This window comes from Salinisphaera aquimarina (assembly GCF_042643355.1).
Classification (GTDB): Bacteria; Pseudomonadota; Gammaproteobacteria; order Nevskiales; family Salinisphaeraceae; genus Salinisphaera; species Salinisphaera aquimarina.
Genome location: NZ_JBHRSS010000003.1, coordinates 630,196 through 860,881, shown reverse-complemented (window position 1 = coordinate 860,881; position 230,686 = coordinate 630,196). Strand labels below are relative to the sequence as shown.

198 protein-coding genes and 3 pseudogenes (2 of these 201 running past the window's edge) are annotated in these 230,686 nt (G+C 64.3%); 121 read left to right on the top strand and 80 right to left on the bottom strand.

The features are described from left to right. On the bottom strand, positions 1 to 80 hold the beginning of the coding sequence (locus ACFOSU_RS07430) for an Lnb N-terminal periplasmic domain-containing protein (RefSeq protein ID WP_380688019.1). 973 nt of this gene lie to the left of the window's left edge; 80 of the gene's 1,053 nt are visible here — the first part of the coding sequence; it begins with the start codon at positions 78 to 80; its stop codon lies beyond the left edge, outside the window. Positions 81 to 196: 116 nt separating this feature from the next. Continuing rightward, positions 197 to 1,828 carry a glucan biosynthesis protein gene (locus tag ACFOSU_RS07425; RefSeq protein WP_380688017.1) on the bottom strand — a complete coding sequence of 544 codons (1,632 nt, stop codon included), beginning with the start codon at positions 1,826 to 1,828 and terminating at the stop codon, positions 197 to 199. Between the two features lie 308 nt (positions 1,829 to 2,136). On the opposite strand from ACFOSU_RS07425, the gene ACFOSU_RS07420 reads away from it, so the two are divergent. Next, positions 2,137 to 2,991 carry a formate/nitrite transporter family protein gene (locus ACFOSU_RS07420; RefSeq protein WP_380688015.1) on the top strand — a complete coding sequence of 285 codons (855 nt, stop codon included), beginning with the start codon at positions 2,137 to 2,139 and terminating at the stop codon, positions 2,989 to 2,991. 61 nt (positions 2,992 to 3,052) lie between these two features. Here ACFOSU_RS07420 and ACFOSU_RS07415 read toward each other — a convergent pair whose 3' ends face one another. Continuing rightward, positions 3,053 to 3,553 (bottom strand): acyl-CoA thioesterase, encoded by a 501-nt coding sequence (locus ACFOSU_RS07415; RefSeq protein ID WP_380688013.1) that lies wholly within the window; start codon positions 3,551 to 3,553, stop codon positions 3,053 to 3,055. A gap of 107 nt (positions 3,554 to 3,660) precedes the next feature. Between ACFOSU_RS07415 and ACFOSU_RS07410 the strand changes: the two genes are divergently transcribed. Then, on the top strand, positions 3,661 to 4,236 hold the full coding sequence (locus ACFOSU_RS07410; protein ID WP_380688011.1) for a glutathione S-transferase family protein: 576 nt from the start codon (positions 3,661 to 3,663) through the stop codon (positions 4,234 to 4,236). An 80-nt stretch (positions 4,237 to 4,316) separates the two neighbouring features. Continuing rightward, the gene (locus tag ACFOSU_RS07405; RefSeq protein ID WP_380688009.1) at positions 4,317 to 4,976 is read left to right on the top strand and encodes a pyridoxamine 5'-phosphate oxidase family protein; all 660 of its coding nucleotides are present in this window, start codon (positions 4,317 to 4,319) and stop codon (positions 4,974 to 4,976) included. Positions 4,977 to 5,042: 66 nt separating this feature from the next. Here the strand turns inward: ACFOSU_RS07405 and ACFOSU_RS07400 are convergent, their stop codons facing one another. From ACFOSU_RS07400 to ACFOSU_RS07385, 4 genes are all read right to left on the bottom strand, one after another. Next, positions 5,043 to 5,426 (bottom strand): hypothetical protein, encoded by a 384-nt coding sequence (locus ACFOSU_RS07400; RefSeq protein WP_380688007.1) that lies wholly within the window; start codon positions 5,424 to 5,426, stop codon positions 5,043 to 5,045. Between the two features lie 67 nt (positions 5,427 to 5,493). After that, the gene (locus ACFOSU_RS07395) at positions 5,494 to 5,799 is read right to left on the bottom strand and encodes a DUF3301 domain-containing protein (RefSeq protein WP_380688005.1); all 306 of its coding nucleotides are present in this window, start codon (positions 5,797 to 5,799) and stop codon (positions 5,494 to 5,496) included. A gap of 27 nt (positions 5,800 to 5,826) precedes the next feature. After that, positions 5,827 to 7,140: an alpha-hydroxy-acid oxidizing protein gene (locus tag ACFOSU_RS07390; protein ID WP_380688003.1), complete on the bottom strand. Its 1,314-nt coding sequence runs from the start codon at positions 7,138 to 7,140 to the stop codon at positions 5,827 to 5,829. Between the two features lie 143 nt (positions 7,141 to 7,283). After that, positions 7,284 to 8,117 carry an MBL fold metallo-hydrolase gene (locus ACFOSU_RS07385; protein WP_380688001.1) on the bottom strand — a complete coding sequence of 278 codons (834 nt, stop codon included), beginning with the start codon at positions 8,115 to 8,117 and terminating at the stop codon, positions 7,284 to 7,286. 94 nt (positions 8,118 to 8,211) lie between these two features. Here ACFOSU_RS07385 and ACFOSU_RS07380 point away from each other — a divergent pair, with 94 nt between their 5' ends. Further along, on the top strand, positions 8,212 to 10,020 hold the full coding sequence (locus ACFOSU_RS07380) for a monovalent cation:proton antiporter-2 (CPA2) family protein (RefSeq protein WP_380687999.1): 1,809 nt from the start codon (positions 8,212 to 8,214) through the stop codon (positions 10,018 to 10,020). 12 nt (positions 10,021 to 10,032) lie between these two features. On the opposite strand, the gene ACFOSU_RS07375 is transcribed toward ACFOSU_RS07380, so the two are convergent. Further along, positions 10,033 to 10,911 (bottom strand): phosphatase PAP2 family protein, encoded by an 879-nt coding sequence (locus tag ACFOSU_RS07375; RefSeq protein WP_380687997.1) that lies wholly within the window; start codon positions 10,909 to 10,911, stop codon positions 10,033 to 10,035. 53 nt (positions 10,912 to 10,964) lie between these two features. On the opposite strand from ACFOSU_RS07375, the gene ACFOSU_RS07370 reads away from it, so the two are divergent. Then, complete coding sequence (locus tag ACFOSU_RS07370) at positions 10,965 to 11,756, top strand: DUF1206 domain-containing protein (protein WP_380687995.1); 792 nt, start codon at positions 10,965 to 10,967, stop codon at positions 11,754 to 11,756. Between the two features lie 11 nt (positions 11,757 to 11,767). On the opposite strand, the gene queA is transcribed toward ACFOSU_RS07370, so the two are convergent. Beyond that, the gene (gene queA / locus ACFOSU_RS07365) at positions 11,768 to 12,796 is read right to left on the bottom strand and encodes a tRNA preQ1(34) S-adenosylmethionine ribosyltransferase-isomerase QueA (RefSeq protein WP_380687993.1); all 1,029 of its coding nucleotides are present in this window, start codon (positions 12,794 to 12,796) and stop codon (positions 11,768 to 11,770) included. Between the two features lie 160 nt (positions 12,797 to 12,956). Between queA and ACFOSU_RS07360 the strand changes: the two genes are divergently transcribed. The 4 genes from ACFOSU_RS07360 (at position 12,957) to ACFOSU_RS07345 (ending at position 15,244) form a co-directional block, all read left to right on the top strand. Continuing rightward, positions 12,957 to 13,712 (top strand): glutathione S-transferase N-terminal domain-containing protein, encoded by a 756-nt coding sequence (locus tag ACFOSU_RS07360; protein WP_380687991.1) that lies wholly within the window; start codon positions 12,957 to 12,959, stop codon positions 13,710 to 13,712. A 20-nt stretch (positions 13,713 to 13,732) separates the two neighbouring features. Further along, the gene (locus tag ACFOSU_RS07355) at positions 13,733 to 14,152 is read left to right on the top strand and encodes a glycine zipper family protein (RefSeq protein WP_380687989.1); all 420 of its coding nucleotides are present in this window, start codon (positions 13,733 to 13,735) and stop codon (positions 14,150 to 14,152) included. 139 nt (positions 14,153 to 14,291) lie between these two features. After that, the gene (gene mscL / locus ACFOSU_RS07350) at positions 14,292 to 14,705 is read left to right on the top strand and encodes a large-conductance mechanosensitive channel protein MscL (protein ID WP_380687987.1); all 414 of its coding nucleotides are present in this window, start codon (positions 14,292 to 14,294) and stop codon (positions 14,703 to 14,705) included. A 50-nt stretch (positions 14,706 to 14,755) separates the two neighbouring features. Continuing rightward, positions 14,756 to 15,244, top strand: a complete 489-nt coding sequence (locus ACFOSU_RS07345) for an acyl-CoA thioesterase (protein WP_380689209.1) — start codon at positions 14,756 to 14,758, stop codon at positions 15,242 to 15,244. Positions 15,245 to 15,318: 74 nt separating this feature from the next. On the opposite strand, the gene ACFOSU_RS07340 is transcribed toward ACFOSU_RS07345, so the two are convergent. From ACFOSU_RS07340 to ACFOSU_RS07330, 3 genes are read right to left on the bottom strand one after another with little or no spacing between them, the layout of a single operon-like run. Further along, positions 15,319 to 15,669, bottom strand: a complete 351-nt coding sequence (locus ACFOSU_RS07340; RefSeq protein ID WP_380687985.1) for a VOC family protein — start codon at positions 15,667 to 15,669, stop codon at positions 15,319 to 15,321. A gap of 40 nt (positions 15,670 to 15,709) precedes the next feature. After that, positions 15,710 to 16,153 carry an SRPBCC family protein gene (locus tag ACFOSU_RS07335; protein ID WP_380687983.1) on the bottom strand — a complete coding sequence of 148 codons (444 nt, stop codon included), beginning with the start codon at positions 16,151 to 16,153 and terminating at the stop codon, positions 15,710 to 15,712. A gap of 53 nt (positions 16,154 to 16,206) precedes the next feature. Beyond that, complete coding sequence (locus tag ACFOSU_RS07330) at positions 16,207 to 16,815, bottom strand: class I SAM-dependent methyltransferase (RefSeq protein WP_380687981.1); 609 nt, start codon at positions 16,813 to 16,815, stop codon at positions 16,207 to 16,209. Positions 16,816 to 16,946: 131 nt separating this feature from the next. Between ACFOSU_RS07330 and ACFOSU_RS07325 the strand changes: the two genes are divergently transcribed. Both ACFOSU_RS07325 and ACFOSU_RS07320 read left to right on the top strand, forming a co-directional pair. Beyond that, positions 16,947 to 17,321: a hypothetical protein gene (locus tag ACFOSU_RS07325; RefSeq protein WP_380687979.1), complete on the top strand. Its 375-nt coding sequence runs from the start codon at positions 16,947 to 16,949 to the stop codon at positions 17,319 to 17,321. A 57-nt stretch (positions 17,322 to 17,378) separates the two neighbouring features. Continuing rightward, positions 17,379 to 18,896, top strand: a complete 1,518-nt coding sequence (locus ACFOSU_RS07320; protein ID WP_380687977.1) for a protein adenylyltransferase SelO — start codon at positions 17,379 to 17,381, stop codon at positions 18,894 to 18,896. 387 nt (positions 18,897 to 19,283) lie between these two features. Here the strand turns inward: ACFOSU_RS07320 and ACFOSU_RS07315 are convergent, their stop codons facing one another. Next, positions 19,284 to 20,405: an enoyl-CoA hydratase/isomerase family protein gene (locus ACFOSU_RS07315; RefSeq protein WP_380687975.1), complete on the bottom strand. Its 1,122-nt coding sequence runs from the start codon at positions 20,403 to 20,405 to the stop codon at positions 19,284 to 19,286. Between the two features lie 187 nt (positions 20,406 to 20,592). Between ACFOSU_RS07315 and ACFOSU_RS07310 the strand changes: the two genes are divergently transcribed. Further along, on the top strand, positions 20,593 to 20,847 hold the full coding sequence (locus ACFOSU_RS07310; protein WP_380687973.1) for an Lpp/OprI family alanine-zipper lipoprotein: 255 nt from the start codon (positions 20,593 to 20,595) through the stop codon (positions 20,845 to 20,847). A 106-nt stretch (positions 20,848 to 20,953) separates the two neighbouring features. On the opposite strand, the gene ACFOSU_RS07305 is transcribed toward ACFOSU_RS07310, so the two are convergent. Genes ACFOSU_RS07305 through ACFOSU_RS07295 form a run of 3 tightly spaced genes read right to left on the bottom strand, consistent with a single transcriptional unit; the run spans position 20,954 to position 22,846 of the window. After that, positions 20,954 to 21,913 carry a L,D-transpeptidase family protein gene (locus tag ACFOSU_RS07305; protein ID WP_380687971.1) on the bottom strand — a complete coding sequence of 320 codons (960 nt, stop codon included), beginning with the start codon at positions 21,911 to 21,913 and terminating at the stop codon, positions 20,954 to 20,956. A gap of 54 nt (positions 21,914 to 21,967) precedes the next feature. After that, entirely contained in the window at positions 21,968 to 22,609 is a 642-nt protein-coding gene (pdxH, locus tag ACFOSU_RS07300) for a pyridoxamine 5'-phosphate oxidase (protein WP_380687969.1), read from the bottom strand. 27 nt (positions 22,610 to 22,636) lie between these two features. Further along, on the bottom strand, positions 22,637 to 22,846 hold the full coding sequence (locus ACFOSU_RS07295; protein WP_380687967.1) for a dodecin: 210 nt from the start codon (positions 22,844 to 22,846) through the stop codon (positions 22,637 to 22,639). Positions 22,847 to 23,154: 308 nt separating this feature from the next. Between ACFOSU_RS07295 and ACFOSU_RS07290 the strand changes: the two genes are divergently transcribed. From ACFOSU_RS07290 to glmS, 25 genes are all read left to right on the top strand, one after another. Further along, positions 23,155 to 24,141, top strand: coding sequence for a YhdH/YhfP family quinone oxidoreductase (locus ACFOSU_RS07290; RefSeq protein WP_380687965.1), 987 nt, complete (start codon positions 23,155 to 23,157; stop codon positions 24,139 to 24,141). A gap of 141 nt (positions 24,142 to 24,282) precedes the next feature. Continuing rightward, positions 24,283 to 24,681 carry an MAPEG family protein gene (locus ACFOSU_RS07285; RefSeq protein ID WP_380687963.1) on the top strand — a complete coding sequence of 133 codons (399 nt, stop codon included), beginning with the start codon at positions 24,283 to 24,285 and terminating at the stop codon, positions 24,679 to 24,681. A gap of 365 nt (positions 24,682 to 25,046) precedes the next feature. Continuing rightward, positions 25,047 to 26,525 (top strand): WS/DGAT/MGAT family O-acyltransferase, encoded by a 1,479-nt coding sequence (locus ACFOSU_RS07280; protein ID WP_380687961.1) that lies wholly within the window; start codon positions 25,047 to 25,049, stop codon positions 26,523 to 26,525. A 27-nt stretch (positions 26,526 to 26,552) separates the two neighbouring features. After that, positions 26,553 to 26,894, top strand: coding sequence for a hypothetical protein (locus tag ACFOSU_RS07275; protein WP_380687959.1), 342 nt, complete (start codon positions 26,553 to 26,555; stop codon positions 26,892 to 26,894). 79 nt (positions 26,895 to 26,973) lie between these two features. Continuing rightward, positions 26,974 to 28,473, top strand: coding sequence for a flavin-containing monooxygenase (locus ACFOSU_RS07270; RefSeq protein ID WP_380687957.1), 1,500 nt, complete (start codon positions 26,974 to 26,976; stop codon positions 28,471 to 28,473). 149 nt (positions 28,474 to 28,622) lie between these two features. Beyond that, positions 28,623 to 29,555, top strand: a complete 933-nt coding sequence (locus tag ACFOSU_RS07265) for a 2-hydroxyacid dehydrogenase (RefSeq protein WP_380687955.1) — start codon at positions 28,623 to 28,625, stop codon at positions 29,553 to 29,555. Between the two features lie 110 nt (positions 29,556 to 29,665). After that, positions 29,666 to 30,424, top strand: coding sequence for an alpha/beta hydrolase (locus ACFOSU_RS07260; protein ID WP_380687953.1), 759 nt, complete (start codon positions 29,666 to 29,668; stop codon positions 30,422 to 30,424). A gap of 183 nt (positions 30,425 to 30,607) precedes the next feature. Continuing rightward, a complete protein-coding gene (locus ACFOSU_RS07255; protein ID WP_380687951.1) occupies positions 30,608 to 32,299 on the top strand; it encodes a glutamine--tRNA ligase/YqeY domain fusion protein in 1,692 nt (563 codons plus the stop codon). A gap of 25 nt (positions 32,300 to 32,324) precedes the next feature. Further along, positions 32,325 to 32,972 carry a 16S rRNA (guanine(527)-N(7))-methyltransferase RsmG gene (gene rsmG, locus ACFOSU_RS07250; RefSeq protein WP_380687949.1) on the top strand — a complete coding sequence of 216 codons (648 nt, stop codon included), beginning with the start codon at positions 32,325 to 32,327 and terminating at the stop codon, positions 32,970 to 32,972. A gap of 54 nt (positions 32,973 to 33,026) precedes the next feature. Beyond that, positions 33,027 to 33,869, top strand: a complete 843-nt coding sequence (locus ACFOSU_RS07245) for a ParA family protein (protein WP_380687947.1) — start codon at positions 33,027 to 33,029, stop codon at positions 33,867 to 33,869. Between the two features lie 53 nt (positions 33,870 to 33,922). Beyond that, positions 33,923 to 34,783 (top strand): ParB/RepB/Spo0J family partition protein, encoded by an 861-nt coding sequence (locus tag ACFOSU_RS07240; protein ID WP_380687945.1) that lies wholly within the window; start codon positions 33,923 to 33,925, stop codon positions 34,781 to 34,783. 186 nt (positions 34,784 to 34,969) lie between these two features. Continuing rightward, positions 34,970 to 35,320: an ATP synthase subunit I gene (locus ACFOSU_RS07235; protein WP_380687943.1), complete on the top strand. Its 351-nt coding sequence runs from the start codon at positions 34,970 to 34,972 to the stop codon at positions 35,318 to 35,320. Positions 35,321 to 35,371: 51 nt separating this feature from the next. After that, the gene (atpB, locus tag ACFOSU_RS07230) at positions 35,372 to 36,217 is read left to right on the top strand and encodes a F0F1 ATP synthase subunit A (RefSeq protein WP_380687941.1); all 846 of its coding nucleotides are present in this window, start codon (positions 35,372 to 35,374) and stop codon (positions 36,215 to 36,217) included. A gap of 91 nt (positions 36,218 to 36,308) precedes the next feature. Continuing rightward, positions 36,309 to 36,578: a F0F1 ATP synthase subunit C gene (gene atpE / locus ACFOSU_RS07225; RefSeq protein WP_380687939.1), complete on the top strand. Its 270-nt coding sequence runs from the start codon at positions 36,309 to 36,311 to the stop codon at positions 36,576 to 36,578. 48 nt (positions 36,579 to 36,626) lie between these two features. Beyond that, positions 36,627 to 37,100, top strand: a complete 474-nt coding sequence (locus ACFOSU_RS07220; RefSeq protein WP_380687936.1) for a F0F1 ATP synthase subunit B — start codon at positions 36,627 to 36,629, stop codon at positions 37,098 to 37,100. Between the two features lie 2 nt (positions 37,101 to 37,102). Further along, positions 37,103 to 37,639: a F0F1 ATP synthase subunit delta gene (locus ACFOSU_RS07215; protein WP_380687933.1), complete on the top strand. Its 537-nt coding sequence runs from the start codon at positions 37,103 to 37,105 to the stop codon at positions 37,637 to 37,639. A 69-nt stretch (positions 37,640 to 37,708) separates the two neighbouring features. Further along, on the top strand, positions 37,709 to 39,250 hold the full coding sequence (atpA, locus tag ACFOSU_RS07210) for a F0F1 ATP synthase subunit alpha (protein WP_380687930.1): 1,542 nt from the start codon (positions 37,709 to 37,711) through the stop codon (positions 39,248 to 39,250). A gap of 55 nt (positions 39,251 to 39,305) precedes the next feature. Next, the gene (gene atpG / locus ACFOSU_RS07205) at positions 39,306 to 40,166 is read left to right on the top strand and encodes a F0F1 ATP synthase subunit gamma (protein WP_380687928.1); all 861 of its coding nucleotides are present in this window, start codon (positions 39,306 to 39,308) and stop codon (positions 40,164 to 40,166) included. Positions 40,167 to 40,240: 74 nt separating this feature from the next. Then, positions 40,241 to 41,647, top strand: a complete 1,407-nt coding sequence (gene atpD, locus ACFOSU_RS07200; protein WP_380687926.1) for a F0F1 ATP synthase subunit beta — start codon at positions 40,241 to 40,243, stop codon at positions 41,645 to 41,647. Positions 41,648 to 41,719: 72 nt separating this feature from the next. Continuing rightward, on the top strand, positions 41,720 to 42,133 hold the full coding sequence (locus tag ACFOSU_RS07195; RefSeq protein WP_380687924.1) for a F0F1 ATP synthase subunit epsilon: 414 nt from the start codon (positions 41,720 to 41,722) through the stop codon (positions 42,131 to 42,133). A 171-nt stretch (positions 42,134 to 42,304) separates the two neighbouring features. After that, a complete protein-coding gene (locus ACFOSU_RS07190) occupies positions 42,305 to 43,504 on the top strand; it encodes a hypothetical protein (RefSeq protein WP_380687922.1) in 1,200 nt (399 codons plus the stop codon). A gap of 131 nt (positions 43,505 to 43,635) precedes the next feature. Beyond that, positions 43,636 to 45,270: a glucan biosynthesis protein gene (locus tag ACFOSU_RS07185; RefSeq protein ID WP_380687919.1), complete on the top strand. Its 1,635-nt coding sequence runs from the start codon at positions 43,636 to 43,638 to the stop codon at positions 45,268 to 45,270. After that, positions 45,267 to 47,750: a glucans biosynthesis glucosyltransferase MdoH gene (gene mdoH, locus ACFOSU_RS07180; RefSeq protein ID WP_380687917.1), complete on the top strand. Its 2,484-nt coding sequence runs from the start codon at positions 45,267 to 45,269 to the stop codon at positions 47,748 to 47,750. Before ACFOSU_RS07185 ends, mdoH begins: the two co-directional genes overlap by 4 nt. Positions 47,751 to 47,780: 30 nt before the next feature. Beyond that, complete coding sequence (gene glmU / locus ACFOSU_RS07175) at positions 47,781 to 49,157, top strand: bifunctional UDP-N-acetylglucosamine diphosphorylase/glucosamine-1-phosphate N-acetyltransferase GlmU (RefSeq protein ID WP_380687915.1); 1,377 nt, start codon at positions 47,781 to 47,783, stop codon at positions 49,155 to 49,157. A gap of 57 nt (positions 49,158 to 49,214) precedes the next feature. Then, positions 49,215 to 51,044, top strand: coding sequence for a glutamine--fructose-6-phosphate transaminase (isomerizing) (gene glmS, locus ACFOSU_RS07170; RefSeq protein WP_380687913.1), 1,830 nt, complete (start codon positions 49,215 to 49,217; stop codon positions 51,042 to 51,044). Positions 51,045 to 51,180: 136 nt separating this feature from the next. Here the strand turns inward: glmS and ACFOSU_RS07165 are convergent, their stop codons facing one another. Genes ACFOSU_RS07165 through ACFOSU_RS07155 form a run of 3 tightly spaced genes read right to left on the bottom strand, consistent with a single transcriptional unit; the run spans position 51,181 to position 54,294 of the window. Further along, positions 51,181 to 52,725 (bottom strand): AMP-binding protein, encoded by a 1,545-nt coding sequence (locus tag ACFOSU_RS07165; protein WP_380687911.1) that lies wholly within the window; start codon positions 52,723 to 52,725, stop codon positions 51,181 to 51,183. Between the two features lie 17 nt (positions 52,726 to 52,742). Further along, positions 52,743 to 53,540, bottom strand: a complete 798-nt coding sequence (locus tag ACFOSU_RS07160; RefSeq protein WP_380687909.1) for an enoyl-CoA hydratase-related protein — start codon at positions 53,538 to 53,540, stop codon at positions 52,743 to 52,745. Next, positions 53,533 to 54,294 carry a GntR family transcriptional regulator gene (locus ACFOSU_RS07155; RefSeq protein ID WP_380687907.1) on the bottom strand — a complete coding sequence of 254 codons (762 nt, stop codon included), beginning with the start codon at positions 54,292 to 54,294 and terminating at the stop codon, positions 53,533 to 53,535. The genes ACFOSU_RS07160 and ACFOSU_RS07155 overlap by 8 nt, the downstream gene beginning before the upstream one ends. A gap of 154 nt (positions 54,295 to 54,448) precedes the next feature. On the opposite strand from ACFOSU_RS07155, the gene ACFOSU_RS07150 reads away from it, so the two are divergent. From ACFOSU_RS07150 to ACFOSU_RS07140, 3 genes are read left to right on the top strand one after another with little or no spacing between them, the layout of a single operon-like run. After that, positions 54,449 to 54,946, top strand: coding sequence for a TRAP transporter small permease subunit (locus ACFOSU_RS07150; protein WP_380687905.1), 498 nt, complete (start codon positions 54,449 to 54,451; stop codon positions 54,944 to 54,946). 4 nt (positions 54,947 to 54,950) lie between these two features. Beyond that, positions 54,951 to 56,213 (top strand): TRAP transporter large permease, encoded by a 1,263-nt coding sequence (locus ACFOSU_RS07145; RefSeq protein WP_380687903.1) that lies wholly within the window; start codon positions 54,951 to 54,953, stop codon positions 56,211 to 56,213. 43 nt (positions 56,214 to 56,256) lie between these two features. Next, complete coding sequence (locus tag ACFOSU_RS07140; RefSeq protein WP_380687901.1) at positions 56,257 to 57,264, top strand: TRAP transporter substrate-binding protein; 1,008 nt, start codon at positions 56,257 to 56,259, stop codon at positions 57,262 to 57,264. 379 nt (positions 57,265 to 57,643) lie between these two features. Here ACFOSU_RS07140 and ACFOSU_RS07135 read toward each other — a convergent pair. Next, positions 57,644 to 58,249: pseudogene (locus ACFOSU_RS07135) on the bottom strand (Crp/Fnr family transcriptional regulator); the annotation flags it as partial. 992 nt (positions 58,250 to 59,241) lie between these two features. On the opposite strand from ACFOSU_RS07135, the gene ACFOSU_RS07130 reads away from it, so the two are divergent. The 7 genes from ACFOSU_RS07130 to ACFOSU_RS07100 all read left to right on the top strand — a co-directional run bounded on the left by ACFOSU_RS07130 (position 59,242) and on the right by ACFOSU_RS07100 (position 87,122). Further along, positions 59,242 to 79,077, top strand: a complete 19,836-nt coding sequence (locus ACFOSU_RS07130) for an Ig-like domain-containing protein (protein WP_380687898.1) — start codon at positions 59,242 to 59,244, stop codon at positions 79,075 to 79,077. 74 nt (positions 79,078 to 79,151) lie between these two features. Then, positions 79,152 to 80,978: a TolC family protein gene (locus tag ACFOSU_RS07125; RefSeq protein ID WP_380687896.1), complete on the top strand. Its 1,827-nt coding sequence runs from the start codon at positions 79,152 to 79,154 to the stop codon at positions 80,976 to 80,978. 113 nt (positions 80,979 to 81,091) lie between these two features. Then, positions 81,092 to 81,805, top strand: coding sequence for a SapC family protein (locus ACFOSU_RS07120; RefSeq protein WP_380687894.1), 714 nt, complete (start codon positions 81,092 to 81,094; stop codon positions 81,803 to 81,805). Positions 81,806 to 81,812: 7 nt separating this feature from the next. Further along, the gene (locus ACFOSU_RS07115; RefSeq protein WP_380687892.1) at positions 81,813 to 82,577 is read left to right on the top strand and encodes an efflux RND transporter periplasmic adaptor subunit; all 765 of its coding nucleotides are present in this window, start codon (positions 81,813 to 81,815) and stop codon (positions 82,575 to 82,577) included. 27 nt (positions 82,578 to 82,604) lie between these two features. Next, positions 82,605 to 83,945 carry an efflux RND transporter periplasmic adaptor subunit gene (locus ACFOSU_RS07110; protein WP_380687890.1) on the top strand — a complete coding sequence of 447 codons (1,341 nt, stop codon included), beginning with the start codon at positions 82,605 to 82,607 and terminating at the stop codon, positions 83,943 to 83,945. Between the two features lie 9 nt (positions 83,946 to 83,954). Next, positions 83,955 to 86,084: an HlyD family efflux transporter periplasmic adaptor subunit gene (locus tag ACFOSU_RS07105; RefSeq protein WP_380687888.1), complete on the top strand. Its 2,130-nt coding sequence runs from the start codon at positions 83,955 to 83,957 to the stop codon at positions 86,082 to 86,084. Positions 86,085 to 86,171: 87 nt separating this feature from the next. Then, positions 86,172 to 87,122, top strand: a complete 951-nt coding sequence (locus ACFOSU_RS07100; RefSeq protein ID WP_380687886.1) for a Gfo/Idh/MocA family protein — start codon at positions 86,172 to 86,174, stop codon at positions 87,120 to 87,122. 64 nt (positions 87,123 to 87,186) lie between these two features. On the opposite strand, the gene xth is transcribed toward ACFOSU_RS07100, so the two are convergent. Continuing rightward, on the bottom strand, positions 87,187 to 87,960 hold the full coding sequence (gene xth, locus ACFOSU_RS07095) for an exodeoxyribonuclease III (RefSeq protein WP_380687884.1): 774 nt from the start codon (positions 87,958 to 87,960) through the stop codon (positions 87,187 to 87,189). A 77-nt stretch (positions 87,961 to 88,037) separates the two neighbouring features. Here xth and ACFOSU_RS07090 point away from each other — a divergent pair, with 77 nt between their 5' ends. Continuing rightward, positions 88,038 to 88,502 (top strand): DUF1499 domain-containing protein, encoded by a 465-nt coding sequence (locus ACFOSU_RS07090; protein ID WP_380687882.1) that lies wholly within the window; start codon positions 88,038 to 88,040, stop codon positions 88,500 to 88,502. Positions 88,503 to 88,564: 62 nt separating this feature from the next. On the opposite strand, the gene ACFOSU_RS07085 is transcribed toward ACFOSU_RS07090, so the two are convergent. Next, entirely contained in the window at positions 88,565 to 90,643 is a 2,079-nt protein-coding gene (locus tag ACFOSU_RS07085) for a M3 family metallopeptidase (RefSeq protein WP_380687880.1), read from the bottom strand. Positions 90,644 to 90,791: 148 nt separating this feature from the next. Between ACFOSU_RS07085 and gorA the strand changes: the two genes are divergently transcribed. The 4 genes from gorA to gpmA all read left to right on the top strand — a co-directional run bounded on the left by gorA (position 90,792) and on the right by gpmA (position 94,455). Next, positions 90,792 to 92,141, top strand: coding sequence for a glutathione-disulfide reductase (gorA, locus tag ACFOSU_RS07080; RefSeq protein WP_380687878.1), 1,350 nt, complete (start codon positions 90,792 to 90,794; stop codon positions 92,139 to 92,141). Then, entirely contained in the window at positions 92,138 to 93,019 is an 882-nt protein-coding gene (locus ACFOSU_RS07075; protein ID WP_380687876.1) for an alpha/beta hydrolase, read from the top strand. Before gorA ends, ACFOSU_RS07075 begins: the two co-directional genes overlap by 4 nt. 100 nt (positions 93,020 to 93,119) lie before the next feature. Beyond that, positions 93,120 to 93,476, top strand: coding sequence for a 3D domain-containing protein (locus tag ACFOSU_RS07070; RefSeq protein ID WP_380689207.1), 357 nt, complete (start codon positions 93,120 to 93,122; stop codon positions 93,474 to 93,476). A 226-nt stretch (positions 93,477 to 93,702) separates the two neighbouring features. Continuing rightward, positions 93,703 to 94,455, top strand: a complete 753-nt coding sequence (gene gpmA / locus ACFOSU_RS07065) for a 2,3-diphosphoglycerate-dependent phosphoglycerate mutase (protein ID WP_380687874.1) — start codon at positions 93,703 to 93,705, stop codon at positions 94,453 to 94,455. A 43-nt stretch (positions 94,456 to 94,498) separates the two neighbouring features. On the opposite strand, the gene ACFOSU_RS07060 is transcribed toward gpmA, so the two are convergent. Next, entirely contained in the window at positions 94,499 to 94,984 is a 486-nt protein-coding gene (locus ACFOSU_RS07060; RefSeq protein ID WP_380689204.1) for a hypothetical protein, read from the bottom strand. Between the two features lie 71 nt (positions 94,985 to 95,055). Here ACFOSU_RS07060 and ACFOSU_RS07055 point away from each other — a divergent pair, with 71 nt between their 5' ends. Further along, the gene (locus ACFOSU_RS07055; protein ID WP_380687872.1) at positions 95,056 to 95,898 is read left to right on the top strand and encodes a hypothetical protein; all 843 of its coding nucleotides are present in this window, start codon (positions 95,056 to 95,058) and stop codon (positions 95,896 to 95,898) included. 3 nt (positions 95,899 to 95,901) lie between these two features. Beyond that, positions 95,902 to 96,315: a CoA-binding protein gene (locus ACFOSU_RS07050; RefSeq protein ID WP_380687870.1), complete on the top strand. Its 414-nt coding sequence runs from the start codon at positions 95,902 to 95,904 to the stop codon at positions 96,313 to 96,315. Between the two features lie 43 nt (positions 96,316 to 96,358). On the opposite strand, the gene ACFOSU_RS07045 is transcribed toward ACFOSU_RS07050, so the two are convergent. Beyond that, positions 96,359 to 97,165, bottom strand: coding sequence for an enoyl-CoA hydratase/isomerase family protein (locus tag ACFOSU_RS07045; protein WP_380687868.1), 807 nt, complete (start codon positions 97,163 to 97,165; stop codon positions 96,359 to 96,361). A gap of 343 nt (positions 97,166 to 97,508) precedes the next feature. Here ACFOSU_RS07045 and ACFOSU_RS07040 point away from each other — a divergent pair, with 343 nt between their 5' ends. Continuing rightward, a complete protein-coding gene (locus ACFOSU_RS07040) occupies positions 97,509 to 99,053 on the top strand; it encodes an AMP-binding protein (protein ID WP_380687866.1) in 1,545 nt (514 codons plus the stop codon). A 206-nt stretch (positions 99,054 to 99,259) separates the two neighbouring features. Here ACFOSU_RS07040 and ACFOSU_RS07035 read toward each other — a convergent pair whose 3' ends face one another. Genes ACFOSU_RS07035 through ACFOSU_RS07020 form a run of 4 tightly spaced genes read right to left on the bottom strand, consistent with a single transcriptional unit; the run spans position 99,260 to position 102,916 of the window. After that, entirely contained in the window at positions 99,260 to 99,898 is a 639-nt protein-coding gene (locus ACFOSU_RS07035) for a TetR/AcrR family transcriptional regulator (protein WP_380687864.1), read from the bottom strand. Between the two features lie 32 nt (positions 99,899 to 99,930). Continuing rightward, complete coding sequence (locus ACFOSU_RS07030; RefSeq protein ID WP_380687862.1) at positions 99,931 to 100,935, bottom strand: NAD(P)H-dependent flavin oxidoreductase; 1,005 nt, start codon at positions 100,933 to 100,935, stop codon at positions 99,931 to 99,933. Beyond that, positions 100,932 to 101,696 (bottom strand): SDR family NAD(P)-dependent oxidoreductase, encoded by a 765-nt coding sequence (locus ACFOSU_RS07025; protein WP_380687860.1) that lies wholly within the window; start codon positions 101,694 to 101,696, stop codon positions 100,932 to 100,934. The genes ACFOSU_RS07030 and ACFOSU_RS07025 overlap by 4 nt, the downstream gene beginning before the upstream one ends. 38 nt (positions 101,697 to 101,734) lie before the next feature. Then, complete coding sequence (locus tag ACFOSU_RS07020; protein ID WP_380689202.1) at positions 101,735 to 102,916, bottom strand: thiolase family protein; 1,182 nt, start codon at positions 102,914 to 102,916, stop codon at positions 101,735 to 101,737. Between the two features lie 448 nt (positions 102,917 to 103,364). On the opposite strand from ACFOSU_RS07020, the gene ACFOSU_RS07015 reads away from it, so the two are divergent. The 5 genes from ACFOSU_RS07015 (at position 103,365) to ACFOSU_RS06995 (ending at position 109,361) form a co-directional block, all read left to right on the top strand. After that, entirely contained in the window at positions 103,365 to 104,474 is a 1,110-nt protein-coding gene (locus ACFOSU_RS07015) for a C4-dicarboxylate TRAP transporter substrate-binding protein (RefSeq protein WP_380687858.1), read from the top strand. Between the two features lie 42 nt (positions 104,475 to 104,516). Continuing rightward, complete coding sequence (locus ACFOSU_RS07010; RefSeq protein WP_380687856.1) at positions 104,517 to 105,032, top strand: TRAP transporter small permease; 516 nt, start codon at positions 104,517 to 104,519, stop codon at positions 105,030 to 105,032. A gap of 102 nt (positions 105,033 to 105,134) precedes the next feature. Further along, positions 105,135 to 106,448, top strand: a complete 1,314-nt coding sequence (locus tag ACFOSU_RS07005; protein ID WP_380687854.1) for a TRAP transporter large permease — start codon at positions 105,135 to 105,137, stop codon at positions 106,446 to 106,448. A 73-nt stretch (positions 106,449 to 106,521) separates the two neighbouring features. After that, positions 106,522 to 107,646, top strand: coding sequence for an acyl-CoA dehydrogenase family protein (locus tag ACFOSU_RS07000; RefSeq protein ID WP_380689200.1), 1,125 nt, complete (start codon positions 106,522 to 106,524; stop codon positions 107,644 to 107,646). Positions 107,647 to 107,672: 26 nt separating this feature from the next. Next, positions 107,673 to 109,361 carry a long-chain-fatty-acid--CoA ligase gene (locus ACFOSU_RS06995; protein WP_380687852.1) on the top strand — a complete coding sequence of 563 codons (1,689 nt, stop codon included), beginning with the start codon at positions 107,673 to 107,675 and terminating at the stop codon, positions 109,359 to 109,361. Positions 109,362 to 109,373: 12 nt separating this feature from the next. Here ACFOSU_RS06995 and ACFOSU_RS06990 read toward each other — a convergent pair whose 3' ends face one another. From ACFOSU_RS06990 to ACFOSU_RS06960, 7 genes are all read right to left on the bottom strand, one after another. After that, entirely contained in the window at positions 109,374 to 110,186 is an 813-nt protein-coding gene (locus tag ACFOSU_RS06990) for an HpcH/HpaI aldolase/citrate lyase family protein (RefSeq protein ID WP_380687850.1), read from the bottom strand. Between the two features lie 117 nt (positions 110,187 to 110,303). Beyond that, complete coding sequence (locus ACFOSU_RS06985) at positions 110,304 to 111,506, bottom strand: CaiB/BaiF CoA transferase family protein (RefSeq protein WP_380687848.1); 1,203 nt, start codon at positions 111,504 to 111,506, stop codon at positions 110,304 to 110,306. A gap of 39 nt (positions 111,507 to 111,545) precedes the next feature. Beyond that, positions 111,546 to 112,907 carry an MmgE/PrpD family protein gene (locus ACFOSU_RS06980; RefSeq protein ID WP_380687846.1) on the bottom strand — a complete coding sequence of 454 codons (1,362 nt, stop codon included), beginning with the start codon at positions 112,905 to 112,907 and terminating at the stop codon, positions 111,546 to 111,548. Beyond that, positions 112,904 to 113,305 (bottom strand): VOC family protein, encoded by a 402-nt coding sequence (locus ACFOSU_RS06975; RefSeq protein WP_380687844.1) that lies wholly within the window; start codon positions 113,303 to 113,305, stop codon positions 112,904 to 112,906. The genes ACFOSU_RS06980 and ACFOSU_RS06975 overlap by 4 nt, the downstream gene beginning before the upstream one ends. Before the next feature lie 9 nt (positions 113,306 to 113,314). Next, the gene (locus ACFOSU_RS06970) at positions 113,315 to 114,472 is read right to left on the bottom strand and encodes an acyl-CoA dehydrogenase family protein (protein WP_380687842.1); all 1,158 of its coding nucleotides are present in this window, start codon (positions 114,470 to 114,472) and stop codon (positions 113,315 to 113,317) included. Continuing rightward, positions 114,469 to 115,308 carry an FAS1-like dehydratase domain-containing protein gene (locus tag ACFOSU_RS06965; protein WP_380687840.1) on the bottom strand — a complete coding sequence of 280 codons (840 nt, stop codon included), beginning with the start codon at positions 115,306 to 115,308 and terminating at the stop codon, positions 114,469 to 114,471. The genes ACFOSU_RS06970 and ACFOSU_RS06965 overlap by 4 nt, the downstream gene beginning before the upstream one ends. A 91-nt stretch (positions 115,309 to 115,399) precedes the next feature. Then, positions 115,400 to 116,914 carry a fumarate hydratase gene (locus ACFOSU_RS06960; protein ID WP_380687837.1) on the bottom strand — a complete coding sequence of 505 codons (1,515 nt, stop codon included), beginning with the start codon at positions 116,912 to 116,914 and terminating at the stop codon, positions 115,400 to 115,402. 317 nt (positions 116,915 to 117,231) lie between these two features. Between ACFOSU_RS06960 and ACFOSU_RS06955 the strand changes: the two genes are divergently transcribed. From ACFOSU_RS06955 to ACFOSU_RS06860, 20 genes are all read left to right on the top strand, one after another. Then, positions 117,232 to 118,956, top strand: coding sequence for an acyl-CoA dehydrogenase family protein (locus tag ACFOSU_RS06955; protein ID WP_380687835.1), 1,725 nt, complete (start codon positions 117,232 to 117,234; stop codon positions 118,954 to 118,956). Positions 118,957 to 119,036: 80 nt separating this feature from the next. Then, positions 119,037 to 120,170: an acyl-CoA dehydrogenase family protein gene (locus ACFOSU_RS06950; RefSeq protein WP_380687833.1), complete on the top strand. Its 1,134-nt coding sequence runs from the start codon at positions 119,037 to 119,039 to the stop codon at positions 120,168 to 120,170. An 11-nt stretch (positions 120,171 to 120,181) separates the two neighbouring features. Further along, a complete protein-coding gene (locus tag ACFOSU_RS06945; protein ID WP_380687831.1) occupies positions 120,182 to 121,333 on the top strand; it encodes an acyl-CoA dehydrogenase family protein in 1,152 nt (383 codons plus the stop codon). A gap of 43 nt (positions 121,334 to 121,376) precedes the next feature. Continuing rightward, entirely contained in the window at positions 121,377 to 122,291 is a 915-nt protein-coding gene (locus ACFOSU_RS06940; RefSeq protein WP_380687829.1) for an SDR family NAD(P)-dependent oxidoreductase, read from the top strand. Positions 122,292 to 122,396: 105 nt separating this feature from the next. Next, on the top strand, positions 122,397 to 124,013 hold the full coding sequence (locus tag ACFOSU_RS06935) for an AMP-binding protein (protein WP_380687827.1): 1,617 nt from the start codon (positions 122,397 to 122,399) through the stop codon (positions 124,011 to 124,013). Next, a complete protein-coding gene (locus ACFOSU_RS06930) occupies positions 124,010 to 125,089 on the top strand; it encodes an alcohol dehydrogenase catalytic domain-containing protein (protein WP_380687824.1) in 1,080 nt (359 codons plus the stop codon). Before ACFOSU_RS06935 ends, ACFOSU_RS06930 begins: the two co-directional genes overlap by 4 nt. A 173-nt stretch (positions 125,090 to 125,262) precedes the next feature. Continuing rightward, positions 125,263 to 126,426: an ABC transporter substrate-binding protein gene (locus tag ACFOSU_RS06925; RefSeq protein WP_380687822.1), complete on the top strand. Its 1,164-nt coding sequence runs from the start codon at positions 125,263 to 125,265 to the stop codon at positions 126,424 to 126,426. A 70-nt stretch (positions 126,427 to 126,496) separates the two neighbouring features. Then, positions 126,497 to 127,372, top strand: coding sequence for a branched-chain amino acid ABC transporter permease (locus ACFOSU_RS06920; RefSeq protein ID WP_380687819.1), 876 nt, complete (start codon positions 126,497 to 126,499; stop codon positions 127,370 to 127,372). Further along, positions 127,369 to 128,301 (top strand): branched-chain amino acid ABC transporter permease, encoded by a 933-nt coding sequence (locus ACFOSU_RS06915; protein ID WP_380687817.1) that lies wholly within the window; start codon positions 127,369 to 127,371, stop codon positions 128,299 to 128,301. Before ACFOSU_RS06920 ends, ACFOSU_RS06915 begins: the two co-directional genes overlap by 4 nt. 3 nt (positions 128,302 to 128,304) lie before the next feature. Continuing rightward, positions 128,305 to 129,057 (top strand): ABC transporter ATP-binding protein, encoded by a 753-nt coding sequence (locus ACFOSU_RS06910; RefSeq protein ID WP_380687815.1) that lies wholly within the window; start codon positions 128,305 to 128,307, stop codon positions 129,055 to 129,057. Continuing rightward, complete coding sequence (locus tag ACFOSU_RS06905; protein ID WP_380687813.1) at positions 129,045 to 129,758, top strand: ABC transporter ATP-binding protein; 714 nt, start codon at positions 129,045 to 129,047, stop codon at positions 129,756 to 129,758. The genes ACFOSU_RS06910 and ACFOSU_RS06905 overlap by 13 nt, the downstream gene beginning before the upstream one ends. Before the next feature lie 130 nt (positions 129,759 to 129,888). Beyond that, a complete protein-coding gene (locus tag ACFOSU_RS06900) occupies positions 129,889 to 130,569 on the top strand; it encodes a GntR family transcriptional regulator (RefSeq protein WP_380687811.1) in 681 nt (226 codons plus the stop codon). A gap of 79 nt (positions 130,570 to 130,648) precedes the next feature. Then, a complete protein-coding gene (locus ACFOSU_RS06895; RefSeq protein ID WP_380687809.1) occupies positions 130,649 to 133,936 on the top strand; it encodes an acetyl-CoA carboxylase family protein in 3,288 nt (1,095 codons plus the stop codon). A gap of 315 nt (positions 133,937 to 134,251) precedes the next feature. Next, complete coding sequence (locus tag ACFOSU_RS06890) at positions 134,252 to 135,373, top strand: TAXI family TRAP transporter solute-binding subunit (RefSeq protein ID WP_380687807.1); 1,122 nt, start codon at positions 134,252 to 134,254, stop codon at positions 135,371 to 135,373. 79 nt (positions 135,374 to 135,452) lie between these two features. Then, the gene (locus ACFOSU_RS06885) at positions 135,453 to 136,589 is read left to right on the top strand and encodes a TAXI family TRAP transporter solute-binding subunit (protein WP_380687805.1); all 1,137 of its coding nucleotides are present in this window, start codon (positions 135,453 to 135,455) and stop codon (positions 136,587 to 136,589) included. A gap of 42 nt (positions 136,590 to 136,631) precedes the next feature. Next, positions 136,632 to 137,306, top strand: a complete 675-nt coding sequence (locus ACFOSU_RS06880) for a 3-oxoacid CoA-transferase subunit A (RefSeq protein ID WP_380687803.1) — start codon at positions 136,632 to 136,634, stop codon at positions 137,304 to 137,306. Beyond that, positions 137,303 to 137,968 (top strand): 3-oxoacid CoA-transferase subunit B, encoded by a 666-nt coding sequence (locus tag ACFOSU_RS06875; protein ID WP_380687801.1) that lies wholly within the window; start codon positions 137,303 to 137,305, stop codon positions 137,966 to 137,968. Before ACFOSU_RS06880 ends, ACFOSU_RS06875 begins: the two co-directional genes overlap by 4 nt. A gap of 148 nt (positions 137,969 to 138,116) precedes the next feature. Beyond that, positions 138,117 to 138,554 carry a PaaI family thioesterase gene (locus ACFOSU_RS06870; RefSeq protein ID WP_380687799.1) on the top strand — a complete coding sequence of 146 codons (438 nt, stop codon included), beginning with the start codon at positions 138,117 to 138,119 and terminating at the stop codon, positions 138,552 to 138,554. A 37-nt stretch (positions 138,555 to 138,591) separates the two neighbouring features. Further along, complete coding sequence (locus ACFOSU_RS06865) at positions 138,592 to 139,374, top strand: citryl-CoA lyase (RefSeq protein ID WP_380687797.1); 783 nt, start codon at positions 138,592 to 138,594, stop codon at positions 139,372 to 139,374. Positions 139,375 to 139,401: 27 nt separating this feature from the next. Then, complete coding sequence (locus tag ACFOSU_RS06860) at positions 139,402 to 140,184, top strand: enoyl-CoA hydratase/isomerase family protein (RefSeq protein ID WP_380687795.1); 783 nt, start codon at positions 139,402 to 139,404, stop codon at positions 140,182 to 140,184. Positions 140,185 to 140,590: 406 nt separating this feature from the next. On the opposite strand, the gene ACFOSU_RS06855 is transcribed toward ACFOSU_RS06860, so the two are convergent. The 3 genes from ACFOSU_RS06855 to ACFOSU_RS06845 form a co-directional block, all read right to left on the bottom strand. Beyond that, a complete protein-coding gene (locus tag ACFOSU_RS06855) occupies positions 140,591 to 141,010 on the bottom strand; it encodes a Zn-ribbon domain-containing OB-fold protein (protein WP_380687793.1) in 420 nt (139 codons plus the stop codon). 10 nt (positions 141,011 to 141,020) lie between these two features. Then, entirely contained in the window at positions 141,021 to 142,187 is a 1,167-nt protein-coding gene (locus ACFOSU_RS06850) for an acetyl-CoA acetyltransferase (RefSeq protein ID WP_380687791.1), read from the bottom strand. A 276-nt stretch (positions 142,188 to 142,463) separates the two neighbouring features. After that, positions 142,464 to 144,584, bottom strand: coding sequence for an acetate--CoA ligase family protein (locus tag ACFOSU_RS06845; protein ID WP_380687789.1), 2,121 nt, complete (start codon positions 144,582 to 144,584; stop codon positions 142,464 to 142,466). Positions 144,585 to 144,795: 211 nt separating this feature from the next. On the opposite strand from ACFOSU_RS06845, the gene ACFOSU_RS06840 reads away from it, so the two are divergent. Then, positions 144,796 to 145,266, top strand: a complete 471-nt coding sequence (locus tag ACFOSU_RS06840) for a YhcB family protein (protein WP_380687787.1) — start codon at positions 144,796 to 144,798, stop codon at positions 145,264 to 145,266. A gap of 104 nt (positions 145,267 to 145,370) precedes the next feature. Further along, complete coding sequence (locus ACFOSU_RS06835; protein WP_380687785.1) at positions 145,371 to 146,555, top strand: alpha-hydroxy-acid oxidizing protein; 1,185 nt, start codon at positions 145,371 to 145,373, stop codon at positions 146,553 to 146,555. 291 nt (positions 146,556 to 146,846) lie between these two features. Here ACFOSU_RS06835 and ACFOSU_RS06830 read toward each other — a convergent pair whose 3' ends face one another. From ACFOSU_RS06830 to ACFOSU_RS06815, 4 genes are all read right to left on the bottom strand, one after another. Beyond that, on the bottom strand, positions 146,847 to 147,617 hold the full coding sequence (locus ACFOSU_RS06830) for an SDR family NAD(P)-dependent oxidoreductase (RefSeq protein ID WP_380687783.1): 771 nt from the start codon (positions 147,615 to 147,617) through the stop codon (positions 146,847 to 146,849). Continuing rightward, complete coding sequence (locus ACFOSU_RS06825) at positions 147,614 to 149,239, bottom strand: class I adenylate-forming enzyme family protein (protein WP_380687781.1); 1,626 nt, start codon at positions 149,237 to 149,239, stop codon at positions 147,614 to 147,616. Before ACFOSU_RS06825 ends, ACFOSU_RS06830 begins: the two co-directional genes overlap by 4 nt. A 58-nt stretch (positions 149,240 to 149,297) precedes the next feature. Beyond that, positions 149,298 to 150,098 (bottom strand): IclR family transcriptional regulator, encoded by an 801-nt coding sequence (locus ACFOSU_RS06820; RefSeq protein WP_380687779.1) that lies wholly within the window; start codon positions 150,096 to 150,098, stop codon positions 149,298 to 149,300. A 176-nt stretch (positions 150,099 to 150,274) separates the two neighbouring features. Next, entirely contained in the window at positions 150,275 to 150,694 is a 420-nt protein-coding gene (locus ACFOSU_RS06815) for a SufE family protein (RefSeq protein WP_380687777.1), read from the bottom strand. Positions 150,695 to 150,802: 108 nt separating this feature from the next. Between ACFOSU_RS06815 and yidD the strand changes: the two genes are divergently transcribed. The 3 genes from yidD to ACFOSU_RS06800 all read left to right on the top strand — a co-directional run bounded on the left by yidD (position 150,803) and on the right by ACFOSU_RS06800 (position 155,430). Then, entirely contained in the window at positions 150,803 to 151,090 is a 288-nt protein-coding gene (yidD, locus tag ACFOSU_RS06810; RefSeq protein ID WP_380687775.1) for a membrane protein insertion efficiency factor YidD, read from the top strand. 576 nt (positions 151,091 to 151,666) lie between these two features. Then, a complete protein-coding gene (gene ileS / locus ACFOSU_RS06805) occupies positions 151,667 to 154,855 on the top strand; it encodes an isoleucine--tRNA ligase (RefSeq protein ID WP_380687773.1) in 3,189 nt (1,062 codons plus the stop codon). 308 nt (positions 154,856 to 155,163) lie between these two features. Further along, positions 155,164 to 155,430, top strand: a complete 267-nt coding sequence (locus tag ACFOSU_RS06800; RefSeq protein WP_380687771.1) for a type B 50S ribosomal protein L31 — start codon at positions 155,164 to 155,166, stop codon at positions 155,428 to 155,430. A 485-nt stretch (positions 155,431 to 155,915) separates the two neighbouring features. Here ACFOSU_RS06800 and ACFOSU_RS06795 read toward each other — a convergent pair whose 3' ends face one another. Further along, entirely contained in the window at positions 155,916 to 156,836 is a 921-nt protein-coding gene (locus tag ACFOSU_RS06795) for a LysR family transcriptional regulator (RefSeq protein WP_380687769.1), read from the bottom strand. A gap of 420 nt (positions 156,837 to 157,256) precedes the next feature. On the opposite strand from ACFOSU_RS06795, the gene metE reads away from it, so the two are divergent. Continuing rightward, positions 157,257 to 159,545 carry a 5-methyltetrahydropteroyltriglutamate--homocysteine S-methyltransferase gene (metE, locus tag ACFOSU_RS06790; RefSeq protein ID WP_380687767.1) on the top strand — a complete coding sequence of 763 codons (2,289 nt, stop codon included), beginning with the start codon at positions 157,257 to 157,259 and terminating at the stop codon, positions 159,543 to 159,545. Between the two features lie 76 nt (positions 159,546 to 159,621). On the opposite strand, the pseudogene ACFOSU_RS06785 reads toward metE, so the two are convergent. The 5 genes and pseudogenes from ACFOSU_RS06785 to ACFOSU_RS06765 all read right to left on the bottom strand — a co-directional run bounded on the left by ACFOSU_RS06785 (position 159,622) and on the right by ACFOSU_RS06765 (position 162,633). Continuing rightward, a pseudogene (locus tag ACFOSU_RS06785) lies at positions 159,622 to 160,154 on the bottom strand (Fic family protein). Further along, positions 160,138 to 160,401, bottom strand: coding sequence for a type II toxin-antitoxin system RelE family toxin (locus ACFOSU_RS06780; RefSeq protein WP_380687765.1), 264 nt, complete (start codon positions 160,399 to 160,401; stop codon positions 160,138 to 160,140). The pseudogene ACFOSU_RS06785 and the gene ACFOSU_RS06780 overlap by 17 nt, the downstream one beginning before the upstream one ends. After that, entirely contained in the window at positions 160,388 to 160,621 is a 234-nt protein-coding gene (locus tag ACFOSU_RS06775; protein WP_380687763.1) for a CopG family transcriptional regulator, read from the bottom strand. The genes ACFOSU_RS06780 and ACFOSU_RS06775 overlap by 14 nt, the downstream gene beginning before the upstream one ends. A 159-nt stretch (positions 160,622 to 160,780) precedes the next feature. Continuing rightward, a complete protein-coding gene (locus ACFOSU_RS06770) occupies positions 160,781 to 161,401 on the bottom strand; it encodes a glutathione S-transferase family protein (RefSeq protein ID WP_380687761.1) in 621 nt (206 codons plus the stop codon). 74 nt (positions 161,402 to 161,475) lie between these two features. Then, positions 161,476 to 162,633: a carboxyl transferase domain-containing protein gene (locus tag ACFOSU_RS06765; RefSeq protein WP_380687759.1), complete on the bottom strand. Its 1,158-nt coding sequence runs from the start codon at positions 162,631 to 162,633 to the stop codon at positions 161,476 to 161,478. A gap of 265 nt (positions 162,634 to 162,898) precedes the next feature. Between ACFOSU_RS06765 and ACFOSU_RS06760 the strand changes: the two genes are divergently transcribed. From ACFOSU_RS06760 to ACFOSU_RS06745, 4 genes are all read left to right on the top strand, one after another. Then, positions 162,899 to 163,900 (top strand): TRAP transporter substrate-binding protein, encoded by a 1,002-nt coding sequence (locus ACFOSU_RS06760; RefSeq protein WP_380687757.1) that lies wholly within the window; start codon positions 162,899 to 162,901, stop codon positions 163,898 to 163,900. A gap of 141 nt (positions 163,901 to 164,041) precedes the next feature. Continuing rightward, positions 164,042 to 164,500, top strand: coding sequence for a TRAP transporter small permease subunit (locus tag ACFOSU_RS06755; protein ID WP_380689198.1), 459 nt, complete (start codon positions 164,042 to 164,044; stop codon positions 164,498 to 164,500). A gap of 2 nt (positions 164,501 to 164,502) precedes the next feature. Then, the gene (locus ACFOSU_RS06750; RefSeq protein WP_380687755.1) at positions 164,503 to 165,825 is read left to right on the top strand and encodes a TRAP transporter large permease; all 1,323 of its coding nucleotides are present in this window, start codon (positions 164,503 to 164,505) and stop codon (positions 165,823 to 165,825) included. A 135-nt stretch (positions 165,826 to 165,960) separates the two neighbouring features. Next, the gene (locus tag ACFOSU_RS06745; RefSeq protein ID WP_380687753.1) at positions 165,961 to 167,484 is read left to right on the top strand and encodes a malonate--CoA ligase; all 1,524 of its coding nucleotides are present in this window, start codon (positions 165,961 to 165,963) and stop codon (positions 167,482 to 167,484) included. Between the two features lie 201 nt (positions 167,485 to 167,685). On the opposite strand, the pseudogene ACFOSU_RS06740 reads toward ACFOSU_RS06745, so the two are convergent. The 3 genes and pseudogenes from ACFOSU_RS06740 to ACFOSU_RS06730 all read right to left on the bottom strand — a co-directional run. Then, positions 167,686 to 167,808: pseudogene (locus ACFOSU_RS06740) on the bottom strand (Txe/YoeB family addiction module toxin); the annotation flags it as partial. 28 nt (positions 167,809 to 167,836) lie between these two features. Further along, positions 167,837 to 168,109, bottom strand: a complete 273-nt coding sequence (locus ACFOSU_RS06735; protein ID WP_380689196.1) for a type II toxin-antitoxin system Phd/YefM family antitoxin — start codon at positions 168,107 to 168,109, stop codon at positions 167,837 to 167,839. Positions 168,110 to 168,162: 53 nt separating this feature from the next. Then, complete coding sequence (locus ACFOSU_RS06730; RefSeq protein ID WP_380687751.1) at positions 168,163 to 168,909, bottom strand: NAD(P)H-dependent oxidoreductase; 747 nt, start codon at positions 168,907 to 168,909, stop codon at positions 168,163 to 168,165. An 89-nt stretch (positions 168,910 to 168,998) separates the two neighbouring features. Between ACFOSU_RS06730 and ACFOSU_RS06725 the strand changes: the two genes are divergently transcribed. Further along, positions 168,999 to 169,880, top strand: coding sequence for a LysR family transcriptional regulator (locus ACFOSU_RS06725; protein WP_380687749.1), 882 nt, complete (start codon positions 168,999 to 169,001; stop codon positions 169,878 to 169,880). Here ACFOSU_RS06725 and ACFOSU_RS06720 read toward each other — a convergent pair whose 3' ends face one another. Then, positions 169,881 to 170,633, bottom strand: coding sequence for a siderophore-interacting protein (locus ACFOSU_RS06720; RefSeq protein WP_380687747.1), 753 nt, complete (start codon positions 170,631 to 170,633; stop codon positions 169,881 to 169,883). It lies immediately after the preceding gene. 2 nt (positions 170,634 to 170,635) lie between these two features. Continuing rightward, positions 170,636 to 171,073: a MarR family winged helix-turn-helix transcriptional regulator gene (locus tag ACFOSU_RS06715; protein ID WP_380687745.1), complete on the bottom strand. Its 438-nt coding sequence runs from the start codon at positions 171,071 to 171,073 to the stop codon at positions 170,636 to 170,638. A 168-nt stretch (positions 171,074 to 171,241) separates the two neighbouring features. Between ACFOSU_RS06715 and gltX the strand changes: the two genes are divergently transcribed. From gltX to ACFOSU_RS06685, 6 genes are all read left to right on the top strand, one after another. Continuing rightward, positions 171,242 to 172,666, top strand: a complete 1,425-nt coding sequence (gene gltX / locus ACFOSU_RS06710; protein ID WP_380687743.1) for a glutamate--tRNA ligase — start codon at positions 171,242 to 171,244, stop codon at positions 172,664 to 172,666. A 109-nt stretch (positions 172,667 to 172,775) separates the two neighbouring features. After that, a complete protein-coding gene (locus tag ACFOSU_RS06705) occupies positions 172,776 to 173,096 on the top strand; it encodes an ArsR/SmtB family transcription factor (protein WP_380687741.1) in 321 nt (106 codons plus the stop codon). After that, the gene (locus ACFOSU_RS06700) at positions 173,093 to 174,064 is read left to right on the top strand and encodes a cation diffusion facilitator family transporter (RefSeq protein ID WP_380687739.1); all 972 of its coding nucleotides are present in this window, start codon (positions 173,093 to 173,095) and stop codon (positions 174,062 to 174,064) included. Before ACFOSU_RS06705 ends, ACFOSU_RS06700 begins: the two co-directional genes overlap by 4 nt. A 49-nt stretch (positions 174,065 to 174,113) precedes the next feature. Next, positions 174,114 to 174,893 carry a hypothetical protein gene (locus tag ACFOSU_RS06695; protein WP_380687737.1) on the top strand — a complete coding sequence of 260 codons (780 nt, stop codon included), beginning with the start codon at positions 174,114 to 174,116 and terminating at the stop codon, positions 174,891 to 174,893. Between the two features lie 91 nt (positions 174,894 to 174,984). Beyond that, positions 174,985 to 175,338 (top strand): DUF488 domain-containing protein, encoded by a 354-nt coding sequence (locus tag ACFOSU_RS06690; protein ID WP_380687735.1) that lies wholly within the window; start codon positions 174,985 to 174,987, stop codon positions 175,336 to 175,338. Then, positions 175,335 to 175,553 (top strand): acetyltransferase, encoded by a 219-nt coding sequence (locus ACFOSU_RS06685; protein WP_380687733.1) that lies wholly within the window; start codon positions 175,335 to 175,337, stop codon positions 175,551 to 175,553. Before ACFOSU_RS06690 ends, ACFOSU_RS06685 begins: the two co-directional genes overlap by 4 nt. A gap of 64 nt (positions 175,554 to 175,617) precedes the next feature. On the opposite strand, the gene sat is transcribed toward ACFOSU_RS06685, so the two are convergent. From sat to ACFOSU_RS06660, 5 genes are all read right to left on the bottom strand, one after another. Further along, the gene (gene sat / locus ACFOSU_RS06680) at positions 175,618 to 176,802 is read right to left on the bottom strand and encodes a sulfate adenylyltransferase (RefSeq protein ID WP_380687731.1); all 1,185 of its coding nucleotides are present in this window, start codon (positions 176,800 to 176,802) and stop codon (positions 175,618 to 175,620) included. A 218-nt stretch (positions 176,803 to 177,020) separates the two neighbouring features. Next, the gene (locus ACFOSU_RS06675) at positions 177,021 to 177,404 is read right to left on the bottom strand and encodes an AtuA-related protein (RefSeq protein ID WP_380687729.1); all 384 of its coding nucleotides are present in this window, start codon (positions 177,402 to 177,404) and stop codon (positions 177,021 to 177,023) included. Beyond that, on the bottom strand, positions 177,391 to 178,785 hold the full coding sequence (locus ACFOSU_RS06670) for an acyclic terpene utilization AtuA family protein (RefSeq protein WP_380687727.1): 1,395 nt from the start codon (positions 178,783 to 178,785) through the stop codon (positions 177,391 to 177,393). Before ACFOSU_RS06670 ends, ACFOSU_RS06675 begins: the two co-directional genes overlap by 14 nt. Beyond that, positions 178,782 to 180,689 carry a TRAP transporter permease gene (locus ACFOSU_RS06665; RefSeq protein WP_380687725.1) on the bottom strand — a complete coding sequence of 636 codons (1,908 nt, stop codon included), beginning with the start codon at positions 180,687 to 180,689 and terminating at the stop codon, positions 178,782 to 178,784. The genes ACFOSU_RS06670 and ACFOSU_RS06665 overlap by 4 nt, the downstream gene beginning before the upstream one ends. A 15-nt stretch (positions 180,690 to 180,704) precedes the next feature. After that, the gene (locus tag ACFOSU_RS06660; protein WP_380687723.1) at positions 180,705 to 181,676 is read right to left on the bottom strand and encodes a TAXI family TRAP transporter solute-binding subunit; all 972 of its coding nucleotides are present in this window, start codon (positions 181,674 to 181,676) and stop codon (positions 180,705 to 180,707) included. Positions 181,677 to 181,817: 141 nt separating this feature from the next. Here ACFOSU_RS06660 and ACFOSU_RS06655 point away from each other — a divergent pair, with 141 nt between their 5' ends. Continuing rightward, positions 181,818 to 182,738 carry a LysR family transcriptional regulator gene (locus ACFOSU_RS06655; protein ID WP_380687721.1) on the top strand — a complete coding sequence of 307 codons (921 nt, stop codon included), beginning with the start codon at positions 181,818 to 181,820 and terminating at the stop codon, positions 182,736 to 182,738. Between the two features lie 97 nt (positions 182,739 to 182,835). On the opposite strand, the gene fur is transcribed toward ACFOSU_RS06655, so the two are convergent. The 6 genes from fur to ACFOSU_RS06625 form a co-directional block, all read right to left on the bottom strand. Beyond that, positions 182,836 to 183,273: a ferric iron uptake transcriptional regulator gene (fur, locus tag ACFOSU_RS06650; protein WP_380687719.1), complete on the bottom strand. Its 438-nt coding sequence runs from the start codon at positions 183,271 to 183,273 to the stop codon at positions 182,836 to 182,838. Positions 183,274 to 183,346: 73 nt separating this feature from the next. Further along, positions 183,347 to 184,681: a dihydroorotase gene (locus ACFOSU_RS06645; protein WP_380687717.1), complete on the bottom strand. Its 1,335-nt coding sequence runs from the start codon at positions 184,679 to 184,681 to the stop codon at positions 183,347 to 183,349. 64 nt (positions 184,682 to 184,745) lie between these two features. Beyond that, positions 184,746 to 185,618 carry a 6-pyruvoyl trahydropterin synthase family protein gene (locus tag ACFOSU_RS06640; RefSeq protein ID WP_380687715.1) on the bottom strand — a complete coding sequence of 291 codons (873 nt, stop codon included), beginning with the start codon at positions 185,616 to 185,618 and terminating at the stop codon, positions 184,746 to 184,748. Next, a complete protein-coding gene (locus tag ACFOSU_RS06635; RefSeq protein WP_380687713.1) occupies positions 185,615 to 185,869 on the bottom strand; it encodes a Trm112 family protein in 255 nt (84 codons plus the stop codon). Before ACFOSU_RS06635 ends, ACFOSU_RS06640 begins: the two co-directional genes overlap by 4 nt. A 61-nt stretch (positions 185,870 to 185,930) precedes the next feature. Then, positions 185,931 to 186,245 (bottom strand): DMT family transporter, encoded by a 315-nt coding sequence (locus ACFOSU_RS06630; protein ID WP_380687711.1) that lies wholly within the window; start codon positions 186,243 to 186,245, stop codon positions 185,931 to 185,933. 1 nt (position 186,246) lies between these two features. Further along, positions 186,247 to 186,579: a DMT family transporter gene (locus ACFOSU_RS06625; RefSeq protein ID WP_380687710.1), complete on the bottom strand. Its 333-nt coding sequence runs from the start codon at positions 186,577 to 186,579 to the stop codon at positions 186,247 to 186,249. A 398-nt stretch (positions 186,580 to 186,977) separates the two neighbouring features. Here ACFOSU_RS06625 and ACFOSU_RS06620 point away from each other — a divergent pair, with 398 nt between their 5' ends. Then, the gene (locus ACFOSU_RS06620; RefSeq protein ID WP_380687708.1) at positions 186,978 to 187,574 is read left to right on the top strand and encodes a TetR/AcrR family transcriptional regulator; all 597 of its coding nucleotides are present in this window, start codon (positions 186,978 to 186,980) and stop codon (positions 187,572 to 187,574) included. Positions 187,575 to 187,695: 121 nt separating this feature from the next. Beyond that, the gene (locus ACFOSU_RS06615; protein ID WP_380687706.1) at positions 187,696 to 191,145 is read left to right on the top strand and encodes a pyruvate carboxylase; all 3,450 of its coding nucleotides are present in this window, start codon (positions 187,696 to 187,698) and stop codon (positions 191,143 to 191,145) included. Here the strand turns inward: ACFOSU_RS06615 and ACFOSU_RS06610 are convergent. Together ACFOSU_RS06610 and ACFOSU_RS06605 are read right to left on the bottom strand one after the other, a co-directional pair. Continuing rightward, positions 191,142 to 192,773: a sulfatase gene (locus ACFOSU_RS06610; RefSeq protein WP_380687704.1), complete on the bottom strand. Its 1,632-nt coding sequence runs from the start codon at positions 192,771 to 192,773 to the stop codon at positions 191,142 to 191,144. The genes ACFOSU_RS06615 and ACFOSU_RS06610 overlap by 4 nt on opposite strands. Position 192,774: 1 nt before the next feature. Continuing rightward, positions 192,775 to 193,554, bottom strand: a complete 780-nt coding sequence (locus ACFOSU_RS06605; RefSeq protein WP_380687702.1) for an enoyl-CoA hydratase — start codon at positions 193,552 to 193,554, stop codon at positions 192,775 to 192,777. A 266-nt stretch (positions 193,555 to 193,820) separates the two neighbouring features. Between ACFOSU_RS06605 and ACFOSU_RS06600 the strand changes: the two genes are divergently transcribed. The 7 genes from ACFOSU_RS06600 to ACFOSU_RS06570 all read left to right on the top strand — a co-directional run bounded on the left by ACFOSU_RS06600 (position 193,821) and on the right by ACFOSU_RS06570 (position 202,529). Continuing rightward, positions 193,821 to 195,047 (top strand): ABC transporter substrate-binding protein, encoded by a 1,227-nt coding sequence (locus ACFOSU_RS06600; protein WP_380687700.1) that lies wholly within the window; start codon positions 193,821 to 193,823, stop codon positions 195,045 to 195,047. Between the two features lie 108 nt (positions 195,048 to 195,155). Next, positions 195,156 to 196,682 (top strand): CoA-acylating methylmalonate-semialdehyde dehydrogenase, encoded by a 1,527-nt coding sequence (locus ACFOSU_RS06595; protein WP_380687698.1) that lies wholly within the window; start codon positions 195,156 to 195,158, stop codon positions 196,680 to 196,682. Positions 196,683 to 196,736: 54 nt separating this feature from the next. Further along, positions 196,737 to 197,897, top strand: a complete 1,161-nt coding sequence (locus ACFOSU_RS06590; RefSeq protein ID WP_380687696.1) for an acyl-CoA dehydrogenase family protein — start codon at positions 196,737 to 196,739, stop codon at positions 197,895 to 197,897. Further along, positions 197,894 to 198,667, top strand: coding sequence for an enoyl-CoA hydratase (locus ACFOSU_RS06585; protein WP_380687694.1), 774 nt, complete (start codon positions 197,894 to 197,896; stop codon positions 198,665 to 198,667). Before ACFOSU_RS06590 ends, ACFOSU_RS06585 begins: the two co-directional genes overlap by 4 nt. Before the next feature lie 3 nt (positions 198,668 to 198,670). Next, complete coding sequence (locus ACFOSU_RS06580; protein ID WP_380687692.1) at positions 198,671 to 199,837, top strand: enoyl-CoA hydratase/isomerase family protein; 1,167 nt, start codon at positions 198,671 to 198,673, stop codon at positions 199,835 to 199,837. Between the two features lies 1 nt (position 199,838). Further along, positions 199,839 to 200,762 (top strand): 3-hydroxyisobutyrate dehydrogenase, encoded by a 924-nt coding sequence (gene mmsB / locus ACFOSU_RS06575; protein WP_380687690.1) that lies wholly within the window; start codon positions 199,839 to 199,841, stop codon positions 200,760 to 200,762. A gap of 84 nt (positions 200,763 to 200,846) precedes the next feature. Then, positions 200,847 to 202,529, top strand: coding sequence for an AMP-binding protein (locus ACFOSU_RS06570; RefSeq protein ID WP_380687688.1), 1,683 nt, complete (start codon positions 200,847 to 200,849; stop codon positions 202,527 to 202,529). Positions 202,530 to 203,289: 760 nt separating this feature from the next. Here the strand turns inward: ACFOSU_RS06570 and ACFOSU_RS06565 are convergent. The 7 genes from ACFOSU_RS06565 to ACFOSU_RS06535 form a co-directional block, all read right to left on the bottom strand. After that, on the bottom strand, positions 203,290 to 204,207 hold the full coding sequence (locus tag ACFOSU_RS06565) for a branched-chain amino acid ABC transporter permease (RefSeq protein ID WP_380689194.1): 918 nt from the start codon (positions 204,205 to 204,207) through the stop codon (positions 203,290 to 203,292). A gap of 19 nt (positions 204,208 to 204,226) precedes the next feature. Beyond that, positions 204,227 to 205,126 carry a branched-chain amino acid ABC transporter permease gene (locus ACFOSU_RS06560; RefSeq protein ID WP_380687686.1) on the bottom strand — a complete coding sequence of 300 codons (900 nt, stop codon included), beginning with the start codon at positions 205,124 to 205,126 and terminating at the stop codon, positions 204,227 to 204,229. 45 nt (positions 205,127 to 205,171) lie between these two features. Then, positions 205,172 to 206,383: an ABC transporter substrate-binding protein gene (locus ACFOSU_RS06555; protein ID WP_380687683.1), complete on the bottom strand. Its 1,212-nt coding sequence runs from the start codon at positions 206,381 to 206,383 to the stop codon at positions 205,172 to 205,174. Between the two features lie 46 nt (positions 206,384 to 206,429). Continuing rightward, entirely contained in the window at positions 206,430 to 207,134 is a 705-nt protein-coding gene (locus ACFOSU_RS06550; RefSeq protein ID WP_380687681.1) for an ABC transporter ATP-binding protein, read from the bottom strand. Continuing rightward, positions 207,127 to 207,879 (bottom strand): ABC transporter ATP-binding protein, encoded by a 753-nt coding sequence (locus ACFOSU_RS06545; protein WP_380687679.1) that lies wholly within the window; start codon positions 207,877 to 207,879, stop codon positions 207,127 to 207,129. The genes ACFOSU_RS06550 and ACFOSU_RS06545 overlap by 8 nt, the downstream gene beginning before the upstream one ends. 252 nt (positions 207,880 to 208,131) lie before the next feature. Next, positions 208,132 to 208,632, bottom strand: coding sequence for a Fur family transcriptional regulator (locus ACFOSU_RS06540; protein WP_380687677.1), 501 nt, complete (start codon positions 208,630 to 208,632; stop codon positions 208,132 to 208,134). 52 nt (positions 208,633 to 208,684) lie between these two features. Further along, positions 208,685 to 209,140, bottom strand: coding sequence for a MerC domain-containing protein (locus tag ACFOSU_RS06535; RefSeq protein ID WP_380687675.1), 456 nt, complete (start codon positions 209,138 to 209,140; stop codon positions 208,685 to 208,687). A gap of 60 nt (positions 209,141 to 209,200) precedes the next feature. Between ACFOSU_RS06535 and ACFOSU_RS06530 the strand changes: the two genes are divergently transcribed. From ACFOSU_RS06530 to ACFOSU_RS06495, 8 genes are all read left to right on the top strand, one after another. After that, positions 209,201 to 209,803, top strand: a complete 603-nt coding sequence (locus ACFOSU_RS06530) for a copper chaperone PCu(A)C (protein ID WP_380687673.1) — start codon at positions 209,201 to 209,203, stop codon at positions 209,801 to 209,803. Positions 209,804 to 209,813: 10 nt separating this feature from the next. Further along, positions 209,814 to 210,656 carry a diaminopimelate epimerase gene (gene dapF / locus ACFOSU_RS06525; RefSeq protein ID WP_380687671.1) on the top strand — a complete coding sequence of 281 codons (843 nt, stop codon included), beginning with the start codon at positions 209,814 to 209,816 and terminating at the stop codon, positions 210,654 to 210,656. Positions 210,657 to 210,751: 95 nt separating this feature from the next. Continuing rightward, positions 210,752 to 211,468, top strand: coding sequence for a DUF484 family protein (locus tag ACFOSU_RS06520; protein ID WP_380687669.1), 717 nt, complete (start codon positions 210,752 to 210,754; stop codon positions 211,466 to 211,468). 19 nt (positions 211,469 to 211,487) lie between these two features. Continuing rightward, positions 211,488 to 212,411, top strand: a complete 924-nt coding sequence (xerC, locus tag ACFOSU_RS06515) for a tyrosine recombinase XerC (protein ID WP_380687667.1) — start codon at positions 211,488 to 211,490, stop codon at positions 212,409 to 212,411. Positions 212,412 to 212,504: 93 nt separating this feature from the next. Further along, positions 212,505 to 213,047 carry an ATP-dependent protease subunit HslV gene (hslV, locus tag ACFOSU_RS06510; RefSeq protein WP_380687665.1) on the top strand — a complete coding sequence of 181 codons (543 nt, stop codon included), beginning with the start codon at positions 212,505 to 212,507 and terminating at the stop codon, positions 213,045 to 213,047. A gap of 61 nt (positions 213,048 to 213,108) precedes the next feature. Beyond that, positions 213,109 to 214,452, top strand: coding sequence for an ATP-dependent protease ATPase subunit HslU (hslU, locus tag ACFOSU_RS06505; protein WP_380689192.1), 1,344 nt, complete (start codon positions 213,109 to 213,111; stop codon positions 214,450 to 214,452). A 78-nt stretch (positions 214,453 to 214,530) separates the two neighbouring features. Beyond that, positions 214,531 to 214,890: a gamma-butyrobetaine hydroxylase-like domain-containing protein gene (locus tag ACFOSU_RS06500; RefSeq protein ID WP_380687663.1), complete on the top strand. Its 360-nt coding sequence runs from the start codon at positions 214,531 to 214,533 to the stop codon at positions 214,888 to 214,890. A 1,115-nt stretch (positions 214,891 to 216,005) separates the two neighbouring features. Next, the gene (locus ACFOSU_RS06495) at positions 216,006 to 216,248 is read left to right on the top strand and encodes a hypothetical protein (RefSeq protein ID WP_380687661.1); all 243 of its coding nucleotides are present in this window, start codon (positions 216,006 to 216,008) and stop codon (positions 216,246 to 216,248) included. A 152-nt stretch (positions 216,249 to 216,400) separates the two neighbouring features. On the opposite strand, the gene ACFOSU_RS06490 is transcribed toward ACFOSU_RS06495, so the two are convergent. Together ACFOSU_RS06490 and ACFOSU_RS06485 are read right to left on the bottom strand one after the other, a co-directional pair. Further along, on the bottom strand, positions 216,401 to 216,616 hold the full coding sequence (locus ACFOSU_RS06490; RefSeq protein WP_380687659.1) for a hypothetical protein: 216 nt from the start codon (positions 216,614 to 216,616) through the stop codon (positions 216,401 to 216,403). Between the two features lie 158 nt (positions 216,617 to 216,774). Next, entirely contained in the window at positions 216,775 to 218,004 is a 1,230-nt protein-coding gene (locus tag ACFOSU_RS06485) for a YbfB/YjiJ family MFS transporter (RefSeq protein WP_380687657.1), read from the bottom strand. 144 nt (positions 218,005 to 218,148) lie between these two features. On the opposite strand from ACFOSU_RS06485, the gene gcvA reads away from it, so the two are divergent. Beyond that, complete coding sequence (gene gcvA / locus ACFOSU_RS06480) at positions 218,149 to 219,051, top strand: transcriptional regulator GcvA (protein WP_380687654.1); 903 nt, start codon at positions 218,149 to 218,151, stop codon at positions 219,049 to 219,051. Positions 219,052 to 219,288: 237 nt separating this feature from the next. Here the strand turns inward: gcvA and ACFOSU_RS06475 are convergent, their stop codons facing one another. Then, positions 219,289 to 219,870 carry a TetR/AcrR family transcriptional regulator gene (locus ACFOSU_RS06475; RefSeq protein WP_380687652.1) on the bottom strand — a complete coding sequence of 194 codons (582 nt, stop codon included), beginning with the start codon at positions 219,868 to 219,870 and terminating at the stop codon, positions 219,289 to 219,291. A 136-nt stretch (positions 219,871 to 220,006) separates the two neighbouring features. On the opposite strand from ACFOSU_RS06475, the gene ACFOSU_RS06470 reads away from it, so the two are divergent. The 3 genes from ACFOSU_RS06470 to ACFOSU_RS06460 are packed head-to-tail and all read left to right on the top strand — an operon-like array spanning position 220,007 to position 223,828. Continuing rightward, a complete protein-coding gene (locus ACFOSU_RS06470) occupies positions 220,007 to 220,504 on the top strand; it encodes a (2Fe-2S)-binding protein (RefSeq protein ID WP_380687650.1) in 498 nt (165 codons plus the stop codon). Beyond that, entirely contained in the window at positions 220,501 to 221,562 is a 1,062-nt protein-coding gene (locus ACFOSU_RS06465; protein WP_380687648.1) for an FAD binding domain-containing protein, read from the top strand. The genes ACFOSU_RS06470 and ACFOSU_RS06465 overlap by 4 nt, the downstream gene beginning before the upstream one ends. Continuing rightward, complete coding sequence (locus ACFOSU_RS06460; protein WP_380687646.1) at positions 221,555 to 223,828, top strand: xanthine dehydrogenase family protein molybdopterin-binding subunit; 2,274 nt, start codon at positions 221,555 to 221,557, stop codon at positions 223,826 to 223,828. The genes ACFOSU_RS06465 and ACFOSU_RS06460 overlap by 8 nt, the downstream gene beginning before the upstream one ends. Before the next feature lie 72 nt (positions 223,829 to 223,900). Here ACFOSU_RS06460 and ACFOSU_RS06455 read toward each other — a convergent pair whose 3' ends face one another. After that, complete coding sequence (locus ACFOSU_RS06455; protein WP_380687644.1) at positions 223,901 to 224,617, bottom strand: esterase/lipase family protein; 717 nt, start codon at positions 224,615 to 224,617, stop codon at positions 223,901 to 223,903. A gap of 434 nt (positions 224,618 to 225,051) precedes the next feature. On the opposite strand from ACFOSU_RS06455, the gene ACFOSU_RS06450 reads away from it, so the two are divergent. Together ACFOSU_RS06450 and ACFOSU_RS06445 are read left to right on the top strand one after the other, a co-directional pair. Further along, complete coding sequence (locus tag ACFOSU_RS06450; RefSeq protein WP_380687642.1) at positions 225,052 to 226,191, top strand: GGDEF domain-containing protein; 1,140 nt, start codon at positions 225,052 to 225,054, stop codon at positions 226,189 to 226,191. An 83-nt stretch (positions 226,192 to 226,274) separates the two neighbouring features. Then, on the top strand, positions 226,275 to 227,168 hold the full coding sequence (locus tag ACFOSU_RS06445) for a dihydrodipicolinate synthase family protein (protein ID WP_380687640.1): 894 nt from the start codon (positions 226,275 to 226,277) through the stop codon (positions 227,166 to 227,168). Between the two features lie 16 nt (positions 227,169 to 227,184). Here the strand turns inward: ACFOSU_RS06445 and ACFOSU_RS06440 are convergent, their stop codons facing one another. The 3 genes from ACFOSU_RS06440 to ACFOSU_RS06430 form a co-directional block, all read right to left on the bottom strand. Continuing rightward, the gene (locus ACFOSU_RS06440; RefSeq protein ID WP_380687638.1) at positions 227,185 to 228,432 is read right to left on the bottom strand and encodes an MFS transporter; all 1,248 of its coding nucleotides are present in this window, start codon (positions 228,430 to 228,432) and stop codon (positions 227,185 to 227,187) included. Positions 228,433 to 228,849: 417 nt separating this feature from the next. Beyond that, entirely contained in the window at positions 228,850 to 230,280 is a 1,431-nt protein-coding gene (locus ACFOSU_RS06435) for an MATE family efflux transporter (RefSeq protein ID WP_380687636.1), read from the bottom strand. A gap of 252 nt (positions 230,281 to 230,532) precedes the next feature. Continuing rightward, a protein-coding gene (locus tag ACFOSU_RS06430) for an amidase (RefSeq protein WP_380687633.1) crosses the window boundary here: on the bottom strand, positions 230,533 to 230,686 show its final stretch. The gene runs 1,259 nt beyond the window's last position; the window shows 154 of its 1,413 coding nt (coding positions 1,260-1,413); the start codon falls outside the window, past its right edge; it ends in the stop codon at positions 230,533 to 230,535.

The window sequence follows — 230,686 nt, the reverse complement described above, 5'->3', positions numbered from 1 at the left end:
AATCCGCCCCAGGCGGCCAGTGCGAGGATAACCAGGGCCAGCGGCAGCCGCCAGAGCAGGCTCAACAACAGTTCAGGCATGGGCGTGCGCACCGGGGCGCAGGCGTGGGTCGGTCATGGCGGTTGATCCCGGGCGGGCGCCCGCTGGGCGCGAATCGAAGCGCCATGCTAGCGAAAACACGCGCGGCGCTGCAGCGCTACGGCTCGGGAGAATCCGCGTAGTGACGCTCGTCGGCCTTGGGCGGTACCCACTGGTAGAGCCAGGTTTCGGTCAGCGGGCGATCGCCGGTGCGCAGAAACAGGCGGATCGACACGGCCGCGTCGGACGGATCGTCCGGCACCCAGTCGAAGATCGCGCGATAGCCCTTGATCGGCTCGAAACGTCGGGCCTGAACCATGCCCAGCTTGCCGCGCGAGACTTCCACCTGCACTTCGACCGGGGTATTGCCGGGCAGTTTATCGAGTGGATCGCCCACGAAATCGACCGCGAAACGCCGGGCGTACTGGTCGGGGGACTTGTCCCCGGGAATCCAGCCTTCGGGTACGTTGCCCATGCCGGTCCAGGTCTTTTCCACCTGCGCCAGCGTCGGGCCGACCGGCGGCAGCGGCCACCAGTAGAGCTTGTAGCCGTATGACAGATGCTGGTCGGCCTTGACCGGCGCCTCGGGGATCCAGAAGGCACCGATATTGTCGATGGTTTCGCCGACCGTGGGCAGCTCGATGAGTGCGATATCGCCCTTGCCCCAGTCGCCGATCGGCTCGACCCAGAGGCTCGGCCGCTTGTTGTACCAGGCGACGTCGTCGCGGTAGTTGTTGAAATCGTGATCGTGCTGCACGAGGCCGAACCCTTTCGGGTTTTCGTCGGTAAATGCGTTGTATTGCAGCGACTTGGGGTTGAACAGCGGGCGGCAGACCCACTCGCCGTTGCCGCGCCACATTTCCAGACGGTCGGAGTCGTGCACCTGCGGATGAATGGTGTCGCGCGCCTGCGGCTGGCTGGTGCCCTTGAGAAACATGCTGGTCATGGGGGCGATGCCCAGCCGCTCGATATCCTTGCGGGTGTAGATGTCCATGGCCACGGTCATGACCACGCCCTTGTCCTGACAGTCGATATCGAAGCGATAGGCGCCGGCCACGCTGGGCGAATCCAGCAGCGCATAGACGGTGACCTGCTGCGAACCGTCCTTGGGATGGACGAACCAGAAATCGGTGAAGTCCGGAAACTCCTCGGCACGATCGAGGGCGGTGTCGACCGCCAGCCCGCGCGCGGACAGGCCATACTGCTTGTTTTCATCGATGGCGCGGAAATAGCTCGCGCCCAGAAACGCAGCCACTTCCTGGATCGGATTGCCTTCCCCATTGACCGCGAGCCGGAAGCCGGCAAAGCCCAGGTCGCGGCCTTCGAGCGTGGCCGGATCGATGCCGCTGCTGGCATAGTCGAATAGTTCCGGGCGGAAATGGATGACCCGTGAACGGCCACTGTCCGGGTCCACCGCATGCATGGTGACGGGCTTGTCGAACTGCATGCCGACATGGAAGAAATGCATGCGCAGGTCGGTACGCGTATCGCCGGTCCAGAGTGCCTTGTTCCGATCGTAGGTGATCTTCTGGTAATCCAGCGGCGCCAGCGTTGCCAGCGATTCGGGCAGATCCTCGACCCGCGAGCGATAGGGCTCGCCGGCCAGCGACTTGGCGTGCGCCTTGAGCCAGTCGAAATCGAAAGTCGGCTCGTCGGTTTCGGCCTCCCGCGGCTGCGCGAATGCAGGGATCGCCGGCAGGCCCATCGATGCCAGCGCCAGCGATGCCTTCAACAATGTACGTCGTTGCATTTAATTGCCTTGAGTAGCGTCTCGCTAAGGACAGGTATTTCGCACAAGGGTTCCATCATCGCGCGTTTGCGCCGGTAAATCCCGTCGGGCGCCCGGAAATAGAAATTCGCGGCGCCCCGGGATGCGCGCCGTTGGTGCGGCAGCGCACGATCCTGAAGCAGGTTGCGATCGGATCAGATCCGGTAACACGCGGTTTTTATTGATAAAGGCGGCTGGCGCGTTAATTGCTTGGAGGTAACAACGATTTTTAGACAACGATGTCTCAGCTTGCAACCGCAGGCTGCGGCGACATTACCGGGAGTTCGCTCATGTCGTATCTCACCCCCAGGGAATTCACCAACGTCATGATCGACGTGGGCGAGGCCAAGATCAACATGTCGCCGCGGGACATGATTCTGCGTGGTGCCATGGCCGGCGCCATCCTCGGTATTGCGGTGGCGCTGGCGGTGACCGCGGCGGTTCAGACCGGGCTGCCCATCGTCGGCGCGGTCATCTTCCCGGTGGGCTTCTGCACGCTCAACCTGCTGGGCCTGGATCTGGTCACGGGCGTGTTCGGGCTGGCGCCCCTGCCCCTGATCGCCGGCCGCAAGGGGATCACGCTCAACGGCATGCTCAAAAGCTGGGGCTATGCCTTTCTTGGCAATCTCATCGGCAGCGTCGCGGTGGCTTTTCTGCTGGCCATCGCCTGGACCCAGGCGTTCACCGACGTACCGCCGGCCGCGGGTCTGGCCATCGCCAAGGCCGCCGATGCGCGCACCCTCGGCTATGAAGCGCACGGCGCCGCCGGCATGTTGACCGTGTTCGTCAAGGGCATTCTGTGCAACTGGATGGTGGTCACGGGCGTGATCGGGGCCATGCTCTCGAAGAGCGTGGGCGGCAAGGTGATCGCCATGTGGATGCCGATCCTGATCTTCTTCGGACTCGGTTTCGAGCACGCCGTGGTCAATATGTACCTGTTTCCGCTGGGCATGATGATGGGCGGTGAACTCACCGTCTGGGACTGGTTGGTCTGGAACGAGATCCCGGTCACGCTCGGCAATATCGTCGGCGGCCTGGTCTTCACCGCCGGTGCGCTCTACGTAACGCACGGCCCGGGCAACAGCCGTGCCGTGGTCGAATCGGTCAAGGCCGAGCACAACGACACGGCGACCACCAGCCCCTAGCGATGGCGCGCGGCGTCGCCGAGCCCGATGCGCATGGCGCATCGGGCTCAGTCGTCTGTGCTCACGGCTGCGTGTCTTCCAGACTCTCCAGGAATGAACCGGCTTCGGCCTGCATGTTGCGCCTGAGTTCGATCATCTTCAGCGCATAGTCGCTCATGCGTTTCTGCTGCGCGGTTTCGGCCACGAAAGCCGGCACCGGTGTCGGCTGGCCGCTGTCGTCGGTGGCCACGAACACCAGAATGCAGTGGGTGGTGAAGCGGCGCTCGGCGTTACGCGGGTTGCGTGCATGCACGCTCACCGAGATATGCATGCTGGTGCGGCCGGTATGCATGAGCTCGGCCTTGAGCTCGACCAGGTCGCCGACGTTAATCGGCTGCAGAAAACGGATACCGCCGACATAGGCGGTCACACAATAGCTGCCGCTCCAGTTGGCCGCGCAGGTGTAGCCTGCATGGTCGATCCACTTCATGACGTTGCCGCCGTGCACCTTGCCGCCGAAGTTGACGTCGGAGGGCTCGGCGAGAAAACGCAGCGTGATATCGGTGGCGGGCGTGGGATTCATGGCGGATGCGGCATAAGGGCGGTAGCCGTCAGTCTACAGCCGCGCGGCGGCCGGGGCCGGCCGTTGTAGACTTGGGGTCCATTTGTATTCTGCACAGGTCTGTCGCCATGAAACTTCTGGGTTCGGGCACTTCGCCCTTTGTTCGTCGCATCCGCCTGCTGCTGGGTGACACGCCCTGCGAGTTCGCGAGTATGGATATCTACGGGGCCGATCGTGATCAGCTGCGTCGGCACAATCCCGCGCTCAAGATTCCCATGCTCATCGACGGCGATAACGGCATCTACGATTCGCGGGTAATCGCCCGCTACCTGGCGGACAAGATGGCATTGGCGCCGTTGAGCTGGGCCCAGGAAAATCAGCTGACCCTCATCGACGCGGTCAACGACTCCGGCGTCACCCTGGCCCTGTCCAAGCGCTCGGGGATCGACATCGCGGCGGATGTACTGTTCTACAACCTGCAGCATGAGCGTATTCGTCTGTCCCTCGATGCGTTGTCCGAGCAGGCCGCCGCCGGCGCGTTCGACGACTGGCACTATCCGGCGATGTGCGTGTATGCGCTTGTCGACTGGATGGAGCTGCGCGACTTGTTCGATTTCAGTGCCCACCAACCGCTGCTGGAGGTGCGCCAACGCCATCGCCAGCAGCCGATGGTGGCCGAAACCGACCCGCGCAACGCCGGCTGAGGCGTTTGACGACGCGCGGGGCGCGGCTCAATCTCGACCGGGTCGGATAACAACCAACAAGCGATACCCGAGGAGATGCCATGAGCCGACTCTACGGCGATGCCCAGCGCGCGTTGCAGGATCGTTTCGAGACGCGGGCGCTGGCCGATCGGATCGAGGACGTGGCCATGAACACGGTCATCGACGACGAGGCGGCCGGCTTCATCGAATCGCGCGACCTGTTCTTTCTGAGCACCGTCGATGATCGCGGCCGCCCGACCGTGTCCTACAAGGGCGGCGCGCCGGGCTTCGTGCGCGTGCTCGACGCCCACACGATCGCGTTTCCCAACTACGACGGCAACGGCATGTATCTGTCGATGGGCAATGCCAGCAGCCACGCCGAGGTGGGCCTGCTGTTCATCGATTTCGAGCACCCGCACCGGCTGCGTGTCCAGGGCCGGGCACAGGTCAGCGCCGACGATCCGCTGCTCGAACAATGGCCCGGGGCCGATCTGCTCGTCCGCGTACAGATCCACGAGCTCTGGCAGAACTGCCCACGTTATATTCACAAATATCAGCGTGTGTCGTCGTCGCGCTACGTGCCGCAGACCGATCGGCCCGCGCCGCTGGCGGGTTGGAAGCGTATCGACGGCATGCAGGATGTGCTGAACACGGCGGACCAGACAAAAGCGCTACGTGAGGGCTATCTGACCGAGGACGAATGGGTGGACAAGATCAAGGCGGGCGATCCGGACGCCTGAGCGTGGAAGCCGCGTGATCCCTTGCCCGGCAGCGGTTTCACGTGGAGCAGAGCCGCTGGCGGCCGCTTATTGCGCCGGCATGGCGGCCGCCGGCTGCGCGGCCGCGGGATCGAACGGCGTGCCGAGCTCGACGGTCTTCTCCTGCTTGTCGTAGACGCAGATCAGCGATCGCGACGCGTCCGCGCCGTGCTCGGTGCCGTTGAGCAGGGCCAGGCCGTAATGCGCCGAGCCGAACGGATCCACGCTGATCTGGATATCGTCGAGCTGATCGGCCGCGGCGCGCTCGCAACGGCTGGCCACCTCGGCGCGGAATGTGTCCCAAGCCTCGTCGGTGGACGCCTGGGCACAGCCCCAGAGCATCAGGCTGGAAAGAGCGATTGCCGCCAAAAAACAAGACTGGCGGCCGAAATGTGGCGAACGGGTGTTCGTTGTCGGCGTGGATAGGGTCATCGCGATCTCGATGCTCGGGTTGTAGCATCAGCTTGGGGGCAGGCGACCGACCGTTCGCTGAACGGCTTCAGATCGGATACGGGTCGAGCTGAACATGGGCGACGCGCTCGGCGTGCATCTCGATGGTACCGGCATAGCGGCGATCGCCGCGCCGGTAGAATTCGAAGCCGTAGCGGCGCTTGATGCACGGCCGGCCGTGCGCGTCGCGACCGATCGACAGACCCTTGAAGGCGAGCTCGTCGATGAAGGTCACCTCGGCCTCCTCGCAGGCGGCCAGTGCGGCGTTGCGCGCATGGGTCTTGGCACCCATGGCCTGCCACCAGACCAGCGCCACCACGCTCAGACCCAGCAGCCACGGAAACGCATCGAACATCAGTTAATCAGCAACGGCGGTGGCGCATCAGCCAGCCACCGCTTCGTCGCGCACCAGCCGCGTGTCGCCACGCCGGATCGCCGCGACATCGGTGCAGCCGGCCAGTGCCATGGTGAGTTCGAAATCGGCGGCCAGATTATCCAGCACTTCGCCCACCCCGTCCTCGCCCGCCAGCGCCAATCCGTAGGCATAGGGCCGGCCCAGCCCCACCGCGGTCGCGCCCAGCGCCAGCGCCTTGAACACGTCGGCGCCGCCGCGAATGCCGGAATCCAGAATCACGGGCAAATTGGGCGCGGCGGCGACGATCTCGGGAAGCGCATCGAGACTGGCGCGGGCGCCGTCGACCTGGCGACCGCCGTGGTTCGACACGATCAGCCCGTCCACCCCGTGTTCCACCGCCAGCTTGGCATCGGCACCGTCGAGCACGCCCTTGAGCACGATCGGCAGGCGGGTGCGCTCGCGCAGCCAGGCCAGATCGGCCCAGGTGATGTTCGGCCGCGAGTAGGTGGCGATGAAATGGCGCACCGCCGCGAGCGCGTCGCCGCTGGTCAGCGCACGCAGGCTGGAGCCGGGGAAATGCCGGGCCGCCGCCATCACGTTGCGCAGGGTCTTTGTGGTGATCGGCGGGCGCGGCCCTTCGTCGCCGATATCGGCGAGCGCGGCGCGAAACACCGGGTCGGAGGTGTACTGGGCGATGCCCTGGCCGAGCAGAAACGGCAGATGCGCCATATCCAGGTCGCGCGAGCGCCAGCCCAGCAGCGTGGTATCGAGCGTGACCACGAGCGCTTGGCAGCCGCAGGCTTCAGCGCGTGTCACCAGCGATTCGACCAGGGCATCGGATTTGGACCAGTAGAGCTGAAACCAGCGCGGCGCGTCGGCGTTCACCGCGGTCATCGCCTGCGCGCATTCCTCCATCGAGCGGCTGGCCTGATTGGAATAGACCATTGGCACGCCGCGCGCGGCGGCCGCCCGGGCCACCGCCACGTCGGCATCGACGTGGGCCATTTCCAGCACCCCAATCGGGCACAACAGAAAGGGCTGCGGATAGTGGTGCCCGAACAGCTCGATGCGGGTGTCGCGCGTGGCTACGTCGCGCAGCATGCGCGGCACGATCCGCCAGCGCTCGAAGGCGGCGCGATTGGCGGCCAGGGTCGATTCACGGCCGGCGCCGCCGGCAATATAGGCAAAGCCTTCGGCCGACATCCGCGCGCCCGCCTCGCTCTCGAGCGCGGCGTAGTCTACCGGTACACGCGGCCGGCGGCCGGCCATGCCGGCCGAATAGATGGCCTGCTGGCGATCGCGGATGGCGGGCGTTTTGTCTCTGTCTGCGGGCGCGCTCATGCCGCCGGCTCGCCGGCGCGGAAACCTGTACGGGCAGGGCCGATCACGCGCAGGCCTTTCATCGGGGTGACGTATGTGTGCATCGGAGTTCCGGACTGGAGCGTGCTCGGTCCGAGCTTAGCAATTCGGCGCCTGCCTGGGTGTCATTGCTGAGCTTGGGCGCGCGCCAGTTCCACTGCGTCGTGACTGCAGAAGACCTGAACGCCGTTGTCGCCCAGCGCCAGTTCCTGTAGCCGGACCACATTGGCGCGGCGCTGGCTGTTGTCCAGTGCCATGGCGGCCTGGAACAGACGCAGCCCGACCGGGCAGCAGGGCCGGGTCGACATCTGATCGCGGTGGAAATAGGCATCGCCGGCGTGCAGCAGCCAGCCGTCACCCTGGGCAACCGCGATCGCGGCATGGCCGCGGGTATGGCCGGCCAGCGGTATCAGCAGGATCTCGGGCGGCAGATCGACCAGCGCCCGTACCGACTCGAAACCCTGCCAGCGCTCGCCCTCCGGCGCGTACAGCGCCCAGTCCGGTGCGTGCGCCCACTGGGCCGGACGGTATCGGTCACGCTCCTTGAAATGCCGGCGTGTCTGCGCGGCCTCGTGTTCGGCGGCGAGCACGTGCACCCTGGCGCGCGGGAAGTCGCCGAGCCCGCCGGCGTGGTCCACGTCCAGATGCGTGAGCACGATATGACGCACATCGTCGGCGTCGAAACCGAGGTGCTCGATCTGCCGCCGCGCGGTTTCATGCTCGGCCAATGCCGGTCGCACCACGTGCCAGAACATGCGGCCCAGGCGCGCGGGCCCGCCGCTGACGTCCGCCAGTCCGAGGCCGGTATCCACCAGCACCAGACCGCCTTCGGTCTCGATGAGCAGGCAGTGGCAGACCAGGCCACGGTAGCTGCTCGATCGACTCGGATGTTCGAGCGTGAAACCGGCCTGCGGATGCATGCTCGCGCAGTTGAGGTGATGGATTCGCGCTGCGGCCATATCGACTCCTTCAGCGACCTCAACGGCGCTCGAAGTTCGCTAGAATCATGTCTCAAAGCCGGCGCGTTCGCGCTTGCGCGACTTGGGAGATGCCGTGGGTCCGCTACTCGAAGAGATTGCCATATTCCTGGCGGCGGCCGTGATCGCCGTGCCGATCGCCCAGCGTCTGGGGCTGGGGTCGGTGCTGGGCTATCTCATCGCCGGTGTCGCCATCGGGCCGTGGGGCCTGGGGCTGATCAGCGAAGTGGAGCAGGTGCTGCATATCGCCGAATTCGGCGTCGTGCTGCTGCTGTTCATCATCGGCCTGGAAATGCAGCCCAAGCGCCTGTGGGCGCTGCGCAAGACCATCATCGGGCTGGGCGGTCTGCAGGTGGGCGCTACCGCGCTGGCGCTGGCCATCGCCGCCGCCAGTGTCATGCACATGCCGTTCGCGCCGGCGCTGGTGGCCGGCCTTGCACTGGCATTGTCGTCGACCGCGTTCGCCCTGCAGCTGTTGGCCGAGCGCGGCGAGCTGACCGCCAAGCACGGTCGGGCGGCGTTCGCCATCCTCCTTTTCCAGGATCTGGCGGTCATCCCTATCCTCGCCCTGCTGCCGCTGCTGACCTACGGCAGCGAGTCGGTCAGTTTCGTCGGCGCGCTGCTGGAAACCGCCAAGATCGCGGCCGTGCTCGGGGTGATGGTGGTGGGCGGCCATTATCTGTTGCGCCCGATCTTCCGGCTCGTCGCGGCCACGCGCATGCCGGAGATATTCACCGCGATGACGCTGCTGATCGTGGTCGGCACGGCGGTGGTCATGGAGGCCACCGGCGTTTCGGTGGCGCTGGGCGCGTTCGTGGCCGGGGTGCTGCTGGCCGATTCCGAATACCGCCACGAACTGGAAGCCAATGTCGACCCGTTCAAGGATTTGCTGCTGGGCCTTTTTTTCATCGCCGTGGGTATGTCCATCAACGTCGGGCTGATCATCGCCCAGCCGCTGTATCTGCTGGAGTTGACCGTTGGGTTGGTGGCGATCAAGGCGGCCATCCTGTTCGTGCTGGCACGCCGCAACGGTCTGAACTGGAACGCATCGCGCAGCCTGGCGGCGTATCTGCCCCAGGGCGGTGAATTCGCGTTCGTGATCCTGTCGACCGCGGTCGCCGGTGGGCTGTTCGTGCAGACCGAGGCCGATCTGCTGGTGGCCACGGTCACGCTGTCGATGGTGCTCACCCCGCTGCTGGTCGCGCTCGTGGCCACCTACAACCGCCTGCGCACGCCCAAAAGCGACCCGGTGTTCGACACCATGGACGGCCCCGAGCATCCGGTGGTCATTGCCGGTTTCGGCCGCGTCGGCCAGATCGTCGCCCGTGTGCTGCGCGCCAAGCATGTCGGCTTCACCGCCCTCGAGATCAACCCGGACCAGGTCGATTTCGTGCGCAAGTACGGCAACAAGGTCTATTACGGCGACGCATCGCGGCTGGACCTGCTGCGTGCCGCTCGCGCCGAGGAGGCCAAGCTGTTCGTGCTGGCGATCGACGACGAGGCGGCGTCGATTCGCACCGCGCAGATGGTGCGCATGCATTTTCCGGACTTGACCATCATCGCCCGGGCGCGCAATCGGCATCATGCCTACGAACTCATGGATCTGGGCATCACCGTGCTGCAGCGGGAGACGTTCCTGTCCAGCCTGGAACTCGCCGGCGATGCGCTCAAGGCACTGGGGATGAAATCGGAGGAGGTCGATCGCGCCAAGCGGCTGTTCCGCAGCCACGACGAAAAACGGCTGTTCGAACACCACGACGCCGCGGACGACGACACCCGCTACGCCAAACTGGTGATGGAGGCCGCGCAGGAGCTCGAGGAACAGTTCGAGCGCGACGCCCGTGATCACGCCGGCGATGCCGAGCCCGAGGCCCGGCGTGCCTGAGCCGCGCGCAGGCTAGCCCCCGGGCGGGATGCGTCCGACGCCGCGTTCGTTGAGATATTCGGTCAGGGCGAAGCCCGACAGCAGCCAGAAGCCGCCGACCAGCAGGCCGGCGGCGATATCGCTGGCGAAATGCACCGACAGCACCGCCCGGCTTGCGGCGATCATCGCGATCAGCGCGCAGCCCCAGTAGGCGAGTTCGAAGCGCTGACGTGCGCCCGGCAGGTCACGGGCGATGGCATAGATGATGAAGCCATACACAGCGATGGCGCCGGTGGCGTGGCCGCTGGGAAAGGACGGCGTGCTGGCTGTGGCGAAGGTCAGGAAATCCGGGCGGTCGCGGTTGATCGCGTACTTGCCGATATAGGTGATCGTCTGCGAGCCGATCACGGTGAGCAGCAGGCCGGGGATATAGCGCGAGCGCCGATCGGCCCATAGAAAGCCGGTTGCCACGATGGTGATCGCGATCAGCGTCTCGAGGTTGGCGAGCGCGGTGATTATGCCCACCAGTTTGAGGAAGGTCGGGTCGCGCAGCACGCTCAGAGCCGCGTTGACCTGCTGGTCGAACGCCGTGAGCTCCTCGCCCTCGAACAGGTCCTCGAGCAGGCCGCCGCCCAGAAACATCAGATACACCGCCAGTGCGGCCATCAGCGTGAGCGGCAGGCCGGAGAAGCGGTCGACGGCGAGTCGCCGTGCGACGAAGTGGCTGGTGGCGGGCAGGCGCCGCTGGAACCAGTGCAGCAGGCGGCGGCGCTTGGCCATGCCGGAAATGCCGCGGCCGAGCACCGGCCCCGAGAAGACCAATGCACGCCAGATCCACCAGGCGAGTATATGGCCCACCACCAGCAGGCCGATCAGGGCGAGCAGCAGTTGCCAGAAGGGCAGTGACGTCATTGATTCCATGAAAGCAGATAGACTTGCAGCGAGTATAACGAGGCAACCGTTCGATGATTTACACACGCATGACCGTGCGCTGGTTCGCGCGCGTCGGCTACGGCGCGCGCGGCCTGGTCTATCTGGTGATGGGCGCGCTGGCCCTGCATGCGGCGCTCGAGTTCGAGCAGGCGCGCGATGTACGCGGCGCGATGCGGGAAGTCAGCACCCATGCCGGTGGCCAGATTGCGCTGGGCGGCATCGCGGCGGGTCTGCTGGCCTACGGTCTGTGGCGGTTGGTACAGACGCTGCTGGACGTCGACGAGCACGGCTGGGGCGCGCGGGCGCTGGCGGTGCGCGGCGGTCTGCTCGTGAGTGCCCTGTTGCATGGCTCGCTGGCCTGGGGCTGTGTCCAGATCGCGATGCGCTGGTCCAGCCACGATGGCAAACCGGTGCAGCAGGCGGTATCGCGCATCCTCGACTGGCCGTTCGGCCGCGCGGCGGTCGCCGTGGGCGGTATCGTCGTGGTGGGTGCCGGTATCGCCCATCTCGTCAAGGCCGCCAAGCGCGGCTATCGACAATGGTTCGATGCCTCGCCGGCGGCGATGAACTGGATCGATCCGGTCAGTCGTTTCGGCCTGTCCGCCCGCGGGCTGCTGTTCATCGGCATGGGCGCGTTCGTGATCTACTCCGCGGTCACCCTCGACCCGTCCGACGCGCGCGGCATCGAGGGCGTGATGCTGTGGGTGCAGGACCGTGCCTACGGGCGGATTCTGCTGGGCGTGCTCGCGCTCGGGGTGATGGCGTTCGGCGCCTACAGCCTGATCGAGGCCTTTGTGCGCCGGGTCGGTCTGGGCCGGGTTTGAGCGTCGGCTGATCAGCCGATGAACATGGCGTCGCCGTAGCTCAGAAAACGATATTCAGCCCGGATCGCATGGTCGTAGGCGGCCAGCACGGATTCACGGCCGGCAAATGCGCTGACGAGCATCAGCAGGCTCGACTGCGGCTCGTGGAAATTGGTGAGCATCGCATCGACCACATGAAAATCGTCGCCGGGTTTGAGAAACAGCGCCGTCTCGCCGGAGAACGGTCGCAGCTCGCCTTCGTGTCCGGGCTGGCGCGCCGCGCTCTCCAGGCTGCGAACCACGGTCGTGCCCACCGCGATCACGCGCCCGCCCTGCGCCCGCACCGTGGCGATACGTTCACACAGCGGCGCGGCGACCTCGAGCCGCTCGGCGTGCAGTGACTGGGTGCGCACGTCGCCCTCGCGCAGACGCTGGTAGGTGCCCGAGCCCACATGCAGGGTCACGTAATCGAAGCTCACGCCGCGTTCGGCCAGTGCATCCAGCAGGGGTCGGTCGAAATGCAGGCCGGCGGTGGGCGCGGCTACGGCGCCGTCGTAACGTGCCCATACGGTCTGATAGCGACTGCGATCGGTGGTGGTGTCGTCGCGCCGGATATACGGCGGCAGCGGTACATGGCCGTGGGCGTCGAGCAGCGCCGAAATGCTCTCGCCGGCGGTGAGTTCCAGGGTATAGAGCTCACCGCTGCGCGCCGCCACGCGCAGCTGGAAATCGCCGATGTCGATGCGTGTATCCGTCCGGGGCGGCTTGTTCGATCGAATCTTGGCCGACAGTCGGCCGCTGTCGAGGATGCGCTCGAGCATGACCTCCACCCGGCCGCCGCTGGCCTTGTGCCCGAACAGACGCGCCGCGATCACGCGGGTATCGTTGAACACCAGCAGATCGCCCGGGCCGAGCAGCGCGGTCAGATCGGCGATCGCGCGGTCGGTGAGCGTGCCGTCGGCGCGTGCGAGTTGCAGTAGCCGCGAGGCACTGCGCGTGTCCAGCGGGCGCTGGGCGATACGCGCCTCGGGCAGATGATAGTCGAAATCGCGCTTGTCCATCGTTCCCGGTGGTGGTCGCCCGTCGGCCGGGCGCGGAGTCCAGGCCGCGGATTCTGGCCAGTGCCGGACTCGCGGGCAAGTGGTATGCCACCGCAGGGGTCGTTCAGGCTCGAGTTCACTTTAGCGAGTAAAGTGTGTGTTTTCCTAGTCAAGGTGCGTCATGCACGCAATAAACGCTCTGACATCCACGCTGGCGAGCACGGCCCGCGGTTGGCGCGGTACCCGTGGTGCAAAGCGTTCCCGGCAACCCGAAGAAATGCTGCAACTCTACGAATACGAAGGCTGTCCGTTCTGCCGGCTGGTGCGCGAAGCGCTGACCGAACTGGATCTGGACGCGGTGATCTATCCCTGCCCCAGAGGAGGCACGCGATTCCGGCCGCAGGCCGAAGCGATTGGGGGGCGCCAGCAGTTTCCCTTGCTGGTCGATGACAACACCGACACCCTGCTCTACGAGTCCAGCGAGATCATCGCCTACCTGCGCGAACATTACGGAGAGGGCCGCAATCGCGGCGTCGCCGCGCCCGGCGCGCTGGCTGCGATCGGTGCCAATGCCGCCACCGCCCTGCGCGGTTTTGCCGGTATCCGCGCCTCGGGCGCGACGCGCGCGCCGGGCGAATTGCTGGAACTCTACAGCTTCGAATCCAGTCCGTTCTCCCGGCTGGTGCGCGAAACACTCTGCGAACTGGAAGTACCCTATATTCTTCGCAATATGGGCAAGGCCGTGAATGCCGATATGGGCCCGCCCTGGGTGCGCGAGAAATTCTTCGCCGATACGCCGGTCGAAGGCCGCAACCGCAAGCGGATGATGGAAGAGACCGGTCGCATGCAGGTGCCTTATCTGATCGACCCGAATACCGATACACGCATGTATGAATCCGCCGATATCGAGCGCTATCTGCGGACCACCTACGGCTGACTACAGCAGGGGCTGGACTCATGAATGACCACTACAGAATCTTTTCCGGTCTTGTGATCGTGCTGTTGATGCTGGCGGGCTGTGCTAGCCAGCGCCCGGTGTTGTACCCCAACAGCACGCTGTCGCAGCGCGGCGAAGCCGCCGGCGATCAGGCGATCAGGGCGTGCATGCAGCGCGCCGAGGCCGCCGGTCTGGATTACTCCAAGGGCGGCACGGTACGGCGTACCGCTGAAGGCGGCGCCGTGGGCGGCGCCGGCGGTGCGGTGGCCGGGGCGATCTACGGCAGCGTCGGTCGTGGTGCCGCGGCCGGTGCCGCCGGCGGTGCGACCGCCGGGCTGATTCGAAGCCTGTTCGCCCGTAATGACCCGGCCCCGGTCTATCGTTCCTACGTGAACCGCTGTCTGGCCGACCAGGGCTACGAGCCGATCGGCTGGGACTGAGCGGTCGCCCCGTCGGGCGCGGCCTTTTTCAGATCGGCGTCCCACGGTTGCCGGCCGGGTCGAACTCGAATAACTACCGCTGCGCGCTTTCACCGGCTATGCTCTGGCCAGTCATCTAGGTCAATAAAAGGGGGCTGAAATGAGCATGATGGGTGAATTCAAGGCATTTGCCGTACGCGGCAACGTAATTGATCTTGCGGTCGGTCTGGTGATCGGATCGGCGTTCGGCAAGATCGTGGCATCGCTGGTGGCGGATATCATCTCGCCGCCGCTGGGTATCCTGATCGGCGGGGTCGACTTTTCCAATCTGAGTCTTACCCTGCGCCAGGCCGCGGGCGAAGCACCGGCGGTCACGGTGAACTACGGGATCTTCATACAGACCATCATCAGCTTCATCATCGTCGCATTCGCGATTTTCATCGTGGTGCGCGGCATCAATGCGCTCAAGCGCAAGGAAGCCGAGGAGCCGAGTGCGCCGCCGGCGCCGTCGACCGAGGAAGTGCTGCTGACCGAAATCCGTGATCTGCTCAGCGAGCGCAAGACGCCCGTCTGACGGTGGCTGATTCGGAGCACGCGCCGAGCGCTCGCGCACCGTCGCTGTCGATGGTGCGCGAGCATATCTACAAGGTCTTTCCCAATGACATGAACGCCAATGCCACCGTCTTCGGCGGCATGATCATGGCGACCATGGACCGTATCTCGCTGGTGGTGGCCGAGCGCCACAGTGGCCGGGTGTGCGTGACCGCGTCGGTCGACGATGTGCATTTCATGGCGCCGGCGCGCACCGGCGATACGCTGATCTTCTCTGCCGTATGCAACCGCGCCTGGGACACCTCCATGGAGATCGGTTGTCGCGTGATCGCCGAGGACAGTTATACGCGCCGGCGTCGGCATGTGGTGTCGGCCTATTCCACGTTCGTGGCCCTCGATGACGATCACAAGCCGGCCCGCATACCGCCGATCGCTCCGGAAACCGGGCAGGAACAGGATCGCTTCGAGGAGGCCGGCCTGCGCCGTGAAACCCGGCTCGAGCACGCCGCGCGGATTCGTGCGCGCCGCAGCGAGCATCACGACGACGCCGAACGCGACTAGGCGCGTATTGCCTGAATCGATGCGCTGCGCGGGCCCGTGCGAGCTAGCGGCCGGCGCGGCCTATCGAAGGTTCGTCACAGATGCTCGAGAATATTGACGAGCTTGCCGAACGGGTCGCGTACATAGAAGCGGCGAACGCCCCAGGGCTCATCGATCGGTCCGTACTCGATGTCGATGGCCGCCTGCTTCACTCTCTCGAGTACGCTGAGCACATCATCAACCTCGATCGACAGATCGGGAACCGGGGTCCCCGAGCCGCCCTCCGAGGCGAAACTGACTTGCACCGTCATGGTCTCGTTCGAGCCGAATGTCTTGATCCAGCCGTGATCCATGCGCAGGTCGAGACCCAGCAAGTTCTGATAGAACGCCGTGGCTTTCGCGGTATCCGATACAGCGATGTTGGCGACGATGCGGCGTACCGTCATGCGACTCTCCGTTGTCGGCGGCGCCTCGGCGCCCCGCGCACTAACGCAGGCGTCGTGCCCAGACCTTCAGCGCCATGCTGTAGCCGAAGGCCAGTTGCCTGGCGATGGCGATTTCGACCGGTGTGCGCGCGATACGCGTGGTCGCGCGCAGGCGCGACGTCCAGTGCACACGACAGCGCGTGCCACTGTCCAGCGTCTGGATGAGCATGCGGGCGCCGATATGCTCGATCGGCAGCGGCGATTCGATGATCCGATAGGCCAGCGACACGCCCGGTTCGTATTCGGTGATGAGCTCGACGATGGACACGCCCGGCAGACGCAGCACCCGTTCGGCGCCGACGCCGTTGCGCTGCGGCGAACCCTCGACCCGCAGGGTGGCGGAGCGCACGCCCGGCAGGCTGGCATAGCCGGCGTGATCGGAGATGACATCGAACACCGTGGCGGCGTCGCAGGCAAATATCTGGTCTATGTGAATGCTCTGCATGGTGTTGGCACTAGCGGGTGGCGAAACAATTCAGGCGCGCATGCTATCGCGTTTCAGCCAGTCGCGGGTGTCAGGTTCATGCCGCAGCGCCGGGTATAGCGCCAGATCGTCGAGGGCGGCAGATTGGACCAGACGAAGCGCGCCACCTCGGCCTGGTAACCCCAGGCGTGCAGCCGGCGCCGACGCACCGGCGAGCCCGGCAGATAGGTGATCTGGGTGAAACTCGCCTGTGGCGCGGCGCGCGCGAAGCAGGCATCGAGTATCGCGCGCTGGGCCGCGGCCGGCATGTTGAGAATCGGCAGCGTCGATATCACCGCATCGATACGGTCCACGCCACGGGCGTCGAACAAGGGCGTGAGATCGGTTGCGTCATGACAGGCCACGCGCTGGCTGCCGAAACGCTGGCACAGACGCGCATGCAGCCGGGTATTGGCTTCCACCGCCAGCAGCCGGGACGCGCTCACTCCCGGTTCGAGCAATGTCGCGGTCACCGGCCCGGTGCCGGCGCCGAGTTCGATGATCCAGCCGTCGACATGGCCCGGGCGCGGCACATCGACGGTGAGTGCGCGGCATACGGCACGGCCACTGGGGGCAGCTGTAGCAATCGCGCGCGGCGCGCGCAGCCACAGGCGCATGAGCAGGCGGGCATCGGAAGCGAACATGGGGGTGCCGTTGCGTTCAAATTGTTGTATCTGCTTGTAACGGGCTGTAATGACAGGCCGATGACGGTCCCGCGGCGCGCACTTTTGTTCTAAACTGGCCGGGCCTTGGGCCTATCTATGGGGGAACTCTCATGTCTCAGCGAAAGACGCGATGGATGCTGCCGTGCATTGCATTGGTGGGTGCCGTGTTCGCCGGCTGTGCGAACGAGCCGAAGCAGGCCGATGTCAGCCCGCTCAACGAGCCCATCGATGCATTCGAGGCGGTCGGAGCACCGCAGCGTGCCGGCGGGGCGCCACAGAGCGAGCGCGAAACGCTGTCCAGCGATATCGAGCGCCTACAGAACGCCCGTGACACCTACGAGCACGAACAACAACGGCTATCCGCCGAGATGAAGCGCGAGCAGGCCGAGTGTCGGCAGCGTTCGGACTCGCGCCAGGTCGCCATCGAGGACGGCAGCGGCGACCCGAATGCGGTGTATTGCCAGCCAGCCGACGCCACCAAATAATAGTCGCGCAGAGCTATCTCGCTTGACCGGCGCGGCGCGCGTCGCCATGTTCAAGCCATGAATGATTCTGCAGCTGTCTCGACCGTCGATGTGTTTGCGCTCAACTGGGTCAATCGCCAGGCCCGGCTTGGCGAGCCCTGGTTCTTTGCGCAGACGCCGACGCCTTTGTCGTCGCCCTATCCGATCGCGTTCAACGACGACGTTGCCGCGCTGCTGGATATCGACGCCGACGCCGCGCGCGCGGCGGGCTACACGCAGACGCTGGCCGGCAATTGCCTGCCGGACGGTGCCGAACCGACGTCGCACCGCTACGGCGGGCATCAGTTCGGGGTCTGGGCCGGGCAGCTGGGCGACGGCCGCGCGATCACCCTCGGCGATATCCGCAATGCGCGTGGCCAGAGCTACGAGATTCAACTCAAGGGCGCGGGCAAGACGCCGTTCTCGCGCTTCGCCGACGGCCGCGCCGTGCTGCGCTCGGCGATCCGCGAATATCTGGGCAGCGAGGCGCTGGCCGCGCTCAACATCCCTACCACCCGGGCCCTGGCCATGGTCGGCAGCGACGCGCCTGTCTATCGCGAAACCGTCGAGACCGCGGCGGTGATGACCCGCGTGGCGCCGAGCCTGGTGCGCTTCGGCAGCTTCGAGGTGCTGTTCGAGGCCCGCCGTTTCGACGATCTGGCGCCGTTGGCCGATCATGTCATCGGCGAGCATTTCCCCGAATTGGCCGGCATCGAGGACGACTATGCCCGCTACAAGGCGTGGGTGGAGATCATCATCGAGCGCACCGCCGGGCTGATCGCCGACTGGCAGGCGGTGGGTTTCTGTCATGGCGTGCTCAATACCGACAACATGTCGGTGCTGGGACTGACGCTCGACTATGGGCCCTATGGCTTCATGGACAGCTTCGATCCGGGCTGGATCTGCAACCACACCGACGAAGGCGGCCGCTATGCCTATGATCAGCAGCCGCACGTCGGCTTATGGAATCTGGGCCGCTTTGTGCAATCGATCCTGCCGCTGCTTTCGGAGGTGCCGGATGACGCCGTCGCCATGGGTCAGCAGCTACTGGAACGCTATCGCGGCATTTACGACAACGCCTATATGGCCCGTATGCGCGCCAAGCTGGGGCTGATCGATGCGCGCGAGGACGACCGCGCGCTGCTGGAATCACTGCTCAAGACCATGGCCCGCGACGGCGCCGATTTCACCCGGACCTTCCGCGCGCTCGGGCATGTATCGAGCGCGCCGGATGCGGGCGACGCGCCGTTCATCGACGAATTCGCCGATCGCGACGCGGCCTCGGCTTGGCTGGCCGACTGGCGCCAGCGCCTGGGCGACGCCGGCGCCGACGATGCCCCGCGCGCCGAGCGCATGCGTCTGACCAATCCCAAGTACATCCTGCGCAACTATCTGGCCCAGAACGCAATCGATCGCGCCCAGGACGGCGATTTCAGCGAGCTCGAACGCCTGCATGCGCTGCTGCGCCGGCCGTTCGACGAACAGCCCGACAATGCCGACTATGCGCGGCTGCCGCCCGACTGGGCGCGCGGCCTGGTGCTGAGCTGTTCTTCGTAGGCGCCGTGTGCAGGGCCGCAGGGGCCAATTCACCTTCTGGTTTGGGGCAAGCAAACCAAGGTAAGTCGCGCAGCTGCGCGAAACCTTGGCCTGATTGACGTCGGAAAGATCAGAGCCCTCGCATGGGCGTGTCTCTTGGCGCCGTAAAGCAAACGATCTGCAAGCCGAGCCGGCTTACTTCTGATCGTTAATCGGCGTTGTCAGGCTGGCAACTCGATGACTTGCGAGCTCATCCCTGCTGAGCTTCGTGCCGGACCAAGACACAGATTGAAGCATTGGATTCGACGCGGTGGTCTGTTCGCAACAAAAGCCCTGTCTCAATCTGTGTTCATCTGCGGATAAATGTCTTCAGTTGGTGCGGAAAGGGGGCTGATGCGCCCTTTAGAATCACGGCTTCACATCCGGCAGATCCTTGAGCGGATGATCGCCGTCCCACGGCGCGCGGAAATGGGCGTCGACATAGTCGGCCGGCACTTCGGCGACCGACTCGAAATGCCAGTGCGGCTCGCGATCCTTGTCGATGAGCAGCGCGCGCACGCCTTCGGCGAAATCCGGATGCCGGCAGCATTGCAGGGCCATCTTGAGTTCGCGCATCACCGCCTGCTTGAGCGACAGATAACGGCCACCGCCGAGCTGGCGATGGATCAGATGCGCGGTGACCGGGCAGCCGCCGGCGAGATTGGCGGCGGATTCGGCCAGCCAGGGGTCGTCGCTGCCGGTCAGGCGGCGGATACCGCTGACGATGCCGGCCAGCGTGGCGGCGTCGGTGGCTTCGCGGATGGTGGTCGAATGCGCCAGCAGCTTTGATGGGGCCAGCGTCGCCGGCTGCTCGCGCGACATATGCCGCAGGACCCGACTGACGGCGGCGTGCGGTTGGCTCCAGTCGTCGACGCGGGTGAGCGCGGCGACCACGTCGTCCTTGGCCTCGTGGGCGATGGCGCGGTCGGCGAGGCCGCAGACCAGCGCATCCTCGGCGTTGAGCCGGGCGCCGGTGAGGGCCACGAACAGGCCCAGCCGGGGGGGCATGCGATTGAAGTGCCAGGTGGCGCCGCAGTCCGGGAACAGGCCGATCTTTATTTCCGGCATGGCCAGCGCCGAGCGCGCGGTCACCACGCGGTGCGAGGCGCCCGAGAACAGGCCCATGCCGGCGCCGATCACCAGGCCGTCGCCCCAGGCGAGACAGGGCGTGGTCAGACGGTGGATAGCGTGGCAGAGCCGGTATTCCAGGGTGAGGAAGCGCTGCGGATAATCCGGATCGCCCTGGCCGGTCATGCCGTTGTAGAGGGCGACGATATTGCTGCCGGCGCAGAAGGCGCGCTCGCCGTTGGCCTGCAGCACGATGCAGGCGATTTCGGTATCCGCGTCCCAGGTCGTGAGTTGCTTGTAGAGCGGCTCGATCATCTCGAGCGTCAAGGCATTGAGGGCGTCCGGGTTGTTGAGCGTCACGCGACCCACGCGCTTGCCGCCGGTGGCTTCGATCTCGTCAAACAGAATCGGTTGTTCGCTCATCGGTCGGTCGCTTATCTCGAAAAAGGGGTGGGACGCCTTGCCATGCCGCGGATGCTCGCCCGAGTGGGTGGCTCACGGCAAGTACGCTAGAAAGACGTAATCTACAAAAATCAGCGTCTGTGGTAGCTTGTCTCACGCTGTCGGGCGGTTCCCGGCCATTGTTCATCTTAAAACAGGAGTTTTGACTATGACCAAAACGCTGCTGAAATCCGCGTTCGCTATCGGTGTTGTCGCTGCTGCGGCCGGCTGTGCGAGCAACGGGGACGCCACTCAGTCCCAGATCGACCAGGCCATGCGCAAGGCGGAGTCGGCCCAGACGACGGCCAACGAAGCGCAGCGGACCGCCAATCGCGCCATGCAGACCGCCCAGGAGGCCAAGTCCTCCAGCCAGGCGAACTCGCAGCGCATCGAGCGCATGTTCGAGACCTCGCAGCGCAAGTAGGCGCTTCGCGGGTGGCTCTGCCCCGCGCAGGCCGCCAGAGGAAAAGCCCCGTCTTGTGCGGGGCTTTTTTATGCTCAACGCCCGGTCGCGCCAAACGCCTACAGGCCTAGTTCGACGTGATCTGCACGCCGATCGGCTCGGGAATGCCGTCGGCGGTTTCCACCACCTTTTGCGCCCGGTCCCAGTCCACGGGGGCCTGGTCGTGAGATTTGGTGACGGCGATCAGCTGCTCGACCCACGGGGTATAGGAGTGCACCGGCGCGTCGCCGTTGGCATCGGGCGGGTGTGATTCGATATAGAGCGTATTGCCTTCCCAGCCGATCTTGTAGGGCTGGCTGACGATATCCACCGGCGTGCCCACCGGTACCATCCCGAACAGCGCGGCGATGTCTTCCGGGTACAGGCGAATACAGCCGTGGGACACTTTCAGGCCGATCCCGGCCGGCTTGTTGGTACCGTGCAGCAGGTAGGAGGGAATGCCGAGATACAGGGCGTGCTGGCCCAGCGGGTTGTCCGGACCGGCGGCGACCACCGCAGGCAGCGAATCGCCGGACTTGGCGTGTTCGGCGCGAATGGAAGCCGGCGGCGTCCAGGTCGGGTTGGCCTTCTTGCGCACCACCGTGGTCTTGCCCAGCGGCGTGGACCAGCCCTCGCGGCCGATGCCCAGCGGATAGGTGACCACCTTGCCGGCATACTTGCTGCCCTTGGCCGGGTAGTAGTACACACGCATTTCCGGAATATTGATGACGATTCCCCGGCGCGGTGCGTCCGGCAGCACGTAACGCGTGGGGATGATCATCGGCGTGCCGTCGCCGGGCAGCCACGGGTCGACCTCGGGATTGGCCAGGCGCAGCTCGCGGTAGCCGACGTTGTATTCGCGCGCGAGCTTGACGAAAGTGTCGGACTCTTTCGTCTTGATGTGCTGGATTTCACCGACCAGATCCGAATGCTCGGGCGGCAGATCGTACATCGCGCCGACGGCCGTGCCACAGCTGCCCAGAGCCACGAGGGCCAGGATCCAGGCGGCCAGTGTCAGGCCGGTGGGTCGTAGCGCGCGAATTTTCATAGCGGTATCCATGCAAGTCATGCGTTCGACGCGGCCAGAGGCCGGTCGGGGCGCTCAGGGGGCCAGGCGTTCCAGCTGCCAGTCGCCCGCCACCATTCGATAACGAAGCCGATCATGCAGCCGGCTGCGCCGAGCCTGCCAGAATTCGATCGTGTCGGGCACCAGTGCGTAGCCGCCCCAGTGCTCGGGACGTTCGACCTCGCGGCCGTCGAAACGTGCCTCGGTATCGGCAACGCGCTGCTCGAGTTCGTCGCGGCCGGCCAGCACCTGGCTCTGGGGCGACGCATGCGCGCCCAGCCGGCTGCCGCGCGAGCGATGCGCGAAATAGGCGTCCGATATCGTCGCCGGCAGCCTGTGCACGCGCCCGTTGACCCGAACCTGACGTTCGCAGGGCTCCCACCAGAACACCAGTGCGGCCTGCGGATTGCTGGCCAGCGCACGTCCCTTACGGCTCTCGTAGTTGCTGTAGAAACGAAAGCCCTGGGCGTCCACACCCTTGAGCAGCACCACCCGGGCCGATGGCCGCCCATCCGCATCGACCGTGGCCAGCGTCATCGCGGTCGGCTCGATCATAGGCGAGCGCTGCGCTTCGGCGTACCAGTCGGCGAACAGCGCCAGCGGATCCGTCGGGGCGTTGGCCTCGATCAGATCGTCACGGTCGAGATCGCCCTGCCAGGCACTGGGCCGGTCGGCCATCGTGATGTCCCTGTGCCTGGTCGACGGCTAGCCGTCGAGGGTGAAGCCGACCTTGATCGATACCTGCCAGTGGGCGATCTCGCCGTTCTCGATATGGCCACGCGTGCCCGTAACCTCGAACCAGCGCATGTGCTTGATCGTCTTGGACGCCTCGGTGATCGCCTTGCGCACGGCGTCTTCCTGGCTGGTTTCCGAGGAACCGGTCAATTCCACCGATTTGTATACGTTGTCGCTCATTGAAGAATCCTTGTGCAAATGTAAGTTGCCGCAAGCCTACGCCGCAGGCGGCCGTGTCTCAAGACGCCACGGGTGCTGTCCCGGCCGTGCCGCCGGCGCGGTTTCGGCATTTGTGCACGACCACCGCAAGGCCCTCCGCGCCCGGAGGCATGGATTCGCCGCCTGGCGGCTACGGGCACCAAACCAGAGGTTCTCACCCGTCGCCCCGGCCCGCGTTCCGGATTCCGGATCGGTGGCCGCGCGCCTGCCGAACAGGCGTTCAGTATGATACAAACACCGACTGTATCCGCCATCCACAAGGCTCCGACATGAAAGCAATCCGTATCGTCGATACCGACAACGGCACCTCCGCCGATATCACCGACATGGAGATCGCCGACCTGTCCGACGGCAACGTCGTCATCAAGTCTCACTACTCCTCGCTCAACTTCAAGGATGCGCTCGCGATCACCGGCAAGGGCAAGATCGCCCGCAAGCGGCCGTTGAACGCGGGCATCGACGTGGCCGGCACGGTCGAGTCCAGCGAGGACGATCGCTTCGCGCCCGGCGACGAGGTGATCGTGACCGGCTGGTTCCTGAGTGAAACCCGCGACGGGGGGTTGGCCGAGTATGTGCGCGTGCCGGGCGATCTGTGTATCGCGCGCCCGGACGGGTTGAGTCTGTGGGAAACCATGGCGCTGGGCACGGCCGGCTTCACCGCCGGCATGGCAATCAAGCGCATGGAGGACAATTTCCAGAAACCCGATGACGGCCCGGTACTGGTCACCGGTGCGACCGGCGGCGTGGGCATGTTTGCCGTCGATCTGCTGGCCCGCCGCGGCTACGAAGTAATCGCGGTCTCGCGCAAGGCCGACAGCGAAGGCGATGCCCTCAAGAAACTGGGTGCGAGTGACGTGATCACGCCGGATGCGCTGGACCTGGAGGGCAAGCCGCTGGGCAAGCCGGTCTACGCCGGCGCGATCGACTCGGTGGGCGGCGATCTGCTGGCCCAGATCGTGGCCCAGATCCAGCCCTACGGCAACGTGGCGGCCATCGGCCTGGCCGGCGGGCCCAAGCTTGCCACCACCGTGATGCCGTTCATTCTGCGTGGCGTATCGCTGGTCGGCATCCATTCGGTGGAATGCCCGCAGCCGTGGCGCGAGCAGATATGGGGTGATCTGTCGGGCCAGTACAAGCCGGCCCATCTGGAGACGATCGCCAACGAAACGGTCGCCATGGCCGGCGTGTTCGAGGTCTGCGAGCGCATCATGGCCGGCGAGAACACCGGCCGCACGGTCGTCGATATCCAGGGCTGAGCGGGCGACTCGATTCCAACGGCTGACTCTGCCGGCCAAAGCACGTGAAAAGGGCCCGTCTCTACCGGGGGCGGGTCTTCTTGCGTGCGCCCGTGCCACGCGTATGATCGAATCAAAACAGCCGACAACGGAATTGGGGAGATGCAGATGATACTGGCGTACTGGTGTGTTCTGATCGCGGCATTCATGCCGGTTGGCTTTGTCGCCTACGCCAAGTTCTTCTGTGGCAAGAAGATGGACCTCGAAAGCAATCGTTATCCGCGGCGCTGGCTCGAGGAAACCGACGGCGAACAGAAACGCGCGTACTGGGCGCAACTGAATGCGTTCGAAGCGTTCCCGCCGTTCGCCGCCGGCGTCATCATCGCCGTGATTTCCGGCGGTTCGATCACCGCGATCAACCTGCTGGCGGTGCTTTTCATTCTCCTGCGCCTGGCCTACGGCTGGTGTTATATCAGCGACAAGGCCAGCGCGCGCAGCCTGGTCTGGTTTGCGGCGACCGCCTGCACGGTGCTGCTGTTTATCGTGGCCGCGATTGGCTGATCGTCCGCCCTGGGTACTGATCGGCGGCCAGTCGGTTGCTCGCTGGCGTCCCCGACGACTCCTTTCGATGATCGCCTTTATTCGCCGAGCCGGTGCTCGAGTCCGGGAAACCGCCCTGCCGGCGGCCGAGGGCAGGGTTACGTTCCGCTGCTTTCCAACAGAGTCGTGCGTTCACGCGCGAGTAGGTGCAAAGTAAGCAAGAACCGATCGGCATGCGGGGTGTCGGATCGATTGGTCAGCCATAATCATCGCCACAGAAAATATATATTTTCGAAAACGCGTGAAAGCGTAGACTGATCCGCCAGGCGGCAGGACAAGCCGCCGCCACGGTGTTGGGCGCGCCGTGCGAACAGGAGACTGCGGGAATGGATACTAAACGGCTCAATCTGGTCGATATGGCCTGGCTCAACGTCGAGACCGAACGTGCCCCCATGCATGTCGGCGGCCTGCTGACCTTTCGTATTCCGGACGATGCGCCCGCCGATCTGCCGCGTCGTATCGTCGAGCACTATCACCAGTTCACCAAGGCCCATTCGCCGTGGAATCATCGGCTCAAGGCCGGGCGGCTGCAGAACGTGGCCCCGGAATGGGAATTGCTGGAGGAGATCGACGTCGAGTATCACTTCCGGCATTCGGCCCTGCCCGCGCCGGGCGGCGAACTGGAACTGGGCATGCTGGCATCTCGCCTGCACAGCCACCCGCTCGATTTTCATCGCCCGCCCTGGGAAGCCCATCTGATCGAGGGGCTGTCGGATAACCGATTTGCCATCTACGTGAAGGTGCACCATTCGCTGGTCGACGGTATTGCCGGCATGAAGCTGCTGGCCCGGGCGCTCGCGGAGACCAAGGACGATCACGACCGGCCGCCGTTCTGGGCGATCGAGCCCAGAAAACGCCGGCGTCGTGCGCCCAGCGAACTCAGTCCGGGGTTGTACCGCGCGGTGGCCGAGCTCATGGGCGACGCGCGTGATCAGGTCGGCTCGCTGCCCGGCTTCGCCCGCATCGTGCGCGACATGCTCAAGTCGGCGCGCACGCAGAGTGGCGCGGCGGGGCTGCCGTTCTCGTCGGCCTCGTCGGTGCTCAACAATCGCATAGAGACGCAGCGCCGTTATGCCACCCAGATGTATTCGCTGTCCGAGTTCAAGGAACTGGCGAAAAACGCGCATGTGACGATCAACGACATCGTGCTCGGCGTCTGCGGCGGGGCATTACGCCGCTACCTGCGCGAGATCGGTGAACTACCGGACAAGCCGCTCACGGCCGGTATTCCGGTGTCGGTACGCCCGGCCGACGACGACGAGGCCGGCAACGCGATCACCTTCATCGTTGCCAGCCTGGCGACCGATATCCAGGATCCGGGCGAGCGCCTGGCCGCGATCGCGGCCTCCACGCTGCGCGCGAAGAAATCGCTGAGCCGACTGTCCGCGGCCGCGATCACGCAGTACACCGTCGCCCTGATGGCGCCGTATGTACTGTCGCTGGTCACGGGCATGGGCGGGCGCACGCGGCCGGTGTTCAATGTCACCGTGTCCAATGTCCCCGGCCCCAAAGGCCCGTTGTTCATTCACGGCGCGGAGATGGAGGCGTTCTATCCGACTTCGCTGGTAACCCACGGCCAGGCGCTCAATATCACCGTCCACGGCTATGCCGACACGCTCGGCTTCGGCTTCATGGGCTGCCGCGAAACCCTGCCCTCGCTGCAGCGTCTGGCGGTGTATGCCGGCGAATCACTGGATGAAATCCGTGCCCTGCACGGCACAAAGCAGGACAAGAAGGCCGCCGGGAAGACGACGGCAGATGCCAACACCGGCAAGACCACGGCCCGCCGCCGCAAGTCGAGCTGAATCGCCTGCCCGCTACAAGGAAACCACATGCCCAACGTCGTCATTGGCTGCCCGGTGGAGGATGCGCTGGCACAGCGCACCCGTGATCTCATCGACCGGCTGCGCACCGAGCCGGACCGCGTACCGCGCAGCGAAGTGGTGGACCTGGTGGGCGATCTCACTGCAGCCTCGTTCGATTATCACTTCATTCGTCCGCTCAAGGATCTGGGCGTGGGCTTCACCACGCGCAAGGGCATCGACGTCGGCCTCAAGGGCGCGGTGCGCATCATCCGCTCAAGCATGCAGAAAGTGATCAAGGCGATGGACGACGCCAGCTACGCCAAGCTCGCCGATTATCTCGAGGCGGCGTATTTCAGCGACGCGAAGTAGAGTGCCGCAGCGCGTGTTTGGCGTGAGCGGGTCGGACGGCCATAATGTTGCCATTGTAAAATGACAACGTGGTGTGGTTGTGACGCATACAAGTGAGCAGGATCGTGTCCTCGATGTATTGATCGTCGGCGCCGGTATTTCCGGCATTGGCATGGCCTGTCATCTGCGCCAGGCCTGCCCGGACCAGACCTTCGCCATTCTCGAGCGACGTAATTCCATCGGCGGCACCTGGGATCTGTTCCGCTATCCCGGCATCCGCTCGGATTCCGACATGTTCAGCTTCGGCTATCAGTTTCGCCCCTGGCAGGAGCCGAAAACACTGTCGGACGGCGCGTCGATCCGTGACTATCTGGTCGATACCGCCCGCGAGTACGACATCGAGGACAGGATCCGCTTCGGCGTCCGGACCACGCGTGCCGAATGGTCGAGCACCGAGGCCTGCTGGACGCTCGCCGCAACGCATGAAGCCAGCGGCGAACGCCAGGTCTGGCGTGCCCGCTATCTGATCCTGTGCACCGGCTATTACCGCTACGACGCCGGCTTCACTCCGGATTTTCCCGGTCTCGATCGGTTCCGGGGCACTTTCGTGCATCCGCAGCAGTGGCCCGAGGACCTGGATTATGCGGGCAAGAAAGTCGTGGTTATCGGCAGTGGCGCCACCGCGATCACGCTGGTGCCGGCGATGGCGCAGGCCACCGCTCATATCACGATGCTGCAGCGCTCGCCGTCGTATATCGTGTCGCTGCCGGCCGTGGACCGGATCTCCGAGCGGCTGCAGCGCTGGCTGCCCGATGACTGGGTATTTGCGATGGCGCGCCGCCGCAATATCGGCATCCAGCGGCTGATGTACGTGGCGTCGAGAAAATATCCGAAGCTGATGCGGCGCCTGTTGCTGGGCAGCGTGCGCCGTCAGGTCGGCGGCGATATCGACATGCGTCATTTCACCCCCTCCTACGACCCCTGGGACGAGCGGCTGTGCGTCGTGCCCAATGGAGACCTGTTCAAGACGCTGCGCTCGGACCGGGCCGACATCGTCACCGACCATATCGAGACCTTCACCGAGAGCGGTCTGCAACTGACATCCGGCGCCTCGCTGGACGCGGATATCGTGATTTCGGCCACCGGCCTGAACATGCAGATGCTCGGCGATATCGAGATCGCCAAGGACGGTGAAGTCCAGACTCCCAGTGAGCACATGACCTACAAGGGCGTGCTGCTCGAAAACATGCCCAATCTCGCGGCCATTTTCGGCTACACCAATGCGTCCTGGACGCTCAAGGCCGACATCGCGGCGGCCTATGTCTGTCGACTGCTCGAGCACATGCGCGCCCACGGCCATGTCAGTGCCACGCCGCGCGCCGCCGATGCCCGGGCCGAGGACGCGTCGATCATGGACGCGCTCAACTCCGGCTATGTCAAACGCGCCAGCGCCAAGCTGCCGCGCCAGGGCGATAGACTCCCCTGGCGCGTGCTCAATCATTACAAGCGCGATCGCGACATGCTGATTGACGAACCCATCGACGACGGCGTGCTCGTATTCGACGCGGATGCCGACCGCACACGGCGCGACGCGGCCTGACCGTGTACGGCGCATCCCACCAAGTGAAGCAGGCGTGATTCTGCCCGGTTTGATGGTTCGTGCCGCGTTGGCACATTGCCCGGCCTGCCCGTCGCGCTCGTTTATACGATAATGGTCGGATATACCTGTATTGCCAAGCGAGCCGTCGAATGCCTCTGATCCTGTTGCTGGTGCCGCTGCCGCCCGCCTACGAGCGGCTGCTCACCGAGCGCTACGAGGTGGTGCGTCTTGCGGTCGATGAACTCGACGGCGCCCACGACGCCTGCCGGCGCGCGCAGGTGGTCTGGACCAACGGTATGGTCGGCCTGAGCGAAGCGGCGATGACCGCGTTGCCGAATCTGCAGATCGTCGTCTGCCAGGGCGTCGGCTACGATGCCGTCGATGTGGCCGCGGCCTCCGAACGCGGTGTCGCCGTCGCCGCCGGGCAGGGCGTCAACAGCACCACGGTGGCCGATCATGCGATGGCGCTGCTGTTGTCGCTGCTGCGGCGCACGCCCCGCTACGATCGCGACGTACGCGCCGGCAAGTGGCTGGAGGTACGCGTACTGGACCCGATCCTCACCCACAAGCGGGTCGGCGTTCTTGGCTTCGGCCGCATCGGCCAGCTCGTGGCCCAGCGCGCCGCCGGCTTCGATTGCGAGATCGTCTATCACTCGCGCCGGCCGGTGGCCGACAGTCCCCACGCCTACGCGGCGTCGCCGCTGGAACTGGCGCGACAATGCGACGCGCTGGTGCTTTGCTGTCCGGGCGGGCCGGCGACCCACCACCTGGTCGACGCCGAGGTGCTCGACGCTCTCGGGCCGTCGGGCTATCTGGTCAACGTGGCGCGCGGTTCGGTGGTGGATACCGACGCCCTGCTCGCAGCGTTGACCGATGACCGGATCGCCGGTGCGGCGCTCGACGTGATCGAAGGCGAACCCGAAGTGGCCGACGCATGGCGGGCGCTGGACAACGTGATTTTCACGCCGCACACGGGCGGGCTTTCGACGCAGGCTTTTGACGAGATGGTGCGCCAGGGGCTGGCGAGCCTGGACGCGCATTTTACCGGCGCCGACACCATTCCGGGACGCGTCGAGCCCTGACCGGTGACCGCGCAGGCGATAACGACAGCGTTGTTGTATCGAGATCGTGATGAATGGGTCGTCCCGATTGAGGCAGGATCGATGACAGATCTACAGAACAGGTGATTGTCATGAACAACGCCCTGCTTTTGGTCAGCGCTCGCCACGCTGTCCTGGCTCTTCTGTCTTTGCTGGTATTCGCCGGGCCCGCGGTTGCGGCGAGCATGCGCTTCAAGGCAGCGGACGGGGCGGCCGTCTACGCGACGCTTTCGAAGGCCCCACAAGACACCCACGCGGTCGCGCTGCTATTCCATCAGGCGGGCGCCAATCGCCACGAGTACGACAGCATCGCGCCCCGTCTGAACACGCTCGGATTCGATACGCTCGCGGTCGATCAGCGCGCGGTCGGTCGCAAGTTCGGCGGCGATAACGAAACCGTGGCCCGGCGTGGCGCGTCGGGTTCCTACGACGAGGCCTATGCCGATCTCGAGGGCGCGCTCGACTGGGCGCAGGCGCAGGGCTACGACACCATCGTTGCGGTCGGCAGTTCGTATTCGGCCTCGTTGAGTCTGCAGCTGGCCGCCGAGCACGGCGATGCGCTCTCGGCTGTGGCCGTGTTCTCGCCGGGCGAATATTTCGACGATACGGACAGGGTCAAGAACGCGGTCGCCGATATCGACATTCCGCTCTATATCACCACCGATCCGGCGGAGGAGAATCGCGTCGACGAGGTGCTCGAACGCGCCGATTCGGCGGCGGTCGTGCGTTACAAACCCGAGGATGGGGTGCACGGTGCGTCCACGCTGGACCCGGATCGCGATCCGGCCGGTCACAAGGCCAACTGGCAGAGTTTCAGCGCGTTCATGACACGTTTCGTGCCGGGCGCGTAACAGTTCGTCGGCCGTTGTGGGCTGCACGACAGGCAGCATGGTCGCGTCGGTGGCGACATCAGGGGCGTGCCACCCATGTCTCCGGCCCAGTACCGATCAAAGACCGGCGCCGAGTCGTTATAATCCGGCGCTGACTTACTTCCCAGTCGCTTGGCTTGCGAGCTCGAGCGCCGGTGGCACGCTATGACTGATCACGCCTCGTCCGAAGCCAAAGGCGGCAACAACTTCATTCGCAACATGATCGCCGAGCAGATCGAGCGCGGCGAGCACTCGGGCGAGGTGGTGACGCGTTTTCCGCCCGAGCCCAACGGTTATCTGCATATCGGGCATGCCAAGTCGATCTGCCTGAACTTCGGGCTCGCCGAGTATTTCGGCGGCCGCTGCCGGCTGCGCTTCGACGACACCAATCCGGAAAAAGAGAATCAGGAGTACATCGACTCGATTCAGGCCGATGTGCGTTGGCTGGGTTTCGAATGGGACGGCGAGGTCCGTTTTACCTCGGAGTATTTCGAGACGCTCCACGGCTATGCCCTGTATCTGATCGAAAACGGCGATGCCTATGTCGATGAACTCAGTTCGGCGCAGGCGCGTGAATACCGCGGCGACTGGAACACGCCGGGCACCGACAGCCCGTTTCGCAATCGCAGCGTCGCGGACAATCTGGCAGCATTCGAGAAGATGCGTGCCGGCGGGTTCGCCGAGGGCGAAGCCGCGCTGCGCGCGAAGATCGACATGGCCGCCGGCAACATGAACCTGCGCGACCCGATCATCTATCGTATCCGCCATGCCGCGCACCACCAGACCGGCAGTACGTGGTGCATTTATCCGTCCTACGATTTCGCCCACGGCCAGTCGGACGCGCTCGAGGGCGTGACCCATTCCATCTGTACGCTGGAATTCGAAGACCACCGGCCGCTCTACAACTGGTTTCTAGAGCATCTGCCGGTCCCGTGCCGGCCGGTACAGACCGAGTTCGGCCGCCTGAATCTGAATTACACCATCACCAGCAAGCGCAAGTTGAAGCGTCTGGTCGACGAGGACATCGTCGACGGCTGGGACGACCCGCGCATGCCCACGCTCGCGGGTATCCGGCGCCGCGGCTATACGCCGGCCTCTATCCGCAACTTCTGCGACACCATCGGCGTATCGCGCGGTGACGGCGTGGTCGATGCCACCGTGCTCGAAAATGCCGTGCGCGAGGACCTCAACGACAATGCCGCGCGCGCCATGTGCGTGATGGATCCGCTCAAGCTGGTGATTACCAACTACCCGGAAGACGCGGTGGAGACGCTGTCCGCCGCCGGGCATCCGAATCGCGATGATCTGCCCGGGCGCAGTCTGCCGTTCACGCGCGAAGTGTTCATCGAGAAAGAGGATTTCCGGGAAGAGGCCAACAAGAAGTACAAGCGGCTGGTGCTGGGCAAGCGGGTTCGGCTACGCAATGCCTACGTCATCGAGGCCACGGATGTGGTCAAGGACGATCGCGGCGAGATCGTCGAAGTTCACTGCACGTACGATCCCGATACCCTGGGCAACAACCCGGCCGACGGCGTCAAGCCCAAGGGCGTGATCCACTGGGTGTCGGCCAGCCAGGGCAAGCGTGCGCTGGTGCGCCAGTACGACCGGCTGTTCGCGGTCGAGAATCCCGGCCGCGGCGACGATGTCCTGGACAACCTCAATCCGGTCTCGCTACAGGTGTTCGCCGGCTGCTGGATCGAACCGGATCTGGCCACGGTCGAGCCCGAAACCCGGGTGCAGTTCGAACGCATCGGCTATTTCGTCGCCGATCGTTACGACCACGCACCGGGCGCGCCCGTATTCAACCGGATCGTGCCGCTGCGCGATACCTGGGCCAAGATCGAAGCGTCCGGCTGATGGCCACGGCAACAAGGAACGCCGGATGGCAATGACCGACTGGAGCGCCTGCGAGAAGCGCCTGGCCGCGGGTGTTGACACGCTCGGCCTGGCGGTGTCCGCCAAAGCGCAGGCGCAGCTGATCGCCTATCTCAAGGAACTGGTGGCATGGAACGCCACCTATAACCTGACCGCTGTGCGCGATCCGCTGGCGATGGTCACGCGCCATTTGCTCGACAGCCTCGCGGTGCTCGATTTCGTCACCGGCAAGAGCGTCGCCGATGTCGGCAGCGGCCCGGGGCTGCCGGGCTTCGTGCTCGCCATCGCGCGCGCCGGGCTCAAGGTGACCCTGGTCGAGACCAATGGCAAGAAGGCCGCTTTTCTGCGCCATGTGCGGCGCCGGCTGGGCCTGGCCAACGTCGAGATCGTGCAGGCGCGCGTCGAGGACTGGCAGCCCGAGGCGCGATTCGACTGCGTGATCTGCCGTGCCTTTGCCGCGGCCGACGAATGCGCGCGCCTGTGCGGCCATCTGATCGCCCCCGGCGGGCGTTTCCTATTGATGAAGGGGCGCGACCCGGCGGCGGAACTGGCCGATCTGCCGCTGGATTTCCGGCATGTGGACACGGTTGCTTTGGCGGTGCCGGGCCTCGAGGCCCAGCGGCATCTGGCGATTCTGGAGCCGGGATTGATCTAGCGGGCTTCGCGTCAGTCGGCGCGAGCGGCCTCCAGTGCTTTAGGATAAGCGCCTATGAGCAATATCATCGCCATCGCCAATCAGAAGGGCGGCGTGGGCAAGACCACCACGAGCATCAATCTGGCTGCGGCCCTCGCCGAGGCCGAACAGCGCGTGTTGCTCGTCGACATGGACGCGCAGGGCAACGCCACCATGGGCGTGGGCGTGGACAAGGGCGCACTGGAAGCCACCGTCTGCGATTTCCTGCTCGGCGACAAGGGCGTGTCCGAGGCGCTGCAGGTGGTGCTCGACGGCGAGATGTACCTGCTTGGCGCCAACGGCGACATGACCGCGGCAGAGGTCGGTCTGCGCGACCGCAAGAACGGCCGGCTCGCGCTCAAGAGCGCGCTGGCCGAGATTTCGCACAGTTTCGATTACGTGATCATCGACTGCCCGCCGGCGCTGTCCATGCTCACCATCAACGCGCTGGCCGCGGCCCGTGGCGTGATCATTCCGATGCAGTGCGAGTACTACGCGCTCGAAGGGCTCTCGGCGCTGCTGGAGACGATCGAAAGCGTGCGCCGGATGATGAACCCCGAGCTGATCATCGAAGGCGTGCTGATGACCATGCACGATCCGCGTAATCGCCTGACCGGCGATGTATCGGCACAGTTGATCGACTATTTCGGCGATGCCGTCTACAAGACCGTGATTCCCCGCAACGTGCGTCTGGCCGAGGCGCCGAGTCATGGCCTGCCGATCATGCAGTACGATAATACGGCCTCGGGGGCGGCGGCCTACCGCGCGCTGGCCGCCGAGCTGCTGGGCCGGGACGACGCCGAGGTGATCGGCGCGCCCAAGGCCGGCGCGCGCCGCGCGGTATCCGCCCTGTTCGGTCGGCGCACACGGCGCAAGTAGATCCACGGGCACCGAGCGCCTCCCGGGCGTCTCTTTACGGAAAGAATCGAGCTATGGCACAAAAAAAACGAGGGCTCGGCCGCGGTCTGGAATCCCTGCTGTCCAAGGATTTCGACGACGCCGCGCCGGCCGCATCCGAACTGATCGAGCTCGAACTCGATGCCCTGCGCCCGGGCCGCTACCAGCCGCGCCGGGACATGGACGCCGACGCCTTGCAGGCGCTGGCACAATCGATCCGCACCCAGGGCATCATCCAGCCGCTGGTCGTGCGCCAGATCAGCGACCAGTCCGGCAGTGGTTACGAGATTGTGGCCGGCGAACGGCGTTGGCGCGCGGCCCGGATCGCCGGGCTGGACACAGTGCCTGCCGTGGTGCGCGAACTGCCCGACGAAACCGCCATGGCGGTCGCCCTGATCGAGAATATCCAGCGCGAGGATCTCAACCCGCTGGAGGAATCATCTGCCCTGCGGCGGCTGATCGAGGAGTGCGGCCTGACCCATGCGGCCTGTGCGGAGGCCGTGGGCCGGTCGCGCGCCAGTGTCTCCAATCTCCTGCGCCTGTCCGAACTGGTGGCCGAGGCGCAGGCGTTGTTGCGTGCCGGCGATATCCAGATGGGCCACGCCCGCGCGCTACTGGGCGCGCCCGCCGCGCTGCAGGCCGATCTCGCGGCTCGGGTCGCGGCACGGCAGCTGACCGTGCGCCAGACCGAAGCGCTGGTGGCCTCGGCCATGGCCGACCACGACGGCGAGACCGCCCCGCGGCAAAGCAATCGAATGGTGCGATTCGAGCGCGAGCTCGGCGACACGCTCGGCGCCAAGGTCACCGTGTTGTCCCAGCGCGGCGGTCGCGCGCGGGTCGTCATCGACTATTCCAACGCCGGCGAACTGGACGCATTGCTCGAACGTTTGAAATAGTCGACGTCATGAAAAAGCACGCCACTACGTGTAGATAACAATCGTTCTCAAGAAGATTGACCTGTGTTTGGGGTTTGTCTATAGTCCGGTTCGGGCCGCGATTGACGCAGCATAATTGAGCGTCGCGCGGCGACTTACGGTCGGGAGATTCCTTAAAAAGTGATCAGCCGGCCACGTCTTCGCCACATGCGCCTCGCCGGCGCGGTGTTGGGCGGACAGCTAGGTATCGGGATCGTCTGTGCAGCACTCTGGGGCTGGGCGGATGAGGGTAGAGCGGCGGGGGCCGCGCTTTTTGGCGCTTTTACGGCAGCCTTGCCCGGTTTCTGGATGGCATGTTGTGTCCTGCCGCGCGGTCGTCGCGCACAGGCCGAAAGCATGGGGCGCGCTCTGTTATGGGGCGAGATCGGAAAACTAGTACTGACCACGGGGCTGTTTATCATGGCAGCCCTTTTGTTTGGGCCGCAGCTTTTGCCGCTGCTGTCCACATACGCGGCCTGCCTGGCTTGTTACTGGCTGGCCATGATACTGACGCGCTAGCGACACAGGGTCGCTGGTGGCATGTTGCAGGATCGGATTGAGGAGTCACGCATGGCCAGTGCGGAACAAGGGGGCAACCCCGCGACCGAATATATCCAGCATCACCTGACGAACCTGACGTTCGATCTGAGCAGCTTTTCGTTCGATCCGCACGCCTCCGGTTTCTGGGTGCTCAACGTGGACAGCCTGTTCTTCGCCATCGTGCTGGGCGCGTTCTTCCTGTTCTTCTTTCACCTGGCGGCACGCAAGGTCACGGCCAGCGAGCCGGGCAAGCTGCAGAACTTCGTCGAGATGGTCGTCGATTTCACCGATACCCAGGTGCGCGACATTTTCCACGGCGATTCGCGCCTGGTCGCGCCGCTTGCGCTGACGATCTTCATCTGGGTGTTCCTGATGAATTTCATGGATCTGATCCCGGTCGATGCATTGCCGCTGCTGGCTCAGAGCGCGGGCATCGGGCATCTGCGCGTGGTGCCGACGACCGATCCGAACATGACCTTCGGCATGTCATTGACCGTGTTCGCGCTGGTGATCTTCTACTCGATCAAGATCAAGGGCGGCTGGGGCTACGTCAAAGAGTTTCTGACCCATCCGTTCGGCTGGTGGCTGGCCCCGTTCAATCTGATGCTCAAGCTGGTCGAGGAGATTGCGAAGCCGATTTCGCTGTCCCTGCGACTGTTCGGGAACTTGTACGCAGGTGAACTGCTGTTCATTCTGATCGCGTTGTTCACCCTGCAGGCCGGCGCAAGCCTGGTCGCGGTGCCGCTGTTCGCGCTGCAGGTTGCCCTGGCATCGGCCTGGGCCATCTTTCATATTCTCGTGATCACGCTGCAGGCGTTCATTTTCGGGATGTTGACGATCGTGTACCTGAGCATGGCGCACGAAAAGGGCCATTAGTTTCTGGTCGTTTGAATTTTGATTGGCGTCGGCGAATTCGTCGTCGGTATTGGCTGGGTCTGTTAAGACTGTTTTCTCGCAGGAGGTAGTTATGGAAATTGTTGTAGGTTTGACCGCGGTGGCCGTAGGCCTGCTCATCGGCTTCGGCGCGCTGGGCACCGCAATTGGTTTCGGCTTGCTGGGTGGCAAGTTTCTCGAGGGCATCGCCCGTCAGCCGGAAATGGCACCGATGCTTACCGGCCGCATGTTCCTGATCGCGGGCCTGCTCGACGCCGTGGCCATGATTGGTGTGGGTATCGCGCTGTTCTTCACCTTCGCCAACCCGTTCATCGCGGCGGCGCAGTCGGCCGCCGGCGGCTAACAGCGGATACGCTTTTGTATCGCGTGAGGCACATAACAGGAGTCGGGCATGAGCATTAACGCCACTCTGCTGGCCCAGATGATCGTCTTCGGGATCTTCATCTGGTTTACGATGAAGTTCATCTGGCCGCCGGTCATGCAGGCCATGCGTGACCGCCAGAAACGCATCAGCGAAGGTCTGGCGGCGGCGGAGCGCGGCGTCCGTGAGCTCAACGAAGCTACCGACAAGGCCGAAGCGATGATCGCCAAGGCGCGTGAGCAGGCGCAGGAGATCCTGTCGAATGCACAGCGCCAGTCCAGCGAGAATCTGGATCGGGCCCGGGAAGAGGCGCGCGTCGAAGGCGAGCGCATCGTTACCGCAGCCCGAGAGGAAGTCGATCAGGCTGTATTGTCGGCCAAGGACGAATTGCGTCGTGAAGTGGGCTCGCTGGCCGTGGTCGGCGCCGAGCGCATTCTCAAGCGTGAAATCGACGCCAAGGCGCATAACGACATCATCGACGATCTCGTCGCGGGGATTCGTTAGTCATGGCCGAGACGCAAACGCTCGCCCGTCCCTACGCGGATGCGGTGTTCGAGCTCGCCGAGGCAAATGGCGAACTCGACGCCTGGTCGGTCGCGCTCGCTGCGCTGTCGGCCATCGTGTCCAATGCGGACGTGGCCGTGCTTCTGGATAATCCGGAAGTATCGGACGCCAAGCTCGCGGATGCGGTCGTGGAAGTCGCTGGCGATGACTTGAACAAGGGGGCAACCAATCTGGTGCGCCTGCTGGTCGAGAACGATCGTCTGCGTCTGGCGCCGGAAATCGCCGGGCTGTTCGAGCAGTTCAAGGCCGAAGCGGAACATCGTGTCGACGTCAATGTGACGTCGGCCACCGAGTTCTCGGACGCGCAGCAGGACGCGCTCGCCAAGGCGTTGGAAAAACGTCTGGCACGCAGCGTTCGACTGACGTTCGAGCAGGACGAAAACGTGATCGGCGGCGCCGTGATCCGGGCCGGAGATCTGGTTATCGACGGATCGCTGCGTGCCCAGCTCGAGCGCATGCGTCAGTCGCTGGCGCACTAGCCCGAACACAGGCGATCAACCGTTCGCGGCACGGCGTCGCGGCGATCTGGATATAGAGGAATAAGGTCAATGCAACTCAATCCGTCGGAAATCTCAGACCTGATCAAGAAACGGATCGAAAACTTCGAGTCCGTTACCGAGTCACGCAACGTCGGCACGCTGGTTAGCCTGGCGGACGGTATTGCCAAGATCCACGGTCTGGCCAATGCCATGCAGGGCGAAATGCTCGAATTCCCGGGCGGCACCTTCGGGATCGCGCTCAACCTCGAGCGGGATTCGGTAGGCGCGGTGCTCATGGGCGAATACACGCATATTTCGGAAGGCTGCGAGGTCAAGACGACCGGCCGTATTCTGGAAGTGCCGGTGGGTGACGAACTGCTCGGCCGCGTGGTCGATCCGCTGGGCCAGCCCATCGACGGCAAGGGCGAACTGGGCACGACCCAGACGTCGCCGATCGAGAAGGTCGCCCCGGGCGTGATCGAGCGCCAGTCGGTGGATCAGCCGGTGCAGACCGGCCTCAAGTCCATCGACGCCATGATCCCGATCGGGCGTGGTCAGCGTGAACTGATCATCGGCGATCGCCAGATCGGCAAGACCGCCATCGCGATCGACGCGATCATCAATCAGAAGGGCACGGGCATCAAGTGCATCTATGTGGCCATCGGGCAGAAGAACAGCTCGATCGCCGGCGTGGTGCGCAAGCTCGAGGAACAGGGCGCGATGGAGCACACCATCGTGGTCGCCGCCGGTGCCGCGATCTCGCCTGCGCTGCAGTACATTGCGCCGTACGCCGGCTGCTCGATGGGCGAATTCTTCCGCGACAAGGGCGAAGACGCCCTGATCGTGTACGACGATCTGTCCAAGCAGGCCGTGGCCTATCGCCAGATCTCGCTGCTGCTGCGTCGCCCGCCGGGCCGCGAAGCCTATCCCGGCGACGTGTTCTACCTGCATTCACGTCTGCTGGAACGCGCTTCGCGCATCAACGCCGAGTACGTGGAACAGCTCACCGACGGCAAGGTCACCGGCAAGACCGGTTCTCTGACGGCGCTGCCGATCATCGAAACCCAGGCCGGTGACGTGTCCGCGTTCGTGCCGACCAACGTGATCTCGATCACCGACGGCCAGATCTATCTGGAAACCGACATGTTCAACGCCGGCACCAGGCCGGCCGTGAATGCCGGTCTGTCGGTGTCGCGTGTCGGTGGTTCGGCCCAGACCAAGATCATCAAGAAGCTCGGCGGCGGTATTCGTCTGGCCCTGGCCCAGTATCGCGAGCTGGCGGCCTTCGCCCAGTTCGCCTCGGATCTGGACGAAGCTACGCGCAAACAGCTCGAACATGGTGAACGTGTCACCAAGCTGATGATCCAGAAGCAGTATTCGCCGCTGTCGGTGGCCCTGATGGCGTCGTCGCTGTTTGCGGCCGAGAAGGGCTATCTCGACGATGTCGATGCCGACAAGGTCGTCGATTTCGAGGCCTCGCTGCATCAGTACATGGAAAGCGAGCAGAAGGCGCTCGTCGACAAGATCAACGACACGGGCGATTTCTCCGACGAAATCCAGTCCGAGTTGCATGCGGCGATGAAGGAATTCAAGGAAACGCATACCTGGTGAGGTCCGCGGACCTCGCCCGGAACGGTTTCCTGAATCTATCTAACGGAGTCCTGTAATGGCCGGCGGAAAGGAAGTCAAAGGCAAGATCAAGAGCGTAGAGAATACGCAGAAGATCACCAAGGCCATGGAAATGGTCGCTGCCTCCAAGATGCGCAAGGCTCAGGAGCGCGTCGAGGCGGCGCGCCCGTACGCGGACAAGATTCGACGTACGATCGGGCATCTGTCGCAGGCGAATCCGGACTTCGAGCATCCGTTCATGGTCGAGCGCGAGGTCAAGCGCGTGGGCATGATCGTGATCTCCACGGATCGCGGCCTGTGTGGCGGCCTGAACATCAACCTGTTCCGCAAGGTGATGGCCGAGCTGCGCCACTGGGAAAAACAGAATGTCCCGGTGGACGTTGTCGTGGTCGGGCGCAAGGCGGCGAGCTTCTTCCGTCGCTTCAAGGATCTCAAGGCCGAAGTCGCGGATCTGGGCGACGTGCCGCATCTGGAAGACCTGATCGGCACCATCAAGGTCATGCTCGACGACTATCGCGAAAGCAATATCGATCGACTGTTCCTGATGGGCAACCAGTTCGTGAACACCATGACTCAGCAGCCGGAAGTGCAGCAGCTGCTGCCGGTGCCGGCCGAGGAAGACAACGATCTTCCCGATTACTGGGATTACATCTACGAGCCCGAGGCCGGCGAGCTGCTGGAATCGATCCTGGTGCGCTATATCGAGGCGCAGGTCTATCAGGGCGTGGTCGAGAACGTGGCCTGTGAGATGGCCGCACGCATGGTGGCGATGAAATCGGCGTCTGACAACGCCGGAGAGATCATCGAAGACCTGCAGCTGGAATACAACAAGGCGCGGCAGGCCGCGATCACGCAGGAACTGTCGGAAATCGTGGCGGGCGCCGCGGCGGTTTCGTAAAAAAGCGCGCAGGCGAAGCTTAACTAAAGACACAGATTGGCGGCCCGCGGGGCTGTCCACGTGAGGAATCGGATATGAGTAGCGGTAAAGTCATACAGATCATCGGTCCCGTGGTAGACGTGGAATTCGATCGCGAATCGTTGCCCCACATTCACGATGCGCTGACCATCAAGGCCAAAGACAAGGAAGCAGCCGATCTGGTGCTGGAAGTCGAGCAGCAGATCGGCGACGGCGTGGTCCGCTGCATCGCCATGGGCGTGACCGAGGGCCTGACCCGCGGTGCCGAGGTCGAGAACACCGGCGCCCCGATTTCGGTGCCGGTCGGCCAGAAGACGCTCGGCCGCATCATGAACGTGCTCGGTCATCCGATCGACAACCAGGGCGATATCGGCGCTGAGGAAAACGCACCGATTCATCGCGCCGCGCCCAGCTTCGAAGACCAGGCCGGCGGCCAGGAACTGCTGGAAACCGGCATCAAGGTCATCGATCTGCTCTGTCCGTTCGCCAAGGGCGGCAAGGTCGGCCTGTTTGGCGGCGCCGGCGTGGGCAAGACCGTCAACATGATGGAGCTGATCCGCAACATCGCCGCCGAGCATTCCGGCTACTCGGTGTTCGCCGGTGTCGGCGAGCGTACCCGCGAGGGCAACGACTTCTACTACGAAATGAAGGAGTCCAACGTTCTCGACAAGGTGGCCCTGGTCTACGGCCAGATGAACGAGCCCCCGGGTAACCGTCTGCGCGTGGCACTCACCGGCCTGACCATGGCCGAGTTCTTCCGCGACGAAGGCCGTGACGTGCTGCTGTTCATCGACAACATCTATCGCTACACGCTGGCCGGCACGGAAGTCTCCGCGCTGCTGGGTCGTATGCCGTCGGCGGTGGGTTACCAGCCGACCCTGGCCGAGGAAATGGGCCTGCTGCAGGAACGCATCACCTCCACCAAGACCGGCTCGATCACCTCCATCCAGGCCGTGTACGTGCCGGCGGACGATCTGACCGATCCGTCACCGGCTACCACCTTCGCGCATCTGGACGCCACCGTCGTGCTGGCGCGTGGTATTGCCGAGCGTGGTATCTACCCGGCCGTGGATCCGCTGGATTCGACCTCGCGTCAGCTGGATCCGAACGTCATCGGCAACGAGCACTACCAGTGTGCCCGCGACGTTCAGCAGACCCTGCAGCGCTACCGCGAGCTCAAGGACATCATCGCGATTCTGGGCATGGACGAGCTGTCCGAAGAGGACAAGCTGTCGGTATCGCGGGCGCGCAAGATCGAGCGCTTCCTGTCGCAGCCGTTCTTCGTGGCCGAAGTGTTCACGGGGTCGCCTGGCAAGTACGTGGCCCTGTCCGAGACCATCCGCGGTTTCCGCGGTATCGTGGACGGTGACTACGACCACCTGCCCGAGCAGGCGTTCTACATGGTCGGCACCATCGACGAAGCGGTCAAGAAGGGCGAGGACATGGGCAAGAAGGCGGCCTGACAGCCCTCGCGCCCGCCACAATCCGGACGGTCGGCCCACGCGGGCCGGCCACGTACCCCATAGAGCAGCGATATGAAACTACACGTCGACGTCGTCAGCGCTGAAGGCCAGATTTATTCCGGCTCGGCTTCCATGGTGTTCGTGGCCGCCGAGCTGGGCGAGGTCGGCATTGCGCCACGCCACGCGCCGCTTCTGACCCGTATTCGCCCCGGCCAGGTCCGTATCCAGCAGGACGGCAAGGACGAGGAGAGCTTTTTCGTCTCCGGCGGTATTCTCGAAGTTCAGCCGCACCTGGTTACGGTGATGGCCGATACCGCTGAGCGCGCGGCCGATATCGACGAGGCCGCTGCGGAAAAAGCCAAGCAGCGCGCCGAGGAGGCGCTGGCCAAGGCCGACGATCGTATCGACATGGCGCGTGCCCAGGCAGAGCTTGCGGAAGCCGCTGCGCGTCTGAGTCTGGTCAAGAAACTGCGCTCGGGCCACTAGCGCCGCCGCAGGCCGCGTTGAAAGCTCAGTAGGGTTCTGAGCTTTCACGCGTAACTTGCGGTTTAAGCGAGCATCGCTTAAATTGTTGCGGTGCCGTATTTCTGCGTCGCAATCGTTTAACCGACCTCGGTGCACGCCATGCAGCGTCGCTGTCCGCGAATCCGACCTGCTTTGTCCGCAATCGCCTTGATTGCGCTGCTGTTTCCGCTCGCCGTACTCGCTGGCCCTACAAAGTCCATCTCGCCGTTCATGTCGTCCTCGTTCGATCGCACGATTCACGGCGATGAGCGCACGCTCGATCTGTCCCGTCTGGGGCGCGGGCTGGGCAGCGCCGAAGCCTTCTTCGGCGTGGATTCGCTGAGTACCGAGGATCGTCAGTATCTGACCAGCGGGCTGCAATGGCGCTCCGGCCAGCGCGATGCCTCCTTGCTGCGCGTGTCGGCGCTGCGGACCGAGGGGGACGGTACGACACTACGAGCCAGCCAGACGCTGGTGCGCGCGGAGAATCAGCTCGATCTGGGGGGGCGCTGGTATCTGCCGGATCTGACCACCGAGCTCGCCCAGGTCAGCAACACCGGTGCCGACACCACGGCGCTCGGTGGTCGTGCCGCGCGCATCGGCCTGAGCGAGCAGTTGGGCGGCGCAAACTACAATCTGGGCTATTTCCAGGCCGATCCGGAGTTCAGCGCGCTGGGCAGCAGTATCGCCGCGGGCGATCGCGGCGTGGAACTGGATAGCGAGTACGGTCTCGGCACGAACTGGCAGTTTGCGCACGAGCTGCGTTTTCACCAGGCCACGCAGCAGCGCAGCCAGGCGGCCCTGGCGCAGAAACTGGTGCTGTCGCGCAGCGCCAGGCTTAGCGATGTGGGCACGCCCTGGCGGCTGAGCGCCCAGCTGGGGGCGCCCGTTGCCAACGACAACGGCCGCGAGATGCCGATCGCACTCGAGCTGGCATCGCAGACGGCGCGCTGGCGATCCTGGCGCGTCGACAGCAGCCTGGGCTGGTACGACGCCCAGCAGCCGGCGCCGCTGGCCCTGCCGGTGCAGGGTACGATGTGGCAGGTATCGGCGAGCAGGGGTCTCAGTATCGCCGGTTTGAATACGCTGGTTTCGCCGAGCTTCTCGCTCGGCGGCAGCCAGTACGACAACGTTGTCATGGGCACGCGCACGGGCCTGAGCCTCGGGTTTTCCCAACTCAGCGACAATATCGATCTGAGCCTCGACTATCTGTCAGCCGGCTGGAGCCCGTCGTCCACGACCCGCGGCGACCTGCAGATGACGTTGAATTTCACCCAGAGTACGGCCGCCATCATGCCCGGTCTGCGCTCGATGGCAAACAGCCTGCGCGTGCCCTGGCAGCGTCGTTATTGATTTCTTGAATTGGTTTTTAAACGGTTTCCCCGCGATTTTGTTAGATTAACAGTCGCCGGCCGGAACCGTGGGCGTTGTCGTGTTGTCTCTGGACGGCACCAAGCGGGCGTCGAGACACTGTGGAGCGAATGATGACAAGGCAATGGCCGATTGGCCTGCTGAAGACCGGGTTTGTCTGTATGGCCTTGGTGGCGACGCCGGTACTCGCACAATCCGGCTCGGATGCGCAGGCCCAGAAACAGGCGTCGAAGACGCCGCCGGCCAAGGCGGCCCCGGCTCAGAACGCCGACGCGCCCGAAGCCGCGCCCGCCCCGACAGGGTTCGGCTACGATCAGGTCGTGGCCCAGGCCCAGACGCGCGCGGGCAAACCCTATACGCCACCGGCCCAGATTCCGAAATTCCTCAAGGATTTCGACTTCTCCCGTCTCGACCAGATCAAGTACAAGCGCGACCAGGCCCTGTGGCGGGACGCGGGGCTGGGTTTCGAGGCCATGTTCTACCACCCGGGCTCGTACTACACCTATCCCGTGCACATGAATCTGGTCAACGCCAACGGCGTCATGCCGTTCGCTTTCGACAAGAACCGCTACAGTTATCCCAGCGATGATCTGAAAAACCGTATTCCCGACGATCTGGGCTATGCGGGCTTCAAGCTGCTGCATGCCCTGAACGATCCGAACAAGCTGGACGAGATACAGTCCTTCCTCGGGGCCTCGTATTTTCGCGGCCTGGGCGCCGACGAACACTACGGCCTGTCCGCACGCGGCCTGGCGATCGACACGGGTAGCGATAAGGGTGAGGAATTTCCCCTGTTCACCGATTTCTGGCTGGTGGAGCCAAAAAAAGACGGCGACAGCATGACCGTCTATGCGCTGCTGGACTCGCCGAGTGTCAGCGGCGCCTACCGGTTCGAGATCAAGCCCGGCACGGCGACTGTCACGCATGTGGAAGTCACGCTGTTCACCCGCAAGCCGATCGCCAAGCTCGGTATCGCACCGCTGACCAGCATGTTCTCCTGGGGCGAGAACAGCCTGCGGCGGCTGGATGATTTCAGGCCCGAGGCGCACGATTCCGACGGCATGCTCATTGCGTCCGCCAACGGCGAGTGGCTGTGGCGGCCATTGGTGAATCCGCAGAAGCTGTGGATGAATCAATTTTCCGCCGGCAACGTGCGCGGCTTCGGGCTGCTCCAGCGGGACCGTAAATTCGATCATTATCAGGATCTCGAATACGAGTACGAGAAACGTCCGAATGCCTGGATCACCCCGCAGGGCGACTGGGGCGAAGGTCATCTCGAGCTGGTGCAGATTCCCTCCGACAGCGAAGTCAACGACAACATCGCGCTGTACTGGGTACCGAAGGCGCCGGTCACGGCCAATCAGCGTCTGCATTTCGCCTACGACATCAAATGGAGCTCGGAGCTGGCCGCGCCGGATTCGTTCGGCCATACCGTGGCCTCGCGTATCGGCCGCGCCGCGGTCGTCCCCGGGCAGCCGCGCAACACGGTTCGCGTGGCGATCGAATTCGCCGGCGGCGACCTGGGCAATCTAACCGATCCCAACGCCGTGCAGCCGCGCGTGAACGCCATGCGCGACGCGACCATCAACAACATCCAGGCCGTGCGCAACCCGCATACCGGCGGCTGGCGCCTGACGTTCCTGGTGCCCACCGATTCGCTGGATTCGCCGCTGGAGCTGCGCGCCTTTCTCGCCGACGTTAACGGAGGGGCGCTGACGGAAACCTGGACCTACGCGCTCTCTCCGTGAGTCAGGCGGACGTTATCGACCCCGCGGTCGCCGAGGGCCTCGATGCCTATCTCGCACGGTTGCCGATCGGCGCGGATCGTCGCAATGCACTGCGAAAGGCGGTCCTGGCCACATCGCCGGCCAATCGCGGCGATGCACTGACCTGCCTGCGCCGGCATCTGCGTCGCGACGAGCACGGCGCGCCCGGCCGCGAGGACAGCGATGACGAGAAATCGCTCGCGGCCTGCGTCGAGGCCGGCTATCCGGGGCTGGGCCCGCGCGAATCGAGCACCGCGAGTGGCGTGCTGCGCGGTGCCTCGATGCCCCGGCTCAACCGCTGGCCCATGTCGCCGTCGGATATCGATCGCCGGCCGTGGCGCGTGCTGTCGCCGCTGCTGCCCTGGCTGCGCCGGGGCGCGGGCGGATTGCCGCGTGCGGTGCCCAGTCGATTGAAATCCATCGTGCGCTGGCGGCAATGCCTGCTCGCGCTGATGGTTGCGGTGCCGGCGGGCAGTGCCGCCGCCTACATGGGTACGGTGCTGCCGCATCGCGGCGCCACCCTGCTGGAAACCTTCATTCTGGGCGCGGCCTTCATGCTGTTCGCCTGGATTCTGGTCGGTTTCTGGACCGCGCTGTCCGGCTTTTTCGTACTCTGGCGCGGCGATCGCTATCTGGTGCGCGGCGAGCAGAATCCCGATGCCGACGACGGCGCCCGTACGGCCATCGTCATGCCGATCTATGAAGAGGATGTCTCGCGCACCTTCGCGGGGCTGCGCGCCATCTTCGAGTCGCTGCAGGCGACCGGGCGCCTCGACGAGTTCGATTTCTTCGTGCTCAGTGATTCGGTCAAGCCCGACACCATTGTCGCCGAGCAGCAGGCCTGGGCCGATGCCTGCCGCGATCTGGATGCCTTCGATCGTCTCCATTACCGGCGCCGGCGCGCGCGGGTCAAGCGCAAGAGCGGCAATCTGGCCGACTTCTGCCGCCGCTGGGGTGGGCACTACCGCTACATGATCGTGCTCGACGCCGATTCCATCATGGTCGGCAAGACGCTCACCGCCATGGTCGATCGGATGCAGGCCAATCCGAGCGCGGGCCTGATCCAGACCCCGCCGACCGCGGTCAACCGTGACAGCCTGCTCGCCCGTGTGCAGCAGTTCGCGACCCGTGTCTACGGGCGCATGTTCGCGGCCGGGCTGCATTTCTGGCATCTCGACAACGCCCACTACTGGGGTCATAACGCGATCATCCGGATTGCGCCGTTCATGGCCCACTGCGCGCTGCCGCGCCTGCCCGGGCGGGGCGCGTTGTCGGGCGAGATTCTGTCGCACGATTTCGTCGAGGCGGCGCTCATGCGCCGCGCCGGCTGGGGCGTGTATATCGCCTACGATCTGGCCGGCAGCTACGAGGAGGTGCCGCCGACGCTGCTCGACGAGCTGGGCCGCGATCGACGCTGGTGCCAGGGCAATATCCAGCATATCCGGCTGCTGTTCTCGGACAATCTGGCGCCGGCGCATCGCGCCCTGTTCGCCAATGGCGTCATGGCCTACACCTCGGCATTGATCTGGTTCTTGTTCCTGCTGCTGTCGAGCACCGAGGCGATCCTCGAAGCGCTGCGTACGCCCGATTATTTCCCGGTTGCCGGCTCGTTGTTTCCGCAATGGCCGGTCTGGCAGCCGATCTGGGCTGTGAGCCTGTTCATCGCCACGCTCGTGGTGTTGTTCCTGCCCAAGATTCTGGGCGTGGTGATGATCGTGGCGCGCGGGCGCCAGCGGGATTTCGGCGGGGTCGGCAGCCTGATCGGCTCCACGCTGATCGAGATCGTGCTCACCTCGTTGCTGGCGCCGATCCGCATGCTCGCGCACACCCGGTTCGTGTTCATGACCGTGGTCGGGTTGCAGGTGAAATGGGATTCGCAGCAGCGCGCCGATGCCCAGGTCGCCTGGCTGCGCGCGCTGCGTTTTCATCTGCCTGGCATGCTGATGGCACTTGTCTGGGGCGGACTTCTGGTCTGGTACACGCCCGGATTCGCGCCGTGGCTGGCGCCGATTCTGGTGCCGTTGATATTGGCGCCTGCGGTTACCGTGATCACATCACGCGCGGATCTGGGGATCTGGCTGCGTAATCAGGATCTACAGTTGATTCCGGAAGAGCGCAATCCGCCGCCGGTTCTGGCGCGGGTCGTTGAACTGGAGGCGAATGCGGCGCCGGAAGGGCGGTTTGTGGATGCGGTGGTCGATCCGGTGCTCAACGCGCTGCATATCGGCCTGCAGGGGCGCGCGCGCCATTACTCTGCCGAACTCGAGGGCTACCGGTGCGAACTCGCCGCGCGCGCGCTCGAGCAGGGCCCGGACTCGGTCGATACCGGTGAACAGCGCACACTGCTGGCCGATCCGGCGCGGATGCAGTGGCTGCACGAGCGCGTCTGGGCCGATGCACCGGCAGCCTGGGGGCAATGGCTCGACGCTGTGCCTACGCAAGCGCCGACCGTGTCTGTATAGTCCCGTTACAGTATTCGAGTGCAGCCAAAAATGGGTCTACATATCGTCGTATTGGCGGCGGGCAAAGGCAAACGCATGCATTCCGCGTTGCCTAAAGTGCTCCAACCGCTGGGTGATCGTCCTCTGTTGAAGCATGTCGTGGAGGCCGCGCAGACGCTGGATCCCGAGTGCATCCATGTCGTCTACGGGCACGGTGCCGAGCAGGTGCAGTCCGCGCTGGGTTATCTGGACGTCAACTGGGTGTTCCAGGAACAGCAGCTGGGCACCGGACACGCCGTGAATCAGGCCATCGACGCGGTGCCCGACGGCGCCCAGGTGCTGGTGCTCTATGGTGACGTGCCGTTGATTCGTGCCGGCACCCTGTCGCACCTGGTGGATGCTGCCGGTGATGCGGCGCTCGCGCTGCTGACGGTCGTGCTCGACGATCCGTCCGGCTATGGCCGGATCAAGCGCGACGACGACAACCGCGTCGTCGGCATCGTCGAGGAGAAGGACACCAGCGCCGACGAACGCTACATTCGCGAAGTGAACACCGGGCTAATCTGTGCGCAGGCCTCGCATCTGCGCGACTGGCTGTCGCGGCTGACCAACGAGAATACCCAGGGCGAGTACTACCTCACCGACTGCATCGCCATGGCTTCGGGCGACGGCGTGAACATCATTGCCGGCCAGGCGGGCAGCGTCGAGGAAACCCAGGGCATCAACGACAAGCGCGATCTGGCGGTGGCAGAGCGCCTGCTGCAGCGCCGCCAGGCCGAAGCACTGATGGCCCAGGGCCTGACCCTGCGCGATCCCGAACGATTCGACCTCAGGGGCGCGCTGCGCGCGGGCCGCGACACCATCATCGATGTCAACGCGGTGATCGAGGGCGAGGTCGTGCTGGGCGAAGGCGTGAGCATCGGCCCCCACTGCGTGCTGCGCAACTGCACCATTGGCGACCATACCCAGGTGCTGTCGCATACCGTGATCGAACATGCCGTGATCGGCTCGCGCTGCCAGATCGGGCCGTTCGCGCGTCTGCGTCCCGATACCGAACTGGGCGATCGTGCCAAGATCGGCAATTTCGTGGAAACCAAGAAGATCAAGCTGGGCAAGGGCAGCAAGATCAATCATCTGAGCTATGTCGGCGATGCCCGCGTGGGCGATAACGTCAACATCGGCGCCGGCGTGATCACCTGCAATTACGACGGCGCCAACAAACACGTCACCACGATCGGCGACGACGCCTTCATCGGCTCGGATTGCCAGCTGGTGGCGCCGGTGTCGGTAGAGCGGGGCGCCACCATCGGCGCGGGTTCTACCATCACCAAGACCGCGCCTGCCGACAGCCTGACCTTGTCGCGGCCGAAACAATTCACGGTCGAGGGCTGGAAACGGCCGCGCAAAGACAACCCTGGGCACGACTGAGCGGGCGTCGCCTGCTGCGGCCGAGCCGGGTTTTCGGAATACGAGAGCAATAACACCATGTGCGGAATTGTCGGAGCCAGCGCTCAGCGCAACGTCGAACCCATTCTGCTGGAGGGGCTGCGGCGTCTCGAATACCGCGGCTACGACTCCGCCGGAATGGCGCTCGTCAACGGCGGCGTGCTTGATCGTACGCGTGCCGTCGGCAAGGTACAGGCGCTCGCCGACAAGCTCGAAGCCGAGCCGCGCCCCGGTACACTGGGTGTGGCCCACACCCGCTGGGCAACCCACGGTGGCGTGTCCGAAATCAATGCCCACCCGCATACGTCGGCCGATCGGGTCGCGGTGGTACACAATGGCATCATCGAGAATTTCGAATCGCTCAAGCAGCGGCTCATTGAAGCCGGCTACGCCTTCACCTCGCAGACCGACACCGAAGTCGTCGCCCATCTGATCGAGAGCTATCTGGATGACAGCGCCGATCTCGCCGAGGCGGTGCGCCGCGCGGTGGCCGAACTGCACGGCGCCTATGCGCTCGCCGTAGTCAGTCGCGACGATCCGCAGACCCTGGTCGCCACCCGCAGCGGCTCGCCGTTGGTGCTCGGCGTCGGTATCGGTGAACACTTCGTGGCCTCCGATGTGGCTGCACTTTTGCCGGTCACGCGCAATTTCGTCTATCTCGAGGAAGGCGATCTGGTGGTGATCACGCCGGATACGTTCGCGATCACGGACCTACACGGCGCGCCGATCGAGCGGCCGGTCAAGGAGTCGGGCCTGTCGATCTCGGCGACCGAGAAAGGCGGCTATCGGCATTTCATGCTCAAGGAAATCTATGAGCAGCCGCAGGCCCTGACCGATACCTGGCAAGGGCGCCTGTCTGTCGACGATATTCTTGCCTCCAGCATCGGCACTGACGCCGAGGCATTGCTGTCGCAGGTGGAAGCGATCCATATTGTCGCCTGCGGTACCAGCTATCACGCCGGGCTGGTGGCGCGTTACTGGCTCGAAGCCATGGCGCGGATTCCCTGCAACGTGGAACTGGCCAGCGAATACCGGTATCGCAACCCGGTGGTGCCCAAGAACTGTCTGTTCGTCACCCTGTCCCAGTCTGGCGAGACCGCGGATACGCTCGCGGCACTGCGCTATGCCAAGGACCTGCCGCAGGGGCAGGGGTACCTGGCCACGCTGGCGGTATGCAACAAGCCGGAGAGTTCGCTCACCCGTGAGTCGGACCTCGTGATGATGACCCGCGCCGGCCCCGAAATCGGCGTTGCCTCCACCAAGGCGTTCACCACGCAGCTGCTTTGCCTGCTGCTGCTGACCGGAATGCTCGACCGCGACGCCCAAAAGCGCGGCCACCTCGCCGCCGATATCCGCAAGATCCATACCGCGGTCAGCCAGGTGCTGGAACTCGACGACGCCATTCGGCATCTCGCCGAAGAATTCGTCGACAAGCAGCACGCCCTGTTCCTCGGGCGCGGGCCGATGTACCCGATCGCCATGGAAGGCGCGCTCAAGCTCAAGGAAATCTCCTACCTGCACGCCGAAGCCTACGCCGCCGGCGAACTCAAGCACGGCCCGCTTGCGCTGGTCGACGAGAATATGCCCGTTATTGCCGTTGCGCCCAAAAATGACTGGCTGGAAAAAGTGAAGTCCAACCTGCAGGAAGTCAGCGCCCGCGGCGGCAAGCTTTATGTCTTCGCCGACGCCGATGCCGGCCTCAATACCGGCCCCGGAATGACCGTGCTGGACATGCCCCACGTCGACGATACCCTGGCGCCCATCGCCTACACGGTGCCCTTGCAACTGCTGGCCTATCACGTCGCCGTCGCCAAGGGCACCGACGTCGATCAGCCGCGCAACCTGGCGAAATCCGTAACTGTGGAATAGCGATCAATCAGTGCATTGGGGTCGATGACAGACATTAATGTCCGTCAAAAATTGAGCCCATGAGTATGCTCGCGTGACTACAACTCTTGGGTTTAAAGCGGTTAAGCAAATAACCTAGGCTGTTGCGTGTTCGATCTCAGGAAGATGCGTCGTTATCGCTGAAAATAGTGGCATAGATTTGGCGAAGTTCGTTCTTCATCACCTTGCCCATCGCGTTGCGCGGAAATTCCTCAAGGAAGACGACTGCCTTGGGGCGCTTGTAACTCGTAAGATCGCGTGCCGTGAGCTTGTCAATTTCCTCGCGGCTGACGGGATGGGCAGGATCGCACTTGATCGCTGCGACGACGCCTTCGCCGAAATCCGGATGTGGCACGCCTAGTACGGCGGCCTCATCGACTCCGGGCACTGTTTCAAGCACATTCTCAACTTCTCTCGGATAAACGTTATAGCCGCCGGAAATGATGAGTTCTTTCTTGCGGCCTACCAACCAGACGAATCCATCCTCGTCGATACGGCCCATGTCGCCGGTGTCGAAGAAGCCATCTTCAGACCATTCGTCGCCGAGTTCGGGGCGATTCCAATAGCCTCGAATGGTCGACGGGGTTCTTGCGTGCAGTTGCCCGACTTCGCCGGGCGGCAGGGCTGCGCCGGTTTCATCCGCAATGCGCAATTCGACGGTCGGCAACGGTTTGCCTACGGAGCCGACCCGGGCCGATCCGTCGATCGGGTTGGTGGTTAATATGGACGTCTCGGTCAGGCCGTAGCGCTCGACTACGTAAATTCCCATCCGATCACGGAGTGTCTGAAAGAGCTCGGGGGAGAGCGGCGCCGATCCCGATGTGGCGAGTCGCAGATGGCGGCATGCTGCTTGATTGAAGTCCTCGCGTTGGACGAGCCGGGTATAAATCGCCGGGACCGCCATGAATACGGTCGCCTCGGGCAGCAGGCGGATAGTCTGAGCTGCGTCAAAGTTCTCAGTAACGATGACGCTCGCGCCGTGAGCGAGCGGAAGCGCAGCCGCGATGAACAGACCATGCGCGTGGAATACGGGCAGGACGTGTAGAACGCGATCGCCAGGACTGATGCCCCAAACGGCCCCCAGAGCGCCGATATTCGACATCAGGTTGCCGTGGGTTAATGGAGCGCCTTTCGGACGGCCGGTCGTGCCGGATGTGAAGAGCATGGCGGCATAGTCATTCGAGCCGGGTTCTTCGGCAACGGCTCCGGTGGCTCGCCCACTATTCATCAAGTCGTCTGATTCGCCGTTGCGAAATCCGAGTACTCTGACTTTTTCCCGCACCGCGTCGTCCAGTTCCGCGGATTTATTGTCGATCAGCAGAGACGGCGTCGCATCCTCAAGCAGGATGCCTGTCTCTCGCGAGGTGAATTTGGGGTTGACGGGTACGTAAATCGCGCCGGCACGCAGTACGCCCAGAAACAGTAATAGTCCGACAGCCGATTTGCCAAGGCGTACCGCCACGCGGTCACCCGAAGCGACCCCATGCTGGCGCAACGCTGCTGCAATCGCGCTTACCTGCGCATTCGCCTCGCCGAAGGTCATCCAATCGCTTCCGGCCTCGTCGTTGGCAGGATGGAAAGACAACGCCGGTGCGTCGGGGCGCGTGGCAGCGTGGTGTGCCAGCGCCTGCGACAGCGTGGGGAATTGCTTCAGATTAGTCACCGTGTATTCCTTCCTCGTTATTCGCCGTAAAAGACCGGCGTCTGCTTGTTGGCAAAAGCGGTTAGTGCTGATTGGTAATCGCTACTCTCAGCACATGCCTGGACGGCGGCGAACGGCGCCTGCCAGTCTCGATCTCGATCGAATGCCGCAATCTCGCGCAGGCTGACCTTGGCTGCCGCCACCGATAAGGGAGCGTTTGCCGCGATTACCGCAAGCTGTTTTTCGACGAACTCGTCGAGGTCTGCTGCCGGTACTACTTCATTCGCAAAGCCACACCGCAGCGCCTTGTCCGCGCTCAGGAACTGGCCGGTCATCAGAATCTCGCCCGCGGTGGCGCGGCCGACGACGTCGACCAGTCTCTTGATCCAAAGTGGGCTGTAGCCAATACCGAGCCGCGCAGCCGGGATCCCGAAACGGGCGTTGTTGTCCAGATAACGCAGATCGCAGGCAAGAGCGATAGCTGTGCCTGCGCCAATGCAAAACCCATGAATAAGGGCAACGACAGGTACCGGTATGGCCTCGATCCCGTCAATGGCTTCCTGGATCGCGGCCGTATGGTCAGCAGCTTGCTCCGAGCTGCGACGATTCTCGCCGAACTCGCTGATATCGGCGCCGGATGCAAATGCGTCCGGGCCCACGCCGCGGATCATGACCACGCGTAGGTCCCGGCGTATCGCGAGATCGCTGGTAATCTGGGTTAGTTCCTCCCACATGCGGCGCGTTATTGCATTGCGGTGTTCAGGATTGCAGAGCGTTAGTCGGGCGATGCCGTGCTCTAGCTGTAGTTCCACATGCGGTGTCTTGGTCTCACTCATCACGAATTCCCGTTTCCATGGCCAGCTGTTCAACGACCGAGTCATGCATCTCTGAAATATGAACGATGCCTGCGGCGTTCGTATGTCTGAGCATGGTGTGGAGACTCTCTCCCTGCAGGATAAGGTGCGTACGCATTGCATTGGCGGCGGCCTCCTCATCCTGTGTGCGAATCGCAGCCAGAACCGCATCGTGCTCCGAGGATGATTCAGCGAGCCGGCCTGGTAGTCGGCCCTGGGTGATACGCAGGAACCACATTCGGTCGCGTAGTCGCAATGTCTCAGTCCAGAGATAGTGGTTGCCCGAAGCGGCATAGATCGCTTCATGAAAACCTACATTCGCTTCGTAATAATGCGTCGGATCGGCGTCAATGCATCGAGTGCGGCACTCCGCCTGATGTTTTTCCATCCGCGCAAGTTCATCGCGACCGCGTCGGCGAGCCGCTAGGCGCGCACATGCCGCTTCCAACTCCGCCATAGCCTCGAATTGATCGAGAATTTCCGCAGCTGTCTGGCCTTTTACCACGGCACGCTGTCTAGGGCGGAGTGTGACGAGCCCATCGGCAGCCAAGCTGCGAATCGCTTCACGAACAGGCGTCCTCGAGACGCCATACTCTTGGCCTATTTGCGACTCCGACAGGAAATCGCCGGGTGTAAGCCGCCCCACCATGATGTCTCGCGCCAAGCCGTGACGAACTATTTCGGCTTGAGAAACATTGGGTTGCTTATCTGGTTTTGCCGCGTATTTATCCGTCATAACTGTCCGGTCTCCGCGGGTTGAGCCATTAAGGCGAGCACAGTAAACTCAAAACAGTATACAGAATGACAAACCTTGTGTAACGTCTGGAAACGACAGAATACCTTTGTGCTGAGTTAACACTTGGCGGAGTAGTCATCCGAAGGGGAGATCGATGGCAGCCGTACGAACTATTCTGGAAGGGTTCAGCCGCCTGCTGTTCGCCCTCTGTGCTCTAGTCATCGCCATCATGGCGCTGTCTGTCACCTACGAAGTGGTCAGTCGCTACCTCCTGGGTCGTCCGACGATCTGGGTAACCGAGATCTCCAGCTATTTGCTGGTAGCAGTGACTTTTCTTGGGGCCGCCTGGACGTTGCGTATTGACGGGCATATCCGGATGGATCTGCTGCGTGAAACAGGGGGCTGGCTTGGTCAGCGTGTTTCGGATCTGGCCATGTTTGCAGTTGCAGCCATTGTCTCCGCTGCGCTGCTATGGAGCGGGTGGCATATGACTTTGGCGAACTACAACTTCGGCTGGCGGGCGTCGAGCGCGTTGGGCACTCCGTTGTGGATGCCGCAATCCCTTATACCTCTGGGCTCTCTTGCGCTTCTCATTCAATCGCTGATTGGCGTGTGGGACACGCTCACCGGTGCGCGGGATAAAAGGGAGTAAGGCTGTGCTCTTAGGGTTTGTATTTCTCGGGCTGCTGCTGTTGCTGATCCTGCTCGGTGTTCCAGTAGCTTTTTCGCTGGCTGGAACCACGTTGCTGGGTCTGTTCGCCATGGGGGGATGGGGGGCAGTTGCTGCCATGTCCAACACGGCATGGAGCACCACGTCCGAATTTGTGCTGACGGCGATCCCGCTCTTTATTTTGATGAGCGAGGTGATCGGAGCCACGGGCATTGGTCGTGACCTATTCATTGCGGTGGAGCGTGTTCTCGGTCGGATCAGCGGCGGACAGGCCGTCGCTACCGTGGTCGCCTGCGCCATCTTTGGAGCGGTTAGCGGTACCGCCGTGGGGGTCGCCGCGGTTATCGGTGGGGTCGCGATTCCCGAGATGCTCTCGCGCGGCTATCCGCGCCATATTGCAACGGGATCAGTGGCCGGAGGCAGTCCGCTGGGAATGATCATCCCGCCCAGCTTGCCCTTGATCATCTACGGTGTGGTCACCGAGACACCCATTGCCAACCTCTTTCTTGCCGGCATAGTACCCGGCCTGATCATCACGGTTCTCTGCTGTATCTGTGTGAGCTTCATGGTGCGTCGTGCGAATGTGCGCAGCGAGCCGGTGCAGGCAGGCAGTGTGGTGGATTCGATCAAGCTCTCGTTACCTGTTGTTCTGCTGATCATATTGGTCATCGGCTCCATATATCTTGGTATCGCGACACCAACCGAAGCCGCAGCTGTCGGTGCTGTCGGAGCTTTCCTCATTGCAGGTATCCAGCGTCGATTGACCTGGAACCGTGTAATCGCACTGCTCTATTCGTCTGCGCGGACCAGCGCCATGCTGCTGTTCGTGCTTGTCGGGGCGATGCTTTTCGGCTACCTGCTCGGTATTACGCGAATGCCCCAGGAGTTGACTGCACTGGTGGTCGACCTCGACGTATCCCGGTGGGTCATCTTTACCTTGATCATGCTCGCCTATTTCGTACTGGGCATGTTTCTTGAGGTGACGTCGATCATCCTGATCACCCTGCCGGTGATCTTCCCTACCGTGCTTGCACTACATTTCGACCCCGTCTGGTTCGCGATCGTACTGATGGTGAATATGAGTCTCGCCGTGGTTACACCGCCGGTCGGACTCTGTCTCTATGTCGTGAAGTCTTGTGCTCCCGAAACATCGCTGCGAGAGGTGATCCGGGGCACGGCTCCATTGATGGCGATGTACATCATCGTTCTGATCGCCCTTTGCTTCATTCCGGGGCTGGCGATCTACTGAAAATAAAACGATCTATTGAAAACAAAATAGGAGGAGATGGGTTATGGCTAAGAAAATGTTTTTATCTGCGGTGCTGTTGGCTATGTCGACATTGACGGCAACCAATGGGTGGGCACAGCAGACGCTCCGGTTGGGGCATTATTTTGCGACCGAGGATTTTCGTGGGCTCACCGCCCAGCATTTTGCGGACCAGGTAAATGAGCGGGCGGACGACTTGAACGTGGAGGTCTATCCGAACGAGTCCCTCGTCAAGGGGCGTGAAGCATTGCAAGCCACCTCCCAGGGGGTGGTCGACATCTATTCGGTTTATGCAGGCTATCTATCGGGCCAGGTACCGTTGATCAATGTGTTTTCCTTGCCTTTCCCGCCGCCAGCGTATGACGACAAGGCCATGTACAAGCTGGCGCTTGATCCGAAAACCGTCGCGCTGATGGACAAGACGTTCGCCAAATTCGGAGTGAAATATCTTGGCGTAATCAACTCCTCCGGACCGGCCCAATTGTTCCTGCGCAATCCGGTCGAATCGGTGACGGATATTTCCGGGCGAAAACTACGCGGTGCCGGTGGTCTTTCAGATGTTGCATTGCGGAAGCTTGGTGCTTCAGTTGTTCTGCTTAGTGCGGCCGAGCAGTTCCTGGCTCTGCAAACAGGGACGGTGGATGGCATTTCGACCACCTGGTCTTCCTATGTGAACTATGGCTTGGCCGATGTGGCGCCGACCTACTTGGCAGCGACGGTGGTGCGCGCTCCTTATCTTCTGCTTATGAACAAGGCTAAATTCGATGCGCTGAATGATGCGCAGCGAAAAGCGATTACCGAAGCAGTCGAAGACACGGTGAACTGGTCACGCAAGAACTTTGCCGCCGAGCAAGACGAACTCCATCAAAAAGTAGTTGATCAAGCGAAGAACGTGGTTGAAGTCTCGGCAGAACAGAATGCGGAGCTGCGCAAGCAGATGCAGCCGATCTATGAGTCGTATGTCGAAGATAATGGCGAAGCAGGGGCGCAGCTCATGCAGCGCTGGCACGAAGTAACCGGAACAGACCAGTAGAGCCGTCGCATAAGACACTCCGACCAGACCAAGAGGCCGGGCGTTATGCTCGGCCTCTTTCATGGAGATCAGCCTGAACCTGTCCGCACGTCGCTATCCAGAAATGAAATGTGGGTGCCACACGAGTTTATTCGCGTGCCTTTCCGCAGCGTACTTACTCCGGCGCGGTTTTCCTCGTAAATCCGGGTTTTCCATAGAGGCCTGGTCACAGGGCCACGGTGTGCCATCGGTACTACGTTGTGGGGGGGTTATCCCCCGTTAGTGCCAACATTCATTCCAGAGCAGCTTCATCGTGGAGTCCAGGGAGTGTTACGTCACAACGCAAGAAATACAGCGCCGAGTTCAAGCAGAAGATCGGCGGTATCAGTTAGCCTCTTTCTAACCGTCCGTAACGACGGGGGACAACCCCCTGGAGCTTGCCGGCGGCTTCGGTCACGCCTTCGCGGCGTACCCCGAGCATGTTGGCGATCAACTCCTGGGTCATGGTCACATTGTTGCCCAGCAGTCGGCCCAGCAAAAGCCAGCGGCACAGTTACTGGTCGATCGAGTGATGCCGATTGCAGACCGCGGTCTGGGCCATCTGCGTGAGCAGAGCCTGGGTGTAGCGCAGTATCAAATGGTGCAGTTCGCCGTGGCGGCTGAATTCGTCCTTTACGCGCTGCCCGTCCAGCCGGTAGGCCCAACCGGCACTCTGCAGAATAGCCCGGTTAGGCGTGCTTTCGCCGCCCATGACGAGGGTAACGCCCAAGAGGCCTTCGTTACCCACGACCGAGATTTCCGCCGAGGCGCCGTCTTCCATGACATGCAGTAGCGAGACGATGCTGTCGGTGGGGAAGTACACATGGGTCAACGCATCCCCCGATTCGTAGAGGACAGCACCCAGGGGCAGTGCAATCAGTTCAAGGTGCGGGAACAGCCTCGCTTTGACGCCGCTCGGCAGCGCCGCGAGAAGCCGATTGGCCTGTGGAGTGGAGGTTGCTGGCATGCCACTGACTTTTGCGTTCAAGCGTGTGTTGAAGATCGCTCGTACGGCCGACGCGCAGTGTCGCGTCGCGCTGAGTGTTAGCAATAAATCATCACAAGTTTTCAGGTCGTGGCTGTCGCGAATTGGGGGCTTCGGAATAGCCGGGCACCCTGCACAGGCGCCCGGTTCTGTGCATGTATCGCGTCGAACGGCGCTGTCGGCCCGACAAATCCATAGCCTGTTTCCAATTGGCCGTAGGAACGGTAAATAACCCGCTCTGCAGGAGGGGCAACACAATAAAAATACGGTGTAAAAATCTCGGAAGTCCGGAGATCCGGTTTCGGGTTGTCGGGGCAAGTCAATCGTGTGCAGCGAGGCAGCCGGCGACGCCCAGGCTTTGATATCGATCGGCCCCGGTTGCGTATTCGGGCGCGCGGTGGCGTCGAGAGCCTACTGCTCGCGATTCGGGAAAAAATCCCGGGCGGTTTCTTCAGCGCCGATGCCGTACCAGCCGTGCGGCTGTCTGCAGGACACGTGGTTGGGCGCTTTCGGCGTGTGTTGGTCGGCCGGTCGGCCACCGATGCCGCACGCGTCGCGCCTGTTTCTGATTTGCCGCTCGGTGTTGCGCGCGCATGATTTTGCTCGTAGGTATGGTCGCGCCGTAAAAATTTCGATTTACACGCTGGCGTTGCCGCTTGTGGTGGGCGCCACGCAGCTAATGCAGCGGTGAGTGTGGTGGATTTTCGTCGAACTGTGATGGGAGTGCTCTTTTAAAGCAACACGCTAATCCAGGTGACCCGCATATCGGCACATCTGCTTGAAAAAATATGCGTGCAGCACTCAATTCAAAACTGGATGACATTCGCGTCGAGGAGTCGTATTTTTAGCCTACTATTAGAAGGTTGGGGATTTTTCCAAGAGGTTCAGTTTCGATTGGTCTCGGCCGATAACGGATAAACCTGTAGCTGCCTGTACGCGTTTTGCCTAGTCGCTCAAAAAAGCCCGGTCAAGCAATGAACAAGAATCACGTTTCCCCTCGTTCGCCTTTTATCCGCGCTTTGGAGCCACGTCTGCTCTTCGACGGCGCGGTCACTGCCGCCGCCGCGGATACTGCGACGGACCAGGCTTTTGCGGCCCATCACGACGGTGCGGCGCAATCCGGAGATGGCCATGCGGCCGATGCCAGCGTGCCGCCGGCCGCGCAATCTCCGGTCGCGCGCGCGCTGGAGGCCAGCCAGTCGGCGCGTGCCGATCAAGGGCGCACGGCAATCTTCATCGACGCTGAAACCGCGGGCAGCGACCGCGCGGCGGTGTCCGCGGCGAATGAACGTGCCGATACCGACGTGTATGTCGTCGATGCTGCCGATGACGGCCTGGCCACGATCAGCAAGACGCTCGATGCACAGTCCGACTATCAGGCCGTCACCATTATCGGCCACGAAGCCGGCGACAAACTGTCGCTCGGCACGACCGAGCTGTCACAGCAGGGTCTCGATGCGTTCGCCGAGCGTTATGCCGCGGCCGGTCGGGACGGCGAACTGCGGGTTTTCGATCAGTCCATACTCGACGACGCCGCCCAGAACACACTGGCCGACGGCTCCTGGATGGACAGCAGCGATGTGCAGCCGCTGTTCGTTCTGCAGGCAGATCAAGATGGCAGCGACGCGGCCGCGGATGACGCCGGTATTGCCGCCTCCGTCAACGATTATTCGGCCGACAGTAGCCAGCCGGGCATCATCTTTGTCGACACGGGCGTCGACAATTACCAAAGCCTGGTCGACCAGTTCGACCCGTCGGCCGAAGTCGTGCTCATCGACCGCGACAGCGATGGTGTCGAGCAGATCCAGCGCACGCTCGACGGCCGCACGAATATCGGTGCGATTCATATCATCTCGCACGGCGGCGAAGGCGAAGTCACGCTGGGCACGGCCACGCTGAACGCGGAATCGATTCGCGGCGAATATGCCGATGAGTTGCAGGACATTGGTGCCTCGTTATCCGAGCGCGCGGACATTCTGATCTACGGCTGTAATTTCACCGTGGGCGAATCGGGTAGGGAGGCTGCTTCCCTGCTGGCCCGCCAGACCGGCGCCGATGTCGCTGCGTCCAGCGACGATACCGGCAGCGTGGATCTCAACGGCGACTGGGATCTGGAAACCCATATCGGCGAGATCGAGGCACGCGCCATTGATGCTTCGGCCTGGTCCGGGCGCCTGGCGGACCCGGTCAATCTCAATTTCAGCAATCCGCCGACGCTGGTCAGCGGCACCGCGAATCAGCCCGGCGCTGTCTATCGTTTTTCCAACGTGTCCCCGGGTATCGATGCGCTGGTCACGATCGACAGCAGGTCGAATGCCCAGGTGTCGGCACTGGACGAGAATGCCAACGGCGTGGCCGAGGGGTTTTCGCCGACTATCCAGGGGCAGGGCGCCAACGGCTACGTCCAGTTTTCCTTCCGCTTTGTGGACAGCGGCACGAACAATGCGCGCGTCGTTACTTTTACCGCGAGTTCGCTCGATGTCGACGCCACGTCGGAAACGATCCAGTTTCGTGGTACGAATAACTATACGGTCGAAAGCAACACGTATGTAACCGCGACCGTCGACGCCACGAACAGCAACGTGAATGTTCGTGGCGGCGGGCCGGGGGCATTCCCGACCTCGCGAACGGATACGCGTTATATCGTGTCCGCCAATTACTCCGACGTGACCGGGTTCACCTACCGCGCCGGCGTCGATGGCAACACCTCGCGACAGACCGCGCTGTTGTTCGAGAACGTCAATACCGGCAATTCGGCCAACATCAATTTCATCGACCCGGTGACCACGCAGCTGCCGGCAGCGACCAATGATCGAGTCGTCACGAGCGAAAACACGGCGGTCACCTTCCGGCCGCAGGCCAACGACGATCTGGGTGTGCCCGCGACCACGATCACCCGGGTCAACGGGACAGCCATAACCGCGGGCGGAGCTGCCGTGGCCGTGCCCAACGGCAGTGTGCAGCTGACTGCCGGCGGCGATCTGATCTATACGCCTGCCAGTGGTTTCGGCGGCACCGATTCGTTCACCTATACCATCCGTGATGCCAATGGTCGCTCCTCCACCGCGACGGTAAGCGCGGTCATCGACAACGACCGCGACGGCGTCGCCAACGTCGACGACATCGACGACGACAATGACGGCATTGTCGATACGGTCGAAAACAGCCACCCGGTGTTTACGCCCGCGGATTTCATCAATAACGGTTCCGCGCAGTCGGTCAACGATGACCCGACACTTGACCAGAATGAATTCCGCCTCACGCCCGATCTGGGGGGGCAGGTCGGTTCGATCAACTCGCAGGAGTTAATCGACTTTTCGCGCGACTTCACTGTCAACCTGGGCGTCTATCTTGGCATCAAGGACGGGGCCGGCGCCGACGGCATCACGATTTTCTTCCATAACGACCCGGCAGGCCAGAATGCGACAGGCCAGACGGGCCAGGGTATAGGCGCCCGCGGCCTGCAGAACGGCATCGCGATCGAGTTCGACACCTTCGACAACGGTACCGGCGGCGGTGACATACCGGACGATCACGTTTCGATCTTCGATACCGATTCGACCAATTTCGATTATCTGAGCGCTGCACAGTCGGTCGGCAATATCGAGGACGGTCAGTTCCACGACGCCGTCGTGACCTGGAATGCCAGCACGCAGACGATGGTTGTCACGTTGAACGGCCAGGAAAAGGCACGCGTCACCACGGACCTTGTCGCCAATTACTTCGGCGGCGCCGAGCGCGTGTTCTTCGGGGCGGCTGCATCCACGGGTGGCTTCTCGAACGAACATATCGTTCGGTTCGACGGCGCCAGTGGCTCGTTCTACAACCAGGACGGGACCAATATTGCGGACCCGGACGACGACGGTCTGATCAACAGTCTGGATATCGACTCGGACAATGATGGCATCACCGATAACGTCGAGGCCCAGACCACGGCCGGCTACAAGGCACCGTCCGGTATGGGCGGCACGGCCGCCTTCCGCGATGCCAACGGCGACGGGCTGGATGACAATTACGATGCCGGCGCGCTCGGCGCGGCCGGGGGTATCGGTCTGACACCGGTAGACACCGACAGCGACGGTGTACCCGACTATATCGATACCGACAGCGACGACGACGGCACCTCCGACATCGAGGAGGCCGGGCACGCCACGACCACCCTGGCCGGCACGGATTCCGACCACGATGGGCTGGACGACGCGTTCGACACCGTCCAGGGTTTCGATGTCAACGACGACAATATCGCCGGCGATAATGGCGGCGCCGACGGCGACTACAGCAACTTCACGCTCCGGGATGCCGACGGCGACACCAATGCCAACGAGGCGGTGCCCAACCGCACCAGCAACGATGCGTCGCCGCCGGTGTCCGATCTCGACTATCGCGACAACATCGCGGCGTTGGTGGCGCAGCCTGATCGCGGCAGCACGGACGAAGACGTCACGCTCAACGTGGACGCGGCATCCGGCCTGCTGGCCAACGACTCCGGTCCGGCCGGTCAGGTGCTGACCATCTCGGAATTCGCGGTCGCCGGCCGCAGCGTGACGGTCGATCCGGTCAACGGCGGCACCACCACGATCAGCGGCATCGGCACCCTGACGATCCGCGCCGATGGCGCCTACGATTTCGTGCCGGCCGCCAACTACAACGGCGTGGTGCCGCAGGTGACGTATACCGTGGTCGCCGGCGTGGCCAGTCGCACGACATCCACCCTGGATCTGACGGTCAACGCGATCGATGACGCACCGCAGAACAACCTGCCCGACAGCCAGGTAGTGGGAGAAGACAGCGTCATTATCTTTTCGCAGGCCAACGGTAACGCGATCACCATTCAGGACGTGGACAACAACAGCGCCACGGTGCGACTGTCTGCATCCAACGGCCTCATCACGCTGGGCGGTTTGAACGGCCTCACATTTTCCGAGGGTGATGGCGCCGCCGATGGTGCGATGACGTTCAGCGGTACCATCTCGGCTGTCAACGCGGCCCTGGAAGGGGCTCGGCTCGTGCCGAACGCCGATTACATCGGCAACGCCAGCCTGACGGTGCAGACCAGCAGCGGTTCTCCGGCGCTGACCGATACCGATACGCTGCAGATCAGCTATACGCCCGTGGCCGACATCGCCGATGACACGGCGACCACCAACGAAGATACCTCGGTCACGATCGACGTGCTGGCCAACGACAGCTTCGAGAACCCGGACGCCGCGATCAGCGCGATCGACGGCAGCGCGATCACCGCCGGCGGCGACGCGGTGGCCGTAGCCAACGGCAGCGTGCGTCTGCTGGCCAACGGTCAGCTGCAGTTCACGCCAGTCGCCGATTACAACGGCGACACCAGCTTCAACTACACGGTGACGAGCGCCAATAACACCGAGACCGCGACGGTGACGGTGTCGGTCAATCCGATCAACGATGCGCCGACCGTAAGCGACCCATTGCCCGATCGGACCGGGCAGGACGGCGACCCGATCACGATCGCGGCGGCCGGCGCCTTCAGTGATGCCGACAACGATACGTTGACCTATACCGCGGACGGCCTGCCGGACGGATTGGTCATCGACGCGGCTACCGGCGAGATCACCGGTAATCTACCGGCCGATGCCTCGGTCAACAGCCCCTACAGCATCACCGTGACCGCCAACGACGGCAACGGTGGCACCGTCAGCGATACGTTCACGATCAGCAGCACCAATGTGGCCCCCACGGCCGGCCAGGATGCGGCATCAACGGGCGAAAACAACACGACCGCGGGTAATGTGTTGGCCAACGATGTCGACGGCGGCAACGATGGCGATACGCTGTCCGTGAGTCAGGTGGCCGGCGCCGCAGCCAGCGTGGGTCAGCCGGTGGCCGGCAGCGATGGCGGTTCGTTCGTGATCAACGCCGACGGCAGTTACACCTTCGATCCGGGCGCGGATTTCGATAATCTCGCGGCGGGCGAATCCCTGACCACGCAAGTGCTCTATCAGGTGAGCGACGGTCAGGGCGGCACCGATACCACGGCGCTCACCGTCACCGTCAACGGCGCCAATGACGCACCGACGGTTGTCGCGCCGCTGGACAATCAGTCCAGCCAGGACGGCGAAACCGTGTCCATCGCCACGGCCGGCGGTTTCAACGACCTCGACGATAGCGACACCCTCGTATATACCGCCACGGCCTTGCCGCCTGGGCTGTCAATCGATGCCGACACCGGCGAGATTACGGGCACGCTGGACGCCGATGCCTCCCAGGCCGGGCCGTACAACGTGACGGTCACCGCGACCGACGGCAGTGGCGAGCAGACGAGTTCCAGTTTCAACTGGGCCGTCGCCAATCCGCCGCCGGTGGCCAACGGCGATACCGGTACGACCAGCGAAAACGTGGATACCGCCGGCAACGTGCTGGCCAACGATGTCGACGGCGGCAACGACAGCGATACGCTCGCAGTCAGCCAGGTCGGCGGCAACGCGGCCGGCGTGGGTGCGGCTGTCGATGGCGACAATGGCGGTACCTTCACGATCGGCGCCAATGGCGACTACAGCTTCGCCCCGGGGGCGGCGTTCGATTATCTGTCGGCAGGCGAAACCGCGTCGACGCGCGTCACCTACACCGTTTCCGACGGCCAGGGCGGTACATCGAGCAGTGTGCTCACCGTCACCGTGACCGGGACCAACGATGCCCCGGTCGCCGGTACGATTCCGGCTCAGAGCGATCGCGATGGCGAGAGCATTTTGCTACCCACGTCGGGCTTCTTCGATGATGCCGACGCCAACGATACGCCCAGCTATGCGGCCACGGGCCTGCCGGCGGGGCTGAGTATCGATCCGGACAGCGGCGTCATCAGCGGCCAGATCGATAGCGACGCCTCGCAGGGTGGCGACAACGGCACCTACAGCGTCACCGTGAGCATCGACGACGGCCAGGGCGGCACCACGAGCACGACCTTCGACTGGGTCGTCGCCAACCCGCCGGTCAGCGGCGTGGACGATACCGACACCACCACCGAAGACGCCGCCATCAGCCGCGCGGCCGGCCAGGGCGTACTCGTCAACGATATCGATCCCGACAACGACACGCTCAGCGTGGCCCAGGTCGAGAACGATGCCGCCAATGTCGGCGCCGGCGTGACCGGCAGCAACGGTGGCCTGTTCACCGTCAACGCGGACGGCTCCTATAGCTTTGATCCGGGCAACGAGTTCCAGTATCTGTCGGAAGGCGAGAGTGCGACGACGTCGGTGATCTATCAGGTCAGCGACGGCCAGGGCGGTCTGGATACCGCGCGACTGACGGTCACCGTCACCGGCGCCAACGATGCCCCGACCGTGGATATACCGCCAGAGGATCTGGCCAATTCCGACGGCGAGACGGTGTCCGTGCCCACGGCCGGCGCCTTCGCCGATGTCGATGCCAACGACAGTCTGACGTTCTCGGCCACCGGTCTGCCGCCGGGCTTGTCGATCAATACCGCGACCGGCGAAATCACCGGCCAGCTTGCCGCTGATGCCTCGCAGGGCGGCAACGGCGGGGTTTATACCATCACGGTTACCGCCGACGACGGGCACGACGGTGGCCAGGCCAGCGCCCAGTTCGACTGGACGATCAGCAACCGGCCGCCGATCGCCAACGACGACAGCGCGGCCACCACCGAGAATGCCGCGGCCATCAGCGGCAATGTCAGCGCCAACGATACCGATGGCGGCGCCGATACCGACGCGCTGACTGTTACGCAAGTGAACATGACAGCCGGCAATGTCGGCCAGGCGATTGCCGGCAGCAATGGCGGCACGTTCACCGTGAACGCCGATGGCAGCTACACATTCGATGGCGCGGGCGATTTCGACGGTCTGGCCGAGGGGCAGACGGCCACCACCGCGGTGACCTATCAGATCAGCGATGGCCAGGGCGGCACCGATACCGCGACGCTCAGCGTTACCGTGACCGGTACCAACGATGCGCCGGTCGTGCGCACGCCCTTGCCTGATCTTGCCGCAAACGATGGCGACCCAGTGTCGGTATCGACTGCCGGCAGCTTCCGCGATCCGGATGCCAACGATACGCTGCGCTACAGCGTGAGCGGCCTGCCGGCCGGGTTGACGATCAATCAGCAGACCGGTGTGATCAGCGGCACCATCGACCGCTCGGCGTCCCAGAACAACGCCGGCAGTTATTCGGTCGCCGTCACCGCCAGCGACGGTCAGGGTGGCACGGTCACCGATACCTTCACCTGGTCGGTCACCAATCGACGCCCGGTTGCCGGCGACGACACCGCGGACACCACCGAAAACGCCGCGGCCACGGGCAACGTGCTCGGCAACGACAGCGATGGCGCTGGCGATACCGATCCGTTGATCGTCAGCCAGGTGGATGGCAACGCCGCCGGGGTCGGCACGGCTGTGCCAGGTGGCAACGGCGGTGCATTCACGATCAACGCCGACGGCAGCTATACGTTTGAACCCGGGGCGGACTTCGACGATCTGGCGGCGGGCGAGACGCGCTTGACGTCGGTGATCTATCAGGTCAGCGATGGTCAGGGCGGGTTCGATAGCGCGCGTCTGAGTGTCACGGTCACCGGTACCAACGACGCTCCGGTCGTCGTCGGCGATGGCCTGCAGGATCTCGAGAGCAATAATTCCGAAAGCGTGTCGGTACCCACCGCGGGTGCATTCTCCGATGCCGATACCGACGACACCCTGACTTACAGCGTCGCGGGCTTGCCGGACGGTCTGACGATCGACCCGAATACAGGCATCATCAGCGGCACCGTATCGGCCACCGCCTCCGGTGGCGGGCCCAACAACGATGGTGTGTACCTCATCGAGGTGACCGCAAGCGATGGGACGGCGCAGACCACCAGCCAGTTCAGCTGGACGATCGACAACTTGGCGGTTTCCGCTCATGACGATGTCGGCCAGACCGACGAGAACCAACGTCTGGATGTCGACGCGGCCAACGGCGTGACCTCCAACGATGACGACGCCGACGGCGGCGGTATCTTCGTCACCGGTGTGGGCGGCGATCCGGCCAACGTGGGCATGACGGTCGACGGCAGCAATGGTGGCCAGTTCGTTGTCAACGAAGACGGCAGCTACAGCTTTCTGCCAAATGCCGATTTCGATTATCTCGCGGAGGGCGAGCAGTCCACCACCTCGGTGACCTATCAGATCGCCGATGGTCAGGGCGCGTCCGATACGGGGCGGCTGACGATCACCGTCACGGGCACCAATGATGCCCCCACGGTCGTACACGCGCCGGCTCCGGTCTCCAGCAACGATGGCGACACCGTCAGCGTGCCCACGGCCGGCAGTTTCACCGATATCGACGACAGCGATAACCTGGCCTACAGCGCCACCAACCTGCCGCCGGGTCTGACCATCGATTCGGCGACCGGCATCATCAGCGGCCGCCTCGACGCCGCTGCCTCGGCCGGGGGCGACAACAACGACGGTGTCTATGCCGTCACCGTGACGGCCGCCGACGGCAACGGCGGCACGGTGGATACCACCTTCACCTGGACTGCGGTCAACCGGCCGCCGATCGCCAACAACGATGTCGATACGGTTACCGTGGGTGACACGGCGACTGGTTCGGTCAGTGCCAATGATCGCGATGGCGGCAACGATACCGATCCGTTGACCGTGGCCAGCGTCGACGGGCTGGCTGCGAACATCGGCGCCGATGTCACCGGCGGCAATGGTGGCACTTTCGTCATCAATACCGACGGCAGCTACACCTTCGACCCGGGCAGCGATTTCGATCGCCTCGGCGCGGGCGACGAGGCCACCACGAGCGTGGTCTACGAGATCAGCGACGGCCAGGGCGGCGTGGACGAAGCCCGGATCACCGTCACGGTGACCGGTGTCAACGATGCGCCAACCACCACCGATCTGATCGACCAGTCGAACAACGACGGCGAAGCGATCTCGGTGCCGACCGCCGGGGCCTTCGATGACGTCGACGATAATGACAGCCTGACCTATAGCGCCGGCACCACGTTGCCGCCCGGTCTGACGATCGATGCCGCTACCGGGCGCATCAGCGGTGCGCTCACGCCGGCGGCCTCGCAGGGTGGCCCCAATGGAGACGGGGTCTATACCGTCACCATTACGGCCACGGACGCCGCGGGCGCCATGGCGAGTACCGATTTCACCTGGACGGTGACCAACAGCGCGCCGGTGGCGGTCAACGACAGCGCGGCCGTGACCGAAAACCAGGCGGCCAGCGGCAATGTCATCACAGGTGTCGACGGCGTGGGCGCCGATCGCGACGGCGGTGCGGACACCGATACGCTGACCGTCGTCGATGTAGACGGCACCGCGGTCGCTGCCGGCCAGCCGGCGAGCGTCACCGGCGACCTGGGCGGCACGTTCACCGTCAACGCCGACGGCAGCTATGATTTTGCGCCCGGCACCGATTTCGACAACCTGTCCGCCGGCGAAACAGCCATCACGGGGATCACCTATCGCATCAGCGATGGCCAGGGTGGCTTCGACAGCGCCCGACTGGCCGTCACCGTGACCGGCACCAACGACGATCCGACCGTCGACAACCCGTTGCCCGACCTCGCCAGCAACGATGGCGACAACACCAACATCGCCACGGCCGGCGCATTTGCCGATCTGGATGCCAACGATACGCTGACGTATCAGGTCTCCGGCCTGCCCGATGGCGTCTCGATCAATGCCGATACCGGGGAGATCGTCGGTCGATTGAGCCCGTCAGCCTCGCAGACAAACGGCGGCGTCTACGACGTGACGGTGACCGCGGTGGATTCGCAGGGCGCGACGGTCAGCGACACGTTCACCTGGACCATCGCCAATCCGAGCCCGACCGCCGCCACCGATATGGCGACCACGGACGAAAACGCGACCGTCACCCGCGATGCGGCCAACGGTGTGCTGGCCAACGATGCCGATGGCAACAGCGACACCGATATGCTCACGGTGGCCCAGGTCGGCGGCACCGCAGCCGGCGTCGGCCAATCGGTGGTCGGCACCGGCGGCGGCACGTTCGTCGTCGGCGCCGACGGCAGCTATACCTTCGATCCGGGCGCGGACTTCGAGGATCTCGGCGTTGGCGAAAGCCGTAATACGTCGGTCAGCTATCAGGTCAGCGATGGCCAGGGCGGCACCGCGACCTCCCGGCTGGTGATAACCGTCACCGGTGACAACGATGCGCCGACTGTCGGTGCCCCGCTCAACGATCTGTCCAGCCGCGACGGCGATACGGTCTCGGCCTCGGTCGCCGGTGCATTCCAGGACGCCGATACCAACGATACGTTGACCTATAGCGCACTCGATACCAACGGCGATAGTACTCTGCCGCCCGGGTTGGTTCTTGATAGCAGTACGGGCCGTATCACCGGTACCGTCAGCCCGGATGCCTCGGTTGGCGGGCCGTACACGGTGACCATCACGGCCACCGATTCCGCCGGCGCCCAGGTCAGCGACGAGTTCGTCTGGCAGATCGACAACCCGGCGCCGGAAGCCGCGCCGGATACCGCGGCGACTGACGAAAACGACGATCTGTCGATCGACGCCGCCAACGGCGTGCTGGCCAATGATGTCGATGGCGGCAACGACAGCGATACGCTGACCGTTTCGCAGATCGATGGCAGCGCCGCCAATATCGGTCAGGCGACCGCCGGCAGCAATGGCGGATTGTTCACCGTCAACGCCGACGGCAGCTACGCTTTCGCGACCGGCACCGACTTCGACGATCTCTCCGTCGGCGAGACACGCGCCACCCAGGTGAGCTATCAGGTGTCGGACGGCCAGGGCGGTTTCGATACCAATACGCTCACCGTGACCGTTACCGGTACCAACGATGCCCCCACGGTCGTCGCGCCCACGCCGGATCGTACCGGCAGTGACGGCGATGCCGTATCGATCTCCACGGCCGGCGCATTCAGCGACCGTGACGCCAGCGATCAACTGACCTACAGCGCCGCGGGTCTGCCGGCCGGGTTCACGATCGATGCGGATACCGGCCTGATCACCGGCACGCTGGGGCCGGATGCCTCGCAGAACGGGCCTTTCACCATTCAGGTCACCGCCAACGATGGTCAGGGCGGCACGGTCAGCGACACGTTTGCTTTGTCTTCGACCAATGTGGCCCCGATAGCGATCGCCGACCAGGGCGAAGCGACTGAAAACGGCTCGGCAACGGGCAATGTGCTGGCCAACGACGCCGATGGCGGCAACGATACGGATACCCTGAGCGTGGCTCAGGTGGCCGGGGCGACCGGCAATGTCGGCCAGGCGACAGCGGGCGACAACGGCGGCGCGTTCACCGTGTCCGCGAACGGCGCCTACAGCTTCGATCCGGGCGCCGACTTCGACGACCTGGCCGTGGGCGAGACGCGCACCACGAGCATCAGCTACCAGGTCAGCGACGGCCAGGGCGGTGTCGATACGTCCAGCATCACAGTGCTGGTCACCGGGACCAACGATGCGCCGACCGTGGCTCAAGGCACGCCGGACCAGACCGCCAGCGACGGTGACACGTTGTCCATCGCCGCCGGTGATGCATTCGCCGATGCCGATAACAGCGACACGCTGTCGTACAGCGCCAGCGGGCTGCCGGCGGGCCTGGATATCGACCCGGATACGGGGCTGATCACCGGCACGCTGGGGCCGAATGCCTCGCAGAACGGGCCTTTCACCATCGCCGTGACTGCCGATGATGGCAACGGCGGGACCGTCACCGATACCTTCGAAATCAGTTCGAGCAACGTCGCACCGGTGGCCCTGGACGATGCCGGCAACACGTCTGAACGCGACCCCCTGAACGGCGACGTGCTGGCCAACGATCGCGACGGCGGCAACGACAGCGATATCGTCAATGTGGCGCAGGTCGCCGGTAACGCGGCCAATGTGGGCGCGGCCACCAACGGCAGCAACGGCGGCACGTTCACCATCGACGCTAACGGCCAGTACACCTTCGATCCGGGTACGGACTTCAGCAACCTGCGCGATGGCGATACCCGCGCTTCGTCCATCACCTACCAGATCAGCGACGGCCAGGGCGGCGTCGCCACGGCGACGCTTACCGTGACCGTGACCGGCGGCAACGATGCGCCGGTGGTTACCGATCCGACGGCCGACCAGAGCGCCCAGGACGGCGATGCGATATCGATTCCGGCCGGCGATGCCTTCACCGACGTGGAAGGCGATAATCTGAGTTACACGGCCACCGGCCTGCCCGACGGTCTGACCATCGACCCGGATAGCGGCCTGATTACCGGCAACCTGCCGGCCGATGCCTCCCAGAACGGCCCGTTCTCGATCCAGGTGACGGCCGACGATGGCAACGGCGGTAGTGCCACCGAAACCTTCGTCATCACGTCGACCAACGTGGCGCCGGTGGCGGCGAGCGATCAGGCGGCGACCGCAGAGAATGATGCTGCCAATGGCAATGTGCTGGCCAACGACCGCGACGGCGGCAACGACAGCGATGCCCTGGTCGTGTCCCAGGTCAACGGCAGCGCGGGGTCGGTTGGCCAGGCCGCCGATGGCAGCAATGGCGGCACGTTCACCGTTGCCGAGGACGGCAGTTATGTGTTCCAGCCCGGCGCCGATTTCGACGACCTGGCCGTCGGCGAGACACGCACCACCTCGATCAGCTACCAGGTCAGCGATGGCCAGGGCGGTGTCGACAGCCAGACGCTGATCGTCACGGTCAGCGGCAGCAACGATGCCCCGGTGGTTGCGCAGGGCACGCCCGACCAGACTGCCAGCGACGGCGATACGGTCTCGATCCCGGCCGGCGCGGCCTTCAGCGATGCCGATGCCAGCGATCAGCTCGTCTACAGTGCCACCGGCCTGCCGGCCGGTCTGTCGATCGATTCCGGCACCGGCGCGATCACCGGCACGCTGGCTGCGGATGCGTCGGCCAACGGCCCGTTCAGCATTGTGGTCACCGCCGACGACGGTAACGGCGGTACCGTCACCGACAGCTTCACGCTCACGTCGAGCAACGTTGCCCCGGTCGCCGCGGCAGACGCGAACACGACCGAGGAAAACACGTCGGCGGTCGGCAACGTACTCGCCAACGATGTCGATGGCGGCAACGATACCGACACGCTGACCGTATCCCAGGTCGATGGGGCGGCCGGCAACATCGGCCAACCCACGGGGGGCAGCGCCGGCGGTGCGTTCACCATCAACGCGGACGGGACCTATCTGTTCAACCCCGGCAGCGACTTCGACGACCTGGGTAACGGCGAGAGCCGTAGCACTCAGATCGGCTACCAGGTCAGCGACGGTCAGGGCGGGGTCGATACCCAGACCGTCACCGTGACGGTCACCGGTACCAATGATGCGCCCACAGTCGCCCAGGGCACGGCCAATCAGAGCGCCAGCGACGGCGATGCAGTAGCGATTGCCGCCGGTGATGCGTTCACCGATGTCGAAGGCGACGACCTGAGCTACAGCGCGACCGGTCTGCCGGCCGGCGTGACCATCGACCCGGATACCGGAGCCATCACCGGCACGCTGGGGGCCGACGCCTCGGCCAACGGCCCGTACACGATCACCGTCACGGCCGACGACGGCAATGGCGGCACGGTCAGCAACCAGTTCACGCTGACCGCGAGCAACGTGGCGCCGGTAGCAGCGGCCGATCAGGCCACGGCCGACGAAAACACGCCGGCGAGTGGCAACGTGCTGGCCAACGACGTCGATGGTGGCAACGACAGCGATGCCCTCACGGTCAGCCAGGTGGGCGGTGACGCCAACGGCGTCGGCCAGCCGGTGGCGGGCAGCAACGGCGGGGCATTCACCATCGATGCCGATGGCAGCTATACCTTTGTCCCCGGCAACGACTTCGACGATCTGAACACCGGCCAGACCCGGACCAGCCAGATCAGCTACCAGGTCAGTGACGGCCAGGGGGGCTTCGACACGCAGACAGTGGCCGTGACGGTGACGGGCACCAACGACGCGCCGGTGGTGGCCCAGCCCACCTCGCCGCAGCGAGCCGCGGATGGCGATACCGTGTCGATTGCGGCCGGCGATGCCTTCGCCGACACCGACAACGGCAACCTGAGCTACTCGGCAACGGGCCTGCCCGCGGGCCTGACGATCGATGCGGATACCGGCCAGATCACGGGCACACTCGGCTCCGACGCGTCGGTCAATGGCCCCTACACGATCACCGTGACCGCCGACGACGGCAATGGCGGCACGATTGCCGACAGCTTCACGCTGACCTCGACCAATACCGCGCCGATCGCCCAGGCCGATACTGCGGCGACCGGGCAGAACGGGGCGGCGAGCGGCGATGTGCTGGCCAATGACCGCGATGGCGGCAATGACAGCGATGCGTTGACGGTCAGCCAGGTGGACGGCAGTGCCAACAACGTCGGCACGCCGACGGCCGGCAGCAACGGCGGGGCATTCACCATCGGTGCCGACGGCAGCTATACCTTCGACCCCGGGACCGATTTCGCCGATCTCGGCGAAGGCGAATCCCGAACGACCACAACCACCTATCAGGTAAGCGACGGCCAGGGCGGTGTGGACACGCAGACGGTGACCGTCACCGTGATCGGCGCCAACGATGCGCCGGCCGTGGCGCGGCCGACGCCGAACCAGACCGCCAATGATGGCGATACGCTGGCTATCCCGGCCGGCGACGCCTTCAACGATGCCGAAGGCGACAACCTCAGCTACAGCGCCACCGGCCTGCCGGCGGGCCTGTCGATCGATCCGGATACCGGCCTGATTACGGGCACCCTGGGCGCTAACGCCGCGGTCAACGGCCCGTACACGATTGCCGTGACGGCCGACGACGGCAACGGGGGCACGGTCACCGATACGTTCCAGCTCACGCCGAGTAACACGCCGCCAGTGGCGGCGCCGGATACGGCCACTGCCGGCGAGAACACGCCGGTGACCGGGAACGTGCTGGCCAACGACGCCGATGGCGGCAACGATAGCGATGCACTCACTGTCAGCCAAGTGGCCGGCAACGCCAACGCCGTCGGCCAGCCGACAGCCGGCAGTACCGGCGGCGCGTTCACCATCGCCGCGGATGGCAGCTATCGCTTCGATCCGGGCACCGATTTCGACGACCTCGGCGCCGGAGAGAGCCGCACCACCAATATCAGTTATCAGGTCAGCGACGGTCAGGGCGGCGTCGATACCCAGACCGTGACCGTGACGGTCACCGGTGCCAACGATGCACCCACCGTGGCACAGCCGATACCCGATCAGACCGGCAGCGATGGCGATACGCTGGCAATTGCCGCCGGTGAAGCCTTTGCGGATGTCGAAGGCGACAACTTGAGCTACAGTGCCACCGGCCTGCCGGCGGGCCTGTCGATCGACCCCGATACCGGGCTGATCACCGGCACGCTGGGTCCGGATGCCTCCGCCAATGGCCCGTACACGATCGTCGTGACCGCCAACGACGGCAACGGCGGCACGGTCAGCAATCGGTTCAGCCTGACCCCGAGCAACACCGCGCCCACGGCGTCGCCGGACACGGCCACGACCGGCGAGAACACGCCGGTGACCGGCAATGTGCTGGCCAACGACGTCGACGGCGGCAACGACGGCGACGACTTGACGGTCCGCCAGGTCGCCGGCGTCGGGGCGAATGTGAGCCAGCCGACCGCCGGCAGTGCCGGTGGGGCGTTCACCATCAATGCCGATGGCAGCTACACCTTCGACCCCGGCACCGATTTCGACGATCTTGCGGCCGGCGACGTGCGTACCACCACGATCACCTACCAGGTCAGCGACGGCCAGGGCGGGGTCGACACCCAGACCCTCACGACCACGGTCACCGGCGTCAACGATGCGCCGGCGGCCGGCGCGGTGCCGCTGGCCGATCGCACCGGGCGTGACAGCCAGAATGTGGTCATCGGTGCCTCGGAGGCTTTCCGCGACATCGATGGCGACACGCTGACCTACAGCGCCACCAACCTGCCGCCGGGCCTCGTCATCGATGCGGATACCGGCGTCATCAGCGGCCGCCTGGCCAACAATGCCTCGGTTGGCGGGCCCTACGCGGTCACGGTCACCGCGCGCGACGGCAACGGCGGCTCGCTGAGCCAGAGCTTCGACTGGACGATCACCAACGACCCGCCGGTCGCCAACGACGATATGGGCTCTACCACGCAGGATCGCGCGATCACCGTGACCGCCGAGAGTGGCGACGGCGTGCTCGGCAACGACAGCGATCCGGACGGCGACGGCATTACGCTAACCGCAATCAACGGCAATGCCGGCAATATCGGTCAGCCGGTGGCCGGCGACAACGGCGGCCTGTTTACCATCGGCCCGGACGGTGGCTATACATTCGACCCGAACGGCGATTTTGCCGGCCTGCAAGCGGGCCAGAGTGCGGCCACCACCGTCACTTATCGCATCAACGACGACGATGGCGGCTCGGTGGAAGGCCAGTTGGTCGTGGTCGTCAACGGTGCCAATGACGCACCGGTGGTCGTCGCGCCGACGCCCGATCAGAGTGCGCGCGATGGCGATCGCGTGGTCATTCCGGCCGGTGAGGCGTTCCGCGATGCCGATCAGGATCCGCTCACCTACAGCGCCAGTGGCCTGCCGGCCGGTCTGGCAATCGATGCAGACAGCGGCCTGATCACCGGCACGCTCGGTTCCGATGCGTCGGCCAACGGGCCGTATACGGTCACCGTGACGGCCGATGACGGCAACGGGGCGACGGTGACCAACACCTTCACCCTGACGCCGGCAAACCGCGCGCCCAACGCGGCGCCGGATATCGCTGCGAGTGGCGAAAACAACCCCGTTGCCGGCAACGTACTCGCCAATGATGTGGACGGCGGCAACGATCGCGACCCGCTCACGGTGTCGCAGGTGGGCGGTGACGCGGCCAACGTGGGCGCGCCGACCGCCGGCAGCAACGGCGGCACGTTCACGGTCAACGCCGATGGCAGCTATCGCTTCAATCCGGGCGCCGATTTCGACGACCTCGGCGCGGGCGAAACACGGACCTCCACCATCAGCTATCAGGTCAGCGACGGCCAGGGCGGCGTGGATACGCAGACCGTCGTGGTGACCGTTACCGGCACCAACGATGCGCCGGCTGTGGTCCGGCCGACGCCTGATCAGAGCGCGGGCGACGGCGATGCGGTCACGATTGCGGCCGGCGATGCCTTCGTCGATGCCGAAGGCGACGACCTGAGCTATACCGCGACGGGTCTGCCCGCGGGGCTGGCCATCGATCCGGATACCGGCCTGATCACTGGCACGCTCGGCTCCGATGCGTCGGCCAACGGGCCCTACACGATCACCGTGACCGCATCGGATGGCAACGGCGGCACGGCGGTCAATACGTTCCGGCTGGCGCCGGTCAACGCTGCACCCGTGTCGTCGGCGGACACCGCAACGACCGGCGAAAACCAGCCTGCGACTGGCAATGTGCTGGCCAACGACCGCGATGGCGGCAATGACAGCGATGCGCTGAGCGTGTCGCAGGTGGGTGGCTCAGGCGGCAATGTCGGCCGGCCGACCACTGGCAGCACCGGCGGCCTGTTCACCGTCAACGCCGACGGCAGTTACCGTTTCGACCCGGGCAACGACTTTGATGATCTGGGTACGGGTGAAACGCGTACGAGTACGGTCAGCTATCAGGCCAGCGATGGTCAAGGCGGGGTCGCCACGCAGACCTTGACCGTCACCGTGACCGGCGCCAATGACGCGCCCGCGGTAACGCGCCCGACTTCCGACCAGAGTGCGCAGGACGGCGACACGGTGTCGATTGCCGCGGGCGATGCGTTTACCGATAGTGAAGGCGATGCCCTGCGCTACAGTGCGGTCGGCCTGCCGGAGGGGTTGAGTGTCGATCCGGCGACCGGTCTGATCACCGGCACGCTCAGTCCCGGTGCCTCTATCAACGGCCCATACACGATCACCGTCACCGCCAGCGACGGCAACGGGGGCACAGCCAGCGACAGCTTCGACCTGACGCCAGGCAACGTGGCGCCGAGAGCCGGTGTGGATACGGTTAGCGTGGATGAAGACACGCCGGTCACCGGCAATGTGCTCGCCAACGACGCCGACGGTGGTAACGACAATGACCCACTGACGGTCGCGCAGGTCGACGGTGATCCGGCGGGCGTGGGCACCCCGGTGAACGCGGCCAATGGCGGCCAGTTCACGATCAACGCGGACGGCTCGTATCGCTTCAACCCGAACGGCGACTTCGACGACCTGGCGGTGGGCGAGAGCCGCACGACCACGGTCAGCTATCAGGTGTCGGACGGCAACGGCGGCACGGACACCGCGACGCTGACGGTCACCGTCAGCGGCACGAATGATGCGCCGGCAGGCAACGATGACGTGGCTACGACCGACGAGAACACGCCGGCGACGGGTAACGTGCTGGTCAACGACACCGACGCGGATGCCAGCGATACGCTGACCGTCGCCCAGGTCGGAGGTGATGCCGATAACGTCGGTGCGCCGACCGGTGGTTCCAACGGTGGCCAGTTCACGGTCAACGCCGACGGAACGTACAGCTTCGACCCGGACGGCGACTTCGACGACCTGGGCGTTGGTGAAAGCCGCACGACCACGGTCAGCTATCAGGTGTCGGATGGCAACGGCGGCACGGACACCGCGACGCTGACGATCACCGTCAACGGTGTCAACAACGCGCCTGGCGCCGGCGATATTCCTGACGACAGAACCCCGTTCGGTGCCGGCTACGAAAACGATGTGTCGGATGCTTTTGCCGACAACGATCTCAACGAAACCCTCACGTACTCGGCGCAGGGCCTGCCGGCCGGTCTGTCGATCGACCCGGATACGGGTGTGATCAGCGGCAATCCGGTGGGCATCGGGTCGTTCTCGATCACTGTGACCGCTACCGACGGTGCCGGTGCCACGGCCAGCCGCCAGTTCGATCTGCGCGTGCTGCCGCCTGCTGTGGTCAGCGACGATTCGGGCCTCGTGTTCGGGGCCGGACCGGGTGCCGAGGGTATCGGCAGCTACTCGCTGGTCTCTGGAGGTTTCCTGGGCACGGCATCGGGATTCGAGTCGGGTGTGTCCGGGGTCGATCTCACGGTGCCGGATCTGTTCACCAACGATCTGCTGGGGCTCGGTCTGCCGACCGGGGCGCTGGATACGACCTTCGAGCCGATCAATCTGCGTTACCAGGCGACCGAGACCGACGGCAGCCCGCTGCCGGGCACGTTGACGGTGAATGCCGATACCGGCGAAATCACCGGCCAGTTGCCGCCCGGCATGGACCGTGCGCGCCTGACCGTGATCGGGATCGATGACAACGGCAACACGCGTACCCGCGAAGTGTGGGTCGATGCCGATGGCCACATACTTCAGAACGGTGGCGGCGAGGCCGATACGGACGGCAAGACCATTGAGTATCGACGTGTACAAGTGGTCGTCGGTATCGATGGCAGCGTGACGGTCGAGTCGATCGATGATGCCGGCAATACCATGCGGGCCCAGTCGATTCGGGTGGATGGCAACTATCTGGATATCCGGATTCTCGACCCGGAAGCCAGGGATGTGTCGGGCTACACCGGCCAGCTCACCAGCGGCGCCCCGTTGCCCGATGGACTGTCGGTGGATACGCAGACCGGACGAGTGAGTGGCGAGATTCCGGCCGGGACAGAACGGCTCTCGATCAGCATCGTGGCGCATCACAACGACGGCGATGCCCGGGTGTTCGATATCGATCTGGACTTGTCCAACAGCGACAACGATTCGGCGACATGGCAGCCACTCGACGCGCAGGTACAGCTCGCACTCGCGAGCTCCGGTGACGTCAGCGAGTCGACGCATGGTGCACGGATAGCTGCCGCATTGGGGTTCAATTGATAAAAGATGGTCCGAAAACATACTGCTCCGGCCCACAGTCGGTGAAAACAGGGATTTCCATGTTGGGGAAACACATGACAGATAAAGCTGCCGGCAAGGCGCGACTGATGGCACCGGCCATCGCCGCCTTTGCAGTGATTACGGTCAGCGGCTGTGCCATCACGCCGGATCCGATCGAGGCGAGCGCCATCGAGGCGCAGGCACAACGCGATATGCAGACACTCGCGGCCGATCAGCCGCCGCTTACGGGCCTGCTGTCGCCCGAGGAAGCGGTTTCCCGGGCATTGCTCTATAACCGCGAGCGTCACGTGCGCACCATGCAGACGGCGTTGCGCAACCATCAGCTCGACGCCGCGAACTTCGACATGCTGCCGTCACTGACGGCGAGCGCGGGTTACACGACCCGCAGCGAATATTCGGCCACCGAGAGCGTGCCGTTCGTGGACGGTTCGCCGCTGAGCAACACCGGACCCTCCTCGTACAGCGTGGCCCAGGAGAAGGAGCGCTATACCTACGGCATCGACTTCACCTGGAGCGTGCTCGATTTCGGCCTGTCATATGTGCGCGCCAAGCAGAAAGCGGATGAGTATCTGATTGCCCGGGAAGAAGAGCGCAAGGCAATTCAGAATCTCGCCGAAGAAGTGCGCGCGGCCTACTGGAAATCGGTTTCGGCCGATCGCCTGTTGACCAAGGTCGGACCGTTGATGACCGAAGTGGACGAATCGCTCGACCGCAGTCGTCAGATCGGTCGCGAACGGCTGTCCGATCCGCTCAACAGTTATTCCTATCAGCGCAGCCTGCTCGACGTGAAGCGCAGCCTGAGCAGCCTGCGGACCGAACTCGTGGGCGCGAAGGAACGGCTGGCGAGCCTCATGGGCCTGCCGCCGACCACCGCGATCAATCTGCCCAGGTATGACAGCGACGCGCTCGAGGAGCCGTCACTCAAGATCGATGTGGATACGATGGAGCGCACCGCGTTGCTGCTGCGTCCGGAAATACTCAGTTCGCATTATCGCGAGCGTATTTCCCGTAACGACGTGCGTGCGGCGCTGCTGCGGATGTTTCCGGACCTGAGTTTCAGTGCCGGCTATCAATACGACGATAACAGCTTCCTGCGCTATAACGACTGGACCAGCGCGGGTGCCGCGGTCAGCTACGACCTGCTCAACATCTTCCAGGCGCGGGCCAATCACAAGGCCGCCAAGACCGCCGTGGAGATTGCCGATGAACAGCGTCTGGCGACCTCGCTCGCGGTGCTCACCCAGGTCCATCTGGCGGCGCTCGACTTCCAGGCCTCCGAGCGCAAGCTCGAAACCGCCAAGGAGTATCTCGACGTTTCCCGCAGCATCTCCGATCTGGTCGTGCGCCAGGCCTCGACCGGCAGCGTCGGCGAGTTGCAGGTGATCAAGGAGCGGCTCAACGCGCTGGTGGCCGAACTGCGTCGTGATCTCGCCTATGCGCAGATCCAGACTTCGTTCGCGCGTGTCTTCAAGACCATGGGTCTGGATCCGTATCCCATCGCGCCGGGCGATACCCCCGAACAACTCGCCAGCTCGCTGGCCAGCCGCCGCGCCGCCTGGGAAGACGGCCAGATTGCCGTGGTCATTCGTCCGATTGCCGACCAAGAACCGGTGCTCACGACGGCGCAGCCGGATGAGCCGGCGACCTTCCAGTTTGCGGACGATACCTTTGCGCTGGCGGGCGATGTGAACTATCAGGCCACGATGGCCGACGGTAGCCCGCTGCCGGCCTGGCTGAGTTTCGACCCGGCCACGCGCACTTTCAGTGCCGACGCCGATGCGCCCGCGCAATCCGTCCAGTTGTTCGTCAAGGCCAGGAACCAGCGTGGTGTCTATGCCCTGGATCGTTTCGTACTCACCACCGCACCGGATCGCACTTGATTTCATTCATGCCGCGACCCGCGATGCAGCGTTCATGCAATTGAGCGCGAGCAAACTGCGTATCAGCGGCTCTGTCCGCGGGCTGTCTCGATCAATCTTGGCAGCATCATTCTGTGTTTAAGCAACTCGAAATACTCAGCGCGGAACAACACGGCCACCTGAAACTCACGGCGGTGGAGGATTTTCGCTTCACCGCCGAACTCAGTCAGGCGCCGATCGTATTCGATGAGATAGTGGAAGCGGCCAAGCACTTCCCCATCGTGTTTCCGACCGGCGCGCAGATACGGCCGGTGGTGTTGCTGGGTCTGAATCGAGGCCGCAACAGCTTTGTGGCCGATGACGGCCGTTGGCGCGCCGGCTACGTACCGGCATACCTGCGCCGTTATCCCTTCGTGTTCGGGCACTCGCCCGGCGGCGGCAGCGAGCGGCTCACGGTCATGCTCGACCGCAAGGCGCCGCATCTGGATGCGGTCGATGGCAGGCCGCTGTTCGATAAGCCCGATCAGGGCAAGGACGGCGAGCGGCCGGTCATGGGCCGGGTGGTTCATGATGCCGTGGCCTTTCTGACCCGTTACCAGGAGGCGGCCGATGCGATCGCGCAGCAGATGGCACCGCTGGTCGAACAGGACGTCCTGGTCGAGCGCGATCTGGAAATGTACATGGGCCGGCGGCGCGCCAACCGGATCACCGGTATGCGCGTGATCGACCGCGAACGCGTGATGGCGCTCGACGATGACATACTCGCGCGATGGTCGCGCGACGGGCTGCTCGAGATAGTGCACGCACACTGGCAGTCGTTGACCAACTTCAAGCGATTGACCGGGTAATCAAGCAATGAAGCATGCATTCCAGGATTGTCGCCGGTGGCGTGGCGCCGGCATCGCCATTCTCGTGGTCGCCACGACTGTGCTGTGTACGAGTGCGCATGCACAGCAGCGCGCCAAGATCGAGGCGATCAAGGGCACCGTGATTTCGAGTGAACTCAGCGGCCGTATTTCGTCCTTGCCTTACCGTGAAGGTGATGCCTTCAAGAAAGGCGCGAAAATCGCGGAGATCGACTGCGCGCTCTATCGCGCGGAGCGCGACCGGGTCAGCGCCAAGCTGCAGAGTGCCCGGCGGACCTATGAAAACCGTCAACGGCTTGCCGAATTGCGCTCTGTCGGCAAGCTGGACGTCGATCTGGCACGGCTGGCGGTCAGCGAATCGAATGCGGAACTGCGTGTTGCCTCGACCAACGTCAGTCGCTGTTCTCTGAACGCGCCTTTTTCCGGGCGGGTCGTGCGCCTTTACGCACGTGAGGGCCAGAGCGTGAAGGCGCAGGAGCAGCTGCTGGAGATCGTGGGCCAGGAACTCGAGGCCCGCATCATCGTGCCGGCCCGCTGGCTGACCTGGCTCGACAAGGGCCGCAAGGTGAGCCTCGTGGTCGAGGAAACCGGCGGTACGGTCACCGGCAGCGTCACCCGTATCGGTGCAGCCGTCGATCCGGTGAGTCATACCATTCCGATCTGGGCCTCGCTGGACGAATCCGGTCCACTGCGCCCCGGCATGACTGCCGCGGCCAGTTTTCCGGACAAGCCGGCGGCCAAGAGCGCCGAGTGATAGCGACGCTGGCCAGGTGGGTTCGGTTTGGCTTCTGAGGGCGCACTCGATACCGCGCGCCTGTCGGCGCTATTCCAGCTCGAGCACCGCGCGCGCGGCGCAGATTCTTTGACCGCGCTGCGCTTCGTTGCGGTCAACGAGGCGCGCAGCGTTGTCGATTATCGCCAGGCGGCTCTGCTCGAGCCGGCTGTCCGCGGCTGGCGTGTCACCGGCATCTCCGATGTGCCCGGCGTCGATCGCCACAGCCTCTATGCCCAGTGGCTGGAGCGGGTGGTCGCGCAGCAGACGCTCGATGACGCCAAGGCGTTCGATGTATCTCATGACACGCTGCCCGAATGGGAGCGTACGGTCTGGCCCGAAGTGGGGCCCGCGATCGGCCGGCTGGTTCCGCTCGCAGCGCCGGGTGGCGCGCCGGCCGGCTGGCTGTGGCTGGCGCGGGAGACGCCGTGGAACGACTCGGACCGATTCCTGCTCGATCACATGGCCGAAGTTATCGGTCACGCCTTCACGGCGCTGGCGCCGCGCCGGCGCAAGGGGCGTCTTCTCGGGCGCTTCAAGCGCGGCTCGCTGGCTCTGCTGGCGCTGGTGCTCGTGGTGGCCGTGCTGGCTGTTCCGGTCCGGCTGTCCGCGCTGGCGCCGGCGGAGATCGTGGCTCGCAACCCCACCATCGTGGCCGCGCCTATGGAGGGCGTGGTGGAACGGGTGCTCGTGCAGCCCAACGCCCGCGTGACGAAGGGCCAGCCGCTGGTACGCCTGCAGGATCTCGAGGTCCGCAATCGCTTTGACGTGGCCAACGAGGGGCTGAAGGTCGCCCAGGCCCGTTATCGCAAGGCGTTGCAGGAATCCTTCGATAACCCCGAGAGCCGGGCGGAGCTGGCCACCCTGGAGGCCGAGGAAGGACTGCGTGAGGTCCAGCGCGAATTCGCCAAGCAGGAACTCGACAAGATCGTACTGCGCGCCGACCACGACGGCCTCGTGATCTTCAACGATCCGAACGACTGGGCCGGCCGCCCGGTGCGTACCGGCGAGCGCATCATGCAGCTGGCCGATCCGGCGTCGCGCGAAGTCCGCGTACAGCTGCCCGTCGACGATGCGATCGTGCTCCAGGCCGGCGCGCCCATCAAGCTGTTCCTCGACTCGCGGCCGCTGAGCCCGATCGACGGCGAGGTCGAGCGCGTGTCCTACAAGCCCGAGGTCACCCCACGCGACCAGATGGTGTATCGGGTGACCGCGCGGCTCAACGAGAATCGGGACTATCTGCGTATCGGCCTGCGTGGCACGGCCAAGGTATCCGGCTCGAAGGTGCCGCTGGGCTATTATCTGTTCCGCCGGCCCATAACCGCGTTGCGCCAGACGCTGGGCATTTAGGGTCTGACCGTGCTCTCGGTTGGCGAACCACGGGAAGAAGCGTTTCTGCTGCCGCCCCTGCGCTCGGACCTGCGGCTCGATCGCGGCGCGCCGGACGAGGACGGCAGCCCGATGTGGACGCTGTTCGACCCGCTGCGGCATCAGTATTTTCATCTGCACCTGCAGGGCCTGCGCCTGATCCGGCATTGGCGCGCGGGGACCTCGGCCGAAGACATGGCCGAAGAGGTCAGTCGCCACGGCGCCGATGTCGATGCCGATGAAGTGATCGGCATGGCGCGGTTCATGGTCGCCAACAGCCTGACCGTGGCCCGCAGCCCAGCCGACACCCAGCGGCTGCAGTCCCAGCATGAACGAACCCGGATTCGCTGGTGGCAATGGCTGCTGCATCGCTATCTGTTCTTCCGGATTCCGCTGGTTCATCCGGATGATTTTCTCGTGCGCACGCTGCCGTGGGCACGGCCGCTGGCCGGTCGAACGGCGCGCTGGATGCTGCTGATCATCGGTTTGGTCGGACTGTGGTTGGTGGCTCGCCAGTGGGAGCATTTCGCCGGCACCTTCCTGCGTTTTCTGAGCTGGGAAGGCGCGCTGTGGTACGGGTTGGCGCTGATGTCGGTCAAGTCGGCCCACGAACTGGGCCATGCCTATGTCGCCAAGCACTACGGTTGTCGCGTGCCGTCGATGGGTGTGGCGTTCCTGGTGATGTTTCCGATGCTCTATACGGATGCCACCGATACCTGGCGGCTGTCCAACGATCGTCACCGGCTGCGGGTATCGCTGGCCGGTGTCCTCACCGAAATGGCGATTGCGGTGCTCGCCACATTCGCCTGGGGGTTGCTGCCCGACGGCGCCCTGCGTCAGGCCTGCTTCTTTCTGGCCACCACCAGCTGGATCACGTCGCTGCTGGTGAATCTGAGCCCGTTCATGCGTTTTGACGGCTATCATGCGCTCAGCGATTTCTGGGGCATACGCAATCTGCAGCCGCGGGCGTTCGCGCTCACCCGTTGGCGCATGCGCGAGGCGCTGTTCGCTTTTGGCGAGCCGCCGCCGGAGTCGTTCCGACCACGTCGGCGGCGCTTGCTGATCGCTTATTCCACGGGCACCTGGATCTACCGATTCTTTCTTTTTCTGGGCATTGCGCTGCTGGTCTATCACTTCGCGTTCAAGGCGCTCGGGATATTCCTGTTCGCGGTGGAAATCGGCTGGTTCATCGTTCGTCCGATCACGCAGGAGATTGCTGCCATGCTGGGTCATAAATGGCGATTCAACCGCAATGTGCTGCGCACCGCGCTGATCGCGATCGTACTGCTGGCGGCGCTGCTGGTGCCCTGGCGGGGTACGATCGGCCTGCCCGCGGTCATCGAGGCATCGGAACACGTATCCATGCACCCGCCCGAGGCGGCGCGCATCACCCATGTCGGCGTCGTCGAGGGGCAGCGGGTCGCGAAGGGCGACATGCTCGTCGAACTGGAAAAACCCGAGTTGTTGCTCGAGTCGAAGAAGGCCGAGGCGACCATCAAGGTGATTCTGGCCCGCCTGGCGCGCCGCGCCGGTTCGGCTGAGGACCTGGCGTCGGAAGGCGTGCTGCGTACCCAACTGGCCGAGTCGCGCACCCGCCTGACCGGCCTCACCCAGCGGCGCGATGCGCTCAGGATCGTCAGCCCGATCGACGGGCTCGTGGTGCAGCGTGCCGATATGCAGGCCGGCCAGTGGGTCGGCACGCAGGAGGAGCTGGCCGACGTGGTGTCGCAGCACGGTGCGAGGGTGTTCGCCTATGTGCGGGAGCAGAATCTGGCGCGTATCGAAAAAGGCGCCCAGGCACGTTTCATACCCAATGACGGGTCGCATCCCAGCGTCGATCTGCGCGTGGTCAGCGTCGAGGATGTCGGCACCGAGCGTCTGCCGTACCCGGTGCTTGCCAGCACCTACGGCGGGCCGCTGCCGGTGATGGCGGCCGCCGACGGCGAGGCGCCGCGCCTCGACGAAGGCGTCTATCGCGTGGTGCTGGAAACCGTCGACGACGCGCCGGCGCCCGCGCTGCGCCTACCGGGCCACGCCAGCGTGCAGGCGCCGCCGGAGAGTATCGCGGGACGTTTCGTTCGCAACGCGGCCAGCGTGCTGATTCGCGAGAGTGGCTTCTAGCCCGAGTGGCGCCGCGCATTCAGGCCGCGGCGTGATCGGGCGCGTACACTAACGGCGTTACAGCAACGTCATGAGAAAGGACTGGTTATGCGAGTGGTGGCGATCGGCGCCGGTGCCTGGGGCAAGAACATCATCCGCAACCTGGATGAACTCGGCGTTCTGGCCGGCGTTGTGGAAGGCAATCCCGAGCGGCTGAACGCCTACGGAGAGCAGTATCCGGGGGCGTCCCTGTTCGCGGACTGGCGCGCCGCACTCGAGTCGGATTGCGACGCCGTTGCCATTGCCACGCCCACGCCGTCGCATTTCGAGGTCGCGATGGCCGCACTCGCCGCCGGCAAGGACGTGTTCGTCGAAAAACCGCTCACCCACAGCTCCGATGAGGCGCGCCAGCTGGTGGATGCCGCCGATCACAGGAATGCGATTCTCATGGTCGGGCATCTGCTGCTCTATCAGCCGGCGATCGCCTGGATCCGCGACTATGTTGCCGCCGGCGAGATCGGCAATCTGTTCTCGATCCGTCACGAGCGCCTCAATCTGGGCCGTGCGCGCAGCGCGGAGAACGTGATCTGGGATATCGGCGTGCACGATATGGCGATCATGCTCTATCTGGTCGGCGAGTCACCCGATCGTGTGCGCGGCACCGGCCATCGCATGCTGGGCCTGGGCGTCGAGGACGAAGTGCATGTGCACCTGGAATTCGCCAACGGCGTGCGCGGCAACATCCATACGTCGTGGCTGTGGCCGGAAACCAACCGCCGCACGATCCTGCGCGGCTCGCGCGGCATGCTCGTCTACGACGAAGTCGCCCAGACCGTTACCCATCACCGCAAGTGGATCGACGACGAACTGCAGAATCACGACGAAGGCAGCGAAGTCGTGCATCGCGGCGACGGGCAGCCACTCAAGCTCGAACTGCAGCATTTTCTGGATCGGATAGCCGATCGGCAGCCGCCGCGCTCGGACGGCGTCAGCGCGCTGGCGGTGGTGGAAACCCTGGAACGCATCAACACGGCGGTGGAGGAATCCAGCCGCTACTGAGTGCCCCCGGGGCATTGGCGGGCCGGCCTTGGCGTGTTTGGGCCGCCGCTATCCGGGGCCGGCGCTACACGTCGAAATCGGCAACCACCGGCACGTGATCGGACGGGCGCTTGCGGCCGCGCTCGCCGACATAGGCCTTGCATTCGCGACAGTGCTCGACCAGCGCCGGCGTGGCCAGCACGTGGTCGATACGCAGCCCGGCGTTGCGCGCCCAGCCGCCGTTGCGATAATCCCACCAGGTGAAGCGGTGTCGGCCTTCGGGTTCGTCGAACAGACGCCAGCAGTCGCTCAGCCCCAGGTCGAGCAACGTCTTCAGGGCAGCGCGTTCGGGCGGTGAGCACAGAATACGGCCTTCCCATTTCTCGGCGTCGTAGGTGTCCTCGGGGCGCGGGGCGATATTGAAATCGCCGGTGAGCACGAGTTTGTCGTGGGCCGCGATCTCCTCCTTGAGCCAGGCGGCGAGCGCTTCGAACCAGGCCAGCTTGTACTCGAACTTCGGCGAATCCAGGTCCTGGCCGTTGGGGCAGTACACGCCGATCACGCGTACGCCGTCGACGCTGGCCGCGATCACCCGCTTGTGGTCGTCCTCGAAGCCGGGCAGGGCATAGACCGCGTCCTGTGCCGTGGTGCGGGTCAGCAGGGCCACGCCGTTGTAGGTCTTCTGACCGGTGAACAGGCTCTGGTAGCCGGCCTCGGCCAAGGCCTCGACGGGGAACTTGTCGTCGGTGAGTTTGGTTTCCTGCAGCGCCAGCGCGTCGACCGGATATTTCTCCAGCCAGGCCAGCACGTGGTCGAGACGCACGTTGAGCGAATTGACATTCCAGGTGGCGATTTGCATGCGGGTATCCTGCGTGGCGGCATCGCGCGGGCCCGGTGTAGAGTACAGCGCACTACTCAAGCACGAGCCGATCTACGATGCTTCGAACGATATTCAAACCGGTGACGGCGGTTATTGTACTGACCGCGGGCGTGGTCGGCTGCGCCAGTTCGCCGCCCGAGCAGTTCACCCGCAGCGACAACGATTTCACCCCCTGCTCGAGCGCACCACACTGCGTGTCATCGCAGGCGGAAAAGGATAGCGGTCATTACGTCGAGCCCTTCGCCTTCGCGGGCACGGCCGATGGCGCGCGTCAGGCGCTCTTGAAAGCGCTCTACAGCCACGACAACGCCACCGTGGAGCAGGCCGACAATCGCTTCATTCACGCGACGTTCCGCTCTACGCTCGGCTTTGTCGACGACGCTACCTTCGTCGTCCAGCCCCACGACCACATCATCGATGTGAAGTCGTCATCGCGTATCGGCTACTACGACTTCGGCGTCAACAGGCGACGGGTGGAAGATCTGCGCAAACGGTTCAAGGCCGAGCTCGCCGGCGCCTGAGACAGGCTGGCCCGGGGCGCCGGCGTCGAAACGCACGGCGTCCGGTGCCGGTCAGGTGACTGTCAGGCGGCCCGGTCGTCGCTCAGGCCGCTATGCCGCAACAGCGCATCGATCGACGGCTCGCGGCCGCGAAAGGCCACGAAGTTGTCGATGGCGTCGCGGGTGGCGCCGCGTTCGAGCACTTCGGTGAGAAAACGCTGGCCGGTGGCGGCATCGAACAGCGAGGTTTCCTCGAAGGCGGAGAACGCATCCGCCGACAGCACTTCGGCCCATTTGTAGCTGTAGTAGCCGGCCGCGTAGCCGCCGGCAAAGACATGCTGGAAGCTGTGCGGAAAACGGTTGCTCTCCGGCGGCTGCATGACCGCCACTTCGTCGCGCACCGCGGCCAGCGTATCGAGCACGCGCGCGCCCTGTTCGGGATCGAAATCGCGGTGCAGGCGAAGGTCGAACAGCGAGAATTCGACCTGACGCAGCATCTGCCAGCCGGCCATGTGGTTGCGTGACGCGGCGAGCTTGTCGAACAGCGCCTGCGGCAGGGTCTCGCCGGTCTGGTAATGGGCCGCGAACAGATCCAGCGATTCGCGTTCCCAGCACCAGTTCTCCATGAACTGGCTGGGCAGCTCGACCGCATCCCATTCGACGCCCGAGATGCCGGCGATGGGCGCATAGTCCACTCGTGTGAGCATGTGGTGCAGGCCGTGGCCGAACTCATGAAACAGCGTGGTGACCTCGTCGTGGGTCAGCAGGGCCGGGTCGTCGCCGATCGGCGGCGAGAAATTGCAGGTTAGAAACGCGACCGGCAGTTGTACACCGTCGGCATGCACGCGCCGGCTCTGGAAGCCGTCCATCCAGGCGCCGCCGCGCTTGCCCTCGCGGGCATAGGGGTCGAGATAGAACACGCCGCGCGCGCCGCCGCCGACGCTGTCGTCGTCGCGAATTTCGTAGACGGTGACGTCTTCGTGCCAGGTGGGCACATTGTCCACCGCCACGATCTTCACGCCGTAGAGGCGCTGCACTACCCGGAACAGGCCGTCGATCACCGCGGGCGCCGGGAAATAGGATCGCAGGTCCTCGTCGGAATAGTCGTAGCGCTGTTGCTTGAGCTTCTCGCTGTAATAGCCGACGTCCCAGGCGGCGATCTCGTCGATGCCGTCGTCTGCAGCCAGTTCGGCGATCTCGGCCAGCTCGGCGCGCGCCTGGGTCTGGGTGCGGCGTGCCAGGTCGAGCAGGAATGCTTCGATCTGGGCCGGGTTCTCGGCCATCTTGGTCGCCAGTGACTTGTCGGCGAAACTGTCGAAACCGAGCAGCTGGGCCGCTTCGTGGCGCAGCGCCAGAATTTCGTCCATCAGCGCGCTGTTGTCGTATTCGCCGGCGCTGGGGCCGACGTCCGAGGCGCGCGTGGAGAAGGCGTGATAGACCTCGGCGCGCAGCTCGCGGTTGTCGGCGTGGGTGAGCACGGCGATGAAGCTGGGCGCATCGAGGGTGATCAGCCAGCCGTCCAGATCCTTGTTGGCGGCATTCTGGGCGAGCAGCGACAGCGCGGAGGGCGGCAGGCCGGCCAGCGTCGTTTCGTCGCTGACGTGCTTCTTCCATGCCTGGGTGGCGTCGAGCAGATTCTGCTGGAACGTGGTCGACAATTCGCTCAGGCGCTGAGCGATTTCGCTGTAGCGGGCCTTGGCATCGTCGTCCAGGGCCACGCCGGAGAGCTTGAAGTCGCGCAGCATGTCGTCGATGACACGCTGCTGCGCCTGATCCAGCGTCTTGAACGCGTCGGCGTTCTTCAGCCGCCGGATCGCCTCGAACAGCGCGGTGTTCTGACCCATCTCCGAAGAGAAGGCGGTGAGCTTGGGCAGACAGGCCTGAAAGGCTTCCCGCCAGGCCGGGGAATCCATCACCGAATGCAGATGCGACACCGGCGAGAACGCGCGTTCGAGACGGTCGCCGGCGGCGTCTATGGGCGCGATGAGCGTGTCCCAGTCGGGGTCCATGCTCTCGGCGATCGCCCGGTCCACGGTACGCCGGGCCTGCGCGATCAGGGTATCGACGGCCGGCTCGGCGTGCGCGGGCTCGATCGCCGTGAAGTCCGGCAGGCGCGTGTCGTCGAGCATGTCGAGAAGAGGATTGGGAGCGGTATCGGTCATGGGGTTTCTCGGAAACGATTCGTTGAAGAGCGCGGCCTGAACCCGCGCAGTATCAATGTGTGGCCCGCTCACGCCCAATCAAGCTGTTTCCTGACAGGTGGCGGCAGGCCTTCTACAATGACGGCCATTCTATTGCGAGCGAGCGACCATGAGTGAACATTTCGATCTGATCGTGATCGGCGGCGGCAGCGGTGGCATGGCCACGGCGCGGCGCGCGGCCAGCTATGGCAAGCGCGTGGTGCTCATCGAGCGCGGCCGGCTGGGCGGCACCTGCGTGAACGTGGGCTGCGTGCCCAAGAAAGTGATGTGGCACGCGGCCGATTTCGCCGAGCGCGCCGCGCAGGCGCACGACTACGGTTTCGATACCGCCGTGCCCGCGCACGACTGGGGCCGACTCGTAGGCAATCGCGAAACCTATATCCAGCGGCTCAACGGCATCTACGCGCGCAATCTCGACAAGGACGACGTCGAATTCGTGGCCGGCGATGCCCGCTTCACCGGCGAACGCACGGTGACCGTGGGCGAGCGCGAACTCAGCGCCGACCATGTACTCATCGCTACCGGCGGCAAGCCCAACTGGCCGGATATCCCGGGCGCGGCGCTGGGCACGGATTCGGACGGATTCTTTGCCTGGCAGGAGCGCCCCGAGCGTGTTGCGATCGTGGGCAGCGGCTATATCGCCTGCGAACTGGCCGGCGTGCTCAACGGCCTGGGCACGAAGGTGACCCTGCTGCTGCGGCGTGAACACGTGCTCAAGGATTTCGATGCCATGCTCGGCGATACGCTCATCGAGCGCATGGTCGAGGCCGGTATCGACGTGCAGATGAAGCGCTCGGCGTCGGAACTGGTCGAAGCGCAGGGCGAGATCCGGGTCGAGTTCAAGGACGGTGGCGAATCCGCGCGCTTCGACAAGCTGATCTGGGCGATCGGCCGCCTGCCCAACACCGACGGCCTCGGGCTGGAAGCGATCGGCCTGGAACTGGCCGCCGACGGTACCGTGCCGGTCGACGCCTGGCAGGATACCGCGGTGGCCGGCGTGCACGCGCTGGGCGATGTCACCGGCCAGGCCGAACTCACGCCGGTGGCGATCGCCGCCGGCCGGCGTCTGTCCGATCGTCTGTTCGGCGGCAAGCCGGAGTCCAAGCTCGATTACAGCAATATTCCGACGGTGGTGTTCACCCACCCGCCGATCGGCACGGTCGGTATGAGCGAGGCCGCCGCGCGCGCGCAATACGGCGACGACGCGATCAAGATTTACACCAGCCATTACGTGGCGCTCTATCACGGTGTGCTCGAGCACAAGATTCCCAGCGACATGAAACTGGTGTGCATGGGCGATGACGAGAAGATCGTGGGCGCGCACGTGATCGGCGACGGCGCCGACGAGATGACCCAGGGGTTCGCGGTGGCCGTGAAGATGGGCGCGACCAAGGCCGATTTCGACGATACCGTGGCGATTCATCCGACCAGTGCGGAAGAATTCGTCACCATGACGTGAGGGGTGGGCATCGGCGTATCGCGCTTGTTCTGCTGATGGGCGTGCTGTCCACGCTCACGGCTGCCTGCTCGGGCCAGTTCTGGGCCAATGCGCTCATGCCGCGCTGGGGTTACGACCGGCATGCCGATATCGCCTACGGTGAGCGGGATCGGCAGACGCTCGATGTCTATGTGCCCGACGAGCGGGCCGCGGGCGCGCCCGTGGTCGTGTTCTTCTACGGCGGCAGCTGGCAGAACGGCAGCAAGGAGGGCTATCGTTTTGTCGGCCAGGCGCTGGCATCGCGCGGCATCATCGCGGTGTTGCCCGATTACCGGCTCTACCCGCCGACCACCTTCCCCGGCTTCGTGGACGACGCGGCCAAGGCCGTCGCCTGGTCCTACCGGCATGCCAGTGAATACGGCGGCGATCCCTCGCATCTGTTCGTGTCCGGCCATTCCGCGGGTGCCCATATCGCCGCGCTGCTGGCGACCGACGGGCACTATCTGGCCGATGCCGGCATCTCGATCTCGGATCTGGCCGGGTTCGTGGGCATGTCCGGCCCTTACGACTTTCTGCCGATCAAGGACCCGGTGTTACAGGAGATCTTCGCGCCGAAATCCGACTGGCCGCGGTCACAGCCGATCAATTTCGTGGACGGCGACGAGCCGCCGATGCTGCTCATGCACGGCGACGCGGATAATACGGTGTATCCGAAAAACAGTCGGAATCTGGCAACAAAGATCAATGATTCCGGCGGCTCGGCGATATTGAAAATCTATCCGGGCGTGGATCATGTAGGCCTGATCGCACCCTTTGCTGCGCCGCTTCGCATGACCGGCGACGAGCTCGACGACTTCGCGGATTTCGTCAAACAAATGGCCACAGACAGCCACCGTTAAGCTTCGACGTGTATTCTGGACCGCTTATTTGAGCGGCTTCATCGTAATGAATCGTCTTCTGGCAATCACGATCTGCGTGCTCACGCTAACATGTTCCGCCATGTTTCCGGCATACGCCGATTCAGTGGAATGGAAGGAACTGAGCGTTTCCGCAACAGCTTACAATTCAGTGGCTTGGCAGACGACCAAGAACAAGCCGGCGATCGCCGCCTGGGGCGACGAACTCAAGCCGGGCATGCGGGTGATCGCGGTATCGCGAGACCTGATAGAGCAGGGGCTGACCAACGGCGCCCGCGTCAAGATCGAGGGCCTGCCGGGCGTGTATGTCGTGCGCGACAAGATGAACCGCCGCTGGCGCAAGAAGATCGATATCTATATGGGCAAGGATATCTCCGCCGCGCGGGAATGGGGTATCCAGAAGAATATCCAGATCACCTGGGCCGACCCGGTCGAATAAGCCCTGGTGAACTAACCGCTCGCGCTCGTCGGCTTGGCGTTTGTCCTGCAAGCCAGCCACGACGTGGGCGGCTCGCAGTACGTATTTGCCTCGCCGCGGTGGTGCGCGATGCGCGCGTTGAATGGCATTCGATTTACATCGACTGGCGGTCGTCGCCCCATAGTGTTCAGGCATAATATCGGCGCCGGTGAACAGGCCGGCGGTTATTTTCGTTGAAGGAATTGCCATGCCCGGCCAGCTTGTACTGCTTCGCCACGGCCAGAGCCAGTGGAATCTCGAGAATCGTTTCACCGGCTGGGTCGATGTCGATCTCACCGAACAGGGCCGCGCGGAAGCGCGTGCCGCCGGCAAGCTCCTCGCCGAGGAAGGCCTGCAGTTCGATGTCGCCTTCACCTCGCTGCTGCAGCGCGCGATCAAGACCCTCTGGCTCGCCCTCGAGGAATTGCAGCAGCCGTGGGTCGACGTCGAGCGTCACTGGCGCCTGAACGAACGCCATTACGGCGCTCTGCAGGGGCTGGACAAGGCCGAAACCTCGGCCAAGCATGGCGAGGAGCAGGTCCATATCTGGCGTCGCAGCTACGATATCCCGCCGCCGCCCATGGCCGACGACGATCCGGAACATCCGCGTTTTGATTCCCGCTATGCGAAACTGGATGCGCGGGTGTTGCCGGCGACCGAATCGCTGGCACTGACGCTCGAGCGCGTGCTGCCGTTCTGGCACGACGCCATCGCGCCGCGGCTCAAGGCCGGCGAGACCGTCTTGGTCACCGCCCACGGCAACAGCCTGCGCGCGCTGGTGAAATATCTCGACGGTATTGCCGAGGACGTCATCACCGGCGTGAATATCCCTACCGGTATTCCTCAGCTCTATCGGCTCGATGATCAACTGAACGTGATCGAGTCGCGCTATCTGGGCGACGCCGATGCCGCCAAGGCGGCGGCGCAGGCGGTGGCCGATCAGGCCAAGGGCAAGGCGTAATCAGGCACCGCGGCCTGTGTCCAGGCCGCGGTGCTTCCCTGGCTCAGCGGCGCAGTCGATAATGAATGGTGTCGCGGTCGGTATCGATGAGACCGGCGGCATCCAGCCATTCGCGCGCGTCCTCGGCATCCTGCTCGAACCAGGCCGCGGCGCTGCCCAGCCGGAAGCTGTAGCCCCAGGCGTCCATGTCGGCGCACATGCGCGCCCGGTTCATGCCGTCGAGCAGGTCGCTGGCCAGGATCTGCCAGTAGCAGACCGCGTTCTCCTCGTCGTAGTCGCCGCCGGCGTTGGTATCCAGCCCCTGGCGGCGTGCATCGTCCATGCACACGAAGTGCCCGGCCTCGTGGAGTGCCGAGTGCACCGGCGTATCGGCCCGCACGTAAAGTGTATGCCCGAGCAGGCCCGCTTCCTCGTCGCCCCAGAAGCTGCCCGGAATGGTGGCGGCGTCGGCGACCTGCTCGACCGCGAGATCGAAACGCGCCAGCAGCGCGCGCAGGATGTCTACGCCCAGCGCCTCGACGCTGAGTATCGGGGGCGTGGCAGGCAGGCCGGGCCCTGTTTGTCGTACAGTATGCAGATTGCTCAAAGCACAGGTGAAACGTGAAACCGCAAGTAAAATCTTATCTGATCATGGCGCTCGTGGGCGTATCGATGCTCGCCGGTTGTGCCACCGGCCCGAGTGAACAGGCCACCCAGACGAGCGCGTCCAACCGCGTTCTGGAAGCCTATGACGTGCCCGACCTGCTCGCCCAGGCAGCGCCCGCCGTGTCGCAGTCTCTGGACAAGAACCTGCCGGACGACGTAGCCGCGACCGATCGCCAGCGCCTGCGCAACATCGTCAACGAGGCCTATTCGCCCGAAGCGCTGCATGCCGATGTCATCGAGCGCCTGCGCGAGAGCGCCGACAGCGCCGGCCAGCAGAAGGCGCTGAGATCGGCGGCCGACAATCTGGCGTCGCCGCTGGCCCAGCGCATGATCAGCCTGGAATCGGCGACCGGCGACGAGAATTTCGCCCAGGGCTTTTCCGCCTTCATCGATCAGCCGGCCACCGACGCGCGCAAGCGGCGCCTGCGCATCATCGACTCGCTGTCCGACGACATGCAGATCGTACAACTGCAGACTGCATTCAACGTGGCCCTGCTGGATACCATGATCCGCTCGCGCAACGCGGTCGTGACGAGTGACAAGAAGGTCGGCGACCAGCAGATCGATCGCATGCTCGCGAATACGCGCGACGGAATCCACAGCAAGCTCGATCAGCGCGTGCCGCTGATGCTGCTCTATGTCTATCGCGACGTCGACGACGCCACGCTGCAGCAGTACGCTGATCTGCAGAGCCAGCCCGAGATGGTCTGGACGAACAAGGCCCTGTCGGACGCCATCATCGCGTCGCTGGCCGCCGCCGGAAAGACAGTTCCCGCCCGTTTCAACGCAGCGTCCTGAACCATGTCGATGATCACTGAAGACAGCCACATTCGAGAAATCCTGGCCCAGGTACGGCGTATCGCCGTGATCGGCTTGTCCTCCAAGGCCGATCGGCCCTCTCATGGCGTGGCACAGGCCATGATGGAAGAGGGCTACCAGATCGTGCCGGTCAATCCGAACGAAAATCAGGTGCTGGGCGAGAACGCCTTTCCCGACCTGCGCCATATCACCGGCATGGTCGATATGGTCGACGTGTTTCGCGCGCCGGAGCATGTGCCCGAGATCGTGGACGCCTGCATCGCACGCAGCGTGCGCGTGCTCTGGCTGCAGGAAGGCGTGGTGCATGAAGCCGCGGCAAAGAAGGCGGCCGACGCCGGCATCGACGTGATCATGGATCGTTGCATGCTCAAGGAGTATCGGCGCCTGCTGGGCTAGCAGTCGATGTAGCCGGTCGCGGATCCGCCGGGCCGGCTACAGATCAACGACCAGAAAAGCGCGGCCTGCGTTTTTCCAAGAAAGCGTCCCGCCCCTCGGCGAAATCTTCCGTGGTGAAGAGCAGTGATTGTGCGTCGGCCTCGGCCGCGAGAAAGTTTTCGCTGTTCAACGGGAGCCGGGCCAATATCTGCTTGGTCATGGCGTGTGCAAGAGGTGCACCATCGCCGATGGCGCTCGCGAGATCCAGGGCGTGGGTGACTGCGTCGCCTCCAGCTACGACCTCATCCACGAGCCCCCACTGCTCGGCGGTATCGGTACCGATGATTCGCCCGGTCAGCGTCAAGAGCTTGGTACGGCCGAGTCCAATACGTGTCGGCAGGGTGAACAGCAGGCCCAGATCGGCCATGACGCCGATGCGATTGAACGGCGCCCCGAAGCGACTGCTCGTGCCGGCCACGATGATGTCGCAGGCTGCGGCCAGCGACAGCCCGGCGCCGATTGCCGCCCCTTCGATGGCTGCGATCACCGGCTTGGGCCCGTTGTAGAGCTGGCGGAATATCCGGTGGACACGATGCAGGCGGGGGCGCCCGGTCACGGCGTCGAGATTTTTCATCGTGCCGATATCGCCGCCGGCACAGAATACGGGACCCGTCCCGGCGAGCACGATGGCGCGCACGGCCGGATCGTCGATCGCTGCGCCCAAGGCCGTTTCCAGCCCTTCGCGCAGACGCATCGACAGCGCATTGCGATGCCCCGGCTCATTCATGAAGATCAGCCGTACCGGGCCGAAATCCTGTGTTGTGCAAGCACCTGCATCGGGGCCCGGCGTGATGATGTCTGCAGCGTCCATGGCATTGCTCTTGTTGTTGAAAAATCGCGGGCGGTGGCCCGCTTCGACGGTGTGATCAGGGTTGAGCCGGCTATCCGCTGAGGCATGCCGACACGTTCGACCGCACGATGATTAAATTACTTGATTGCGACAAGCAAGTGTAACTAAGCTGGGGCGCGTCCGGTCGGGTATGCAAGTGTCGCGCAGCGGACAAGGGTATTCGTCACGGGGCGTGCCGCGTGCTATCGGGCGTCGACCGCAACCGTGCGCTCATGACCAGCGGCTGGCAGGGGTGGCGAACAACAATAAAGTCGGCCGTATAGCCGGCGAACGTGATGACGAGAAAACGCGAAAGGAGAACTGCATGTCGAGCTTGCGCGCCTGGGCTGAAACACAGCCGGATCGGCTGGCCTATTATTTTCCGCAGACGGGTGACGGCCTGACGTACGGCGAACTCGACGCTGGGGCCGAGGCGATCGCCTGCTGGATGGCGACGTCGGGGCTCGCCCCCGGTGACGGCGTTGTTCTGCTGATGGAAAATTGCCCGAAGCTGTTCGAGATCACCTGGGCCGCCAAGCGTGCCGGCATCTATTTCACGCCGATCAGCCGGCATCTCAAGGCCGGCGAGATCGCCTATATTCTCGACAACAGCGAGGCGTGTTATCTGATCTCCAGTCCGGCGTTCACGGCCCTCGCGGCATCCGCGGTGCGCAGTCTTGACGGTGCGACCGTGACTCATTTCGGTATCAATTCGAAGGGCGCTGACGGCGTTGCCGATTTCGATGCGGCCGTGGCCGCCTGTGACGCCCGGCCCGATCTGTCCGAGCGCCCGATCGGCCGCGAGCTGTTGTATTCGTCCGGGACCACCGGCGTGCCCAAGGGCGTGTGCAAGCCCATGTGGCCGGCCGATTATCGCGACACGGTCGAGCCGGACGTGGATGCCTGGCGTCGCCTGTTCCGTGTGGATGACACTACGGTCTATCTATCCACCGGTCCGCTCTATCATGCCGCACCGCTGGCGTACTGCATGCGCACGGTCGCCTGCGGTGGGCGCTGTATCGTGCTGGGGCGCTTTGCGGCCGAGGATGCCCTGGCGGCGATTCAGGCCCATCGGGTGACCCACAGCCAGTGGGTGCCGACCATGTTCGTGCGTCTGCTCGATCTGCCGGCGGCGACGCGTGCGCGCTACGATCTGTCCAGTCACCGTCTGGCGGTGCATGCCGCCGCACCCTGCCCGATTCATATCAAGGATCAGATGATGGATTGGTGGGGGCCGATCGTCTGGGAGTATTACGCCGGCTCCGAGGGCATCGGGCAGACTTTGATCAGCCCCGACCAGTGGCTGGAAAAGAAAGGCTCGGTCGGGCCGGCCGTGGTCGGCGATCTGCATATCATCGACGACGACGGCAACGCATTGCCTGCCGGCGAAGTCGGCACGATCTATTTCGCCAACGGCCCGCGCTTCGAATATCGCAACGATCCGGACAAGACGGCCAGCGTCTATCGCGAGAACGGCATGGCCACACTCGGCGATCTCGGCTATGTCGACGACGAGGGCTTTCTGTATCTGAGCGATCGGCGTGCGGACCTGATCATTTCCGGTGGGGTGAATATTTATCCCAAGGAGATCGAAGACGTGCTCCAGCGGCATGCCGGCGTAGCCGACTGTGCGGTCATTGGCGTGGCCGACCCGGAGTACGGGGAATCGGTGATGGCCTGCGTGGTATCGGCCACCGACGGTGGGGCCACGGACGCGATGGCCGCCGAGCTGATCGCGTTCTGCCGCGAGCACCTGTCCCATATCAAATGCCCGAAGCGCGTCGTGTTCCTCGAACAATCGCCGCGGACCGAGACCGGCAAGATCCCGCGCCGTCTGCTCAAGGACCGCTATCGCGAGTCGGGTTATTAACCCGGCATGAAAATACCTTCATGACGGGTTAATAGCGCAAGCATGTCTTGGCATGCTTGCCGCGGCCAGCGGCCGCGAAGCCATTGAAAAAGGACGACGGACACGCGCCGGCGTTCTTTTTCGGTGGCGTTGAAAACGGCTGACAGCGTCAGCTGTTTTGATGCCGGATTAATAATAACCGTCGGTCGCCCTGGCTCGGGCAGTGGTCAGGCCGGTTTGAGCGCGCGTTTTACCAGGAATTTGTAGTTGTCGAATACGCTGTCCAGATCGAAGCGATCGGGCATCAGCTGCCACTGATAGACCGTGCCGAACATGCAGGAATAGAAGCTGGCGGCAAATCCGGATGGGTCGGTGCTCGGATCGATGGTGCCGTCCTCGATGCCCTGTTTCACCCAGCGGTGCACATCGCGCAACTGGGCGTCGTGATACGCGGACAGCCGGGTATTGAGCGACGACGGATGCCCGACGGCGTCGTACCAGAGCAGAACCAAGGCTCGATAATGGCGGGGCGAGCTGGCCAGATAATGCCGGAAAGCATCGGTGGCGGTCAGAATGGCGTCCAGGCCACGCTTGTCGCCGAGTTGTCGCTTCAACTCGACGTGCCACTGGTGGCGGCTGTAGAGCACCACTTCAAGAAACAGGCCGTCCTTTGAGCCGAAGCGATAATTGGCCAGCCCGCGGCTGTAGCCCGCTCTCTCGCCGACGTCCTTGAGCGTGGTACCCCGGCAGCCGCGCTCGAGAATCAGATCGATGGCGGCCTCGATCAGACGCCGGGTCGATTCTTCGGTGCGCTCGGCCTGCGTGCGTCGGCGCGTAACAGGCGTGTTGGAAGGCCTTGCGGTCATCGATCTGTTGTTCCCGGCATCCGTGATACGTGTTATTCGATGGCGATCTCTTGCGCGGCCTGTCGATACTGCTCAACCAGACGGTTGATCAGCATCGAGGCGGGTGCGTTCTCGACGATGGAGCCCACCCCGTGGCCGGCACTCCAGACGTCGCGCCATGCCTTGACCTGTTTGGTGCCGTGCTCGGCGACCTTCAGGCGCGACTTGTCGCCGTCCGGCAGCTCCGCAGGGTCCAGGCCCGCCGACCGGATACTCTCCGAGAGATAGTTGGCGTGTACGCCGGAGAACAGGTTGGTATAGACGATATCAGACGCGCTCGAATCCAGAACCATCTGCTGATATGCCGGGTCTGCGTTGGCTTCCTGCGCGGTGATGAAATAACTGCCGATATAGGCCATGTCGGCACCGAGCGATCGGGCGGCCAGCACATGTCGGCCGTGGGTGATCGCCCCCGACAACAGGATCGGCCCGTCGAAGAACTGCCGGATCTCCGAAACGAACGCGAACGGGTTGAGCGTGCCGGCATGACCGCCCGCACCGGCGCACACCAGAATCAGGCCGTCGACGCCCGCAGCAATCGCCTTGCGCGCATGACGGGTGCTGATCACATCGTGAAAGACGAGTCCGCCGTAACCGTGCACGTGCGGAATCACGCGCTCGGGCGCGCTCAGGCTCGTGATCACGATCGGTACGCGATGTGCCACGCAGACGCCGATATCGTGATCCAGCCGCTCGTTGCTGCGATGACAGATCAGGTTGACCGCATAGGGCGCGATCCTGGCCTGTGGGTCGTCCCGCCGGGCCTGTTCGAGTTCGGTCTCGATCCGCGTGAGCCATTTCGTCAGCTCGGTCTGGGGCCGGGCGTTGAGCGCGGGAAATGAGCCGACGATGCCGGCCTTGCACTGGGCAATGACCAGTTCCGGGCCGGACAGGATGAACATGGGCGCGGCCACGGCAGGCAGGCTCAGCCGGCCTTGTAGAATCTCCGGCAACGCCCGCGCGCCCGACGTTGCCGGTAGCGGGTTTGTCGCGCTCATCGCGGGGCCATGCGCAGGGCGCCGTCCAGCCGGATCGTCTCGCCGTTGAGCATGGGGTTGGCGATGATGTGGCCCGCCAGCTGGGCAAATTCTTCCGGCACGCCCAGGCGCGGCGGGTTCGGTACCGATTTGCCGAGCGATTCGCGCACCGGCTCGGGTAGTTTGGCCAGAAGCGGCGTGTCGAACAGGCCCGGGGCAATCGTGCACACGCGGATATTCTTGCTGGCCAGATCACGGGCCGCCACCAGCGTCATGCCGACCACCCCGGCCTTGGACGACGCATAGGGGATCTGGCCGATCTGGCCTTCATAGGCGGCAATCGACGCGGTGAGAATGCACACGCCTCTTTCGTGCTCGACGGGTTCGTTCCTGGCCATGCGCGCAGCGGCCAGACGCAGCACGTTGAAGCTGCCGATCACGTTCAGCTTGACGATCGCCTCGAAGGTTTCCAGCGAGCCGGGTTCGCCGTTCTTGTCCACCAGCCGTACGGGCGCGCCGCGGCCGGCGCAGTGCACCACCGCACGTAACGGGGCCAGTGATTCGGCGGTATCGAACACGGCGTTCATCTGGTCGGTATCAGTGACATCGGCGTTGACGTAGTGCGCCTTGTCGCCCAGCGCCGCTATCGCTTTCTCGCCGGCTTCGTCGTTGATATCGCAAATCACCACCTGGGCGCCGTCGGCAATCAGCTGATGCGCGCTTGCCAGGCCCAGTCCGGACGCGCCGCCCGTGACCACGGCACTCGTATTCTCAATCTTCATTGTCTGTATCTCCTCGATCGGTTGTGGTTTGCGGCTGCTCAGTCCAGGCGTTCGATGATCGTGGCGTTGGCCATGCCGCCGGCTTCGCACATGGTCTGCAGGCCGTAGCGGCCGCCGCTGTCCTCCAGTGCGTGCAGCATGGTGGTCATCAGGCGGGCGCCGGATGCGCCCAGCGGGTGCCCAAGTGCGATCGCGCCGCCTCTCGGGTTCAGGCGGGCGTCGTCGACGCCGAATTCGGCCTGCCATGCCAGCGGCACCGGGGCAAAGGCTTCGTTGACTTCGAAATGGTCGATATCGCCCGGCGCCATACCGGCTTTCTTGAGCGCGCGACGCGTGGCCGGGATCGGGGCGGTGAGCATCATCAGCGGGTCGTCCGCGATCACGTCAAAGGCCACAAAGCGTGCCCGCGGCTTGAGGCCCAGCTCGCGTGCTCTGTCCTCGCTCATGATCAGCAACGCGCTGGCGCCGTCGGTAATCTGCGACGAGTTGCCTGCGGTGATATGCCAGCCGATCTCGGGAAAGCGCGCCTGGATGTCGTCGTTGACGAACGCGGGTTTGAGCTCAGCCAGCGTATCCGCCGTGGTCTGGGCACGAATCGTCTCATCCGCGCGCATCGGGCCGTCGTCGGTGTCGATCGCGATGATTTCCCGCTCGAAGCCGCCTTCGCGCTGGGTCTGGGCTGCGCGCTGATGCGAACGCGCGGAATAATCGTCCAGCTGCGCGCGCGACAGCGACCAGCGCGCCGCCACCAATTCGGCGGAGATACCCTGGCCGACCAGGCCGGGTCCATAGCGTTGGGTGACCGATGGGCCGAACGGATCGGTGCCCTGGCGTGCCATGCCCATGGGCACGCGGCTCATGGATTCCAGGCCGCCCGCGATGACGATATCGTAGGCGCCGGCCATGATGCCCTGGGCCGCGAAGTGAACGGCCTGCTGGCTGGAGCCACATTTGCGGTCGATGGTGGTCGAGGGGACGTGCTCCGGAAAGCCGGCAGCCAGGGCGGCCATACGGCCGGGGGTCGCCGATTGTTCGCCAACCTGCCCCACGCAGCCGATGAGAATGTCGTCGATGAGGGCAGGGTCGATTCCGTTGCGCTCGGTGAGTGTGCCGAGCGCGGTTGCCAGCAGTTCGACCGGATGGGTCCGCGCGAGGCTGCCGCTGGCCTTGCCGCGCCCCATGGGGGTGCGCAGCGCGTCTACGATGACGGCGTTCTTGATCATGATCGTCTCCTGCGAAAGGCGCGGTTCGTGTTGTCCGCTCGATAGTGGCCTTGATGGCCCTAGCGTGGTGGTCGGACGTTAGCGCCAGTTACTTGTCAGCGTCAAGCAAGTTGTGTTTTGATGCCTCTACGTTGTGTGTCGGTAGCCCTTTTATTCGATTGCCGAATCGACGCCAGAAACACGTGTAATGCAGGCAATTCGGTCTTTTACGGACGCTCGAAAACGGCACTTGTCACTGGATAGAACCTGCTGTATACGGTGTACATAGCGGCCTGTTCGTGTCGTATCGCCTACCCCGTGCTGTCCAAGACGGCCGGGATTGACCGCGGGTCAGGCGTGCGTGGCGGACACGTCGTAACGATAAGAAACAGACCGGGCATCCGGTTCAATAACAAGACGGCAAATGGTGCACAGACACCGGAATTGGCCGTTCAGGAGGAGATTCATGCGCGCATCGACAATGATGACGGCCTTGCTTGTATTGCTGACGGTCGGGATGTGTGGCGCCAGCCACGCCGCCGAGCGTTTCGTTTACGGCAGCTATGTACCCCGGTCCCATACTTTTCATACGGCCGGCCTCGAACCGTATTTCGAGGCCGTGCGCAAGGACAGCGACGGCGAGATGCGTTTTCGGCTGCTGTCCGACGGCACGGTAGTGGATGCCAGCAATACGCTGACCGGTATCCGTAATGGCACCGTCGACATGGGGCTGATTGTGGATGTCTATATCCCGAGCACGCTGCCGACCGAGGCCACCATCAACGAACTGGCCCTGTTCGCCGATAACACGACGGCGGCCGCGGCGGCGATGACCGAAATGGTGTTGCTGCATTGCCCGCAGTGTCAGAGCGAGTGGAAGAAGGCGGGCGTTACGCCGATCGCCTTCTATTCGACGTCGCCGTATTACCTGATGTGCAAGACGCCGATCAGCGATCTGGCCTCGCTCAAGGGTAAACGCATCAAGTCAGCCACGGCCTGGAACGGTTTGGCCGCCCATTTCGGCGCGACCCCGGTTAGCCTGGCGACGTCTGAAACCTACGAGGCCATGAGCCGCGGGCAGGTTGATTGCGCGCTCGCGGGCGCGGCGTATCTGAAGAGCTACGGCCTGGCGGATATCGTCAAATACATCGTCGACATGCCGATGGGGTCCTACATGGGGGCGACGTTCATCGACATGAATACCGAGCGCTGGCAGGCGCTTACCGACGATCAGCGCAAGCTCTTCATTGATCACGCCGCCGAGGCCATCGTCAATGTATCGAACGGCTACGACGCGGACGCCGAAGAGTCGCTGACCAAGGCGCACAAGGACGGCGTGAAGTTCATCGAACCCGGCGCGCCGCTCACGGACAGCTACGATGCGTATCTCGAAAAGGAGCGCAAGCGTGTGGCGGCTCTGGCTGAAAAACGCGGCGTGAAAGATCCTGAGAATCTCGTTACGACTTATCTCGATCTGCTCTCGCAGTGGACGAAGATCGTCGAGGATGCCGATGGCGACAAGGCCACGCTGGTCGAGGCGATCAACAAGCGCATCTATGCCAAGGCCGATCTCTAAGAGACGGCGGTCGTCCCAGTCGAGAGCGCAAGGAATCGTGACATGCGTCTGATCGATATCGCGCGCGGCGTGTTGGTATTTGTCTCGGCGGTGGCGCTGGCGGCCATGGCCCTGCACATCGGTCTGGATGTGGCGAGCAAGTATCTGTTCAACGCGCCGCTCTACGGCACCATCGAGATCGTGAAATATGTGTATATGGTGGCCGTGACCGTATTGCCTCTGGCTGCGGTCGCGGCGGCCCGTGAGCACGTCATCGTCGAGGTATTCACCCAGAAGCTCAGAGCGCGTGCTCGCAACCGGCTCGATGTGTTCGCCGCGCTGGTAACGCTGATCTATCTCGGCGTGTTCGGCTGGGCTTGCCTGATGGGCGCCTGGAGCGCATTCCAGATGGGCGAGTACCAGGATCTGTATCTGTTCGATCTGCCGACCTGGCCCATGCGATGGGTATTCCTGTTCGGCATCGTCGGTATGGGCCTCGTCGTATGCGTCCAGTTGGCCGAGTTGATCGGCCAGCGCGATCGCACGGACCACGGCACGGATGACGATGGTTCCGATTAGCAGGGCTTCGGGCACAGCGAATGCCCTGTGCCGTCACCGGTGCACTTGTCTTGTGGCCTGGGCGATCGCCGCTGGCTTGAACCGCAACTCAGGAACTCAATGATGGCGCCGGAAACCGTAGGCATGATCGGCGTGGCCGCACTGCTCGTACTGCTGGCTCTGCGCGTGCCGATCGGCGTCGCACTCGGCGGTGTCGCGATGTGTGGGCTGTACTACCTGCGTGGCTTTGGCGCCATGCTGGGTTCGGCCCAGAGCATGTCCTTCGCTTTCGTGACCAGCTGGGAACTGTCGGCCATCCCGCTGTTCATTCTCATGGGCGCGATCAGCTTCAACGCAGGGCTGGCGGCCAGTATCTATCGTGCCGCCCGGCTGTGGCTTTCGGGGCTGCCCGGTGGGCTGGCGGTCGCTACCAATTTTGCATCGGCCGGTTTTGCCGCCGCGTCCGGCTCGTCGCTGGCCACAGCCGCGGCCATGGGCCGGCTGGCGATTCCGGAAATGCTCAAGGCGGGATATCAGCCGGGGTTGTCGAGTGCGGTAGTCGCGGCCTCGGGCACGCTCGGTTCGATGATTCCGCCGAGCATCATGCTCGTGCTCTATGGCCTGTTTGCCCAGCAGCCGGTGGGCCAGCTGCTGCTTGCGGGCATCCTGCCAGGGCTGTTTACAGCGCTTGTTTATGGCGTGCTCATTATCGGGCGCTGTTATTTCGACAAGAGTCTGGCGCCCCCGATCGACGAGTCGGTCACCTGGCGTCAGCGATGGTCGGTATTGGGCGAGGTCTGGCCGCTGCCGCTGCTGATCATGGCCGTGGTGGGCGTGATCTACGCCGGCATTGCGACTGCGACCGAAGCCGCGGCGATCGGCTGTATCGCGTCCGTGATTATCGCGGCCGGCATGCAGCGGCTGTCCTTCAGGGTGCTGCGCGACAGCCTGGTCGAGAGCGTACGCAGCACGGGCATGATCTTCTTTATCGCCGTAGGCGCGACGCTGTTCACCCGGTTCCTGGCGTTGTCGGGTTTGCCGTTCATGGTCGCCGACCTGGCTGCCGACAGCGGCACCAGCCCGCTGATGCTCATGCTGACGGCCGGTGCCATCTATATCGTGCTCGGCATGTTCCTGGACCCGCTCGGTCTGCTGCTGCTGACGCTGCCGATCTTCCTGCCGCTGTTTCAGGATGCCGGCTTCGACATGATCTGGATCGGGATCATGGTGGTGAAATTCATCGAGATCGGGCTGATTACGCCGCCGCTCGGGCTCAACGCTTTCGTGGTGAAGGGCACGGTCGGTGATCTGGTCGAGCTGAACACCATATTCAAGGGCCTGACCTGGTTCTTTGCCGCCGAAATATTCGTGGTCGTCGTGCTTTACGCATTTCCACAGATCGCGCTCTGGCTGCCGCAGATGTCGTCGGCCGGCTGAGCGCCGCTCGCCTGCGTCGGGATTGACAGGATTCAAGAGGAGACAAGCCGTGGATAGACATCGTTCGCCGTGGATGACCGAGGAGCTCGAGCTGTTCGGTGATTCGGTCGGCCGTTTTTTCAAGACCGAGTTCGTGCCGAATCAGGCGCGCTGGGACAAACAGGGCTATATCGATCGCGAGGCCTGGAGCGCTGCCGGCGACATGGGCATCCTGTGCGCGAGTGTGCCCGAGGAATACGGGGGCGCCGGCGGCGACTTCCGCCACGAGGCGGTACTCAATATCGAGATGACCCGGGCGATGGTGAAGTTCGGCATAGGTGTGCATAACGGCATCGTCGCTCATTACATCCTGTCGTATGGCTCGGAAGATCAGAAGCAACGCTGGCTGCCGCGCATGGCGACCGGCGAACTGGTGGCGGCCATCGCCATGTCCGAGCCGGGTGTGGGCTCGGATCTCAAGAGCGTTCGCACCAAGGCCATTGCCGACGGCGACGACTATGTCATCAACGGTGCGAAGACGTTCATCACCAACGGCTATCACGCCAACCTGATCTGCGTGATCGCCAAGACCGATCCATCCCTGGGCGCCAAGGGTATTTCGCTGGTCATGGTCGAAACGGACGGGCTCGACGGCTTTCGCCGCGGCCGCATACTCGAGAAGATCGGCCAGAAATCCCAGGATACGGCGGAGCTGTTCTTCGACGACGTGCGCGTGCCGAAAACCAATCGTCTCGGGCCCGAGGAAGGCAAGGGCTTCGGCCAGCTCATGCAGCAGCTGCCGCAGGAGCGACTGATCATTGCGCTGTCCGCCCAGGCGTCCATGCATCGCGCCATCGAGATCACCTGCGAATATGTGCAGGGTCGGCAGGTCTTCGGTCAGGCCTTGTCGTCCATGCAGAACACGCGCTTCAAGCTTGCCGAATGTCAGACCGTTGCGACCATTGCCAGCACCTTTGTCGATCAGTGCATGGTGCGACTGCTCGCCGGTGAGCTGGATAGCGGCACCGCGGCCATGGCCAAGTGGTGGACCACGCAGAAGAACTGCGAGGTGGTCGACGAATGCCTGCAACTGCATGGCGGCTATGGCTACACCATGGAATACCCGATCGCGCGTCTGTATGCCGACGCCCGCGTGGGCAAGATCTACGGCGGCTCCAACGAAATCATGAAGGAACTCGTCGCGCGCACGCTCGACTGAATGGCCTTTCGGAGATGACGGTCGCGATGAACACGGAAACACAAGATATCGAGTCACCGCATTTCAGGTTCTGGCCGACTGGCTTGCCCCGCACGCTGGACTGGCCGCAAACCGGGCTGGCAGACAATCTGAGCGCCTCCGCAGCGCGTGACCCGCTCAAGGCCGCGATCATCTTCTACGACGCGATCCTGAGCTATGCCGAGCTGGATCGAGAAGTCGACGCCATGGCGGGCTATCTCCAGCAGGCCTGTGGGTTGGCCGTGGGCGATCGGGTGCTGCTGTATTCACAGAACTGCCCGCAGTTCGTGATCGCCTACTACGCCACCCTGCGCGCCGGCGGCATGGTGGTGCCGGCCAACTCCATGTACGTCGAGCGCGAGATCGCGCATATCGTGCGTGACAGCGGCGCGCGGATTGCGCTGGTGGGCCAGGAACTGCACGAACGCTTGCGATCGCTGGTGCAGGCGCGCGAGCTGGATCATGTCATCGTGCACGCCTATAACGACTATGTGGCTGCCGACACGGATCTGATTCTACCGGCCGATGTTGCCGAGCCGCGGCGGCCGATCGAGCAGGGCGTCGCAGTGGCCTGGTCCGACGCGCTGGTCGCCGGTCACGATCGGGAGGCCGTCAATATCGGCCCCGAGTCGCTGGGCGTGCTCGGCTATACCTCGGGCACGACGGGCCAGCCCAAGGGCTGTGTGCATACCCATGCCAGCGTGATGGCGCCGGTCGTCGGTTCCGCCGCCTGGCGCGACGGCCAGGCCAGCGACGTGAGCCTGTCGGTCGCACCGTTGTTTCATTTTCTGGGCATGCAGGGTGGGATGAACCTGCCGCTGTATGTGGGTGCGACCATCGTGCTCATGCAGCGGTGGAACCGCGATGTCGCGCTCACGCTCATGCAACGCTATCGGGTGACGTGGTGGTCCGCGCCGCCAGCTATGATCACCGAGTTCTTTGCCAATCCGGCGGCCGCCGATCACGACCTGAGTGCGCTCAAGCTGTTGATGGGTGGTGGCGCGGCAATGCCGGAAGCGGTCGCGCGTCGTCTGCATGATGACTACGGCATCGTGTTCAACGAAAGCTACGGCCTGACCGAAACTGCCGCCTTCATCCTGGGCAATCCGGTCGAGCGCGGTAAGCGTCAGTGTCTGGGTATTCCGACCTTCGACGTGGACGCGCGCGTGATCGACCCCGCGACCCTGGCGCCGGTGCGCCTGGGTCAATCCGGCGAGCTGGTGCTCAACGGACCGCAGGTGATGCGCGAGTACTGGCAACTGCCGGAGGCAAATGCCGAAGTTTTCATCGACATCGAGGGCAAGCGTTTCCTGCGTACCGGTGATCTGGTGCACGTCGATAATGACGGCTATTTCTTCATGGTCGACCGGCTCAAGCGCATGATCAACGCCTCGGGATTCAAGGTCTGGCCTGCCGAGGTGGAGTCCATCATGTATGGCCACCCGGCGGTGGCCGAAGCCTGTGTGGTGGGTGTGCCGGACGCCAAGCGCGGCGAGACCGCAATGGCGGCGCTGGTATTGCGGCCGGGCTGCGTGGGCAGTACAACTGCGGAGGCGATCCGCGACTGGTGTCGCGGCGAGATGGCGGCCTACAAGATTCCGACCATCATCGAGTTCGTGGACACGCTGCCCCGTTCGGGCACCGGTAAGATTCAGTGGCGGCAGGTTCAGGCCGAGGCCGCGGCGCTTATTGAATAGCGTTCTCGGCAGTCAGCTCAGCGCCAGAATCCGCCGCGCGCGGGCCAGCACCGGCGCATCGACCATCTGTCCGTCGATTTGAAAAGCGGCTTCGTTGCGGCGGCTCGCGTCCATGACCCGTTGGGCCCAGTCGAACTCGTCGTCGCTGGGCAGGAAGGCCTTGCGCACGGTCTCGATCTGGGCCGGGTGGATGCAGAGCATGCCGCCGAAACCCATGTCGCTGGCGCGCCGGGCAATGGCATAAAGCCGTTCGGTATTGCGAAAGTCCGGGAACACGCTCTCCAGCGGCGGCGACAGCCCGGCCGCGTGCGAATGCATGAGCAGTTCGTAACGGGCGTGATCGAGCACTGCACGGCCACCGTCGCTGTCGGGTGTCAGGCCCGCCTCGAAGGCGAAATCCAGGGCGCCGAAACCGTAGCGTTCGACGCCGGCCACGCGGGTCAGTTCGGCGAGCGCGAGCAGGCCGGCCGGCGTTTCCAGCAGTGGCAGCACCGGTTTGCCCAGCGAGGCGATACGCTCGAGCGAGCCCCGGGATTCGGCCTTGGGTGCCATGATGCTGGCGATGCCGGGCAGGCGTTCGCATAGGGCGAGATCGGCGTCGAGTTCACCGCTGTCGGGCGTGTTGATACGCACCTGCACCCGGGCGTCGGGGTGGGCCTGCAGGAACGCGGCGAGCGCATCGCGGGCTTCGTCCTTGCGGTCGAGCGCGACCGCGTCTTCCAGATCGACGATGACCGTATCCGCGGCGCTGGCCAGCGCTTTCGGAATGAGCGCGGGCGAGGTCGCCGGAACGAACAAGGGAAACCGGGTGGTGCGAGCGGTCATTGTCCTAGTGTCCTGTAACGTAAGTTCGCAAACATGAATTACGAGTGATTTTTTGTGTCAGGCATGGCGCATTTGAAGATGCGCCGTTGTGTGCAGTGTATTTGCGTTACAGGACACTTAGACCGCGCCGGCGTCGTGCAGGCGATCGATCGTGGTGTCGTCGTAGTCCAGTTCGGCCAGGATGGCGCGCGTGTGTTCGCCCAATGCCGGCACCGGGTCCATGCGCGGCTCGAAGTTCCGGTTGACGGCCGGCGGCAGCAGCGCCGGCAGTTCGCCTTCGGGGCTGCCGATGCTGCGCCAGCGATCGCGGGCGGCCAGCTGCGGGTGGTTCCAGACCCCGGCCATGTCGTTGACGTGGGCGTTGGCGATGCCGGCGGTGTCGAGCCGCGCGATCGCCTGATCGGCGCTCAGATCGGCGAAGGCTTCATGAATGAGGCCGCGCAGTTCGGTGCGATGGGCCGAGCGGTCGCTGTTGGTGGCAAAGCGTTCGTCCGTGGCGAGCGCGGGCTGTTCCAGGACGGTCTCGCAGAACGCGCCCCATTCGCGCTCGTTCTGCAGACCCAGCATGACGCTCTGGCCGTCGCCGGTGGTGAACGGGCCGTAGGGATAGATGGTGCTGTGCGAGGCACCGGCGCGCGGCGGCTGCGCCTGGCCCTCGAAGGCGTAGTACATCGGATAGCCCATCCATTCGACGATGGTTTCGAGCATGGAGACATCGATGGAGGTGCCGCGGCCGGTTTTCCCGCGCTGGATGAGGGCGGCCATGATGCTGTTCTGGGCATACATGCCGGCGGCGATATCGGCGATCGAGCAGCCCACCTTGGCCATGTCCTCGTCGCTCGCTCCGCCCGTTGTCGACAGCACGCCGCCTTCGCTCTGGATGAGCAGGTCGTAGGCTTTCTTGTGGGTATAGGGTCCGGTCTCGCCGTAGCCGGAGATATTGCACACGATCAGCTGCGGAAAGCGTTCCTGAAGATCGTCGAACGATAGCCCCAGGCGGGTGGCAGCCCCCGGCGCGAGGTTCTGAACCAGCACATCGGCCTCGGCCAGCAGCTTGTCGAGAATGCTCATGGCCTCGTCGTGCTTGATGTTGAGGGTCAGGCTTTCCTTGGAGCGGTTAGTCCACACGAAATGCGAGGACAGGCCGCGAACGCGGGTATCGTAGCCGCGGGCGAAATCACCTACGCCAGGGCGTTCGATCTTGATCACGCGCGCGCCGAGATCGGCGAGCTGGCGGGTGCAGAAGGGGGCGGCGATGGCGTGTTCGAAGCTGACCACGGTAATGCCGTCGAGCGGGCGGGGGGCGGCGGTGTCACTCATCAGTCGTCTCGGTTTTCTTGCTCTGAAAAAGGGTGCGCATCAGCCTGCGGCCCGCAGGGCGGACACGCTTTCGATATCGCGCAGCGCCCAGACGCGATCGATCAGGGCGCGTGTTTCGGTGTCGTCGGCGGCATCGGCGAAACGCACCAGGCGCGTGAACTTGGCTTCCAGTTCGTCGCGCGACAGGGTGTTGCCGGGGTCGCCCTTGGGCTCGTCGATGGCACCGGAAAAACGCCGACCGTCGGTGGTCTCGATATCGACCCGGCCGAGCCAGCGCGCCGGATAGGCGGCGTCGACCTCGTCGTCCAGCGTCATCGTGACCTTGTCGCGGAATGCCGCGACGGCCGGGTCGGTCAGGGCGAGCTGGTCGAATTCGGTCAGCCCGGCGACGCCGTGCACGGCGATCAGGCCGAGCACGGTGCCCATCGAGAACTTGGCCTGATGGATGGTGTGCGGCACGTCCACGGCGCCCAGTACGTCGATCGCGCCCTGATGCACGCGGGTGGTAACTGTAGCGATATCGTCGGCCTTCAGGCCGTGTTCGGTCATCGCCGCCAGCAGCGCATCGGCGGCCGGGTGTGTATGCCGGCAGGAGGCATGGAATTTGAACGAGGTCTCGGCCAGCGCCCAGCGCGTGCCCAGATCGGCGTCGAGGCGGGTGGCGTCGGCATCGCTGGACATGCCGGCGGCCATGCCCTGCGGGCCGTCGAAGATCGCCTGCGCGCCGGTCAACCCGTCCGCGCTCATGTAGGCCGCGAGCAGGCCGTTGCCGGCCGCCTTGGCGGTATGCAGCTGCTTGGAGTCGGCGCCGTCGCGCAAAAACGCCCACAGGCCGGCGGCCTGGGTGCCGGCGCTGCCGAGGGTATGAATCATGGTATCGGTGTCCACGCCCAGAATCCGGGCGGTGGCCACGGCCGCCGCCAGGGTGCCGGCGGTGCCGGTGGTATGGAACACACGGTAGTGGGAACGACCCAGGAACTCGCCCACCCGGATGCCGGCCTCGTAGCCGGCCACGCTGGCCGCGATCAGCTCGCGCCCGCTCACGCCCTTGTCCTGGGCGGCGGCTAGCGCAGCCGGAAACACGACCGTGGCCGGGTGCAGCACGGAACTGTTGTGCAGGTCGTCCTGTTCGACCACGTGCGAGGCCGCCGCATTCACGAACGCGGCGAAATAGGGCGAACTGCTGCTGCCGTCGATCACGATCTCGCTGGGCCCGTCGGCCGGGCCCATTTGGCGGGCGTGGCGCGCGAAGGCTGCGATCGGATGCTGGCTGGCCCCGGCCAGCGCGGAGCCGAGCCAGTCCAGGAACAGATCCTCGCAGCGCGCGACCACCGGTTCGGGGATATCCTCGTAGCGCAGGTGGGCGCAGAATTCGGCCAGACGCCGGGTGGGATTGCTCATGCCATGGTCTCCTGGCGATTGGAAATTTCGATCAGATTGGCGTCCGGATCGCGGATATATACCGAGCGCAGCCCGCCGGTGGCGCCGCTGCGATCGACCGGGCCTTCGATGATGTCCACGCCGGCGTCATGCAGCGTTGCGATCACCGTGTCCAGCGGGGTGTCGGCGATGAAGCACAGATCGGCCGAGCCCGGCGTGGCGCACTCGGCCCTGGGCTCGAACGGCGCGGCGGCCGGATGCAGATTGATCTTCTGAGCGCCGAAGGCCAGTGCCGTGCGCGGCGGATCGCCGAAGACGACCTTCTTCATGCCGAGCACGCGGACGTAGAAATCCACGGTCGCGTCGATATCGACGACGGTCAGCACCAGGTGGTCGATCTGTTGAATCGCGATCGTCATGACTAGGGCCTAGAACGAACGCGGCAGCCCGAGCAGATGCTCGGATACATAAGAAAGGATCAGGTTCGTCGAGATCGGCGCGACCTGGTACAGGCGTGTTTCGCGGAACTTGCGCTCGATATCGTATTCGTTGGCGAAGCCGAAGCCGCCATGGGTCTGCAGGCAGGCGTTGGCCGCCTCCCAGGACGCCTTGGCGGCCAGATACTTGGCCATGTTTGCGCTCGCCCCAGCGGGCTTGCCGGAATCGAATTCCTCGCAGGCGCGCCAGCGCATGAGATCGGCGGCCTCGACCTCGATATGGGCCTCGGCGATGGGAAAGGCCACGCCCTGATTCTGACCGATCGCGCGGTCGAACACGCGCCGCTCTTTCGCGTACTCACTGGCCTTGTCGACGAACCAGCGGCCGTCTCCGATGCATTCGGCGGCGATCAGCGTGCGTTCGGCGTTGAGCCCGTCGAGGATGTATCTGAAGCCCATGCCCTCCTCGCCGATGAGATTTTCGGCCGGGATTTTCAGGTCGTCAAAGAACAGCTCGTTGGTCTCGTGATTGACCATGTTGGCGATCGGCTTGACGGTCAGCCCGTTGCCGATCGCTTCATGCAGATCGACCAGGAAGATCGACATGCCGCGCGATTTCTTCTCCACCTGATCGAGCGGCGTGGTACGCGCCAGCAGGATCATCAGATCGGAATGCTGTACCCGCGAAATCCACACCTTCTGGCCGTTGACCACATAGTGATCGCCGTTCTTCACCGCCGTGGTCTTGATCTTGGTCGTATCGGTGCCGGTGGTTGGCTCGGTCACGGCCATGGACTGCAGACGCAGTTCGCCGGAGGCCAGCCGCGGCAGATATTTCTGCTTCTGTTCGTCCGAGCCGTGGCGCAGCAGGGTCGCCATGTTGTACATCTGGCCGTGCACGAAGCCGGCATTGCCGCCGCAGCGGTTGACCTCTTCGAGAATCACCGAGGCTTCCGCCAGGCCCAGACCCGAGCCGTCGTATTGTTCCGGGATCATCGCGGCCAGCCAGCCGGCCTCGGTCAGCGCATTGACGAACTCTTCGGGAAATTCCTTGCGTTCGTCGACGCCGCGCCAGTAGGCATCGCTGTAGTCGGCGCACAGACCGCGCACGCCGTCGCGGATGGCATCGAGAGATTCCTGGTCGATCATTCGGGTTCCTCGGAGAAAGTCAGTTCGGCTTCGTGTGCGGGGCCGTCGTCGTTACCGGCCCAGAGTGCCGCGTTGCCGGCGGATTCGATCCGGCCACAGGCATCGAAGGGTTTGGGGGCGACCAGCGGGCGCAGCCCGCGGAAGGCGAAGGTGTCGATACGCGCGCGCGGATTGGCCTGGGTGAACGCGTCCAGCAGCAGGGTGGCGATCAGCGGGCCGTGCACGACCAGGCCCGGATAGCCTTCGGTGTCGGTGACATACGGCCAGTCGTAGTGAATCCGGTGGGCATTGAAGGTGACCGCCGAATAACGAAACAGCAGCGTCGGATCCGGCGTGATCGTCTGGCGCCAGTCGGCGTCGGGCACGGCCTTGTCGAGCGACAGTTTCGGCGCGCTCGGTTCGCGGTAGACGATGTCCTGCTCTTCGGCGATCGCCAGTTCGCCGGCCTGAAGAATCCGGTGTTTGACGGTCACGAACAACAGCGCGCCGGTGCGGCCCTGTTTTTCCACGACGTTGCCGATTTCGGATTCGCAGACCGCGTCCTCGCCCACCCGCAACGGCTGATGAAAGCGCAGCCGCCCGCCGGCCCACATGCGATTGCGGTCAGAAGCCGGCGGCAGAAACCCGCCGCGGGCCGGATGACCGTCGGCGCCCAGCGCGTCGGCATCGACCGTAGCCTGGAAGAACGCCCAGTGCCATAGCGGCGGCAGGGCATCGCCGGCCGCCGGTCGCGGCGCGCCGAGCGTGGCGGCGATGCGGTCGGTCAGCGTGGTCGCGAGGCTGTCGTGATGCTGGACGGTGTTGCCAATCCAGTTTCTGGGGTCGGGTTCTGTCATGGCGTGCTGTAGCTGGGGCGGATGAGTGTGCAGTCTATATTGGTTTTCAGTATACCGTATACGTTTGATTGCAACAGGGCCGACTGTGCACTCAGGCTTGGGCTACCGGAATCCCGGCAATCTCGTTGCGCCAATAGGCCGGGCCGCTGCGGTGCACCGACTCGCCGCGGCTGTCCACGGCTACGGTCACCGGCATATCCACGATCTCGAATTCATGGATGGCTTCCATGCCCAGGTCCGCGAAGGCCACGACCCGCGCGCTGCGTATCGCCTTGGATACGAGAAAGGCGGCACCGCCGATGGCGATCAGATAGACCGCACCGTGCCTACGGATGGCGTCGATCGCCTCGGGCCCGCGCTCGGCCTTGCCGATCATGCCCAGCAGCCCGGTCCGGGCGAGCATCATGTCGGTGAACTTGTCCATGCGGGTGGCCGTCGTCGGCCCGGCCGGTCCGACCACCTCGTCGCCGACCGCGTCCACCGGGCCGACGTAATAGATGAAGCGGTTGTTGAAATCCACGCCCTCGGGCAGCGGTTCGCCCGCTTCGAGCAGATCCTGGATGCGCTTGTGGGCGGCGTCGCGGCCGGTGAGCATATGCCCCGATAACAGCAGCGATTCCCCCGGTTCGAATGCGGCGATATCGTCGCGGGTCAGATCATCCAGGTTCACGCGCCGGCCGGTCTCGGCTGTATTCGTGATCTCGGGCCAGTCGTTTAGGCTGGGCGGATCGAACACGGCCGGCCCGGAGCCGTCCAGGGTGAAGGTCACATGTCGGGTGGCCGCACAGTTGGGCACGAGTGCCACCGGCTTGTTGGCGGCATGGCAGGGATAGTCACGGATCTTGATATCCAGCACCGTGGTCAGGCCGCCCAGCCCTTGGGCGCCGATGCCGAGCTGGTTGATGCGCTCGAACAGATCCAGTCGCAGCCGTTCGGTTGCCGTATCCGCGCCGCGCGCCTGCAGTTCCTGGATGTCGATGGATTCGGTGCAAGCCTGCTTGGCCATCACCATCGCTTTCTCGGCCGTGCCGCCGATACCCACGCCAATAATGCCCGGCGGGCACCAGCCGGCCCCCATCAACGGAATCTGTTCGAGCACCCAGTCGGCGATATCGTCGGAGGGATTGAGCATGGCGAAACGGGCCTTGGCCTCCGAGCCGCCGCCCTTGGATGACAGCTCCACGGTGACGCGATCGCCGGCGACCATGCGTACATGCACCACCGCCGGCGTGTTGTCGCCGGTATTGCGACGCGCGCCGGCGGGGTCGCCGACGATCGACGCGCGCAGGGGATTGTCGGCGTTGCCCCAGGCGCGGCGAACGCCCTCGTTGACCATGTCCTCGAGCGTCAGCGTGGTCTGCCACTGCACGTCCATGCCGATATCGACGAAGGCAACGACAATGCCTGTGTCCTGACAGACCGGCCGGTGGCCTTCGGCGCACAGGCGCGAGTTGATCAGGATCTGGGCCATCGCATCGCGTGCGGCGGGTGAGCGTTCGCGCGCATGCGCGGCGCTCAGGGCGCGAATGAAATCCGGCGGATGGTAGATGGCGATGTACTGGAGTGCATCGGCTACGCTCTGGATGAAATCGTCCTGCTTGATCATGTGCTGTCTCCGGGCGCGATGAAAAATCTGCCTGTGTTCTCTCGGGATCGCCGCGAAAGCGTCGACGCGGTGATCATGGCGCGACCATACCCGGTCGGTCGATCGTGAACGCCCGGTTTCCAGCGTCTTCAGCGCACGCCCAGGCCGCGCTATAACTGAGTTATAAGCGATCCATCGCGGATTTGCATACGGAATACGGTATACGAAATATCGTTTCGCGATTATATTGTAGGCATAACCCGCCGTAATCGCGCGTCGCCGTCGTTACGGTCTCGCCGCGAGCTGCCTATGAAAATCATGGTTTCAGGAGTCGACCGATGAGTGTCGCTATCTATCGCAATATCCCGGACAGCGCCGGTCACAACGCCTATCGGGTAGACCCGGATTTCGCCCGTCTGCTGCGTCTCTATGCTTCGGAAGCAGAGCTGGCCCACGTCGAGCCGCGTTTCGACGAGCTCGGCGCGCTGGTGGGCGACGAGTTGGAACAGCTCGCACTGACCGCCGACAAGAACAAGCCGACGCTCGCCGTGCGCCATCGCAACGCGTCGCCGCGCAACGGCATCGACAAGCATCCCGCCTATGTCGAGCTTGAGCGCTATGCGTTCTCGCATTTCGGCCTGGCGGCGATGTCGCATCGCCCTGGCGTGTTCGACTGGCCCGAGAAATGGCCGCCCATCGTCAAGTACGGTCTGACCTATCTGTTCGTGCAGGCCGAGTTCGGGCTGTGTTGTCCGCTGAGCATGACCGACGCGTTGACCCGCACGCTCGCCAAGTTCGGCGACAAGGTCTTGGTCGATCGCTTCTTCGGCGATCTCACCACCCAGGACTTCGAGTCGCTCTGCCAGGGCTCGATGTTCATGACCGAGCAGGACGCCGGCTCCGACGTCGGCAAGATCTCCACCGAGGCGCGCGAGGAAGACGGCGTCTGGAAGCTCTACGGCGACAAGTGGTTCTGCTCCAACGCCGACGCGGGCCTGGCCATGGTGCTGGCGCGCCCGGCCGGTGGTGGCGACGGCACGCGCGGGCTCACGCTGTTCCTGCTGCCGCGCCACAAGGCCAACGGCGAGCTCAACGACTACCGGCTGGTGCGCCTCAAGGACAAGCTCGGCACCCGTTCCATGGCCAGCGGCGAAATCACGCTGGAAGGCGCCGAAGCCTATGTCGTGGGCGAGCCCGGCAGCGGCTTCAAGCAGATGACCGACATGATCAACATGTCGCGGCTGTCCAATGGCGTGCGCTCGGCCGGCATGATGCGCCGATCCGTGAACGAGGCGCTGTTCTTTTCGCGTCACCGCGAGGCCTTCGGCCACAAGCTCGTCGATCTGCCGCTGATGTGGCGCACGTTGCTCAAGCTGATGACGCCGGCCGAGCAGGGCCGCTCGATGGTCTTTCATACCGCGGACGTGCTCAAACGCGCCGACGCCGGCGACGAACGCGCGCAAAAACTGCTGCGCATCCTCACGCCGCTGATCAAGTTCCGTACCACCCGCGATGCCCGCAAGGTCGCCGGCGACGGCATGGAAGTGCGCGGCGGCTGCGGCTATATCGAGGAATTCTCGGACGCGCGCGTGCTGCGTGATGCGCATCTGGGCTCGATCTGGGAAGGCACCAGCAATATCGTCGCCCTCGACGTGATCCGCTCGATCAAGCGCGAGGACACGCTCGCCACGCTCATGCCCTATCTGCGCGAATGTCTGGACGCAGCCCAACTGGCGCCCGCGAGTCAGGCGGTATTCGAAGACGCGCTGGCGCGGGTCGAAGCGGCGGTGGCGAACGTGGTCGACGATCGGGCTGCGACCATCGACACGCGTGTCGTCGCCACCGCGCTCTATAGCGTCACCTCGGCGGTCTTTCTCGCCCAGGAGGCCGCGCAGATCGCCGACGACTGGCGCCGCTTGGCACTCGCCGGACTGGTGCTCGCGCACCGGGTATTGCCGCGCGATCCATTGGCGCCCGATACCGTCGATCCGGCGCTGCTGCAGCGATTGATCGCTGAAGAGCCGATGACCCGGGAACAGGCCGAGGCCTTCGTTCCGGGGTAGTATCGGCTTTACAGTACACCGTATACAGAGTAGATATTGGCATCGTTTTCGATGCCTCCATCCGTTAAAAAGGTCGTTCGATGAGCGCAGTTCTCTCAGAAGCCAATCCCGATGAACGCCGCATGCTGGCGGATTCCGTGGCCGGTTTCGTGCGGCAGGGCAAGGACAACAACGGCGTGCACCGGGCCCGCGCAGTGAAAGCGGGCGCTAGCCCGCTGGACCGTGAAACCTGGCAGCAGATGGCCGATCTCGGCTGGCTCGGTATCGCCGTGCCGGAAGCCTCGGGCGGTCTGGGCCTTGGCGTGGGCGAGCTGGCGGTGGTGGCCGAAGGGCTGGGCGGCGAAGCCGCGCCCGAGCCATTCGTCGCGACGGCGTTTGCCCAGGCCGTGCTGGCCGGCTGCGACAACGCCGAGTTGGTCGACGAACTGCTCGGCGCGAGTGCCACGGGCGACACGCTGCTGGCGGTGGCCTGGCAGCCGGCCGTGGCGAGCCTTGCGCTCGACGAGCTCGACGAACGGCTGGAGGGTGGGCGGCTGACCGCGACCCGGCGACTGGTGCAGCCGTCCGGCGCCGATGTATTCGTGGTCGCGGTACGTGATGAAAACGGCCTGGCCCTGTATCGCCTGCCGTGCGATACGCCCGGTGTCACCGTCGAGACCCAGACCCAGGTCGACGGCCATGCCGTGGCTACGCTCGTCTGCGACGGCGTCGAACTCGGCGCGGCCGACTGCCTGGCCGCCGGTGCCGTGGGCGAGGCCGCACTGCTGCGCGGTCTGTGCGTTGCGCGGGTCGCCGCGAGCGCCGAATTGCTCGGACTGGCGGATCGCCTGTTCACGCTGACCAGCGATTATCTGGCCTCGCGCAAGCAGTTTGGCGCCCAGCTGTCGAGCTTTCAGGTGCTGCGCCATCGCGCGGTGGATCTGTATATCCAGCGCGAGCTGATGCGCAACGCCCTTCGCCAGGCCGTGCGTGCGTTCGACAGCGGAGCCGATCTGGTCGCTGTGCAGCGCGCCGCGGCTCGCGCCAAGTCCCGCTGTGCCGATGCGGCGCTCAAGATCGCCCGCGAGGCCGTCCAACTGCACGGTGCGATCGGCTATACCGAAGAGGCCGATGTCGGCGTCTATCTGCGCCGCGTGATCGCGCTGGCTGCATGGCTCGGCAATGCCACCGCTCAACGCCGCGAATATGCGCGCCTGACCCGCGCCGCCGCGTAAGGACACAATAAATGACCGACTGGAACGAACTCTCCGACGCCGACTTCCGTGCCCAGATACGAGCCTATCTGGAGGCGGAATATCCGCAGCATCTGCGCCATCCCTCGCACCGGATGCGCTGGCACGAGGTACGCGAGTGGTATCTCAAGCGCGCCGCCGACGGCTGGACCGCGCCCGGCTGGCCGGTCGAGCATGGCGGCGTCGGCCTGACCCCGTCCAAGCAGCTGATCTTCACCGAGGAACAAGAGCGTCTGGGCGTGGCGCGCGCGCCCGATCAGGGCGTGATCATGGTCGGCCCGCTGTTGATCCGCTACGGCACGCCCGAGCAGCGCGAAAAATACCTGCCCAGGATACTGAGCTGGGAAAACATCTGGTGTCAGGGCTATTCCGAACCCAATTCCGGTTCGGATCTGGCCAGTCTGCGCACCCAGGCGGATGACGACGGCGATCACTACATCGTCAACGGTCAGAAGACCTGGACCACGCTGGCCCAGGACGCCACCCACATGTTCGTGCTCGCGCGCACCGACCCCAACGCGGCGCGCAAGCAGCAGGGCATCAGTTTTCTGCTGGTCGATCTGGACACGCCGGGCATCACCATCCGCCCGATCGAGAACATCGCCGGCCACGAGGAATTCTGCGAGGTCTTTCTCGACAACGTGCGCGTGCCCAAGGCCAACCTGGTCGGCGAGCCCAACGACGGCTGGACCATGGCCAAGGCGCTGCTCGGCTTCGAGCGCCTGTTTCTGGGTAGCCCCAAGCAGTCGCAGAACGCGCTCAGCCGGCTGGATGTGTTCGCCACGGCGCGCGGCCTGCACGACGACCCGGCGTTCTCCGACGCTTTCACGACGCTGGCGCTCGATGTTGCCGATCTGTCGGAGGCTTTCGAGTCCTTCGCGGCCCAGGTGCGTGCGGGCGAGCCGCTGGGTGCGGACATCTCCTGGCTCAAGATATGGGGCACCGAAACCTTCGGCCGCATCGCCGAGCTGGCCCTGCAGGCCGCCGACAGCGAGGCGGTGCTGGTCGACGGCCAGGATGCCGGCGACGAATCGGTCGACGTGCTGACGCTGTATTTCAATTGCCTGCCGACCACCATCTACGGCGGCTCCAACGAGATCCAGCGCAATATTCTGGCCAAGCAGGTGCTGCGCCTGCCGGGCTGAAAATCACACTATCCAAACAAGTATCGACGTTCGAGGAGTTGCAATGAGTCAGGAATCGGAACAGCGGGTTGTCGTGGTCACGGGTGCCGGCGGCGGCATCGGCAAGGCCATCGCCCTGGAAATGGCGGCCGACGGCGCGCGCGTCGTGGTCAACGATCTGGGCACCAGCGTGTCCGGTGACGGCAGCGATCAGTCCGCGGCCCAGGCCGTGGTCGATGAGATCAAGGCCAGTGGCGGCGATGCGGTAGCCAACACCGACAGCGTTGCCGACTATCGCGGTGCGACCAATATTATCGCCACCGCCATGGATACCTTCGGTCGTCTGGATGCGGTGGTGAACAACGCCGGCATCCTGCGTGATCGCATGTTCCACAAGATGGATCCGGACGAATGGAAGGCGGTGATCGACGTGCATCTGCACGGTACCTTCAACGTCAGTCGCGCCGCCGCGCCGGTGTTCCGCGAACAGAAATCCGGCGCCTATGTACACATGACCTCGACCTCGGGGCTGGTCGGCAACCGCGGCCAGGCCAACTATTCGGCCGCCAAGCTCGGCATCGCCGCGCTGTCCAAGTCGATCGCGCTCGACATGGCGTTGTTCAACGTGCGCTCCAACTGCATCAGCCCGTTCGCCTGGAGCCGCATGATCGGCGCCATTCCGACCGACACGCCGGAACAGCAGGCCCGCGTCGACAAGCTCAAGTCCATGACCCCCGACAAGATTGCGGTGATGGCCGTGTACCTGGCCAGCCAGCGCGCCGCGGATGTGTCCGGCCAGATATTCGCCGTGCGCGGCAACGAGATCTTCCTGATGAGCCAGAGCCGGCCGCTGCGCAGCATGCACCGCGGCGAGGGCTGGAGCCCGGACAGCATCGCCAGCCACGCCATCCCGGCGTTCAAGAACGACTTCTACGATCTGGAAGTCTCCGGCGAGGTATTCAGCTGGGATCCGGTCTAGCGATAACGGCCGGGCCCATTCGGCCCGGCTTTCTTGCCCGATCCGCAATTACAAGAAGTTCGGCAGGCAAGCAGATCGGCAGAGAGCGAGTTTCGGAGTGAGAACATGTCTGATGACGGTGACCATGCGATAACGCTGAATCGCCTGCTCGACGATCGCGTCGCCGAGCGTGGCGATGCGACGGCGCTCATATACCAGGATCGCGCCATATCGTTTACGGCCCTGGCCGAACAGGTGCGTTCGGTGGCAGCGGGTCTGGCGGCGTTGGGTATCGGCCCCGGCGATACGGTGGCGGTGTGGCTGCCCAATATGCCCGAGTGGGTGGTGCTGGAGTTTGCGCTGGCCCGGCTGGGTGCCGTGGCGGTGGCGATCAATACCAAGTTCCGCAAGCACGAAGTGGAGGATATTCTGCACCGCTCGGCGGCACGCCTGCTGGTATTGAGCCCGCAGCTCGGCAATGTCGATTATCTGTCTATCGTCGAGCAGTTCGATGCCGCGAGTCTGGATGCGCTGGAGGCGTTCCTGCTCGTGGACGATAGCGTGGCCGAGCGCAGGATCCTGGGCCGCAAGGCGTATGCCTATCGTGCGCTGACCACGCATGCTGCACATGAGGCCGACCACGGCCGGTCCGACTCACCGTGCAACGTGTTCACCTCGTCGGGTACGACGTCGGCGCCGAAACTGGTGCTGCACCGGCAATCCGCGATTACGCATCACGCGCTGGCGGTCGCCGCCCGTTTCGGCTATCGCGATGACGCAGACGCCGTGATCCTGGGCGCGCTGCCGTTCTGCGGCGTGTTCGGTTTCGACACGATCATGGGCGCGCTGGCGGCCGGGCGGCCGGTGGTGCTGATGCCGGCCTTCGATGCGGCCGCGGCGGTCGAACAGATCGAGCGTCACCGCGTCACCCATGCCAGCGGCTCCGACGAGATGTTTCGCCGTATCTTCATGGTGGCCGAGCCGGCAGCGCGGATTGCCAGTCTCAAGGAAGGCGCGTTCGCCAATTTCAGCGCCGATGCCGCCGCCCTGGTCGACAGCGCGCAGGCGCTCGGCATCAAGCTGTTCCAGACCTTCGGCTCATCCGAGGTACAGGCGCTGATGACCTACGCGCCGGCCGGTTCCGGGCCCGGGCGCTGGGCCGTGGGCGGCGGCACGCCGAGTTCGGACGAAACACGCGTGCGGGTACGCGACACCGAAACCGGCGAACTGCTGCCCGACGGTGAATCGGGCGAACTCGAAATCGCCGGGCCGAACGTGATGGTCGAGTACATGCACAACACGGAAGCCAACGCCAGGGCGGTCACCGCGGACGGCTATGTGCGTACCGGCGATCTGGGCTATATCGAGGGTCCGGACAGCTTCGTCTATCTGGCGCGCCTCGGCGATACACTGCGCCTGGGCGGGTTTCTGGTGAATCCGCGCGAGATCGAGGCCTATCTCGAAGGTTTCGACGCTATTGCACTGGCCCAGGTCGTGGCCGTGGATACCGAGCGCGGCCCGCGCCCGGTGGCTTTCGTGATCCTGGAGGCAGGCGCGGCGTTCGACGAGGCCGCGATCATCGACGCCTGCCAGGCCAGCATGGCCAAGTTCAAGGTGCCGATACGCATACAGGCCATCGATGCGTTTCCGATTACCAGCAGCGCCAACGGCGAGAAGATCCAGAAAGCGAAGCTGCGCGAACAGGCGCAGGCCCTGGTCGACCGCCAGGGGGCGCTGTCGTGAGCGCCTCGCCAGTAGCCGACGACATGCAGGCGATCGTAATGACGCAGTTCGGTGGCCCCGAGGTGCTCGAGGCGCGCCGGGTCCCCGTGCCCAGCATCGCCGCCGACGAGGTGCTGGTCGAAGTCGCCTATTGCGGGGTTTGTCGACATGATCTGCTCACCCGGGCCGGGGCCTTCCCCAAGATCAATCTGCCGATCATTCTCGGCCACCAGGTCAGCGGCCATGTAGTGAAAACGGGTGCCGGCGTGGCCGATATCGCGCCCGGCATGCGGGTGATGAGCATGATCTATACCGGCTGCGGCGGCTGTGAATCGTGCACGCAGGGCAATCAGGCCCTGTGCCTGGACGAGCGGCCGCGGTTTCTCGGCGAGGACGTCAACGGCGGCTATGCCGAGTATGTGAAGGTCCGTGCCGATACCGTGGTCGCCGTGCCCGATGACGTCAGCCTGAAAGCGGCGGCGGTGGTGATCTGCACGGTCGGCACTGCCTATCACGCACTGGTCACGCGGGCGGCCATTCAGTCGGGCGAGACCGTGGTGCTGACCGGCGCCAGCGGCGGCGTGGGGATTCATGCCTTGCGTCTGGCCCGGCTGCTGGGCGCGCGGGTGATCGCGGTCACCTCCCGCGAATCCAGCCGTGCCGGCCTGGAAGCGGCCGGCGCGGATGAGGTCGTGGTCGCGCCCGATCTGGAATTCGCCCGCGCGGTGAAGAAGCTGACCGCCGGGCGCGGCGCCGATGCGGTGATCGAGATCGTGGGTGCGCGCACGCTCAGCGCCTCTATCCACGCGGTACGCAACGGTGGGCGTGTGGTCATGCTCGGCAACGTGGAAGGGCTGCCCGCACAGATCCGGCCCGCGCATTTCATCCTCAAGGAAATCAGTCTCATCGGCACGAAATCCTGTACTGCAGACGAGGTTGCCCAGGCGCTCGCCATGATCTCCAGCGGCCGGCTGAGCGTGGATGTGGGCGAGGCTCTGCCGCTGGCGCGGGCGGCCGACGTGCATCGACGCATGGAGGCCAATGAAGCGTCCGGGCGGCTGGTTATCGAGGTGGCCGGCGAGCGCGGTGCGGTGTGAGCATCGACGATGGTCGCGTTGACCGAATACTGTATACGTTAGTAGTTTCAGGAAACCGTTCCTGCGCGGCAGACGTTGCCGTGCGACCGAGTACGGGCCGTCGTTACGGCCCGGTTTGATAACAACTAGAACGTCACGGCCGCCACCGCGCGACGTGTCCGAGGAGATTTACCATGAAGCGTTTTCGTTCAGCCAGCCCTGCGCGGCGTGCCATTCGATCGCTGATCCTGCTGAGCGCAGTGCTCGGTTCGGCCCTGTCCGGCGTCGCCTCGGCGGCCGGCGATCAGGTCTATCCCCTCGGCGCGCTGTTTCCGCTGACCGGGCCGAACGCGGTCTACGGCAAGCTGTTCAGCGAAGGGGCGAATCTCGCCGTCGAGCACGTGAATGCCGGTGACGAGATCGACGGCAAGCTCAAGATCGTCTTCGCCGACAGTCAGGCGCTGCCACAGCCGGCGGTGGTCGGCATGAACAAGCTGGTCAACGTCAACGACGTCAAGTTCGTGCTGTCGGCCTTTTCCGGGGTCAGTCAGGCGATCGCGCCGATCGGCAATCGTGCCCATGTGCTCATGGTCAACGGCGGCGGCGTGAGCCCGGAACTGGCGATCGGCGATTATTTTCTCAACGACATTCCCCTGTCCGACGACGAGGTCAACGCGTTCTGGCCTTATGTGGTCAACGAAATGGGGGCGAAGAAGATCGCCGTCATTCACGTCAACGATCCGTTCGGCAACGGCGTGAACACCGTCATCAAGCAGCGCTGCGAGGAACTCGGCTGCTCGGTGGTCTCGGATATCTCCATCGACCCGTCGTCGACCAGTTTCCAGTCCGAGGTGGTCAAGCTGCGGGTGTCGGGCGCGGACGCGATCTATATCGCCTCCTATGGCCAGCAGCAGAACGTGATCGCAAAGCAGCTGCGCGACGGCGGTATCCGCACGCCGCTGCTGAGTTATTCGGCCTTCGGTATTCCGGCCACGCAGAAACTCGATGCCGCCCAGGGCGCGACCTATACAGCGGAGCACATCGATTACGACGCCAACGACATGACCCGTCAGTTCCTGGCCGACTTCAAGAACAAGTACGGCGAAGAACCCAATTACTACCAGGTCAATTACTACAACGCGGTGCGGATCTATGCCGATCTGATCGCGCATCTGCAGGACAAGGGTCAGGCGTTCACCGGCGAGAATCTGCTCGCCGCGTTGCACGATATCGGTACCTTCGATGTGGTCGGCGGCGAGGTGACCTTCCGCGACGACGGCACCGTCAAGATGCCGATCGAGATCAATCGCATCGAGGGTGGCAAGTCGAAGATCCTGAAGACCGTAGAGCTCAAGTGATGCGCGCTTCGTCAGCGAATGGGCGCGATTTCGCCGCGGGCCGCGTAGTTATCACCGGTGCGATGACGCCATGATCGTATTGCTGCAGTTGTTCATCGAAGGCGTCGCCGCCGGCAGCCTGTATGCGCTCGCGGCGGTCGGTTTCGCCCTGATCTATGCGACCACGCGCACGTTTCATTTTGCTCACGGCGCGACCATGCTGCTGGCCGCCTACGCCTTCTATCAGGCGGTTTCGGTGTGGCAGTGGCCAGCCGCACTGGCGGTGTTCGCCGCGCTGCTGGTGGCGGTCGTGTTCGGGGTCGGTGTGGACCGGTTCGTCTATCAGCCGATGCGGCGCACGGACGCGTCTTTTCTGACCATATTCGCGGCGTCCTTCGGCGTGCTGATCGTGGCGACCAATCTGGTCGTGCTGCTGTTCGGCAACAGCTTCTACAGCGTCAATTCGACCCTGAGCCAGGGCTTTCTGGTCGGGCCGGTATTCCTGTCGCGGGCCAATATCCTGGCGTTCGTGGTCGCGGTGGTGCTCATCTTCGCGCTGCAGTGGTTCATCCACGCCACCCGCACCGGCGTGGTCCTGCGCGCGATGATGGATGATCCGGCCCTGGTCGGGATCTTCGGCCTGGGTGATCGCCGCTACAGCACGATCGCATTCGCCATCGGTTCGGCGCTGATCGTGCCGGCGGCCATTCTCACCAGCTATACCTCGGGTCTGCAGCCGTCCATGGGCGCGGTGATCACGCTGCTCGCGATCGCCGGGGCCATCGTCGGCGGTATCGGCAACCTCTGGGGCGCAGCACTCGGTGGCCTGTTGCTGGGCATTGCCGAGAATCTGGGCGTGTGGCAACTGTCGTCGAGCTGGAAACCGGCGATCACCTTCGGCGTGCTGCTGTTGTTTCTGATGATCAAGCCCGACGGTCTGCTCGGCGTGCGTACGCGCAGATCATGAGTGCCTATCTCGCCAACATGATGGTCCTGCTCGGTATCGCCGTGATTCTGGCGTCGTCGCTGAATCTGATGGTGGGCTATGCCGGCATCTTCTCGGTCGCGCATGCGGTGTTCTACGGCGTGGGTGCGTACACCGCCGCCAAGGTTGCACTCGGGTATACCGACTCGTTCCTGCTCGCCACGGCCGCGGCGATGCTGGTCAGCGGCGCGGTGTCGTTCATCCTCGCGGTGCCCGTGCTGCGGGTGCGCGAGGAATACTTCGTGGTGGCCTCGATCGGTTTCCAGATCGTGGCATCCACGGTATTCGTGAGCTGGGGCGCGGTCACCGGTGGCATGGGCGGTCTGGCCGGTATCCCGCCGGCACGGCTGCTCGGCTGGCAACTCGGCTCGCCGGTCGACTACATGCTGCTCACCGGCCTGTGCGTGGTCGCAGTGCTGGCGATCATCGCGCTGCTGGTGCATTCGCCGTTCGGGCGCGCACTCAAGGCGTTTCGTGACGACGAGGTGGCGGCGGTCGCGCTGGGCAAGGATCCACTGGTGCTGCGGGTGACCGCGACCACCATCTCGGGTGCGCTCGCGGCCGTGGCCGGTTCTCTCTACGCGTTCTATATCTCGTTCGTGAATCCCGAGAGTTTCACCCTCGACTACTCGGTGCTGGTGCTGGCGATGGTCATCATCGGCGGCGCCGGCTCGTTGTCCGGGCCGATCATCGGCGCGGTGTTCATCACCGTGTTTCCGGCGCTGCTGACATTTCTGGCCATACCCAGCCAGTACATCGGTCCGGTCCAGCAATTGATCTACGGCATCGCGATCGTTCTGCTCATGGTGTTCTGGCCCAGCGGTATCGCCAGCGTATGGCGGCTGCTGTTGCCGGCGCGCGGGCGCGCTTCCACTACCCGCGCGGCGGGTCCATCGGCCGGGGAGCGCTAGGCCATGTCGGCTCTGGATATCCGCGGTCTGCGCAAGGCATTCGGCGGCAACGTCATCATCCCCGACGTCACGCTCGAACTCGAACAGGGGCTGATCACCTCGCTGGTGGGCCCGAACGGGGCCGGCAAGACCACGCTGTTCAATCTGATCACCGGTTTTCTGCGTCCGGACGCGGGCGTGGTTCACTACAAGGGCCGCGACCTGGTCGGGCTGACGCCGCAGAAGGTCACCCGCCGGGGTATCGCGCGCTCTTTTCAGGATCTGCGCCTGTTCAACGACATGAGCGTGTTCGAGAATGTGCTGGTCGGCCAGGAATCGAGTCTGAGTCTGTGGGGCCGCAAACAGCACTACGAAAACACGGAGGCGGTACTTGAACGCGTCGGCCTGTCGGCCCAGCGCGACACGCGTGCCAGCGAGCTGTCCTATGCCGAGCGCAAGTTTCTCAATCTGGCGCGCATCATGGCGCTGGATGTCGATCTGTTTCTGCTCGATGAGCCGGCGTCCGGGCTCGATGGGCCGTCGCGGCAGACCTTCCACGCACTGCTGCGTTCGCTCAAGGCCGAGGGTCATACCGTGCTGCTGATCGAACACAATCTGGATATCGTGCGCGAAGTGTCCGATCGCATCGCGTTCCTGAACAAGGGCGAGGTGATGGCGTTCGATACGCCTGATCGCATCTTTGCCGACGATACGCTCACCGATCTGTATTTCGGGACCGCGAATCGGAAAAAGGAGGCCAGCGCATGCTCGTCGTAGAGGATCTGCATGCCGGCTACCCGAACGTGCCGGTGGTGGCCGGCGCGAATCTGAGCGTGGGTGCCGGCGAGATCGTGGCGCTGTTCGGCCACAACGGGGCGGGCAAATCCACGCTCATGAAAGGCCTGTTCGGTGTGCTCGGGCGCTGCCCGGGCCGGGTCACTTTCGACGAACGCCCGGTGGCCGGTTTTTCGACCCGGGCGATGACGCGGCTGGGGATGACGCTGGTGCCGCAGGAACGCGGTGTGTTCCCCAGCCTGACGGTGAAAGAGAATCTGCAGATGGGCTTCTGGTCGTCCGGCGTTGGCCGTGCCACCGCCAAGGCTGAATACGACAAGCGCCTGGCGCGTGCGCTGGGCTATCTGCCGCTGCTCGAGCAGCGCTGGAACGACAAGGTCGGCAATCTCTCTGGCGGCCAGCAGCAGATGGTGAGTATCGGCCGCGCCCTGCTCGCCGGACCCTCGCTGTTGCTGCTGGACGAGCCCTCGACCGGTCTCGCGCCCAATCTGGTCGACGACATCATGGCACTGATCGGTCAGCTGCGTGAGGAAGAAGGCATGAGCGTGCTGCTCGTCGAACAGAACGTCGGTCAGGCGCTGGCGGTTTCGGATCGGGTGTATCTGATGAAAGGCGGCCAGATCATTCACGAGGCCACGCCCGCAGAACTGGCCGAGTCGCAAAATCTGTGGGCACTGTTTTGAACCGCCCGCGCATCGGCCGGGTGGCGGCATTGCGCGTCGATATGGGCAGCACGGTGCCGCATCTGTATCGTTGTGTTCTATAACAAGGCATGCACCGACGTGTATCCATTCCATCGGCAGCGGTAGTCAGATGAGCAGCAAATCAAGTTTCGGCCCGGTCCGACGACGTTCCATCGAAGACGAGGTCTACATGCGCATGCGTGAGGCCATTCTCACCGGCGAGATCGAGGGCGGCGAACGTCTGGTACACGAGGATCTGGCCAGCCGTTTCGGCACCAGCCGAATCCCGGTGCGCGACGCGCTCAAGCGGCTGGTCTTCGACGGGCTGGTCGATGCCGACGACCGCGGCGTCTGTCATGTCAGCCATTTCGGGCTTGAGGACGTCGAGGAGATCTATGCGCTGCGCGAGATGCTGGAAGCGCATGCCGTCGCCAAGGCCACGCTGCAACTCACGGAAGAGGAGCTTGCCGAGCTCGAACGTCTGCAGGGCGAGATCGAACAGGCCGCAGCGTCGGATGACAAGGAAGCCTATGTCGAGCTCAACCAGACCTTCCACCGCGAACTCTACGACAGCGCCAATCAGCCGCGCCTGGTACGCCTGATCTACGGTCTCTGGCAGGGCCTGCCGCCGCTCACGCCCATGGCCATCGACGATCGTCTGGTCCAGGCGGCACATGAACACCGCGCGATCCTGCAGGCACTGCGGGCGCGCGACGGCAAGGCCGCGGCCGAGGCCATGCGTGAACATATCGCCACCGCCGGCCGTGCCCTGCACGACTACGTGGCCAGCAAGGAAGGCAGGATTCGCTGAATCTCGTGGATTGTCTGGCGGTGGTGGAAGACGCGTCCATTCGACGGTGGCCCCTCTCCAGGCCGCCGGAAATGGCGTCATGACGATACGCACACTGCTCATCGCCAATCGCGGCGAAATTGCCGTGCGAATCGAGCGCGCTGCGGCGGAGCTGGACATGACCACGGTCGCGGTGGCGCCTGCCGATGATGAACGGGCCTTGCACACGCGATTGGCCGACCGCTGCGTGACGCTCGCGGGTCGTGGTGCGGCGGCCTATCTGGACGGCGAACAGCTCGTTCGCGCCGCGCTGGCCGAGGGCTGTGATGCGGTGCATCCCGGCTACGGCTTTCTGAGTGAAAGTGCTGTGTTTGCGGATCAATGTGCGCAAGCCGGCCTGATATTCGTCGGGCCCGATTCGAACACTCTGGCCTTGCTGGGAGACAAGGCGCGCGCTCGTGAGCTTGCCGAGGCATGCGGGGTGCCGGTGATCGCCGGCACCGGCGCAGATACGACGCGGGTACAGGCACAGGCATTTCGCGAAAGCCTCGGCGACGGCGCCACCGTGATCATCAAGGCGATCGCCGGCGGCGGCGGGCGCGGCATGCGTGTTGTCGGCCCCGGCGATGATTTGAACGCAGCCTTCGCGCACTGTGCGGCCGAAGCGCAGGCGGCTTTTGGCAACGCCGCGCTCTATGTCGAACGCTTCATTGACCGCGCCCGTCATATCGAGGTGCAGGTGCTCGGCGACGGCGTCGACGCCCCGGTGCATCTTTGGGAGCGCGAGTGCAGCCTGCAGCGGCGCCACCAGAAACTGGTCGAGATCGCGCCCAGCCCGACCCTGTCGGATGGCATGCGTCAACGCCTGCTCGACGCGGCGCTGACCCTGGCGGCGCGGGTGAACTATCGAAGCCTCGGCACCTTCGAATTCCTGGTCGACGCCGACGAAACGCGCTTCGCCTTCATCGAGGCCAATCCTCGTCTGCAGGTGGAGCACACCGTCACCGAGCAGATCACCGGCGTCGATCTGGTGCAGGCCCAGCTGCAGATCGCCGGCGGCGCCACGCTGGCCGAACTCGGCCTCGACGCCGCGCATATTCCGGCGCCGATGGGTTACGCGATGCAGCTGCGTATCAACATGGAAACCATGAACGTCGCCGGCGAGGCGACGCCGGCCGGCGGCACGCTCGCCACCTTCGAGCCGCCTAACGGGCCGGGCCTGCGGGTGGATAGCTTCGGTTATCGCGGCTATGCGACCAGCCCGCACTACGACTCGCTTCTCGCCAAGCTTGTCGTGCACTCGCAGGGGCCCGACTATGCGGTGCTCGTGCGTCGCGCTTATCGCGCGCTGTGCCAGTTCCGTATCGAGGGCGTAGCGACCAATATCGGTTTTCTACAAAATCTGTTGTGCCGTGAAGCGGTGATCGAGAACGCGGTCCATACCCGCTACGTGGACGCACATATGGCGGCGCTGGTCGCGGCGGGCGATCACCCGAGCCTGTATTTCGGCGACGCCGAGCCGGCAACACAGGAAATCGCGGCAGCCGCCGCGCCGCTCGGAACCGAAGCGATCAACACGCCGATGCAGGGCGTGGTGGCGCATCTTCTGGTCGGCGCGGGCGACACGGTCCATGCCGGCCAGACCGTGGCCTTTGTGGAGGCCATGAAGATGCAGCATCAGGTCAGTGCGGGCGTCAGCGGTACGGTGCGTCAGGTCGTGGTGACCACGGGCGACGGCGTGGCTGCAGGCGCGCCGCTGTTCTTTGTCGAACCCGGCGCGGTGGAGCGTGCGGGCGACGAAGACGCTGAAGAAATCGACCTGGACCATATCCGCCCGGATCTGGCCCGTCTGCAACAACGCGATGCGCTGCTGCGTGACGCGCAGCGCCCGGAGGCCGTCGCCAGGCGCCGCCGTACGGGGCAGCGGACCGCGCGCGAGAACGTGGCCGCGCTCTGCGACGACGGCAGCTTCATCGAATACGGTGCCTTCACCTTCGCAGCCCAGCGGGCCCGCCGCGAACTCGACGACCTGATCGCGAACACGCCAGCCGACGGCCTGATCACCGGCATCGCCGCGATCAACGGCGAGCGCTTCGAGGACAGCCACAGCCGTTGTGCGGTGCTCGTCTACGACTACACGGTGCTGGCCGGAACCCAGGGCACCATGAACCACAAGAAGACCGATCGTATTCTCGAGGTCGCCCTGCAGCAGCGCCTGCCGGTGGTGCTGTTCGCCGAGGGCGGCGGCGGGCGTCCCGGCGATACCGACAACGCCACCAAGGTGGCCGGGCTGGATGGGCCGAGCTTTTTGCAGTACGCGCGCCTGAGCGGTCTGGTGCCGCGCATCGCCGTGGTCTCCGGGCGCTGTTTTGCCGGCAATGCGGTGCTTGCCGGCTGCAGCGATATCCTGATCGCCACCGAGAATGCCTGTATCGGCATGGCCGGGCCGGCGATGATCGAGGGCGGTGGTCTGGGCACGTTCCGGCCCGAAGAGGTCGGTCCGGTGTCGGTGCAGCGCGCCAACGGCGTGATCGATTGCGTGGTCGCCGACGAAGAGGAAGGCGCGTTGCTGGCCCGCAAGCTGATGGGCTACTTCCAGGGCCCGGTCGACGACTGGGACTGCGAGGATCAGCGCTGGCTGCGGCGCGCGGTGCCGGAGAATCGTCTGCATGTCTACGACATGCGCAGTCTGATCGGTATCTTCGCCGATCATGATTCCATCGTTGAGCTCCGGCCGGACTTCGCGCCCGGCATGATCACCGCCTTTGTGCGCGTCGAAGGCCGCCCGCTCGGGCTGATCGCCAACGATCCGCAGGTGCTGGGTGGCGCCATCGACGCCAACGGCGCCGACAAGGCCGCGCGTTTCATGCAGCTGTGCGACGGCTTCGCCATTCCGATGGTCAGCTTCTGCGATACCCCGGGTTTCATGGTCGGCCCCGAGGAAGAGAAGACCGCCATGGTGCGGCGTACCTGCCGCATGTTCGTGACCGCCGCCAGTCTCGAGATTCCGTTGTTCTGTCTGGTCACCCGCAAGGGCTATGGTCTGGGCGCCCAGGGCATGGCGGGCGGCTCTTTTCATGCGCCGTTCTTCTGTGCGGCCTGGCCGAGCGGCGAGTTCGGCGGCATGGGGCTGGAAGGCGCGGTCAACCTGGGGTATCGCAAGGAACTGGACGCCCAGGACAGCTCCGAGGCGCGCCAGGCCCTGTTCGAGAAGCTGGTTGGGCAGCTCTACACGCGCGGCGAGGCGCTGAGCATGGCCGCGGGGCTCGAGATCGATGCGGTGATCGACCCGGCCGACTCGCGTGCCTGGGTCATGCGTGGGCTGCGCGCCAGCGCGCCTGCTGCGGCGGTCAGCGGCAAGCGCCGGCCGATGATCGATACCTGGTAGCTCGAACCCGGCGTGTTCGGCGTCGTGGCTTGTCGGCCGGCCGGAATTCGGCATCCTTGAATATGGTATACAGTATACCTACGGTCTATGGCCTTGGACACTGACGCGCTTAGAGTGGTCGGCCGCGTACTGCACGATTACGTGGCTGCAAGGAAGGCAGGGCCCGCTGACACCGCGCGTAGCGTTGGCCGCTCGCTCGCAGTGGGCGCGATGAACTGACGGTCAGCAACGATGGAGTGGCGAAGTGTGCCCACAACCCGTTCGTAGACGGAATACAGTATACTGCAGGCAATAATAATAACGGAGGGGATTGCGATGAATACAGCATTAAAAGCGCTGGCAGTGCTCCTGCTCACGGTGGTGCTCGGTACGGCCAGCGCCCAGACATTGCCGGATACGATGACTTGGTCGTCCTATGACGTCGGGTCGGCCGGCTACGCCGAGGCCTCGGCGATCGCCAACGCGTTCGGCAAGAAGTACGGAACGCGCATCCGGATTCAGCCGTCCGGCTCGGCCATTGGTCGGCTGCAACCGCTGTTGCAGGGGCGCGTCGACTACGGTTATCTTGCGACCGAAACGTTTTTCGCCACCGAGGGCCTGTTCGATTTCTCGACCCGCCGCTGGGGACCGCAGGATCTGCGCGTCGTCGCCGGCCGGCCATCGTCTTTCGGCATGCCCACCGCGGCTGATGCCAACATCGACATCATCGCGGATGTGAAGGGCAAGCGGCTGGCCTACGTCGCCGGCAACCCGTCGATCAATATCAAGTGCGATGCAGTGCTGGCCTTCGCCGGCCTGACCCGCGATGACGTCGATCTGATCATGTTTCCGACCTACGGGGCGGCCATGAGTGCGCTGGCCCAGAACCAGGCGGACGCGACCTGCACCCTGACGACGCCGAGCCAGATGTATGAACTGGCCGAGTCGCCGCGCGGCATCCACTGGGCCCCGCTGCCCGCCGACAACGCCGAGGGCTGGGCGCGGCTGCAGGACCTCGCGCCCTTCTTCGCACCGTTCGAGGAAACGGTGGGCGCCGGCATCTCCAAGGACAAGCCGGTGCCGATGATGGCCTACCGCTATCCAATGGTCGTGGTGCGCGCGAACCAGAGCGAAGATGCGGTCTACAACTACATCAAGGCCCTGGACGAGACCTTCGGGATGTACAAGGACGCCACGGCTTCGATGCCGCGCTGGGATCTCGGACGTGCCGGCCATCCGCCGGTCGATGCGCCTTTCCATCCGGGTGCGATCAAGTATCTGAAGGAGAAGGGCATCTGGACCGAGGAGGACCAGGCCTGGAACGACAAGCGGCTGGCGCGGCTCGAAGCGCTGCGCAAGGCCTGGAAACAGACCGTGAACGACAACGCCGATGCCAGTGACGAGGAGTTCGCCACGGCCTGGGCTAAGGCGCGCCAGCAGGCGATTGAATCACTTTAGGGCAAGCCTCGCGCTCGCGCGCGTGGACTGCGCCAAGGGAAAAACAGGCGCACAGAGCGTCGCACAAAAGGATGCAGAGATGTTCAAGCCAACGAAGCGCCATATGGCGAAGAAGCTGTTGTTGATGGGCTGCATGGTAGTCGCACCGTCGGCCTTTGCGCAGGGCCTGCCGAGCACGATGACATGGTCGTCGTATGACGTCGGTTCCGCCGGCTATGCGGAGGCTTCTGCGATTGCGGATGCCTTCGGCAAGAAATACGGTACCAGGGTTCGTATCCAACCCTCCGGTTCATCGATCGGCCGGCTGCAGCCGGTGTTGCAGAAGCGCGCAGATTTCGGTTTTTTGGCCACCGAGACCTATTTCGCTACAGAAGGACTGTTCGACTTCGCCGCACGTCGTTGGGGGCCACAGGATCTGCGCGTGATTGCCGGTCGTCCCGCGGCGTTCGGCATGCCAACTGCGAAAGATGCCAACATTCGCAACTTGGCTGACGTCAAGGGCAAGCGGGTGGCGTTCGTCGCCGGCAATCCGTCGGTCAACGTCAAGTGCGACGCAGTATTGGCGTTCGCCGGCCTGACTCGGCATGACGTCGATGCGCGGATGTTCCCGACTTACGGCGCCGCTATGAGTTCGATGGCTCAAGGCCAGACGGATGCTACCTGCACCTCGCCTACGCCGAGCCAGATGTATGAATTAGCTGAATCGCCACGCGGCATCTACTGGGTGCCATTGCCCGAGTCCGACACGCAGGGTTGGAAGCGAGTGAAGAAGGTGGCGCCCTTCTTCAAATCGTTCGAGGAAACCGTGGGCGCCGGCATCAGCAAGGACAAGCCGGTGCCGCTGATGGCCTACCGCTATCCGGTGCTAGTAACGCGTGCGGACATGTCGGAGGAGGCGGTCTACAACTTCACGAAGGCGCTCGACGAGACCTTTGACATGTACAAGGACGCCACATCGGTGATGCCGCGCTGGAAACTCAGCGACGCCGGCACGCCGCCGATCGATGCGCCGTTCCATCCGGGTGCGATCAAGTACCTCAAAGAAAAGGGCATCTGGACCGACGAAATGCAGAAGTGGAACGATGACCGTCTGGCGCGTTTGAAGGTGCTCCAGAGGGCTTGGCAGAAGACCAAGAGTGCCGGCGAGGACAAGAGTGACCGCGAGTTCGAGGCGCTTTGGAAGAAGAACCGCCAGGCTGCGATCGCCCCGCTCTGATGGCCGGGCCCATAGACGACACAAGCAGCAGACGACAAGCGCATGGTCAATAAGATTGTGGATTCGATGGCCGAGGCGATCGGCTGTGTCCGGGATGGCGATACCGTCATGTGTGGCGGCTTCGGCAGTTCCGGTATTCCTTTCAACCTGATCGACGCGTTGCTCGAACACGGTGCGCGTGATCTCACGATCGTCGCCAACAATGCCGGCGTCGGTGAGACAGGCATCGCCAAGCTCCTGCGCGAGAACCGCCTGCGCAAGGTGATCTGCTCCTATCCGCGTTCGCCGGGATCGGTGTGGTTTGAGCGGCGCTACGAGGAAAGGGCCATCGAATTGGAACTGGTGCCCCAAGGTACGCTGGCCGAACGCATCCGTGCCGCGGGCGCGGGCATCGGCGGGTTCTTTACGCCCACGGGCTATGGCACGGGGCTGGCCGAAGGCAAGCGTACGGAAGTGTTCGACGGTTTGGGGCATGTCCTGGAGCGGCCGCTGGCCGCGGACGTCGCCCTGCTCAAGGCGAACCGTGGAGATCGCTGGGGCAATCTCGACTATCACACGACCGCGCGCAACTTTAATCCGATCATGGCCACGGCAGCGGCGACAGTGATCGCCGAGGTTTCCGAAATTGTGGCGCTGGGCGCGATCGATCCCGAGCACGTGGTCACACCCGGTATCTTCGTCGACCATGTCATCGAAGTCGAACAGGTATTCGCATGATCCGTCTCACCCCCGAACAGATTGCCGCGCGTTGCGCGCAGGACATTCCCGACGGTGCCTACGTCAATCTCGGCATCGGCATGCCCACCGAGGTTGCCAACCACGTGCCGGCGGACAGAGAGGTGATCTACCACAGCGAAAACGGCGTGCTTGGCTTCGGTGCAGCACCCGAGCCGGGTACCGAGGATCCGGACTTGATCAACGCCAGCAAGCAATACGTCACCATGCGGCCGGGCGGTGCCTTCTTCCACCATGCCGACTCCTTCGGCATGATGCGCGGCGGCCATATCGACATCTCCGTACTCGGCGCCTTTCAGGTCGCCGCCAATGGCGATCTCGCCAACTGGTCCACCGGCAGCGAGACCTATCCGCCGGCGGTCGGCGGTGCCATGGATCTAGCCGTGGGCGCCAAGCGGCTGTTCGTGATCACGCGCCACACGCTCAAGGATGGTACGCCCAAGCTCGTCGAGCGCTGCACCTATCCACTCACCGGCGCCGGCGTGGTCAGTCGCATCTATACCGATCTCGCCGTGATCGACGTCACGCCGGCCGGTTTGAGGGTAGTCGAACTGCTTGGCGACAGCAGCTTCGACGAGGTTCAGGCGCTCACCGGTACACGCCTGCTGGCGCGGGACGTGTTGCGCACGGGCGCAGGGTCTTGAAGCCTTTTACATAAGAGTTCGGCTGCATCCGTTCGCTCTCGGTTCATTCCGATATGTATACAGTATACTAACCTATTTGAGATCAGTTGAGCGATCGTCGCGCCTGATTAGGTTCGCGCGGGCATTGCTTCAGAAGGAAGAACACAGAATGCCCTGGACCAAGCAAGACGAGATCGAGTGGACGAAACGCAATCCGTTTCGGACTTTTCTGGGCGTGGATATCGAGCGCGTCAGCGCCGACGGTAGCGGCGACAGCGAGATTTCGCTGGTGATCGACGACAACCTCGTACAGGCCTACGGCATGGTCCACGGAGGCATCTACTGCACGCTCATTGACACGGTGCTGGGCACAGCGGTGCGGTCAGCCTTTCAGACGGACATCGGCCCGCTGACGATCGATCTCAATGTCAGTTTTCTGCGGCCGTCCGGCAAGGGCCGGATCTATTCGAGCGCGTCCATCGTCAAGAAAGGGCGCCAGGTCGTGGTCGGTGTTGCCGACGTGTTCGACGCCGATCGGCGCCTGCTGGCCACCGGTCGCGGCTCGTTCGCGCTACGCGATGCGCCGGCCCACCGCGAGGCGTCCTGAAGGCGCGCGCAACAATTCACCAGAACAGGACAATGTCATGAGCCGTAAGCAAAAACCCATAAGTTCCGATATCGCCTGGAGCACGAAGGACCGCATCGAAGTGCGGGGCAAGAGCCTGCCCGACGAGATTCTGGGGCATTTCAATCTCGGAGATCTGGCCTACCTGCAGCTGACCGGCAAGACGCCGACCCAGGCCGAGTCGAACGTGTTCAATGCCATCATCATTGCTCTGGTCGAACACGGCATCACGCCGTCGGCGCTGGCCGCGCGCATGACCTACGCGGGCGCGCCGGAGTCGCTGCAGGCGGCGGTCGCGGCCGGCCTGTGCGGGCTGGGCACGGTGTTCGTCGGCAGCATGGAAGGCGCGGCCAAGATGCTCTACGAGGTGCTGCCCGCCGACGCCGGTGACGTCGATCTCGATGCGATCGCGAAACAGACGGTGGCCGATCATCGCGCCCGCAAGCAGATCATTTCCGGGTTGGGCCACCCGCTGCACAAGCCGGTGGATCCGCGCACCCCGCGTCTGTTCGCGATCGCCGAGGAGAACGGCATCGCAGGGCGCTATGTCGAACTGATGGGCAAGATCCAGGCCGAGGCCGAAGCGGCCTCCGGCAAGCAGCTGCCGATCAATGCCACCGGCGCGATCGGCGCGATCTGCTGCGAGTTCGGCTTTCCTGGCCATATCGTGCGCGGTTTCGGGGTGATGGCACGGGCGATCGGCCTGGTCGGCCATATCATGGAAGAATCCGAAAATCCGATGGCGATCGAGCTGTGGCAGCGCGTCGAAGACGAAGCCACCGCCCATATCCGTCCCGAATAACCCGTCCTGCGACAGGAGGAGAACCCGATGCAGACGATTGAATACCGGCTCGATGACGGTGTGGCCACGATCACACTCAACCGGCCCGAGCACAAGAACGCGATCAACGCCGACATGACCCGGGAACTGGCCGAGGTCGTGATCCAGGTCCGCGATTCCGATGAGATTCGTGCCCTGGTTATCACCGGTTCCGGTGGCTCCTTCTGCGCCGGCGGCGATATCAAGGCGATGCTCGCATCGCGCGACAACCAGCCCGAGCGCCAGGCGCGTATGCGTTTTCATCACCGCTGGCTCGAGCAGCTGATTCATCTCGACAAACCGGTGATCGCCGCCGTCGACGGTCCGGCGTTCGGCGCGGGCTTCGGGCTGGCGCTGGCTGCCGACATGATCATCGCCAGCGACAACGCCCGTTTCTGTATGGCGTTCATGAAGATCGGGCTGGTACCGGATTTCGCCGCGCTCTACACGCTGCCGCGCGTGGTCGGCCTGCAACGGGCCAAGGAGATCATGTACTCGGCGCGCACCATCGAAGCCGACGAAGCGGTGGCGCTCGGGATAGCGCTGGAGAAAGTCGCGCCCGACGCACTGGCGGGTCGCGCGCAGGCGATCGCGGGAAGCCTGGCCCAGGCTTCGCCCACGGCATTCGCCCAGACCAAACGTGCGCTCAACGGCTCGCAGCTCAACGACCTCAAGACCATGCTCGATATCGAGCTGACCAGCCAGAGCGTGGCCTTCGCCACCCGCGAGCACAATGACGCGGTCGACGGATTTCTGGCCAAGCAGCCGCCGGCGTTCAAATGGCCTGAATAGGCGTCAAGAGTGCAGTGGTCTAGCGTCTGCGGAACGGTATGCGCTTATCGCGCGCGGCAGATCATCACGGGAAGCGAGAGTTATCTGTAAATACGCTTGACAATACAGGCGAGATTAGCCACAGATGACGCAGATCGAGACAAAAATACAGAGTGCCTGTATTCAATCTGCGTTTATCTGCGTCATCTGCGGATAAATTCTTATTTTTAGGTGCTTGCGCCTTAACCCGACAGATCCGCCACAGCCAAGGCTCGCGTCGGCTTACGCGCTGCCCGCTAAGCCGACCTACGAAGCATTAGCGCGAAACCTCGGCGTGATCGACGTTGATCCGATCAAAAGAGAAGAGCGATAAAACAGCCCGAGCCGGCCTTCGCGGCCGGCCCGGGCAATCCCAGGGATGATTCAATCAGACCGGGGTGAACACCGGCAGGGCGATATCGTCGGCGAGGGCTTCGAAGTCGACGCTCACGGCCTGGCCAATGGTCAGCGCGTCGAGGTCGTCGGTACGCACGTTCGAGAGCATGCGCGGGCCTTCCTCGAGATCGATCAGCGCGACCGCGTAGGGCGCGAGGTCCGCGAAGCCGGCACCGGCCGGGCGCCGGGAGATGGTCCAGGAGTGGACCGCGCCGCGGCCACTGAGCTGGCGCCAGCTCAGATCTTCGCTGCCGCAGTAGGGGCAGATCGCGCGTGGGTAGTAGTGCAGTTTGTCGCAGGCGTCGCAGTGCGGCAGTTCCAGCCGGCCTTCGCTGGCGGCCTTCCAGAAACGGACCGTGGTCGGGTCCGGAATCGGAATGGGGCGCGATACCTGTTGGGTTTCATTGCTCATGTCGAGGGTCCTATCGATTGCTCAGTACACAGGTCGCGGTGCTGGAGAGATTGCCGCCGGTGCCATTGACCAGCGCGGTCGTGGCCTTGGGCAGCTGGCGTTCGCCGGCATCGCCGCGGATCTGGCGTACCGCCTCGAACAGCAGGAACATGCCGTACATGCCCGGATGCGAGCAGGACAGGCCGCCGCCATTGGTGTTGATCGGAAATTCGCCGCCCGGCCCGAGCCGGCCGTTTTCGACGAACGCGCCGCCTTCGCCCCGCTTGCAGAAACCCAGTGCTTCGAGGGTGAGCAGCACGGTGATCGTGAACGAGTCGTAGATCTCGACCACGTCGAAGTCGTCGTGGGTCACGCCGGCCATGGACATCGCTGCCGGGCCGCTGACCGCGGCGCTGGTGGTGGTCAGATCGGTCATGCCGTTGATGGTCCAGTGGCTGACGGCCTCGCCGTAGCCGCGCACGTAGACCGATCGTTGCTTGGCCCTGGCCGACAGCTTGTCCGGCGAGGTCATGACGATGGCGCCGCCGCCGTCGGTGACCAGGCAGGCATCGAACTTGTGCAGCGGGTCGCTGACCATGGTGCTGGAGAGCACGTCGTCGACGCTCAGGTCGTCGCGCTTCATCGCCGCCGGGTTTTTCTTGGCCCAGTTGCGGGCGGACACCGCGATCTCTGCGAGCTGCTCGGAGGTGGTGCCGTATTCGTGCATGTGCCGGTGCGCGGCCAGTGCATAGCTGCCGATCGGCGTGAGCAGCCCGAACGGGGTGTCGAACTGCATGTTCAGATGCGGCGGGCGCCCGGCCAGCGAACGGCCCTTGGCACTGCGCTGGTCGCTGCCGTAGGTGATCACCGCGACATCGCAGTAGCCGCGTTCGATCGCCATCGCGGCGTGGGCCACGTGTGCCTCGAAGGCAGAGCCGCCGATGTTGGTGCCGTCGACGAAGCGTGGCTTGATGCCCAGGTATTCGGGCAGGGTCAGCGGCATCAGCGTGCCCGCACCCGGCATGCCCCAGAGGCCGGCCACGAGCACGCCGTCGACGTCGGGCAGGGTGAGTCCCGCGTCGGCGAGCGCGCGCGATACACAGCGCGCCTGCACCTCGAGCACCGAGGCCGGTTCGGCAAAATGCCCGTTGGCGAGCTCGGCTTCGGCAATGCCGGCGATGACGACGTCTCTTGTCATTTGTTTTTCTCCTGGGAACCTCTGATTGAATCCTCGCGGATCGCGTTTGCGTCCCCAAAGGCGTTGATACAAGGCGCCGGGTGAAGCGTCCGGTTGCTTACCGGACCGAACCCGGCAACGCCGTAACGGCGCCTTTGGGGCCAAACCGCTTGGCGGCCGGGGTTTTGCGCGCGATTGGCTGGCGCCAGTTGTTGTTCATGTGCAATTAGCAAATCTCTATCCTGTTTATCCGGCCTGCCACGCGCAAAGCACTCCAGCGCGGCCGTGACGATTCGATCAGGGGTTCCCTCGCGTCAGGATGACCGCGTCGGCAGCCGCCAGACCCTGGCCTGCGGTCATGACCATCAGCGGATTGATATCGATGGAATCGAGCACGTCGGCATTGGCGGCGGCGAACTCCGACAGCCGGACCAGCGTGGCCACGAGCGCGTCGACATCGGCGACGCTGCGCCCGCGCGCGCCAGTGAGCAGCGAGTAGCCGCGCAGGCGTTCGAGCATGGCCTTGGCCTGGGCGTCGTCGAAGGGCGCCAGTTCGAAGGTCACGTCCTCGAGGATCTCGATGAACACGCCGCCCAGGCCGGCCATGACCATGGGGCCGAAGGTCGGGTCGTTCTGCACCCCGATTGCCATCTCGACGCCGCCGCCGAGCATCTTCGCGACCAGTACACCGTCGAGCGCGGCCTCGGGATGGTGATGGCGGGCATTGGCGATGATGCGGTCGAAGGCCGCGCGAACGCTGGCCTCGTCGACGAGATTGAGCTCCACGCAGCCGGCATCGGATTTGTGCAGGATGTCCGCCGAGGCGATCTTGAGCACCACCGGGAAGCCCAGTTCCGTGGCCGCCTCGGCGGCGGCCGCGGCGTTTTCTGCCCGGCGCGCCGGCACGCTCGGCACGCCTGCGGCCTCGAGCAGCTGCAGGCATTCATATTCGCCGTAGCGGCGCCCGGATTCTAGGGTGGCGAGCGCGGGGTCGGTGTCGCGCGACCAGGGTTTGGAGGCGGCCATGCGTTCGCCGAGGACGGTCAACGCCGACGCGGTTTCCACCGCGGCGGTCGGGTCCTCATAGACCAGATAGCCGTCGTCCTCGAAACCCTGGCGCGCCTCCGGCGTGCACAGGGCCGCGATCATCAGCACCGCGTCCGGATAGTCGGCGCGCAGCGTCTGCAGCGGCGGGCGCAACTTGTCCGCGAGCGCGGGCGCCAGCGGCAGCATGGACAGGAAATTGATCAGCACGTCATAGTTGCCGTCGCGCAGCATCACGCGCTGGAAATCCGCCGGCATATGCGGATCGGCCACCGGCTGGGCGGTGGTGTCGACCGGGTTGCGGGTGGTCGCGGTGGACCACATCGCATGCAGTTCGTCCTGGGCCGCCTGTGGCATGGGGGCGACGTCCAGGCCCAGCTTGACCGCGGTATCGGCCATGAGAATGCCCACGCCGCCGGAGACGGTGATCAGCCCGAGCCGCTTGCCGCGCGGGATCGCGCTCTGGGCGGCGGCATGGGCCACGTCGATGAACTCGCGAATGCTGTGTGCGCGATAGACCGGATAGCGCCGGAACAATGCATCGTAGGCGGCGTCGGCGCCGGCCAGATTGGCGGTGTGCGACATCGCCGCGGCCGCGCCGATATCGGATTCGCCGCCCTTGAGCACGATCACCGGCTTGCCGCTGGCCTGAACCAGATCCAGCGCCATCTTCATGCGCGCGCCGTCGCGACAGCCTTCCAGATGCATGGCGATCACGCGGGTATCGGGGTCGCCCGCCAGATAGGCGAGGCAGTCGGCGGCGTCCAGATCGCATTCGTTGCCGGTGGTCACCAGCCGGCTCAGGCCCAGGCCGCGTTCGCGCGCGAGCGCAAAACAGTGCGAGCCGAAGGCGCCGCTCTGGGTCACGAAGCCGATATGCCCGGCCTGCGGCAGGCCGCTCTGCACCGAACTAGAGAACGTGGCGATGAGCCCGCGCGGGATGTTCATCGCGCCCAGGCAGTTCGGGCCGAGCAGGCGCACGCCGTATTCCCGGGCGATCGCCAGCAGCTGCCGCTGCAGCTCGGCGCCCTCGGGGCCGAGCTCGGCGAACCCGGCGCTGAAGATCACCGCCGCGCCCACCCCGCGCTGGCCGCATTCGGTCAGCGCCGTGAGTACCGCGGCCGCCGGCAGCGCGATGATGGCCAGATCCGGGCGCTCGGGTGTATCCAGGATCGACGCATAGGCGGGCAGATCCTGGACCGTATCGCGCGTCGGGTTGATCGGATAGATCGGCCCGGCAAAGCCCGACTTCTTGAGATAGTCGACCGGGCGGCCGCCGATGCGGCTGGGGTCGCCCGAGGCGCCGATGATGGCGACGGCATTGGGTTCCAGCAGGGTCTGGACGGCGGAAGGATCCGGGGCGCGCTGCGTCATGAGACGACCAAGGCAAAATGAGCGGTAGACTGTATACCGTATTCTTGTAATGCCCGTAAAGCCTGTGGCGCCGCGCTCGCGCTGTTGTCCGGTGCCCTATGACGGCGCGCGCGACTAAGGTTGAATGTCGACGACTTGCTGTGAGCGGCACAACCACACAGTATGGAGCGTATCCAACCCGTCTGGCTTTACCACAGGGAGACCCTAATTCATGGCCAATCTCAGTCCTGGCATTCTGATTCTCATTCTCGTCATCTGCGCGATCGTGGCGCTGATCATCGGCTACGTCGTGGGTAGCCGGTTTGGTGGCAAGAAATCGGTGGCCATGAAAGAAGCAACCGAAAAGCATGACGGCTACAAGCACGACGTGCGCGAGCATTTCGAGCAGACCTCCGCAATCATGTCGCGCATGGTCGACGACTACCGCGACATGTATCAGCACATGTCCGAAGGCGCGGAAAAACTGGCCGACCTGCACCCGGAGAAACTGGTTACCCCGCCGCCGGCGCCGGAAGCGATCACCCGCGATACCGGGTCCGAAGAAACAGGTGCCGCCTCGGTCGCCGCCACGCAGACTGGCGACGGTGACGCCCCCAATCGCGCCGCCGTCATGAACAGCGACTCCTCGAACGACCGCCCCTGGAACAAGGAAAAAGGCGGCAAGAAATACGGTCTCGAGTAGTTCTCGCCGAGCGACTGTCGCGCGGTTGCGCTGAAAAAGAAATACTGTTTTGATTCAAGCCGGCGCGCGCGCCGGCTTTTTTCATGCCCGCAGGATAATCAGAAATGACGAGGAGTTTCGACGTGGCCACAGCACCCGAACATTACGGCAATCATCAGTTGGGCATTTACGCGCAGGGGCTCAAAGGCCAGTTGCCGGAGCTGCCACTGCGCTACGAGGATATGGAGGCGCGTGCCCGTGAGGTGTTGCCGCCGGCCGCGTACTGGTATGTCGCCGGTGGCGCCGGGGAAACGTCGATGGCGGCCAACCGTAGCGCCTTCGATCGCTATCGTCTGCTGCCGCGCATGCTCACCGACGTCAGCCAGCGCGATCTCGGTCGCACGGTGCTCGGCAAGCGTCAGGTCAGCCCGTTGATGATCGCGCCGCTGGGCGTGCAGGAGATCATCCACGATCAGGCCGAACTGGGCGTGGCGCGCGCGGCGGCGGCCGTCGATGTGCCGATGATTCTGTCGACGGTGTCCTCGTTTGCGCTCGAAGACGTGCGCAAGGAACTCGGCACCACCAGCGGCTGGTATCAGCTCTACTGGCCCAACGACGACGCGCTGGCGACCAGTCTTGTCCAGCGCGCCGAAAAAGCCGGCTACGAGGCGATCGTGGTCACGCTCGATACCAAGATGCTGGCCTGGCGTGAGCGCGATCTGGACGGCGCTTATCTGCCGTTCCTGAAGGGCCAGGGGCTGGCCAACTACACCAGCGATCCGGTCTTTTGCGCGGGCCTGGAAAAGCCGCCGCAGGACGACATGCGCGCCGTGGTCAAGCACTGGTCGGACGTGTTCGCCGCACCCGCGCGCACCTGGGACGATCTGGCGCGCCTGCGTGACGCCACGAAACTGCCGATCGTGCTCAAGGGCGTGCTGCATCCGGAAGACGCGATCAAGGCGCGCGAGGCGGGCATGGACGGCGTGATCGTGTCCAACCACGGCGGCCGCCAGGTAGAAGGCAGCATCGCCGCCATCGACGCGCTGGCGGGCGTGGTCGATGCGGTCGGCGCGCGCATGGACGTGCTCTTCGACAGCGGCATTCGTCGCGGCGCGGACGTGCTCAAGGCGATCGCACTCGGCGCCGATGCGGTGCTGATCGGCCGTCCCTTCGCCTGGGGCCTGGCCTGTGCCGGTCAGGCCGGGGTGGAGGAAGTGCTGCGCCGGCTGCTGGCCGACATCGATCTCACCCTGGCGCTGACCGGCAACGACAGCCTCGATGGCCTGAGCCGGGTTTCGCTGGCGCCTTGAGCATCGCGCGGCCGGCTCCAGGGCCTGTTGCCGTTTCACACGAGCGCCGCGTTGGAGACCGCAAATCGTGTGCTGCAAGGCGCGAGTCGCCGGTCGTGGCGTGCCACGATCAAGACTTGCAACGCCGCAGCACGCGATTTGCGGCCCAACCCTTCGGGACAAGCGCTGTTTTACAGCAATTCAGCGTTCTAGCACGCTTGCGCAGAATGACTGCGCGGCGCGCGCTACGCCTCGCCTTGCCGCAAAACAGCGCTTGGCGCGGACTCGTATGGCACGGCAACAGGCCCTAACTCAGAGCCGGCCCAGATGCGTGCCGCCGTCGAGCAACAGCGTCTCGCCGGTGACGACAGCGGCGCCGGTGGTGAAGTAGACGATCGCGTCGGCCACGTCTTCCGGGGTGCATACGCGGCCCAGCGGGGTCTTGGCCTCCAGATGTTCGATCATCGCCTGATAGCGGGCCTCGCCCATGCCTTCGGCCAGCCAGCTGCCGCGCACGAAACCCGGACAGACGGCGTTGACGCGGATGGCCGGCCCGAGCGCGCGCGCCAGCGATTTGGTCATCGTGATCAGCGCGCCCTTGGACGCGGCATAGGCGATGGAACTGCCAAAGCCCTTGACCCCGGCAATCGAGGCCACGTTAACGACGCTGCCGGTTGCTGCTGCCTGCATCATCGGCGCCACCGCGCGCACCATCTGATAAGCGCCGATCGTGTTGACGGCGTAGATGTCCTGGAAATCCTGTGCGCTCAGGCCTTCCAGATTGTCGTGGGCACAGAAACGGGTGGTGCCGGCGTTGTTGACCAGGGCGTCGATGCGTCCCCACTGCGTCTCGGCGGCCTGGGCCAGCGCGCGGCAATCGCTGTCCTCGGCCACATTGCCCTGCTGCACCAGCGCCTCGGTGCCGTGTTCGCGGCAGGTCGCGGCGACTTTCTCCGCGGCATCGGCGCTGTGGGCAAAGTTGATCACCACGTTCCAGCCGCGCTGGGCGAACAGGCAGGCGGTGGCGGCGCCGATGCCGGAGGACGAACCGGTGACGAGCGCGACGGGGCGATTGGACTTCATGAGCGGTCTCCGTGGGCGGCCGCCGGGTCGGTGGCCTGAGAAGGGGCTTGTTCGGTGGCCTTCTCGGTGGCTTGGGTCTTGAGCTGGCTTTTCAGAATCTTGCCGGTGGCCGTGGCGGGCAGGGTATCGAGGAACACGATCTCGCCGGGGCGCTTGTAGCCGGACAACTGGCCGGCGGAGAATTCGATCAGTGCGTCGGCGGTAAGCGCGGAGCCGGCCACCCGCTGCACGAACGCCACCACTTCCTCGTTGTTCGCTACCGTTCGGCCCACGACCGCGCTCTGCACCACGTCGGGGTGGGCGTTAAGCACCGCTTCGACGTCGGCCGGATAGACGTTGAAGCCGGAACGGATGATCAGTTCCTTGGTGCGGCCGACGATGAACAGCAGGCCCCGGGCGTCGATATGAGCCAGATCGCCGGTATTGAGCCAGCCGTCCTGCAGTGCCGTGGCGGTGGCCTCGGGGCGGCGGAAATAACCGGCCATGATATTGGGGCCGGCCGCCCACAGTTCACCGGTTTCGCCGGGCCCGAGCACACGGCCGTCATCGGTCCGGATCTGATGACGCACGCCGGGCAGTATCGGCCCGACGGTAGTGTTGTCGTGGTGGTCGTCGAGCCGGGTCTGGCTGATGGTGGGGCTGGCTTCGGTCAGGCCATAACCGTTGTGCAGGGTCAGGCCGAAGGATGCTTCCACGCGTGCCTTGAGATCCATGTCCATGGGCGCGCCGCCGACCGAGATATAACGCAGCGCCGGTGCGTCGAGCGCCTCGCCGCTGCGGCGCAGCGTTTCCAGCGTGGCCGCGAACATGGCGGGCACGCCCTGGAGGATGCTGATGCGTTCGCGGGCCAACGCGTCGACCAGTCGGTTCGGGTCGAAACGGGCTACGGGGTGCAGGCAGGCGCCGCGCGAGAGCGCGCCCAGGCAGACCGACGACAGGCCGAAGACATGCGAGGTCGGCAGCACGCCGTAGAGCCGGTCGCCGGGACCGACACGCCGCAGGCCGCCACCGATGGCGGCCACGAACAACAGACCGCGGTGGGTGAGCATCACGCCCTTGGGCGAACCGGTGGTGCCCGAGGTGTAGATCATCGCGGCCACCTGGCCACCGTCCTCGATCACCGGCTCCGGCGTGCAGGGCAGCGCTGTACTGACGGCCAACTCGCCCAGCGGCGCCAGATCGATACGTTCGGCGTACGCGCGATCGGCCAGCGCCCCGGCCTCGGCGGAACAATCCGGCGTGTAGATCACCCGCGCCGGCTGACAGTCGTTGCGGATATTGTCGATTTCAGGCGCCGACAGACGCGCATTGATGATCACCGCCCAGGCGTCGAGCGCGCTGCAGGCCAGCAGAAGTGCGGGCAGGGCGCGTCCGTTCTCGCCCACGATCATGACTCGATCACCCGGACCTACGCCCAGCCCGTGCAGCCAGTCGCGGGCAACCGTCTGCGCACGGGCCAGATCCTCATATCGCCAGCGGATATCGTCGTCGACGATCGCCTCGGCGTCGGGCGTGTGCTGGTTCCACTCAGCCACGGCGGTGTGGATGCGCGCCGGCAGGGTGGCGATGATCTCGTCCACCGGGCGGCCGGCGATATGGGTCTCTGGCTGGTCTGGGGTCATGGTCTACCGTCGGTTCGAACGAACGTTACGAGGCAACGCGCCACGGCGCACGGATGGGTCAGATGCGTGAAATCGCGGCCTGCACGTTCTGCACCAGATATTTCAGGCGCGGCGCGACCTCGTGCTCGAGCCGATCGGCCGAGAGCAGGAACGCCGGCGCGCCGACGTTGAACGCGAACACATCGCCGTTGGTGGTTTCGATCAGCGGCACGCCGACCGCGTTGACCTCGCGTTCCCATTCGCCCACCGAGGTGACATAGCCGTGCTTGGCGTACTGCTCGAAGGCGGCCTGGATGCCGTCGCGGACCATGGGCCAGTCGTCCGCGCCGATACGCCGCTCCAGATGCGTCATCAGATAGCCGCGCTCGACCTCGGGCAGCGCTGCCAGGAACGCCCGTCCCATGGCCGTGGTGGCCATCGGAATACGCGAGCCGATATCCAGGCGCAGGGTGACTTCGCTACTGGCGCGGCGATGATCCAGATACATCATCGACAAGCGCTCGCGCGCACCGAGTGCGACCGAGGCGTTCACCTGTTCGGCGAGCTCCTGCATATAGGGCCGCGCAATCTGGCGAATACCGAAGTTCGCAAGCGTCGCATAGCCCAGCGCGAGCACGCCCATGCCCAGCTGGTAGCGTTCCAGCTCCTTGGAGTAGGACAGATAGCCGAGCTTGGTGAGCGTATAGGTCAGGCGCGTTACCGTCGGTTTGGGCAGGCCGGTACGACGGGCGATTTCCTGATTGCCGAGCAGCCCCTCGCGCGGCTCGAAGGCGCGCAGCACGTCCAGGCCACGGGCAAGCGCGGTCACGAACTTGCGGTCTTTTTCGCCGGTCACCGGCTTGTCGGGGTGGTGTTTCATGAATTCTGCCTGGCGGAATATCGTTTTGATCGCGCGCAGCAGATTCTGCCTACGGGTCGGGCGCTGTCAACCGGGCTCGGGACAGGCGTGAGTTTCGCAGGCAGATTCTTTTCCGACGGGTCGCAGGTCGATGGCAGTCGACGTCGTCCCGCGATGTGGCGAACGGCTGGACGCGGCTAGGCGTTGAGCCGCCGGTGGGCCGTGCGCTGTATCGTTTCCACCATGGAAAACAAGCCGTTGCGGCGGTTCATGGTGATGTGCTGCTCGAGGTTGAGGTCGGCGAAGATCTCGTTGATATCGATATCCGCGATCTGCTGCGGCGTCTTGTCCGAGTAGATCATCAGCAGCACGCCGATGAGGCCGCGCACGATATGCGCATCCGAGTCGCCGCGAAAATGCAGGCTCTCGTCGGCGCCGTCGTCGTCGGCGACCAGCCAGACCTGGCTCATGCAGCCGCGCACGCGCGTTGCCTCGTTGCGCTCGTCGTCCTCGAGCGGTTCGAGTTTACGGCCGAGATCGATGATGAAGCGGTAGCGCTCTTCCCAATCCGGCAGCATCTCGAAAGTCATCTTGAGTTGCTCGATGCTGTTGTCCATAGGGTCTGGTATCGCTGCTGTAAATTCGGGTATTCCAATAATCTTGGGTCAGCGGTGGCATCAGTCAAGCCGGCGCGGAACACGGCTGGCCACGTTAGACTGGTCAGCATGTTCATCGTACGCGCCTGCCATGCCGTGATTGCCGTCGTGCGCTGGCTCGCGGTGCGCCTGCTGCAACTGCCGATCCTGCTCTATCGGTATCTGGTGTCGCCGGTAATTGGCCCGCGCTGTCGTTTTATGCCGACGTGTTCTGCCTATGCGCTGGAGGCGCTGTCGCGGCACGGGCCCGTGTACGGCAGCTGGCTTGCGATCCGGCGGATCGTGCGCTGTCATCCGCTCAATGAAGGCGGTTTTGATCCGGTGCCGCCCAGACGCTGCAAACACGAGCACCGTTGATCTAAGGAACCTCTGAACTAGTCCTCGCGGATCTTTTTCGCCTGAAAAATTGCATTAGGCAAACGGCGTCGCCACAAGACGCCGGGTGACGCGTCCGGCCCAAACATCAACCAGTCGCCGGACCGAACCCGGCAACACCGTAGCGGCGCCGTTTGGGCCGAACCTTTCTTGCATTGCAAGAAAGGCCGGGGCTTTGCGCGTGCCTATCCGTACGAGGCGAGGAGCGGGGCCCCGACGCGCAGCGGCGGGGTGCGACCGCCGGCGTTCGGACCAGAGCTGCGAGGCTACGACTCGTACAGGGTCGCAACGCCGCGGGTCGCATCCCACCGCTTCGCCGCGGTAATACCCTGCTCCGCCGCTCGCAGCGACGGCGTCGTTCATCATTCACGTGCAACTTGTCTATTTTCGGGCACGCTACATTCTTCTCTCCTTGCACAGGCACGCGCAAAGCACGCCGGCACGACAGTGACGACTAGATCAGAGATTCCCTAAGCCCCGGCGGTGCAGCAGGCGCCCGCAGGGTTTATAGTGACGCGCTCTGTAGCCTTTGCCACGCGATTTACAAGCGTTTTCAGCATGACCGGTTTCGCCGAACACAAACCCCTGAACCTGCCCGCGCTCGACGGCGAGATCCGTGCGTGGTGGGAATCCGCGCACGTCTTCGAGGCCAGCACCGCCGCGCGCGACGACTGCCCCACCTTCACCTTCTATGAAGGCCCGCCCACGGCCAACGGCCGACCGGGTATTCACCACGTGCTCGGGCGTACGGTCAAGGACGCGTTCTGTCGTTACAAGACCATGCAGGGCTATCGGGTCGACCGCAAGGCCGGCTGGGATACCCATGGCCTGCCGGTGGAGATCGAGGTCGAGAAGGAACTGGGCCTCAAGTCGCGCGAGGATATCGACGCCTACGGCATCGAGGCCTACAACGCGGCCTGTCGGGCCTCGGTGCTGCGCTACAAGGACCAGTGGGACGATCTGACCCGCCGTATCGGCTACTGGGTCGATCTGGATGCGCCCTATGTCACCTTCTCCAACGAATATATCGAGTCGGTGTGGTGGTTGCTCAAGCAGTTACACGAGAAGGGACTGATCTACAAGGGCCACAAGATCCACTGGTACTCGCCGGGCAGCGGCACGGTGCTGTCCTCGCACGAGGTCAGTCTCGGCTACAAGGAAGTCCAGGATCCGTCGATCACGGTGAAGTTCTTCCTCGAGGATGAGCCGGACGTGGCGATTCTGGCATGGACGACCACGCCGTGGACGATGCCGTCGAACGTCGCGATCGCGGTCGGCCCGAAGATCGAATACGCCAAGGCCCGTGTCGATGGCGCGACCTATATCGTGGCCCGCGACTGTGTTGCCGCGACGCTGGGCGAAGACGCCGAAATCCTCGAGACGTTCCCGGCCAGCGAACTGATCGGCAAGCGCTACACGCCGCCGTTCGACAGCTTCCTCGATCACCCCGAGGCCGACCAGGCCTGGCGGGTGATTGCCGCCGATTTCATCACCACCGATGATGGCACCGGCATCGCCCATGAAGCCCCGGCCTTCGGTGCCGACGACTTCCGCGTGACCAGCGCCGAAGGCATGCCGGTGTTCAATCCGATCGAACGCGATGGCCGCTTCCGCGACGATTTTCCGTTGGTCGGCGGGCTCTGGTTCAAGGACGCCGACAAGGTGGTCGCGCGCGATCTCAAGGATCGCGGGCTGCTGTTCTCGCAGGAAGTCACCGTTCATAACTACCCGCACGACTGGCGCAAGGGCACGCCCTTGATGAACTACCCGGTCGAGTCCTGGTTCGTGGCCACCCAGCAGAACAAGGACAAGCTGGTCGAGTACAACAACCAGATCAACTGGCACCCGCCGCATGTGGGCACCGGCCGTTTCGGTGACTGGCTGGCCAACAACGTCGACTGGGCGCTGTCCCGGCACCGCTATTGGGGCACGCCGCTGCCGATCTGGGTCAACGACAACGACGACGGCGATATCGTGGTCATCGGCTCCATTGCCGAATTGCGCGAATACGCGGGCGATCAGGTTGCCGACGACGACAGCCTCGATCTGCATAAGCCGCAGGTCGATGCCATCACCTGGACCGCCGCGGACGGCGGCACCATGCGTCGCGTGCCCGAGATCATCGACGTCTGGTTCGACTCGGGGGCGATGCCCTTCGCCCAGTGGCACTATCCGTTCGAGAACGTCGAACGCTTCGAGGCCAATTTTCCGGCCGATTTCATCTGCGAGGGCGTCGACCAGACTCGTGGCTGGTTCTACTCGCTACATGCCATCGGCACGCTGATCAAGGACTCGCCGGCCTACAAGAACGTCGTCGTCAACGGTCTGCTGCTGGACGCCAACGGCGAGAAGATGTCCAAGTCCAAGGGCAATACGGTGGATCCGTTCGAAGCGCTCGACACCCACGGCGCCGACGTCATCCGCTGGTACATGATGGCGAACAGCCCGCCCTGGGATAACACCAAATACGCCGAGCGTGGCCTGCGCGAGACCCGTACCAAGGTGTTCGGCACGCTGGAGAACGTGTATTCGTTCTTCGCGACCTACGCCAATATCGACGGCTTTGCCGCCGATACGCCGGCCCCGGCCGTAGCGGACCGCCCCGAACTGGATCGCTGGATTCTGTCGCGCCTTCAGTCGACCGCGGCCGAGGCCACGGCGGCGCTGGATGCCTACAATCCGACCCGCGCCGCGCGCGCCGTCGAGCAGTTCATCGAAGCGCTGTCGAACTGGTATATCCGCCGTTCACGGGCCCGTTTCTGGGCCGGCGCCCGCGCCGATGCCGGTGGTGACGCCAGCGAAACGGAAGTTGCGGACAAGCGTGCGGCCTATCACACCACGCTGACCTGCCTGCGTGACGTGGCCGCCATGATGGCGCCGATCGCACCGTTCTTCTCCGACTGGCTGTATGCCAATGTCAGTGCCCAGGCCGGCGCCCGTGCTTCCGTGCATCTGGCGGACTTTCCGGTCGCTGACGCCGAACTCACTGACCCGGACCTCGAACGCCGCATGGGTCTGGCGCGGGCGGTGGTGGTCAACGTACTGGCGTTGCGCAACGAGGCCGGCGTCAACGTGCGCCAGCCGCTGGGCCGGATTCTGGTGGTCGAGGAAGCGACGGTGGCGCGGGCCGATATCGAGGCCGTGGCCGCGATCATCCGCGAAGAGGTCAACGTCGACAGCATCGAATACGTCGCCGGCGCCGGCGATCTGGTCAAGCGCAGTGCCAAGCCCGATTTCCGTGCGCTGGGCAAGCGCCTGGGCAAGAAGATGAAGGCCGTGGCCGGCGCCGTCGCCGCCCTCGATGACGAGGCGATCGCGGCCTATATGCGCGACGGCAGCGTGACCGTGAGCGCGGACGGTGAAACCTTCGAACTCGGCGAAGGCGATCTGATCGTGTCCGCCGAAGGCCTCGAGGGCTGGCTGGTGGGACGCGAAGATGGCGTCACGGTGGCACTTGATAGTACACTGACCGGCTCGCTACGCGAGAGAGGTCTGGCGCGCGAGGTTGTCAACCGCGTGCAGCGCCTGCGCAAGCAGGCCGATTTCCATGTCGCAGATCGGATTCGTGTCGCGTACCGCGCCGACGAAAGTCTGGCGCAGGCCATCAACGCCCACGGCGACATGATGGCGAAGGAAACGCTGGCCGTGGAATACACGGCGAATGCGGATCCGAAAGGTGAGGTGGTCGAGCGTTTCGATATAGACGGCGCCGCCATCACGCTGGGATTGAAACGCGTGGCGCGCTAGGCGCGTCGCGAGAGAAGATGAGTGTAGATAAAACCCGCAGTTTTACTGCGGGCACCTCAGCGATGAGGTTTCCAAAGGGGAGAGGCGCTAGCTCGCCCCTTTGGTCGGCTTCGCGGTTGCAGACCGCGAGGTCGATGGAAAATTTGATTCAGTAATATCCCGCGCCTTGTCGCGGGCACCCCAGCGATGGGGTTTCCAAAGGGGAGAGATGTGAGTTCTCCCCTTGGTCGATCGCGCGGTTCCATACCGCGCGGTCGAAAGACATTCAAGCCCGAGCAACAACAGCATTGTCATACGGACAGGCCATCATGAAAAAAGATATTCATCCCAACTACCGCCCGGTGGTATTCAAGGATCTCAGCGGTGATTTCGCGTTCCTGACGCGCTCCACCATCGATACCAAGGAAACCATCGAGTGGGAAGACGGTAACGAATACCCGCTGGTGAAGCTGGAAGTCACGAGTGCCACGCACCCGTTCTACACCGGCAAGCAGAACATCATGGATACCGCCGGCAAGGTCGAGCGCTTCCGCAATCGCTTCGGCATGATGAGCAAGAAGAAGCCAGCGGAATAGCGCTGCGCGGTCGCGCGGCAATCCCCGAGCGCGCGACCTGATGGCAATGCCTGCGAGCCGACCGGCGCCGAGTGCGCCGGTCGGCTTTTGCGTGTCTGGCGTTTGTGTCGCGCTCTCGCTTGTGCGGCTGGCGAATAAGAGCGAATAAAGCAGCAGATACTTCATCCGCAGATTGACGCGGATGAACGCAGACAGAATCAAATATCGTTCGACGCGCGGTGTAAAACCTCGCGGTCACCAGTAGACGAGCTAACGCTTCTCTCCTTGTCAGCCACGCGCAAAGCACTCCGGCGCGACCGCGATGATTCAACCATAGGTTCCTTTGGAACGCTCATCGCTGGAGTGCCCGCGGCAAGACGTGGCGTATGGGTGAATCAAAAAATCTCTGTCTGTTCTGCTCTTGTCTTCAATCTGCGTTCATCTGCGGATAAATAAAGAACGAGGCTGCCCCAGTTCATTGGGGCTTCGTATGCCAGCACAGGCTGCTATCTGATTGTCATTTGCAGAGTCGTCTTCGGATCGCCGGACACGGACGCGGCTAGTTCCAGGAATCCGGCGACGGGGCGCAGTTCGAGATCGGGTCCGCGAACGCCGAGATGAATCTGCTTCGGGATGCCGCGCTTGCCAAGCCGTACGGCGGTGATCGGTAGCCGCTGGGCATATTCGTCAACGAGCCAGCGAGGTAATGCCGCCACGCCGCGACCGGCGGCCACCATCTGCAACATGATATCGGTGGACTCGATGGTCTTGTGCTTGCGCGGCGCCGCGCGTGCCGGCCCGAGCAGTTCGGTGAAGATATCCAGCCGCGTCGGGTCGACCGGATACGACAGCAGCACCTGATTGCCCAGATCGGCGGCGTTCACATACGCGCGCTGTGCCAGCGGGTGGTCGCGGGCGACCACCAGCACTTGCTCATAGTCGAAAACCGGCTCGAAGACCACGCCGGATTTTTCCAGCGGATCGGGCGTCACCAGAATATCGATATCGTGGTTGAACAGGGCGGCCATGCCGCCGAAACGGAATTGCTGGATCACGTCCAGATCCACGCCGGGCCAGGCATGCAGATAGGGCTTGACCACCTTCAGCAGCCATTGATAGCAGGGATGGCATTCCATGCCGATACGCAGCGCCCCCTGCTCGCCACTGGCATAGTCGGCCAGCACTGAATCCACGCGCTCCAGCTGTGGAAGCAGCCGTTCGGCCGCCTGCAACAGATGCTGGCCGGCGGCCGTGAGCTGCACCCGTCGGCCTTCACGAACCCAGATCCGGGCACCTGATTGTGTCTCCAGTTTCTTGATCGCATGGCTGAGCGCCGATTGCGTCAGATGCAGCGAACGGGCGGCCGCCGTCAGCGAGCCGTCGCGCTCGATCTGGCGCAGGATATTGAGATGGACGCGTTCGATCATGGCTTTGTTCTGACCCGTGGAATATTTCGATCAGCCCTCTGTCCTCAACTGAATTCAAACGAAGACATGGGCTTAGATCAGACCTCTCCCGCTGCGGAGCGGTCGATGGATGTGCCGTCGCTCTCTTTTATCCGCAGATGAACGCAGATTGAGGCAGATGAAGGCACCTTATCGTCAGCCAGCTTCCTGCATTTTATCCGCGTGCATCTGCGTCAATCTGTGGATCAGCGTCTTCTGCCTTTCGCGTTCTGTTACAGCCGGCTTGGCCTTAACTTGTCAATAATTGTGAAATATATTCATCGATATATGCAAATATACCAATATTAGTCATGTGACGCGCGCTATAGACTTTCGGGCCTATCAAGCCCGATGCACCAGCACGCGGGCGATGAGTGATTCACCGATCAAAGGGCTGTACGCATGACGATCTCGCATAATCTCGGTTTTCCCCGTATCGGCGAACGCCGCGAGCTCAAGAAAGCCACCGAGGCCTACTGGAAGGGCGATCTGGACTATGCCGGCCTGGAAGCCACCGGCGCCGAGTTGCGGCGGGCCAACTGGGACAAGCAGAAGAAGGCCGGCATCGACCTGATCCCGTCCAATGATTTCTCGTTCTACGACCAGGTGCTGGGTCTGTCCTGCCTGCTCGGCAACGTGCCCGAGCGTTTTGGCTGGCCTAGTCATTACGATGGCCAGAACATGAACATCGATGTCGCCTTCGACATGGCGCGCGGCACCGACGGGGCCATCGCCTGCGAGATGACCAAGTGGTTCGATACGAATTATCACTATCTGGTCCCCGAGTTCACGACGCAGACGACCTTCACACTCGCCGGCTCCAAGATCTTCGACGAGTTCCGGGAGGCGAAAGAACAAGGCATCATCACCAAGCCGGTCATGGTCGGCCCGGCCACGTATCTGTCGCTCGGCAAGATCACGGACGGCTCCGATATGGACAAGTTCGCGTTGGCCGATGCCCTGATACCGGTGTACGTCGAGATCGCCGAGAAGCTCGCTGCCGAAGGCGCGCAATGGCTGCAGCTCGACGAGCCGATCTTCTCGCTGGACCTGGACAATGCCCAGCGCACGGTCATCAGGAAGGCCTACAGCGCGCTCGCTCAGGTCAAGGGCATCAAGATCCTGGTTGCCAACTACTTTGGCGAGCTGCGCGACAACCTCGAACTGTTCACCTCGCTGCCTGTCGCGGGCCTGCATATCGATGCGGTTCGCGGCGTCAAGGAAGCCGAAACGGTCGCCACGCGCCTGGACGACCAGAAATGGCTGTCGGTCGGTATCGTCGACGGCCGCAACGTCTGGAAGACGGACCTCACGCGAGCGTTGACAACGCTCGAGACTGTCACCGGCGAGATCGGCACCGGCCGTTTGATGGTCGGCCCCAGCTGCTCCTTGCTGCATTCGCCCGTGGCCCTGCGTAGCGAGACCAGGCTCGACGAACAGCTGATGAACTGGCTGGCCTTCGCCGAGGAAAAACTCGACGAGATCGTATTCCTCGCGCACGCGGTCGACGGCAAGGTCGACAAGGCCATGCAGCAGGCCAATCAGGCCGCGATGGAAGACCGTGCCCATTCCACGCTGATTCATGACGAGGCGGTAAAGAAGCGCGCGGCTGCGGTGACCGAGGCCGACTACGATCGGCCCGCCAAATACCCGGAACGTGCCAAGCAGCAGCGCGCCAAGCTCAAGCTGCCGGCGTTCCCGACCACAACCATCGGCTCCTTCCCGCAGACCCAGGACGTGCGCAAGGCGCGTGCCGCGCACAAGAAAGGCTCGATGTCGGACGCCGATTACGATGCGTTCATCGAAAAACAAATCGATGATGCCGTGGCAATGCAGGAAGACATGGGCTTCGACATGCTCGTGCACGGCGAATTCGAGCGAAACGACATGGTCGAGTATTTCGGCGAGCAGCTGTCGGGCTATGCGTTCACCAAACTCGGCTGGGTCCAGAGCTACGGCTCGCGATATGTCAAACCGCCGATTATCTTCGGCGACGTCTCGCGGCCCTCACCGATGACGGTCAAATGGTCCAAATATGCCCAGTCGAAGACCGAAAAGCCCATGAAAGGCATGCTCACCGGCCCGGTCACCATGGTGCAGTGGGCCTTTGTGCGTGATGATCAGCCCCGGTCCGAAACCGTCAAGCAGGTCGCGCTCGCCATTCAGGATGAAGTGCTGGATCTGGAAGCCGCCGGCCTGGCCGCCATCCAGATCGACGAAGCCGCCTTCCGGGAAGGCCTGCCCCTGCGCCGCAACGACTGGAAAGCCTATCTCGACTGGGCGACCCAGTCCTTCCGCCTTACCGCGTCCAAGGTCAAGAACGACACCCAGGTGCACACCCATATGTGCTACTCGGAGTTCAACGACATCATCGAGGCGATCGCGGCGATGGACGCCGACTGTATCTCCATCGAGACTTCGCGCTCCCAGATGGAACTGCTGGATGCGTTCGTGCAGTTCGACTACCCGAACGAGATCGGGCCCGGCGTCTACGACATCCACAGCCCGCGCGTGCCGGCCAAGCAGGAAATGATCGATCTGCTCAAGAAGGCCACCGAAGTGCTGCCGCCGGAACGCATCTGGGTAAACCCGGACTGCGGCCTCAAGACCCGCGGCTGGGCCGAGGTCGAGCCGGCGCTCCGACATATGGTCGACGCGGCCCGCGAACTGAGGGCGGCCAAGGCGGTCTGATCGGAACCTGCAAGCAACCTGTCCCAAGCCGCCCCGACACCTCGGGGCGGCTTGGCGCTTCGTGTTCTGCGGCGCCCTACGCGGGTCCCGCCAGCATGTTCATGATCAGACGGATCATCACATCCTTGACCGCGGGGTCGGATTCGGCGACTGGCAGAGTGAGCGCTGCGAGCCCGATATCGTTGACGGCCGCTGCGCCGTTGCTGTTCGGAAGACGATGATTGCGGTGCAGGAAATCGACGAACAGAAACGCTGCACTGCGCTTGTCGCCATCCGTGAACGGATGGTTCTTCACCACGAAGTAGAGCAGATGCGCCGCCTTGGCTTCGATCGGTAGTGCTCGATCTCGCGTGTGACTTGGCGACTGCCTTCTTGCCGAACTATCCGGAATTTCCGGATAGTTGGATCGCGGCTCAGTTCCCCGTCTGTATAGACGTTACCGACATGCTCGTTGATCGTTCGGACACCCTTGCCGAACAGATCAGCCATCTGGCGCTGCGTCAGCCAGACTGTGTCCCGGTCGCCATCCAGTCGTACATCCACCGACTTGTCGGCGGCTTCGTAGATCAGTATTGGCTGGTGACTTTGACGTTCATGGTTTGTAACCATGCTTGCGGCGGCCAATCGTTACCACTGTGCCGATCAGCAGGTCGCTGACTATTTGATAGACGATGCGATAAATGCCCTGCCCGATGCGATACCGCTCTTGGCCCGAAAGTGTTTCGCTGCCCACCGGTCGGGGATCATTCGCCAGCATACTGACGCCTTCCAGAACGCGCGCCACAACATCCGTATTCAGGATAGGGCGCAGGTCTTGCGCAACAGGCCGCCTGAAGACGAGCTTATAGCTCGCCATGCGCCTTCAAATCGTCGAGAAGAGCCTCATAACTCATCGTCGGCTCCGCCACGCGATCGCTGAATGCGGCCAGGTGCTCCTGGTCCCCGGCGAGCGACGCGCGCACGGCCTCGTTGACCAGATCCGAAACGCTGCGATGCGTGTGCGCGGCCTTCAGACGCAACGCGGCGTGTAACTGCTCGTCGAAATAAATGGTCGAGCGCTTGGATGCGGCGGTCATCGGCTTTCCCTGCATGCGAAAGCATAGCGCTATGGCGTCATGACGTTTGAGCGCTGGGCTTTGCAGCAGGTCGTTGCTTGTCGGATATGAGGCACAGAGAGCTATCGTCAGCCGTTCGCTTGCTCGATGGCGTTATGCACTGTGCGGCTGGCGAGTCATTCATGACAGCGGGATCGAGCTCACCATATCGGTATATGCACGGCGCTGTGCCAGGCGCTTTTCCCAAGCCGTCAAGGCCGGCGTCGGCGGCCGTGATATGTCGAGCCTGAGCCAGCGGCTGACGGTTGCCCCGATCGGGATATCGCCCATGCTGAACTCGGGACCGGCGACGTAGTCGTGCTTGGCCAGATGCGAGTCGAGCAGTCGCATATGGCCGGCCGTCGTCTCGACGGCGGACTCGATTCGGGCCGCGTTGCGTTCGCCCTCGGGCGTTCGAATCAGGCCGATGAAGGCCGGCCGCAGGCGCAGCCAGACCGTGGTCTGCCATTCCATCCAGCTTTCGGCCCGGGCATGGGTCTGGGCATCATCGGGCCAGAGTGTGCCGGCGCCATGGCGTCGAGCCAGATAACGCACGATCGCGTTCGACTCCCACACCACGATGCCATCGTCGACGAGCGTAGGGACCAGGCCGGTCGGATTCAGGGCCCGATACTCGGGGTCGGCGGTGCGGCCGAACGGCCCGCCGGCCTCGACAAGGCAGTACGCCAGATCGAGCTCTTCGCAGCACCAGAGCACTTTCTGCACGTTGATGGAATTCCTGCGTCCCCAGACTTCGAGCATGGACATCCTCCATTTGCTTTCGGATTAGGCTGAGTTAATCACTATCGCGACGCGGCGCAAATTGCTGACACGGGCTAGGTTTCGATCGTGTCGATCACGCCGTGCTCGATGAGCACGGCGGCGTCGGGATCGGGCGCCGCCGGCAATTGCACGAAGGCATCGAGAATATCCTGCGGCAGCGTCAGCACGCGCCCACAAGCAGCCAGCCGGACCTCGGAAGCCGCGCCGGCCAGGGCGATATAAAGGCCGCCCGACAGGGTGCCGGCGATCCGCAGACAGACCGTGGTGCCGCGGGCCTCGATCGCGTGAATAACGCTGCAGAGATACCCCAGATACTGGCTCAGTAGCAGGTTCTCGTCGGCCAGCTGTGTACTGTGGCCGATCCATTCACAGTCGAGTGTTATCCGGTCGCAATCCGGCGGTATCGCCTGCAGAGCATCGACGAGTTGCACCACGTCGCGTGGCCCGGCCGAGCGCGATCCGCGCAGTGTGACGGTGTCGCAATCGATGACTTGAACGACGTTGCCGGTATTGCGCGCGGGGTCGCTTGCCAGGCGCGCGCGTAGATCGCTGTCCTGAAGGCGAGCCCAGGTTTCGAAATCGGTCGGGCGCCTTGCCAGGGCGCTTTGCAGTGCCTCGCGCAGCCGCGCCGCGGTCGCGATCTGGCCATCGGTGACCGGCGTACCCTGAGGATCGTGTTCGAGTCGGTTGGGCGCGGCGATGGTCTCGGTCACCGTCTTGGCGCAGACGCTGTTGTGGCTCTGGATCACGGCCGGTCCGGTCATCGCCAGCCGTGTGCTGTCGGCGTAGAGCCGGATGCCGCAACTCATGGCGAGCATGCTGGCACCGCCGAATACGTTGCGCCCCAGGATCGCGATCGTGGTCAGCCCGGCGGCGCGCGCCGCTAGCAGCTCCGCGAACAGGCGGCGCAGCGCGCCCTGAATCGCCACGCCTTCACTGACCCTGGCTCCGGCGGAATCGATCACCAGCACCAGCGGCAGATCGTCTTGCCGGGCGCGGTCGATCAGCCGGCGCAACTCCAGCGCCTCCTTCACGCCGATCGCGCCGCTGGTGACCGCGGGATCAGTCGCCACAGCCAGAAACGGGCGGTTGCCGCAGCTTCCCATCGCCGCGGCCAGAGTCGATTGCAGCGCCAGCGGCTCCTGCGACTCGCCGGCGAGCTGTGCGACCCGTTCGTGGTGCGGGAGCGTCAGAAAATCCTTTTCATCCACCGAGTTCTATCCACTAGTGCGAGGTGCTTGGCTCGAAATATCAAACAAGTGTGACTTATATGTCCCGAAAGCGACTTATACTTTCGTCAAAGATGGCTAATACTTTCGTCGATCCCGGATCCTCGTTGTTTCCGCGGTTCGCATTGTGTGCGAGTCGGTTTGGTCGGGAGGTCGCCCGTTGACATGGGTCACCAATTGCCGCTATCTACCAGTGGATCGAAGAGAAATACGGCGCACAACAATAATTACTCCGAGGAGATTCGCCATGCCACGTCAACTCAGCCTCCTGGCACTGACCGCCGCGACCCTGATGTTTGTTTTCAGCAGCGCAGCGCTCGCCGAAACCGTGTTGCGCGCCTCGCACCAGTTTCCCGGCGGCAAGGGCGACGTGCGCGACGAGATGGTTCAGCTCATGGCCAAGGAGGTCGCCGATGCCGACGTCGATCTCAAGATCCAGGTCTATCCCGGCGAGTCGTTGTTCAAGGCCAAGGAGCAGTGGGGCGCGCTGGTGCGCGGCCGACTCGACATCACTTCCTTTCCCCTCGACTATGCCAGCGGTCGACATCCCGAGTTCTCGGCCACCCTGATGCCGGGTCTGGTGCGTAGCCACGAGCGCGCCCAGCGTCTGAACGATTCCAAGTTCATGGGCATGATCAAGCAGATCATAAACAAGGCCGGTGCGCGTGTTCTGGCAGATGCCTGGCTGGCCGGCGGGTTTGCCTCCAACAAGAGTTGTATCACCTCGCCGGATACGGTCAAGGGCCAGACGCTGCGTGCAGCCGGCCCGGCCTTCGAGCAGATGCTTGCCGCCGCCGGTGCCTCGATCGCGTCCATGCCGTCGTCGGAAATCTATACCGCCATGCAGACCGGTGTGCTCGACGGCGCCAATACGTCCTCCGGCTCGTTCGTGTCGTATCGGATCTACGAGCAGGCCAAATGCCTGACCGCGCCCGGCAAGAACGCGCTGTGGTTCATGTACGAGCCGATTCTGATTTCCGAACGCAGCTGGGAAGGGCTGACGCCGGAACAGCAGAAGGCGCTGACCGCCGCGGGGGAGAAGGCCGAGCAATTCTTTGCCGAGAAGGCCGCCGGTCTCGATCAGAAAATGGTCGATGTGTACAAGGAAAACGGCGTGAAGGTCGTGAACATGAGCCCCGAGGACTACCAGGCCTGGCTGGAGGTGGCGAAGAAGAGTTCGTACAAGAACTTCGCCGAGAAGGTCCCGAACGGCCAGCAGCTGATCGACGCCGCACTTTCGGTCGAGTAGCGGCTTTTCGTACGAACTGGTTGCCGCCGAAGCGGCTCGAACCCGTGACGGCCAGAGCGAGGTGACATGGCTTCTCGATCTTTCAGCCCTTCGGCAGGCGACGGCGCGCCGAAGGGCATCATCCCTGCCTATATCCGAACGATGGACCGGGTGTCGAGCGCGGTGGCCGTGGTCGCCGGCGCGCTGATGCTGGCAGGGGTGCTGGCGGTTTGCCACATGATCTTTGTGCGCTACGTGCTGGGTGAAAGCACTGTCTGGCAGACCGAATTCACCACCTTTGCGATCACCGGTGCCATGCTGCTCGGCGCACCCTACGTCCTGGCGACTGGCGGTCACGTCGCGGTCACGGCCCTGCCGGACGCGCTGGGCGGTTGGCCTCGACGCATCATGCAATACATGGCGTCGCTGGTCGGGTTGGCGTTCTGTCTCGCGCTGACTTACGGGGCCTGGCACTACTTCCTGGAGGCCTACAGCATGGGCTGGGGCACGGGCACGGTCTGGAATCCGCCGCTATGGCCGACGCTGCTGTCGTTGCCGGTCGGCATAACGCTGCTTTCGCTGCAGTACGTGGCCGAGCTGCTGCGCGCCGAGGAGGCATAGCCGTGGATCCGGTAACCAGTGGCATCCTGATCGGGGTGGCCCTGTTGGCGCTCATGGCTATCGGTACGCCGATCGCCTTTGCGCTGGGCAGTGTTTCGCTGGTCGCGCTGGTGCTCGGTCGTGGCATGAGCGAGCTCGTCTACTTCGGCGAGACCTTTTACAACAGCATCGCGTCGTTCGGTTTCGTCGCCATTCCGATGTTCATCCTGATGGGCTCGGCGGTGGCTTCGTCGCCGACCGGCCGCGATCTCTATCGTTCGCTGGATCTGTGGCTGGGACGCGTGCCCGGCGGGCTGGCGATTTCGAATATCGGCGCCTGCTCGATCTTCGCCGCATTGTCGGGCTCCTCGCCGGCCACCTGTGCTGCCATCGGCAAGCTCGGCATCCCGGAAATGCGCAAGCGCGGCTATCCGGATGGCGTGGCCGCCGGCTGTATCGCGGCCGGCGGCACGCTGGGTATTCTCATCCCGCCGTCGGTGACCATGATCGTCTACGGTATTTCCACCGAGACGTCGATTGGTCGTCTGTTCATCGCCGGCGCGCTGCCCGGCCTGATGCTGGCGGTGCTGTTCATGGTCTGGACTGTCATCGCCTGCAAGATGGCCGGCGGTTACGGCAATCCGCTCGCCGCGGCTGCGGAACAGGCCAAGGGCAATGTAGAAGGCAACCTCAAGGCGCTGGTGCGCGTGCTGCCGTTCCTGGCCGTTGTCACGGGCATTCTGTTCGCGCTCTACGGCGGGGTGGCCACGCCCACCGAAGCCGCCGCGGTGGGCGCGTTCCTGTGCCTGGCGCTGGCGATCCTCGTGTATCGGCTATGGCAGCCCGCCCCGCTCAAGCTGATCATGCGCGACGCCCTGCGGGAAAGCGTGATGATCATGCTGATCATTGCCGCCGCCGAGGTCTTTGCCTATGCGCTGTCGTCGATGTTCATCACCCAGACGATCGCCGGCGGCATCGCCGCCCTGGAGGTCAACCGCTGGGTGCTGATGGGCGTTATCAACCTGTTTCTTCTGGTCGCCGGCTTCTTTCTGCCGCCGGTCGCGGTGATCGTGATGACCGCGCCGATCCTGCTGCCGATCATTCTGCAGGCCCATTTCGACCCGTACTGGTTTGCGGTGGTGCTGACCATCAACCTGGAAATCGGCTTGATTACGCCGCCGGTAGGGTTGAACCTGTTTATCATCAACGGCATCGCGCCGGATATCGCGCTGCGCGATGTGCTGCTGGGCAGCCTGCCGTATGCGTTGTGTATGGTGCTCGGGATTGTGCTGCTGTGTTTCTTCCCGGCGATCGCGACGTGGCTGCCGGATCTGATCATTGGCTAGGAATCTGCGTCGTGGGAACCGTGTGAGAGATAGCGTACTGTTCGCAGTCGCATGTGTTGCCACGGCACAGGCTTCTGGTGCCGAAACGCCGGCGGTGATGTCGGGCGTGAAATCCTCAACGAAAAAAATCGAGTCATGAGCCACAACTTGTTCGAGTCATTCGCCGAGCGCATGGCCGCTCGCGGCGACGCCGATTTCATCGTCACGCGCGACGGCCGGCGTTATTCCTATGCCCAGGCGCTGGAAGCGAGCGCGCGATTGGCCAGCACGTTGACGTCACTGGGCGTCGAGCGCGGTGACCGGGTCGCGGTGCAGGTCGACAAGAGCCCCGAGGCCATCCTGCTCTACCTCGCCTGCCTGCGTATCGGTGGGGCGTATCTGCCGCTGAATACCGGCTATACGAGTACCGAAATCGCGTATTTCCTGGGCGATGCCGAGCCGGCGCTTTTCGTCTGCCGGCCGAACGCCGCAGACGAGGCCGAACGTGTGGCCGCCGAGACCGGCTGTCCTCGGGTCGTCACCTTGGGCACCGAGGGCGACGGCAGCCTCATGGAGATGGCCGAGCAGGCCGAGCCTAGTGACGCGATCGAGGCGCGCGCCGAGAACGATCTGGCCGCGATTCTGTATACCTCCGGCACCACCGGGCGCTCCAAGGGCGCGATGCTGACCCACGGCAATCTCGCCTCCAACGCCCAGGCCCTGGTCGATGCCTGGCGCTTCGACGCCAACGACCGCCTCATCCACGCTCTGCCGATCTTTCATACCCACGGTCTGTTCGTCGCATGCAACGTGGTACTGATGGCGGGTGCGGCCATGCTGTTCATGCCGAAGTTCGACATCGACGCGATCCTCGAGGAAATACCGCGCGGAACCGCCCTGATGGGCGTGCCGACCTACTACACGCGGTTGCTGGCAGACGAGCGACTGACGCCCGATCTCGCGCGGCACATGCGCCTGTTCACTTCCGGTTCCGCGCCGCTTACCGCGGAAACCCATACCGAGTTCGAACGGCGCACCGGTCACGCGATCCTGGAGCGCTATGGCATGACCGAGACCAGCATGAACACGTCCAACCCCTATGACGGCAAGCGCATTGCCGGCACCGTCGGCCTGCCGCTACCGGGCGTGGAAATCCATGTGGTCGATCGTGAGACGGGCGCGGCGCTGCCGACGGGCGAAACCGGCATGCTCAAGGTGCGCGGGCCGAACGTATTCATCGGCTATTGGCGCATGCCCGACAAGACGGCCGAGGAGCTGGGCGAGGACGGCTTCTTCATCACCGGCGATCTCGCGAAAATCGACGAACACGGTTATGTCCAGATTGTCGGGCGCGACAAGGATCTGGTGATCTCGGGCGGCTACAACGTCTATCCGAAAGAAGTCGAGCAGGAAATCGACGCGATGGATGCGGTGGTGGAATCCGCCGTGATCGGCGTGCCACATCCCGATCTGGGCGAGTGCGTGACCGCTGTGGTCGTGCCGCAGTCCGGGGCCGCCATCGACGAGCAACAGGTGATCGACGCGCTGACCGACCGCCTGGCTCGTTACAAGCAACCCAAGCGCGTTTTCTTCGTCGACGAACTGCCGCGCAACACCATGGGCAAGGTGCAGAAGAACCAGCTGCGTGAGCGGTTCAACGCCATCTACCGGAAGGGTTGAAACGCCACACGGGCGAGTCGCGAGACGGACCGGGTCGAGTCGTTTCTCGCCCAGACTGCGCTGGCGGTAGCGCTGGCGAGCCGAAGCAGCATCCTTTGCTACGACTGGCCGTAGTCCCCGCCGATCGCAAAGATATAAATCGCGGTCGTCATCGAAGCGGTCGATCAATCGATCTTTTTGTGAAAGTCGACACGACCAGAAGCCGCTGAGATTGTGTTTGAGTGCTTCGGGCTTGACGGTGCCCGACGCAGGATCGTCGGCCCGGATCAGTTCCTCGAAGATTCGGCACGGTGTTTTATGCAGGCGCTTGTCGCGCGCGCGCATCTTTTCATAGGCAGGCCAAGTGCGGCCCTCAAAGATCAGTGATCTCATTCATCTGGTCCGCCGCTGATGTGTGGGCAGTAATTTTGTCATGCATTTTCAGCGACTTGGCGATATGACACATGAGATCGTTGTTCTGCAGCACGTAGAGACTTTCCTGCTCTCGTTCCCAGTCTTCGGCGCTGATCATGACGAAGCTGTCGCCACCGCGACGTGTGACCTTGAGTGGGCTGTGCTCGGTCGTCACGCGTTCAACCAGGGCTTTGAGGTTGTCGCGAAAGCGATTGGCGCTGATAGAGCCCATAAGTGCAGCCACTTGTACATGGTTTTCGTACAATTTGGCCGCCGGCAAGATGATCAGACCCAGCGCATCGGATGTTCGGCGTGCAATACGCCTTCCTCATCCCAGTCCGCCCAGCCGGTGAACGGAATCGGCATTTCGGTATCGAGTTCGGCCAGGCGCTCAGCCCAGGCTCGCTTGTGGTCGGCCAGATGACGCTCGAACGCCTGCTTGGCCTGGTAGGCGATGCCGCTGCCTTGCACGCCGTGGGTAAGAAATGGCGGCAGCACATCGAAGCCCATGTAATGCAGCGAGTAATGAATCGGCCACAGCAGGCGTTCGATCGGCCCGCCGCGCCCGTAGCGCGAGAACGTCGGCGCGGGGCCGCCCGTGGTGACCGACAGGATGGCGCGCTTACCGCGGAAATAGCCTTCGTCGTAGCGTTTGCGGCCGGTGTACAGGCCGCCGTAGACGAATACCCGATCGAACCAGCCCTTTAGCATGGCTGGCTGGGCGTGCCACCAGAGCGGAAACTGCAGAATCACGAGATCGGCGGCGTTTAGCCGATCGATCTCGCGCTGCACGTCGGCGGGCCGGGTGGCGGTATTGCCGGCATGCCGCTGCTCGGTCAGCGCCGAGAAGTAGTCGGCGTCGGCCCGCTCGGTGTAATGCCGCGGCCCTTCCACGGGATCGAAGCTTTCGGCGTAGAGGTCGGACACGGTCACCGTGGCGCCGGCCTCGGTGAGCGTTTGGCGGGCGGTTGCGGTCAGCGCCGCATTGAAGCTGTCGGGTTCCGGGTGGCAATGGACGATCAGTGCGTGCATGACGGATGGGGTTTATGAATTCGCCGCCTACTCTGATGGCGTCATTGATGAAATAGAATCCGATAAAATCACAATTTCTATTTGCAGAAATGAAAGATCCAATCGATTGGAACGCATTGCGCTGGATATTGGCCATCGGCCGCGCCGGCACGCTGGCCGGGGCAGCACGGGCGCTCGGCGTCAGCCATGCCACGATCTTCCGGCGGCTCAACGCGGTGGAGCGTGATCTAGGCCGAGCGCTGTTCGTGCGCGAGCGGCGCGGCTACGTGCCGACCGCGGCCGGCGAACGTCTGCTGGCCGAAGCGGCCGACATGGAGCGTCGTATGCAGGCGCTGGAACGGGACGTACTCGACGACGACACGGCGCCGGCGGGGCCGGTACGCCTGACGACCACCGATACGCTGTTCGATGGCCTGCTGGTGCCGATCCTGGCCGGCTGTCGGCAGCGTCATCCGGCGATTACGCTGGAAGTCGCCATCTCGAACGACACTTTCAATCTGTCGCGGCGCCAGGCCGATCTCGCGGTGCGTCCGATGACGACCCCGCCCGATGCGCTGATCGCCCACCGGCTCGGGCGTATCGCCATGGCGCCTTATGCCGCGGCTCACGTCGATGAAGACACGGCGATGGGATGGCTGGGTCTGGACGACAGCGTGTTCTTTCCGGCGCTGTCCGCCTGGATGAAAGCGCAGGGCGTCGACGACTCGGGCTGGCGTATCGATACGCTGCTGGGGCTGATGTCGGCCGTTCGCCGCGGCGCCGGTGTCACATTATTGCCGTGTTATCTCGCCGACGGCGATCCCGGCCTGGTACGCCTCGGCGAACCGGTGGCCGAGGTCGCCACCGATCTCTGGCTGCTCGTGCACCCGGATCTGCGGCGCGTGGCCCGCGTTCGGGCCGTGCGTGACGAAATTACGAGCTCGATCGCGGCCGAGCCCGTGCAAGCACGGTTGGCCGGTCGTCTGCCCTGATCAGCTGCCCTGGTCGGCGTCCGAGTCGGCGCGCTTGGCCTGTTTGTGTGCTTCCTCGTTGCGGCCGTGTTGCCAGTAGCTCGAGATATAGAGTTGTTGCCGGGTGACACTTCGCTCATCGCGTAGATGCGCGCGTAGTCGGCGCATCGTGGTGAATTCACAGGCACACCAGACCGACGGCTCGCCGGGCAGCCAGGTCAGTTCACGCACGGCATCACAGAGCAGGTCGCTGTTGTCGCCGGGCTGCGGATTGATCACCCAGCGGATATCCAGCCCATCCGGTGCCGTCAGTTGCTGAATATCGTCGGCGTGGAGGACTTCGATGATGGCGTGGCCGCGCGTGTCGGCCGGCAGGCCTTCGATGTTCGCCGAGATCGCGGGCAGGGCGGTCATGTCGCCGATCAGGAGTACCCAGTCGGCGCTCGGGTCGACGAGTTTCTTTGGCCCGGGGCCGCCGATGTCGATGGTCTCGCCGGGCTGGACGTCTTCGGCCCAGCGCGCGGCGGGGCCGCCGTCGCCGTGGCGGACGAAGTCGATATCCACCGCATCCGAGCGCTGTGAGCGGATTGTGTAGGTGCGTAGCAGTGGGCGATCGCTGTCGGCCTGGGCGAAACGCAGCTTGACGTAGGCGCTCGGCTGATCCGGCGGGAAACTGTCCATGGCCTCGCCGCCGAGCGTCACGCGCAGCATGTTGGGGGTGATTTCGGTCTTGCCGAGGACGGTGAAAGTACGCGGCGCGGGTCTGCGGTTCATGGTCAATCCTGTGATTGTTCGAGATTGGCGATCATCGACTCGGCCAACTCGATGAAACGATGGATGTCGGCCTCGAGCAGCCCGTCGGCCATGCGTGCGCCGGCCCGAGCTTCGATCATGGCAATGCGCTGGCGTATTTCACGGCCGGCGGGGGTCAAGGCCAGCTGCTGGCTGCGGCTGTCGGTCGGGTGCGGGCGTCGCGCGATAAACCCTTCGTCGGCCAGGTCCTTGATCAAGCGGGCGATGCGGCCCTTGTCCTGGCGCATGCGGTTGGCGATGGTCTGAGCCGTGCCCTCGCGCAGGCCGGCGATGCCCTTGAGCACCCGGATATGCGATACCGTCAGGCCGATATCCGCAGCGTCGTATTCCTCGCGCATCGCGCGTTTATAGGCATGCAGCAGTCGATGCAGGGTTTCGCCGATGGCTGGCGTGGTTTTCATGTGGGACTGGTTGATAATGTCAACTAGAATGATGAGCGCAGTAGTTGAGTATGTCAACTATTGTGTGCGGCACAATGCTGCGGGCCCGGCACGCGTCAAAAGGATTCAGCTTGTTAAACTAGTGGGCTGGCCAACCGCCGTATCCCGGCCCGAGCAGGTAGTTCTCTTATGTCCGTCGTCACCCGTTTCGCCCCCAGCCCCACCGGTTACCTGCACATCGGCGGGGCCCGCACCGCGCTGTATTCCTGGCTGCATGCCAAGGCCAGTGGCGGCCGTTTCGTGCTGCGTATCGAGGACACCGACCGGGAACGCTCCACCGACGAGGCGGTACAGGCAATTCTGGATGCCATGGCGTGGCTGAATCTCACCCACGACGGCGAAATTTATTATCAGACGGCGCGCTTCGATCGCTACGCCGAGGTCATCGAGACCCTGCTCGCTGAAGGCAAGGCCTATCGCTGTTATTCGTCGACCGAGGAGGTCGAGGCGATGCGCGAGGCCGCGCGTGCCAAGGGCGAAAAACCCAAGTACGACGGCACCTGGCGGCCGATGCCGGGCAAGACCCTGCCCGAGCCGCCGGCGGGCGTGGACCCGGTGATCCGTTTCGCCACGCCGCTGGACGGCGACACGGTCATCCACGATCTGGTGAAGGGCGATATCACCATCTCCAATACCGAACTGGACGATCTCGTGATCGCCCGCGGCGACGGCACGCCCACCTATAATTTCTGTGTGGTGGTCGACGACATGGACATGGGCATCACCCACGTCATCCGTGGCGACGACCACGTCAACAACACCCCGCGTCAGATCAATATCCTCAAGGCGCTGGTGGGCGATGACGGCGAGCTGCCGGTCTATGCCCATGTGCCGATGATTCTCGGCGCCGATGGCAAGCGCCTGTCCAAGCGCCACGGCGCGGTCGGCGTGATGCGTTATCGCGAAGAAGGCTATCTGCCCGAGGCGCTGCTCAATTATCTGGTGCGCCTGGGCTGGGCGCATGGCGATCAGGAAATCTTCTCGCTGGAGGAGATGATCGCCCATTTCGATATCACCCATGTACAGAGCGGCGCCTCGACTTTCGACCCCGACAAGCTGCTGTGGGTGAACCAGGAACACATGAAGGCGGCCGATCCGGCCGTGCTCGCCGACGAACTCGTCTGGCACCTGAGCCGGCTGGGCATCGAGGCCACGGACAAGTCTGCCCTGGCCGACATCGCCCGCGTTCAGCAGGGGCGTTGCAAGACCATGCTCGAGATGGCGCAGCAGAGCCTGTTCCTGTTCACCGAAGTGACCGAATACGACGCCAAGGCAGTGAAGAAGCACATGAAAGCCGGCTCGCCGGCGCTGCTCGCCCAGATTCGCGACCGCCTCGCCACCCTCGTGGACTGGCAGGACGAGCCGATCAGCGCCGCGGTCAAGGCCGTGGCCGAGGACAACGAAGTCGGCATGGGCAAGGTCGCCCAGCCGATTCGTATCGCCGTCACCGGGACCGCCGTATCACCCTCGATCGATGGCACGCTGCGACTGCTGGGGCGCGAGGCGACGCTGGCGCGGCTGGACGCGGCGGTGGCTGAATTCGGCGACCCGTAACGCGTCCCGCACTATATCGACGGCGCAAGCGCGCGTCGTTCTGCGGTAACGTGCAATACCATAACGTGCGCCACCTCGTTACAATACTTGTTCAATTGTCGAGGTATGCATGACGACCTACTTGGAACTGCAGGTGTTGGGCACCGGCCAGACGATACGGTTGGCTGAAATGTTTCGCCTGCTCGGCGAGCCCAATCGGCTGTCGCTGGTCTATGCCTGCCTCGACGAGCCGCGCAGCGTGCAGACGCTGGCGGCCGATATCGATATTTCCATGTCGCTGGCCAGCCATCACCTGCGCTTGTTGCGTTCGGCGCGTCTGCTGCGCGCCGAGCGACGCGGCAAGCAGGTGTTCTATGTGGCGGCCGATGCACACGTCCAGCGCGTGCTGCGTGACATGGTGGAACACAGCGACGAGGAGGACGCGCCATGAGCGCATCCAAAGATAGCCACACACATGACCACAACCACGGTCATTCGCACGGTCATGACCACGGCGGTCTTGGTGGCCATCACCATCACGGCGGCACCGGCAAGGTGCTGATCTTCTCACTGCTGCTGACGCTGGCCTTCGCCTTTGTCGAGGCGATCGGCGGCTGGTGGGCCGGTTCGCTGGCGTTGATGTCCGATGCCGGCCATATGTTCACCGACAGCTCATCGTTGGCGATCGGTGCGTTCGCCGCCTGGATGGCCAAACGCCCGGCCTCGAAGGTGCATTCCTTCGGCTTGCAGCGCGCGGAGGTGCTTGGCGCGCTGATCAACGCGGTGCTGATGATCGCGGTCGTGGTCGCCATTGCCGTCTCCGCGATCGAGCGTTTTGCCGATCCGCGCGAGGTCGCCGGCGCGCCGGTGATGATCATCGCCGGCATTGGCCTGGTGATGAATATCGTCGTGGCCGCCATCCTGATGCGCGGCGAACAGACCATGAACGTGCGCGGTGCGCTGATTCACGTCATGGGCGATCTGCTCGGCTCGGTGGCCGCACTCGCCGCCGGTCTGGTGATCATCCTGACCGGCTGGATGCCGATCGATCCGATCCTGTCATTGCTGGTCAGCGCGTTGATCCTGGTCTCCGCCTGGCGGCTGCTCAAGGACGTGGTGCAGGTGCTCATGGAGGGCGTGCCCAAGGGCATGGACGCCGCCCAGGTGAGTCGGGAACTGGCCGGCGTGGAAGGCGTGCAGTCGGTACACGATCTGCATATCTGGAGCCTGTCCTCGAGCCAGGCGGCACTGGCCGCGCATATCGAGATTGCTCAGATGGCGGAATGGCAGACGATTCTGCCGCGGCTGCAGACGGTGCTGGCCGAGCGTTTTTCGATCACGCATACCACGCTGCAGCCGGAGGACCGGCAGACCGCGCTGGATTGCGCGATGGACGTTGATTGCGGAATTGCCACATGAGTGGCCGAAGCGACACGCCAGCATAGGCCGGCGGCTCGGCGTTACACCTATGTTTAAAATAGCTGCATTAGATCTCGCACTTAAAAAGCCCGCGCCACGGTCTATACCCCTATCTGGGCCTAGAGCGAGTTCGAATGATTTTTACGCGGCTTATTTAGATTTCGCGGCTCTTGAGCTCAAACTGCTTGTTAAGGAAAAAGAACCTGGCGGATATTCGGGGCGGCTCTGGTATCAAGAGCGCGACGGGCGCGATTGTACGTTTTTAAACGCATCCATTTCCTCCGGCCAAGCGGCTGTGAAGATTGAGCACTACTACAAAGGTAATGAGTTCAACTACACGAGCGCTTGGAAGTTTCTGCTTTGTCAGAAATTACGTTGGCACGATTTTCAAATAGTAAAAGCGCGCTTTCTGCAGCGCAGGTTCAATAAAAAGCAGCTTATAAGAACAGAAAGAATAGAGTTGCTTTTTTACTTGGTAGAGAAAGAACTTCAAAGTCCGAACTCTGTATTCGACCCGTTATATCTGGGAATGCAGCGACACGGACGACGCTGGTTCTACCATCCAGACCGCAAAGAGCACGAGGCACATCTTAAGCTTGTAATGAATTCACTAGTAGCGACGAAAGATCTCAAGCTAAAAGATAATCATCTTTATGTTGTTGAGCCAAAAGCGATGGCCACGCTGAGCCAATATGAGCGCGAAGAGCGTCAGCACCACGATAGTATGAGAACTGCCAGTATGGCTAACCGACTAGCTGGAGCACTGATTGGCGTAACCGTTCTAGGCTTAATCGTTCAGTTAATTAAGTGGTATTTCGGATCTGTATAACAAATCGCTCGAGTTGACCGCCCAAAGCGCTGGCGCGCTTCCAGTTCCCTACGAGGGCGGCGGCCGCTCCGGCGGCAACTGAGCTTCGGCAATGGGCATCCGGCTGAAACGAATCTACGACGCGGCCGCGGACGACGACGGCTATCGCGTGCTGGTCGACCGTATCTGGCCGCGCGGTGTGGCCAAGGCTGATGCCGCGCTGGATGAATGGCGCAAGGAGCTGGCGCCGTCAAGGGCGCTGCGGCAATGGTTTGGCCATGACCGGGAGCGCTGGGAAGAATTTGCCAGCGCCTATCGTGCGGAGCTGAACCAGGCCGGTGCGGACCTGATCGCCCAGCTGCGTGACCGGGCTGCGGACCCGGGCTTGACGCTGCTGTTCGCGGCCCGCGATACCGAGTGCAACAATGCGGTGGTGCTCAAGCGTTATCTGGAGGACAGCCGGTGAACGAGGAGGACCGAAGGGCGCTTGCTGCCAGCGTGCGCGATGCCTGTATCGAGGCGGCGCTGGCTGGCTATGAGGACGCCGCGATCTCCGGGCTGTGTGGCGAAGGCGCGCTGGAAGTCGCGATCAGCGCGATGCGGCGGGTCGATCTCGATGCCGCGCTTCAAACGGCGCAGGTCGGGGCGGCGAATCCGGATGAAGTGTCGGGCCCGGCCTGACACGAAGACATGAAAAAGCCCGCGGCGTGTTGACGCGCCGCGGGCTTTTTCGATCACCGAAGCGTTATTTGCTCTGGTAATAGTCCATTAGAATCTCGGCTACCTCGGGGCGCGAGAATTCCGGCGGCGGCGCGGTGCCGTTGCCGAGCATTTCGCGAACCTTGGTGCCGGACAGGATCACGAAGTCTTCCTTGGTGTGATCGGGCACGTCGCGCATCATCACCACCTTGCCGAGTTTCTTGGAAAACGCGGTGTGGTCGGCGGCGAAGATCTCGATATCCAGCGCGTCGGCCGGTACCTGTTCCTCGAAGATGGTCTGGGCGTCGAAGGGGCCGTAGAAATCGCCCACGCCCGCATGGTCACGGCCGACGATCAGATACGAACAGCCGGCGTTCTGGCGAAACACCGCATGCAGCACCGCCTCGCGCGGGCCGGCATAGAGCATGTCGAAGCCGTAGCCGGTGATCATCACCGTGTTTTCCGGGAAATAGACGTCGACCATCTTGCGGATGGCGGCATCACGTACGTTGGCCGGGATGTCGCCGGGCTTGAGCTTGCCCAGCAGCATGTGGATGAGGATGCCGTCGGCGCCGGTGGCCTCCAGCGCCATCTTGCACAGCTCTTCATGGGCGCGATGCATGGGGTTGCGGGTCTGGAAGGCTACGACCTTCTCCCAGCCGCGCTCGGCGAACTCGTCTCTGATCGAACCCGCGGTGCGGAAGGTGTCCGGGAAGTCCTTCTCGAAATAGCTGAAGTTCAGCACCTGGATCGGGCCATGCACGATATAGCGGCCCAGCCCGTTGAAGGTGGCCACGCCCGGGTGCTCGGGGTCGTCGGTGGCGAAGATCTGGCCGGCGAGGGTGGCCAGCTCGGCTTCGCTGATCTCGTCGATGCCTTCGACGTCCTGCACCGCGATCACCGGATTGCCGGCGACGTTCGGGTCGCGCAGCGCAATACGCGCGGCCCCCTTGATCGGCTCGATATCATCGACCATGTTGACGATCGGCACCGGCCAGAACAGCCCGTCCGTGGTGCGCATGTTCTCGCCCACCGACAACGCATCGGCCTTGCTCATGAAGCCTTTAAGCGGGTTGAAATAACCCGCGCCGAGCATCACGCAGTTGGCGGCCGCGGCGGAGCTCACGGTGAGCGCCGGCAATTCATGGCCTTCCTGGACCAGCTGCTCGCGTACCTTGTCGTCGGCGACGTAAAGCGGGTTGAGCGTATCGGAACCGTGCGGTTTGATCATGAAACAGCGCCTGCATTCGAATCTGTAAGTAGGTGTCTGCGTGCGATTGGACAATGCGCGAGCCGCGGACATGAGCGGTATCCTTACCGATCGCGGCGGATTCTAACCCAAACAGGCGCCAGCGCCGAACGTGCGCGGGGCGGCGGTTGGGCTATCGCATGAGGCAATGGCCGCGATTCTTCGGCCGGCTAGCCGACGCACTGGCCGGATGCCCGCGTCTACCCGGGTTTTCCCGTTGCCGGAGTCTGCAGAAGTTTCCGGGAAATACGGATGTCCATGCCGAGCAGCAGGAACGACAGGGTCTTGCCGTGGCCATCGAGATTGAGCGCGCCGTTGACGCCGCCCTGGAGGACATCGTCGATCACGAGGTTCATGCCGTTCAGGCCGGGCATCGGGTAGCGACGCACCGCGCAGGTGCCGCGATGGGAGAACAGGGCCGTGACGCGCTCTTCGGTGACCTGTGCCAGCAGCGTGTCGTAGTACGCCGCGTGATAGGCAAACATAGCCAGGTTGAGACGATCGCCCTTGTCGCCGGCGCGTGCGTGCGCCAGTTCCTGCAGTCGCACCATGACCTCGTCGTCCGATGGCTCAACTGGCGACATGGGCCGATCTCCTGCGCAGCGGGTCTAGCAGCGTCGCGAAGGCGTGGACGTCGTCGCGTTTGACCAGATAGGAGGCCGTACATACACGGCGCTGGAAGCTTCTACGCACGCCGCCGCCGCCCGCCGGCCCGGCGCAATAGAGCGCGAGCAGTTCCTGACTGGCACGCTCGACCCAGCGGCGCTCGGCGTGCTCTACCGCCAGCCGCAGTCGATAATCGCCATCGACAGCGGCGTCGGCGCGAGCCCCCAGGCTGCCCCCGTCGTCATCGAATACGCTGGTTGCGCCGATGATATCCAGGCGCTTGCGCAGTTCCGGCGGCGCGCGAAAAGTAAGACGCTCGAGCAGGATCTGTCCCGCCAGCCGCGCGCGTGCCAGCGCGTTGGGGCCGGCGTAGGATATTTCGGCCTCGCTCTGGTAGCCGCCGTCGTAGCAGACCGTGGTCTTGAGCCGCTCGGGCGCGGGTTTGCCCCGGATGCCGGTGACGGCCACCCGGTCGGGACCGCATTGCTGCACCGTGACCGCGCTGAGATCGACGACGACGTCCGGGGTCAGATAATGCCCCGGATCGTGGACTTCATAGAGCAGCTGTTCCTTGACCGTCTGCTCGGTGACCAGCCCGCCGGTGTCGGCAGGCTTGGTGACGATCAGCCCGCCGTCTTCGGCGACTTCGATGATCGGGTAGCCCAGCCGCGCCATGCCGGGGACATCCTTGTAGCCGGGGTCGGCGAAATAGCCGCCGGTGACCTGGGCACCACATTCACCCAGATGGCCGGCCATCGTGCCCGCAGCCAGGCGATCCCAGTCGTCCCAGCGCCAGCCGAAATGATGCACGAGCGGCGCCAGAAACAACGCCGGATCGGCGACCCGGCCGCTGACCACGACCTGTGCGCCCTGCGCGAGTGCGTCTGCCAGCGGCGCGGCGCCCAGATAGACGTTGGCCGAAATCAGCGTGTCGGCTTGGGGCAGGGCCCGTGTTTCGGCTTCCCAGGCGATCAGGTCGACCGCGTCGAGCCGATCGAGAATATCGTCGCCCTGAACCCAGCCGATCCGGGTGTCGGGGCGGTCGAGCCGCGCGGCGATATCGGCGATCCGATCACAGGCGCCCCGTGGATTGGCCGCGCCGAAGTTGCCCAGTATGGCGATGCCGTGATCGAGACAATCCGCGAGTATCGGGCTGATCAGTTCATCCAGCAACGGTTCATAGCCCGCTGCCGGATCGTCGCGCATGGCGCGATGCGCGGCCGCCAGGGTGCGTTCGCCCAGGGTCTCGAAGATCAGCGCGCAGGGCAGGCCACGGCGAACCAGTTCCGCCACCACCGGAATCGCCGCGTCGGTGCGATCTCCGGAAAATCCCGCGCCACTGCCCAGAAGAAATGTCATGGGCTGGATTCGCCGGTTCGAGCGCCCTGGCAGCCGGCGGAGTTATCCGGTGCGTGCGGTGCATGACGATGGTGGTAGACATACAGACCGGCGAGCACCGCAAAGGCGGCCGCCGTGCTGAGCCAGCCCGGGGTGAGCGCCAGCGCGACCGCGATCGTCAGCGCCGCGATGTCGGCAAGCGGGCGGCCGGTTATCGACACGCGCGACATCAGTGCGGAAAAGGCGATGACGAACATCACGCCCTGACAGGCCGCCAGTACGATCGCCCACCAGCTGCCGAAACCGGCCAGCGCGGGGTAGATCAGCAGCAGAAACGGGATGACGTATATCGCAGCGGCCAGACGGACCGCTTCCAGCGCCGCCGGCAGCCAGTTGGTCTGGGCGATGCCCGACGCCACGAACACCGCGACGCACACCGGCGGCGTGATCACCGACAGGGTGGCGAAATAGAACACGAACAGGTGCGCGACCAGCGGCTCGACCCCGATCTGAGTCAGTGCCGGCGCGAGCACGGACGCCACCAGCACATAGGCCGCCGTGGTCGGAATGCCCATGCCGAGAACCAGACAGACGCCGCCGACGATGAGTGCCACCAGCGGCAATGACTGGCCGCCGACATCCACGATCAACCCGGCCAGGGTGACGCCGATACCGGTCATGCCGATCATCGCCACCAGAATCTGCGCGCCCGCCAGCAGCACGCCGATGATGACCATACCCGTGCCGGCATCGGTGACACCGTCGAGCAGGCGTGAAAGAATCTCGCGCGGGCCGGTGCCGGCCAGCAGCGCGAACAGCGTATACGACACGACGGTCATGACAATGCCGAAGAACGCGGCGGTCTGGATCGAGCGGCCGGTGAGCACGCCATAGAACAGGCCGCCCAGTGCGGCAAGAATCGGCACGATACGCGCGGGGCGCAGCACGTTCGTCCAGCTGGGCATGTCCTCGGCGGGCACGACCCGGAGCTGGCGCCGGCGCGCCACCATATGAATGGTCAGGAAAACCCCGAGATAGAACAGCAACGCCGGCAGCAGGGCCGCCAGGGCGATGCGGACATAACTCTCGCCGAGGATTTCCGCCATGATGAACGCGGCGGCGCCCAGAATGGGTGGCGCGATCTGGCCGCCGGTGGAGGCGACCGCTTCGACGCCGGCGGCGAACGGTGCCGGATAGTTCAGGCGCTTCATCATGGGAATGGTGAAGTTGCCGGTCGTGGCCACATTGGCCACCGCGCTGCCACTGACCATGCCGAACAGGCCCGACGCTACGGTCGCCACTTTCGCCGCGCCGCCGGGCGAGCGCCCGCTCACGCGCAGCGCCAGATCCATGAAGGCCTGGCCGCCGCCGGTATGCAGCAGCATGCAGCCGAACAGCACGAAGGCGGCGATCGTGGTCGCGGCCACCCCGACCAGCATGCCCCACACGCCCAGGTCGCCGAGGTAGATGGTTTCGGTGACAAACGCCAGGCCGAATCCGCGATGCCCGAGCGGGCCGGGAATCATCGAACCCAGGAAGGCGTAGGCCAGGCCCGCGATGACCATCAGCGGAAAGATCACCCCGATCGCGCGCCGCGACAGATCCAGAATGGTCACCAGCAGAATGCCGGTCAGGAACATGTCGCCGGGCGTCGCCCAGGGCAGCTCGGTGAGGATGCGTTCGTGGTGCATGGCCACATAGCCGCAGGACACGATCACCCCGGCAGCCAGGGCCGTGTCCACAACAATCCCAATGCTCCGCCAGCGGGTATTCTTGCCCAGCGGATAGATCGTCAGGCCCAGCAGCAGCACCAGCGCCAGAAACAGCGCCCGCTGCATCAGGCTCTCGAACGGACCGACCGCCGACGTGTAGAGAATCAGCCCGCCGAGCGCAAACGCCAGCAGTTTGGTCAGGATATCGCGCATGCGCTGATCCCGGCGTTACTGGACGGGCTTGAGCGCGTCGGGAATCGTCATGCCCTGTTCACGGTAATAACGCGCCGCGCCGGCATGCAGCGGTACGCTGCCCACGTCGAGCGTGGTGCGTGCCATGTCGGTGCCCTTGATCGCGGAAAAGGCATTGGCCTGGGTGTCGGTATGCTCCATGACGGCCTTGACGATCTTGTAGGCGGTCTCGTCGTCCATATCCGGGCTGGCGTGCACGGCGACACCGAAGGCCCAGGTGCGATAGGCGGGCACGTCTTTCGACGCGCTTTCCGGTACATCGACGACCGCTATATCGGGCATTTCGCTACGCAGCGTCTTGGCCTGGGCGTCGTCGAGGGAGAGCAGACGGATCGGTGTGAAGGTGGCGATATCCAGGGTCGAGCCGTCCAGGTTATTGCCCACGCCGGACTTGACGTAACCGGCGATGCGGTTGTCCTTGATCGAACTGACCACGTCGGTGGTCGAGCCGCGTACATAGTCCGGTTCGATGCCCAGTGCCTTGAATACCGATTCGGTGGTGCTTTCCGTCGCCGAGCCGGTGATGCCGGGGTTCAGGCGCACGCCGTCCAGCCCGGCCAGCGTCTCGACGCCGGCATCCTTGCGCATGACCACATTCTGCGGCGCGACGGTGTAGACCCAGAGCAGCCGGGTATCGACCGGGCGGCTCTTGAAGGCGCCCGTGCCCTTGTAGGCGTGATACCCGGTGTTGGTGGTCACCAGTCCCATATCGATCTGGTTGCGGCTCAGACGCCGCAGGTTGTCCACGGTCGCGCCGGTTTCGACCACCGACGAACTCACGCCGTCGACATATTGATTGATGATCTGATTGACGGCCACGAAATAGCTGTAGTGGCTCGATGAACTCGAGGTCGAGCCGATCAGCAGGCGTGTCTGGGCGACCGCGTTGCCGCTGGTCATGACGGCGGCGACGGCGAGCGCCGCCAAGGCGATGAAGCGCTTGTGCATGAGTTTCTCCTCGGGGGCACTGACGGCCCGTTGTTTTTATAGTCGGGCACCGTCTTGGGCAGTACCTCGTCGATATAGAATCCTTTGCCGGGATAGTTTTGTATATTGAATAGTTTTTAATTTTTGTTTTATTTTATAAAAATGAATGCCAGCATCCAGCAGCTCCGGGCGTTTGTCGCCGTCGCCCAGGCCCACAGCCTGGCGCAGGCCAGCGAGCGTATCCATCTATCGCAGCCGGCGCTGAGTATCGCGATACGCAAGCTCGAGGAGGCGGTCGGTGGCCCGTTGTTTGCACGCACCAAGCGGCAACTCTCGCTCACGCCGGAGGGCGAAGCGTTCCTGCCGGTGGCAGCGCGGCTGCTCAATGACTGGGCTGAAGCGTTCGGCGATCTGAACGAGCTGTTTTCCAAGCAGCGCGGCAAGGTCACCATCGCCGCGCTGCCAACCCTGGCGGCCGGACTGCTGCCGGGGCTGGTGGCCACGCTGCGGGATCGCTATCCGCGTATCAATCTCGGCCTGCACGACGCCTTGGGCGAGGAGGTGGATCAGATGGTGCGCGAAGGGCGTGCCGACATGGGCCTGACCGTGCCCCCCGTAGCCAGCGATGCCCTGGCGTTCGAAGCCTTGCTGGACGACCACTATGTAGCGGTCTGCCCGCTCGGCCATCCGCTGCTCGAACAGGGCGAGGTGGCATGGGCACAACTGGCCGGCTGGCCGTTTGTCGGCATCAGCCGGCTATCGAGTTCGAGGCGCGATATCGATCGAACGGTTGCCGGCGTGGGCGAATCGCTCGACATCATCTGTGAGGTCAGCCAGATCGCCACCGTGGGGCGGATCATCGCCGCCGGCGCGGGTATCGGCGTGCTGCCGGCATTGAGTTTTCGCCAGATCTCGGGTGCGGGCATCGACCATCGGCCGTTGGTGGCGCCGACGGTCGCGCGCACGCTCGGGCTGATCACCCGGCGGCGCTATCCCTTGTCTGCCGCTGCCACCGCGATGCAGGAACTCATCCGTGAGGCGGGGCGCAACGAGCGCCTGTCGAACACGACCGGAGGCGAATAGAGCCCGCTTCGGAGCGAGGCGTATCCACACGGCTCGCTCGATCGACAAACGGGGAGGGGTTGCCCGCCGTGCGTGGCGTCAGAGGCGGCGTCCTGCCTCAGGACGGCTTCTTCTTGCCGGTGTCGTTCTCGCAGTTCGCGGTCTGGCATTCGCCGTAGAGCACGAGCGTGTGCTTGGACAGGTCGAAGCCGGATTTCTGGGCCACGTCACGCTGACGCTGCTGCATTTCGTTGTCGAAGAATTCTTCGATCTTGCCGCATTTCACGCAGATCAGATGGTCATGCGGACCCTGTTCCAGTTCGAACAGGGCGTGGCCGTCCTCGAAGTGATGGCGGATGACGAGCCCTGCTTCCTCGAACTGGGACAGCACGCGGTAGATGGTCGCCAGGCCGATGTCTTCCTCGTCGGCCATGAGCCGACGATAGACATCCTCGGCCGACAGGTGATCCTGCTTGTTGCGCTGAAGAACTTCCAGGATTTTAAGGCGCGGCAGCGTCGCTTTGAGCCCGGCTTTGCGCAGATCACTGGTTTGCATGGATCGACACCTCAAGTAAGCAGGCAGCCCTATCGCGTTTGGACCGCCGATGCGCTGAATGATTCAGCACGGCTCACCGGTCATAGGCGAGCGCCTCGCCGATACAGCCTTGGCTAAGTTTACCCTCATGGAAGGCCAGTTGGCCAGACACGAACGTGCTCACTACACGGCTCCGGAAGGTATGGCCGGCGAAGGGCGTCCAGCCGCATTTGGCCAGCACCGGCTCGTCGTCGACCACGCTGCGCCCGTTCATGTCCACCACTACCAGATCCGCCCAGTAGCCTTCGCGGATGTAGCCGCGCTCGGCGATATCGAAACGGTCGGCGACGTTGTGGGCACTCTTCTGCACGAGCTGTTCGAGCGTGAAATGGCCGTCGTTGACGTGGTCGAGCAGCGACACCAGCGCGTGCTGGACCAGCGGCAGACCGGCCGGCGCCTTGAAATAGCTGTTGTTCTTCTCTTCCAGCAGATGCGGCGCATGGTCTGTCGCCAGAACATCGATGACGTCGTCGCCGACCGCTTTCAACAGCGCGGCGCGGTCGGCGGCGCTCTTGATCGCCGGATTGCACTTGATCAGCGTGCCGCGCGCGGCGTAGTCGGCCTCTGTGAAGAACAGATGATGAACACAGGCCTCGGCGGTGATCCGCTTGTCCGCCATCGGCCCGGCGCTGAACTGGTCCAGCTCGTCCGCGGTGGTGATATGCAGAATATGCAGGCGGGCGTCATGGCGCCTGGCCAGGGCGATTGCCTTGGACGACGACGCGTAGCAGGCCTCGCGCGAACGAATGACCGGGTGCTCGCTCATGGGCACGTCGTCGCCGTACTGCTCGCGCGCACGCGCGGCGTTCGCCTCGATCATGGGCGTGTCTTCGCAGTGCGTGAGTATCGGCAGCGGGGCGTGTTCGAAGATGGCCTCGAGCGCGGCTTCATTGTCGACCAGCATCTTGCCGGTGGAGGCGCCCATGAAGATCTTGATCGCCGGCGCCAGGCGCACGTCCACGCCCTTGATCGCCTCGATATTGTCGTTGGTCGCGCCCAGATAGAAACCGTAGTTGGCCATCGTGCGGCCTTTGGCCATCGCCAGCTTGGCGGCGAGCGCGTCGTTGTCGATGGTCGGCGGCTTGACGTTGGGCATGTCCATGAAACTGGTGATGCCGCCGGCCACCGCGGCCCGCGACTCGCTGGTCACGTCAGCCTTTTCGGTCAGGCCGGGCTCGCGGAAATGCACCTGGTCGTCGATCATGCCCGGCAGCAGGAACTTGCCTTCGGCATCAATGACCTGGGCGTTGGCAGGCGCATCGATCGACGCGGCGATCTTCGCGATCCGACCGTTTTCGATCAGCACATCGGACTCGGTGCGCTGGCCTTCGTTGACCAGACGGGCGTTGGTGATCAGATAGCAGGACATACAGCGACACTCACGAAATGTGTAGCTCCATTTTAGCGCTTTCGCGCCGATCATGGCGGACGGGTCAGCCGCGCCGGGCAACCGCGCCCTTGCCGACGCCTTCATAGGCGCGCACGGCGATATGCTGCGCCGGATGCGCGTGCCTGAGCTCGCCGGCGATATGATCGGCGATGTTCTCCACCGTCGGCGGACCGTCGAGGATCACACAGCGCCCGGCGTCGATGGCGAAGGCGAAATCGCCCTGTTCGGCACGATAGGCGAAATGATGGCGGCCGTGCCTGTCGGTCTCGACCCAGTCCTCGCGCTGGCCGATGAAGATGCCCTGCCAGCGATCGGCCCACTGCTGTGCGATCTCCGGCTGGTCCACGCCGTCGATCGCGATGGCCAGTCGGCAGCGGTGGCCGTGGCCCATGCGCTGGCAGTTGCCGTCGTGGCTCTTGAGGCCGTGGCAGTAGTGATAGTGCGGGCCGTCGATGCGCTCTTCGCGCAACGCCAGGGTCAGGGCGTCGATATTGGCCGGCAACTGCGGCGCGATACGTTCGGTCAGCCAGCGCTCGAGCAGGGTCGAGTCGATGGCTTCGGCGTCGAATATCGCCACGCCGGCGGCAGGGCCGCGGTAGTCGATGCCGGCCCCGTCGTGGGCGGTCAGCGTGATGAGCGGGCCGTCTAGCCTGATGCCGTTGGCCAGCCGTGGCACCAGCAATCGATGATCGATCAGCGCGTCGATTTCGCGCTTGAGCAGGCGCTTCGCGGGGCCGAAATCGAACAGCATGCCGCTGGCGTCGCGCTGGCCGGTGAGCGTGGCATCGACCAGCCAGGTATGGCCGCTCAGGCCGCTGCGTGGGTCCAGCACGCCGCAATCGACGTGGGTGACGTGATCGACGAACAGTTCGAGCGTGTCGCTATTGCCGGGGGTGCGCCCCGCCCGATGGCTCACGCCCGCGGCGCAAGCTCGATGCCGCGTTCGGGCAGCATCATCGGAATGCCGTCGTGGACGCGGTAGAGCGTGGTGCCATCGCGGGTGACCAGGGCGACGTCCAGGGGCTCGGTGACGGCGCTGTCGTCGGCATGGTGCATCTCGCCGGCGGCGATACGCGCGTTGACGCGCTCGAGCAGCGCCGCATCCGCCAGCGATACCGGGGCACCGCTCACCGGGCAGACGAGAATATCCAGCAGTTGCTTGTCCACACCGGGAACCGTGGTCGAAATCGATGCCCTGATTCTAGCATTCGAGTGGGCCGACAGGCTCCTACAGAGTGTTCTTCAGCCCGACGACTGCGATGATGATCATCGCGATACAGGCCAGCCGGGCGGGGCGAGCCGAATCGCCCCAGAACGCCATGCCCACGAGCGTGCTGCCGACCGCGCCAATGCCGGTGAACACGCCATAGGCGATGGCCATCGGAATGGTGTCCATGGCCAGGCGCAGGCAGGTCAGGCCCAGCGCGAAACCGCTGATGCCCAGCATCAATCCTGTTGCGTAGCGGTGCCGGGTGAGACGTTCGAAGCCGGCCACGCCCACGATCTCGAAGCCGCCCGCGGCGATCAGCAGTAGCCAGTTCATTTCAGTCTTTCCTCGACGCGTCGTCGCTTGCGGTCAGCTTGAGTCCGATCACGCCGCTGAGCAGCAGCGCGAGAAACGCCAGGCTGGACGCATGCAGGGCAGCGCCGAACGCCAGTATGTCGAGCACCGCGGTGCCGAGCGCGCCCAGGCCCACGAAGATGACGTAAACCGTGGTCGCCGGCAGTTGGCGTGCGGCGGCCAGCGCCAGGACGAAGCTGGCCATGATGCAGGCGATCGTGGCTGCCCAGTCGAGCGGGCTGTCGGCCGCCTTCACGCCGCAGACCCAGCCGACTTCCGTGGCCGCCGCGGCGAGCAGCCATATCCATGTCTTCATGATCGATTCAATGCTAACTAACGGTCGGTAGTATAGCGCTGATCGGCCGTCCTGCAAAGCTTGGTATGTCCGTCGTCTGCTGCGGGCGCGCAAGGGCCTGTTGCCGTTTCGTGCGAGCGCCGCGCTGGCGTCCTCCCATAAACGATAACCAGGGGCGTCAGGCAAGGCGCGAGTCGCCGGTCGTGGCGAGCCACGATCAAGACTTGCAACGCCGGCTGCGGTGATTTGAGGCCCAACCCTTCGGGACAAGGGCCCAACAAATAACAATCCGCGGCAATACGGCGTTACAGCACGCTTGCGTAGAATGACTACGCAGCACGTGCTGACGCCTCGTCTTGCCGCAAAACAGCCCTTGGCGCGGTCTCGTACGAAATGGCAACAGGCCCTAGAATGACGCCATGACCGACGTAGAGACTCTGCCGACGCCGGCGCGTATTCGTGCCGTTGCGCTCGATCTGTTCGCCCGCCAGGGTTACGAGGGCACCACGCTGGCCCAGATCGCCGCGGCGGTGGGAATCCGCAAGCCCTCGCTCTACAACCATATCGACAGCAAGCAGGCGCTCTTTCTGGCGCTGGTGGATACCGTCGAAAACACATTCTTCACTGTCCACGACGCCAGCCTGTCCGCCCATGTGGACGAGGGCATCGAAAAACGCCTGCGGGCGCTGGTGCAGGATCTGAGCGGTTTCATCTTCACCGCGGCCCAGGGTGCGTTCTACAAGCGCTGCCTGTTGTTTCCGCCAGAACCGCTGGCCGCTGAAATTCGGGCCATCAATGCCCGCAGCGAAGCGCGTATCGACGCGGATCTGCGGACCCTGTTCGAGCAGGGCGTACGCGAGCAATGCTGGCGAGATCTTGACGAGCGCACGTTCGTCGACGCCTTCTATTGCCTGATGGACGGGCTCTACAGTGAGCGATTCATTTATTCGCGCGCCGAATACGAGCGCCGCCTGGGCTCGGCCTGGCGCGTGTTCTGGGTCGGGATCAGCGGATGAGCGATCACGCGGGACCACCGATCCGGCGCGCTGCCCTTCTGTATACGGTACACGGCTAGTGCGCCGCCGCGTTGTAACAGGCTAGACTGTTCACAGTGCAACCTTTGTTTCGGGGGAATCGATGACGGCGAAGATCACAAAACTGCTCGTGGCCAATCGTGGCGAGATCGCGATCCGCGTCATGCGCGCGGCCAACGAGATGGCTATCCGCACGGTGGCGATCTACGCCCACGAGGATCGTTTTGCGCTGCATCGGTTCAAGGCCGACGAGAGTTATCTGGTTGGCGCCGGCGCCAAGCCGATCGCGGCCTATCTGGATATCGACGCGATCATCGAGATCGCACGCAGCGCCGGCGCCGACGCGATTCATCCCGGCTACGGTTTCCTGGCCGAGAACCCCGAACTGGCCAAGGCTTGCAAGGCCGCGGGTATCGTATTCATCGGGCCGCCGGCCGAAGTGCTCGAAGCTTTCGGTGACAAGGTTTCGGCGCGGCACGCCGCCGAGCGCACCGAAGTGCCGGTGATCCCGGCTTCCGAGGTGTTGCCGGACGACGACGATGCGATCGTCAAGATCGCCGACGAGCTCGGCTATCCGATCATGATCAAGGCCAGCTGGGGCGGCGGCGGACGCGGTATGCGCCGCGTGGAGGATCCGGCGAAGATGCTGGGCGAGGTCGCGACCGCGCGCAACGAAGCCGGCTCCGCGTTCGGCAACGATGACGTCTATCTGGAAAAGCTCATCGAGCGCGCCCGCCACGTGGAAGTGCAGGTGCTGGGCGATACCCACGGTCATGTCGTGCATCTGTTCGAGCGCGACTGTTCGGTGCAGCGTCGCAACCAGAAGGTGGTCGAGCGTGCGCCCGCGCCGTATCTGGACGAGCAGACCCGTCAGGGGCTGTGCGAGGCCGCGCTCCGGCTGTGCCGCGACGTCGGCTATGTCGGCGCCGGCACGGTGGAGTTCCTGCTCGATGTGGATTCCGGCAACTACTATTTCATCGAGGTCAATCCGCGTATTCAGGTCGAGCATACGGTGACCGAGGAGATCACCGGCGTGGATATCGTGCGCGCCCAGATCCGTATCGCCGAAGGCGCCGAGATCGGCGCCGACGACGCGCTGCCGGCGCAGGACGACATCCGTATCGACGGTCACGCCCTGCAGTGCCGGGTGACCACAGAAGATCCGGACAACGGCTTCGCGCCCGATCACGGTCGGCTGACCGCGTATCGCAGCTGTGCGGGTTTCGGCGTGCGCCTGGACGGCGGTACCGCCTATACCGGCGCGGTGATCACGCCCTACTACGACTCGCTGCTGGTCAAGGTCACGACCTGGGCGCGCACCGCCGAGGCGACCATCGCGCGCATGGATCGTGCCCTGCGCGAATTCCGGATTCGCGGGCTGTCGACCAACCTGCAGTTCCTGGAAAACGTCATCGGCCACCCGCAGTTCGTCGCCGGCGACTACACCACCCGTTTCATCGACACCACGCCCGAGCTGTTCATCTTCAAGGCCCGGCTCGACCGCGCCACCCGCCTGCTGCGTTATATCGGCGATGTCACCGTCAACGGTCATCCCGAGATGGAAGGCCGGACGCCGCCCGAGACGGTCTTTCCCGCCGCGCCGCTGCCGCGTATCGATCTCACCACGCCGCCGCCGCGCGGCCTGCGCGACGAGCTCAAGGAGCGCGGTGCGGCCGAATTCGGCCAGTGGATGCGCGAACAGAAAGGCGTGCTGCTCACCGATACCACCATGCGCGACGCCCATCAGTCGTTGCTGGCCACGCGCATGCGCACCCGCGACATCGTCACCGTGGCGCCGCACTACGCCCGCATGCTGCCCGGTCTGCTGTCGCTGGAATGCTGGGGCGGGGCGACCTTCGATGTCGCCATGCGTTTTCTCAAGGAAGACCCCTGGGAGCGCCTGCAGCTGATTCGCGAGGCGGTGCCCAATATTCCGCTGCAGATGCTGCTCCGAGCCTCGAACGCGGTCGGCTATACCAACTATCCCGATAACGTCGTGCGTTATTTCGTGCAGCAGGCCGCGCGCAACGGCATCGATATCTTCCGCGTGTTCGATTCGCTCAACTGGGTCGAGAACATGCGCGTGGCCATGGATGCGGTAATCGAATCGGGCGCGGTCTGCGAAGGCACGATCTGCTACACCGGCGATCTGTTCGACGCGGGCCGGCCCAAGTACAACCTCAAGTACTACGTCGACAAGGCCAAGGCGCTGGAGAACGCCGGTGCCCACGTGCTCGGCATCAAGGACATGGCCGGTATCTGTCGTCCCCGCGCGGCCGGTGAACTGGTGCGGGTGTTGAAGCAAGAAACCGGTCTGCCGATTCATTTCCATACCCACGACACCTCCGGTATTGCCGCCTCCACCCTGCTGGCAGCCATCGACGCGGGCGTGGATGCCGTCGACGGCGCGCTCGATTCGATGAGCGGGCTCACCTCCCAGCCCAATCTCGGCTCGATTGCCGCCGCGCTCCAACACGGCGAGCGCGATCCGGCGCTCGATCGCGATGCCATGCAGCAGCTGTCCGACTACTGGGAAGGCGTGCGCAGCTTCTACGAACCGTTCGAGGCCAACATCAAGGCCGGCACCTCGGATGTGTATCGCCACGAGATGCCGGGCGGGCAGTACACCAACCTGCGCGAACAGGCGCGGGCGCTGGGCCTGGCCGACCGCTGGCCGCAGATCTCCAAGGCCTATGCCGAGGTCAACCAGCTGTTCGGCGATATCGTCAAGGTCACGCCGACCTCGAAGGTGGTGGGCGATCTGGCGCTGCACATGGTCTCAAACGACCGCACCGCCGCGGAGATCGCCGATCCGGACGTGGATATCGATTTTCCGGACTCGGTGGTGGCCTTGTTCAAGGGCGAACTGGGCTTCCCCGCCGATGGCTTTCCCGAAGCGCTGCAGAAGAAGGTCCTGCGCGGCGAAAAACCGCTCACCGATCGCCCCGGCGCCATGCTCGAGGACGTCGATCTCGAAGCCGAGCGCAAGCAGGCCGGCGAGAAACTCGGCTACGAACTGACCGACAGCGATCTGGCCTCGCACCTGATGTACCCCAAGGTGTTTGGCGATTTCGTCGAGCACCGCTCGCGCTACGGCGAGGTCAGCGGCCTGTCCACCCAGGTCTTCTTCTACGGCCTGCGCGGTGAAGAGGAGAGCCATGTCGATCTCGAGGCCGGCAAGCGGCTGGTTATCAGCCTCCAGGGCCAGGCCGAGGCCGACGAGGAAGGGCTGGTGCGCCTGTTCTTCGAACTCAACGGCCAGCAACGCCCGATCCGTATCGCCCGTGCGGACAGCGATGCGCTGGTCGCACATCCGAAAGCCGACAAGGCCAATCCCGATCACGTCGGCGCGCCCATGCCCGGCATGGTGGTGCATGTGGCCGTCCAGGCCGGGCAGGAGGTCAAATCGGGCGAGGCACTGCTGGGCCTGGAGGCGATGAAGATGGAAACCACGATATCCGCGCCGCGCGACGGCAAGATCGCCGAGGTCAGCGTATCCACGGGCGTAACCGTGGCGGCCGGTGATCTGTTGGTTACGATGGAAGGGGACTAGTGAGGGCGGCTGAAGACCTCGATCAGGCGATCGCGAAAAGCGTCCATCCGCCACACTGGCGTCCCATCGCCGGGGGTCATGCCCGCGGCCCAATGCCAGCCGCCGATCGCCTCCAGCACCGCGGGATCGTGGGCGATGATATGGATGGGCACATCGCGTGAGGCGTTGTCGCCGGTGACCAGCGGCGCGGGCTGGTGATCGCCGAGAATGATCACGACCAGGTCATCGTTGGCCCGGGTCGCGATGAACGACGCGAGCGTCTGTAGCGAATAATCGATCGCCTTGCGGTACTGGGCGCGTACCCGGTCGTAATCCTGCCAGACGACTTCGGGCGGATCGCCGGCGTCGGCATATTTGTTGAACACCCGCCCGTCGCCGATCGTGTGCCAGTCCAGCAGCGGCGGAATCGGCGTCCAGGGGGCGTGGCTGGAGATGAGCGCGGTTTCGATCATCACCGGCGGCCGATCGCCCGGGGTCAGCAGGTCACGCTGGATCGCGGCCAGCGTGTATTGATCCGGCATCGTGATCCAGTTGAACGGCCGGCCTCGATACCCGAGATCGGCGGCGCCGAGGGTAGCGTCGTAGCCGTACCAGTCGCCCTCCGGCCAGGCGCGGGTGATCGCCGGCATCACCGCGGCCGTATGCCAGCCGGCGTGGGCAAAGAGCCGGTTCAGCGAGAACCGGTCGCTGTCGATCAGCGCCGCGTAGCGTGGCTGGTTGTCGATCCACAGTCCCGAGAGCAGCGTCGCGTGCGCCAGCCAGCTCTGGCCGCCGAACGTCGGCGAGGTCAGCCAGCCGCTGCGGGCATGAAAACCGGCGGCGCCGATCTCGTGCTGGAAAGTGGCCAGCCGTGGCTTGATCACATCGCCGTAGAGCGGCCGGTCGATAGCGCTGCGGCCATAGGACTCGACGAAGACCAGCAACACGTCCTTGTCTGCGAGTGTTTTGAAAAGCGGCTCGGGAGCAGGTGACTGTGAATCGGCGGCCAGCGTTTGCCGAAAACGCGCCAGGTCGCGAGCCGAGGCCACGATTTGTACGCCCCGGGCGCCGACCAGCCTTGTCGTTGCCGCATCGGCCAGCAGCGGCGCCCGCTGTGGCCACATCAGCGCCGGCAGCAACCAGGTCGCCAGACCGAGCAGGCTCATGCCGGCGAGGATTCGGCGCGCGGTGCGCGGCCAGTCGCGCAGCCCGCCCAAAGTCCAGAACAGTAGCGCAAGCGTGATGGCCAGCAGCAAAACCGCGCCGGCCGAGGCGATGAGGGCTAGCCCGGTGCCGATCGAATGCGACAGCACGTTCCAGCCGAACCGCGGCAGCTGGGCGTCGAGTAGCGGATTGAAACCGCGGTTGAAGGCCGCGAACGTGCCCAGGTCGGCGAGCTTGAGAGCGAGCACCAGGGCCGCGGCGAGGGTCACGACCACGCGCAGCAGGTTGAACCCCGCGCGCGGCAGCAGCAGGGCGAGCAGCGCGATCACTGCCGTTTCCGCTGGCAGCGGCCACCACGAGGGCTGGGCGAAGCCGCCGGGCGTATGCGGCAGCACCGCCAGCCCGTAGAGCAGAACGAGTGCCAGCAGCCCGCGTGCCAGCGCCGCCGCGCCGGAGGTCATGCGGCGGCGGGTGGCCAGTCGCACGTCAGCTGCGGCGCCGGGTGAAAGGCGCCATATAACGCTGTGGTTCGTCATCGCTGAATGCGTCAGCGAAATGCTCGACGCTGCGATCCATTCCTGCCTCCAGATCCGCCTGCTGCCAATACCGCAGCAATGATTTTTGCGAGCGCACTGCACGCGGGCCGCTGGCCACGATGGCGGCCACGCTGCGTTCGACCAGCGCGTCCAGCTGCCCCGGTTCGCACAGGAACTCCACCAGATGCCAGGCACGTGCCTGGGCAGCGTCGATGTTCTCGCCGGTGAGCAGCAGCCAATTGGTCGCGCCCTGGCCGATCAGCGCCGGTAACAGCGCGGCCTGCACCACCGACGGCAGACCGACCCGGACTTCCGGCATGCCGAACACGGCGTCGGTCGTCGCCAGTCGGATATCGCAGGCGGCGGCCAGTTCCAGGCCGGCGCCCAGGCAATAGCCGGGAATACGGGCAATGGTCGGCACCGGTAGGTCGCGCACGACGTCGCAGAGCGCGCGTACCCGGGTGATGAACACCGGCGCGCTGGTGGCGTCCAGCGTGTGCATCTCATGAATATCGGCGCCGGCCACGAACGCCTTGTCGCCGCCGCCGCGCAGCACCAGCGTTCGCGCGTCGGTCTGGTCGGCGATCCAGTGAAGCGCGCGGGTCAGACCCTCCAGCACCGGCGTGCCGAGAATGTTCAGCGACTTCGCGTCGACGATCGTCAGCGTGTAGACGCCACGCGCGTCGCGTTCGATATGGGCGTGCTCGAAGACAGGAAGCTCTGGGGTCATGGCGGTCCGTGGTCGTAGGGCTTATTCGTTACGCCGGCGTTGCGCGCAACCGGGGCTGGTGGCGCTCCTCGACGGGGGTTCCACGCTGCGCCCGAGCGCGCATTGCGCGTGGGCATCGGGCGCTGCATTGATGCTACCTTAGCGCAATCAATGCATTGCGCAGCCATCGTTTCGCCACAGTCATTCCTTTTTGATACCAATGTCCAATGGGCCGCCGTGGCGCGGGTGCTGCATGGTGCTGTGACACAACGAAAAAGGGAACGAGGATGATCAATTCCATCGTACGGCGTTCGGCCGTATCGCTAGCCATCGGCAGTCTGCTGCTCGCAGGTGCGGGAGCCAACGCGGCAGGCAATGCAGACGGCGCAGTCAAGATCGGGGTCATGGGCGACATGTCCGGTGTGTATTCGACCGGCTTCTCGGGCAAGGGCGCGGTCGCGGCGGTGCAGATGGCCGTCGACGATTTCGGCGGCGAGGTGCTGGGCAAACCGGTCAAGGTCATTTCCGCGGACCATCAGAACAAGGCCGATATCGCGTCGGCGAAATCACGCGAGTGGATCGACCGCGAGCACGTCGACGTGATCATGGATCTGACCAACAGCGCGGTCGGCCTGGCCGTGCAGCAGCTGGCCTCCAACAAGGGCGTGATCACGATCAACACGGGCGCCGCCACCTCGGGGCTGACCAATGAGGCCTGCACCCCCTATGGCATCCACTACGGCTACGACACCCATGCGCTGCCGGTCGGCACCGCCACCGCCATCGTCAAGAATGGCGGCAAGAAATGGTTCTTCATCACCGCCGACTACGCCTTCGGGCAGGCGCTGGAGAGCAATACCAGCGACGTGGTCAAGAAGCTCGGCGGCAGCGTCGTCGGCTCGGTGCGTGCGCCGTTGAACACCAATGACTTCTCGTCCTATCTGCTGCAGGCGCAGGGCTCGGGCGCGCAGGTGATCGGCCTGGCCAATGCCGGCACCGACACCATCAACGCGGTCAAGCAGGCCAACGAGTTCGGCATCGTCGCCGGCGGCCAGCAACTCGCCGGCATGCTGGTGCTGTTGTCCGATATCAAGAGCCTGGGCCTGGATACGGCCGCAGGGCTGCAGTTCACCTCCGGCTGGTACTGGGACGGCGACGACGCCTCGCGCAAGTGGACCAAGAAATATCTGGCCAATGGCGGCACCACGCCGACGTTCCCGCATGCCGCGCTCTACTCGGCGACGACGGCGTATCTGAACGCGGTCAAGGCCGCCGGCACCGACGAGAGCGATGCCGTGCGCAAGGCGATCGGCAACAAGCCGATCGACGACTTCTTCGCCAAGGGCGGCCAGATTCGCGACGACGGCCTGCTGGAGCACGATATGTATCTGCTCAAGGCCAAGAAGGCCGACGAGTCCGAGAGCACCTGGGATCTGGTCACGCTGGAGCGCACGATTCCGGGCGACCAGGCGTATCCGTCGCTGGCCGATTCGACCTGTGAACTGACGCAGTAACTGCGGCCCGGCGCGCCCGGCACGTCGTTCGCGGCGGCCGGGCGCGTGTTTTTTGTATTCTTCCATTACGCGTGATGCACGTGTCTTCGAGCCAGAGAGTAGGGATCCATGAGTGAAAATCAGATCGAGCGTATCCGCAGCACCGGCAAGGTGCCGTTGTTCATCGACGGCGTCTTTGTCGACAGCGAGACCAGCGATTTCATCGAGCTGAACAACCCGGCCACCCAGGCGGTCATCGCGCAGGTGCCGGTGGCGACCGAGGCCGAGATGCAGCGGGCGGTGGAATCGGCCAAGGCGGCGTTCGTCGAATGGCGCGACGTGCCCACGATCGAGCGCGTGCGCTATCTGTTCAAGTACCAGGCCCTGCTCAAGGAACACCAGGAAGAGATCGCGAAAGTGCTCTCCGAGGAAACCGGCAAGACCTTCGCCGATGCCATGGGCGACGTCTTTCGGGGCATCGAGGTCGTCGAGCACGGCTGCGGCATGACCACCCACATGATGGGCGAGACGGTCGAGAACGTGGCCCGCAATATCGACACCCACAGCTATGTACACCCGATCGGCGTGTGTGCCGGCATCACCCCGTTCAATTTTCCGGCCATGATTCCGCTGTGGATGTATCCGCTGGCGGTGGTCTGCGGCAACGCCTTCATCCTCAAACCCTCCGAGCAGGATCCGCTGACCCCGACCATGCTTACCGAGCTGTTCGCCGAGGCCGGTTTCCCCAAGGGGCTGCTGCAGGTTCTCCACGGCGACAAGCGCCAGGTCGATTTCCTGCTCGATCATCCCGACATCAAGGCGGTGTCGTTCGTGGGTTCGGTGCCGGTGGCCGAGCACGTCTATCGTCGCGGCACGCACAACCTCAAGCGGGTACAGGCGATGGCCGGCGCCAAGAATCACATGGTGGTCATGCCCGACGCCGACAAGGAGCAGGTCGTCTCCAGCCTGGTCGGCTCCTCCTGCGGCGCCGCCGGCCAACGCTGCATGGCCATCTCGGTGGCGGTGCTGGTGGGCGAAGCCACGCGCGACTGGGTCGATGACATCAAGACCGCACTCGCCGGCATTCGCCCCGGCGCGCCCGGCGACGACGGCGCCGCCTACGGCCCGCTGATCAATCGCAAATCACGCGATCGCGTGCGCGAGCTGATCCAGGGCGCGGCCGCCGAGGGCGCCGACGTGGTGCTCGACGGCTCCGACTGTACCGTCGAGGGTTATCCGGACGGCAACTGGATCGGGCCGACGTTGTTCGACAACGTCACCGTCGACATGAAGATCTATTCCGAGGAGATCTTCGGCCCCGCGCTGTGCGTGATGCACGTGGACACGCTGGAAGACGCGATCGAACTGGTCAATTCCAGCCCCTACGGCAACGGCACGTCGATCTATACCAGGTCGGGCGCGGCAGCGCGCAAGTATCAGTACGAGACGGAAGTCGGCCAGGTCGGCATCAACCTGCCGATTCCGGTGCCGGCGCCGTATTTCTCCTTCACCGGTTCCAAACGCTCGTTCTTCGGCGATCTGCACGCCTACGGCAAACAGGCCGTGCGTTTCTATACCGAAACCAAGACCGTGCTCAGCCGCTGGCCCGAAACCGACGTGCCGGAAGGGCCGAACATGACCATCAGCATGAAGTGAGGCGGGTGAAAACGGCAGGTCGGCAATAGATTGACGGAAAAAGACGGACAGGCAATGAATTTCGAACTCGACGAAACCCAGTCCGCCATGCGCGACGCCGCCCAGGCGTTTGCGCGTGAGTCGCTCGCGCCCAGGGCGGCCGAATGGGACGCCGAGTCGATCTTTCCGCGCGACGTGATCGGGCAGGCTGGCGAGCTCGGCTTCTGTGGGCTCTATACGCCGGAAGCGCAGGGCGGGCTGGGGCTGGCCCGGCTCGACAGCGCGATGATCTTCGAAGCCCTGGCCGGTGGCTGCACGTCCACGGCGGCGTATATCAGCATCCACAACATGGCCACCTGGATGATTGCCACTTTCGGCGGTGACGCCGTGCGTGATCAGTGGTGCGCACAGCTCGCGGCCGGCGAGAAGCTGGCCTCCTATTGCCTGACCGAACCCGGCGCCGGCTCCGACGCCGGCTCGCTCAAGACCCGGGCCGTGCGTGACGGCGACGACTACGTGCTCGACGGCAGCAAGTGCTTCATATCGGGCGCGGGTGATACCGACGTGCTGGTGGTGATGGCGCGCACCGGCAAGGCCGGGCCGGGCGGCATCAGTACTTTCGCGGTGGCGGCGGACACGCCGGGCGTGAGCTACGGGCGCAAGGAGCCCAAGATGGGCTGGAACAGTCAGGCCACGCGCACCATCACCTTCGACGGCGCGCGCGTGCCGGCGGCGAATCGGCTGGGCGAGGAAGGCCAGGGGTTCATGATCGCCATGAAAGGCCTCGACGGCGGGCGTATCAATATCGCGGCCTGCTCACTGGGCACCGCCCAGGCCGCGCTCGACGCCAGCCGGCGCTACCTGGGCGAACGCGAACAGTTCGGTCGCAAGCTGGGCGAATTCCAGGCGCTGCAGTTCAAGCTGGCGGATATGGCCACCGAGCTGATCGCCTCACGTCAGATGGTCTGGCTGGCCGCCAGCCGGCTCGACAACGGCCATGCCGAAGCCACCGCATTCTGTGCCATGGCCAAGCGCCTGGCCACGGATCTGTGTTTCGACATCTGCAACGCGGCCCTGCAGATCCACGGCGGTTACGGTTATATCCGCGAATATCCGCTCGAACGTCATGTGCGTGACGTACGCGTGCACCAGATTCTGGAAGGGACAAACGAAATCATGCGTCTGATCATCGCCCGACGGGTGCTGGCGGACGACAACGGAGATCGACTGCGATGAGTGATAGCGAACCGAGAATCGAGATCGTCGGCCGCGTAGCCGTGCTGATACTGGACTGCCCGCCGGCCAACACCTTTTCCGTTACCGCGCTGGCCGCGCTCGACAGCCAGCTCGCGCGCCTCGAACAGGACCGCAACATCGACGCGATCGTGGTCACCGGCGCGGGTGACGCGTTCTTTTCCGCCGGCGACGATCTGCACATGTTCGTCAATGCCGACCGGGCCGGCGCGCGCGAACTCGGCCGTCTGCTGGCCGCCGCCGCGGCCCGCCTGGCGCGTTTTCGCGGCCTGACCGTCGCCGCCATCAACGGCTATTGTCTGGGCGCGGGCCTGGAATTCGCCCTCGCCTGCGATATTCGTATCTGCGAACAGCACGCGCTGCTGGGGCTGCCCGAAGCCCGGGTCGGCCTGCTGCCCTGCGGCGGCGGCACCCAGCGTCTGCCGTGGCTGGTCGGCGAAGGTTGGGCCAAGCGCATGATTCTGTGCGGCGAACAGGTCGATGCCGACACCGCCCTGCGTATCCGGCTGGTCGAGGAGGTGGTGCCCAAGGGCGATGCCTACGACACCGCTCTCGGGTTGGCCGACAAGCTGGCCCGGCAGAGCCCGAAGGCGGTCGCGGCCAGCAAGCGGCTGATCGACGGTGCCCGCCATCAGGCGCTGGAAACCGGTCATGCGCGCGAAATCGAGGCGTTTTCGATGCTGTTCGAGAGCGATGAGCCCAAAGAAGGCGTCAACGCGTTTCTGGAAAAACGCGACCCGGTCTGGAAGTAGTCCATGGCCAAAGACGACGACGCGATCATATTCGAGGAACGCGCGGCCGGCGGCGGGCGCGTCGTCGCCTTCGCACGTCTGAACGCGGAGCGCGCGCTCAACTCGCTGTCCAAGGCGATGATCGATGCGCTCCAGCCCCGGCTCGAGGCCTGGGCGCAACGTGACGATGTCGCCTGCGTGGTGCTCTTCGGCAGCGGCGACAAGGCCTTCTGTGCCGGCGGTGACGTCATCGGCCTGTATCAGGCCATGCGCGCCGCCGACGGTGCGCCCAGCGCCGAGGCCGAGGGCTTCTTCGCGGCCGAATATCGGCTCGATCACACGATCCACCGTTTCCCCAAGCCGGTGTTGTGCTGGGGCCATGGCATTGTCATGGGCGGCGGGCTCGGCATCATGGCCGGCGCCAGTCATCGGGTGGTCACCGAAGCCAGCCGTATCGCCATGCCAGAAGTCACGATCGGGCTGTTTCCGGACGTCGGCGCGAGCTGGTTTCTCGGGCGCATGCCCGCGCGTATCGGCCTGTTTCTGGGCCTGACCACGACGCCGATGAAGGCCGGCGACGCGCTGTGGCTGAACATGGGCGACTACCTGCTCGAATCCGCCATGCGCGACGCTGTTTTCGATGCCCTCACCGAGATCGATTGGCAGGCGACGCGTGCCGACAACGATAGCCTGCTCGCCGACGCGCTGCGCCGTTTCGAGGACACCGACTCGGCCGCGTCGCTGTGCGAACAGTCCGCGCTGTTCGCCCGTCAGCGCGCCATCGCGGCGCTCACCGATGCGCCGGACGTGCAGACCTTCATCGACCGTCTGCAGGCCGCGGCCGACACCGACGAATTCTTCGCCCACGGCGCCAAGGCGATTGCCAACGCATCGCCGCTGTCGCTGGCCGTCGTGCATCGCCAGCTCGCGCGCGACCCGCGTCTGTCGATCGAGCAGGTGCTGCAGCAGGACTATGCCAGCGCCGTGGCCTGCACGCGCCGGCCCGATCTGGCCGAGGGCATTCGTGCCCTGCTCGTGGACAAGGACAAGCAGCCGAGCTGGACGCCGGCACGCCTGGCTGAAGTGACCGACGCCCAGGTGAGCGCGCATTTCGCGCTGCCGGCGGATTACGAAGGCCGGCATCCGCTGGCCGATCTACGTGAATCGATGATTGAGTCGAGAGGAGACTGACATGAGCGGCAACGTTGCATTCATTGGCCTGGGCAACATGGGCGCGCCCATGGCCGCCAATCTGATCGCCGCCGGCTATACGCTGACCGTGTTCGACCGCGTCGAGGCGGCGATGGCCGACGCGGTCGAGCAGGGCGCCCGCAAGGCCGACAGCGCCGTCGACGCGGTCGCCGAGGCCGAGATCGTATTCACGATGCTGCCCGCGGGTGCCCATGTGCGTGGTCTGTATCTGGGCGAGAACGACGCTGGTGACGGTATTCTCGCCGCGGCCGGCGACGACACGCTGCTCATCGACTGCAGCACCATCGACGCCGAAACCGCGCGCCTGGTCGCCGGCAAGGCCGCAGAACGCGGCCTGACGATGCTCGATGCGCCCGTGTCCGGCGGCGTCAACGGCGCCAAGGCCGGCGGTCTGACGTTCATGGTCGGCGGCGAGTCCGCGGGTCTTGAACGCGCCCGGCCGCTGCTCGACGTCATGGGCAAGGCGGTCTTTCATGCCGGCGAAGCCGGCGCCGGCCAGGTCGGCAAGATGTGCAACAACATGCTGCTCGGCATTCTCATGACCGGCACCTCGGAGGCCATCAACCTGGCCGTGGCCAACGGCCTGGATCCGACCGTGATCTCGGAGATCATGAAGAACGCCTCCGGCGGCAACTGGGCGCTCAACGTCTACAACCCCTATCCCGGGGTCATGGATACCGCGCCGGCATCCAACGGCTACAAACCGGGCTTTGGCGTGGACCTCATGCTCAAGGATCTGGGTCTGGCGATGGATTCGAGCCTCAAGAACGGCGTCTCCACGCCGCTGGGCTCGATGGCGCGTAGCCTGTATTCCATGCACAGCCGCGCGGGCTCGGGCGGGCGTGATTTCTCCAGCATTCTGGAACTGCTGCACGGCCAGGCCGCGGACAGCGGCGGGACCTGAACGGCCCGAACGCACAGACAACGACAAGAACCACTGCGCGCCGGTCCGGGGGGACCACGGCGCGCGTCATCGGGAGTAGAGGGCATGCAATCCATACAAGCATTCAAGGCAGCTCGGCAGATGCTGCTCGAGCGGCGCGAAGACTATACCCGTGCCTATGAGGATTTCCGCTGGCCCGAGCTGGACACGTTCAACTGGGCGCTGGACTGGTTCGACGACTACGCCGCCGACAACGACAAGACCGCGCTGTGGCTGGTCGACGAAGACGGCAGCGAATACCGCTGCAGTTTCGAGCAGATGCGCCAGCGCTCCAATCAGGTCGCCAATTTTCTGCGCGCCCAGGGGCTGCAACGGCGCGACACGCTGCTGGTGATGCTCGACAACGTGCCCGCGCTGTGGGAAACCATGCTCGCCGCCATCAAGCTGGGCGCGGTGGTCATCCCGGCGACCACGCTGCTGTCGCAGAAGGACCTCGGCGACCGGCTCGGGCGCGGCGGTGTCACCCATATTCTCGCCGCCGAGGAACACGTCGCCAAGTTCGAGGGCGTGGCCGGCGGGCTCACCCGTATCGTGGTCGGCGACCCGGTCGGCGACTGGGCCGTCTTCAGCGAGGCCTACGACGCCGAGACCGAGTTCGAGCCGGACAGCGTCACCCACGCCACCGACCCGATGCTGCTGTATTTCACCTCGGGCACCACGTCCAAGCCGAAACTGGTTCTGCATACCCATCAGAGTTATCCGGTGGGCTCGTTGTCGACCATGTACTGGCTCGGCCTGCAGCCCGACGATGTCCATTTCAACATCAGCTCGCCGGGCTGGGCCAAGCATGCGTGGAGCAATCTGTTCGCGCCCTGGGACGCGGGCTGCACGGTGTTCGTCTATCGCACCGCGCGCTTCTCCGCGCCGGACGCGCTCAAGGTCATCGCCGACAAGGGCGTGACCAGCCTGTGCGCGCCGCCCACCGTCTGGCGGCTGCTGATTCAGGAAGATCTGGGCGCTTACGACGTCAAGCTGCGCAGCCTGGTCGGTGCCGGCGAGCCGCTCAATCCGGAAGTCATCTCCCGTGTCGAGAAACTCTGGGGGCTCAAGATTCGCGACGGCTACGGCCAGACCGAGACCACCGCCCAGATCGGCAACCCGCCCGGGCAGCTGATGAAATCCGGCTCCATGGGGCGGCCGCTGCCGGGCTATCGCATCGCACTGCTCGACCCGTTCGATCAGGAGCACGACGAGGGCGAGATCGCCATCGATGTGCGCGACGTCCGTCCGCTCGGTCTGATGCAGGAATACCGCGACGATCCCGAGCGCATGGCCGCGGCCATGCGTGACGGCTACTACCGCACCGGCGACGTGGCCAGCCGCGATGAGGACGGTTATTTCTGGTACGTCGGCCGCGCCGACGACGTGTTCAAGTCGTCGGACTACCGCATCAGCCCGTTCGAACTGGAGTCGATTCTCATCGAGCACGAGTCGGTCGCCGAAGCCGCGGTGGTGCCTTCGCCCGATGAGCTGAAGCTCACCGTGCCCAAGGCCTATGTCGTGCTGCGCCGCGGCTTCGAGCCGTCGCGCGACACCGCCAAGGCCCTGTTCGCCTTCTCACGGGAGCGGCTGGCGCCTTATGCCCGCATCCGCGAGCTGGAGTTCGCGGAACTACCCAAGACCATCTCCGGCAAGATCCGCCGGGTGGAACTGCGGGCCCATGCCGCCGGTGACGAGCACGGGGCGCATGCTTACAACGAAGCCGATTTTCCCGAGTTGAAGGTCTAGGCCGCTGTGAATGGCCGATTCGGTTCCTGTGGCGGGTGTCGGGCAGTACCGGGCAAACGGTGTGTTAGCGCAGTTCGTGCGCGTCTTCTTCTGCTGGAAAAAGCGCAGATCCGCGGTTTAATGTGGACAGCAATGACGGGAAAAAGTCGACGCGAACGGTAGCGCTTTGCTCACTTGAGCAGTGCGGCTGGTCGAGAGATGGAATAACGTGTTCCCTACCATCTCTCAGGCCCGGCTAGCCTTGGTTATGGCTCATTCGCGGTAAGCCGGTTGCGTTGTGCCCGGTAGCGTTTTCACTTTGATCGGGCCTGGGATTCCGCGCTGTTACGCGAGCTGTTTATATTGGCTTGCCCACATGGGTGTCTTGTTATTCATAGGCACCCTGCACTGCGTCGGCGCTTCGCGCCGATCCCTTGCGCTGCCCGCCAGGACGGGAGCAGCCGGAAACTCTTTGCGCTCGAACATCCAGCTGCTTTTGTCCCTTCCCGGCTGTGCTGCTCAGCGCAGCGCCGAGGGATTGAATACAGACTGTAGCGGAGCGTGAGGGTGGCGCCGTGCCCGGGTGTCGTCCTCTTGAAAACAAGCGTTTACTCTCGAGACAGATTAATCCGGTTCTCATCAACTGAAAACCGGATTCCCAAAATGCTGGGTGCCTGCACAAGACTTAAGTGAGCAGCATCAGGAGCGAACAACTCCGTTGCCGGCTGAAGGCCCAGCATCGAGCGTTATGAATGGCTCCGCGGCAACGCGTTGCGACCCGCTACGACGACTTGGCCTTGAGCAGCCGGGCCAGCTCGCCCACGAAGCCGCGCCGGAAGATGAGCACGCAGACGACGAAGATTGCGCCGATCGCGACCTGCACCCAGGAGCCGAAGGAGGCCAGTTCGTCCTGCATGGTGATCACCACGGCGGCGCCGGCCACCGGGCCGAACAGCGTGCCCATGCCGCCGAGCAGCGTCATCAGCACCACCTCGCCCGACATCTGCCAGTGCACGTCGGTGAGCGATGCGAACTGGAAGATGATCGACTTGGTCGCGCCCGCCGTGCCGGCCAGCGTCGCCGAGATGACGAACGCGATCAGCTTGAAGCGTTCGACGTTGTAGCCCAGCGAACGCGCACGCGGCTCGTTCTCGCGGATCGCGGTCAGAATCTGGCCGAATGGCGAATGGATGGTGCGATAGATAATCAGGAAACCGATCATGAAGATGGCGAACACCACGTAGTAGATCGCCACGGGGTCGTTGAGATCGATGAAGCCGAGCATATGGCCGCGGGGAATACCCTGCAGGCCGTTCTCGCCGCCGGTGAACGGCAGCTTGAGCGCAAGAAAGAAGATGATCTGCGCCAGCGCCAGCGTGATCATGGCGAAATAGATGCCCTGCCGGCGGATCGCCAGCGCGCCGAAGATCGCCCCCAGCACCATCGCGAACAGAGTGCCGGCGAGGATGCCGATCAGCGGGTCCATGTGCATGACCTTGATCACATGGCCGGTGATGTAGGCCGCGCCGCCGAAGAACGCGGCATGGCCGAAGGACAGCAGGCCGGTATAGCCCAGCAGCAGATTGAAGGCACAGGCGAACAGCGCGAAGCACAGCAGCTTCATCGCGAACACCGGATAGACGAGATAGGGCGCGGCCAGGCCGACGCCGATCAGCAATACCCAGAAGACCCCGTTCATCGTGATGTGTCGCATCGCTTCAGGCTTCCTTGCCGAACAGGCCGGCCGGCCGGATCAGCAGAACCACGACCATGATGAAAAAGATGACGGTATTGGCGGCCGGCGGATAGAGCGCCTGGGTCAGGCCCTGGACCAGCCCCAGCCCCAGGCCGGTGACGATCGCACCCAGGATCGAACCCATGCCGCCGATCACCACCACCGCGAATACGGTGATGATCAGATCGGCGCCCATCAGCGGACTCACCGAGTAGATGGGTGCGGCGAGCACGCCCGCCAGCGCGGCCAGGGCCACGCCGAAGCCGAAGGTCAGGGTCACCATGCGCGGCACGTTGATGCCGAAGGCCTCCACCAGCTTGGGGTTCTCCACGCCGGCACGCAGCACCGCGCCCAGCGTGGTGCGTTCGATCACGAACCAGGTGGCGAGGCACACCACGATCGAGAACACGATCGCGAACAGCCGGTACTTCGGAAAATACATGAAGCCGAGATTGACAATGCCGTTGAGCACATCCGGCTGGGCCGGGTAGGCGGTGCCCGAGATATTGAAATAGTTGGACAGAATGCCCTGCAGAATCAGGGCGATGCCGAAGGTCAGCAGCAGACCGTAGATATGATCGAAGGCATAGAGACGACGCAGCAGGAAACGCTCGATGAGCATGCCGAAACCGCCGACTACCAGGGGCGCCACGATAAGCGCGGTCCAGAAGCCCATGTGGTAGTCCTCGAAGCCCAGCCACGGCCCGAGATACGAATAGCCGATCAACGCCACGAACGCGCCCAGCATATAGAGCGCGCCGTGGGCGAAGTTGATCACATTCAGCAGGCCGAAAATGATTGCGAGGCCCAGGCTGAGCATGGCGTAGAACACGCCGGTGCTCAGCCCCAGCATGGTCTGCGCAAGGATTGCGTTGAGACTCATGGTGTTATGCGTCCTGTCGTCGTCATTCGGCTATTCGCTCGACTGTTACTTGAGCAGCGGGCAGGCGCTGTCCGACTGCGCGATGTAGGCTTTTTCGGCCGGGATCGTGCTGACGATATTCAGCAGGTCCCAGTCGCTCTTGGACTCGTCCGGAGTCTTGACCTGGGCCAGATACATGTCGTGCGACATCAGGCCGTTGGCTTCGATCTTGCCGTTCTGCACGAAGAAATCGTTGAGGGTCATGTTACCCAGTTCGGCGCGCACCGCCTTGGCGTCGTCGCTGCCCGCGGCCTTGATCGCTTCCAGGTAGTGGGTGACGCCCGAGTACACGCCGGCCTGGACCATGGTCGGCATGGCGCCATGCTTTTCGAAGAAGCGCTGCGACCACTTGCGCGATTCGTCGTTGCGATCCCAGTAGAAGGCGGTGGTGAACTCCAGGCCCTTGGCCGTATCCAGGCCGAGCGCCTTGATATCGGTCAGAAAGACCAGCATGCCGGCCAGCTTCTGGCCGCGCTCGACGATACCGAAGGAGTTGGCCTGCTTGATCGAATTCACGGTATCGCCGCCGGCGTTGGCCAGCCCGATCACGTCGGCGCCCGAGCCGCTGGCCTGCAGCAGGTAGGACGAGAAGTCGGTCGTGCTCAGCGGGGCCTCGATGCTGCCCAGCACTTCGCCGCCGAGATCCTCGACCACGCGCGAGGTGTTGTCACGCAGGGAATGACCGAAGGCATAGTCGGCGGTGATGAAGAACCATTTCTTGCCACCGTTCTTGACCATGGCCGTGGCCGTGCCTACCGGCAGGGCATAGGTGTCGTAGACGTAGTGGATGCCGTACTTGGAACACTGGCTCTCGGTCAGCTCGGAAGAGCCCGCGCCGGTGTTGATGGTGATCGTGTTCTTCTCCGACGCCAGACCCTGCACGGCCAGGCCGACCGCCGAGTTGTCCATGCCCACGAGCATGTCGACGTGGTCGCGATCGATCCACTTGCGCGCCACCGAGGAGGCCACGTCGGCCTTGTTCTGGTGATCGGCCGACACGATCTCGATCGGCGCGCCGAGCACCTTGCCGCCGAAGTCCTCGGCCGCCATCTTCGCCGCGGTAACCGCGCCGGGGCCTTCGATGGCCTTGTAGACACCGGACATGTCGCTCAGCACGCCGATCTTGACGCTGCCGTTGGAGGCCGGGTCGGCGGCTTGGGCGCCGGAAAAGGCCATGACGCCGGCCGCGCAGGCTGCTGTCAGTAGTGCTTTGTTCATTTTCGATCCCCTGTTTGATGCCACCCTTGGATATGCGCTAATCGGCTCATACGCTCAGAAACTGGTTGATGCGTTCCTTCTTGGCCTTGGCTTCCGACGCCTCGATGACTTCCGCCACCTCGCCGTGTTCGATGATGTAGTGGCGGTCGGCCAGCGGCGCGGCGAAATGAAAGTTCTGTTCCACCAGCACGATGGTCAGGCCGCGTTCCTTGATCTGGCGGATGGTGTTGCCCAGTGCCTGCACGATCACCGGCGCCAGACCTTCGGTAATTTCATCCAGCAGCAGCAGCTTGGCGCCGGTACGCAGCACGCGGGCCATGGCCAGCATTTGCTGTTCGCCGCCGGACAGCTGCGTGCCCAGGCTGCGCCGGCGTTCGGCCAGATTCGGGAACATCGAATAGATTTCGTCGACGCTCATGCCGTCGTCGCTCAGGCGCGGCGGCAGGTTCAGGTTCTCGTCCACGTTCAGCCGCGAGAAGATGCCGCGCTCTTCCGGGCAGTAGCCGAGCATGCCCAGGCGCGCGATCTTGTGGGTCGGCTGCTTGATGATTTCCTTGCCGTCGACCTGGATCGAGCCGGTGCGCTTGTCCACCAGGCCGAGGATCGACTTGAGCGTGGTGGTACGGCCGGCGCCGTTGCGCCCGAGCAGGGTCACCACTTCGCCCCGGTTCACCGACAGGTTCACGCCGTGCAGGATGTGCGACTCGCCGTACCAGGCGTTGAGATTCTCGATGCGCAGCAGTTCAGACATCCTCGGTTCCCATATAGGCCTGTCTGACGGCCGGATCGCGTGACACCTCGGCGTACGGGCCTTCGGCCAGGATCTCGCCGCGGTTGAGCACCGTGATCTTGTCGGCGAGCGACTCGACCACCTTCAGGTTGTGTTCGACCATGAGAATGGTGCGTTTGGCCGACACCTGCTGGATCAGGGCCGTTACCTTGCCGACGTCCTCCGAACTCATGCCCTGGGTCGGTTCGTCGAGCAGCATCAGGCGCGGATCGAGCGCCAGCGTGGTGGCGATCTCCAGGGCGCGCTTGCGGCCATAGGCCAGTTCCACGCTGATCACATCGGCGAACTCGGCCAGGCCCACTTCCTCGAGCAGCGCCATGGCGCGGTCGTTGAGCGACTCCAGCACCCTGGAGGAACGCCAGAAGTGATAGGACAGGCCCAGATGCTGCTGCAGGGCCACGCGCACGTTATCCAGCACGCTCAGATGCGGGAATATTGCCGAGATCTGGAACGAACGGACCATGCCGCGGTTGGCGACCGCGGTCGGCGAATGCCGGGTGATGTCGGTGCCGTCGTAGACGATCGAGCCGGACGTGGACGCGATGAAACGCGTCAACATGTTGAACACGGTGGTCTTGCCGGCCCCGTTCGGGCCGATCAGGGCATGGATGCTGCCCCGCTCGACGTCGAGGTCCATGTTGTCGACCGCGGTGAAGCCGGCAAATTTCTTGCTCAGCCCTCGCGCCTGCAGAATCGCATCGCTCATCGGCCGTATGCCGTTCGCAGTCGGGTTCTGCGCGTCGAAGTTTCGTCGTCCTGCGCCATATTAAAATCTTTGCGTGTGGCCCCTCGGCGCACCCGATCAGGCACGCGCAGTCAGTCTAGACGGCGGCCGGGTCAGGGGTTATCCCCCATTAGTCGCAACTATTCACAGGTATTGGTAACAGGCGGTCGCGCAGGGCGGCAGGTTCTGCTGCCGTCGCACGCAAGGCGGTGCCTTGTGAAACGGCAACGGGCCTTAGTGTTCGCGTTGCAGTGCGCAGGCCTCGCACACGCCACCGACCTCGATGGTCTCGTGGTCGATGGAGAAACCGGCGCGGCTGGCCTCGGCGGCAATGGCCGCGTCGATCTCGCCGCTGGCGATCTCGGCCACGCGCTCGCAGTCGCGACAGATCAGGAACTTCGGATATCCGCTGGCATGGCCGGCGTCGCAGCCGATGAAGGCATTCAGAGATTCGATCTTGTGCACGAGCCCGGCGTCGAGCAGAAAATCCAGCGCCCGGTAGACGGTCGGCGGCGCCGCGTTGCCGCGCTCGGCGCTGATCGCGTCGAGCAGATCGTAGGCCTTGGTCGGCCGGTGATTTTCCCAGATCAGCTCGAGCACCCGCCGGCGGATGGCAGTCAGCCGCAGGCCGCGCTCGGCGCAGCGCGTGTCGGCGCGCTCGAGCGCGTCCGCGATGCAGGCGTCGTGATTGTGCCCGTGGGCGTTGAAGATGGGATTGCGGGCAGTAGGGCTCATGGCATGCAGCGCCTCGAGATTCAGCCGCTATTATGGCTTATTTATAGGGTATTCATGGCTCGCCGGCCGGACGCTTGCGCATGGCCGCCGTCGCGAGATGATGGCCATGGTCGTGGCCGGCACGGGTGAGTCGGAAATTGCGCAGATGGGCGGCCGCCAGCAACAGCCCGCCGGCGACGGTCACCCCGCGTTCCAGTGCTTCGGTGCCCAGCTCGTGTACCGCAAAGGCGGCGACCACCAGCGCGGCGACGCCCGCCAGCCCCAGCGTCGCGACGACACGGCTGTGGTGGCGGCGATAGCCCATGCCCAGTGCGATCACCGTGGTCGGGATCACCAGCAGCAGGATCAGCTGATGAAAGGTCTCGTGGCTGACCACCGTAAAGCCGAGGATGGGAAACACGGCAATGAAAAGCGGTAGCAGCAGACAGTGCACAAGGCACAATCCCGACAGCGCGACTGCGGTTTTATCCAGTTTGCCGGTAAAATTGGAAGATGAATCCGAGCGCACGATACGAGTGGGTCTGGGCCGAAGCGTTAATATATAACATTTTCCTGGGAGTGGGAGACAATGCAGCAGAAATTATCTCGAAACGTCGCTGTCCTGATGGCTGCGGGCGTGATGTCGCTCGGTTTGGCGGCCTGCAGCGAGACCGAAGCGCCGGATTGCGGCGCTCTCCAGGTGAATGATCCGTGGGTGCGCGTCGCGCCCCAGGGCGCCCGGGTGATGGGCGCTTATTTCTCGCTCGCCAATGACGGCGATACCCGCGTGGTGGTCAACGGCGTGAGCAGCAGCCAGTTCGATCGCGCCGAGATGCATGAAACCGTGGTCAACGACGACGGCCAGGCCAGCATGCAGCCGCTGGAGAGAGTCACCGTGCCGGCCGGCGAAACCGTGGACTTCAAGCCGGGCGGCCGTCACGTCATGCTGTTCACCCCCAGCCAGGCCTATGCCGCCGGCGATCAGGTCGAGCTGATTCTCTCCTGTGGCGCTCAGAGCGCAGAGCTCCCCGTCGCCGCCACCGTGCGTGCGCAGGAGCCGGGCATGCAGAGTCAGGACGATGCCTCCATGAAGGATATGAAAGGCATGGATCACGGCGAAGACGGCAGCAGCGACGCGGCTTCCGACGAAGCCGGTGCCGCAGCGGCAGAAGACGCCGCCACCGCGAACTGAGCGGTCGAGCATGGCGCTTTCATTCACCAAGATGCACGGCCTGGGCAACGATTTCGTGGTCCTCGACGGCACCCGCACGCCCATCGCACTCGACGTGCATGCGGCCCGCGCGCTGGCGGATCGGCATTTCGGGGTCGGCTGCGATCAGATCCTGATCGTCGATCCGCCGCGCCGCGCCAATGCCGATTTCGGTTACCGTATTCTCAACTCCGATGGCAGCGAATCCGGCCAGTGTGGCAACGGCGCACGTTGTTTCGCGCGCTATGTGCGCGAGCAGGGGCTTACCGACAAGACCCTGATCACGGTCGACGTCTTCGATGGCCAGATGACGATCGAGACCCTCGACGCCGCCGCCCATCGCTATCGCGTGGCGTTGGCCATCCCGGCGTTCGAGCCGGCACGGATTCCGCTGACCGGCTTCAACCAGGCGCGCAGCTATCGTCTCAAGAACGTCGCCGGCCGGCCGTTGACGTTTGCAGCACTCGCGGTCGGCAACCCGCACGCGGTTTTGCGCGTAAAGGATGTAGAGACAGCCGAGGTCGGCCTGATCGGCCCGGCGCTGGAAGCGCATCCGGCGTTCGTGCAGCGGGTCAACGTCGGTTTCATGCAGGTCGTCGCTCGTGATCATGTGCGCCTGCGCGTATACGAGCGCGGCGCCGGCGAGACGCTGGCCTGTGGTAGTGGGGCCGCGGCCGCCGCAATCGCCGGCATCGAGGCCGGCGATCTCGATGCGCATGTACGCGTGGATCTGCCGGGCGGGCGCCTGGAAGTGGATTGGGCCGGCCGCGACGAGTTTGTGTATTTATCCGGGCCTGCCGAGCGCGTATTCGACGGCAAGCTGGTATTGTCTTGACTATGGTCACGAGGGTCGCCATGCGTGCCCGTGCCGCACCGGGTGCCGGTATGACGCACTCCGGTGCTCCCTGACGCCACCGAAGATGGTTCGCAATGAACGAAGCCGAAAAACAGACGCCGAACACTGAGCTCGACGAGGCCGACGTCGCGGTCTATCTCGAAGCCCATCCGGATTTCCTGCGCCGCCACCCGGCGGTACTCGAAGCGCTGGACGCGCGCCACGACAGCGGTACCGCGGTATCGCTGATCGAGCGCCAGGTCACGGCGCTGCGCGCCAGCAACCGCCAGTTGCAGTCGCGCTTCAACGAATTGATCGAGACCGCGCGCGGCAATGAGCAGCGCGTGGTGCAGCTCAACCGCCTGGCCAAGGTCCTGGTGGCGGCCGAATCCGCCGCCGAACTGGTGCCGGAGCTCGCCTACTGCCTGCAACAGCACCTCGACGTGGATCATATCTATGTCGGTCTGGAAGGCACCGATACGATCGCCGACGGTGAAATTCACCTGATCGATCACAACAGCGACGCCGGGCGCGCGCTGACCAACGTCTTTCGCCGCGGCAAGCCGATCTGCGGCCCGCTCAGCGACGAGCAGTCCGAAGCCCTTTTCGCCACCCGCACCCACGACGTGCCGGCGCTGTCCAGCGCCGCCATGATTCCGCTGGGGGTGCACGGCGTACACGGCACGCTCGTGCTGGCCAGCCGCAACCCCGGCCGCTTCGTGCCCGATGCCGGCACGCTGTTCCTGGAACTGATGGGCGAGCTGGTCACCGCCGCGCTGCGCCGTCTGCTGGGCGACGAAGCGCTGTCCTAGGCGCGCCGTCGGTCGCGCCATGAGCGATCTCGCCGCGCGCGTCGACGCGTTCATCGGTCATCTGGCGCACGAGCGTCGCGCGTCCGTGCATACGCGCAGCGCCTATGCGCGCGATCTCGCCGCCGCCGCCGCCTGGCTGGGCGAGCGCGGCATCGACGACTGGGTCCGCGTCACCCCGGCCGACGTGCGGGACCTGCTCGCCGCCCGCCATCGCGGCGGCCTCAAGCCCGCAAGCCTCGCCCGGCTGGCGTCGACCCTGCGCAGTTTCTATGCCTGGCAGATGCGCGAAGGGCTGGCGCGCACCAACCCCGCGGTGGACGTCCGCGCGCCCAAGCGTGCCGCCAAGCTGCCGGAGACCGTCGATGTCGACGATCTCGCCGCCATGCTCGACGTGGTGCCGGAAACGGATATACATATCCGCGACCACGCGCTGCTGGAACTGTTCTATTCCGCCGGGCTGCGGCTGGCCGAAGTCATCGGCATGGACGCGCACGATGTGGATCTCGCCGGCGGCGAAGCGCGCGTGCTCGGCAAGGGCTCGCGCCAGCGCACGGTCCCGGTGGGTTCGCGCGCGCTCGCCGCGCTCGAACGCTGGTTGGCGGTGCGCGTACGCTGGGCAACGGCCGGCGAAAACGCGTTGTTCGTCTCGCAGCGCGGCACGCGTATCTCGCGCTCCAGCGTGGCTGCGCGCATGGATGCCTGGGCACGCCGCCATGGCCTGCCGGTGCACCTGCATCCGCATAAACTGCGGCACTCGTTCGCGACCCATGTGCTCGAATCCAGCTCCGATCTGCGCGCGGTGCAGGAACTGCTTGGGCATGCCCATATCACCACCACCCAGATCTACACGCATCTGGATTTCGCCCATCTGGCCAAGGTTTACGATGCCGCCCATCCGCGCGCACGCCTGACCGGACAGGCCCCGGACGACGAGCGCGCCTGAACGCCAGCCGAATGGCGGCCGGGGCGGCTCGCTTGAATCGCCGATCACGCGGCCCCAACTCGTGACAGATCGACGTCAACGCGAGTGAACGCTTTGAAACAATTCGACGGCACAACCATTCTGGCGGTGCGCCACAACGGCAAAGTGGCCTTGGCCGGCGACGGCCAGGTCTCCATGGGCGACACCATGTTCAAGGGCAATGCGCGCAAGGTGCGCCGGCTCTACGAAGACAAGGTGCTCGCGGGCTTTGCCGGCGGCACCGCCGATGCCTTCACGCTGTTCGAGCGTTTCGAGGGCAAGCTGCAGCAGCACAACGGCCAACTCGTCAAAGCCGCGGTCGACATGGCCAAGGACTGGCGCACCGACCGTGCGCTGCGCCGTCTGGAAGCGCTGCTGCTGGTTGCCGACGAGAACGCCACCCTGATGATCTCCGGCAACGGCGATGTCATGGAGCCGGAATTCGCCTGCATGGCGATCGGTTCCGGCGGCTCGTTCGCACTGGCGGCCGGCCGTGCGCTCACCGAAAACACCGATCTGGACGCGCCCAGCATTGCCGAGAAAGCGATGCATATCGCGGCCGACACCTGCATCTATACCAACCACCACATCACCGTCGAGGTGCTGGACAATGCCTGATACAGCTCCCGAAACCCTGACCGCCGACGCGCAGCAAGCCAAGGCGTTGCCCAGGCACGAGATGACGCCGCGCGAGATCGTCACCGAACTGGACCGCCACATCATCGGCCAGGCCGATGCCAAGCGGGCCGTCGCGATTGCGCTGCGCAACCGCTGGCGGCGCATGCAGCTGGATGAAGCCATCCGCGGCGAGATCACGCCCAAGAACATCCTCATGATCGGCCCCACCGGCGTCGGCAAGACCGAGATTGCCCGGCGTCTGGCGAAACTCGCCAATGCCCCGTTCATCAAGATCGAGGCGACCAAGTTCACCGAGGTCGGTTATGTCGGCCGCGAAGTGGACTCGATCATCCGCGATCTGGTGGAAGTCGGCATCAAGATGACGCGCGAAGCCGCCAAGACCGAGGTCCGCGTCAAGGCCGAGGACGCCGCCGAAGAGCGTGTGCTCGACGCGCTGCTGCCGCGCCCGAAGAACTGGGACGAAGCCGCCCAATCCGATCAGCAGGCCACCGAATCCACCGCCACCCGGCAGGTGTTCCGCAAGCGCCTGCGTGAAGGTAAGCTCGACGACAAGGAAGTCGAGCTGGACCTGCGCCAGTCGCAGAAGGGTGTGGAAATCATGGCGCCGCCCGGCATGGAGGAGATGACCAATCAGCTCCAATCCATGTTCCAGAACATGGGCGGCAACGACAAGACCAAGCGCAAGAAGATCAAGATCAAGGACGCCTATCGCCTGCTGGTGGACGAGGAAGCCGCCAAGCTGGTCGACGAGGAACAGATCAAGACCCAGGCCATCCACGAAGTGGAAAACGGCGGCATCGTCTTCATCGACGAGATCGACAAGGTCTGCAAACGCTCGGACGCCGGTGGCGGCTCGGGCGGCGACGTCTCCCGCGAAGGCGTGCAGCGCGACCTGCTGCCGCTGGTCGAAGGTTCCACCATCTCCACCAAGTACGGCATGGTGCGCACCGACCACATCCTGTTCATCGCCTCGGGCGCGTTCCACGTGGCCAAGCCGTCGGACCTGATTCCGGAACTGCAGGGCCGCCTGCCGATCCGGGTCGAACTCGATGCGCTCAAGGCCAACGACTTCGTGCGCATCCTGACCGAGCCGCACTGCTCGCTCACCGAGCAGTACAGCGAACTGATGAATGTCGAAGGCGTGACCGTCGAGTTCACCGCCGACGGCGTCGACCGGATCGCCGAGATGGCGTTCAAGGTCAACGAAGGCACCGAGAACATCGGCGCGCGTCGCCTGCACACCGTCATGGAGCGGCTGATGGAGGAAATTTCCTTCGAAGCCCCGGACAAGGCCGGCGAAACGCTCAAGATCGATTCGGCCTACGTCGACGGCAAGCTCAAGGACCTGGCTGCAGACGAAGACCTGTCGCGGTATATTTTGTAGTCGACAGGTCGGTTCTCCGCTCGGGCCGGGTCGCGATACCATCGCGTCCCGGCTTTTTTATGCCCGCAAGGATTCCCAATGGACGCACCTACAGACATCACCCTGCACCAGAAATCCAAGATCCTGGAAGTCGAATACCCGGACGGCGCCACCTACAAGCTGCCGCTGGAATACCTGCGCGTCTACAGCCCGTCGGCGGAAGTGCGTGGCCATGGCGGCCCCATGGAATTGGTCACCGGCAAGCGCGACGTCGGCGTGACCCAGATCGAGCCGGTCGGCAACTACGCCATCCAGCTGCACTTCGACGACGGCCACAACACCGGCATCTTCTCCTGGGAAGGCCTGCGCGAACTCGGCGACGACTACGAGAAGAACTGGGCCGAATATCTCGGCCGCCTGGAAAAAGCCGGTGCCTCGCGCGACCAGCTCTGGCACTAGATTCGCTTGTCGCAAGGCGCTCGGACGAAACGCCTTTCTGGTCATTTCTCAAACTCGGCGAGCTCCGGGCGTCAGTCATTCTCGGTGAGCCGATTGCTGAGTGATTGGTACTCCTTATCCAGTCGAAACGACTTGGGGTTTCGCACTGATGTGCGAGCCACTTATATTTGCTTGCCCAAATATAAGTGGCCAACACAAAAGGCACCCTGTCTTGCGCCGATGCTGCGCATAGGTGCCCTGCGCGGCTCCGGCCGAAAGAGGACAGCCGGAAACTCGCCGCGCTACGCGCGACTCAAACATCCGGCTGTCTTTTTCTCTTTCGGCCTCCACTGCTCGGCGCTGCGCCCAAGGGCACGTATACAGCGGGAGTGAGTAGCGGCTTGGCTGCCTGTATTCGGGCCCCGTGTGGAGCGACGAGAAGCGGAGCACCAAAGGGCCGCTTCATGCGGCAGCATGTCTGAGGGCTGCGCAGCAGCCCGAGTTCTGCCGCATCCCTTCGGTGCGAGCATCGCAGTGGACCGGCGTGAGCCGGCGCGCAACCCGGGTGTCTTTTCCTTTGCTTCCTTTTGTTTGGACAAGCAAACGAAAGGGAGTCGCGCATCAGCGCGAAAATCTCAGCCGGATCGACGCCGGAAAGGCTCAAACTTTCGCTGTCGTTTTCTATAGCCCGTAAAACAAGCTTGGATCGGTGATCAGCTTCGGCCAGGCAGACTACGTCCCCAGTTCGATATCACCGACGACGCGACCGCAACCTTCCTCGCGGTCCGGCATCAGCGCGAGCGGGGCTATCGTTAGCGGCGTGATCGACGCCGCTCGTCGTAAAGTCGTGAACCGGTCACGCCATAAAGCGCTTGCTCATCCATTGAGACGCCTTGGTTTGCGGCCAGGCTACGACCAATAGCTGATACAGGCCCGCTTCGGCGGGCCTTTCCCATGCGCACCGTTCGTGCGGTGTTTCGAGGAAAGGTTTGGCTGCATGGCACAGCCAGATGAATGAGGGGCGCGCGCATCGACGTGCGGAACGAGGGGGAAATCTTGATCCACCGAACCCTGTTCGGGCTGGCGGTCTTTGCCAGTGCGACAACCTGCGCCCATGCAGACGGCGTCGCGAATGCATGGGGCGGGTGTTTGGCAGTTTCGGCGCCGGCGTGGGCGAAGCCGCCGTTCAGCCGCTGCGCGACCGCCAGGCGCATTGGATCACCATTGAGCCGCGTTCCAGAGAAGATTGCCTCGCCGCGTCCAAAGGCGTGGTCAACGCCACCTACGTGCGTTGCCGGCATGGGCGGCAGGAATTGACGCGGTTCGACGGGGCGGGGAATCGCGTTGTTTTGAGTGAGCGGCCTATTCCGGAATGGTGATGAATCTGTCGATGCACAATGCAAGAGCTGCCCCAAGTGCGCTATGTGCGGTTGACTCGATTTCGCCGCCGCGTCGAAAGCTCGATCCCAATGAGCCCGACCGGCGCGCCGGGTTGCAGCAGCTCCCTTAGCGGATCGCCCTGGCCCGGCGCTCAATCGACCCGCAATAAAAGCGGGTCGGGACTCCAGGTGAAACCCGGCGCTCCGGAAACCAGCGTGCCACCAGGCCTGCCTTGCGCATCGAGATAGCCGATGGCTACGAACGGTATGCCTGCGAAAAACGCCCGCGCCGCCTCCTTCAAATCGGGCCGCAGAATCTGCGACGCGGCTCGTTCAGGCGCATCCGCTGAACCGGTGTGTTTCTGCATGATGTGTTCGCCGGCATGCCATTCGTCATGCCGCGTTGGCATTTCATCCTGACTATCGTGCGATCGAAAGTCGTTCTTTGTCTGTCTCTCCGAGCGAATGATCTGACCTTCGGCGAAATTCGCAAGATGCCGAAGTCTTTCGGTAGATATTTAGGTCTTCATGGCAGTGCCTTCGGCTCGGCCTGCATCGCGGCAATGGCGCAGGCTACCGCCAACGTGAAGACCGATAGCCAAAGGCCCGCCTTGATGCCGCCAGCGCCGTCCGACATGGCACCGCTGAGCACCGGACCGATGCTTTGGCCAATCCCAAAGGCGACCGTCAGGGCAGCAATCACGGACGTCCAGGCATGCGGACGGGCCGCGCGGCGCGCGAAGGACGTTACCGAAGCGACGACCGCAAGGAAGGAGCCACCAAACAGGATGGCCGAGAGGAACGCCCCGGCAACGCCGCCCCAAACCATCGGCATCGCTGCACCCACCGTCACCGTGAAAATCGTGGCAGCGGTTCCCCACCCGCCCTTCAATCTGCCGAGCACAGGCCCCCATGCGAAAGCTGCGACAATGGACGAGAGGCCAAGAGCCGCCCAGAAGGCCGACAGGTTCGACCCCGAAAGCTGCTCCACAGTTTTGAGATAAGCGATTATGAACGTGGCATAGGCAATATAGCCTGCACCGAACAGGCCATAGGCAATGAGCTTCGGCGCCAGAAAGCGCGCCGACCACCCGCCTCGCATCTCGCTCCCCACGGAGGTCACTGTCGCGGGCGCGCGTGATAGTACGGAACAGCCGAATACCGTCGCGGCCAGTGCGAGGCCGCCCAAGGCAAGCCAGCCGCCGCGCCATCCGGCCAGTTGAATCAGCGGGGGTGCCGCAAGCGCCGATGCGGTGACACCCAGGCCGCCTCCCGCGAAATAGACACCGAACAGCATGGGTGCTCGGCTCGAACCGCCCCCATGGGCTGCGGCAGAGGTCAGGCCGGCCCCTGCGACAAAGGCCGCCGCGCCGGTGAAGCCAGCAATGAAGCGAAGGACCAATTGGCCCCCGTATGACGACGTAATGCCGCAAGCACCGACCGTCAGAGCCGTCAGCAACAGTCCGAGAGCAAAGACCCGCTTGTCGCCGAACCGCCTGACCATTGCGGTGGCCGCAAGCGCACCGGCAAGGTAGCCAACGGCATTGGACGTGTTCAGGGCGCCGGCTGCGGCATAGCTCCAGCCCAGCGCGGCCCGCATCGGGGGTAGAAGGAGCGCATAGGCAAACCGAGCCAGACCAAGCGCGACGGCAGGCCCCATGGCTAAGCCAATCACGACCCAGAGAGGTGTGAGCGACTTCTCCGGCTCACTTGGCCGCGCGAAGCCAGCGGTTTCGGGGGCTATTGTGTTGGGCAAACCTGTCGCTCCAGGACAAACGGATGTGAGTGTTATTTCCAAGAGCGCGGGTGCTCGCCTGGATATTCTCAGAGAGAATACGACCCAAAATGCCCAGAGGCGAATGAAATGGACTCACGTTGGATGTGAGCTATATTGACGGGAATGATTGAGTACATCCCTCCACTCCAGACTCTCCGAGCATTCGAGGCCGCGGCGCGCCACCTGAGTTACAGTCGCGCGGCCGAAGAGCTTTCGCTGACCCATGGCGCCATCAGCCACCATGTCGCCCGGCTGGAACGTGATCTCGGCAACCGCCTTTTTGTACGCGATGGCCAACGCATGATCCTGACTGATGCCGGACAAATACTCGTGCTCGACATACGTCAGGGGCTGAAGCAACTCGCAAAAGCATTCGTCGCAGCGCGCAGCCGCGCCCGGCACAAGGATGCGCAGCGGACCTTGAATGTCAGCGTCCTACCGAGCTTTGCGGCGCGTTGGCTGGTTCCGCGGATCGCCGGGTTTCAGGCCGACTGTCCCGATGTAGAGATCGCGATCCGCCCAACCGCAACACTGACTACGCTTGATGGTCGCGACGGCATCGACCTTGCCATTCGGTACGGCCCGGGGGAATGGCCGGGGCTACAATCGATCAAGCTGATGGCAAGTACCATTTACCCGGTTTGCAGTCCGAATTTCGCGAACCTGCACAGGCTCGCCGCGCCGCGTGACCTGTTGTCGGTCACCGTGATTCGCTCCCCCCGACAAAAGTGGCGGCCATGGCTGATTGCCGCAGGTCTCGATGCGCCGGAACCGGAGGAAGGCCCGATTTATGATGACGCCGCGCTTGTCCTGCAGGCCGCTGCCATGGGCCAAGGGGTTGCGCTTGCCCGCGCAACGCTTGCTGCCGAAGATATTGCTGCCCATCGCCTAATCCGCCTGTTCGACGTCGAGATCGAAGACGATTATGCTTGGCATCTGGTCTGGCGGGAGCCGGTCGTGCGCGATGCCCAGGCGCATAGTGCATTCCGGCGCTGGATCGAGGCCGAAGCATCGCGGGACCCGTGAAATTCCTGGGCGGCGATCTGATTGATCCGCTGGTAAATGCTAAAGCAGGTCCGAGGCAGCCAACTGCGCGCGGTCGAGCCGCTCTGCTTGCGTAGCGCCCTGAAGACCCATCGCGATTTAGCAGCGGGATTTAGGGTCACAGCGGGATTTAAGGTCAGGTCTTGCACGGCCACATTCCCGAAGTTATTCAGGTTACGAGTGCGACGCTCGGCCCGCTGGTGGTAGGGATGCTCGGACTCAGTCCCTCGGCGAACTACGCAGCCCATCGATCAGCACATCAATCATTGTAGCTACGCGAACCTGCCAGTCGGGGACGTCCTGAATCAGGCACATGCCGACCACCGCGTGGAGCAATTCACGCGGTGCGAGGGCGTCGCGAAGGGACCGGTGTGCGACGCATCGGTCGAGCAGGCCGCCGAGGGTGGTGATCAGCCGCTCGGACGTGGCGCGGGATACGGCCGACTTGGTTTCGGCTGAAATAGCCAGCGCGGAGATCATCCCGGTCTTGGTCGCCACGAGCGCCACGAGCGCTTGCAGCCATTCGCGCAGGGCCGCGACCGGTTCATGGGCTTCTGCCAGCGACCCGGCCATTGTCACCAGGTGATCGACTTCCTGTTCGTAGACAGCCGTATAGAGCATCTCGCGCGCGGGGAAATGCCGATACAGCGTGCCGATGCCCACGCCGGCCTCGCGCGCGACACCTTGCAGACTCGCGTTGGCGCCGTCCGCGGCGAATACGGTGCGGGCGGCGGCGAGCAGTCGCTCGCGATTGCGCCGTGCATCGGCCCGCAGGGGGCGATGTAGGTGCGGTTTTGTCATCCCCTCGTCACTGGCCATCGCTAACGTGTCTTTACAAAACGGAGGTGGCCTCCGTATATTGATTGAATGTCGCGAAACGATGTGTGTCTCGTTTCGTGGTCACGGGTTTTATGCGTCATCTTACCGGAGGCTGCGCATGTCGTTGTCCATTCAAGTCAAACTCAATGGCGAGTCGCGTGCGATCGATCTCGACGATCCACGCGTCACGCTGCTCGATCTGCTGCGCGAGCGGCTCGAACTCACCGGCACCAAGAAAGGCTGCGACCGCGGCCAGTGCGGCGCCTGCACGGTGCTCGTCGACGGTCGGCGGGTGAACGCCTGCCTGACGCTGGCCGCCAGCATCGACGGCGCCACCGTCGAGACCATCGAGGGTGTGGCCGACGGCCCCGTGTTGCACCCGGTGCAGCAGGCTTTCATCGACCACGACGGCTTTCAGTGCGGTTACTGCACGCCGGGCCAGATCATGAGTGCGATCGGCCTGCTGCGCGAGGCGCGGGTCCACGGTGATCCGGAGCGGGTGCGCGAGCAGATGAGCGGCAACCTGTGTCGTTGCGGCGCCTATGCCGGCATCGTCGAGGCGGTGCTGGAGGCCGAACGTGTCACCGTCGGCCAGCGCGAGCGGGGTGCGGCATGAATCCCTTCGACTATATTCGCCCGGCGTCGATCGACGAGGCCGTGGCCGCGGCGAGCGAGCCGGGCTCGGCCTATCTCGCGGCCGGCACCAACCTGCTCGACTTGATGAAGGGCGGCGCGATGCGGCCGACGCGCCTGGTCGATATCACCCACCTGCCGGCGCTGAACGCGATCGAACGTGACAGCGACGGCGGTGCGAGCGTCGGCGCGCTGGTGAAAAACTCGGACCTGGCCCACGACGACAAGTTCGCGCGCGACTTTCCCGCGGTCGCCGAGGCGCTGCTGTCCGGCGCTTCGCCGCAGCTGCGCAACGCCGCGACCGTCGGCGGCAACCTCATGCAGCGCACCCGCTGTGCCTATTTCTACGACACCGCCAGCGCCTGCAACCGGCGCGAGCCGGGTGCCGGCTGCGATGCGCGCGACGGCCACAACGCCAACCATGCCGTGCTCGGTTGGAGCGATGCCTGCATCGCAACGCATCCCTCGGATTTCTGCGTGGCACTCGCCGCGCTCGACGCGGTCGTCGAGATCGCCGGGCGTGAAGGCAGGCGCGAAGTGCCGCTGACCGACTTCCATCTCCTGCCCGGCGAGACGCCGCATGAGGAGACAGCGCTCGCGCGCGGCGAACTCATCGTCGGCGTGCGGCTGCCGGCCGAAGCCGCCGCACTTGCCTGGCGTTCTCGTTACCTGAAGGTGCGCGAGCGCACGTCCTATGCGTTCGCGCTGGCGTCGGCGGCGGTGGCGCTGGGGATCGATGACGCGGGTACGATTACGGATGCCCGTATTGCGCTCGGCGGCGTCGCGGCCAAACCGTGGCGGGCGCGTGCGGCCGAGGCCGGACTGATCGGCGAGAAAGCCAACGTCGAGGCCTTCGCCGCAGCAGGTCGGGCCGCATTCGCGGAGGCGACCGCCTCCGGCGACAACGAATACAAGATCCGGCTCGGGCAGAACGTCGTCGCCCGCGTGCTCGCCCGCGCCGCGGCCGGCACGCCGCACGAGTTGCCGGCGCTGCCGGCCTCGCCTTTCGCCACCGCACATGGAGAGCTCGCTCATGTCTGATTTCGCTCCCATCACCGCACCGGCGCGCCAGCGCCAACAGGCCAGCATTGGCCAGCCCCTCAAGCGCCAGGAAGGCGTGGTCAAGGTCACGGGCGCGGCCGTCTATGCCGCGGACAACCACCCGAACGGCATGCTGCACGCCGTGATGGCGGTGGCCACGATCGCCAACGGCCGCGTGAGCGCGCTCGACGTCGAGGCTGCGAAGGCGCATCCCGGTGTGGTCGAGGTGATGACGCCGGCCAACCGCCCGGCGCTGGCCAAGGACCCGGACGATCGCGACGACCCGTTCATGTTCCGGCTCGACCTGCTGCAGAACGATCGCGTGCGCTATGCCAACCAGGCGATCGCGGTGGTCATCGCCGAGACCTTCGAGGCCGCGACCGAGGGCGCGGCCCTGCTTGCGCCGCGGTACGACGTCGAGATCCCTCGGCTTGACATGAATGCCGGCGAGGCATTCGTGCCGGATGCGGTGGGCCCGGGTTTCCCCAGCGCGGCCCATGTCGGCGACGTCGAAGCCGGTCTGGCCGGGGCCAGTCGCCGTCTCGAGGCGACCTACGACACGCCCGCGCAGTATCACAACCCGATGGAGCCGCATGCCATCGTCGCGGTCTGGGACGGCGACAAACTCATTATCGATACGCCCAGTCAGGCCATGACCATCGCGCGCGGCCGCCTCGCCGGGCTGTTCGGCATCGACGCCGACGATATCTTCATCCGCAGCCCGTATCTGGGCGGTGGCTTCGGTTGCAAAGGCGCGATGATGAGCCCGCAGGTACTGGGTATTCTCGCCGCCAAGCTGGTTGGTCGCCCGGTCAAGCTGGTGCCCACGCGCGCCCAGATGTACGGGCCGCTCGGCCATCGCGGGGCGACGCGCCAGACGCTGCGGCTCGGCATGGACGAGGCCGGCAAGCTCACCGCGCTGTCGCATCACACGCGCACCACATCGTCGGTGTTCGACGAGTTCTTCGAGCCGGCCTCCAATATCTCGCACACGATCTACGCCAGTCCGGCGATCTCGACCACCCACGACGCCGTGCGCGTGCATACGGGCACGCCGATGTTCATGCGCGCCCCCGGCGAAGCAAGCGGCTCGGTCGCGCTGGAATCGGCGATCGACGAGGCCGCGCGAGCCTGCGGGATGGACCCGCTGGCGTTCCGGCTGGCCAACTACGCCGAGCACGAGCCGATCTCCGGCAAGCCGTTCTCTTCCAAGCGGCTGCGCGAGTGCTATGCCCAGGCGGCCGAGCGCTTCGGCTGGCGCAAGCGCCTGCTCGAACCGCGCTCGATGCGCGACGACAACGGCCTGCTCGTCGGCTGGGGCGTGGGCACCGCCAGCTTTCCGGTGGTGATGTTCGAGGCCGAGGCCCGGGCGATCCTCCGCGCCGACGGCACCGGGGTGGTCGAGACCGGCGCCCAGGACATGGGCCAGGGCGCATGGACCGCGCTTGCCCAGATTTCCGCCGACAGCCTCAAGTTGGAACTCGACCGGACGGTGTTCAATGCCGGCGCCTCCGATCTGCCCGATGCCGGTGTGGCCGGCGGTTCCGGTCACACGGCGACCGTGGGCAACGCCATCGATGCGGCCGGGCGCGACGTGATCGCCAAGCTCGTCGAGATGGCCATCGCCGACCCTGATTCGCCGCTGCATGGCGTGGCGGCCGATCAGGTCGTGGCCCGTTGGGGCCGGCTGGAGGTCGTCGACGACGGCGTGCGCGGCGAGAACTATGCGGACGTGCTACGCCGCGCCGGGGTCGCCGAGATCGAAGGCCACGGCCGCGGGCGGGCCGACGCCGATGTGGCCGAACGCTATGCCATGCACGCCCACGGCGCGGTGTTCGCCGAGGTCAAGGTCGATCCCGATCTCGGCCAGATCCGCGTCACCCGCATGGTCGGCGCGTTCGCGGCCGGGCGTGTGATCAACCCGCGCATGGTCGAAAGCCAGTTCTTCGGCGCCATGATCTGGGGGCTGGGCTTCGCGCTGCACGAGAAGGCCGATATCGACGCCCGCACGGGCCGGATCATGAATGCCGATCTTGCCGAATATCGCGTGCCGGTCAACGCCGACGTGGGGTCCATCGAAGCGCTGGTCGTCGATGAGGACGATCCGCACGTCAACGTGCTCGGCATCAAGGGCGTGGGCGAGATCGGCGTCACCGGCACCGCGGGCGCCATCGCCAACGCGGTCTGGCACGCCACTGGTAAACGGGTGCGGCATTTCCCGATCGGCATCGCCGACATGCTCGCCGACGGGGCCGAGGTGGGTTGATCTGACCTCGCAGTCAATCCGGGCAGGCCGCGGTGTAGCGCCGCGGCTGCGCTTGCGTTGCGCGAGGCAGGCCTAGTCTTTCAGCAGCGTGGGCAGCCGGCTCAATACCTGTTTCGAGAAGCCGAGCCCGAGGTGCGTGCCGGTGACGCGGATATGCTCGACGTCGTCGCTGAAGCGGTCGATACAGGCCCGCCAGGCGACCACGCCGTCCGATTCGCTGTAGAGGGCGCGTACCGGCCGTTGCAGAGGTTTCGTATAGCGTTCCAAGGTGGCGGCCTCGACGTCGTCCATCGCCAGGCCGCGTTTTTCGTACACGCGCGCCACCGTGGTGTACTTCGGCCCGCCGACGACCGGGCTGCCGATGGTGACCACGCGATGGATCAGCGCCGGACACTCGCGGGTGATTTCGCGCGCGATATACCCGCCCAGGCTCCAGCCCACCAGCGAGAAGGGTTCGCCGGTGCGTTCGACGAGTGCTTCCAGCCGCTCCACGATGCGTGGCGTGAGCCGTTCGACGTGGCCGTCGTTCTTGCCCTGGCCCCAGTCCCAGGTACGGAAACCGCAGGTACGCAGATAACGGCGGATCATCCACATGGAGCGCGGGCCGGCGCCGAAGCCGGGCAACAGCATCACCGGCTGGCCGCCGCCATCCACGTCGCGCGGCAGGCGTCGCCGCTGAGCCGGGTCGAGCAGCAGGCGTGCCGGCGTGAGTAATTCATTGACGAACAGATGCCGCGCCGGCGGTGCCATGCCGGTGCCGTAGCGGCGCTGGAATTCGGTTGTGTTCATGCGGGCGTGCACCGTTCGATGTCATTTGTACGATGACGAGTGTAGAAGAATGGCCAACAGGGGGCGCTTGTGCGCATTGCAAGCCACGAAAGTCAGCCCCGCTCATTGCGCCAGCGCTGTCGCTGCAGCGAGGCGGTAATACTTTCGCGTGACCACCAGGCAAACCGGGGCGGCCGCGGCCGGGGTCGCTTCCGAACCGAAGCCGCAACGCCGCAAGACGCCGCGCGGTGGTGTATCCGCGCCGGGTTGACTGACATCGGTCGGCCAACAATGCGCGTTGTGTAGCGACGGGCGCGATTGCCGATGGTTATCAGTGGCGGCGAAGCTGGGCCCTCGTGCGAGCTGTCATTCAAAACTGTAATTATCCGACCTGTCGAATTACTATCGAGCACAATGATGTTGTTCATGAACCGAGCAGTAGTCGGCCTTCCTCGATGAGGCGTGCCGGCAAAAGTGCCTGGCGCCTGCTGTTCCAGCGGGCTCGTGAAAGTGAGCATTACGCCGATAGCGGGACCGAGGCAGGCCGCGAGCAGCGTTTCTGGCTGGCCATGCTCTATGGCGCCATGGCCGGTTATCTGACGACGCTGACGGTTGTGTATGTCTATACGCGGCTCACCCTGGATGAGTCCAACCGCGGCTGGATCAATGTGGTCCTGGTTGCCGCGCTGCTCTTTACGATAGGCTTCTATCTGCTGCGACATCGCATCGTGACGATGCGCCATCGACTGACCTATCTGGTGACCGCGGATATTCTCGCGGCCCTGTTCATTCTAAGTATCAGCGGGCTCGATGGCGGCATGGGCAGCCCGATGGCCTGTCTGTTGATGCTGCCAGTCGTCTATCTGGCCATTGGCTACCCGCGGCCAGCTGTTCTGACCTGTGGCGTGGTGATCATCGGCGGCGCGGCCGCGTTGACGCTTGTCACCCGGGACAGCTCGAGCGTACTCACGGCCATGTTCAACATGATTGCGCTTTCGCTCGGGCTGTTGCTCGCGGTGATCGGGGCCACCGCGCGTGACTGGGAGCGCAACGAAATCCGCTCTCTGCGCGAGCGCCTGGAAGTGCTGGCCACGACCGACGAACTCACGGGCTGCCTCAACCAGCGTGCCTTCACCGACGCGCTGGAGCGCGAGATCGATCGCGCCAACCAGCAGGGCAGTCCGCTGGCGCTGCTGGTCATCGATATCGATCATTTCAAGCAGATCAACGACCACCATGGGCACGTGGACGGCGACGCGGTCTTGCATCGACTGGGCGCGCTGCTCATGCAGATGACCGATGTGCATTCGATCGCCGGGCGCCCCGGCGGCGACGAACTGGCAGTGCTCGCCCCGGGCATCGAGGCGGGCGACGCCAGCGCGCTTGCCGAGCGTATTCGCCTGGCCTTCCGGGCGGTCGCCGAACCGGTACAGTCGACCGTCAGTATCGGGGTGGGCGCACTGCTTGCGGGCGAGGAGCGAGCCTCGACCCTGTTCCGGCGCGCGGACAACGCGCTCTATCTGGCCAAGGAGCAGGGGCGTGACCGGGTGGCAGTGGCCGCGCTGCCAGAGGGTGAGTTGGCCTGCCAGGCATGAGAAGCGCGCCGGCGCATTCCGAGCGTCGCCTGTAGAATTCGTGGCCTGGCAGCTGACTCCCGGCTCCTGCGTTGGAGAAAATGATGGACTTGTTTCGAGGGCTGTCGGCGTTTCCGATCACGCCCTGTGATGCGGCGGGGCAGGTGGACGTCGATGCGCTGCAGCGGCTGCTGTCGCGTCTGGTCGATGCGGGCGTGGACTCGATCGGCCTGCTCGGCAGCACGGGTTCCTATCCCTATCTCACGCGGCCGGCGCGTGGTCGCGCGATCGAGGCGGCGGTGGAAATCACGCGTGGCCGCGTGCCGCTTCTGGTGGGTATCGGCGCGCTTAGAACCGATGACGCCGTGCGTCTGGCAGTCGATGCGAGGGAAGCGGGCGCCGATGCGCTGCTGCTCGCGCCGGTGTCCTATATTCCGTTGCTCGAGGACGAGGTCTTCGCGCATTTCGCGACGGTGGCCGCCGCGACCGATCTACCGCTGTGCGTCTACAACAACCCCGGTACGACGGGCTTCACCTTCAGCCCGAGTCTGCTGGGTAGACTGAGTCGCCTGCCGAATATCGTCGCAGCCAAGAACCCGTCGGCCCCCACCGAGGAGATGGCGGCGCGCCACGGGGCGCTTGCCGACGCCGCCGCGGCTGGTTTTTCGCTGGGTTACAGCGTGGACTGGCACGCCAACGAGGCGCTCATCGCCGGTGGCACGACCTGGTATTCGGTGGCGGCCGGGCTGTTTCCCGAGCCCTGCCTGGGTATCGTGCGCGCCGTTCAGGCCGGTGAGCATGAACAGGCCCGTCAGATGAATCTCGCGCTGGAACCGCTCTGGAAACTGTTCAGGACATACAGCAGCTATCGGGTCGTCCACGCGGCCGCACAGGTGGTCGGCGTTACCGATACCGATCCGCCGCTGCCGATTCTGCCGTTGCCCGGCAATGTCCGCGACGAGATATCGCGAGTACTGGAACGTCTGAATCTGGACTGAGCCGGCTGTCCGGCACTCAGCCTTGCTGCTGCGAGGCAAGCGCCGGGTCGCTGTCCAGCATGCGACGGCCGAACAGGATGATCGACGCGCCGAGCATTGCCGAGGCCGCGGCGATCAGCCAGGCCCAGGTATAGGAACCGTGGGTCACCACCACCCCGAAGACCGCCGGCCCGATGACGCCGCCGGCGCGGGCGCCCACCGAGGTGATGCCGGTGGCGCGCGCGGCCTGGGTCGGATACCGCCGCACGACCGCCAGGTTGAACAGCCCGTTCCAGCCCCAGCCGGCCCCGAAGGCGAGCATGATGCCGGGTATGAGCAGCGCCGGGACGGTCAGCGTCGAAGCCGCGAGCATCAGATAGGCGATCGCGCCCAAGCCCAGCATGCTGGCAACGACGACCAGATGCGGCGATCGGCTGCGATCGGCATGGATGCCGATACCCACGCGCACGACTGCCGCGCAGCAGCCGCCGAGGCCGGCGACCAAGCCCGCCGTGCCGTGGCCGAGATTGGCGGCAACCACGGCGGTGACCGCGAACGCCGACAGCGCGCTCGCCGCGGCCACCCCAAGTCCGAAGCCCACGGCCAGCAGCACGAGGCTGTTCACACCGCTGCGGCCGAGCTGTTTGACGGTCGGCGGATGGGCGCGATATTCGGCCAGTGAACTGCGCGACGGTGGTAGCGCCATGCTCGTCGCAAATGCGATGACCGCCGCGATGATGAAGCCCCAGCGCCAGCCGATGGTGAGCGCGATGGCGGGCACCGACAGGCCGGCGATGAGCACCGCGATCGGCACGGCCGCCTGCTTGATGCCCAGGGCAAAGCCCTGATGGGCGGACGGTATGCGGCGGACGATGAACAGATTGGTGGCGGGTTGCACCCCGGCGCTCACCGCGCCCGCCAGGGCGATCACGATCAGCAGGCAGGGGAAGTTCGGCGCCGCGCCGGCCAGGATCAGCAGCATGCCCATGAGCGCGCAGCCCCAGCGCATGGCGCGCAACGAGCCGATGGCTTCGACCAGTCGGCTCAGCGGGATGGAGGTGAGTGCGGCGCTCAGATAATAGAGCGAGACGAGAAAGCCCAGGCTGGCGGCACCGAAGTCCAGGGAATCGCCGATCTGGAGTGCGAGCGCGGCGACCAGAAACACCGCCAGCGAAGAGAGGATAGAGCTCGCGACCGCGGCGAACAGGTCTGCGGGCGCCAGCCGATCCGGGTCTGCTGCCGCCGAGGGCGGAGCGGTTGGCGCGCCGGGATCCGGTTCCGTCATGGGGCTGACTCAGTCCTTTGCGCCGACCCTCGCAGGCACATGGCACATGGCAAATGGCAAATGGCAAATGGCCATTATATTTTATTTGCGCAATGCAGGCTTTCGGCCGTGTCCAGAGCCGCCCTTGTCCATGCGTAAAGTAGCGTAGGTCGGCTTAGCGCGCAGCGCGTAAGCCGACGCTAGCTCTGGATACTTTGAATTCGCGCAAGCAGATAAAAGTATCTCGCGCAGCGGCGCGGAAACCCCGGGCCGAATTGACGCAAAAACGCGTCCCGCTACCCAGCAATGAGTGATCGCAAAAGGCCGAGGCCGGAGCCCGACGAGTTTGCGACACGATCGAGAGGCACATGGTGTAAGGGGCGCGAAATAAGGAAGCACTCAAATCGCGTCGTCAAAAATCACCGACCTGTTTTGCCCCTACGGTCCCGACGCGGAAAAACGCTGCAAACGCGATATCCGGATCAGTCGCCAGCCGAGCAGGGCGGCGGCCACGCTCAGCCCCGCGATCAGGCCGATCCAGTAGCCGTAGACGCCGAGTCCTTCAAAGCCGCCCGAGATGCCGCGGCCCAGCAGATTGCCCAGGCCCATGCCGACGCCCCAGTAGGACAGCAGCGTGACCACCATGATAACGCGGGTGTCCTTGTAGCCGCGCAGCGCGCCGGCAATGCTCACCTGCAGCGCATCGGAGAACTGATACAGCGTAGCGATCAGCAGCAATTGCACGGCCAGCCGCTGGACCGCGGCATTGCTGGTATACAGCGATACGACATACGGGCCGGCAAGAATCAGGATCAGGTCGATGACGAACGCGGCCGCCAGTGCGCAGCCCACGCCGTTGTAGGCCACGAAGCGGGCGTGACGCAGCTTGCCCCTGCCCAGCGCCTGGCCCACGCGCACGGTCAGGGCCATGCCCAGCGACAACGGCAGCATGAACAGCACGGAGCTGAAATTCAGCGCCACGGTATGGGCAGCGATGACGATCTCGCCGTAGCCGGCCAGAAACAGCGCGATCACGGTGAACAGCGACACTTCGGCAAAGATGGCCACGCCCACCGGCAGGCCCAGGCGCAGCAGTTCGCCGATCAGCGACGGCGACGGCCACGAGAAACCGGCGCCGTAGCGGGCCCGTTTGTAAGCCGGCGCCAGCCGCGTATAAGTCAGTATGGCGAGGAACATGACCCACATGGAGATCGCGGTGGCGATGCCGCAACCGGCCGCGCCCATGGCGGGCAGCGCGCGTAGCGTCGCCGGCAGCTGCGGGCCGAACAGCGCGACCAGCCCATCGCCGCCGAAGATGAGCAGGTAATTGCAGACGACGTTGACCGCGAGCCCGAGCAATGCGAACTGCAACGAGGCACGGGTATGGCCCATGCCGTCGGAATAGAAACGCAGCGTCTCGTACAGGGCGATCGCGGGCAGGCCGATGGCCACGCCATCGAGATAGCGCACCGCCAGCGACGCGACGTCATCCGGCACCGACATGAACGCAAATACCTGCGCGGCGACGAAACGAATGCTTAACGCGCAGGCCAGGCCGAGCACGGCCGCCACCCAGAGCGCCTGGTGCACGGCCGGACGGATAGCGCCGAAACGCCGCGCGCCCACGTGCTGGGCCACGATCGGCGTGAGCCCCATGAGCGTGCCGATCATGAACAGCACCAGCGGCAGCCACAGGCTGGAACCCACCGACACCGCCGCCAGATCGCGCGCGCTGGCATGGCCGGTCATGGCGACGTCGACCGTGCCCATCGCCACCTGGGCGAGCTGCGCGCCCAGAATCGGCAGCGCCAACCAGATCAGGCGTGCGCCTTCGATCCGGCTGAGCTTGGCGTGTCGGGAAAAAGACAAAACGGGCAGCCTTGGCAATACGTGGTTCAACCGTCTGCCCGCTCAATGCCGGTGTTGCAAACGGGCTCGACCGGCCGGCGTGTGGCCGGGCGGCCCGGGCGGGTAACGAGTCCACCAGGCGGCGGGCAGGGCCGCGATTCTAGCGCGGATGGCTCGGAACGTCGTCAGGGCCGGATAGACGCCGGGTTTGGCCGGTTCCGGGCAAGGTTGTCTCGGACGGGATCGACCGGTTCATATCCCGTCGTGTCGCGATCAATCGGCCAGAAAAGACTCCAGCGACGGCGCGTGGCGCGGGCCGAGAATATGTTGCAGTGTCGCGGCAATCGCCACGGCATGGGCGTCCCTGTCCGGGGCACACAGCAGCTGCAGGCCGGCGGGCAGAGCGTCGACGCGAGTCAACGGAATA

Bases quoted from the DNA above. Each gene is read 5' to 3' on its own strand.
- atpD (WP_380687926.1), top strand. From the start codon at position 40,241: ATGAGTAGCGGTAAAGTCATACAGATCATCGGTCCCGTGGTAGACGTG.
- ACFOSU_RS07085 (WP_380687880.1), bottom strand. From the start codon at position 90,643: ATGACCGATACCGCTCCCAATCCTCTTCTCGACATGCTCGACGACACG.
- ACFOSU_RS07420 (WP_380688015.1), top strand. From the start codon at position 2,137: ATGTCGTATCTCACCCCCAGGGAATTCACCAACGTCATGATCGACGTG.
- gcvA (WP_380687654.1), top strand. From the start codon at position 218,149: ATGATTGAGTACATCCCTCCACTCCAGACTCTCCGAGCATTCGAGGCC.
- ACFOSU_RS06545 (WP_380687679.1), bottom strand. From the start codon at position 207,879: ATGAGCGATGCGATTCTGCAGGCGCGAGGGCTGAGCAAGAAATTTGCC.
- ACFOSU_RS06530 (WP_380687673.1), top strand. From the start codon at position 209,201: ATGCAGCAGAAATTATCTCGAAACGTCGCTGTCCTGATGGCTGCGGGC.
- ACFOSU_RS06725 (WP_380687749.1), top strand. From the start codon at position 168,999: ATGAAAGATCCAATCGATTGGAACGCATTGCGCTGGATATTGGCCATC.
- ACFOSU_RS07100 (WP_380687886.1), top strand. From the start codon at position 86,172: ATGCGAGTGGTGGCGATCGGCGCCGGTGCCTGGGGCAAGAACATCATC.
- ACFOSU_RS07285 (WP_380687963.1), top strand. From the start codon at position 24,283: ATGCAGATGATACTGGCGTACTGGTGTGTTCTGATCGCGGCATTCATG.
- ACFOSU_RS06580 (WP_380687692.1), top strand. From the start codon at position 198,671: ATGGCCAAAGACGACGACGCGATCATATTCGAGGAACGCGCGGCCGGC.
- yidD (WP_380687775.1), top strand. From the start codon at position 150,803: ATGTTCATCGTACGCGCCTGCCATGCCGTGATTGCCGTCGTGCGCTGG.
- glmU (WP_380687915.1), top strand. From the start codon at position 47,781: ATGGGTCTACATATCGTCGTATTGGCGGCGGGCAAAGGCAAACGCATG.
- ACFOSU_RS07375 (WP_380687997.1), bottom strand. From the start codon at position 10,911: ATGACGTCACTGCCCTTCTGGCAACTGCTGCTCGCCCTGATCGGCCTG.
- ACFOSU_RS06670 (WP_380687727.1), bottom strand. From the start codon at position 178,785: ATGACATTTCTTCTGGGCAGTGGCGCGGGATTTTCCGGAGATCGCACC.
- ACFOSU_RS07040 (WP_380687866.1), top strand. From the start codon at position 97,509: ATGTCGAGCTTGCGCGCCTGGGCTGAAACACAGCCGGATCGGCTGGCC.
- hslU (WP_380689192.1), top strand. From the start codon at position 213,109: ATGACGCCGCGCGAGATCGTCACCGAACTGGACCGCCACATCATCGGC.
- ACFOSU_RS06950 (WP_380687833.1), top strand. From the start codon at position 119,037: ATGAGCGCAGTTCTCTCAGAAGCCAATCCCGATGAACGCCGCATGCTG.
- dapF (WP_380687671.1), top strand. From the start codon at position 209,814: ATGGCGCTTTCATTCACCAAGATGCACGGCCTGGGCAACGATTTCGTG.
- ACFOSU_RS06730 (WP_380687751.1), bottom strand. From the start codon at position 168,909: ATGCACGCACTGATCGTCCATTGCCACCCGGAACCCGACAGCTTCAAT.
- ACFOSU_RS06860 (WP_380687795.1), top strand. From the start codon at position 139,402: ATGCAGACGATTGAATACCGGCTCGATGACGGTGTGGCCACGATCACA.
- ACFOSU_RS06570 (WP_380687688.1), top strand. From the start codon at position 200,847: ATGCAATCCATACAAGCATTCAAGGCAGCTCGGCAGATGCTGCTCGAG.
- atpE (WP_380687939.1), top strand. From the start codon at position 36,309: ATGGAAATTGTTGTAGGTTTGACCGCGGTGGCCGTAGGCCTGCTCATC.
- ACFOSU_RS06850 (WP_380687791.1), bottom strand. From the start codon at position 142,187: ATGACAAGAGACGTCGTCATCGCCGGCATTGCCGAAGCCGAGCTCGCC.
- atpG (WP_380687928.1), top strand. From the start codon at position 39,306: ATGGCCGGCGGAAAGGAAGTCAAAGGCAAGATCAAGAGCGTAGAGAAT.
- ACFOSU_RS07415 (WP_380688013.1), bottom strand. From the start codon at position 3,553: ATGAATCCCACGCCCGCCACCGATATCACGCTGCGTTTTCTCGCCGAG.
- ACFOSU_RS06935 (WP_380687827.1), top strand. From the start codon at position 122,397: ATGTCTGATGACGGTGACCATGCGATAACGCTGAATCGCCTGCTCGAC.
- ACFOSU_RS06945 (WP_380687831.1), top strand. From the start codon at position 120,182: ATGACCGACTGGAACGAACTCTCCGACGCCGACTTCCGTGCCCAGATA.
- ACFOSU_RS07275 (WP_380687959.1), top strand. From the start codon at position 26,553: ATGCCCAACGTCGTCATTGGCTGCCCGGTGGAGGATGCGCTGGCACAG.
- ACFOSU_RS07345 (WP_380689209.1), top strand. From the start codon at position 14,756: ATGGTGCGCGAGCATATCTACAAGGTCTTTCCCAATGACATGAACGCC.
- ACFOSU_RS07050 (WP_380687870.1), top strand. From the start codon at position 95,902: ATGTCGATGATCACTGAAGACAGCCACATTCGAGAAATCCTGGCCCAG.
- ACFOSU_RS06845 (WP_380687789.1), bottom strand. From the start codon at position 144,584: ATGACGCAGCGCGCCCCGGATCCTTCCGCCGTCCAGACCCTGCTGGAA.
- ACFOSU_RS06620 (WP_380687708.1), top strand. From the start codon at position 186,978: ATGACCGACGTAGAGACTCTGCCGACGCCGGCGCGTATTCGTGCCGTT.
- ACFOSU_RS06520 (WP_380687669.1), top strand. From the start codon at position 210,752: ATGAACGAAGCCGAAAAACAGACGCCGAACACTGAGCTCGACGAGGCC.
- ACFOSU_RS06460 (WP_380687646.1), top strand. From the start codon at position 221,555: ATGTCTGATTTCGCTCCCATCACCGCACCGGCGCGCCAGCGCCAACAG.
- ACFOSU_RS06995 (WP_380687852.1), top strand. From the start codon at position 107,673: ATGAACACGGAAACACAAGATATCGAGTCACCGCATTTCAGGTTCTGG.
- ACFOSU_RS06965 (WP_380687840.1), bottom strand. From the start codon at position 115,308: ATGACAGAACCCGACCCCAGAAACTGGATTGGCAACACCGTCCAGCAT.
- ACFOSU_RS06795 (WP_380687769.1), bottom strand. From the start codon at position 156,836: ATGATCGAACGCGTCCATCTCAATATCCTGCGCCAGATCGAGCGCGAC.
- ACFOSU_RS06825 (WP_380687781.1), bottom strand. From the start codon at position 149,239: ATGACCCCAGACCAGCCAGAGACCCATATCGCCGGCCGCCCGGTGGAC.
- ACFOSU_RS07335 (WP_380687983.1), bottom strand. From the start codon at position 16,153: ATGCAGAGCATTCACATAGACCAGATATTTGCCTGCGACGCCGCCACG.
- ACFOSU_RS06875 (WP_380687801.1), top strand. From the start codon at position 137,303: ATGATCCGTCTCACCCCCGAACAGATTGCCGCGCGTTGCGCGCAGGAC.
- ACFOSU_RS06990 (WP_380687850.1), bottom strand. From the start codon at position 110,186: ATGACCGCTCGCACCACCCGGTTTCCCTTGTTCGTTCCGGCGACCTCG.
- ACFOSU_RS07325 (WP_380687979.1), top strand. From the start codon at position 16,947: ATGTCTCAGCGAAAGACGCGATGGATGCTGCCGTGCATTGCATTGGTG.
- ACFOSU_RS06855 (WP_380687793.1), bottom strand. From the start codon at position 141,010: ATGAGCAATGAAACCCAACAGGTATCGCGCCCCATTCCGATTCCGGAC.
- ACFOSU_RS06755 (WP_380689198.1), top strand. From the start codon at position 164,042: ATGGACCGGGTGTCGAGCGCGGTGGCCGTGGTCGCCGGCGCGCTGATG.
- ACFOSU_RS07240 (WP_380687945.1), top strand. From the start codon at position 33,923: ATGGCACAAAAAAAACGAGGGCTCGGCCGCGGTCTGGAATCCCTGCTG.
- ACFOSU_RS06585 (WP_380687694.1), top strand. From the start codon at position 197,894: ATGAGTGATAGCGAACCGAGAATCGAGATCGTCGGCCGCGTAGCCGTG.
- ACFOSU_RS07320 (WP_380687977.1), top strand. From the start codon at position 17,379: ATGAATGATTCTGCAGCTGTCTCGACCGTCGATGTGTTTGCGCTCAAC.
- ACFOSU_RS06490 (WP_380687659.1), bottom strand. From the start codon at position 216,616: ATGCAGAAACACACCGGTTCAGCGGATGCGCCTGAACGAGCCGCGTCG.
- ACFOSU_RS06625 (WP_380687710.1), bottom strand. From the start codon at position 186,579: ATGAAGACATGGATATGGCTGCTCGCCGCGGCGGCCACGGAAGTCGGC.
- ACFOSU_RS07245 (WP_380687947.1), top strand. From the start codon at position 33,027: ATGAGCAATATCATCGCCATCGCCAATCAGAAGGGCGGCGTGGGCAAG.
- ACFOSU_RS06885 (WP_380687805.1), top strand. From the start codon at position 135,453: ATGTTCAAGCCAACGAAGCGCCATATGGCGAAGAAGCTGTTGTTGATG.
- ACFOSU_RS07395 (WP_380688005.1), bottom strand. From the start codon at position 5,799: ATGTTCGATGCGTTTCCGTGGCTGCTGGGTCTGAGCGTGGTGGCGCTG.
- ACFOSU_RS06970 (WP_380687842.1), bottom strand. From the start codon at position 114,472: ATGATCGACCAGGAATCTCTCGATGCCATCCGCGACGGCGTGCGCGGT.
- ACFOSU_RS06985 (WP_380687848.1), bottom strand. From the start codon at position 111,506: ATGAGTGACACCGCCGCCCCCCGCCCGCTCGACGGCATTACCGTGGTC.
- ACFOSU_RS06605 (WP_380687702.1), bottom strand. From the start codon at position 193,554: ATGACCCCAGAGCTTCCTGTCTTCGAGCACGCCCATATCGAACGCGAC.
- ACFOSU_RS06955 (WP_380687835.1), top strand. From the start codon at position 117,232: ATGAGTGTCGCTATCTATCGCAATATCCCGGACAGCGCCGGTCACAAC.
- ACFOSU_RS06920 (WP_380687819.1), top strand. From the start codon at position 126,497: ATGATCGTATTGCTGCAGTTGTTCATCGAAGGCGTCGCCGCCGGCAGC.
- ACFOSU_RS07290 (WP_380687965.1), top strand. From the start codon at position 23,155: ATGAAAGCAATCCGTATCGTCGATACCGACAACGGCACCTCCGCCGAT.
- ACFOSU_RS06600 (WP_380687700.1), top strand. From the start codon at position 193,821: ATGATCAATTCCATCGTACGGCGTTCGGCCGTATCGCTAGCCATCGGC.
- ACFOSU_RS07260 (WP_380687953.1), top strand. From the start codon at position 29,666: ATGAACAACGCCCTGCTTTTGGTCAGCGCTCGCCACGCTGTCCTGGCT.
- ACFOSU_RS06475 (WP_380687652.1), bottom strand. From the start codon at position 219,870: ATGACAAAACCGCACCTACATCGCCCCCTGCGGGCCGATGCACGGCGC.
- ACFOSU_RS06820 (WP_380687779.1), bottom strand. From the start codon at position 150,098: ATGAAACACCACCCCGACAAGCCGGTGACCGGCGAAAAAGACCGCAAG.
- ACFOSU_RS06770 (WP_380687761.1), bottom strand. From the start codon at position 161,401: ATGCTCGAAGTCTGGGGACGCAGGAATTCCATCAACGTGCAGAAAGTG.
- ACFOSU_RS06780 (WP_380687765.1), bottom strand. From the start codon at position 160,401: ATGGCGAGCTATAAGCTCGTCTTCAGGCGGCCTGTTGCGCAAGACCTG.
- ACFOSU_RS07015 (WP_380687858.1), top strand. From the start codon at position 103,365: ATGCGCGCATCGACAATGATGACGGCCTTGCTTGTATTGCTGACGGTC.
- glmS (WP_380687913.1), top strand. From the start codon at position 49,215: ATGTGCGGAATTGTCGGAGCCAGCGCTCAGCGCAACGTCGAACCCATT.
- xth (WP_380687884.1), bottom strand. From the start codon at position 87,960: ATGCAAATCGCCACCTGGAATGTCAATTCGCTCAACGTGCGTCTCGAC.
- ACFOSU_RS06745 (WP_380687753.1), top strand. From the start codon at position 165,961: ATGAGCCACAACTTGTTCGAGTCATTCGCCGAGCGCATGGCCGCTCGC.
- gpmA (WP_380687874.1), top strand. From the start codon at position 93,703: ATGCCCGGCCAGCTTGTACTGCTTCGCCACGGCCAGAGCCAGTGGAAT.
- ACFOSU_RS07315 (WP_380687975.1), bottom strand. From the start codon at position 20,405: ATGAGCGAACAACCGATTCTGTTTGACGAGATCGAAGCCACCGGCGGC.
- ACFOSU_RS06870 (WP_380687799.1), top strand. From the start codon at position 138,117: ATGCCCTGGACCAAGCAAGACGAGATCGAGTGGACGAAACGCAATCCG.
- ACFOSU_RS07160 (WP_380687909.1), bottom strand. From the start codon at position 53,540: ATGAGTGAGACCAAGACACCGCATGTGGAACTACAGCTAGAGCACGGC.
- mscL (WP_380687987.1), top strand. From the start codon at position 14,292: ATGAGCATGATGGGTGAATTCAAGGCATTTGCCGTACGCGGCAACGTA.
- ACFOSU_RS06910 (WP_380687815.1), top strand. From the start codon at position 128,305: ATGTCGGCTCTGGATATCCGCGGTCTGCGCAAGGCATTCGGCGGCAAC.
- atpB (WP_380687941.1), top strand. From the start codon at position 35,372: ATGGCCAGTGCGGAACAAGGGGGCAACCCCGCGACCGAATATATCCAG.
- ACFOSU_RS06450 (WP_380687642.1), top strand. From the start codon at position 225,052: ATGAGGCGTGCCGGCAAAAGTGCCTGGCGCCTGCTGTTCCAGCGGGCT.
- fur (WP_380687719.1), bottom strand. From the start codon at position 183,273: ATGCAAACCAGTGATCTGCGCAAAGCCGGGCTCAAAGCGACGCTGCCG.
- ACFOSU_RS06865 (WP_380687797.1), top strand. From the start codon at position 138,592: ATGAGCCGTAAGCAAAAACCCATAAGTTCCGATATCGCCTGGAGCACG.
- ACFOSU_RS06690 (WP_380687735.1), top strand. From the start codon at position 174,985: ATGGGCATCCGGCTGAAACGAATCTACGACGCGGCCGCGGACGACGAC.
- ACFOSU_RS06975 (WP_380687844.1), bottom strand. From the start codon at position 113,305: ATGACGATCGCGATTCAACAGATCGACCACCTGGTGCTGACCGTCGTC.
- ACFOSU_RS07390 (WP_380688003.1), bottom strand. From the start codon at position 7,140: ATGAGCGCGCCCGCAGACAGAGACAAAACGCCCGCCATCCGCGATCGC.
- ACFOSU_RS06815 (WP_380687777.1), bottom strand. From the start codon at position 150,694: ATGGACAACAGCATCGAGCAACTCAAGATGACTTTCGAGATGCTGCCG.
- ACFOSU_RS07045 (WP_380687868.1), bottom strand. From the start codon at position 97,165: ATGGACGCTGCAGACATCATCACGCCGGGCCCCGATGCAGGTGCTTGC.
- ACFOSU_RS07280 (WP_380687961.1), top strand. From the start codon at position 25,047: ATGGATACTAAACGGCTCAATCTGGTCGATATGGCCTGGCTCAACGTC.
- ACFOSU_RS06660 (WP_380687723.1), bottom strand. From the start codon at position 181,676: ATGCACAAGCGCTTCATCGCCTTGGCGGCGCTCGCCGTCGCCGCCGTC.
- ACFOSU_RS06615 (WP_380687706.1), top strand. From the start codon at position 187,696: ATGACGGCGAAGATCACAAAACTGCTCGTGGCCAATCGTGGCGAGATC.
- ACFOSU_RS06675 (WP_380687729.1), bottom strand. From the start codon at position 177,404: ATGTCGCCAGTTGAGCCATCGGACGACGAGGTCATGGTGCGACTGCAG.
- ACFOSU_RS07090 (WP_380687882.1), top strand. From the start codon at position 88,038: ATGCTTCGAACGATATTCAAACCGGTGACGGCGGTTATTGTACTGACC.
- ACFOSU_RS07370 (WP_380687995.1), top strand. From the start codon at position 10,965: ATGATTTACACACGCATGACCGTGCGCTGGTTCGCGCGCGTCGGCTAC.
- ACFOSU_RS06940 (WP_380687829.1), top strand. From the start codon at position 121,377: ATGAGTCAGGAATCGGAACAGCGGGTTGTCGTGGTCACGGGTGCCGGC.
- xerC (WP_380687667.1), top strand. From the start codon at position 211,488: ATGAGCGATCTCGCCGCGCGCGTCGACGCGTTCATCGGTCATCTGGCG.
- ACFOSU_RS07185 (WP_380687919.1), top strand. From the start codon at position 43,636: ATGACAAGGCAATGGCCGATTGGCCTGCTGAAGACCGGGTTTGTCTGT.
- ACFOSU_RS06590 (WP_380687696.1), top strand. From the start codon at position 196,737: ATGAATTTCGAACTCGACGAAACCCAGTCCGCCATGCGCGACGCCGCC.
- ACFOSU_RS06700 (WP_380687739.1), top strand. From the start codon at position 173,093: ATGAGCGCATCCAAAGATAGCCACACACATGACCACAACCACGGTCAT.
- ACFOSU_RS07070 (WP_380689207.1), top strand. From the start codon at position 93,120: ATGTTTCCGGCATACGCCGATTCAGTGGAATGGAAGGAACTGAGCGTT.
- ACFOSU_RS07215 (WP_380687933.1), top strand. From the start codon at position 37,103: ATGGCCGAGACGCAAACGCTCGCCCGTCCCTACGCGGATGCGGTGTTC.
- ACFOSU_RS06465 (WP_380687648.1), top strand. From the start codon at position 220,501: ATGAATCCCTTCGACTATATTCGCCCGGCGTCGATCGACGAGGCCGTG.
- metE (WP_380687767.1), top strand. From the start codon at position 157,257: ATGACGATCTCGCATAATCTCGGTTTTCCCCGTATCGGCGAACGCCGC.
- ACFOSU_RS06915 (WP_380687817.1), top strand. From the start codon at position 127,369: ATGAGTGCCTATCTCGCCAACATGATGGTCCTGCTCGGTATCGCCGTG.
- ACFOSU_RS06880 (WP_380687803.1), top strand. From the start codon at position 136,632: ATGGTCAATAAGATTGTGGATTCGATGGCCGAGGCGATCGGCTGTGTC.
- ACFOSU_RS07000 (WP_380689200.1), top strand. From the start codon at position 106,522: ATGACCGAGGAGCTCGAGCTGTTCGGTGATTCGGTCGGCCGTTTTTTC.
- ACFOSU_RS07025 (WP_380687860.1), bottom strand. From the start codon at position 101,696: ATGAAGATTGAGAATACGAGTGCCGTGGTCACGGGCGGCGCGTCCGGA.
- pdxH (WP_380687969.1), bottom strand. From the start codon at position 22,609: ATGGCCGACCGGCCCAGTGCCTGGCAGGGCGATCTCGACCGTGACGAT.
- rsmG (WP_380687949.1), top strand. From the start codon at position 32,325: ATGGCAATGACCGACTGGAGCGCCTGCGAGAAGCGCCTGGCCGCGGGT.
- ACFOSU_RS07405 (WP_380688009.1), top strand. From the start codon at position 4,317: ATGAGCCGACTCTACGGCGATGCCCAGCGCGCGTTGCAGGATCGTTTC.
- ACFOSU_RS06630 (WP_380687711.1), bottom strand. From the start codon at position 186,245: ATGAACTGGCTACTGCTGATCGCCGCGGGCGGCTTCGAGATCGTGGGC.
- ACFOSU_RS07385 (WP_380688001.1), bottom strand. From the start codon at position 8,117: ATGGCCGCAGCGCGAATCCATCACCTCAACTGCGCGAGCATGCATCCG.
- ACFOSU_RS06470 (WP_380687650.1), top strand. From the start codon at position 220,007: ATGTCGTTGTCCATTCAAGTCAAACTCAATGGCGAGTCGCGTGCGATC.
- ACFOSU_RS06655 (WP_380687721.1), top strand. From the start codon at position 181,818: ATGAATGCCAGCATCCAGCAGCTCCGGGCGTTTGTCGCCGTCGCCCAG.
- ACFOSU_RS07265 (WP_380687955.1), top strand. From the start codon at position 28,623: ATGCCTCTGATCCTGTTGCTGGTGCCGCTGCCGCCCGCCTACGAGCGG.
- ACFOSU_RS06840 (WP_380687787.1), top strand. From the start codon at position 144,796: ATGGCCAATCTCAGTCCTGGCATTCTGATTCTCATTCTCGTCATCTGC.
- ACFOSU_RS07400 (WP_380688007.1), bottom strand. From the start codon at position 5,426: ATGACCCTATCCACGCCGACAACGAACACCCGTTCGCCACATTTCGGC.
- ACFOSU_RS07340 (WP_380687985.1), bottom strand. From the start codon at position 15,669: ATGACGGTACGCCGCATCGTCGCCAACATCGCTGTATCGGATACCGCG.
- ACFOSU_RS07150 (WP_380687905.1), top strand. From the start codon at position 54,449: ATGGCAGCCGTACGAACTATTCTGGAAGGGTTCAGCCGCCTGCTGTTC.
- ACFOSU_RS07410 (WP_380688011.1), top strand. From the start codon at position 3,661: ATGAAACTTCTGGGTTCGGGCACTTCGCCCTTTGTTCGTCGCATCCGC.
- ACFOSU_RS06495 (WP_380687661.1), top strand. From the start codon at position 216,006: ATGGGGCGGGTGTTTGGCAGTTTCGGCGCCGGCGTGGGCGAAGCCGCC.
- ACFOSU_RS07130 (WP_380687898.1), top strand. From the start codon at position 59,242: ATGAACAAGAATCACGTTTCCCCTCGTTCGCCTTTTATCCGCGCTTTG.
- ACFOSU_RS06595 (WP_380687698.1), top strand. From the start codon at position 195,156: ATGAGTGAAAATCAGATCGAGCGTATCCGCAGCACCGGCAAGGTGCCG.
- ACFOSU_RS07220 (WP_380687936.1), top strand. From the start codon at position 36,627: ATGAGCATTAACGCCACTCTGCTGGCCCAGATGATCGTCTTCGGGATC.
- ACFOSU_RS06775 (WP_380687763.1), bottom strand. From the start codon at position 160,621: ATGACCGCCGCATCCAAGCGCTCGACCATTTATTTCGACGAGCAGTTA.
- ACFOSU_RS06555 (WP_380687683.1), bottom strand. From the start codon at position 206,383: ATGAACAAAGCACTACTGACAGCAGCCTGCGCGGCCGGCGTCATGGCC.
- ACFOSU_RS07360 (WP_380687991.1), top strand. From the start codon at position 12,957: ATGCACGCAATAAACGCTCTGACATCCACGCTGGCGAGCACGGCCCGC.
- ileS (WP_380687773.1), top strand. From the start codon at position 151,667: ATGACCGGTTTCGCCGAACACAAACCCCTGAACCTGCCCGCGCTCGAC.
- ACFOSU_RS06895 (WP_380687809.1), top strand. From the start codon at position 130,649: ATGACGATACGCACACTGCTCATCGCCAATCGCGGCGAAATTGCCGTG.
- ACFOSU_RS07310 (WP_380687973.1), top strand. From the start codon at position 20,593: ATGACCAAAACGCTGCTGAAATCCGCGTTCGCTATCGGTGTTGTCGCT.
- ACFOSU_RS06500 (WP_380687663.1), top strand. From the start codon at position 214,531: ATGGACGCACCTACAGACATCACCCTGCACCAGAAATCCAAGATCCTG.
- ACFOSU_RS06695 (WP_380687737.1), top strand. From the start codon at position 174,114: ATGTTTAAAATAGCTGCATTAGATCTCGCACTTAAAAAGCCCGCGCCA.
- ACFOSU_RS07330 (WP_380687981.1), bottom strand. From the start codon at position 16,815: ATGTTCGCTTCCGATGCCCGCCTGCTCATGCGCCTGTGGCTGCGCGCG.
- ACFOSU_RS06980 (WP_380687846.1), bottom strand. From the start codon at position 112,907: ATGAGCAATCCCACCCGGCGTCTGGCCGAATTCTGCGCCCACCTGCGC.
- ACFOSU_RS07035 (WP_380687864.1), bottom strand. From the start codon at position 99,898: ATGACCGCAAGGCCTTCCAACACGCCTGTTACGCGCCGACGCACGCAG.
- ACFOSU_RS06720 (WP_380687747.1), bottom strand. From the start codon at position 170,633: ATGAACCGCAGACCCGCGCCGCGTACTTTCACCGTCCTCGGCAAGACC.
- ACFOSU_RS07425 (WP_380688017.1), bottom strand. From the start codon at position 1,828: ATGCAACGACGTACATTGTTGAAGGCATCGCTGGCGCTGGCATCGATG.
- sat (WP_380687731.1), bottom strand. From the start codon at position 176,802: ATGATCAAACCGCACGGTTCCGATACGCTCAACCCGCTTTACGTCGCC.
- ACFOSU_RS07005 (WP_380687854.1), top strand. From the start codon at position 105,135: ATGGCGCCGGAAACCGTAGGCATGATCGGCGTGGCCGCACTGCTCGTA.
- mmsB (WP_380687690.1), top strand. From the start codon at position 199,839: ATGAGCGGCAACGTTGCATTCATTGGCCTGGGCAACATGGGCGCGCCC.
- ACFOSU_RS06960 (WP_380687837.1), bottom strand. From the start codon at position 116,914: ATGATCAAGCAGGACGATTTCATCCAGAGCGTAGCCGATGCACTCCAG.
- gorA (WP_380687878.1), top strand. From the start codon at position 90,792: ATGAGTGAACATTTCGATCTGATCGTGATCGGCGGCGGCAGCGGTGGC.
- ACFOSU_RS06560 (WP_380687686.1), bottom strand. From the start codon at position 205,126: ATGAGTCTCAACGCAATCCTTGCGCAGACCATGCTGGGGCTGAGCACC.
- ACFOSU_RS07255 (WP_380687951.1), top strand. From the start codon at position 30,608: ATGACTGATCACGCCTCGTCCGAAGCCAAAGGCGGCAACAACTTCATT.
- ACFOSU_RS07115 (WP_380687892.1), top strand. From the start codon at position 81,813: ATGAAGCATGCATTCCAGGATTGTCGCCGGTGGCGTGGCGCCGGCATC.
- ACFOSU_RS07235 (WP_380687943.1), top strand. From the start codon at position 34,970: ATGCGCCTCGCCGGCGCGGTGTTGGGCGGACAGCTAGGTATCGGGATC.
- ACFOSU_RS06905 (WP_380687813.1), top strand. From the start codon at position 129,045: ATGCTCGTCGTAGAGGATCTGCATGCCGGCTACCCGAACGTGCCGGTG.
- ACFOSU_RS07125 (WP_380687896.1), top strand. From the start codon at position 79,152: ATGACAGATAAAGCTGCCGGCAAGGCGCGACTGATGGCACCGGCCATC.
- ACFOSU_RS06705 (WP_380687741.1), top strand. From the start codon at position 172,776: ATGACGACCTACTTGGAACTGCAGGTGTTGGGCACCGGCCAGACGATA.
- ACFOSU_RS06665 (WP_380687725.1), bottom strand. From the start codon at position 180,689: ATGCGCGATATCCTGACCAAACTGCTGGCGTTTGCGCTCGGCGGGCTG.
- ACFOSU_RS07305 (WP_380687971.1), bottom strand. From the start codon at position 21,913: ATGAAAATTCGCGCGCTACGACCCACCGGCCTGACACTGGCCGCCTGG.
- ACFOSU_RS06925 (WP_380687822.1), top strand. From the start codon at position 125,263: ATGAAGCGTTTTCGTTCAGCCAGCCCTGCGCGGCGTGCCATTCGATCG.
- ACFOSU_RS06550 (WP_380687681.1), bottom strand. From the start codon at position 207,134: ATGTCTGAACTGCTGCGCATCGAGAATCTCAACGCCTGGTACGGCGAG.
- atpA (WP_380687930.1), top strand. From the start codon at position 37,709: ATGCAACTCAATCCGTCGGAAATCTCAGACCTGATCAAGAAACGGATC.
- ACFOSU_RS06645 (WP_380687717.1), bottom strand. From the start codon at position 184,681: ATGTCCTGCTATCTGATCACCAACGCCCGTCTGGTCAACGAAGGCCAG.
- ACFOSU_RS06715 (WP_380687745.1), bottom strand. From the start codon at position 171,073: ATGAAAACCACGCCAGCCATCGGCGAAACCCTGCATCGACTGCTGCAT.
- ACFOSU_RS06735 (WP_380689196.1), bottom strand. From the start codon at position 168,109: ATGGGCTCTATCAGCGCCAATCGCTTTCGCGACAACCTCAAAGCCCTG.
- ACFOSU_RS06830 (WP_380687783.1), bottom strand. From the start codon at position 147,617: ATGAAGTCCAATCGCCCCGTCGCGCTCGTCACCGGTTCGTCCTCCGGC.
- ACFOSU_RS07195 (WP_380687924.1), top strand. From the start codon at position 41,720: ATGAAACTACACGTCGACGTCGTCAGCGCTGAAGGCCAGATTTATTCC.
- gltX (WP_380687743.1), top strand. From the start codon at position 171,242: ATGTCCGTCGTCACCCGTTTCGCCCCCAGCCCCACCGGTTACCTGCAC.
- queA (WP_380687993.1), bottom strand. From the start codon at position 12,796: ATGGACAAGCGCGATTTCGACTATCATCTGCCCGAGGCGCGTATCGCC.
- ACFOSU_RS06565 (WP_380689194.1), bottom strand. From the start codon at position 204,207: ATGAACGGGGTCTTCTGGGTATTGCTGATCGGCGTCGGCCTGGCCGCG.
- ACFOSU_RS07155 (WP_380687907.1), bottom strand. From the start codon at position 54,294: ATGACGGATAAATACGCGGCAAAACCAGATAAGCAACCCAATGTTTCT.
- ACFOSU_RS07295 (WP_380687967.1), bottom strand. From the start codon at position 22,846: ATGAGCGACAACGTATACAAATCGGTGGAATTGACCGGTTCCTCGGAA.
- ACFOSU_RS07140 (WP_380687901.1), top strand. From the start codon at position 56,257: ATGGCTAAGAAAATGTTTTTATCTGCGGTGCTGTTGGCTATGTCGACA.
- ACFOSU_RS06800 (WP_380687771.1), top strand. From the start codon at position 155,164: ATGAAAAAAGATATTCATCCCAACTACCGCCCGGTGGTATTCAAGGAT.
- ACFOSU_RS06835 (WP_380687785.1), top strand. From the start codon at position 145,371: ATGACGAGGAGTTTCGACGTGGCCACAGCACCCGAACATTACGGCAAT.
- ACFOSU_RS06445 (WP_380687640.1), top strand. From the start codon at position 226,275: ATGGACTTGTTTCGAGGGCTGTCGGCGTTTCCGATCACGCCCTGTGAT.
- ACFOSU_RS07030 (WP_380687862.1), bottom strand. From the start codon at position 100,935: ATGAGCGCGACAAACCCGCTACCGGCAACGTCGGGCGCGCGGGCGTTG.
- ACFOSU_RS06890 (WP_380687807.1), top strand. From the start codon at position 134,252: ATGAATACAGCATTAAAAGCGCTGGCAGTGCTCCTGCTCACGGTGGTG.
- ACFOSU_RS06900 (WP_380687811.1), top strand. From the start codon at position 129,889: ATGAGCAGCAAATCAAGTTTCGGCCCGGTCCGACGACGTTCCATCGAA.
- ACFOSU_RS07010 (WP_380687856.1), top strand. From the start codon at position 104,517: ATGCGTCTGATCGATATCGCGCGCGGCGTGTTGGTATTTGTCTCGGCG.
- ACFOSU_RS06455 (WP_380687644.1), bottom strand. From the start codon at position 224,617: ATGAACACAACCGAATTCCAGCGCCGCTACGGCACCGGCATGGCACCG.
- ACFOSU_RS06440 (WP_380687638.1), bottom strand. From the start codon at position 228,432: ATGACGGAACCGGATCCCGGCGCGCCAACCGCTCCGCCCTCGGCGGCA.
- ACFOSU_RS07355 (WP_380687989.1), top strand. From the start codon at position 13,733: ATGAATGACCACTACAGAATCTTTTCCGGTCTTGTGATCGTGCTGTTG.
- ACFOSU_RS06540 (WP_380687677.1), bottom strand. From the start codon at position 208,632: ATGAGCCCTACTGCCCGCAATCCCATCTTCAACGCCCACGGGCACAAT.
- ACFOSU_RS06760 (WP_380687757.1), top strand. From the start codon at position 162,899: ATGCCACGTCAACTCAGCCTCCTGGCACTGACCGCCGCGACCCTGATG.